This window comes from Streptomyces canus, from assembly GCF_030816965.1.
Lineage (GTDB): Bacteria > Actinomycetota > Actinomycetes > Streptomycetales > Streptomycetaceae > Streptomyces > Streptomyces canus_E.
The window spans coordinates 5090924-5321609 of sequence record NZ_JAUSYQ010000002.1 but is presented as its reverse complement, the minus strand read 5'-3'; the positions used below and the strand labels follow the sequence as shown (position 1 = coordinate 5321609).

The following is a 230686-nucleotide window of genomic DNA, read 5'->3' as shown; positions in this document are numbered from 1 at the left end:
GAACCCGGCAGCAGGGCCCCCCACATGACGGTACGGCACCGGGGTGAACGGATCTCCACCCTGGACCTCTACGAGACGTCGTTCGTCCTGCTCACTGACGCCGATGACCCAAGTGGCTGGCACGAGGCCGCCGTCCGCCTCACCGAAGAGACGTCCGTCCCGCTGACCGCGTACCGGGTGGGCCACGGCTCCGGTGCCGAGCTGACGCCCGAAGGCGACGCGGACTGGTCGGCCGCCCACGGCACGACGCCCGAAGGCGCCGTACTCGTCAGGCCCGACGGATTCGTGGCCTGGCGATCGCCCGGCTCGGTCCCGGATGCCGAGTCGGCGCTGCGCCAGGTCCTGACCACACTGCTGGGGGCGGTCTGACTCCGGCCCGATCCGGGCGCGTTCACCCGGGTGACCGCCCCGAGTGGTGGCCCGCGCTGGGCTGACTGACGGTGGATCACGTCGGGGCAGGGCCAATTCAGCTGACGAAGCACCAGCTGCCCGGCCGCCGACGGAAGGAACGTCACAATGCGCTCTGCTCGCATCCTCCTGACCACCGCGGCGGCCTCGGCCGTCCTCGCTCTCGGCGCCCCCGGCGCTTACGCGGCCGGGGACGACTGGGACTCGTCGGACTCCTCCTACAGCAAGGAGAACAAGGACCCGAAGTACGACCCGGAGACCTACAAGGACAAGGAGCACGGCCAGGACTCCGGCGGCAAGCACGACGGCGGCGGCTGGAGCGGCGGTCACGAGAAGCCCAGCGGCGGCATGCACACCGGGGGCGGCGGGCTGGCCTCACCGGCGATGACCGCGGGCGGGCTCGCGGTGCTGGCGGTCGCCGGAACCGGCCTGTACGCGACACGCCGTAAGAAGGTCGCCGGAAGCATGGCCTGAGCCATGCCGGACGCCATAGCCACTGTGGCCGCCACGCGCGTGCCGCGTGGCGGCCCGGCCGGCCCTCCCCGTGCCCCGTACGTCCGATCTGCTGCCGTCCCCTGGTGAGGTGGTGTCCGATGGCAGTCCCTCCCCCTACCCCCGCAGACAACCCCGGCCCCGAGGAGCCCGCCCCGACCGGGCAGGGATCCCACACCAAGATGATGCTGAGTGCCGTGGCGATCCTGGTGCTGGCCGTGGGACTGTTCGGCGGTCACGACGAGTCCTCGTCCGACCCCCCTGTGCCGCCGCGGGCCGCACCCGTCTCCGCGTCGGCTTCGCCGCCCCGGCAGGCGGCCGGGCAGCCGTCCGGCAGGCATCTGCCGCGATCGAGGCCCGTACGTCTGCTCATTCCGAAGATCTCGGTCGACGCCCCCTTCACGGACCTCGCCATCGATCCCGCGGGCCGTCTCGAGCCGCCTCCCGCCCACGACGTCAACCTCGTCGGCTGGCACGCCAAGGGCGCCTCCCCCGGGGAGACGGGCACGGCGATCATCGCCGGGCATGTGGACACGGCGACGTCGGCGGCCGTCTTCGTGGACCTCGGAGAACTTGCGAAGGGGGACGTCTTCCACGTCGACCGGGCCGACGGGCGCAGAGCGTCCTTCGTGGTCGACAGCGCGGAGACGTTCGACAAGGACCACTTCCCCAGTCGGCGGGTGTACGAGGACACGGCCACGGCCCAGGTCCGCCTCATCACCTGTGCGGGTGATTACGACCGTACGGCCAGGGACTACACGGACAACCTCGTGGTCTTCGCCCACCTCCTCTGAGCCCGCCCCGCCGGGCCGACGGGTCACCCCCACGGTGCATACGAGTCGCGCACTTGCGGGGGCGGGCTGACGATCGAGGAACGCCGACGTCATCCCCGTGACCGACGTTCGTCCGCCTCTGCCCCGAAGGAGATGTACACAGGATGACCACCACGTCCGACCGTGCTTCGAAAGCGCCTGAGCAACAGGCTTCGCAGCGGGTCTCCCAGTCCGTGTTCGACGGCTCCAGGCTCCGTGTCGTCCTGTTGGTGGACGTCTACGACGGGGCCCAGCAGCAGTTCCTCGAGGCGTACGAGAGCCTGTGCAGCCAGGTCGCCTCCGTTCCCGGACATGTCAGCGATCAGCTGTGCCAGTCCATCGAGAACCCCTCCCAGTGGCTCATCACCAGTGAGTGGGAGAGCGCACCGCCCTTCCTCACCTGGGTGAACAGCGAGGAACACGTGCGGATGGTGGAGCCGCTGCACAGTTGCGTCCGGGACACCAGGTCGCTGCGCTTCCACATCGTCCGCGAGACCGGCGGCCCGGCGGTGCAGACCGGGCCCGGCAAGCGCCGGCTCCAGGCGTCCCCCAGGATCGGTGACGGCCTGATCCGTCACGCGCTCACCTTCACGGTCAAGCCGGGCAGTGAGGAGACCGTCGCCAAGATCCTCGCCGGCTACACCTCGCCGGAGCCGCGGGTCGACGACTCCACCCGGCTGTGCCGCACCTCGCTCTTCATGCACGGCAACCGGGTGGTCCGGGCCATCGAGGTACGGGGCGACCTGCTCGCCGCGCTGCGCCACGTCGCCCGGCAGCCCGAGGTGCGGGCCGTCGAGGAAGCCATCAACCCCTATCTGGAGCAGGACCGGGACCTGGACGACCCCGAGTCCGCCCGGCTCTTCTTCACCCGCGCGGCGCTGCCCGCCGTACACCATGTGACCACCGGTCAGGAGAGCCCGGAGGCCGAGCGGCACGCGCTGTACTACCCGGCCCGTGAAGGGTGCGGTATGCGACTGGCCGAGCTGCTCGCCCGGCAGGACGAGGCGGCGGCCGACGATCCCCGGGGACCGGTGCTGCGCAGCACGATCTTCCAGCGCGACGACGTCGTGATGCGGCTGGTCGACGTGCGCGGAGCCCTCGACAGCGACCCCGGTCCCGTGCTCGGTCTCACGGACCACGGCCGGGCGGCCGAGCTGACGGCACTGCTCGACGGTGAAGCCCTCGGACTGGACGGCCGGGCGCTGAAGGACAGCACCCCCGCTCACCTCCTCGCGGTGTCCCGCATGGACCTCGTCACCGACCGCCGCGCGCCCGGCGCCTGATTCGCCGGCCACCGGCCCGTGACCGGCCACGCCCTCATGTCGATGCAGCACATGTTCGGAGGTACGTCGTGATCAAACGTCATCCCGGAGTAGTGGATCTCAGCGAGGTCGAGCCCAACACCCGGCGCGGGGGCGATCTGCGCGCCATGCTCACCCCCACCACGGTCGGCTCCACCAGCGGTTTCATGGGCGTGGCCATCGTGCAGCCCGGCGACCGCATCGCCGAGCACTACCACCCGTACTCCGAGGAGTTCATCTACGTCGTCTGCGGACAGCTCGAAGTGGACCTGGACGGCGAGCCGCACCCGCTCCAACCCGAGCAGGGGCTCCTGATCCCGTCCCACATGCGGCACCGCTTCCGCAACGTCGGCAACGTGGAGGCCCGCATGGTCTTCCACCTCGGCCCACTGGCGCCGAGCCCGCCGCTCGGGCACGTCGACACCGAGGACGCCGACGGCAGGCCGATCCCGGCGGAGGCGGCCCATGCGGGTGCGGGCGGGCCGGCCGAACGATCCCGGCTGCGCTCATGAGGAGGCGCGTGGCGGTCACCGGCATAGGAATCGTCGCCCCGGGCGGCATCGGTGTCCCGGCCTTCTGGGATCTGCTGACCAGCGGTCGTACGGCGACCCGCGGCATCACGTTCTTCGACCCGTCCGGGTTGCGTTCGCAGATCGCCGCCGAGTGCGACTTCGACCCGGCGGCCCATGGGCTGGACGCGGAGCAGATCGCACGGAGCGACCGCTACCTCCAGTTCGCCCTGGTCGCCGGGGAGGAGGCGATAAAGGACTCCGGTCTCGACCTCGCCGGGGAGAACCCGTGGCGGGTCGGGGTCTCCCTGGGCACCGCGGTCGGCGGAACCACCCGGCTGGAGAACGACTACGTGCTGGTCAGCGACCGCGGGCAGCACTGGGACGTGGACCATCGCAAGGCCGGCCCACACCTGCAGCGGGCGTTCACGCCCAGCACCCTCGCCTCGGCGGTGGCGGAGCGGTTCGAGGCACGTGGGCCGGTGCAGACCGTGTCCACGGGCTGCACCTCGGGGCTCGACGCGGTCGGGTACGCCTTCCACACGATCGAGGAGGGCAGGGCCGACGTGTGCATAACCGGCGCCTCGGACTCGCCGATCTCACCGATCACCATGGCCTGCTTCGACGCGATCAAGGCCACCTCCCCGAGCAACGACGACCCCGCCCACGCCTCACGCCCCTTCGACGCCCACCGCAACGGGTTCGTCATGGGCGAGGGCGGCGCGGTGCTCGTCCTGGAGGAGCTGGAGCACGCCCGGGCCCGCGACGCGCACGTGTACTGCGAGATAGGGGGCTACGCCACCTTCGGCAACGCCTACCACATGACCGGTCTGACCCGTGAGGGCCTGGAGATGGCCCGGGCCATCGAGGACGCCCTCGGCCAGGCCCGGCTCGACCCCACGGCGATCGACTACGTCAACGCGCACGGGTCGGGCACCCAGCAGAACGACCGGCACGAGACGGCGGCGGTCAAACGGGCTCTGGGCGCGCACGCCTATGACACGCCCATGAGCTCCATCAAATCCATGGTGGGCCATTCCCTCGGCGCGATCGGGGCGATCGAGGTCGTCGCCTGCGCGCTGGCCCTGGCCCGCCAGGTCGTCCCGCCCACCGCGAACTACGAGACCCCGGACCCCGAGTGCGACCTGGACTACGTCCCGCGCGTCGCTCGCGAGCGCAGACTGCGCAGCGTGCTCTCCGTGGGCAGTGGGTTCGGCGGCTTCCAGTCCGCGGTGATCATGAACCTGCCGAGGGAGAGGACCGAATGAGCGCACCGCATCCCCGGCGCGCGGCCGTCACCGGAATCGGCGTGGTCGCGCCCAACGGAAACAGCACCGAGGCCTTCTGGAAGGCCACCAGCGAGGGTGTCGTCGTCCTGGACCGGATCACCCGTGAGGGGTGCGAGCACCTGCCGCTGCGGGTGGCCGGCCAGATCCGGGACTTCGACCCGCAGGCGGCGATCGAGGAACGCTACCTCGTCCAGACCGACCGGTTCACGCACTTCGCGATGGCCGCGGCAGACCTGGCACTGGACAACGCCGGGCTCAGCCGGTCCGACACCGACGCCGCGCCGTTCTCCGTGGGCGTGGTCACCGCCGCCGGATCCGGCGGCGGCGAGTTCGGGCAGCGCGAGCTGCAACAACTGTGGAGCAAGGGAAGCCGCTTCGTCGGGCCGTACCAGTCCATCGCCTGGTTCTACGCCGCGAGCACCGGCCAGATCTCCATCCGGCGCGGCTTCAAGGGCCCCTGCGGGGTGGTCGCCGCCGACGAGGCAGGCGGCCTGGACGCCCTGGCGCATGCGGCGCGGGCCGTGCGGCGCGGCACCGACGTGATGGTGGCCGGCGCGACCGAGGCGCCGCTGGCCCCCTACTCGATGGTCTGCCAGCTCGGCTACGAGGAGCTGAGCACCATCGCCGAACCGGACCGCGCCTACCGCCCGTTCACCACCGCGGCCTGCGGATTCGTGCCCGCCGAGGGCGGTGCCATGGTCGTCGTGGAGGCCGAGACCTCGGCCCGGGAACGGGGCGTGCCGGTGCGGGCCACCCTGGCGGGTCACGCGGCGACGTTCACCGGCGCCTCCCGCTGGGAGCAGTCCCGGGAGGGACTGGCCCAGGCGATCCGGGGCGCCCTGGACGAGGCCGGGTGCGCGCCCGAGGAGATCGACGTGGTCTTCGCCGACGCCCTCGGTGTCCCGGCGGCCGACCGTGCCGAAGCGCTGGCGATCGCGGACGCGCTCGGCCCGCACGGCACCCGCGTCCCCGTCACGGCGCCGAAGACCGCCGTCGGCCGGGCCTGCGGCGCGGCGCCCCTGCTGGACGTCGCCGCCGCGGTGCTCGCGATGGAGCACGGTCTGATCCCACCCACCCCCAACGTCTTCGACATCTGCCACGACCTCGACCTCGTCACCGCCCGCGCGCGAGCCACCGAGATGCGCACGGCGCTGGTCCTCAGCCGAGGACTCATGGGGTCGAACGCGGCGCTGGTGCTACGGCGCGGTGCCGCCGACGCCTCGTAGCGAGGCGTCGCACACCCATCACCAAGCAAGGAGAGGAACCGCATGAGTGACCGAATCACCGTGGAAAAGCTGGCCGAGCTCATGAAGAAGGCCGCCGGGGTCACCGTCGCCCCGGAGGAGCTCCAGCAGCGGCAGGAGTCCGGCTTCGACGCCTTCGGCCTCGACTCGCTCGGTCTGCTCGGCATCGTGGGCGAGCTGGAGAACCGGTACGGCACGCCGATGCCCCCCGACGCCGAGAAGAGCAAGAGCCCCCGGCAGTTCCTCGAACTCGTCAACAGCGCGCTTCTGGCGGGAGCCTGAGATGCCCGGACACACGCAGAACGACGTCACCATCGCGGCCCCGTTGGACCTGGTCTGGGACATGACCAACGACGTCGAGAGCTGGCCGCAGCTGTTCAGCGAGTACGCCTCCGCCGAGATCATCTCCCGGGAGGGGAACCGGACCACCTTCCGGCTGACCATGCACCCCGACCAGGACGGCAAGGTGTGGAGCTGGGTCTCGGAACGGGAGCCGGACCGCGACACGCTCACCGTGCGGGCTCGCCGTGTCGAGACCGGGCCCTTCGCCTACATGAACATCGTGTGGCAGTACGAGAAGGTGCCCGAGGGCACCCGGATGGTGTGGACGCAGGACTTCGCGATGAGGCCGGACGCACCGGTCGACGACGCCTGGATGACGGACAACATCAACCGGAACTCCAAGGTCCAGATGGCGCTGATCCGAGACCGTATCGAGCAGGCCGCCGGAGAGCGCCGGCCCGTGTCGATGCTGTCCGACTGAACGGGACGGAGGACATGACGATGCATCAGTCCCTGATCGTCGCCCGTATGGCCCCGGAGTCGGCCCCGGACATCGCCAAGGTGTTCGAGGAGTCGGACCGGGGAGAACTGCCGCACCTCGTCGGGGTCGCCCGGCGCAGTCTCTTCCAGTTCGACGACGTGTACCTGCACCTCATCGAGTCCGAGCGGGACCCCGGGCCGGCCATCGCGAAGGTGGCCGGTCACCCCGAGTTCCGGGACATCAGCGAACGGCTGTCGGCGTACGTCACCGCGTACGACCCGGCGACCTGGCGTTCGCCGAAGGACGCGATGGCACGATGCTTCTACCGCTGGGAGCGGGACGCCCGCTCCTGAACCGCCGCGGACCGCCGCCCACCGGGCACGCACTGTTCGCGTGCCCGGCGAGCGTCGGTCCGCCGGGTCCGCCGGGTCCGTCCGGGACGGGGTCAGGCGGGGATCGTGCAGTCGAACGCGTGCAGATAGGGATTGACCGGGCGGACGTCGTCGATGACCAGGCCCGCCTCCGTCAGCCTGCCGGTCAGGCTCTCGGTGGTGTGCTTGGCCCCTCCGACGTTCAGGAGCAGCAGCAGGTCCATGGCGGTGCTGAACCGCATCGACGGCGAGTCGTCGACGAGGTTCTCGATGACCACGACCCGCGCTCCCGGCCCGCCCGCCGCGATGACGTTGCGCAGGACGCGGGTCGTGCTGTCGTCGTCCCACTCCAGGATGTTCTTGATGATGTACACGTCGGCCCGGACCGGGACGGCCTCGCGGCAGTCGCCGGGCACCAGGCGCGTCCGGTCCGCGAGCGCCCCTCCCGCGCGCAGCCGTGGGTCGACGTTGTCGACCACACGCGGCAGGTCGAGCAGGGTGCCGTGGAGCGCCGGATACTTCTCCAGCAGGCTCGCCACCACATGCCCCTGGCCACCCCCGATGTCGGCGACCGACGTGCTCCCCGACAGATCGAGGAACTGTGCCACGTCCCGCGCGGACTGCACGCTGGAGGTCGTCATGGCGCGATTGAAGACGTCGGCCGATTCCGGGGCGTCCTCGTTGAGGTAGTGGAAGAACTCCTTGCCGTACAGATCCTCCACGACGTTGCGGCCGGAGCGCACCGCCTCGTCCAGCATCGGCCACGCGTCCCAGGTCCACGGCTCGGTGCACCACAGGGCGATGGCGCGCAGGCTGTGCGGATCGTCCTCGCGCAGCAGCCGGGACATGTCGGTGTGCGCGAACGTCCCGTCCGGCTGCTCGGCGAAGAGGCCGTAGCAGGACAGGGCACGCAACAGCCGTCGCAGGGTCTTCGGCTCGGTCTTCACCGCCGCCGCGAGGTCCTCCACGGCCAGTGGGCTGTCGTCGAGGGCGTCGGCGACCCCCAGCCGGGCGGCCGCGCGGACGGCGGCCGCACATGCCGCCCCGAACACGAGCTCCCTGAGCCGCATGGACGGCGGTGGGGCGGCGGCGGTCTGTGCGGTAGTCATGTGCACTCTTCCTTCGTCGAGTTCATGAGTGGCCACGGCCGGTCAGCACAGTCCCGCGGGCATGGACGCCCCGCAGGTGTTGCCTTCGAAGACGTTGCTCTTGGCGGTGGTGTCCGTGTTGACGAGGTCCGCCGGGGCGTTGCCCTCGAGCACGTTGTCGGCGATCCGGTTCCGCTCGCTGGTGGTGCCCACGAAGCTCTTGAACAGGACGATGCCGCCCGACAGCGGGGAGGTGCCGACGTTGCCGATGACGCGGTTGCGCGTCACCAGGGTGTCCTCGGCGCCGGTCAGCACGATGCCGGAGCCCTGCAGCGCGTCCAGCCGCGCGGTCTTCGGGCAGGACTTGTTGTTCTTCACGAGGGTGTTGTCGCGCACGGTCAGCGCTCCGGCCCTCGGCTTGTTCTCGTCGCCCACGACGAACACGCCCACGCAGTTGCCGGTGAGGTGGTTGCCCGCGACGGTGAGGTTCCTCAGGCGCCGGACGGTGATGCCGATCCGGTTGCCCTCCAGGCGGTTGTCCTCGACCACGGTTCCCCCGGTGTCCGCGGCGCCCGCCTCTTCCTTGATCGTGTTCGCGAGGAACAGGCCGGCGTCACCGTTGTCCCGCGCGGTGTTCTTCCGGAACACCCCGTGGGCCGAACGCTCCTGGGCGATTCCCCACACCCCGTTCTTCACCGCCGTCACGTTCCGCACGGTGAGCCCGTCGGTCCCCATGGCGAACACGCCGCTCCCGGTGAAGCCGGTCACGGTGAGGGAGGCGATGGTGACGCCCTCGACGTCGTGGGCCTTCGTACCGATCACGCAGATGCCGTTTCCGGTCTCGGCACAACGGCCGGACGTCTTCGTGTCCGGCTCGATGACGGTGCTGCGGCCCATGCCGGTCAGGGTGATCTTGGGGGTGCTCACCGTGACGCTCTCGCGATAGGTGCCGGGGGCAAGGAGGACGGTGTCTCCCGGCTCGGCGGCGTCCACCGCCCGCTGGATCGACTGTCCGGGAAAGACCACGTGGGTCATCTGGTCGGCGGCGACGGGCGGGGCGGCCCCGAACACGGCCCCGATGATCGCCGCGGCGGCGCATGCCAGGCGGGAGATATGAAATCTCATCATATTCGGTACGTTATGGCCCGAGATGTCGCGAACGGGCTGGATAGACCATCCGACGGCGTGTCACGGAGCGGTGCTCACAGCGGCCGGAACCGGACCAGCGTCTGTCGGCCCGCCGGCGCGTGTCCTGACCGGCTTCGGCAAGATGTGACTTTCATCGTGACGGGCGTACCGGCCACTGACGCCGGTGACGGCGGGGCATCTCTCGTCGTCGGAGGTCACAGGGCTGTGGACGCAGGCGGACGGCAGGAACGCTCGTGCACGCGGAGCAATATCTGTGCCCGTGGTGTGAGAAATAGACTCGGGGCCCGGCGAGTATTCCCCGGACCAGGGCCGGATGCAGAATTAGCGAACCCACAGGTCCGACCCCCCGTGCTACTGTCGATCTCAGTTGCAGGTGTGGTTGCCAGAAGGTTTTTTCCGACGGGTTAATCAGCACGGCGACACGGAGATTCACACAGGGTGAATTTCCGAAACCGCCTCCGAAGGAGAAACAACATGGCTACTGGCACCGTGAAGTGGTTCAACGCGGAAAAGGGCTTCGGCTTCATCGAGCAGGACGGCGGCGGCCCCGACGTCTTCGCCCACTACTCGAACATCGCCGCCCAGGGCTTCCGCGAGCTGCAGGAAGGCCAGAAGGTGTCGTTCGACATCGCGCAGGGCCAGAAGGGCCCGACGGCCGAGAACATCGTTACCGCCTGACATCGGCACCGCCGCGCATACTTCGTAGCTGGGGCCCGCACCTTGCGGTGCGGGCCCCAGCTCGCGGCATTTTCAGGGCGCATCACACATCGCCTTCGGCTCGTTCTCGCGATTCTCTGCGCCGCTCATCTGCTGCGGGAATTCCTTGATACGCGCCGTATCAAGGAAGGTTTCGCATGAATCGCACACGCACAACTCCCGCCCGTGGCCGCTCCGCCGGCCCGCGTCGTTCCAAGCCCCACGGAAGTCGACCGGCCGTGTCGGGCGAGTTCGCGCCGCCCCGGACGATCACGCCCGGGCTGCCCCCCGTCGAGGCGTTCGCCGATCTCGCCATGCCCGCACGGCTGTTGGCCACGCTGGCCCAGGAGGGCGTGACCGTACCGTTCCCGATCCAGGCGGCGACCCTGCCGAACTCCCTGGCCGGCCGTGACGTCCTCGGCCGCGGCCGCACCGGCTCGGGCAAGACCCTCGCCTTCGGCCTGGCCGCACTGGCCCGCACGGCGGGACGCCGTGCCGAGCCGCGGCAGCCGCTCGCCCTCGTCCTCGTCCCCACCCGCGAGCTCGCCCAGCAGGTCACCGACGCGCTCACGCCCTACGCCCGCTCCGTGGGCCTGCGGCTGGCCACCGTCGTCGGCGGGATGTCCATCGGCAGGCAGGCAGGCGCGCTGCGCGCCGGGGCCGAGATGGTCGTCGCGACGCCCGGGCGCCTCAAGGACCTCATCGACCGGGGCGACTGCCGGTTGGACGAGGTGGCCATCACGGTCCTCGACGAGGCCGACCAGATGGCCGACATGGGCTTCATGCCCCAGGTCACCGCGCTGCTCGACCAGGTGCGTCCCGGTGGGCAGCGCATGCTCTTCTCGGCCACCCTGGACCGCAACGTCGACCGGCTGGTGCGCAGCTACCTGCACGACCCCGTCGTCCATTCGGTCGACCCCTCCGCCGGCGCGGTCACCACGATGGAGCACCACGTCCTGCATGTGCACGACGCGGACAAGCACCGGACGACCACCGAGATCGCGGCCCGGGACGGCCGGGTGATCATGTTCCTCGACACCAAGCACGCGGTGGACCGGCTGACCAAGCACCTGCTCAGCAGCGGCGTCCGCGCCGCGGCCCTGCACGGCGGCAAGTCCCAGCCGCAGCGCACCCGCACGCTGACGCAGTTCAAGACCGGGCACGTCAACGTACTGGTGGCGACCAACGTCGCGGCGCGTGGCATCCACGTCGACAACCTCGACCTCGTCGTGAACGTGGATCCGCCGACGGACCACAAGGACTACCTGCACCGCGGCGGCCGTACGGCCCGCGCCGGCGAGTCCGGCAGCGTCGTCACCCTGGTCACCCCCAACCAGCGCCGCGACATGAGCCGGCTGATGGTTTCGGCGGGGATCACCCCCCGGATCGCCCAGGTGCGTTCGGGCGAGGCGGAGCTGAGCCGCATCACCGGGGCCCAGGCGCCTTCCGGTGTCCCGGTCGTCATCACCGCGCCGCAGGCGGAACGCCCCCGCGGCGCGTCCTCCGCGTCCTCTTCCCGGGGGCGTCGGAGCCGCCGGGGCCAGTCCGGCCAGGGCCGCCCCGCGGGCGAAGGCGCACGCCGCGGCGGACCGCGACGGACCGGCTTCGGCTCCGCCGCCTAGGGCGACATCCCTCTCACCTCCCAGTGGGGCCCTGCCGACGCACGTCGGCAGGGCCCCACTGCCGTATCGCCGCGCAGTCCAGCCCACATGTCGGCTGCCTCAGGATGTCTGCATCACTCGAGCGCCAAAATCTCCTCTTGTCAGAGTAGACATTGGCCGCTGGCGCGGTTACTGTTTTTCTCGTAGACATGGTCAAGCGAGACCCGCCAGACACGAACTGGCGGGGTTCGGAGCAAGGACGGAGGAGCAGACGCCATCAGGATCGCCCGGCCCGAAGCACTCGGTCCGGGTACCGCAAGACCCCGGATTGGATGGTGGTCCCCGGTCACGCAGCCGCGATCCCCGCACCCCTCCCGTCACCGGGCCGGGTAGCGGAAACCGAAGGTCGGCGCAGCATGAGGGCCGACAGATGGTGTTGAATTCCCTTCGGGGCCCTGGTGCCGTACGGCATCAGGGCCCCTCGACGCGTTGTACAACGAGGTGACATGGCAGCAGATATTCCCCTGGGCGACCGCCTGGACGACGACGACTACCCGGCGTACACCATGGGCCGGGCCGCCGAGATGCTCGGCACCACTCCGGGCTTCCTCCGAGCCATCGGCGAGGCCCGTCTGATCACTCCGCTGCGCTCGGAGGGCGGACATCGCCGGTACTCCCGCTACCAACTGCGGATCGCCGCGCGCGCCCGCGAGCTGGTCGACAAGGGGACCCCGATCGAGGCCGCGTGCCGCATCGTCATCCTCGAGGACCAGCTCGAGGAAGCTCAGCGCATCAACGCCGAGTACCGCCGCGCCGCGAACGCGACGGCCGACAGTTCCGGGCCGGGTTCGGGCTGACCACACGGACGCGGTACGGCCCAGAGCGCACCGCGGCTCAGACCGCGGCGGTCCCCTCCCTCCCCGACTCGCCGAAGGCGGGCAGGTCCGTGACCGTCGTCACCTGAGTGAGGGCGCCGTCGATCTCCGGTCAAGGAGAGCTTGCCGTGTCCGTCCACGAGAAGTCCACGGTCACCACCTGTCAGGCGGGGCCTCGGCGACCAGCATCCGCTTCCCGCTCCGGTCGAAGCTGATCGCGAACGGAACGCCACCGGCCGACTTGTTGACCACCGGTGCGGCGACGGCCGGGAGCCCGTTCCGCTTCATCGGGAATGGACGGTGTCACCAGCTCACGGCGTCGTCCATCGACTGCTGCCAGTACGTGACCTTGAGCGAGTCGTCGACGTAGAGGCCCGTCGCGGGCAGCGACGGGTGGGCGCCCGCGCCGACGCTCCCGTTGCCGGAGCGGCCCTGGAAGTAGACGGTCAGGGACTTCGCGGTGTAGCCGTTCGCGCCGCTGCCGTCGGTGGCGGACAGGTTCACGGAGGCGTAGCCGGACTCGCCCGGCTTGAGCGTGACGACCGCCTGCGGCTGCGAGCCCTCGATGACCGGGGGCACGGCCTGGGCCTCGCCGAAGCGGACGGCCGGGTAGCCGTACAGGTAGCAGCTCTTGCTGCCGGTGTTGGTCACCGTGAGCAGCATGTGGTTCACGGGACGGGTCAACGGGGCCGCGACCGTCTTCGTGGTGGAGCCCTCGCAGGTGACCGGCTTGCCGGAGGAGGCGGGCGCCTTCGGGGCGGGGGTGCGCGCTTCGGGCGCCGTGGTGCCGCCCGCGGACCCGGAGCCTCCTGCGGATCCGGCGCCGGAGGAGCCCGTGGCGGCCGACGGGGCCTTGCCTCCCGAGGAGCCCGAGGGGGCCGGCGAGTCGGGGGCCGTGGTCGCAGAAGGGGCAGCGGACGAAGGGCTCGTGCTCGACCCGATGCCCTCGTCCTGGGTGCCCGTCCCGTCGTTGCACGCGCTCAGCGAGAGCGTGGCGAGGACGGCGGTGGCGGCAGCGGCGACGAGACGGGTGCGGGAGGTGCGGAGGCTGGACATGGTGTGGCGCCCCTTCGGTGTTCGGGTGGCGGTGGTGATTGGATGACCGAAGCTTGTGAGGTGATCCGTCCCGACCGCCATGTTCAGCGGGCAGTTGGGGATGCTGGAACGCCGAAATGGGCTCTGACCAGGGAGAATTCGGTGACCCTGGAATGAGTGACTGGGATGCGGGGGGTTGAGGGAAACGGGTGTCGGAGGAAACGGGGACCGCGCGGACGGAGGAGTTCGCGCAGCTGCTGCGCGAGCTCAAGGACCGGTCGGGGCTGAGTTACGGGACCCTCGCCAAGCGTCTGCACATGAGCACGTCGACGCTGCACCGCTACTGCAACGGCACCGCGGTGCCGGTCGAGTACGCCCCGGTGGAGCGCCTCGCGAGGGTCTGTCGGGCCACACCGCAGGAGTTGGTGGAGCTGCACCGGCGCTGGATCCTGGCGGACGCGGCACGTGGACGCAAGACGGATCAGGGCGCGACGCGGGGGCCCGCTCAGCAAGCCGGTTCGGACGGTACGGCGGAACCCGCACAGGGCGAGAACGGTGAGCCGGTCGTCATCGATACGGCGGCCGTGGCCGTGCCTCCTCGACGGCCCTCGTGGCTCCGCCGTCGCCGTACCGCGCTGATCGCCGCCGTCGCGGTGGTCGCCGCGCTGGGTGCCGTCGCATTTGCCCTGCGTCCGGTGGCCGTCCGCGCCGGGGACACCACGACGCCGACGGTCACCGGCACCCCGGACGTCGGCGAGCCCGCGAAGCCTTCCGCCACCCCGTCCCCGAGCGGAAGCGGACCCAAGCCGTCCGCACCGGCCTCCGTCTCCCCCACCGGGACGGCCGGTTCAGGGGATGCCGGGTCCAGCGCCTCGACGGGCGACGGCGAACAGGGCGCGAACCGGCCCGCCACCGCCGTCCCCCTCGCCGTCGCCATCCGCCCCTACGTCTACGAGGACCCGTGCAGCCAGCACTTCCTCGTCGACAGCGACTCCGAGCAGGTCGGCCCGCCGGCGAGCGAGCAGGACGCGCCGCGCTGGTCCGCCGCCTACGGGGCGGTCTCCTCCGGCGAGCAGCGGGTCGCGCTCACCGTCCAGGGCACCGGCGAGGGCACCGTCGTCCTGAACTCCCTGCACGTCCGCGTCCTCACCAAGGGCGCGCCGCTCGCCTGGAACGACTACTCGATGGGCGTCGGCTGCGGCGGCGGTGTCGGCACCAAGTCGTTCGACGTCGACCTGGACGACGGCAGTCCCACCGTCACCGTCAAGAACGGCCAGCGCGACTTCCCCTACAAGGTCAGCGAGTCCGACCCGGAGGTCTTCTACGTCACCGCCCACACCACGGCGCACGACGTCCGCTGGGACCTCAGCCTGGACTGGTCCAGCGGCGACCGCAGCGGCACCGTCCGCATCGACAACGCCGGCAGGCCGTTCCGCACCAGCGCCGATGTGGGCCGCCCGGGTTACGACTATCCGCTGGGCAGCAGCGAGTGGATCGAGCGGGTGGGCGGCTGATCCGGGCGTAGGCGGCGTTTCACAGCAGTTCGGGCTCCGGCTGCGGCTGTCGCACCGGCGCGGTCGCCGGTTCCCACCGGGCGACGGTGCGGACATAGCCGTAGATCACCGAGACCATCGCCAGCAGGAGAAGCGGTCCGGCCAGCCAGGGGTACTCGGCCATGCGCACGGGCAGGAAGCGGTACGACACCAGGAGCGCGACGAAGACCGTCGCGCCGTAGGCGGTCAGCCGCAGCCCGGACCGGTCCCAGTCGCGGTCGAACGAGCGCAGTCCCGCCTCGATGGTGAGGGTGAACACCACGCCGGCGACGAGGTCCACGCCGTAGTGGTAGCCGAAGCCCAGCGTGGCGCAGAGGGTGGCGATCAGCCAGAAGGTGCCCGCATAGCGCAGCAGGCGTGGGCCCTTGCGGGAATGGATGAAGATCGCGGTGGCCCACGCCGTGTGCAGGCTGGGCATGCAGTTGCGGGGGGTGACCTCGTCGAAGGGTATGGAGTGGGGGGCGGATATCGGCGGCGGTGTCTGCGGCCACAGGTTCGCCACCGCCCAGTGCCCGTCGCTCGGTATCTGCGGCGACCACAGGGCGATCGACGCCCAGTGGTCGGTGCCGGTGCCGTAGGCGAAGACCGGGCCGACCACCGGGAAGATCATGTAGACGGCCGGTCCGAGCAGGCCGATCAGCAGGAAGGTGCGCACCAGGTGGTGGCGCGGGAAGCAGCGCTCCGCCGCCACGTTGCGCAGTTGGTACAGCGCGACGACCACCGCGGCCACCGCGAGCTGGCCGTAGATGGTGTCGAGGAAGTTGAAGCCGATCGCTCCGGTGGCCGTGACGATCCGGCCCATGATCCACGACGGGTTGCCCAGGGCGTGGTCGGCGTTCGCCAGATAGGGGTCCAGCACCTCCGGCCGGCTCTTCGCGGTGATGAGGAGCCAGGTGTCACCGGTCTTGCGGCCGGCCACCAGCAGCAGGCCCAGTCCGACCCCCTTCAGCAGCAGGACACGTTCCCGGCCGGTGCGGCGGGTGACGGCGATGACCGCGCAGCCCAGGAGCACCCACAGCGCGCCGTTGCCGAAGGGATGGCCGTGGGTCACCTTGACGTCGAAGATCCACCGGACCACCGCGAAGGCGAGGTCGATGCCGACCGCGGCACCCGTCACGATGAACCGTTGCCGCCAGGTGAGCACCACCATCATCAGGGCCAGGCCGGCGTACAGCATCGGGCCTGATTTGGGCGGGCCCATCAGCTCTCGCGCCTGGGTGGTGAGCGGTCCCGGCAGGCCGTAGTGACGCGCGGTGAGCTCCAGCGCGACGAAGAACCCGAGGGCCACGACAGCCGCCACGGCCCAGAGTCTCGCCCGCGAATCAATCTGCGGTGGCATATATATCAATTTCGGCCAATTTCACTAGATGCCCGTCAGAAAACCGCCCGCCCGACTGAGGAAGAGGGAAGGATCGTGGTCCCGGGTTCCTGTGTCCACCCTGAGAAGCCCGGCTCACCGAAGATGCAGGGTATGGCATGACGCCAACAATCGAACACCGGTCGGCGGCGGTCCGATAGGTCGCTCGTCACCGACAGGAGCTCACCGAGTCCCGCGACGAGCCCTGGCCGGGATGTGAGCCGGCCTCGAGGGCGGCGGCGTCGGTCTCCTGTCGGGGCGACGCTCACCCGGGGCGCTGCATCAGGTGCCCGGCCTCCGGGTGGCGTTCGCGTCAGGAGATGGCACGGAGTCCGCCGTGGGCCGGACGGCGCAGGTCGTCGACGGTCTGGGCCGTCGCCTCGTCCGCGGGGAGGAGGACGACCAACTGCTGTGCGTCCGCGGAGAGTTCGAGTGTCTCGCGGACCAGCCGGAGTTCGCGTCCGGAGGGATGGTGGAGCCGGAGATCCCCGCGCTGCGGAACGACGTGCTGGTTCAGGCGCCGGGTGAGGTCGGGGCCGGCGACGGGTGCGAGTTCCGCGGTGAACCATTCGTAGGTGTTGAGGGACGGGCCGAGCCACAGGTCGAAGGCCTGCTCGTCCGCGACGGCGTCCCAGTCGGGGAAGAACGACCGGGCGCGGGGGTCGGTGAAGACGTACCGGGTGAGGTTCGGGGTGTCGGAGTCGAGCAGTCCGGTTCCGCTCGTCACCGCCTCGAACGCACTGGTGTGGGCGAGGACGTCGCCCAGCCGGTTGGTCACCAGCGCGATGCCCGGCTCCAGGAGGCGCAGCGTCCGCAGGACGGAGGGCCGTACCCGGCGCGGCGGCGGGGCGGGCCTGGTGTGAGCGACGCACTCACCGCCGCTGATCTTCGTGAGATAGCGCAGGTGGTTGCGCTCGGCGGGGCCGAGGCTGAGCGCGTCGGCCAGAGCGTTGACCACCGCGATCGAAGGGTTGCGGTCGCGGCCCTGCTCGATCCGGGTCAGGTATTCGACGCTGATGCCGGCCCGGGCGGCGAGGTCCAGTCGCCGCAGCCCCGGTGACCGGCGGCGGCCGCGGTCGGGCAGGCCCAGATCCGCCGGCTGGGTGCTGTCCCGCTTGGCACGGATGAAATCCCCCAGAGGTGTCCCCATGTCCCGAGCATAGGACCGCCCCCGCCGCCCGCCGAGAGCTCAGGGTGGCCCTGCGGGGGCCAGCCTGCACCCGGTCTGGCTGCGGCCTCGGCGGGATCCGATCGTGGTGGACATGGAAAACGACAAGCACAAGCTGGTGGTCATCGTCGGAAGCGTCCGGGAGGGACGGTTCGGACCGGTCGTGGCCTCATGGGTGGCCGAACAGGCCGCGGCGCACGGGGGTTTCGAGGTGGAGGTCGTCGATCTGGCCGGGATCGACGTGCCGTTGTCACTGCCCGCGGTGTCACCGAAGTACGCCGGGGACGACTACCCGCGGCCGGCCGGGATGGAGTCGCTGACGGCGGCTCTGGAGGACGCCGACGCGTTCATCGTGGTCACGCCGGAGTACAACCACAGTTACCCCGCGTCCCTGAAGGCCGCGATCGACTGGCACTTCACCCAGTGGACGGCCAAGCCCGTCGCCTTCGTCAGCTACGGCGGCGCGGCGGGCGGCCGGCACGCCGTGCTCCACCTGGAGAACGTCCTGACCGAACTGCACGCGGTGACCGTCCGCGACGGTCTCGCCTTCCCCAACTACTTCACCGCCTGGCAGGACGGCCGCCCCGTCGACCCCGAGGCCGCCGGATACGCCAAGACCCTCCTGGAGCAACTGTCCTGGTGGGCAGGCGCCCTGCGCTCAGCCCGCGAGACCACGCCGTACCCAGCCTGAGCAGACCGGCGAGGGCGTACGTGCGGGTCGTCGGCCCCGGTTGCCGACCGGCCGGAGGCCCTGGGGGCGGCGATCCGGGCGGGCACGGGGACGGGGCACCCGGCGGGCGCAGGGGGCACCGGTGGCACCGGTGGACACGGAGGCACCCGCGAGCAGCCGCCGAAAGATGCGTTGTGGATCACGTCACGTCTCGGAGCCGCCTCCTGGGATCTTCAGCAGGCCGCAAAAGTCTGCCTTAGCCGCGTCACATATGCATGCATGCCGCCGTTAGGGTTGTGACCACCTGGGGACCGCATCGGTGCCGAGCCCGCCGGGCCCCTGGACGCGCCCCCGAAACGAAGGTGCCATGCCCGCCGAGACCTCTCCCGTCGACCATCTCGATGACGACGACTACCCCGCCTACACGATGGGGCGGGCCGCCGAGATCCTCGGCATCACCCCCGCCTTCCTCCGGGCCGTCGGCGAGGCGGAACTGATCACGCCGCTGCGCTCGGAGGGCGGTCACCGCCGGTACTCCAAGGGCCAGTTGCGTATCGCCGCCCGGGCCCGTGAACTCGTCGACCAGGGCACCCCCGTCGAGGCGGCCTGCCGCATCATCACTCTGGAGGACCGGCTCGCCGAGGCCCTCCGTCTGAACGAGGAGGTGCGTCGGCGGCCGAACGAATAACTGTCGCGGCCGCAACAGAATCACGTGCGGGGCGCGGCGAAGTTTTCAGCCCGGGCGCCACCAGAATTCGGGCCGATGTAGATCCGCCCACCTACCGTGTGTTACCGTGATAAAAGTTGCAGTTTTGGTTTCCGGAGAATTTCTATGAAGTTCCCCGGCGTCTTTCCGGTCTTCCGGAGGGGAGTCCATCGCGGCGACTCGGGGTCCGTACAGTGCGGGTCCCGGCACTGCCCCCTAGGGAGATTCAATATGGCATCTGGCACCGTGAAGTGGTTCAACGCGGAAAAGGGCTTCGGCTTCATCGAGCAGGACGGCGGCGGCGCCGACGTGTTCGCGCACTACTCGAACATCGCCACCTCCGGCTTCCGCGAGCTTCAGGAAGGCCAGAAGGTTACCTTCGACGTCACGCAGGGCCAGAAGGGCCCGCAGGCCGAGAACATCGTTCCCGCCTGACGCTGACGCGTATCTTCACGGCTGGGGCCCGCACTCTTGGGGTGCGGGCCCTGTCCCATTGTCCCGAAGAATCTGATTTCTTCGTTTCTCCCCGGCTCTTTCTTGCGAATTCTCGTGCGGTTTCGCCGCGCCCCGGAGGAATTCCTCGACACGTGCCGCACGCATCGAGGAAGGTTCCCCTCCCATGAACCGCACCCGTCGCACCGGGAACAACGGGAACAACACGTCCCGTTTCCGCTCCTCCCGTGGAGCGAGCCACCAGCGCTCGCGTCCGGCCGCCGCACCCGGCGGTGAGTTCACCCTCCCCACCACCCTCACCGAGGCGCTGCCCGCGGTGGAGGAGTTCACCGACCTCGACCTGCCCGAGCGTCTGCAGGCCGCGCTCCGCGCCGAGGGTGTGACCACGCCCTTCCCCATCCAGGCGGCGACCCTGCCCAACTCCCTGGCCGGCCGTGACGTCCTGGGCCGTGGCCGCACCGGCTCGGGCAAGACGCTCGCCTTCGGTCTGCCGCTGCTCGCCCGCCTGGACGGCCGGCGTGCCGAGCCCCGGCATCCGCTCGCCCTGGTCCTCGTACCGACCCGCGAACTGGCCCAGCAGGTCACCGACGCGCTCACGCCTTACGCGCGGGCGCTGCGCCTGCGCGCGGCGACCGTCGTCGGCGGCATGTCGATCGGCCGGCAGGCGTCCGCGCTGCGGGCCGGCGCCGAGCTCCTCGTCGCGACCCCCGGCAGGCTCAAGGACCTCATCGAGCGCGGCGACTGCAGCCTGAGCCAGGTGACGATGACCGTCCTGGACGAGGCCGACCAGATGACCGACATGGGCTTCATGCCTCAGGTCACCTACCTGCTCGACCAGGTCCGTCCCGACGGCCAGCGGATGCTGTTCTCGGCCACGCTCGACCGCAACATCGACCTGCTGGTGCGCCGCTATCTGCACGATCCGGTGGTCCACTCGGTCGATCCCTCCTCGGGCACCGTCACCACCATGGAGCACCATCTCCTGCACGTCCGTGACGACGACAAGCACGCCACCGCCACCGAGATCGCCGCCCGCGACGGCCGCGTGATCATGTTCCTGGACACCAAGCACGCGGCGGAGCGGCTGGCCAAGCACCTGCTGTCGGTGGGTGTGCGGGCCTCGGCGCTGCACGGCGGCAAGTCCCAGCCGCAGCGCACCCGGACCCTCGGCCAGTTCAAGGACGGCCAGGTGACGGTCCTGGTGGCCACCAACGTCGCGGCCCGCGGGATCCACGTCGACGACGTCGACCTCGTCGTCAACTTCGACCCGCCCGGCGACCACAAGGACTACCTGCACCGCGGCGGCCGTACGGCACGCGCCGGCGAGTCCGGCACCGTCGTCACCCTGGTCCTGCCGCACCAGCGGCGCGCGGTGGACCGTCTGATGTCCGACGCCGGCGTCACCGCGCAGACCACCCGGGTCCGCCCGGGCGAGGCCGAGCTGAACCGCATCACCGGCGCCCGCACCCCCTCCGGCGTGCCCGTCACCCTCCCCGTCCCGGCCGCCGCCGAGCCGCCCAAGCGCTCCGGGGCCCCCGGGCGGAGCCGTAGCAGCCGGCCCGCGCGTGGCCGCCGCCGCTCCACCCCCACCAGCCGATAGCCGTACGACCCACGGACGGGGACCGGTGGCCGCGCCACCGGCGTCCCCGTCGAGAAGGAGACGAACAGGGCCGCACCCTGGCCGTTCTCACCCTCACATCCCGACCGCTCCCCGTGGAGGCACCATGCGCATCGTCATCGCACGTTTTCCCTTCGACCTGACCATGAGCGAGGTCGAGAGGTCGATGGAGGGCGTCCAGCCCGAACCCGCCACCGGCACGTGTGTGACCGTCGGCCGCCACGTCTACCCGGTCAAGCAGGTCGGCCAGGTGATCACCCGTCAGGACCGCCGCGACTTCACCGCCAACGAGGTGAGCAGGGCCCTGACCCGGCTCGGCTTCACCTGCCACGAGGTCCAGCCGCCCCGCCCGGAGGCCTTCAACGACCCGTCGGCGTCCCTCCCCTGGGCCGACACCCCGCTGGGCTGACCCGCCGGTCACCACGGCCGTAGCCGCGGAGCCTGCCGTGGCAGGAGTACGACCCGGCCCGTGGCCGCGCATCCCAGCCCCCCGTCCGGTTCGCGGCCACACACCCGGCCCCACACACGCAACGGTCAACAGCCGGGCTGCACAACCAAGGGGGCGAGGACGGCGCGCGCCGCCTCCCGCTCGCCGACCGGCAGGCCTGGACCGGCGCACTCCGTGTGCCGAGATCACCCCGTCCCGTTTCGCAGCCCCGCCACCCCGTGCAAGACTGCGGCTCCGCACGGCAGAGCCGCCGTGTGCCTCCTGCCCTCGCGTGCCTTCTGTCATCGCTTGAGCGGGGAGCTGCGCGGCGGGACGCTGGGGGCATGGACAGCAGGGGCGGCACACCCGGAGGCACCGTGGACGAACGCGTACCCGAGGACCTGGCGGTCGTCGTCGACGCGGGCGGGACGGTCACGGTGTGGAGCGCCGGGGCGCGGCAGCTGCTCGGATACGTGGCCGAGGAGGTCGTAGGACGTCCCGCGGCCGGACTGCTCGCGGCCGACCTGCCCGAGTCCGCGCGGCGTCATGTGGCCGGGGGCCGACGCTGGGCCACCGAGGTGGCGCTGCGGCACCGGGACGGCGGCCGTGTCGTCGTACGGCTAAAGGGGACACCGCTCGAGGACGGCGACGGCGCGCGGCCGTGGCTGGTGACCGCCGCCGCCCCGGAGCGGGTGGCCGGGCCCGTCGAACCGGACGCGGAGGCCCTGTGGGACCTCACGCTCGCGCAGCTGCCCGTGCCGGTGGCGGTCTACGACCGTGAGGCCCGGCTGGTGTCGGCCAACGAGGTCATGACCCAGATGATGGGCCGCAGTGTGGCCGAGATGCGCGGTCTGACCCTGTGGGAGATAGAGCCGAACCCGCCCTTCGACGAGTACGACCGCCTCCAGCGGCAGGTCCTGCGCACCGGCGAGCCGGTCTTCCACGAGAACTTCGGACAGGCCCCCGGCGAGGTCCGCGACCACGCCTGGTCGATGTTCCTCTCGCCGCTGAAGGACGAGAGCGGGGCGGTGCGGGGCCTGTCCGCGGCCGTCTTCGACACCACGGAGCAGTACTGGGCCCGCCGTCGCCTCGCCATCCTCAACGACGCCAGCCTCCGCATCGGCAGCACCCTGGACGTGACCCGGACCGCCGACGAACTGGCCGAGGTGGCGGTGACGGGCTTCGCGGACTTCGTCACCGTGGACCTGCTGGAGTCGGTGGCGCTCGGCGAGGAACCGGAACCGGTGCCGCCGAACCGGCCGGTCACCCTACGCCGTACGGCCCAGCGGTCGGTCCTCGACGGCTGCCCCGAGTCGGTGGTCCCGACCGGCGCGACGACGTTCTACCCGGTGGACACGCCCCCCATACGGGCCCTGGTCGCCGGCCGCGGCACCCTGACGGCGGCCGGGGACCCCGGGATGCGGAGGTGGATCGAGTCCTCCCGGGGCCGTGCCGAGGCCGTGACCAGGCACATGATCCACTCGGTGATGATGGTGCCGCTACGCGCTCGTGGGGTCACCCTGGGCCTGGTGCACTTCCTGCGGCACCGTACGGCGGAGTCCTTCAGCAAGGACGACCTGCTGCTCGCGGAGGAGATCGTCGCGCGGGCGGCGGTGAGCGTGGACAACGCCCGCCGCTACACCCACGAACGCCGCACCGCGCTCACCCTCCAGCGCAGCCTCCTCCCCGACCGCCCGCCGGACCTGGCGGCCATGCAGGTGGCGTACCGCTATCTCCCGGCGGGCTCCGGCGCGGACGTCGGCGGGGACTGGTTCGACGTCATCCCGCTGTCCGGCGCCCGGGTCGCCCTGGTCGTGGGCGACGTGGTGGGCCACGGCATCCACGCCTCGGCGACGATGGGCCGCCTGCGGACGGCCGTACGGACCCTCGCGGACGTGGACCTCGCCCCCGACGAACTCCTCACCCAGCTCGACGACCTGGTCGTCAGGCTCGACCGGGAGGAAGGGCCGCAGACCGGCGGGCGGGCGGGGGCCCCGGCGCCGGGCGAGGTGGGGGCCACCTGCCTGTACGCGGTCTACGACCCGGTTTCCCGCCGCTGCACGATGGCCCGCGCCGGCCATCCGCCACCGGCCGTGGTCACCCCCGACGGCGAGGTCCGCTTCCTGAACCTCCCGACCGGGCCCCCGCTGGGCCTGGGCGGTCTGCCGTTCGAGTCCGTCGAGGTGGAACTGGCGGAGGGCAGCCTGCTCGCCCTCTACACCGACGGCCTGGTCGAGGCGGCGGACCGTGACATCGAGGTCGGCCTGAGCCTGCTGCGCGGGGCGCTCGCCGACAAGGCGGGCCCCCTGGAGGAGACCTGCGACCGGGTCCTGCGGACGGTTCTGCCGGCCCGCCCCGCCGACGACATCGTGCTGATGCTGGCCCGCACGTCGGCCCTGGACACGGCGAGGGTCCGCACCTGGGAGCTCCCGCGCGACCCGGCGGCGGTGGCGCGGGCACGGAAGTCGGCGAGCGAGCAGGTGACGGCGTGGGGGCTGGACGATGCGGCCTTCGCGACGGAACTGATCGTCAGCGAGCTGGTCACCAACGCCGTCCGCTACGGCGACGACCCGGTCGTCCTACGGCTGATCCGGGACACGGCGCTGATCTGCGAGGTGTCCGACGGCAGCAGTACGGCTCCGCATCTGCGGCGGGCGAGGGTGTTCGACGAGGGTGGGCGGGGGCTGCTGCTGGTCGCGCAGATGGCGGAGCGGTGGGGGAGCCGGCAGACCGCCACGGGGAAGACGATCTGGGCGGAGTTGAGGTTACCGGCCGATTAGGTTGCCCGATGTGCACGGACGGCAAACGGAACGGTGAGTTCACCCGCCTGTGCGACGATGCGCCCGTGAACGCACCCTCCAGCCCTTCCTCAGGCGGACCTCCCACGGCGCCGGCCCCCAAGTTCCCTGGTTTCGCGGCGGAGTTCAAGGACGCCGTGACACTCAGGGCCTTCGGCCTGGTGCTCGGCGGCCTGCTGGTCCAACTGGCCTTCGTCGTCTCGTACGTAGGCGCCTTCCACTCCCCCACCCCACAGCGGATCCCCGTGGTCGTGGTGGCCCCCCAACAGGCGTCCGCGAAGATCGTCGCCCAGCTGAACGCCCTGGACGGCCACCCGGTGAAGGCGACTGCGGCTTCCAGTACGGCTGTTGCCCGCGAGTGGGTCCTGACCCGCCGTACGGACGCGGCCTTCCTCTTCAACGCGACGGGCACCGACGACACCCTGCTCGTCGCCTCGGCGGGCGGCCCGTCGGTCTCCCAGACGGCGACCCAGATCGCCCAGAAGATCGAGGCGTCGGAGAAACGCCGGATCACGGTGACGGACATCCGCTCCCCCAACTCCGGTGACGGTCGCGGCATGACGTCCTTCTACCTGGTTCTGGGCTGGGTGATCGGCGGCTACCTCACCGCGACGATCATGGGCATGGCGTCCGGCTCCCGCCCGGCGAACCGCCCGCGCACCCTGATCCGCCTCGCGGTCCTGATCCCGTACGCGGTGGTGTCGGGCGTGGCCGGAGCGGTGATCGTGGGGCCGGTGTTCGACGCGCTGGGCGGCCACTTCTGGGCACTGAGCGCGATCGGAGCTCTCACGGTCATGGCCTCGGCGGCGACGGCGCTGGGATTGCAGACCCTGTTGGGGCTGCTGGGCACGGGACTGGTCGTCCTGTTGTTCGTGGTCCTCGGCAACCCGAGCTCGGGCGGCGTCTACCCGGCCCCCCTGCTCCCCGCCTTCTGGAGCGCGATCGGCCAGGCACTGCCGCCGGGGGCGGGGACGACGCTGGTCCGCAACACGGTGTACTTCTCCGGGCATGCGACGAGTTCGGCGCTGTGGGTGCTGGGGGCGTACGCGGTGGGGGGAGCGGTGTTGGCGTGGGGGGCGTCCTGGTGGCGGGAAGGCCGGGGGAGCGACTCGGGGACGGAGGCGTCGGTGGCTGTCTGAGTGGGGCCCTGTTCCACGTCGGCAGATACGCGTGTGCCTGGTCCTTCGTGCGCCTTCGTGATCATGTCACCAGCCTGTGACAACGCTGTCCGCAAACGATGTCTCCGGGATCCCTTCGGCTTGCGGTCCCCTCATAGTGATCGAGCATCGAGAAGCCGAAACCGATTCGGCCTCAACTGACCGATTCCCAGGGGGATTTCATGTCCGGCAACCGTCGCAAGGCCTTCCTCGTGTCCGGCGCTCTCGCGGGTGGAGCCATGTTGATGACGGCGTGCCAGAGCGCGGGCGCGGCCACGGATGCCGACGCCTCGCAGGGTTCTTCGTCCGGCAACAAGGTCGCCACCGCGGCCACCCCGTCCGGCTCGTCGACCGGGGGCAGCGGCCAGGGCTCCGACGCGACGAACACCGGCACGAGCAAGGGATCCGGCACCGGCTCCGGCAAGGGCTCCGAGGACGGAGCGGGCTCCGGCGTCGACACCGGTGACGGCAAGCGCGTGCCCGTCGAGCAGGGCTGTGGGGCCAACGACATCTCCTGGAGCACCAGGTCCGAGAGCCAGGCCGGTGGATACATCCTGGTCGTCGCGAAGGCGAAGCCGGGGATCACCTGTTACCTGCCCGCCGCGCTGCCGACCGTGGCGTTCGGATCCGACGGCACCCAGGCGGGTCCCGCGGAGCAGTCCGTCGGCGAGCAGATCAAGCTGAGCGGGAGCACCGCCGCCTACGCCGGGGTGAATCCGAAGACCACCGGCACCGACGGCGGCAAGGAGCTGGACAGCATCATCGTCGCCGTCGGTGACGACGACCCCGACCCGGTGTCCCTGCGGGTCGGCACCATCACCGTCGACGAGCCGGTCGTCACCAACTGGCACACCGACCCCACGGACGCCGTTCCCTTCAAGTCAACTACCCGTCGCTAAAGCGACGGGCTTGCACAACGGGCATCACTGGCGGTGATGCTGCGTTTGCGTCCAGTCCCACCCCGGTGCATGTGGTCGGGTGGTGGGGCGGGGGCCGTTGACTGGGCCCCGCGTCGCCACAACTCCCACGCTCTGGCGCGGATGTTGCGGGAGCTGTTGCGGTCTGCGTGATCAACGAATCCGCAGTTCCGGCACGCGAACCAGGCCTGCGAGACCCGGTTCGCCCTGTCGATGTGGCCGCATTCGGCGCAGGTGCGGGAGGTGTACGCCGGGTCGACGTGCATCACCGGCACCCCGGCCTTGCGGGCCTTGTACGCGATGAAACTGCCGAGCTGGGCGAAGGACCAGCTGGAGTGGGTGGCCCGTTGGGGCTTGCGAAGCCGTACCCGCTCGCGGATGCCCGTGAGGTCTTCCAGGGCGATTCCGCGACCGGTGCTCCCCCACTGCCTTAAGGGCGTGGGAGGTGCCCCCAGCCTCGGCCACCACATGTTTCGCGATCTTGTGGTTGATGTCCCGCGCCCGCCGCGCCTCCTTGCGGCGGCGCTTCCTCAGCCGCCGCTTGGCGGACGGGGTGTTCTTCTTCTGCAGCTTGGTGCGCAGCGCGCGTTCCCGTGCGCGGATGCGGTTGAGTTCCCGTCCGGCCATGATCTCGCCGTCGGAGGTGGTGGCGATGTTCACGATGCCCAGATCGATCCCGAGAAAGTCCACCGGATCGATGTTCTGCGGTGCTTCGGGGACCTCGCAGGTGGCGTTCAGGAACCACATGCCGTCCCGCTCCAGCAGGTCGGACTCGCCTTTGCGGTACCGGGCCAGGGTGGCCAGCTGCTCCGCAGAGGCGGTGAACGCCACGTTCTTGGCCCGCCCGCCGGTGGTCCAGATCGACACCGTGCGGCCGGGGATCTGCCAGGACAGCATGCGGTCGTCGTAGGGCTGCGCGCCCTGCGGGCGGAAGGAGATTGGCTTCTCGGCCGCCCGGCGGTAGCGCTTGGAGCCGGGCTTGCCGAGGTTTCCGGCCTTCAGGTTCACTTTCAGTGTGGTGTACGCGTCGCACGTCTTCTTGATGACGTGCTGGGCTGCCTGGGCGCCCAAGGCCCAGCGGGACTTGACGGTGTCGTAGGCGTGTCGGCGCAGGGCGAAGTTCTTGAACTCACCGCGCTCGAAGGCCACCTTGCTCACCCAGGAGGCGGCCTCGTTGCAGGCGTGCAGGGTTACCTCCAGTGCCGCCGCCTGCTCGGACGTCGGCAGCAGCTTCACCTGCACCACCAGCTTCACAAGCACCGAACGTACACACCCGCACGACAGCTCACCGCACGTTCGAAGTGGACCACCTGAACGAGTGACACACACAGTCGTGTGCCCGCCCCTTGGCCGAAGCACAGACCCGGCCGCTCCGCAGCCGGGCAGACATCATGGCGCTGCGGCGCTCCGCGCCGTCTGGCCCAGGATGCGATTCCTACCGGGCGTGAACGCCCGGGGTTCCTCGCAAGAAACAAGCTGAAGCACCTGACAAGGACCGGCTACACCTCGTCCGTGGCGAACAGTTCGAGGTGTCCGCACTTGGGGCAGCGGAACGCCACTATCTGCCGCCGGGGGCGCCCCATCCGCTTGGCGCCCCCGAAGATTCCCCGCTCCAACGCACCTTCGATCCAACGCGCGTACCCGCGCGAGTGCTCGCCGGCGTCCTCGATGAAGCCGTCCATCAGACCGACGGTGCCGCAGTGGGTGCACGTGTTGTTGTTCATCCCGCGAGTGTAGGAAACGGTGCCCTACGTCACCGCCAGGGCCGGCGCCGGCGTCGGCACCCTCCCCACCCGCGCCCTGCGCAGGAACGGCTTCTCGATGGCGTAGTACGACAGCAGCGCCATCAGCAGCGTCAGCACCACGGTCGCCGCCAGCCGCCCCTCCTTCACACCGAGGGAGGCCAGGAGCCGTACGGCCGGGTAGTGCCAGAGGTAGATGCCGTAGCTCAGGTTGCGGCCCACCCAGGCCAGCGGGGTCAGGGCCAGCAGGCGGGACATGCGGGCCTCGGGGCGTAGTTCGAGCGCCGTGACCAGGGTGGCGGACAGGGCCGCGACCGCGAGGAAGCCGACCGTGTACCACGCGGCCGTCCAGATGCCGAGGTCCTCCGTCACCGGTATCTGCCAGACGACCAGTCCCAGCAGGGCGAGCGCCGGCCACGCGAGGCGGCCGGACCAGGTGCGCAGGAGGGTCAGGCGGGGGTCGTCGGACCGTAGGCGTGCCAGGGCCACGGCGACCAGGGCGCCGGCCAGCAGCTGGTCGGCGCGGGTGTCGGTGCCGTTGTAGATGCGGTGGGCCGCTTCCGGGTTCCACAGGACGCAGCGCCACAGCAGTGGCAGCACGCACAGGGCCGCCGTGCACAGCAGGACCGTACGGGCCCGGAACCGTCGTAGGACAAAGAGCAGAACGAGCGGCCACAGCAGGTAGAACTGCTCCTCCACGCCCAGCGACCAGGTGTGCGCGAGCGGGCTGGTGAGGTCGGAGTAGGGGCCGGACTCCATGGCCCGTACGACGTTGGTGAGGAAGGCGGCCGACAGGCCTGCGGCCTGGAGCGAGCCTTTGAAGCCCCACAGGGAGGTCGTCGACGCCAGCAGCGCGCAGACCGCGCACAGGGCCAGCAGCGCGGGGACGAGCCGCAGCCAGCGGCGCCGGTAGAAGGACATGAGGGAGATGCCGCCGCGGCGGACGTACTCGGCGAGCAGCAGGCGGGTGATGACGAAGCCGCTGATGGTGAAGAAGACATCCACGGCGACCGCGCCGCCCGGCAGCACGTCGGGCTCCACGTGGTGGACGACGACCACCGCGACCGCGAGGGTGCGCAGTCCGTCCAGTCCGCTCACCCGGCCGGTGCGGGACACCGCCGACGGAAAACCCCGGCTCGCACGGGGTGCGACCGGGGCTGGGGGTCTACGGACGCCGACCGCCGTATCCACTCCTTCCTGCTCCTCTTCCGCCGCGGCCGTCGAGTCCGGTGCCTTCGCCATGAAAGAGATCTCTTCTCACCTGCCCGCTGAATCGAGTAATCCCGGTGCGCCTAACCGGAAATCACGCTCGCATGCCTCTCTGGGCGTGGGCTGTGTGGTGAGTGAAATGACGTGTACATGACAAAGAAACCGACAACCCAAAGTGCGGGCCCCTGGCCGACGCGTGCGGCGCGAGCCAGGGACACGGCCCGACCCGGAAGGACGTCCACTCGGTGATCCGTACCCCGAACGGCAACGACTACGGGCTAGGCCGCCTCGGGTCGCGGGAAGTCCTCGTCCTCGTCCTCCCCGAAGTCCGGGGCCTGGAACGGGTTCGTGGTGGGAGGCGGCAGAGCCACGGGGGTGTGCTGGGGCTGCCCTTCCGGAGCGGAGAACAGCGAGGTCAGGTCGATGAGAGAGGGTCCTTTCTCCTACAGCTTGGTCATCTTGGAGTACGGGCTCAGGATCCGCATCTGCGACGAGCCGAAATCCACGAGCACCGCGATTCCGTCCTCGACGCCGATAACCCGGCCGAGGCCGTACATGTCGTGGGTGACCTGGTCGCCGACGGCGAAGTGCTTGGGCGCGGGGGCGACCGGGGCTTTGAAGGGACTGGTGGGCAAATGACGCTTCGGTGCAGCAGGCTTTGTCATCTTCCTCAGTATGCGCCTACGGCGGCCCCGTCCGCTCCGTCTGTCCAGGTCCCGATTCGAACACGGACCGGATACGGACCGCGGACGCGTCACGGAGACGGCCGCAGGCCCCACGGATCAAGAAGTCGGTAAGAACCCCGCCCCACCTACAACTTTCGCCCCAGCCGTGTCGTCCAACTCGCGCCCGGTGCCGGATCACCGTGCCGGGGTCCTTCCGTCCCATGTGGGGTATGTCATGAGTTCTGTCTCCGTCGGACGTGTGATGCGTCGCGGGGCGTGTGCCGGGGTCGTGGGGGCGCTGGTCGTCGCCGGGCTCGGGAGTGGGGTCGCGTTCGCCGACGACACGGCGCAGAGCGACGGGCTGGACATCCAGGCGCCGTACGAGCAGGCGGTCGTCGTCGCGCCCGCGGACGGCGGTGCGGCGCAGTACCGGTCGATGGCGCTCGGGCTTCAGCACTACAACAGCGACTTCACCGTGACCGACGGGCGGCTGACCGTCGATGCCTCCGGGCTTGCCGGGGTCGCCGAGATCGCCTGGCCCGGCACCTGCGTGCCGGACGACGCCGGTACCGTCGCCGTGTGCGACACCGGTGACGTGCCGACCCGCTACAGCCCGCAGGTGCAGCTGAAGGTGCGGGCCGTGGCCGGCGCCGCCGTGGGCGCGCAGGGCGCGATCGAGTACTCCGCCACCGCCACCGGCGGCCCCGACGGCACACTGACCGCCCCGGAGCACTCCGCTGAGACCTTCGTCACTGTCGGCTCCGGTCCCGACCTCGGCGTCAGCGCCCCGCAGGACGTCACCGGCGTCGCGCCCGGCACCGACCTCACCGTGCCGTTCTCCGTCACCAACACCGGCAACGAGACCGCCCACGGCTTCACGGTGAAGCTGTGGGCGACGTACGGCCTCGACGTCACCACCCGCTACCCGCAGTGCACCTACACCGGCCCGGACGACGCCGACGCCCAGTACCCGGCCATGACGTACGTGACCTGCTCCTTCGACACCGACGTCGCACCCGGCGCCGGCGTGGAGCTGCCCGAGCCGCTGCGACTCGCCGTCACCGACCACGCGCTGTACGAGCGGTTCGACTACGAGGTCGAGCCGGGCGGTGACGTCACCGACCTCGACACCTCGGACAACGGCCGCGCCTGGCACATCGACGCCGACAACACCGCCGACTTCGCCGTGCACGGCACCGAGGTGAGCGGCGCGCAGGGCGACACCGTCGCCGCCGGTTTCCGCTTCGTCAACCGCGGCCCGGCCTGGGTCGCCGACGTCGCCTCGGGAGACCCGGTCCCCGCGATCGACTACTACCTCCCGCCGGGCACCACCGCCACATCCGTGCCCAGCACCTGCCGGACCGCCCGGTCCTCCGCCGACGACCCGGCCGTCCCCCACTACGTGTGCACCCTGCCGACCTGGACCAAGCCCGACCTGAAGGTCGACTTCCCGTTCCGGCTGCGCGTCGACCAGGTCGTCCCCGACGCCGAGGGCCGGGTCGTCGTCCGTCCCTACGACGGCAGTGCGTCCTTCGCCTTCGACCCGAAGACCAGGAACAACTCGGCGAAGGTGGTCGTCAACCCGTCCGCCTGACGGCGGTGAGGGGGGCGGGCCCGCGGCCGGTCCCCCTCATCCCCGTACGCTCCCCATCTCCGCCATGAATCCCGTCGGGTTGCTGTCGAACCCCCGGATCAGCTCCCTGAGGTGCCACGCCCCGGACGCGTCCCTGGTGAACTCCGCGATGGTCGCGGCCGTGGCGTCCGCGACGCCCGCGAAGTCGTCGGCCAGCAGCCGGCGGTAGCCCTCGACGACGAGCACCCCGGCGTGGGAGAGGTCGCCGAAGGTGCGGGGGCCGCCGGTCTGGTGGATGGCGACGCCGACCACCACCCGCCCGTAGGCGGACGACAGGCGCTCGAACTCCAGCTCCATCACCTCGACGAACCCGAGACCGAGGCCGGTCTCGCTGTGCCGGGTCATGGTGATGGTGCCGTCCGGCGAGCGGCTCTCGGTGTGCACGAGGTACTCCGGCCGCCCGTACGGGTCGTCCACCGCGTAGGTCGCGGCGACGATGTCGAGGTGCCGGGCCGGCTCCCCGTAGGCGCTCGGGTCCCACTTGAGTCGTACCTGGACCCTGCCAAGACCCACACCGTCGGCATCCATCAAGCCGCTCCCCGTCAGAGTTCCGCCGGGACCCTCCCGCTTGCTGAAGTATGTGCTCCGAGCAGCGTCTTGATACCTCACTGACGGTTATCTCCTGGTCAGATCTCATCCAGGCAGCCGTCAGCCGGCCGCCGCCCCCGACCTGCGCCAGAGGTCGGCCGTCTCCTCGGCGGCGCCGGGCGCAACGAGCAGCAACGGCTGGTTGTGGGACGGCAGTTCGGGCAGTGCCACCGCTCCCGCCTCCTGGGCGATCAGCAGCGCGGGGAGTCCGTCGACCGCGTGGAAGGAGCCGATCGCGGCCGCGGTCGCCCGGCCCGCCGCGACCTGCGCGAGGGAGAGGGCCGTGGAGCCCATCACGCGCACCGTGCAGTGCCGGTCGGCGAGTTCGGCGAGCAGGGTGTCCATGCCGGGCCAATGGGCGTGCGCCGCCCACTCGGTGAGGAAGACATGGCCGGTGAGGGTGGTGTGGGCGGCCGCGTGGACCCGGGTGCCGTTCAGATACGCCCCCCTGCCCCGCACCGCGGTGAACGTCTCGGCGCGCCACGGGTCCGCCACCACGCCGAGCAGCGGGGTGCCGTCGGCGCCGGCCAGGCCCAGCGAGAAGGAGCACCAGCCCAGTCCGTGGGCGTAGTTGGTGGTGCCGTCGACCGGGTCGATCACCCAGTGCGGGGCACCGGCGGAGCCCTCCGTCGTGCCGTACTCCTCGCCGACGATCCCGTGGTCCGGGAAGGCCCGCCCGAGCACCTCGCGGGTGTGCGTCTCCACCGCCTCGTCGGTGGCGGTCACGATGTCCGCGGGGCCGTCCTTCTCCCGCACCTCGGCCCCGGGATCACGCGGGCGCCGGATGGTCCGCGCCGCCCAGGACGCGAGGTCCGTCGCGACCTCCAGCGCCCGGTCGAGATCCACCTCAGCCATGTCGCCCACACTACGGGCACGAGGCCCGGCACCCGGCAACCTCACGGTGAACCCCGGACGGCCCTGCCCCACCGCGAAGCCATCGCCCCTCACACCGTCTCCTCCCCGCTCACCGACGGCTGCAACGGCAACGCGGTGCTCACCTCGAAGCCGCCCTCGGGTCGCGGTCCCGCCCGGAGTTCGCCGCCGACGGAGTGGGCGCGTTCGCGCATGCCCATGACGCCGAAGCCCTTCACGGGCTCGGGGACGGCCACGGTGGGCGGGCCCTCGTCGGTGACTGTGATGAGGAGACGGGTGCCGGAGTAGACGAAGCGGACGTGCGCGTTCTGGGTGGCCGCGTGCTTGGTGACGTTGGTGAGCGCCTCCTGCACGATCCGGAAGGCCGTCAGGTCCACGCCCGGCGACAGGGGCTGCGGCTCCCCCTCCGTGGCCACGGTGACGGTGATGCCCGCGGAGGCGCACGAGGAGACCAGTTCGGGCAGCCTCGCGAGGCCGGGGGCCGGTTCCGGCGGTGCGGAGCCCTCGTCGTCGGTCTGCCGCAGCAGACCCAGCGTGGCCTTCAGCTCACGCAGCGCGGACGAGGTCGTGCCGGTGAGGTCGTGGAGGATCTGCTTGGTCTGCGGCGGGTTGACCAGCGCGAGGTGCTCGGCGGTACCGGCCTGGGCGTTGGCGAGGGCCATATGGTGGGCGACGACGTCGTGCAACTCCCGGGCGATCCGCATGCGTTCCTCGGTGACCCGGAGCCGCGCCTCCTCCTCCCGGGTGCGTTCGGCGTGCTCGGCGCGGGCCTGCGTGGCCTCGAGATAGGCCCGCCGCAGCCGGGTCATGGTGCCGGCCGCCAGCGGCAGCAGCAGCCAGAAGAACGGGCCGATCGTGCGGAGCAGCAGCGACACGTGGTTCATGGAGTCGGAGACCGCCGCCGCGATCATCAACGCCACCATGGTGATGCCGCCGTAGCCGCGGAGGGTCCGCCGCTCGGCGAGGGTGGCCAGCCAGTAGAGCGACGCCATGACAGGGGCCAGCAGCAGGGGGGTGAGCAGATAGCCCATGCCGATCACGACCGTGGCGCAGACCGCGTTCACGGCGACCACGAGGCGCGGGTGCGTGCGGTGCTTGAGCAGGGCGAGACAGGAGACGCTCAGGAGGACGACGGCGGTGTTGTCCTGGGTGGGCGGCTCGGCGCCGGGCAACGTGAGCGAGGCGCCCAGCGTCGCGGAGCCCATCAGCACCGCGACCAGCGCCAGGTCGACGAGGAAGGGATGGCGGTCCGCGAACTCCTCGACGCGGTCCGCGTAACGCCGCTCCGGGCTGGTGGTCATCGTGGTCTCCGGTGGGTGGCTCAGGGCCCATGGTGAGGGAACGGGGCCGCCCGTGTCGTACGACGACACGGGCGGCCCCTGTGGGGGGGTGGGCCGGCGGTCAGACGCGCGCGGCCTCCTGGCCGGCGGGCGCGGGCTCGGGGGTGTCGGCGCCCCGGGTCAGCGCCTCGCCCTCCACGTCCACCCGGGGCAGGATCCGGTCCAGCCACTTCGGCAGCCACCAGGCCTTGTCGCCGAGCAGGGCGAGCACGGCCGGCACGATGGCCATCCGGACCACGAAGGCGTCGAGCAGGACGGCGGAGGCGAGGCCGAAGCCGATCATCTTGATCATGGAGTCGCTCTCGCCGATGAACCCCGCGAAGACCGCGATCATGATCAGCGCGGCGGCCACGACCACCCGGGCGCTGTGCCGGAATCCGGAGGTGACGGCCTGGTGGGACGTCTCTCCGTGGACGTACGCCTCACGCATCCGCGAGAGGAGGAACACCTCGTAGTCCATGGCGAGGCCGAAGACGATGCCCACCAGGAAGATCGGCATCAGGCTCATGATCGGGCCGCTGGTCTCCACGCCCAGCAGTCCGGCGCCGTGCCCCTCCTGGAAGACCACGACGACCGCGCCGAGGGAGGCCAGGACGGAGAGCAGGAAGCCGAGAGCCGCCTTCAGCGGGACGAGCAGGGACCGGAAGACGACGAGGAGCAGCACGATCGCCAGGCCCACCACGACGATCAGATACGGCACCAGCGCGGCCTGCACCTTCTCGGAGATGTCGATGTTCAGCGCGGTGCTGCCGGTGACCTCGTAGGTCGCGCCGGTCCCGGACTCGATGCCGGGACGTTCGCCGCGGATGGCCGTGACGAGGTCCTTGGTCCTCTCGTCGGTCGGCGCGGTGGACGGCACGACCGAGAAGACGGCGGTGTCGCCGGCCTCGTTGAACCGGGCCGGGGAGACGGACACGATCCCCTTCGTCGCACCGATGTCCTTCGAGATCGCCGCCACGGCCGCCTTCGCGTCGTCGTCGCCCTGCGCGTCCACCACGACGGTCAGCGGACCGTTGAAGCCCGGTCCGAAGCCCTCGGCGAGCGCGTCGTAGGCCCGGCGCTCGGTGGTGGAGGTCGGCTTGGCCTCGTCGCCGGGCATTGCCCAGCTGGAGGGAGGTCATCGGCAGGGCGAGGGCGCCGAGGCCGACCACACCGAGGATCAGTACGGGCAGCGGGCGGCGCAGTACGAACCGGGCCCAGCGGGTGCCGCCGTTGTCCTTGGCCTCTTCCCCGGTACGGCCCGGCCCGCGGTCCTTGCGGCGCAGCACCGCGTTCGGCCAGAAGCCGAGGAACGCCGGGACCAGGGTCAGCGCGATCAGTACGGCGACGGTGACCGCGCCCGCCGCGGCCAGGCCCATCTTGGTGAGCATCGGAATGCCGACCACCGCGAGCCCGGCGAGGGCGATGACGACGGTGAGACCCGCGAAGACGACCGCGGAACCGGCCGTACCGACCGCGAGGGCCGTCGCCTCCTGGGGTGCCCTGCCCCCGGCGCGTTCCTCCCGGTACCGGGAGACGACGAACAGGGCGTAGTCGATGCCGACGGCGAGCCCCAGCATCATCGCGAGGGTGCCGGTGGTGGTGGACAGGCCGAGGGCGTCGGAGAGGGCGAGGATCGTGGCCATGCTGACGCCGACGCCGATGAGCGCGGTCAGCAGCGGCAGTCCGGCCGCGGCCAGTGAGCCGAAGGTGACGAGGAGGACGACCGCGGCGATCGCGACACCGATCAGCTCGGCCGTACCGCCCGCGCCACCGCCGTCGGCCATGGCGGAGCCACCCGCGTCGACGGTCAGCCCGGTGTCCCGGGCCTCCTCGAGCGCGTGCTCCAGCTGCTCCTTGCTCGCGTCGGTGAGGCCGTCGGCGGCGACCTTGTAGGTGACGGTCGCGTACGCCGTCGTACCGTCCTTGCTCACGGCCTTCGCCTGGAACGGGTTCACGGCGCTCGCGACCTGCGAGCCGCCGGCCAGGTCGGCGACGGTCTCCTCGACGGTCTTCTTGTGGTCGGCGGCGGTGACCTTCTGGCCGTTCGGCGCGACGAAGACGACCCTCGCGGTCGCGCCGTCGGCCGTGGACCCCGGGAAGCGCTGTTCCATCAGGTCGAACGCCTTCTGGGACTCGATGCCCGGCATCGAGAACCCCTCGTCGGCGGCGCCGGGCGCCTTCAGGGCTCCCAGCCCGACGGCGGCCAGAACGGCCGCCCAGACCAGGGCGACGTACCAGCGACGCCGGAAGGCCAGGCGGCCCACGCGATAAAGGAAAGTAGCCACGGCGGGGGATCTCCACATCTGGTGCCGGACGGTCCACCCAGACTGGCCGGACGAGACCCGCGAAGTCGTCGTGCGCCTGCCGACAATCCCCGCTACTGAGAACGCAGTACGCGGCGGCCTCCGCGTCCACCTCCGGGACTACCGCCTTTTCCGTTCCCTCACGACCCCGCGGGAACCGGAACGCCTGTTCCTCTGTGTGTTCCCTGTGAGACAACCAGTTCTTTGAGACTTGGCCAGCCCAAGGGGGAACAAAAACAGTGAAGTTCCGACGACTCAGACTCGCCGGAGCCACGGCGAGCGCGCTCGCCGTGGCCTGCACCGGGCCGCAGGCGTGGGCCTCCGAGCAGCACGAGACCGCCCCGGTACCGACCCTGACCTGGTCGGACTGCCAGGGCGGTTTCGAGTGCGCCGACGCCCGAGTGCCCCTGGACTACCGGGAACCGCAGGGCAGGACCATCACCCTGGCCGTCATACGCAAGAAGGCCGCCGACCCCTCCCAGCGCAAGGGCACGCTCTTCCTGCAGCCCGGCGGCCCCGGCAACTCCGGCGTGGACTTCGTGCGCGGCAACTACGCCGACCTGCCGGCCGCCCTGCGCGAGGACTTCGACGTCTTCGGGTACGACGTGCGCGGGGTGGGCCGCAGCTCCCAGGTGGTGTGCTGGGACGACGCGACGTACACGAAGGCCGTCACCGCCGCCAAGGGCGTCCCGGGCCCCGGCGCCTACAAGCCCGCCGTCCAGCAGGCCGCCGACTTCGACCAGGCATGCCAGAACAACGCCGGCGACCTGCTGCCGTACGTCGGCACCCAGTACGTGGCCCGGGACATCGACCTCCTGCGGCAGGCGCTCGGTGAGGACCGACTCACGTACTACGGCCGCTCGTTCGGCTCCTACATCGGTACGGTCTACGCCGCGATGTTCCCGGACCGGGTCCGCGCGCTCGCGCTCGACGGGGCGTACGACCCGGAGCACTACACCAGCCGGCCCTACGCCTACGACCGGCCGCAGTACCTCGCCCTGGACGGCGCGATGGGCCGCTTCCTGGACTGGTGCAAGGCCGACCAGGCGACCTGCGGTTTCGGCGACGGCGATCCGCGGGCCGCGTTCCAGAAGCTCAAGGCGGACCTGGACGCCAACCCGGTGCCCACCGCCAACGGGGGCCAGGCCAACGGCTACACCCTCGTCTACCGGCTGATGTTCAACATCAACGAGGGCAAGGTCATCTGGCCCTCCTTCGGCGAGGCCCTGCGCAAGGCACAGCAGCGCGACAACACGTCGTTCCTGCTGCGGCCGCCGTCCCCGGCCAGCTTCGACTTCCTCAACCCGAACGTCGTCGTCGAGTGCGTCGACAAGAAGTACCCGACCGACCGGGCCCTGCTGAGGCGCCAGGTCACGACCAACGCCAGGCTCGCCCCGCTGCTGGGCCCCGCCATGGCCTACGGCCCGCCGACCTACGACCACCAGCACGCCACGGCCTGCGTGCAGTGGAAGGGCGAGCACGTCAGCCGCTACGGCGGTTCCTTCCGTGCGAAGGGCTCCGCACCGATCCTCGTCATCGGCAACACCGGTGACCCGGACACCCCGTACCAGGACGCGGTGGCCCTGTCCCGTGAGCTCGACAACGGCCGCCTGCTCACCTTCAAGGCCGAGGGCCACACCGCCTTCGGCCGCAGCGCCTGCGCGACGGACGCGATCACCAGCTACCTGGTGGACCTGAAGGTCCCGGCCCGCGGAGCGAGTTGCGCGGACGAGACCCAACCGCCGTCGTCCACCCCGACGGTGGCTCCGCCCGGCACGACGCTCACCGAACTCCGCAACGGTGTGAGCGACCGGGTGGACCACATCGGCTCGCTGCGATAACAGCGTGAGGGCCCGGGTCTCGGAAGGAGGCCCGGGCCCTCTCGCGTCACGGCAAGCGGGTCAGTACAGCGCGACCCTAGGCAGCACCGTTCCCCGGGCGTCGGGGTTCGTCACCGTGACCCGGTAGACCCGCGTCAGCGTCTCGCCCGCGTGCAGCGTGCGCTGAGCGGTCGTCAGGTCGGTGAAGAGCGTGCCGGTCTGGCTCGCGGTCTGAACCGGCCGCCAGCAGCCGTGCGCGGTGCGCTGCTCGACCACGACGTCCGACGGGGTGAGGAACGGGCCGGCGTCCGGCGACTCCACCAGGAGCTGCGGGGCGACGGTCCGGTCCGCCGAGGAGTCGTTGCGGTAGGTGACGGTGACCTCGTGCCGCTCGCCGTCGGCCACAAGGGCTGTGGTGGGCAGGTCCACGAAGTCGACGGGTACGGCGGGCTGCTGGGCCTGCGCGGAGGCCGCGGCAGGCTTGGCCGGGGCGGCCGCGGCGGCGGGACCGGCGGCTGCCAGACCGGCGAGGGCCACGGCGACGGAAACGAATGCGATTTTGAGACGTCTGGTGCTCTTCGACACGTTCACTGTTCCTCGTGATGCGTGGGGGGTTTCAGGGGTTACCTGTTGATGAGACCTCAACGAGGAGTAATACGTTGCCTGGATCTCGTGGATATTCCGTGGATACCGCCGGGTAGCCCACCTCGAACTCCCGTTGCCCTCATGGCGGACTGATAGCTTCCGCGTCACCGGCCTGGGGGAACGTCGTTGCCGGTACCCGACCTTCACAAATGAATTCAGGCGGAATTCCTTGCGCACCACTCGTGAATATCCAGGCGGAAGGCACCGCTGGGTGCCGAAAAGCCGGCGCGGGAGAATACTCGCGGCCTCGGGCATGTCCGTACTGGCACTGGCCCTCGTCGCCCCTCTCGCCTCCGCGGCCCTGACCAGCCCCTCCGACCCGGCCACCCCGACACCGGGGAACCGTGTCACCGACACCTCCCAACTGCCGTCCGGCTGGCAGAAGTCCGGCGACCGGATCGTCACCTACGACGGTGACGGCACCGGACTGCACGTCCTGGTCGCCGACGCTGCCGACGCCTACACGTGGCACACCGCGGCCACCCTGTCCGAGCCGGGCATCGACACCGACCAGTGGATCGGCCAGACCTGTGTGACCGGGTCCGGCGACCGTGCCGTCGTGGTCTACGCCCCCCGGCAGGCCGTCAACGACCAACAGGGCTTCCAGCAGGGAGCGTTCGCGGCCGTCGTCGACCTGGCCGACGGCACCGTGACCAAGCTGCCCGAGCTGGTCTCCCTCGCCTACTTCAACCCCGGCTGCGGCGACGGCGAACAGGCCGTCCTCACCCGCCCCGAGGGCGAGGGCACGCAACTGCTCACCGTCGACGCCCAAAAGGGAGAGCTGGTCCGGCAGCAGACCGTCGCCGGTCAGCTCACCTCCGCCGTGCCCTTCGGGAACAAGATCGCGGCCGCCCGGGGCGACTCCGTGGTCTCGGTGGACGCCAAGGGCGCGACCAGCACCCTGGCCAGGACGGACGGCACGCCGTTCCGGCTGGTGCCGGACGCACACAGCGGGCTCGCCTACCAGGTCCCGGCCGGAAAGAAGGTGCAGGTCCGCCGGGTCACCTCGGCGGGCTCCGACAAGCTCCTCGGCTCCGGCGCACTCGGCGCCCTCGCGGTGCACGGCAACGGCGGCCGGGTCTTTGTGACCGGCAAGGACGCCGAGGACGCCGTGCCGGCCCTGCCGAAGAGCTGGCGGACGCTGGACGTGCCGGCGTCCGCCGAGGTCTCCACCACCGGCGACCTCGCGCTGACCTCCGTCGGCAACGGCACGGAGGCGGCCGGCGGCAGGAAGGCCGCCGCGGACATCGCCCAGGCGGTCGGCATCGACGCGGTGCTGCCCGGCTCCGACACCACCGTCGGCTTCCGTGTGAAGCCCAAGGCGCCGAAGGGGACTCAGGGCGAGGAGCAGTCCCCGGCCCTGACGGACGGGATCCACACCAACAGCTTCACCCCCGGCGACGACGACCCGTCGACCTCCACCACCGACCCCGACCGCGCCTGCGCCGTCACCCGCAACGACCCGAAGCTCCAGTCGCTCCAGCCCTCGACCGCGCAGGCCGAGTGGGCGACGGACCTCGCCGTGCAGGGCAAGCTCGACGTGCGGCGCCGCAGCGGCTGGAACGGCGGCGAACTCCCGTCGTACACCCCGCAGGGCCTGTTCCCGTCCACCCCGCTCAAGGGCGGCGGCCGGGTGCCCGCGCAGATCATGCTCGGGGTGCTGTCCCAGGAGTCCAACCTGCTCCAGGCCAGCTCCCGGGCGGCCGCGGGCGAGAGCAGCAACTTCATCCAGGGCGGCTACTACGGCAACGCCGGCAGCGTCCACACCGTCAACTGGGCGGCCGCCGACTGCGGTTACGGCATCTCCCAGGTGACCAGCGGCATGGCCGGGGCGGACACCACCTACACCGCCGAGCAGCAGCAGGCGATCACCGTGGACTACGCGGCCAACATCGCCGCGGGGCTCCAGATCCTCCAGGACAAGTGGAACCAGCTGTACGACAAGGGTCTGCTCGTCAACGGCGGCGACCCGCAGTACCTGGAGAACTGGTGGCTCGCGCTGTGGGCCTACAACAGCGGCTTCAACCTGCCCAGTTCGACGGACGCGAGCGCCCCGTGGGGTCTGGGCTGGTTCAACAACCCGGCCAACGGCCTCTACCCGGCCGACCGGAAGATGTTCCTGTCGTCCGGCTACGACGACGCCCGCAACCCCAACCTGTGGTCGTACCCGGAGCGGGTGCTCGGCTGGGCCGCCTACTCCCAGCAGAAGACCGACCCGGCGACCGGGGCGACCGTGCGGGCGTTCACCGTCGGCGACTGGCCCACCGGCAACGCGCCCGACGCCCAGCCGCCGCACGACACGTTCTGCAAGCCGACGCTCAACGACTGCGACATCACCAAGCCGCGCAAGGTCGAGGGGTCGACCCAGCCCGAGGGGCCCTGCCAGCGGGACGACTTCAAGTGCTGGTGGCACCAGCCGTTGAGCTGGACGGACTGCACGACCACCTGCGGCACCGAGGTGCTGAAGTACCAGGCGACCGACCCCGAGCCGGCGGTCGCGGCTCCGCACCCGGCGGCCTGCGCGTCCACGCTCCCGGCGAACGCGCTGATCGTGGACGACGTGCCGAACACGGTGAAGTTCCGGGTCGGTGACGCCAACCCGTGTGCGGGCGAGAAGAACTGGACCAGCCGGGGGACGTTGAAGTTCACCTTCGGGTCGGCGCAGCAGAACGGCGCGACCGTGTACCCCTCGAAGATCGACTTCCATCAGCTGGGGGCGGGCTTCGGCGGGCACTTCTGGCTCACCCACACCCGGGTGCCGAGCTACACCGACTCGGTCGTCACCGGTACCTGGACGCCGGACCGGAAGCTGGGCGGCTGGGCGGAGGTCATGGTGCACCTGCCCGACCATGAGGCCAACACCCCGTCGGCGACGTACCGCATCGACGTCGGTGACGGCACGGTCGTGGAGAAGACGATCTCGCAGGACACCGGCGGCAAGAACACCTGGGTCTCCCTGGGCTCCTACGAGTTCAAGGCCACCCCGAGCGTCTCGCTGAGCTCGGCCACGGCGGACGGCACCGGCGACGCCTCGATCGCCTGGGACGCGCTGGCATTCGTCCCGCTGAAGGAAAAGCCGACGGACACGGGCACGCCGTCCCCGTCTCCGTCCACGCAGAAGTAACCCGCGCGGAGCGGACTGCCGGCCGTGAAGAACGGCCACGCCACAGCGCCCGCCGCCGGTCGACCTGACCGGCGGCGGGCGCTGTGGCGTGTTCAGGGACTCACCCCGCGGCGTGGGCCCCGGCCCGTGCTGCCCCGATGAACGCGGTGATCAGGGTGGGGTCCTTGACGCCTCGGCTTGCCTCCACGCCGCTGGAGACGTCGACGCCCCAGGGGCGGGTGACGTCGACGGCCTCGCGGACGTTCTCCGGGGTGAGGCCCCCGGCCAGGAGCCACTTCTCGCCGGCGCCTGCCACCTGCTTGCGGGACCAGTCCCAGGCGATGCCGGACCCCGGCACCGGGGCGTCGAGCAGCAGCATGTCCTCGCCCAGCTCCCCGCAGCGCGGCACGGAGTCGCCGAAGGCGGCCGCGCGGATCAGGGTCCAGCCGCCGGACGCGAGGTCGGCGTAGTAGTCGCGGTCCTCGGGTCCGTGCAGCTGGACCGCCCCGATGCCCGACTCCGCGGCCACGGACCGTACGTACTCCAGGGGTTCGCGGCGGAACACACCCACCGTCACGACGCTCTCGGGCACCCTGGCGGCCAGCCGCGCCGCCGTCGCGGGGGCGATGCGGCGCGGGCTGTCGGAGAAGACGAACCCGATGGCGTCGGCGCCGGCCTCGACGGCCGTGTCGACGTCCTGCTCGGTCCTCAGGCCGCAGATCTTCACGAAGAGCGTCATGCCGCCACCGTATCCAATTCGCGTCCATGAACAACGATCACATACATAACCGTTGACGCGGCCATGGCAAGCGCTTACCTTCCGAACGATACGTGCCCCCGTCGCCGCACACCATGGAGACGAACGATGCACCTGAGACCAGTCATCACATCCGTCGGCCTCATCGCCGGCACGCTCGTCGCACTGTCCGGCACCACAGCACAGGCCGCCACCACCCGCTACGAGGCCGAGTCCGCACCCGCCACCTGCACCGGAGCCATCGAGACCGAGTACGCCGGCTATTCCGGCAGCGGATTCTGCAACGGCACCAACGCCACCGGCGCGTACGCCCAGTTCACCGTGACCGCACCCGCATCGGGCACGGCGACCCTGAGCGTCCGCTTCGCTAACGGCACCACCACCGCCCGCCCCGCGGACATCATCGTGAACGGCTCGACGGTCTCGTCGGCGTCCTTCGAGTCCACCAGTACCTGGACCGGCTGGACCACGAAGACGCTCACCGTCCCGGTGAACGCGGGCAGCAACACCGTCCGGCTGAACCCGACCGGCGCGAACGGCCTGCCCAACGTCGACTACCTGGACGCCGAGACGTCCGGCACGACGACCCCGCCGTCGAGCAGCGCCCTGTACGTGTCACCGAGCGGCACCGACAGCGCGGCCGGCACGGTGACCGCCCCGACCACCCTCACCTCGGCGATCAGCCGCATCTCCGCCGGCGGCACGATCTACCTGCGCGGTGGGACGTACGCCTACTCCTCGACGGTGACCATCCCGGCCGGCAGCAACGGCACCTCGTCCGCACGCACCACGCTCTCCGCCTACCCGGGCGAGACTCCGGTGCTCAACTTCTCGGCACAGAGCGAGAGTTCGACCAACCGAGGGATCCAGCTCAACGCCAACTACTGGAAGATCTACGGCCTCGTCGTCGAACGCGCCGGGGACAACGGCATCTACGTCGGCGGCAGCAACAACGTCGTCGAGCGCACGGTGACCCGCTTCAACCGTGACACCGGCCTCCAGCTGGGCCGGATCGCCTCCTCCACCCCGGCGAGCCAGTGGCCGGCCAACAACCTGATCCTGAGCGCCGAGTCCCACGACAACGCCGACTCCGACGGTGAGGACGCCGACGGCTTCGCCGCGAAGCTCACCACCGGCACCGGGAACGTGTTCCGGTACGCCGTCTCGCACAACAACATCGACGACGGCTGGGACCTCTACACCAAGACCGACACCGGCGCGATCGGCCCGGTGACCATCGAGTACTCGCTGTCCTACGGCAACGGCACGCTCACCGACGGCTCCCAGGCCGGCAACGGCGACCGCAACGGCTACAAGCTCGGCGGCGACGACATCGCGGTCAACCACGTGGTCCAGCACAGCGTCGCCTACGGCAACGGCCATCACGGGTTCACCTACAACAGCAACCCCGGCTCGATGACCATCACGAGCAACGTCTCCGTCGCCAACACCGAGCGCAACTTCAACTTCGAGACCGGCACCTCGGTCTTCCGCGGCAACACCTCGTGCAACAGCGGAGCCAACGACCGGTACGTCGGCGACGCCGACAGCTCCAACCAGTTCTGGTCCGGCACCAACGGCTCCCGCTGCTCCACCTACGCGGGCGCCCTGGGCTGGTCCTACGCCTCCGACGGCAGCCTGATCGTGACCTTCGGCGGCAAACAGGTCACGCTGTAGGACACCGCGGGGACCCCGGGATCCGTGCCCGGGGTCCCCTCGCCGTCACTGCTTGGGCGCAGCCTGCTGGACGACCTCGAAGGTCCACAGCGTCGAGCCGGAGGCGGCGGGCCGGGGGCGGTCCTGCTCGCCGCCGCCCCCGTGCGAGGCCTGTGCCATCCCGGACATCCACTTCTGGAAGTCCGCCTCGTCACGCCAGCGCGTGTAGACGAGGTAGGTGTCGGTGCCCTCGACGGGGCGCAGCAGCTCGAACCACTCGAATCCGTCCGAGTTCTCGACGGTCCCCGCGCGGGAGGCGAACCGCTTCTCCAGCGTTTCGCGCTGCTCCTCGGGGACCGTGAGTACGTTGATCTTGACGATGCTCATGGCGGCCATTGTGCGCCACCGGGCATCAGAGGGACGTCAGCGTGCCGCGGCCCGGGCAGGCACCTCGCCCTTCCTGCCGACGACGGCGGTCTCCATCACGGCGCTGGTGCCGGACAGGGTCTCGGTCGTGATGCCCCGGTCCGGGTCGGTGACGTAAAAGCGGGAGCCGAGCAGGGCGAGGGTCTTCTTGTCGAAGATCCACTCGTGGCGGGTGGCGAAGCCGGTGTCGTCGAGGGTGATGGCGATCCCGTGCCGGCCGGCCGCGTCGACGGCGTCGGGGATCTCCCGCACACCGGGCAGCTTCGCGGCCGCCTTGTAGAACGCTGCGGCGTTCGCGGGCGGCATGACGGTGCCGCCGATCAGATCGCCGATCAGGGAGAAGACCGCCTGGTCGCGCGACTCGCCCTCGACCGGCCCGGCCTCCTCGCGGAGCCTGGCGAGCAGCGCGTCGGGGTCGGTGGGCAGCGAGGCCAGCCACTGGTAGGTGGGGTGGGCGACGCCGACCGGGACCGGGTCGGTGGACTCGATCGGGATCATCTGGTCCGGCATGATCGCGTCCTTGCCGCTGGCCTTGATCCACCCGGTGACCCGGAGCGGGCCGGGGTCCTGGGAGGTCCAGCGCTCCTCGGTGTGCAGGGCGCCGAGCCGCACGGGGCCGGTGAAGCTGCCCGTGTTCTCGCGCTCCAGCGTCCTGACGTACACGAACTGGTCGTCCCGCACCGGGACCGTGTCACTCGCCATGGCGGCCGTGGCGATCCGGTTGAGGGTGACGGAGGCGCCGGCCGTGGTCGCGGACGGGGCGGACCTGGTCGCCGGACCGCGGCCGTCCACGGAGAGGGTCACGAGCAGGGCGCCGGTCAGGGCCGCGGAGGCCAGTGGCACCAGTACGGCGGGCCGCAGGAACCGGCTCCGCCGAGGCGTGACCGCTGTGTCGTGATCGATCTGCTGCATCAGTACGTCCTTGAAGTGACGGTGGCGCTCCGGCGGGAGGTCCCACTCCGCCGGGGTCGACAACAGCTCCTCGGCCTCGCTCATCGGGTCTCCTCCCGCAGGAACAGGGCCGCGAGCGCGGCCTCACTCTCCATCTCTCCGTAGGACCTGGGTAGTTCCATACCGGTTCGCCCCTGTTCCTCCGCGCTCAGTCGCGCGAGCCGGGCCCGGGCGCGGGACAGCCGGGAGCGCACCGTGCCGACCGGGACGCCGAGCGCCTCGGCGGCCTGCCGGTAGTCGAGCCCGGCGGACACGCACAGCGCGAGCACCTCACGGTCCTGCCGTCCGATCCGGGCCAACGCCCGGTGCACGACGGCCAGTCGGCGGGCGTCGTCGATCCGGCCCGCCGTCTCCTCGGCGAAGTCCTCGACCGGGCGCGGCTCAGGGCTGCGGGCCAGGAAGGCGAGCCTGCGCCGCAGACCCCGGTTGGCGTTGTACGCCTTGTGCGTGGCGATGCCGAGCAGCCAGGGCTTGAGCGAGCCGCCCTCCGGCTCCACCGTCTCCCTCGTCCGCCAGGCGGCGAGGAAGGTCTCGGACATCGCCTCCTCGGCCTCCGCCCAGTTCCCGGTCAGCCGCAGGGCGTGGTTGTAGACCGCCCGCGCGTGCCGGTCGTACAACTCCCCGAACGCCGCCCGGTCCCCGGCCCGAATCCGCGCCCGGTCCGGTTCCGCCACTTCTGTTTCCCTCACACCCGTAACGCTCCGCACCTCGACCCGGAGTTCCTGTGCTCTGCGACACACACACGCCCTGCGACACACGCTGCCGACATCCGCCCCGTACCAGCCTCCCCGCGGAGCGCTTACGCTGCGTCCATGGAGCAGCGAGAGGTCATGCAGAACGTCGTCGGCATCCTCACCGAGGCACTGGAGATGCGACGGCAGGTCCGCGAACACCCCGACCGGCAGGCCTCGCTGACCGGGGCGATCTCCGCGCTTCTCGTGGAGACCCTCCCACGGATCCACCTGCCCGCGGACGCCAGTGGCCTCGCGGCGGCGGACGCCGTGGCCGAGGAGCTGGGGCCCGCCATCGCGAGCATCGCCAACTGCTTCGCGTTCGCCTTCGTACAACTGGCCGAGGTCCACGACGCGGGCCGCACCGACACCTCCGCGGAGGTGCTGCGGCACATCTCCCTCCAGTTCGCGGGCGGCGCGCAGAAGTAGGCGCGAGCTCGATCGACATTTCTGCGGCGAAACGACATCCGATCCGGCGCGAGCGACGAACAGCATCAGGGGGAGCACCCGAACGGGCTCCCGGGGCGACGAGGGAGGCGCCGGGAGCCCGTTCGGGTGCGCTGGGTGCGGGTCACCGTGCGGGCAGGCCCAGCCGGCCCCGGGTCGCGGCCAGCAGGACCAGGGCCGCCGCCGTCGTGCTGAGGAGGAGGGCGTGGGCCAGGTCGCCGTCGGACAGCGAGGGGAACATGTCCGACCAGGCGATCGAGAAGAAGTTGTTGACTCCGGTGTGCAGCAGCATGACCAGCGGCATGCTCTCGCCGGACTTGTTGAACACCCAGGTCATCACGCAGCTGAACGTGATCGTCATCGCGATGAACTCCACCGGCACGGTCCACGCCACGTGCGGCCCGCCGCCCCACTCCGTGAGGAACAGCGGCAGGTGCCAGCAGCCCCACAGCGCGCCGACGAGGAGGGTCGCGGTCAGGGGGCCGTAGCGGCGCTGCATCCGCGGCATCGCGAACTCCCTCCAGCCGGGCTCCTCCGCGAGACCGGTGGTGATCATCTGGATGAGCAGTCCGGGGAGGAAGGCGGCGAGGACCATCGCGGGCGGCAGTGCGGGACCGCGGCCGGCCAGCGCGACGGAGGCGAGCGTCAGCGTGGCCGGCACGGCGAGCAGGACGACCAGGTACCAGCGCCGGCTCACCTTGAACTTCGTCATCCTGGCCCGCCAGGTCCGCAGGCCCGCGCGTCCCTCCGTGATCCCGGTGACGAGCAGGGCCGAGGCGATCGGGCCGAGGTAGGCGCCGGGCAGGACGCCCGTGACCTGGGTGGCACCGCCGGAGCCGGGGAAGGCGAAGTGCCAGACGCCGAGGCCGTTCTCGGAAAGGACGTACGGCGTCCAGGCGGCCCAGCTCAGTGCGAAGGCCAGCGTGAAGAACCAGGTCAGGGGGTTGCGGCGGATGCTGCCGCGCAGGCCGCCGTCCGCTTGCGGAGCGGGTCGGGTTTCAGTGCTGGTCTCGCTGCTGGTTTCGTTGCTCACGGGGACGTGGACGCTCACCGCGGATCCCTTCGGAGGGGGCTGATGTGATGGCTCCAGCACACCAGCGCGGCGCCCTCGGATCATTGCCGCGCACGCCCCGACTCCCCGTACAGCAGGCTGTACTTCAGCGGGCCCGGCGCGCGTCCTCCAGGTAGCGCAACACCGCCGCCACCCGCCGGTCCACCTGGTCCGTCGGCGCCAGGTCCAGCTTCGCGAAGATGCTCCGGATGTGCTTGTGCACGGCCCCGTCGGTCACGAACAGCTTCTCCGCGATGGCGCTGTTGCCCAGGCCCTCGGCCATCAGGGCGAGTACGTCCTTCTCGCGCGGGCTGAGCCGCTCCAGTCGTGCGTCCTGACGGGACCGCGTGAACAACTGCGCGACGACCTCGGGGTCGATGGCGGTGCCGCCGGAGGCCACCCGGCGCAGCGCGTCGAGGAACTCCTCCACCCGGCCGACCCGTTCCTTGAGCAGATAGCCCAGCCCGCCGACCCCGCCGGTCAGCAGCTCGGTCGCGAAGCTCTGCTCGACGTAGGCGGACAGCACGAGGACGGCGAGTTGGGGCCTGCGCCGCCGGGCCTCGACGGCCGCGCGGATCCCCTCGTCGGTGTGCGTGGGCGGCATCCGTACGTCGAGGATGGCCACGTCGGGCCTGTGCGCGTCGATGGCGTCGAGTGCCCCTTCGGCGGTGCCGGCGGTGCCGACCACGTCCAGCCCCTCGGCCCGCAACAGGAGGGCGAGCCCCTCCCGCAGCAGAGGGTCGTCCTCGGCGATCACGATCCGCATGGCAGGTCCCTCTCCAGGGTCATCGGGCCACCCGACGCACTCGCCGGGCGAACAACGTCCTCACACAGGCCGCGCCACACCCCGCACAGCCGCTCACACCCCGCACGGCAGATCCGCCTCCAGCGCCGTCGGGCCGCCCGGTGGGCTCGCCAAGCCAAGAGCGTCACCACACGCGACCACGCCACCCCCGCCCAGCCACTCACGCACCGCACGGCAGAGCGCACAGTCACAGGCAGCCGCTCGGCACCCCTACCGGCAGACCCGAACCCCGTCACGCACCGCGCAGCAGATCCACCTCCCCAGCCGACGGACCCACCAGGCAGGCTCGCCAAGCGAACAGCGTCACCGCACACGGCCGCGCCACACCCCGCACAGCCGCTCACCCACCACATGGCCCGCCTCCGAAGTCATCGAGCCGCACGCCGGAGCGCACCGTCACAGAAAGCCGCTCGGCGCCCCTACCGGCAACCCCGAGCTGCGTCACGCACCGCACGGCAGATCCGCCTCCAGCGCCGTCGGGCCGCCCGGTGGGCTCGTCAGGTGGAGGGTGCCGTCGTGGGCGGCGATGCGGTGGCGGATGCCGGTCAGGCCGGAGCCGGCGTGCTCGTCGGCGCCGCCCCGGCCGTCGTCCGTGATCCGCAGCAGGAGCCGTGAGCCGGGGGCACGAACCGTGATCGTGGCCCGGGACGCCCCGCTGTGCTTGGCGATGTTGGTCAGCGCCTCGGCCGCGACGAAGTACGCGGTCGCCTCGACGGAGGCCGCACATCGCCGCGGCACCTCGACATCGACCGTGCACGGCACCGCGCTCTCCGCCGCGAGGCCGGTGAGCGCCCCGGCCAGCCCCCGGTCCGCGAGCACCGGCGGCAGGATGCTGCGGGAGACCGTCCGCAGCTCGGCCAGCGCCTGTTCGGCCGCGGACTGGGCCCGCTCCAGGAGTTCGTCGGCCCCGGCCGGATCGCGGGCGACCATGCGACGGGCGGCCCCGAGCAGCACGGTCACCGTGACGATCCGGTTCTGGGTGCCGTCGTGCAACGAGCGCTCGATGCGCCGCAGTTCGGTGGCGTGGGCGTCCAGCGCGGCGGCCCGGGTGGCGGTCAACTCGGCGACACGCAGGGAGAGATCCGCGTCGGGACCGGCCGACAGCAGCCGGCGCCCCGGATCCGCCTGGAGCCGTGCCATGCCGGGCGTGAGCCCCAGCATGACGGCGATCCAGCCCACCCCGAGCAGGCACACGGCCAGGGCGTCCGGCCAGGAGTGCGCGACGCCGACCCCGATGGACGTGGCGGTCGCGTCCTTCGGGGCGAGCCGCCAGTACAGCGGAAACGCGGTGTCCCGTACGGCGAGCACCGGCAGGAGGAAGCCCAGCAGCCCCAGCGGCAGACCCACCGCCAGATGCCGGACCAGCCACAGCAGTTCACGCCGGGTCGTGGGGTCGGCGAGGGCGGTCCACAGCCGCGTCGGCGGGGGCGCGGGGGCGATGACCTCGGGGCCCCACCGCGCGAGCCGGACGCGTTCCATGCCGGCCAGGGCGTGCAGCACACGCACTCCGCCGGGCGCCAGCACCAGCCACAGCAGCACGAACGGCGCCAGGACGGCCGTACCGAGTCCGGAGACCAGCTGGCCGAGCGCAGCGGCCGCGGTCGTGGCGGTCCCCACGGCAAGGCTCTTGACGTCGGCGGTGGCCATCCGAACCCCCTCTGGCTGGAGGACAACGACCCTAGGCGGAAACGGAGTCCGGAGTGCGGCCGGGAGCCGGAAAGTACAGCCTGCTGTACCCCGGACCGGGCGGACCGCTGGATCGGCCGGACCGGGCTCCGGCTCGTAGCGTCGTCACCACCGAGAACGTCGTCAGCACCGAGAACACCCGAGCCACTTGGAGTACCCCGTGAACCTTCTGCTCTGGCCCCTGCTCGTCCTCAGCGTGCTCGGCAACGCGGTGGCGTCCTTCACCCCCGCCGACACCGCGGTGCACCTGGCCTTCGGCACGGTCACCGCGCTGACGGCCACCGCCCTTGTCGTACGACGCCTGCGCACCGGCCCCTGAGGAACGCCTACTTGAGGCCGATCGCCGCACAGTCCGCCGCGTACTCGGCGGTGCAGATCTGCTTCACGGTGTACACGTCGTCCTTGATCACTGTCTGCTGGATGTTGTCCCTGGTCAGCGCGACCACGGGCACCAGCAGGGACGGGATGTCCTTCTGGGTGGGGCTGTCGACCTTGTCGCGGATGAGCGCGTCGAACTGGAGGCCGCGGCCCTGGATCTTGTACACCGCGATCTGCGCCGCGTTGGTCGCCTCCAGCAGGAAGGACTTGTACACGGTCATGTACTGCTCACCCGACACGACCCGTTGCACCGCGGCGAGGCTCGCGTCCTGCCCGGTCACCGGCGGGATCTTCGTGGCCCCCGCCTCCTTGAGTTCGTCGATGACCGCGCCCGCCATGTCGTCGTTGGCCGAGTAGACGGCGGCGATGTTGTTCAGCCCGAACGAGGCGATCGCCGCCTTCATGTTGGCCTTGGCGACCGACGGCAGCCAGTCCTTGGTGTCGTACTGCTTGGCGATGACGACCTTGCCGTTGAGCTCGTCCAACGCGCCCTTCTTGAAGAGGGCGGTGTTGGGGTCGGCGAGGGAGCCGTTCATCATGACGATCTTGCTGGTGTCGGCCTTGTCGCCGAGCGCCTCGACGATGGCCCGGCCCTGCACCTCGCCGACGAGCTCGTTGTCGTGCGAGACGTAGGCGTCGATGGGGCCCTGGGCGAGCCGGTCGTAGGCGATGACGGGGATGCCCGCGTCCTTCGCCTTCTGGACATCGGGCTCGATCGCCTTGGCGTCCACCGCGTCCACCAGGATCACGTCCACCTTGTCGGCGATCATCTGCTGGAACTGCTGGCTCTGCCGCTTCTCGCTCGCCCCGGCGTTGGCGTAACTGACCTTGCCCTTGCCGTGGGTGAGGGTCGCGACCTCCTTCTTGATGAGGGGGTAGTCGAACCGGTCGAAACGGCTGGTGTCCCGGTCGGGGAGCAGCAGGCCCAGCGTGATGTCGTCGCCCTTCTTGGGGCTCACCGCGGTGTCGCTGCTGCCCACTCCGCAGGAGGTGAGCAGAAGGGCCGACACACAGACGGCCATGACGGAGGGGATGGGGCGCATGGCGATCCTGTGGGTGGGGGGCTGTCACGTAGGCGCAACAGTAAGTGCCCTCAATCCCGATCAAACGCCCTGACGATTTCCTTCAAGGGATCACCACTCGGCGTACGCAACTGACCGTCGATGTACACAAGTTGTACGGCGGTCAGCGCGCGCACCATGAGGATCCCGGCGACGGCCGCGCCGACGACGGCGAGGTCGGCGACCAGCAGCGTGCTCACGCCGTGGTAGGCGCGGGCGATGAGGTCGTCCGTGTCGCCGTCGTACATCAGGCCGACGCCGGTGACCATGCCGACCAGCCACAGCGCCCACCACACGTTCACGACGACGGGCAGCTTCCGGTCCGGGGCGCTCTTGTGGTGGATGTCGGCGACGATGCCGCGCGGGATCCACAGGTTGGCGATCGGCACGAACCAGGCGGCGTAGACCCAGATGCCGGCGTAGCGCGGGGGCTCACCGGACAGGGCCCGCGCGTTGTCCCGCATCCGCCCCAGCCAGCCGATGAACAGGGCCGCGCACACCAGCGTGAGGACGCTTCCGGCCGTGCTGACCAGGTGGTACGAGTCCTCCAGGGCGTTCAGCGGCCGGTGCCGGCCCTCGCCCTGGTTCGGCGGCCCGGAGGCGGGCTCCCCGGCTACGGCGAGCCGGATGTCCCATACGGCCCGCAGCGCATGGGCGGCACCGGCGAGCCCGAGCCCGGCGACGGCGAGGCGGGCGGAGCCACGCGCCGAGCGCACGGCGGGCCGGACGGTGTTCTCACTCACGGAGTCCCCCTTCGAAACGATCGGTTCACCCCCTCATCGTCGCGAACCCGGCGATCGGTTCACGCGGACGTTCTCGGGCGGGCAGGCGGGCGGAGAAACGGGGTGGCCCGGCGGGCCCGGGTGGGCAAACAGGGTGACCCGGTGGGCCCTGGTGGTGGAAAGGGCGGTGGAAACAGGAAGCCACGCGAACCCCGCGGAAAGGCAAGGAGCGGCGGGCTCTGCGGGTTTGAGCCCGGTGCCGCGGCTGACGAACCTGGCGAAGAGTCATGTCCTACCGGATCGGGGCGCGGCCGACCGCCCCCGCTACGTCCTACACCTCCGGCTCCCAGGCGCGGAGCAGGTCGAGCAGCCCTGCGTCTCCGTCGACGTGCAACGATGCGGCCGGGATACGGTCGTACAAGTAGAGGACCAACTCACTGGCCGTGCCATGGATGGAGGCGCCGGCTGCGTCCGAGTCCTCGCCGGTCGCGGCTATGGGCGCGGGGATGCGGGTGGAGCGTGCGCCGTCGCCGTCGACCGTGAGGCGCCAGGAGGGGCCCTCGGCGGCGTGGAAGTCGAAGGCCGTGGGCTTGTGCGGCCATGCGCTGGGCGTCGCGACGCAGGTGAACAGGAATTCCTCGACACCGTCGAGGGCGACCTCGGCCGGCAGCGGCTGCGGGGCGCCCGTGGCGAGTTGGACGTCGTAGGTGTGCACCGCGGTCTCCTGGGCCCGGTGCCGGGCGACTCCGCCGGAGGTCCGCGGTGTCTGCAGGCCACTCCACCACGCCCAGCAGCCGGCGTCCGGTCCTGCCTCGCGCAGGGCGCTCAGCAGAAGCTGCGTCGACGCGGCCAGCCAGGCCAGCAGGGCCTCACGCTCCCGCGGCACTTCCAGAGCGGCGCGCGCAGCGGTGGCCTCGGCCGGGGGAGCGTCGGCAGGCCCCGCGCCGACGATGGCGGCCCAGAAACGGTCTCCCCCGCCCAGATGCTTCACCAGATCGAACAGCGTCCACCCGGGGCAGGTCGACACCGGTGCGTCGAGACTGGGCGCGGCGGCGACCTCGGCCCGGAAGGCGGTCGACCGTTCATCGATCAGTCGCAACAGGTCAGGGAACTCAGGGCTCTTTTCCACCCCGGATGTCTATCACCGCGCTCCGGTGATCGGACAGCGATTTTCACAGTCGCCGGTTGGCCATTGCGGACGTCGTCCTCGCCTCCCACCGCTCGGGTGACAAGCTGCGCGCTGCTGCGAGGACGCCGGTGGTGGCGGTACGCCCGGCGTCGTGCCTGTGGGTGCTCTGGCCTCGCCGCGCGGCCGGAAACCTCGGCGACGTGACGTCCCCCGCTGCGCGCGGTCATGCTGCTGTTCGATGTGATGGACGCGAAGGTCACGACGGCGGGGAGGACCGGTCGGGTCTTGCGCGGCCTGGCACCAGCCGTCGAAGATCTCGTGGAGCTCCCACAGCGCTTCGCGCATGCCCGGCCATGCCGGTGCGGTGGTGGCTCGCTCCGACAATCCGCGCAGCACAGTGCCCGCCTCGCTCTGGGTCCAGGCGAGGATCGCGGAGCCTCAGTGGTCCCCCGGGACTCCCCTTTCGCCCCGATTGGGCGATAATCGGACTATGAGTACCGCGACGTTTGTCCTGGCGGCCTCGTCGAGCGAAGTACTCAACGTGATCGCCGCCTTTGCCGGTGGGCTGTTCATCGCCGGCGCACTGGTGTGTGCCGTGCTGTTCGGCATGCGGGTCCAGGACCGGGAGCTCCCACGGCCGCTCAGCAAGGAGCAGCCGCACCTCCCGGAGACCGGGCCGATCCGCGAGATGCGGGAGATGCGCGAGCCGGACGAGCTGCCGGCCACCGAGGACGGGCAGGAACGGCTGATGCCGTACCAGCTCCATCACTCGGGAAGCAGACGAGGAAAGGACCAGCACCGCAAACGCTGGCTGCCCGGCTCCAGCGGCGGATTCGGCAGCGGGGGCCTCGGCCACGTGTGACCGGGCCCGATCACGGGCCACCAGGTCAGCCCCACTCCGGGGCCCGCTTCGTGGTGCCGCCCGGCCTCGGCACCGCCGCGTCGCTGTCCGTGCCGTTCGGGATCAGACCCGCTTCTCCGGCTTGTACACCGCCAGCGCCCAGATCACGAAGAAGTCGAGCCCGACCATGATGAGCGACCAGAACGGGGCGTAGGGCAGGAACAGGAACTGGGCGATCATGCTCAGCGATGCCAGGAATATGCCGGTCATCCGGGCCCAGGCGGCGCCCCTCAGGACGAACGCGCCGGTGACGGCCGCGACGGCGCCCAGGCAGAGGAGGATCACACCCCAGCCGGTGAGGTTGATCTTGTAGACGTAGTCGCCGACGCGGGTCCAGACATCGTCCTTCGCGAGCAGGGAGATGCCCTGGAAGATCGCCAGAATGCCGTTCATCATCAGCAGCACACCGGCGAAGACGACGCCGCCGGTGGCCCACGCGGCCTCGGTGGGCGTCGGGCCGAGGCCCGGCGCGGGGGTCGGGGCCGGAGCCGGGGGTGTGCTCGCGGACGGCTGCGTGGTGTGCGGTTGCTGCGTCATGACCGTGTCCCGCCTTTCGGGGTCGATGTGCTTCGACCATCGGGCGGAGCGGGCGCGGCCACCACGGGAGTGAGCCGTTCGGGTGACGCCGGGCGTGCGGCCGCAGGGAGCAGGCCCTTCACTGGAGGGACACCCGCTGGAGGCGAGATGACACGCTGGGCGACTGCCGCGCTGCTGACGACTCTGGTCCTCACCGGCCTGACCGCCTGCTCCGACGACGACAGCCCGTCGTCGGTGGCGAGCAAGGTCGCGTCGGCCGCCTCCCGCGCCGGGGACGCGGTGTCGTCGGCCACGGCCGAGGCGGGCAGGCGGTTCGACGACATCAAGAACGGCGCCGACGCCAGGGACGACGTACGGCTCGGCGCCCCCGCCACCGCTTCGGACGGCCGTACGACGGTGGAGGTCACCGCCGCCAACTCCGCGGACTCGGCGAAGTCCTTCACCGTCGAGGTCGACTTCACCGACCGGAACGGCAAGCTGCTGGACGCGGTGGTGGTGACCGTGTCGGACGTACCCGCGGGTGGTACGGGGAGCGGGACCGCACGCAGCACGCACGACCTGTCGGGGGACGTGCGGGCGAAGGTACCGAGAGCGGTCCGCCACTAGGGCCTGTCCCAGGGCAAGGTCACGCCATCCAGAAGAAGACGGCCGTCATCCGCTTCTCCTCCAGCGTGCTGCCGGAGTAACCGGTCGCGCTGTGCACGAGGTTGGCGTTGTAGAGGAGCAGCCGGTTGTACCGGTGCGGCACCCGTACGTCCTCCTCGAAGGCGTCCGGCGCGACGAACCGCGTACCGAGGGCCTCGACGAGGTTGTTGTGCGGGGCCTGCACCACGTTGCCGCCGAGCCGCCCGCCGGGCATGGCCTGCCGGTAGAAGCTGGTGCCGCAGTCCTTGGGGACGCCGGGGTTGAGATACAGCACGGCGGCGTACCGGCACAGCGCCCGCGAGTCGGTGTGCGGCCGGGGCTCGCTCTCGCCCTTCCCCACGACCTGCACGCAGTTGTGGTTGAGGGTGCCCCCGCCGGGCGCCCGCTGCACCCACAGCTCCTTGGCCCCGGTCGCCTGCTTCACCAGCCGCTCGACCCTCGCGAGCTCGGCGGGTTCGAGCCCCGGCATGGTCCGCAGTCCCGGCCAGGTCTCCGAGGTGTACGGATGTCCCTTCACCCAGTCGTCCTTGGTGAGACAGCGTTCCCGTACGGCGTCGACGTCCGGGAGCACGTCGTCGATCACCCAGTAGTCGCGGCCCTTGGTGGGCTTGCGGTAGGGCAGGACGGGAAGGGGCCGCTGCGACCGCTGTGGCATGGACATGCAGCGAATCTAGGTCCGGGGCCCGTCAGGTCTCTCCCGCGATTTCGCCAGGACTTTCCCGCGAACCGGTCAACGAACGGTCAACCGGCGGCCGGGGGGTCTGTCCTGACGGTGCGTCTGTGAGCCCGGTCATCCTCCGGAAGAGGTGATGAACAACTACGGCCCCGCGTGCGTATTCCTGTGCGTCCGACCCGCCTCCCGGCGGGATACCCCTACCGGGCAGGAGGCACGGTGCCACTCTCGCGCAACGCGATGGGAACGCTGTTCGTGGGCGGAGCCCTCACACTGACGCTGGGCGCTCTCGCGTACCCGTCCATGCTGGGTGTCAGCCAGGCGGCGACCGCGCAGGACAGAATCATCGCCCAGACGCAGTGGGGTCCGCTGACCGAGCTGGACCGGGACTTCGTCGTCAAGGTGCGTGCGGCGGGACTGTGGGAGTACCCGCTGGGAGAGGTCGCCCTGCAGAAGGGCACCACCCCGGAGGTGAAGGAAGCCGGAAGGCATCTCATCGACGGACACGCGGCGCTGGACGCCGCCTGCCGCAAGATCGCCCCGATGCTCAACATCACCATCCCGAACGTGGCGAGCCCGCAGCAGGTCGGCTTCGTGAACACGATCGAGTCGAGCGACGGCCAGCAGTTCGACACGAACTTCGCCAACATCCTGCGGGTGACGCACGGCTCGATCTTCAACACGATCTCGAAGGTGCGCTCCACCACCAAGAACTCACTGGTGCGGTCGCTGGCCGACATGGCCAACGACACGGTGCTCGACCACATGACGGTCATGGAGAAGACCGGCTTCGTCAACTTCGACCAGGCCCTCTTCATGCAGACCACTCCGCCGAAGCTGCCCAACAGCGACCTCACTCCGCCGGCCCCGCAGCCCGGAGCGCCCATGGTGGTGCTCACCCCGCCGCCGAACCCGACGTCGACACCGCTCGCGGTCCCCGGCGAGAACGCCAACGGCGCCACCCCGGCCGCGGGCGCGACCCCCACGCCGACCGTGGGTTAGACCTAGCCGAGCCAGGCAGTCGTGTCGGGCCCCAGCAGCCCGTCCTCCAGCGGGCTGCTGCTGAGCAGTACCTCCCCCGCCGGGAGCGGGACGGCCCGGTCCGACATGTTGGTGACGCACCGCCAGCCCTCGTGCCGGACGAAGTCCAGCACGTCGGCCGGGGAGGCGTCCGCCCAGGTGAGGTCCTCGCCCTGAAGGAGCTTGCGACGCAGGCGCAGGGCGGTGCGGTACAGCTCCAGCGTGGAGCCCTCGACACCGTCCTGGGCCTCCACGGCGTACCCGGCGAACCACTCCGGCTGCGGCAACCAGGCACCGCCTGCTCCGAAGCCGTACGACGGACCGCTCGTCGTCCACGGCAGCGGCACCCGGCATCCGTCGCGGCCCTTGCGGACCCGGCCCGTCTGCTCCCAGATCGGGTCCTGGAGCACCTCGAAGGGCAGGTCGGCGACCTCGGGAAGACCGAGTTCCTCGCCTTGGTAGACGTACGACGATCCCGGCAGCGCGAGCATGAGCAGCGTGGCCGCGCGAGCGCGTCGCAGGCCCTGGTGTCCGTCCACGGCGGGTGCGTGGCCGCCGGACAGCAGCCAGGCGTTCTCGTCGGTGCCCGGCGGGAGCACGAGGCGGGAGGCGTGCCGTACGACGTCGTGGTTGGAGAGCACCCAGGTGGCCGAGGCGTGGGCCGCGCGGGCGGTGGTGAGGGAGTCGGTGATGACCTGGCGCAGCTCGTCGGCGTCCCAGGCCGTCTGGAGGTACTCGAAGTTGAAGGCCTGGCCGAGTTCGTCCGCGCGGGCGTACAGCGCGCGGCGCGGACCCGGGACCCAGGCCTCGGCGACGGCCATGCGGGCCGGGGTGTAGGAGTCGAGGATCGTGCGCCAGTCGCGGTAGATCTCGTGGACCTCGTCACGGTCCCAGTAGGGGTGGCCGCCCGGCGGCAGGTGCCCCAGGGCCTCCTCCGCGACGCCGGGCAGGTCACCGAGGTCGCGCAACGGCTCGGCCAGATCCTTGGCCAGCGCGTGCGCCACGTCCACGCGGAAGCCGTCGACCCCGCGGTCGGACCAGAAGCGCAGGGTGGCGCGGAAGTCCTCGCGGACCTCCTCGTGCGACCAGTTGAGGTCGGGCTGCTCGGGGGCGAACAGGTGCAGGTACCACTGCCCGTCCGGCACCCGCCGCCAGGCACTGCCGCCGAAGACGGACTGCCAGTCGGTGGGCGGGAGTTCGCCGTGCGCGCCGCGTCCGTCACGGAACACATACCGCTCGCGTGCCGCGGATCCGGGGCCGGCGGCGAGGGCCTCCTGGAACCAGACGTGCTGGTGGGAGGTGTGGTTGGGGACGAGGTCGACGATCACCTTCAGCCCGAGCCGGTGCGCTTCGGTGACCATCGCGTCGAAGTCGTCGAGCGTCCCGAGGCGCGGGTCGACGTCCCGGTAGTCGGCGACGTCGTAGCCGCCGTCGGCGAGCTCGGAGGGGTAGAAGGGGCTCAGCCACAAGGCGTCGGCGCCGAGGGCGGCCAGGTGCGTGAGGCGCTCGGTGACACCCCTGATGTCCCCGAGGCCGTCACCGTCGGCGTCGGCGAAACTGCGCGGATAGACCTGGTAGACGACGGCCTGCCGCCACCAGTCGGGGTCCTTGCCGGAGAGGTCGGGCGTGGTGGTGCGGGCGGTCACGCGGGCTCCTCTGCAATGCGGTCGGTCTGTGGGGCGAAGTCGGTGCGGGCGACCCCCAGGGGCAATAAACGGGATATCTGCCCACTCGCCGGAAACGTGAACCCGAGGTTATGCGGAGTGGATCGTTCCTGGTGTGTCGAAATTGTGATGGCTCGTGAACTGACCTTGCATCACCGCAGGTTGACAGCGTTCCACCAGGAGATCCACCATGTGCAGACACTGTGGCGCGTGTGACCAATGAGCCCGGTGTTCCTGAGATCGCTCACTCTCATCTTGACGGGATACGTATGTCCATAGCGAGACGTGTCACCCTGCGGCGCCTGCTGGGGACGGGCGCCGCGACGCTCGCCTTCTCCGCTGCCCTCGCCTCCGTCGCCTCGGCATCCGACTGCCCCGGCGGCAAGGGCTGGGAGGACGGCGGAAGCTACAAGCCGGGTACGGGCGCCGGCTCGAAGACCGAGACCGACCGCTGCGAGTTCTCCCTCGACGGCAAGAACTTCTTCGCCTCGGTCAAGGTCGACGACCTGAACCTGAAGCCGACCGACGACGGCAAGGTCCACGTCAAGGTCCGCGCGGCGGGCGACGCGTCCACCTGCACCGCCTCTCTCGCGTCCTACCGCGCGCACGGCCCGACGTTCGCCACCTCCGGCGAGCAGGTCTTCCACGACTTCGACACCGTGACCGTCAAGGCCGGCGCCGTCGACTCCCTCGACATCTCGATCCCGGACGTCGGCTGCTACGCGCAGATCGACCTCTACCGGGGCAACACGAAGTTCGACGGCAAGCTGGACGCCAACGACGGCCTTCCGCACGGCGACCTGCCCAAGGGCCCGGACCACCCGGTCATCAAGGACAAGCTGATCGCGGCCTGGAACGGCGGCACGAAGGACTGCACGACCACGCAGACGACGCCTCCGGCGACCCCGCCGGCCTCGGAGACCACTCCGCCGGCCTCGGAGTCGACCCCGCCGGCCTCGGAGTCCACCCCGCCGGCCTCCGAGAGCACGCCTCCCGCCTCGGAGACCCCGTCGACGTCCACCCCGACCCCGTCGGCCTCGGAGTCCACGACGACTCCGGGTGCGCCCACCCCCAACGGTGGCGGCGGCGACAACCTCGCCGAGACGGGCGCCAGCAGCAACACCCCGCTGATCGCGGGCGGTGCGGCGGTGCTGCTCGCGGGTGGCGCGGGCATCGTGCTGGCCACGCGTCGCCGTAAGGCCTCGCGCGCCTGACCCTTTCCGACTGACGGGGCCGTCCCACCGTTCGCGGTGTGGCGGCCCTTTCGGTTGCCTGCGGCGCTCAGTGAAGAGTGGGCCGGTAGACGAGTTCCTGGATGTGACCGTCGAGCGTCCGGCTCTCCAGCAGCTCCAGATCGAAGTCGGCCGCACCCTGGAAGACCGGGTCGAGGCCGGTCCGGCCGGTGATCACGGGGAAGAGCGTCACCTGCACGCGGTCGACCAGACCGGCGGCCATCAGCGCCCGGTTCATCGACAGACTGCCGTGTGAACGCAACGGCACGTCGGACTCCTTCTTGAGCCGCGCGACGACATCGACGGCGTCGCCGCTCACGACGGTCGCGTCCGGCCAGTCGAGAGGGCCTTCCAGCGTCGTCGACACCACGGTCGTCGGCAGGTTCCTCATCCGGGTGACCCAGGGGTCACGCACATCGGAATCCTCGGTGCTCTCGGCCAGCATCTGCGCGAACGCCCGGTAGGTGGTGGCCCCGAAGACCATCCGCTGCTCCTCGCGGTAGAGGGCGAGGCGGTGGTCGAGCAACTCCGGTCCCTGCTTGCCCCAGTAACCGGTCCAGTCGCCGCCGGCCGCGGCGTAGCCGTCGAGACTGGAAAAGACGTCGAAGGTGTAGGTGGCGGTCATGTCGTTCTCCGGGCTTCTCGATGAACTTCCGTCGTCCCGGTAGACCCGGCACCTCTCCGGAACTCATCGCCGTGCCCGCCATGGCCCAATAAATCGAACACATGATTGAATCCGGGCATGCGATCGTTCCCCGACGACCTCGCCCGTGCACAGCGGGAGTGGAGTGCCATCTACCACGAGCTCGCCGAGCGCCCCGGCCACACCGAGCTGCGCCGACGCCTGCACCGGCTGTCGGCCCAGGTGTTCTTCCATCCCCACTGGCGGCGAGGGCGCCCGCGCCCCGCCGAGTGGCGGGAACTGCGTGACCTGGGACGGTCGGGCGTCGGGAACGCGAGCGAACGGCTCGAGCGATGACGGACCGACATGCGGGACCGTACGCCCCGGACGATCCTGAAGACATGTCCGGACCGATCCGCGTGATCGTGCACCCCCCGTCCCCCACCGGCGGCCGCCGCGTACGCGTGGACGGCGAGATCCTCGGCCTGGCCCACAACCTGACCGACGTCGCGGAGTTCCTCCGCCGAGCGGGCCTGGAGATCGACGCGGCGGAGGTGGCGCAGTCGCCGTGGATCGAGTGGAAGGGGGGCGGGCCCGAGCGGTGGGGGGCGGAGGGGTGACATCGGATACGGACCGGAGATACGGCCCGACCCGGTTCTCGCCCTCAGGACACCTGCGTCAACAGCCCCCGCACCGCCTCGTCCACCACCCGGTACCGCACCACCCTCCCCTCCTTCTCCCCCGCCACCACCCCGGCCGCCCGCAGCAGCCGTAGCGCCTGGGACACGGCGGGGTCGTTCATCCCCGTCGCGATCGCGAGGTCGGAGACCGCCAGCGGGCCGGTCCGGTGCAGGGCCAGGAGCAGGGAGAGGCGGTTGGGGTCGGCCAGGAGGGCGAAACGGTCGGACCAGGTGCGGACGTGTCCCGGGTCGCCGATCGCGGCGATGGCGTCGCACACCCGGTGTCCGTCGATCGTGCGGCGGTCGGCTCGGTCGGCCGGGACGAGGTGCATGGCGCTCATCCTCGCAGGAGCCCTGTGTGATCTTCCATACCTGCGCAGGTGTGCAGCTATGCAGGAGACCCCGCCCCCGCCTACGGTGGGCGGGCCGTGGTGCTCGGGAAGCCGGTGACGACCCCTCAAAGGTCCAGTCCGGTGCGGCCCTCGCCACTGTGATCGGGGAGTTTCCCTCCCACGTCCCTCGCGGGACAGCCACTGGCCGTCACCATCAGGCCGGGAAGGCGGGCAGGGAAACGCACGACCCGTAAGCCAGGAGACCGGCCACGGCAGCTCACGAGTTCATCCACGAGGTGCTGGAGTGACCACCGTATGACTGATCCCGCGCTGCCCGAGACCGCCGCCGCCTCCTTCCGCTGGCGACGCGAGGACACCGTCAAGACGGCCGGTCTGATGGCCGCGATAGCCGCCCTGCACGTCGTCGCCTTCGGCATCCTCTTCCTGCTGGTCGTCCCGGAGCACTACGAGGTGGGCGACAAGGCCTTCGGTATCGGACTCGGCGTCACCGCCTACACCCTCGGTATGCGGCACGCCTTCGACGCCGACCACATCGCCGCGATCGACAACACCACGCGCAAGCTGATGGCGGACGGCAAGCGGCCGGTGTCCGGGGGGTTCTGGTTCGCGCTCGGGCACTCCAGTGTCGTGGTCCTGCTCGCCGTGCTGATCGCCGGTGGCACCCAGCTGGCCGGGAAGGTCATGAACGAGGGGTCGAGTACCCACCAGGTCCTCGGATTTCTCGGTACGACCGTCTCCGGGTCGTTCCTCTATCTCATCGCCGCTCTCAACCTGGTCGCCCTGATGGGCATCCTGAAGGTCTTCCGGGCGATGCGGGAGGGGACGTACGACGAGAAGGAGCTGGAACAGCACCTGGACTCCCGCGGCTTCATGAACCGGATCCTCGGCCGGCTCACCAAGTCCATCACCCGGCCGGGGCAGATGTTTCCGCTGGGCTTCCTGTTCGGGCTCGGCTTCGACACGGCCACGGAAGTGACCCTGATGGTGATGGCCGGGTCGGGTGCGGCCGCGGGTCTTCCCTGGTACGCCATCCTCTGTCTGCCGCTGCTCTTCGCCGCCGGCATGAGCCTGTTCGACACCCTCGACGGCACGTTCATGAACTTCGCCTACCAGTGGGCCTTCTCCAACCCCGTCCGCAAGGTCTTCTACAACCTCGCCATCACGGGGCTGTCCATCGCGGTCGCCTTCTTCATCGGCACGATCGAGCTCGTCGGCGTCCTGCACGACAAGTTCGACCTCACCGACGCCCTCACCACCTGGATCGCCGACATCGACCTCGACAACGTCGGCTACGTCATCGTCGGCCTGTTCGTGGTGGTGTGGGCGGCGGCGATCGCCTACTGGCGGCTCGCGAAGGTGGAGCAGCGGTGGGCGCCACGGCCCGCCGACACGCGCTAGCCGGACCCTCGGTCAGGACGAACGGGTCCGCCCGCCCGTCAGACCCCTTCCACCGCCGTCAGCCACAGCTTCACGTACCGCTCCACGTCGACGCCCAACCCCACGTCCACGAGCGTCACTTCACGCTCGCCCTCGTGGATCTCGGACTCCCCTGGACGGCGGCGGCGGTCGACGACGGTCTGGCCGCGGGTCGGGCCCGGGGCCAGGCTCACCTCCACCGGCAGGAGTTCGGTGGTCAGGCCGTCCGGGTCGACGACCGCGCAGACCGCGCCCGCGTCGCCGAGACCGCCGGTGGGGGTGGGGTCACCGGAGGTGGCCGGGTCGCGGTGGGCGAGGAGTTCCCCGGCCATGCGCAGGGACGGCTCCGAACTCGCCCGCAGCCGCTGGACATCGGCGGCGGGGACGACGACCCGCTCGAACACGTCCAGGCCGTACATCGTGATCGGCACCCCGGCGGTGAGCAGCACGGCGGCCGCCTCGGGATCGTGCCAGACGTTGAACTCCGCGACGGGTGTGGCGTTCCCCGTCGCCACCGCACCGCCCATGAACACGATCCGCTCGATGTTCCGCACCACGTCGGGGTGGGTGCGGAGCAGCAGGGCGATGTTCGTCAGCGGCGCGGTGGGGATGAGGGTGACCGGCCTGGGGGAGGCCAGGATCTCCCGCCTGAGCAGGGTCACCGCGTCCACGTCCACCGCCACCCGGGTCGGCGCGGGCAGCCCCAGGTCACCCATGCCGTCGAGGCCGTGCACGTGCTGTGCGGTGCGCACGGGCTCGATCAGCGGCCGCGCGGCGCCCCGGGCGACGGGGATGTCCCCGGCCCCGGCCTGCTCCAGGACGGTCAGCGTGTTGCGGACGACGCCGTCGACGTCGGTGTTCCCGGCGACGCAGGTGACCGCGCGCAGATCAATGCCCGGGTGCCGTACGGCGAACAGCAGGGCCAGGGCGTCGTCGACACCGGTGTCGCAGTCGATGATCACCGGGATGGGCTGACCGGTCACGGCGGGGTCCTTTCGTCACTGGCGTACGGGACCGACCTTACGCAGCCGCCCAGAGTTCGGCCCCGCGATCACGGGCCCGGACGCCGATCCGGTCCAGCAACTCGCCGACCGCCACCGCTCCCGGCCTACGGCCGTCCCGCAGTCGTACGGCCGCACAGCCGGCGTCGGCCTCCCGCTCCCCGATCACCGCCTGGTACGGCACCAGGCGCGCGGCGCGGATACGGGCGCCGAGGGTGCCGTGGCCGGGGCCGGAGAGTTCGGCGCGGATACCGCACGCTTCGGCCCGCCGTACGAGGTCATGGGCCCGTTCCTCCTGGGCGTCGGCCACCGGCAGGACCACGAGTTGCACGGGGGCGAGCCATACCGGGAAGGCACCGCCGTGCGCCTCGATGAGATGGGCGACCGCCCGTTCCACGCTGCCGATGATGCTGCGGTGGACCATCACCGGGCGGTGTCTGCCGCCGTCGGGGCCGATGTAGTGGAGGTCGAAGCGTTCGGGCTGGTGGAAGTCGATCTGGACGGTGGAGAGGGTGGACTCCCGTCCGGCGGGGTCAGTGATCTGTACGTCGATCTTGGGGCCGTAGAAGGCCGCCTCGCCCTCGACGGACTCGTACTCGATGCCGTCCAGGACCTCTTCGAGGAGCGCGGTGGCGCGGCGCCAGAGCGCGGGGTCCGCGACATACTTGCCGGAGTCTCCCGGGAGGGACAGACGGTACCTGGACGCTCGGATGCCGAGGTCGTCGTAGGCACGCCGGATGAGTTCGAGGGCGGAGCGGGCCTCCGCCACGACCTGCTCCGGGGTGCAGAAGATGTGGGCGTCGTTGAGCTGGATGGAGCGGACGCGGGTGAGGCCGCCGAGGACGCCCGAGAGTTCGGAGCGGTACATCCCTCCCAACTCGGCGATTCGGAGGGGAAGTTCACGGTAACTGTGGGACCGTGACCGATAGATGAGGGCGTGGTGCGGGCAGAGGCTGGGCCGCAGCACGACCTCCTCGCTGCCCAGCCGCATCGGCGGGAACATGTCGTCGCCGTAGTGCGACCAGTGCCCGGAGATCTCGTACAGCTCCCGCTTCCCGAGCACCGGCGAGTACACATGCCGGTACCCGGCGGCCCGCTCCACCTCCCTGACGTACTCCTCCAGGACATGCCGTACGACGGCCCCGTCGGGCAGCCAGTACGGCAGCCCCGCGCCCATCAGCGGATCGGTGTCGAACAGCTCGAGCTCACGGCCGAGCCGGCGGTGGTCGTGCATGGGGTTCACGGGGTTCATGGGGTTCATGGGGTTCTTCTCCCTCGCGGTGGGGGGCGAGGGACCGACGGGAACGACGAAGCCCCGGGGCACTCGCCCCGGGGCTTCGGACTGCGTCAGCTGTCAGCGCGCCGGGACCTGCTCCGGCGTCGTCGTGATGGAGGGGATGGCTTGGGCACGCTGCATGGGGGTGAGGGTAAGGGGAGGGGTGGAGGTGGGGCTACGGGTTTTTGGGGGCGGTGGCGTGAGGACACGTCGAGCCGGTGCGCAGCCGTGACCTGTTGGGATCTGTCGGGCCTGGCCGCGTCTGCTGCCGTTGTGCTCGACGGGGTAACCCTCCCCGTGGATCCGGCTCATCGCCCAGTGCCGGGCCTCGTCGTGGAAGACCGGGCCGCGGTGGGAGTGGTCGGCCGGTTCATAGGGGCCCCATGCCCGCGCAGCATCCCCCTCGCCCGCAGGCGCGTGGCCGGGCTCGCCGTCGACTGGGGCCGTCCGGCCCTCGCCGGCGACGCGGCGCTGCGGGCAAGCGAGTTGTGCACGACCGCTCTGCTGCACGGCTGCCTACCAGACCGTCTCTTCCGCGTCGAGACGACCCTCACCACCACCGCCCTCCGCATCGCGGTGACCGACCCGAGGGGAGAACGCCTCCCCGGCACCCGCCCGCCCCACCCCGACGACCAGTTCGGCCGAGGTCTGCTCATCGTCCGCATACTGGCCGGTCGTTGGGCGGCGGAGAGGCTCACGGTCGGCAAGACGGTATGGGCGGAGCTGGACCTCCCGGAGAAGGGCGATGCGTAGCTACACGGAGGAGGGAAGAGTCGCGGCTTGACCCTGGCGTTCTCTCCACAGGTGATCGCGTTGCCGGTAACGGACGACGACGGCCGGGGCTGGGCATGGTCAACGCGGCGTCGGTTCATTGAGGGCTACAGACCACGGATGATCAACGCCAGGCCGCGTATCAGCTGTCAGGGTGGTCGAAGGTTTCCACGTCGGAACGGAACATGTCCTGTTCAGGACCAGCCGGAGTGACGAGTGCGACGAAGTCAGGCAGAGCGGCCGCAGAGGGAGTCCCGTCCTCGTTGACGCTGCCCGCCTCGTCCTCCCACGCGATCAGGTGGATCACCACCGAGTACCGGCCCACGGGCAGATCGAACTGGGCGGTTCCCGGCCACGGCTCGGCACCCACCGCCTCGATACCGCCGAGCCACACCTGTCCCGACGAACAGAAAAGGTAGGCCTCCGAGCTGACAAGGCGGTACCTGCTCTCCCGTTCTGTCAGCTGGACAGGCCGGTCAAGGCCGCCGACACGGACCAGGACCCCGAAGGCGCCGTCACTTCGGATGTTGACGGGGACCAGGGAGCCCGTACGGATGTGGCGTTCAACGCCCTCGTCCTCGCCGAGCTGCAGGTCCCACGTGTCGTGGTCCACGATGTCTGTGAAGCTCTGCGGATCCCACAGAGCGAGCATCCCGGCATCGGTTGCGACAGCCGACACCGTCTCGGCAGGGCGGGGCGGAAGAGTCACCCAGGAATCCTGCCACGCGCACGGGACACGACAAGCCCTCAGTCGCGCCGGAAAAGCCAAACTCAATGCCGGCGGCACCAGGCTGGCGGTGGAAGTCTGCGTCGAATCGATCGGCCCGGCTTCTTTCCCCGCACGCTATCGGTGCAGCTCACCCCGTGCACCGAGGACCATGCTGCTAGCGGCGGTGACGCCGCGTGCCCTGTCGCGCTGGCAGAGTCAGCGTGATCTGCCGGATGAGTTGCTGGAAGCATGCAAGGGAGGCGAGGGCCGGTAGGCAGGCTCCGGTGATACCGGTCACGGTTCTTTCTGCCTGAACCACGCACAGCATCATCGCGACGGAGGAGAAGAGCAGAACGATGAACCACGAGTGCACGGCTCGGCGCTGGTGCAGGGCAGTCCGGAGGATGCAGAGAGAGGCAACCACCCAGGGGCCGTACACGAGAAGAGGCCACAACGGGGCCACGGCGCCTCCCGTCCCGGAGGTGATGTTCTGCAGGGGCCTGTAGGCCACCATGCCGCCGAAGACGCTGACCATCGCCACGATGACGGCAACGAGCGCGACGATGACGAAGCTGCCGGTCTGCACCCAATTGAGCCGGGCTCTTCGGACGTGGTGCTTCCGGCGCCCGGCAGAGGAGCGTCGGATGGGCGGCAGTTGAGCGGTGATCTGCGCCAGGCCCTCCATCGGGTCGGTGAAGCCGACGCCGGATGCGGGCTCGCTGCGAGGTGGCGGGATACTGGCTGCCTGCTCCGCCGAAACGGCCTCCTGCAGGAGGTAGGTAAGTTCCTCGGCGGGGTCCCAGTCGGCATTGGGTGCAGTCAGGGGAACTCCTGAGCGCACACTGTCGGCAAGTCCCCCGTTCCAGCCGGTACCCGGCCCGTAGGAGTACGGGTCGTAGTAGTACTCACGCTGCGCAAGGGCAGGATCGACACACTCATGATTCACGGAAATGCGACCCGTCACGCTGTACACGGCGGCCGGAGTTCTCCTGACCGTTCCATTGTGAATCGAGTTCCTCCTGCATGTCCTCCAGCAGGCCGAGGAACTCACGAAGCAGCGGCTCGGCGGTGGGCCGTACCGTCAGCGCCGCGCATTCCGCGCCAGGCTGGAAAGCGTACTTCCCCACTGTCCGATCGCGGACCGCAGAAATATTATCTGTCGTCGCGTTGCGTCGAGGCAGGCCGTGAGTCCTTGCTGTCGTCATAGTCCGATAACGCGGCGCCCCTCCTTCAGGACGTGCGGCAAACGAGTGACCTTGCGAGGGCGGAAATCCTGAGAAAGGATTTATCAATCAATTACTCTACGCATCCGGCCGCGCACCTTATTAGTCGATAATTCTTCTTCTCGACTCACTTGAAGGGTAAATAGGATTCGCCACCGGTGTAACTGGATGAGTAATCCTGGCGATCCCTGGGCGACGGCGGGCTGTGGAGGTGGCGGCGACCCCGCCGGGCGGCCGTGTTCTCCGGGCCCCGTCAGCGGGAACGGGTGGCCTCGGCCTTCCCTGTGCGGGAGCTCGCCCCGCGCACCACCGCCACCGCCGTCAGGGCGACCGCCAGGCCCAGCGCGGTCTGGGGGGTGAAGGGTTCGTCGAACATCAGGGCGCCCCAGACGGCGGTGACGGGGGCCATGAGGAACATGAGGGTGTTGACCTCGGTGACTCCGGAGCGCTGGAGGACGAGCCAGTACAGGCCGTAGCCGCCGAAGGTGGAGAGGGTCACGAGCCAGAGCGTCGCCAGCCAGAAGGACCCGGTGGTGGGCGGGGTCGCGGTGCCGGTCGTGAGGGCGGCGGTCGTGAAGACGAGGGCGCTGGTGGCACAGTGGACGGTCAGCGACACGGTCGGGGTCACCGGGGTGCGGGAGCGCCGGTCGAGGAAGGTGGCCGCGACCAGTGAGAGCATCCCGGCGAACGGGACGAGGTAGGTCCACCAGGCCACGCCCGTGGTCGCCGCCGCGTCGGCCGTGGTGACCAGGGCGACTCCGCTCAGGCCCAGGCACAGTCCCAGCCACTGCCGGGCCGAGACGTACTCACGCAGCAGCGGGCCGGCGAGTGCTCCCGCGACCAGCGGCTGGGTTCCGTCGATCAGGGCCGTCGTACCGCTGGAGACGCCGAGCTGGATGGCGTAGTAGACGGTGAGCAGGTAGCCGCTCTGGGAGAGCAGTCCGATCAGGGCCTGCCGGGCGAGGTCGCGGGGCGCCAGGGCACGCCATGAACCCCGGCCCCGGTGGACGGCGAACGCGATCAGGACGGCCGCCAGCGGCAGGAACCGCCACATCAGGAGCGTCATCGCACCGGCGTCCTGCGTGCCCAGCTTGGCGCCGACGAACCCCGAGCTCCAGCACACGACGAAGGCGGCGGAGAGCAGGACGTTCATGGTAGTCACCACCCGTGACTAGATGGATCGGTATACCTCCTTGCGCCCCCCCACTATACAGATCGGTATAGTCGGGAGAGTGGGAGACAGTACACAGCAGGTCCGGCGGATCAGCATGACCCCGGGTGCGCGGCGCGCCCTCGCGGCGGCGTCCCGGCTGTTCTACGAGCGAGGCATCCACGCGGTCGGCGTGGACCTGATCGCCGCCGAGGCCGGGGTGACGAAGAAGACGCTCTACGACCGGTTCGGCTCCAAGGAGCAGATCGTCGTGGAATACCTCGCCGACCGGGACGAACGCTGGCGGACGTATGTCATGGAGCGGCTGGAGGCGGCGGGGCCCGGGGCCGTCGACCGGGTTCGCGCGGTCTTCGACGCCTCTCGGGAGTGGATGGACGACAACAGCCCCAAGGGGTGCAGCATGGTCAACGCCCACGCCGAGATCAGCGACCCCGCCCATCCGGCGTACGCGATCATCACCGGCCAGAAGGCGTGGATGCTCCGCCTCTTCACCGACCTGGCCCCCGATCAGGCCCGCACGCTCATGCTCCTCCACGAGGGTGCACTGGTCGCCCACGGGCTGCGCGTCTTCGCCGACCCGATCGGGGTCGCCTGCGAGGAGGCGACCGCCCTCGTCGGCGGACAGGGTGCGTAGACGCGGCACGACGCCGGATACTGCGTAACCCATACGGCCCGGACCACTGGTGACCTCCGCAAACCCGGTGATCACTGGAGGCATGACCCCTCCCCGCGCCGCCGCCTGCGCTCTCGCCCTCTGTGGGCTCCTCGCCGCCACCGCCTGTTCCGCCCTGTCCACCCCGCCCACCGCTCCCAAGCCGCCGATCACGCGGCCCACGAGCGCGCCCCCGCCGTCCCCGAAAAAGTCCGCTGCCCCCTCCTCCGCCCTCACCGAGGCCATGGCACAGGCCGCGCTCGTCACCGACGTGGACCTCGGTGAGCCCTGGACGCCGACCCAGGGGGTGGCCACCTGGCACGACGGGGTGCTGAAGGCGAAGGCCGACCGGCGGGAGTGTCAGCGGCTGCTCGACGCGCTGTACGCGGACGAGCTGTTCGGGGCCGATGCCCAGCCCCGTGCGGTCGTCGGCATGGACGACGAGTGGAACAAGGCGCAGATGCGGTATCAGGTGCTCGCGCGTCCGTCGGCGGAGATCGACAAGACCTTGGCCTGGCTGAAGGGCCTTCCGCGGACGTGCGCCCAGTTCGGGGCCACCACGACCACGGGGATGGTCTTCGGAGTGCAGGTCACCGAGGCGCCGCTGCCGGAGGCGGGGAACGCCCGGCAGGGGCTGCGGGTGTGGCTGACCGGACAGTCTCCGGACGATGAACCGACGACGCTCACACTGGATGTCGCCGCCGTCCGCGTGGGGGAGGACGCGATCAGCGTGACGAACGGCGGTTTCGGCAACGTACAGACGGAGGCCACGCAGACCGCCGTACAGCTGGGAGCCGAGCGGCTGACGGAGATCAGGAAGCAGGGGCGGGTGGAGATCTGAGCGGTCAGTCCGGGTCGAACCGCTTCAGGTGCCCGACCACGTCGTGCGCCACCTCGAGCGCGGTGCGGCTGTCCGCGAAGGCGTCCGCGCGCAGCCGGGCCAGCGCCTCGTCCGAGTCGACGCCCAGCTGAACCATGATCATGCCGACGGCCTGGTACACCTCGTCGTGAGCTTTGGCCAGGCCACTGAGCCAGAGGTCGTCGCCCTCGGGGCCGTTCTCCTGCCCTCGGGGCAGTGCCGTCAGCGCCACGGTCATGACACTGGCCACGAGCTCGGCGATGCGCAGCTCCCGCCGGGTGAGTTCGCCGGGGACGTCCCGGTAGAGGTCGAGGGTGCCCACGCACACGGTGTCGTTGCCGAGCGGCATCGCGTACACCGCCCGTACCCCGGCGGCGGTGGCCTGCTGGGCGAAGACCGGCCAGCGGTCGGCGTCCCGGCCGGACGTCAGATCGGTGGCGAGCACGGCGGCGCGGGTCTCCGCGGCGGACGTACAGGGCCCGTCTCCCAGGGTGGCCTGGAGGTCCGACAGATGCGCGGCCCGGGGGCTGCTGGCGCTGAGCTGGACAGGCATGCCGTTGCTGCGCAGCGACACGCTCGCATCGGCCACCGGCAGCAGCCTGACGGCGGCCACGCACAGCTTGCCCGGAATCTCCGCGGGGTCGGCACCCCGCACCCCCTCCGCGATGACGTCGGAGACCCGCACCTGATCCGGCTCTCCCGCATGGCCGGCTTCACCGTCGGGGCCGGACTCGCGGTCGGGGCGGGCCTCACGGGCGCGCCCGGCTTCACCGCCCGGGCCGGACCCGCGGTCGGGGCGGGTCTCGCGGGGGTGGCCGGCTTCACGGCCGGGGCCGGCCTGGCGGGGGTGACCGGCTTCAAAGGCGCGCCCGGCTTCACCGTCGGGGCCGGACCCGCGGTCGGGGCGGGTCTCGCGGGGGTGGCCGGCTTCACGGCCGGGGCCGGCCTGGCGGGCGTGACCGGCTTCAAAGGCGCGCCCAACCTCCCGCTCCCGTCCAGACTCCCGCTCCCGTCCAGACTCCCGCTCCCGTCCAGACTCCCGCTCGCGCCCAACCTCCCGTCGGCGCCCGACCTGGCGTTCGTAGCCGGCCTCCCGGTCCCGCTCGTCCTGACGTTCCCGACCGCCCCGATTTTCCCGTTCCGCCGCCCGCCGCGGTTCGTCCCCCGGCGTCCCGAACGAGCCGGAAACGCTGTCCGGTCCGGCGAACGCTCCGGCTTCGCCGCCCGATCCGGGGAACGGACCCGGCTCATCGCCATGGGTGTCGCCGCGGTCGTCCGTGGGCCGCACGACCACCGCCTCCTTCGGTCAGCGCGAGGCTTGTCCGTCATCGCCCCCGAGCGGGCTCACCGGGGCGGGGGGCGCCTCTCACGGCGCACCCACCCAGGGGCACCGCCCGGCTACCCCTCGTCCATCGGGCGAAACGCCCAGGACGGGCACGGCGGGATCGGCACCCCCCGCTGTCCCTACGGCGTACAGAACGCCCCCGGACAGGCCCCGCACCACGGGGCGCGGACAAAGGCGAGCGCCGCCGCCGGGGCGACCCCGCGCAGCCCCGGACCCCTCACAGAGGAGGCTGTGCGGGTGCGGGTCCGAGGGTGGTGGTGCCGGGGGCCGTACGGTGTCCGAGGCCCGTCCGGTACGCGTCCAGTGCCGCCTCGACTCTTCCCGTACGGCGCAGCAGATCGCCCAGCAGCCGGCACAGGTCGGCCAGGTCACCGGCGGCGCCGGCCCGCTCCAGGAGGCTCAGGGCGCGGACGTAGTGCTCCTCGGCGGCCTCGGTGTCCCGGGCATCCTCGGCGATGATCCCGAGGAGGCGGTGGGCGGCGGCGGAGTGCAGGGCGCCGCGCTCGGAGCTGAGGTCGCTGAGCACGTCGTGGAGAAGGGCGGCGGCCTCGTCGGACTTGCCGCGCCGGTGCAGCACATCGGCGAGCTCGACGGCGGCCTGGCTGGAGTAGAGGGCGGCCCGCTTGGCGGAGAGCATGTCGAGGGCCTGCCTCAACTCGTCCTCGGCACGCTCCAGTTCGCCGTTCTGGGCGTAGACGTATCCGCGCATCCAGTGGCAGTTGGCGAGCTCGGTACGGATCTGGAGCCGGCGGTAGAGCTCGGCGGCCTTGGCGAGGGAGGCGTCGGCCTCGGCGAGGCGGCCCTCGGCGACCAGGGTGCGGGCGACGGACCGGTGCATCCGGGCGACGAGGGCGGGGTCGCCGGCCTGCGGGGCGAGCGCCAGGGCGAGTTCGGCGGCCTGGGCGGCGCGGGCGTGGGCGCCCATGTCCATGTAGGGGCCGATGGCGCTCGCGTACAGGAGGAGCAGCGCGTCGGGGTCGTGGAGGCCACCGCGGTTGAGCTCGTCGATGGTGGATTCCAACAGGTAGACGGAGTAGCGGAGTTCACCGGTGAGGTAGTGGGCGAGGGCGCGTCCGCGCAGGGCGGGAACGCGGGCGGGCAGGGGCACGTCGTCGCCGAGGGCCTTCTCGGCCTGCTCGAAGTACTGGCGCGCGGCGCGGAGTTCGCCCGTCTCCACGGCGCACTCCCCGAGTCCGAGCAGGGCGGCGGCGCGCACCTCGGCGAGGTCGAGCGCCTCGGCCTCGGCGAGCAGGCTGCCGTACTGCGCGGCGGACTCCTCGGCCTCTCCGGTGGCGAGGGTGCGCTGGGCCTCGGTGAGGCGCAGGCGCAGATCGGTGACGAGACGGGCCGGACGGCCGGTCGCCAGTTCCTCGAAACCGACGCCGAGGCGGTCGGCGAGATGCCGGAGCGCGTCGTCGGAGGGGCGCACCCGCCCGGACTCCAACGTGGAGATGTAGGCCGGTGTGTACGCCGGTTCGGCCAGCTGTTTCTGCGTCAGCCCGCGTTCGACCCGCAGCTGCTGCACCCGTCGCCCGATGACGCCCGGGTCGTCCCGCTCCGACATGGCCAACTCCCCAAGCCCCTCTTGCCGTTCGGCTCTCGCAGCCCCTAGGTTAAACGGCGTATTAACCCTGCTTAATACGCTGTCACCGCCATGGGTTCTCACGCCACCGCTGCGAGGTCGCCGTGCTCGAACGCACCAGTACCACCGCGCGCTACGCCAGGGGTTTCGTCGCCGCGGTCGTGGCCGTGGCCACACTGGTCCTGGCTGCCAACGCGGGGCCGGCGAAGGCGTCGGGGGAGCGACCGGCCGAGCAGGCGGATCAGGTCCAGCAGGTCACCCGGCCCTCGTCGGAGTGAGACCGGCTGAGGAAGCGGTCCTCAGAGCTGGAACTCCGCGGGCTGCAGGCCCAGGGTCGCGCAGGCCTCCCGCAGGATCGACTGCTCCGCCTGGGAGAAGTGACCGTCGGCACCGGCGATGACGATGCCGGTCTGGATCACCGCGCGCGCCTCGGTGGGCTTCTTGGCGGCCTTGGCGATCTCCTGGAGCGCCTCCGCCTTGCCCTGCGGGAAGTTGCGGGTGAGCTGGTCCACATGCTTGTGGAAGCGGGTGCGCAGCTGCTCAGGCGGGAAGTTCTGCAGCACCTCGTTGCCGAGGATCAGCGACTCCATCTGCTGGATCTCGGACGCGTCCACGTGGCCGTCCGCCGCCGCGACCAGGGCGCACATCGCCATGCTGGCGTCCCGGTAGGCGCCGCTCTTCAGCTCGGTCTTGAGGGAGCCGAGCTGCGTCTTCAGCACACCGACGAGCTGAGCGCGCGAACCACCGCGAGAGCCGCCGCGCGAACCGCCGTGTCCGGCCCCACCGGTCGTCGTGCCGCGCCCGCCCTGCGCCTGCTGCTGCAGGTTCTTGGCCTGGTCCTTGAGCCGGTCGAACAGTGCCATTGACGTCACCTCGGTACTCGTCTGAGTGATCTCACCCCGGCAACGGCCGAGCCCGGGTAAAGGTTCCCCCAAGCCAACCGAGCCGCACATGGCCCGCCGCTCCGCGGTCCCCGCGTTCTGACACCCGGGACGTTCGGGCTCTTGGGCGCTCCCCCGCTGCCTCAAGGGCGTGGGAGGTACCCCCAGGTCCCCGGCGTGCTCGACCCCGGGGCGGCGACACGCATCCCGCGCGTGGTCCGGTCCGGGAGGCCCGCGGCCGGAGGCCGCTGATGGACACCGCCCTGCGCGACCTGGCCATGTGGCCACGGCCAGAGGCGACGGGGAGGCCCGGAAGCCGACCATCACCCGATCGAGCCAACCCGACCTCGCGCACACTCTCCGACGAGCAGCCACAACCCCAGCCGCGACCTGGGAGGCGGCGCCGGGCGCGGACCTGATGGAGAGGTTCGACGCCGTCCCCAGCAATCACAGCCCGCACTTCGCCCCGGACCTGTCGACGGTGGCGCCGGGAGTGCGGACGCTGGTGTCGGGGGCGCCGACGTACCTCGTCCAGAACGGTGTCGCCTGCTAGAACGGTGTCGCCTGCAGCTCCCGCAGCTGCTTCCGTACGTTCTCCAGGGCGCCCGGGCGACGGCCGGGAACGCGGGCGCGCAACTGCGCGAGCAGGGCTCCGAGTTCCTGGGCCTGGGTCTTGTCGCGGACCTGCCCCCACTGGTGGTGGGCGCGGTCCACGGCCTTCTCCACGGTCGGCGCATCCGGGCTCTGCCCGGCGGTCAGCCGCGTCTCGGCCACGGTCAGCCAGATCCGGCAGCTGCGCGCCGAGTCCCGCGCGAACATCGCCAGGTCCGCCCGCACCTCCGACCAGTGCAGGGCCTGCTCGGACGCCACCCCGTGCGCACGTGTGGCGGCCTGCTCGTGCGCCAGGGCGAGCGCGTCGGCGTCCTGGTGCCGGCCGGCCTGGACGGCGGCGGTGATCTGGACGTGGGGGTCTTCTTGAGGACGGTCGGGTGCCTTCGGCCGGTCCGGCGCTTGAGGACGAGGCATCTCGGGCCGGTACGGAGGCCTGGAGGCGAAGCCCCCGGGAACGACCACCGGTGCGGGCGGCACCGTGAGCACCACGTCCCCGTATGCCTCGGGGCCCAGCCTCGTGAACGCCTGCTGGTGCAACTGCTCGACCGGCGGACGCCATCCGCTGCGCAGGATCGTCGCGATCGTCTTCATGTACGCCGGCACGGCCACCGTACGCCGGGAGGGCGGCGGCGCGATCCGCCCGAACACCGCGTTGTTGCGCCCGGAGTCGAGTGCGTGCGTCCGCAGCCAGCCCCACGCCTCCGCGTCGGCGTGCAGGTCGACCAGGAGCGTCGTCGAGCCCGGGGAACGGAGCCGGAACTCCTCGCGGATCCACTGCCAGGGCAGCGCGGTGTAGCGCACGGTGGCCGGGGTGGTGCGGGCCAGCGCGAGGTGGGGGAGGTGCTGGCGGCGGTCCAGGGCGAGTTGGCCCGCGATGAAGACGGTGAGCGGGCCCGGCGTGGCCGCGACGGCGCGCAGCCGGGTCAGAACGGCCTGCGGTTCCAGGGGGTCGGCGAGCTCCACGACATTGGCCGTGTCGGTGCCGGAGAGCACGGCGGGCGGCACGGCCGCGAGGACGGGAAGCACGGACGCCGCGTCCACCAGACGGCTCTTGCCCACCGGTGAGGCGGCGAGCAGCAGCACGGTTCCGGGCATCGGTCCCTCCCCATCCCCCGTCGATCACTTACGGCAGCACGGTAACCGCTGCGGCCGCGAAGGGGAGTTCCCAGGGCGGCAAACGTCCCTTTCCTGCCCTCTCGTCGGAGAGCGGGTCGGCGAAACACGGGGGCTTCTCGCCGCCGTTCGACTTGCCAGGGCCCCTTCCCAGGTGTGCTCTGGTAGGCGGGGGTGTATCGGGGGGTGGAGAGAGAGGAGTGCTCTCATGGCTCATACGGCACCCGCACGCGGATTCGCCCGGACACCCGATGTCTTCAGCGCCAAGGTGCACACGGCCGCGAGGTACGGCATCCCGGTCGTGCTCGGGCTGGTCTACGGCTACTGGGCCGCGGCGAACCGCCGTGACGGCGGGCCGATCACCGGCTGGAACGTGCTGTTCGGCTTTGTCACGGCGATCGCGTTCATCGTGCTGTGCATCGCCGTGGCGACGTTCGCCCCCCTGCTGAAGCGGGAGCTCCACTCGGCCGTGAAGTCCGGTTTCGCCGGGGCGGCCGTCGGGTTCCTGTACAGCCAGACGGGAGAGAGCGTGCTGCGCTCGACGGCGCTGGCGCTGGCGGTCGCGGCGGGGATCTTCGTCGTGTTCTTCTACCGCTACTACACGCACGAGGACGCCGAGGGAAACCGGATCCGCTAGCGGACGCACGTGGACCCCGGCCAGGAAATGGCCGGGGTCCACGGCTTCCCTCATCCCACGCTCCAGTCGGCGATCTCCCGATCTCCCCTGATCCAATGAGACACCCGTTCGGGTGAACCCTCCACCGGAAGGCGGAATCCCCAGCTCCACGGCTCGCGCGGCCGCCCGCCGTCGTTTTGCCTTGAAGGGTGACCTCCCGTGTCCGCGGCGCCCTGTCGGCCGCCCTGATCGCGCTGGCCTGCCTGCTCGTGCCCTTCGGCGCGGTGGCGGCCTGGGCGGCGTACGGCCTCGCCGACACGGGCCGGTACGTGACGACGATGGCACCACTCGCCGCCGACCCCGCCGTGCGGGACAGCGTCGCGGACGCGGTGGAGGGCGAAGTCGGCGAGCCGGTACGGCCCTTGGTGCGCTCCTTCACCCGGACCCCGGCCTTCGGCACCGCGTGGGACGAGGGCAACAGAGCACTCCACCAGGCCGTGTTGAGGGCCGTCCGGGACGGCGGCCACCACGAGGTGACCGTCGACATCGCCCCGATCGCCGCCCGGGTGGAGCACCGGGTCACCCTGCCCCGCACCGAGATCGCCGTGCTCCCGGCTTCCCAACTCGACCGTCTTCGGAAGGGCTACGACGTGCTCGAAGTCGCCGGTTTCTGGCTGCCCGTCTCGGCCGCCGTCCTCGCCGCCGCCGGGATCGCGATCGCCGCCTGCCGCCGCCGCGCCCTCACCGCGACCGCCCTCGGCACCGCACTCGGCGGCGCCCTGCTGGGCTTCGCCGTCGCCGTGGGCCGCCGGCTCACTCTCACCGATCTGCCCGACCCGGTGCACCGCCCGGCCGTGGGCGCCGTCTACGACGCCCTGACCGCCACCTTGCGCACGGTCTCCTGGCTGCTCGTGGCCGTCGGCCTGGCGGTGGCCCTGGCCTGCTGGCTCACCGGTCGGTACGGCCCGCTGCGAGGCCGGCGAGCGCCCGCAGGGCCCGTTCCAGATCCGGCACAGCAGCCGACGCGAGCCCAAGCCTGACCGCGTCCGGGGTGCGGTTCGGGTCGACGGCGAAGGAGGGCCCGGGTGCGAGAGCGATACCGAGCGCCGCGGCGGCGGCCGTGAAGGTGTCCGCCCGCCAGGGGGCCGGGAGGTGCCACCAGGCGTAGTAGGCGCGCGGGTCGGACCGTACGGCGAACCCGTCCAGGCACTCGGCCAGCACCCGCTGCCGGCGCGCCGCATCGGCCCGCTTCGCCTCGACCAGCCGCGCCACGGTCCCGTCCACCGTCCACCGCACCCCCGCTTCCAGCGCGAACCGTCCCGCACTCCACCCACCGGAACGGACGGCGTCCGCCACTGCGTCCACCCGCTTTTCCGGTACGACGAGAAAGCCGACGGTGAGCCCGGGCGCGACCCGCTTGGAGAGACCGTCGACGACGTGGGTGAGGGCGGGGGCGAGGGCGGCGAGTGGATCGTCGTTCTCCGCGAGGAACGACCAGATGCGGTCCTCCACGACGGGAAGGTCCAAGTCCTGCACGGCAAGGGCGAGTTGACGCCTGCGCTCGTAACTGGTCGTCACGGACGTCGGATTGTGCAGGGTCGGCTGCACATAGAGGGCCGCCAGGGGCGCCGTGCGATGGGCGGCGGCCACGGACTCGGGGCGCAGGCCCCCCTCGTCCGTGGCCAGCGGCACCAGCGTGATGCCGAGCCGGACCGCGATCTCCTTGACCAGGGGATACGTCAGCTCCTCGACGCCGACCCGGCCGCCCGGCCGCACCAGGGAGGCGAGGGCGGCGGCCACGGACTGGCGGGCGTTGCCCGTGAAGAGGATCCGGGACGGGTCGGGGCGCCAGCCGGGGGTGGTCAGGAGAGCGGCGACGGCCTCGCGGGCGGCCGGTGTGCCGGTGGCGGCGGCGGGGCGGAGGGCCTCGGTCAGGACGTCGGGACGCAGCAGGGGCGCGAGAGCGTCGGCGAGGAGCTCGGACTGGCCTTCGGCGGAGGGGTAGTTGAGTTCCAGGTTGACGGGCGTTCCCGCGTCCTCGATGAGCCCCCGGCCGGGCCGCACCGGCGCGGTGGCCTTCACGAAGGTGCCACGGCCCACCTCCCCGACGACCAGTCCCCGCCGTACGAGTTCGCCGTACGCCCGCTCGGCCGTCGACGCGGCGATCCCGTGCCGGCGCGCGAACTTCCGTTGCGGGGGCAGGCGTTCGCCCGGCCGGAGCCGTCCGGTGGTGATGTCGGCGGCTATGCGGTCGGCGATACGGCGGTAGTCGTGCACCAAGGCCCCCTGTGATTGCACTGAGGGCAAAGATTTTATTGCACCGAGAAGTCGGGCCGACCTAGGGTCGGCGTCATGACGGCGATCCCCCTGGTCCTGGTCCACGGCCATCCCTTCGACCACACGATGTGGCGCCCGCAGATCGAGGCGTTCTCCGCCTCCCGCCGCGTGGTCGCCCCGGACCTGCGCGGCTACGGCGCCGCGGTGCCGCCCGCGCCGGTCGAGCGCTTCGAGCGGTTCGCCGAGGACATCGAGGCGCTGCTGGACGGACTGGACGTGACGGCGTGCGTACTGGCGGGCCTGTCCATGGGCGGCCAGATCGTCATGGACTGCTACCGGCGCTTCCCCGAGCGGATCCGGGGTCTGGTCCTCGCCGACACCTTCCCGGCGGCGGAGACCCCCGAGGGCGTGCGGGTCCGGCACGCGACGGCGGACCGGCTGCTGCGCGAGGGCATGGGCGGGTACGCCGACGAGGTGCTGGAGAAGATGGTCGCGCCGTACGCCTCCCCCGAGGTCAAGGCGCACGTCCACCGCATGATGACGGCCACCCGCCCGGAGTCCGCCGCGGCGGCCCTGCGCGCCCGGGCCGCCCGCCCCGACTACCGCGAGCTGCTGACCCGTGTCACCGTCCCGGCGCTGGTGGCCGTGGGCGCCGACGACACCTACACGCCGGTCGCCGACGCGCAGGCCATGCACGCCGCGCTCCCGGAGTCGGAGCTGCACGTCTTCGAGGGGGCGGCGCACCTGCCCAACCTGGAACGGGCGGGGGAGTTCAACACCGTGCTCGGGGAGTTCCTGGCGAAGGTCGACGCCCGCTCGTAGGCTCGGGACGGTGACCCGCCGAAGGCTCGGTATCCGGAGCACCGCCCTGCTCTTCGCCGCCGTGAGCGTGATCCTGGGATGCCGGCTCGCCGACACGGACGGCATCACCCCCGTCCCCCAGCTCCTCGCCTTCCTCCCCTGGCTGCTCGCGCCCGCCGGAGCGGGCCTGGCCCTCACCCTGCTCACCCGGTGGTGGCCCGGGACGATCTGGGCGGGCGTGCTCCTCGGACTGCTCGCATGGTTCGTCACCCCGTACGGGCAGGGCGGCGAGCCGGACGGCCGGGTGCTCGCCTCCTTCCGCGTCCTGACCTCGAACGTCGAGTTCGGACGGGCCACCGACGCCCTCGTCACCGCCGTCCGCGAGGAGAGACCGGACGTCGTGTTCGTGGAGGAGTGCGAGTACGGCTGCTCGGCGGCACTGCGGCGATCCCTGTCCGAGGACTATCCGTACCGGCAGTCCGTGGAGGGCGGCGGCTCGACGGGGTCCGTCGTCCTCAGCCGCTTCCCCCTGAAGCCCGCCGCCGGGATCCCGGGGAGCACCATGGGCATGCCCGGGGCCGTCGCCGACGTGCGCGGTCACGCCGTACGGCTGCAACTCGCGCACCCGATGCCCCCGCTGCCGGGCCGGCTCGACGTGTGGCGGCGGGAGCTGGGCGGGCTGCGCGACTTCGCCGCCTCCGTGGGCCGCACCCCGGCCGTCCTGGCCGGCGACTTCAACGCCTCCCAGGACCATGCGGCCTTCCGCGCGATCCTCGACACCGGGCTGCGCGACGCGGCCCGCCTCGCCGGCTCCGGCCGCACGCCCACCTGGCCGGCCCGCACCGCCCCGGCGATCGGCGCGCAGATCGACCACGTCCTGGTGTCGGAGGACTTCTCGGCGAGCGACGCCCACTTCCTCGACCTGGCGGACACCGACCACCGTGCCCTGCTGGTGGACATCGCACTGCACGGGCCCGGTTGACCTGGGTGTTCATAATGGCCGCATGTCCCGCATCGGCCTCACCCCACCCGACTGGCTGATCCGGAACCTCCAACCGCAGCAGGCACCCGTCAACTGGGCCGCCGTGGCCCGCGCGTCGATCGCGATGTCCCTCCCCCTGGCGATCGGCCTCTCGGTCGATCAGCCGGAGTACGGCGCCCTCGCCTCCATGGGCGCCCTGTCCGGGGTCATCGGCGACACCGCCGACGCGTACCGCATGCGGATCCTCAACATCGCGATTCCCCAGCTGTTCGGCGCGGTCGGCATCACGCTCGGTTCGCTGGTGTACGGCCACGGGTGGACCGCGGTCGTCGCGGTCACCTGCGTCGCCCTCGTCTCCGGGATGATCTCGACGATCGGCGCGGTGGCCTCGGTCTCGGGACTGCTGCTCCTGCTGAACTCCGTGGTGGGCGCGGGCCTGCCGATGCCGGGCGACTGGTGGCTGGCCCCGCTGCTGATGACCGGCGGCGGGCTCCTCGTCCTGCTGCTGGCCCTGCTCGCCTGGCCGCTCAGGTCCGGGGTCCCGGAACGGACGGCGGTCGCGGCCACGTACCGGACGGTGGCCGACCTGATGGCCGCCTGCGGGCGCGCGGAGTACGACGAGGCACGGCACGCCGTCACCCAGTCCCTGAACCAGTCGTACGACCTCGTCCTCGCCCGGCGCGCCCGGCACCACGGCCGCAGCCCCGAACTGACCCGTCTGCTGGCCCAGTTGAACGCGATAACCCCGGTGGTGGAGGCGGCCCCTGCCGCCCACCTGTCCGGTGAGCCGCTGGCACCGGAGATCCCGGAGACGGTCCGCCATCTCGCCCGGGCGGTGGAGACCGGCTACACGGGCCCGATAGGCCTCGGCCTCCCCGTGCCGCTGTCGGAGACGGCCCGGGCCGTCGACCACGCCCTGCGCCACGCGGCCGAGGTCGTCGCCGTACCGGATGTGGACCCGCGCGGCATCGACGACCGCCTGGGCCGCCCGGCCGAGCTCGGCGTCCGGGCCGCCCGCGCCGCGCGGAACGTAGCCCTGTCGGCGGCGTCGTGGCGTTACGGGCTGAGGCTGGCGTTGTGCATCGGGTCGGCCCAGGCGCTGGTCTCGATCGTCCCCGTCCCCCGCTCCTACTGGGTGGCCCTGACGATCACCTTCGTGCTGAAGCCGGACTTCGGCTCGGTGTTCTCGCGGGCGCTGCTGCGGGCGCTGGGCACGGTGGCGGGGCTGGTGGTCGCGGCGGCGGTGCTCTCGCAGGTGCCGCGCGGCGGGTGGGACGTCCTGGTGATGCTCCTGCTGGCCCCGCTGATCCCGGCACTCACCCCTCGCGGCTACGGCTACCAGACGGCGGCGATCACCCCCGTGATCCTCCTGCTGTCGGACGTCCTCAACCACCAGGGCACGGCCCTGCTGATGCCCCGCCTGCTGGACTCCCTGATGGGCTGCGGAATCGCCCTGGTCGCGGGTTACCTGCTGTGGCCGGAGAGCTGGCACACACGGGTCGGCGACCGGCTCGCCGACGCGGTCGCCGACACGGCCCGCTATGTGGAGTCGGCGTTCGGGTCCGCCCCCGACCCCGCCGCCCGCGCCCGCATGCGCCGCCGCCTCTACCGCGACCTCTCGGTGATCCGCACGGAGTTCCAGCGCGCGCTGACCGAGCCGCCGCCCACCGGTCGCCGGGCGGCGGCCTGGTGGCCGCTGGTCGTCGCGGTCGAGCGGATCGTGGACGCGACGACGGCGGCGAGGGTGCGGGTACGGCATGGGGCGGCCCGGCCGTCCGCCGCCGAGGTGGAGCAAGTGGTGCTCCAACTCCGCGAACTGGCGGACGGCTTGCGGAAGGTGGACGTGCTGTACGCGGTCAGGACGGACCTGACCGGACCGGCGGGCAGCGTGTTGGAGCCCCTGCGGCAGGAGGTCGCAGCCGCAAGGGCGGTCACGCAACCCACCTAGGGGCGCGGGGCTACCCGCTTATACGCCGATGTCACTCCCGTCCTTGCGCCACACCGCCACGACCGCCGGCCGCACGATCTTCCCCGGCCCGTCGGGCCACATACTCGCCGGCTTCTCCACCGTCGCGCCGCTGATCTCCCCCGGGTGCTGCACCGCCACCAGCACTCGCCGGTCCTGCACCAGCGGGCCGCAGGTCTCGGCCCCCGTCGGTACGGTCAGGAACTGCTTGAGCTCACCCCGCCGCTCCCCCTTCGTGGCGACCCCGAACAGTCCGTCGTGGGACCCCAGCTGGTTCCCGTCCGTGGAGATCCACAGGTTCCCGTGGGGATCGAAGGCCACGTTGTCCGGGCAGGAGATGGGGCTCACGGCGTCCTTCGGGAAGCCCGCGAAGTAGGTGGCAGGGTCCTCCGGGTCCCCGGCGACGAGGAACAGCGTCCAGGCGAACTTCGTGCTGTCGGCCCGGTTCCACCGCTCGGTGAGCTCGAGGATGTGCCCGTGCTTGTTGGCGTTGCGGGGGTTCGCCTCGTCGGCGGGGGCGTTCGTGCCGACACCGCGGTTGGTGTTGTTGGTGAGCGCGACGTACACCTTGCCCGAGTGCGGGTTCGGCTCGATGTCCTCGGGCCGGTCCATCTTGGTCGCCCCGACCTTGTCGCCGGCGAGCCGGGTGAAGACGCACACCTCGTCGGCGGTCATCCCCTCGACGTGTGACACGGCACCCTTCGCCGTGGCGGTGACCAGCGGGATCCACTCCCCGCCGCCGTCGAACTCCCCGTCGGCGGGAAGCTTCCCGGTCCCGTCGACCTCGAGGGCGGGGGAGTCACCGGTGAGGCGGGCGACGTACAGCGTCCCCTCGTCGAGCAGCGAGAGATTGTGCTCCCGCACGGCCCGACTACTACCGTGCTTCATCCGCTTGCTGCCGACGAACTTGTAGAAGTAGTCGAACCGCTCGTCATCCCCGGAGTACACGACCGGCCGCCCGTCGTGCGTGAGCCGCACGGTCGCGCCCTCGTGCTTGAACCGGCCGAGCGCGGTGTGCTTGCGGGGCGCGGAGGAGGGGTCGTAGGGGTCGAGCTCGACGACGTACCCGAAGCGGTGCACCTCGTTGGGCTCCTGGGCGACGTCGAACCGCCTGTCGAACCGCTCCCACTTGCGCTCGCTGGCGCCCGTCCCGATCCCGTACCGCTTGTCCGTGGCCCGGCCGGCGTTGGCGAAGTACTGGTTGAAGTTCTCCTCGCCGTGGAGGGTGGTGCCCCAGGGGGTCGTGCCGCCGGAGCAGTTGTTGAGCGTGCCGAGAACCTTCCGGCCCGTGGGGTCGGCGGAGGTCCTGAGCAGGTCGGACCCGGCGGCGGGCCCGGTCAGCCGGAACTCGGTGGTGGCGGTGACGCGCCGGTTGAGGTGGTGCCGGGGTACGACGGTAAGCTCGCCGTTCTTCTTGTTCTCCTCCACGACGACGGCGGACAGCCCGTGCGCGGCCCAGGCGACCTCGACCTGCTCACGGGTGGGGGCGGCGGCGTCGTAGCCCCGGAACATCAGCACTTCGTCGGTGTACTCGTGGTTGGCGACGAGTATCTGCCGGCCGCGCTCGCCCGGGAGGGGCAGCAGCGCGAGGAAGTCGTTGTTGTACCCGAACTGGCCGGCCTGGGCGGTGGCCGTCTGCCGGTCCGGGTCGAAGGCGGGGGCGCCGCGCAGGATGGGCTCGCCCCAGCGGACGACGACGTTCTGGGAGTAGCCGGCCGGGACGGTCACGGTGTCGGCGGTGTTGGGCGCGACGGGGGTGAACCGGAGTCCACGGGCGGCCTTGCCCTTCGGCTTGGGCTTGGCCGTGGTCTGCTGGGCGGCGGCTTCGGCCGACGGGGCCGTGACGACGGTGCCCGCGGTGCCGGCGGCAGCGGTGACCGTCACGACGGCGGCGGCACGCAGCATCGAGCGGCGGCTGAGCGCGGTGGCGATGACGTCGCCGACGTACGGGTTGGAAGAGGTGTTGGGCGCCGGGTGGAAACAGGCGTCACCACACCGGAAACGACAGGTCAGGGCGGACCGTCCATGGACGGTGTTGATCAACGGCAGCTGTACGCGCACTTTTGCTCTCCCCTTGCTTCCCCTTGAAGCTCGCTTGACGGACGGTAGGTGTGCGTCCGTGCGAGAACGGGGCGGGGCGGTGAACGGTGCATGAACCGGGGGTGGACGTAGCGGAGTTGATGCCGCACGCGGGTGAAGTCCGGAAGTAGGTCTTGACGCCCGGAGCCCTGTGCACCCGCCCCTGCCGAAGATCGCCTTCCGGGGCAGCTAACCTTACGTGTCCGTCCTGGCCAGGGATTGACGGGCTACAACTCATGCGAAGGGTTGCGCACATGGGCATTCTCACTCTCCTGCGGAACGCGTTCGGCGGCCGATCACGCAAGGGGGCTGCCACCGAGGCAGAGGGTGCGGAGACGACTCCTTCGCAGGAGACGGCACCGAAGGTCCCCTCTCCGGCACCCGAGCCGACGCCTGCGAAGGCGGCTACGGTCCCCGAACCTCGTACCTCCACCCTCTCCACGTCCTCCGAGCACGAACTGGTCGCAGCGGCCTTCGACAAGGCGGCGGCCTCCAAGCCGACGCCTTCGGCGGAGACGCCGGCGACCCCGAAGAACGCGGAGATCCCGACCCAGCCGGTCGGGGACGATGCGGCGCCTGAGACGCCGGTGGCCGAGGAATCGACGCCGGAACAGCCGGAGGCTGAGTCCGAGGCATCCGCTGAGGCACCCGCCGAGGAACCGGTGGCGGAGGAAGCGGCCGTACAGCAGACTGCTGCCGAAGAGCCGGCCCCGGTCGCAGTGGCGGAAGAGAAGCCGCTGGTGGCGGAGGCCGCACCGGAACCGGAGCCGGTCGTCGAGACCGAGCCGGAAGCCGCCCCGGAAGCCGAGGCGACGCCCACCGCAGAGGCCGCCCCCGAGCCGAAGCCCGAACCGGCGGCCGAGGTCACTCCCGACTCCGCCGTGGAGGCCGAACCGGTCGCCGAGGCAGAGCCGGATTCCGTCCAGGAGCCCGAGACCGTCGCTGTCGAGGCCGCCCAGCCGGTCGCCGAGGTCACGCCCGAGCCCGAGCCGGCTTCCGACCCGGAGCCCGAGACCGTCGTAGAACCGGAGCCGCAGCCGACCGCCGAGGCCACCCCTGAGCCGGAGCCCGAACCGGCCGTCACCCCCGAAACCCCGGCCCCGGCGGCAGCGGACGATACCCTCGCGGCCGCCGACGGCGACGAGACCGGCACGGTTGGTGCGGATGGGAACGACGTCGCCGTACCCTCCACCCTCCGCACCGCCTACACCGCCGCCGCCACCGCCCTCACCACCCACAGCCTCACCGGCACCACCGCCACGACCTACCTCGTCCTCGACCGCTCGGCGAGCATGCGCCCGTACTACAAGGACGGCTCCGCCCAGGCCCTCGGCGAGCAGACCCTCGCCCTCGCCGCCCATCTGGACCCCGAGTCCAAGGTCCACGTCGTCTTCTTCTCCACCGAACTCGACGGCACCGGCGAGCTCACCCTCACCGACCACGAGAACAAGATCGACGACCTCCACGCGGGCCTCGGCCGCATGGGTCGTACCAGCTACCACGCGGCCGTCGAGGAAGTCCTCGCGCACCACACCAAGAACTCCCCCGACACCCCCGCCCTGGTCGTCTTCCAGACCGACGGCGCCCCGGACGCGAAGACCCCCGCCACCCAGGCCCTCACCGAGGCGGCGAAGACCCACCCCGCCGTCTTCTTCTCCTTCGTCGCCTTCGGTGACCCGGAGAACAAGGCCTTCGACTACCTCCGCAAGCTCAAGCTCCCCAACACGTCCCACTTCCTCGCGGGCGAGACCCCGAAGGAACTCACGGACGCGGAGATCTACGAGGGCATCCTGGCGAACTGGCGCCCGTAACCGTTCCTAGAGACTGAGCGGGAGTGAGTCCTGTTGCCAGGATTCATGCTCAGCCGAGCGCCCCGAACGGTGTTGGGCGTTCTGGTTGCCCGCGTTCGCTCCGCGGTCCGGCGGCACGCATCTGGTGCGTGGTCCGGGAAGGGGAGGGCGGGGTCCCTCGCGCCCGGGGGCACGCCGGTCGGCCTGGACGGTCCGATGCCCCACACGATCACTCCGGTCGTGTGGGGGCGGTGTCGTCCGTCGCCGGATCGGGTGTCCCTGGGCGCGCCTGCCGATCGCCACGGCGGCAGCGTCGTGGCGGGTCCTCTTCCTGTTCTTGCTGGTGAGGGGTTTCTGCCAGTGCTGGGCGCCCCAGCGGCTGGTGTAGGCGGGGTCCACGGCGATGATGGCGATGCCGGTCTGGTCGGCCATCGAGGTCAGCCGGGCGCGGAGTCTGCCGGTGGGCATGCCGGAGATGAGCTGCCGGAACCGTTTGCGGCGGCCGTGTTTCTCGCGGGTCTTCTCTGTCGTGAAGTCCAGGTCTTCGACGGCGATGGCCTTGACGCCGCAGGTTTGGGCCCAGTGCAGGAGCCGGGTGAGGGCGTGGCGGACCTGGGCGTCGCGGTGCTCGGCGGTGCCCGTGAGGTCGTAGAAGAACCGGCGGGGGCTGCCGGTCGGGTTGCCGTGGGCATCGAGGCGCCAGGCGGCGAGGTGGTCGGCGTTCATATCGACGCCGATCACACCGTGCGCGAGGGCGGCGGCCAGCGGGACGGTTCGGGTGACCGGGATCTGCCAGGCGGCGGTCACATACCAGCGGCCCCGGGCCACATCCAGGTGGATGCGGTAGGCGACGGCCCGGTTGGCCGCCACCCGGTCCGCCCACTCCTGCCCGCGGTGCGGAAACCGCACCATCGCGGTGAGGATGTACCGGCCGTGCGGGGCGTTGGCCAACCCGGCGAGCGGGGCCGGGAGTTTGATGCTGACCTCGCCGTCCGGGCTGATGCGGATCGTCTCGTTGCCGTACCGCTTCCCGGACTCGCCGTCCGCCTGCACAAACCAGCGCTCCGCCTCCCAGCGCCGCCGCCACTGGTCCTCGGTGAGCTGCGCGTCATGCAGGTGATGGCGGGTGCGGGCCAGGCGTTTCCCGCCGCGTACGACGTGCACGGTCCCGGCCGTGTGGTCGGCCCGCGCGCGCTCCAGCCGGTCCTCCGGCACCCGCAGGCGCCGGGACTTGGCGTGCCACTCCCGCTTGCTGCGGTAGCCGCCCGGCATGTTCTTCGAGCCCTTCGCGCCGACCGGCAGCGACAGCCGGTGCGCGATCGTACGGATCCCCGCCTCAAGGGACTGGATGTGGGCGAGCTGGCCACGCCGGGACAGAGCCCACAGGTCATGCGTGGCCTTGGTTCAGGTCCCGGGAGGCGAGAGATCCGAGGTGCGCGCCGACCAGCGCGAGGACCTTCTCATCGCCGGGCGTCAGCTCCTTGAGCCGGGTACGGACCGCCACCCCCGAGGGCCCGGGCACGACGAACGACGCCACAAGCTCCCGCAACCCACCCACCCCACACCCCCGTACGGCCCATCGAAAACCCGCTCACCACAACCAACGAGCCCCACCCGGAAAGGTCACACATTCGATGGGCGAACTCTGGTTCCCCTTCCGGGGCAACGCCCCCAAACGTCCGCCAGGAGCTTCCGCGCTCACCCACACACGCCAGAACACACTCGAACTCAGTCAAACCCCAGAAGTTCCCAACCCCCGAAGATCACCACAGCTCACCACCGGGCCGCCCCCTTCCCACCCCGTAAAACGGGAAGCGGGCGGCCCACCCATGTCGGATACGATTTCAAGACTCGCGAAGCGACTCACCCGCACGACCAACCTGGGAGCAGCCCCCGATGGCTCGACACCTCATCACCAGCGCCCTTCCGTACATCAACGGGATCAAGCACCTGGGCAACATGGTGGGGTCCATGCTCCCGGCGGACGTCTACTCCCGCTACCTGCGCCAGCGCGGCCACGACGTCCTCTACATCTGCGCGACGGACGAGCACGGCACCCCGGCCGAGCTGGCCGCGAAGGAGCAGGGCCTGCCGGTCGACGAGTTCTGCGCGCAGGCGCACGACGCGCAGAAGGCGGTCTACGACGGCTTCGCGCTGGCCTTCGACTACTTCGGCCGCAGCTCCAGCGAGCAGAACGTCGAGATCACCCAGCACTTCGCCCGCCGCCTGAACGAGAACGGCTTCATCGAAGAGCGCGCGATCCGTCAGGTCTACTCGCCCACGGACGGCCGTTTCCTCCCGGACCGCTATGTCGAGGGCACCTGCCCGCACTGCGGCTACGACAAGGCCCGCGGCGACCAGTGCGAGAACTGCACACGCGTTCTGGACCCGACCGACCTGATCAACCCGCGCTCGGCGATCTCCGGCTCCACGGACCTGGAGGTCCGGGAGACCAAGCACCTCTTCCTCCTCCAGTCCAAGCTCCAGCACGAGGTCGAGGAGTGGGTCTCCCGGCACGAGGACGACTGGCCGCAGCTGGCCTCCTCCATCGCCCGCAAGTGGCTGAACGAAGGTCTGCACGACCGCGCGATCACCCGTGACCTGGACTGGGGCGTCCCCGTCCCGTCCGACACGTGGCCGGAACTGGCGGCGGAGGGCAAGGTCTTCTACGTCTGGTTCGACGCCCCGATCGAGTACATCGGCGCGACGAAGGAGTGGGCGGATCTGGACCCGGAGAACCGCGACTGGAAGTCGTGGTGGTACGACGTCGACACCGACGTCCGCTACACGGAGTTCATGGCGAAGGACAACGTCCCCTTCCACACGGTGATGTTCCCGGCGACCGAGCTCGGTGTGCGCGAGCCGTGGAAGAAGGTCGACTACGTCAAGGCCTTCAACTGGCTGACGTACTACGGCGGGAAGTTCTCCACGTCCCAGAAGCGGGGCGTCTTCACCGACCAGGCCCTGGACATCCTCCCGGCGGACTACTGGCGCTACTTCCTGATCGCCAACGCCCCCGAGTCGGACGACTCGTCCTTCACCTGGGAGCACTTCACGGCGACGGTGAACAAGGACCTGGCCGACACCCTCGGCAACTTCGTCAACCGCGTCCTGTCCTTCTCGAAGAAGCGCTTCGGCGAGGAGGTCCCGGCGGGCGGTGAGCCGGGCGAGGCGGAGGCGAAGCTGGGCGAGGAGATCGCCCGCCTCCTCGCGGAGTACGAGTCCCAGATGGAGGCGCTCCAGTTCCGCAAGGCCGCTGCGGCGCTGCGCGCCCTGTGGTCTGCGGGCAACTCCTACCTGGAGGAGAAGGCCCCCTGGCTGGAGATCAAGACGGACAAGGACGGCGCGGCACTGACCCTGCGCACGGCGATGAACCTGATCCACCTGTACGCGGTGGTCTCGGAGCCGTTCATCCCCGCGACCTCGGCCGCCATGCGCCAGGCCTTCGTCCTCAACGACGACTCGGCCACCTGGATCACCGCCGACGAGGCCCGCGCCCTCACCGCCCTCACCCCCGGCACCCCCTTCACGGTCCCCCCGGTCCTCTTCGCCAAGCTGACCGACGAGGACCTGGAGACGTACAAGGAGCGCTTCGGCGGCTCCCCGGAGTAATCCGGAAGCAGTCCCGGAGCAGTCCGGATACCGACCCGGGCATCGCCGTGTCCGCGCCAAGCCGTATGGTTTGCGCCATGGCAGTGCCCGGGGTCATTCCTGTCGCGTACGAGCCGAAGCACCGCACCGAGACGATCGGGCGGTATGCGGAGGGTCAGTTCCTGGCGTCGATCACATATGCCTTCCCTGAGGGATTCCGCCTCGAGGAGGGCTGGGAAGAGCAGAAGCGCCTGTACGCGGTCCTGCACACCTTCGACACCGAGGGCAATTACCGCGACTCGGACATCTGGTGCGCCGGCACCTGGGCGGAACAACAACGCGACCCGAGCGGTGACGCCTCACCGCTGACCCGCGCCCAGGTCCACCGCGGGACCCTGCTGCGCAGCCTCCCCCGCCGCTCCTACACGGACATCGCGATCCGTCCCTTCAGCGTCATCCACGAGGGCGTCCGCTTCGGCCTGGTGATCCGCGAGGACGAGGACGAACAGTGGGCAGAGCTCTACCCGGACCGCCTCGCCTTCGCGGAGCCGTGGGACGGGACCTACGACACGTGAGCTAGGAGAGCACTCCGGCACCGGTCGTCGTGGCCAGCGACATGGGCAGGTTCTTCACCGCGGCTGCCGACGACTCCAGGCCGGACGTCAGGGTGGGTGTCCAGTTCACGCTCGTCTTCAGGTCCTTCGAGGACGCGGCGTTGTAGGCCGCGACCAGGTGCGTCGTCGTGCCGTTGACCATGTTGCCGGAGCCCGCGATGGCGCCCGTGCCGTCGCCGCTCAGGAGCTTCGACACCTTCACCGTGGCCGGGACCTTCCAGTAGTTGTCGGCGGCGACGACCTGGGCCTTGGCGCGGGAGTTGATGCTGTACTGCAGCGCGTAACCGTTCAGGGCCGTGACGTCGTAGTAGTTGTTGTAGATGTGGATCTGGCCGACGCGGGCCAGCGGGGCGCGCTGGACGATGCCCTTCCAGACGTTGTGGTGGATGGAGACGCGCAGCTTGCCCGCGGGCTCGCTGTCGCTGCTGCCGATCAGCATCGTCTTGTCGTGGTGGGTGAACTGGTTGCGGGAGACGGTCACCAGGTCCGAGCTCTTGGTGATGTCCAGCGCCCCGTCGTGGATCTGGTACTCGCGGCCGTAGTACTTCGGGTTCGCGGAGTCCAGGTGCGGTGCGTCCGTGAACGTGTTGTGGTCCGCCCACACATGGGTCGCGCCCCGCAGCGTCACCGAGTCGTAGTTCGAGTTCCAGTTGCCGGCGTCGCCGTCCGTCGGGTCCCACTGCGGGAAGCAGTCCTCGGTGGCGGCGAAGGTGAGGTTGCGGACGACGACGTTGTCCACGTTCTGGATCTGGAGCATGCCGCCGGAGATACCGGCCTTGGTGCCCGGCACCCCCACGATCGTGGTGTTCGCGGGCACCTTGAAGACGATGTTCGCGGCCTGCTTCTTCTGCGCGGCCACGCGCGCGGTCTCCTGCGTGCCCGACGGCAGCTTCGAGCGGCCGTAGGTGGCGGGGTCGTACGCCTTCAGGTACGACGTCAGCGCATAGCCCGTGCCCGACGCGTAGTCGGCGCAGGTCAGCTTCTTGCCGGCGGCGTCCGTGTTGGCGTCGATCGTGCCCTTGACCTTGATGATCCGCGGGGTGGTCTCGGACGCCGACCCCAGCGCCTTCACCAGCTGGGCCCGGGTGGAGACGGTGAAGGTGTGCGCGGAGTCGGCCTTCTTACCGCCGGTCGTGCCCGTGCCGGAGGACGCCCAGCCGTCCTTCGCGGCGAGCGTCTGGTGGTACAGATCCACGGCCTGGGCGTTCGCGTTCATCACGACGGCACCGGCACCGACGCCCGCGGCCACCACGGCGGCGGAGACGACCAGGGTGCGGCGGGTGCGGAGAGAGCGGCGGTGGGAGGCAGAGGCCACGGGGATTCCTTACGAGCGGTGGTGGGACATGTGCGTTTCGTGGAGCACCGGTGAAGGGCGCTTCCGTCCTCAAGTAGCCGCCGGAATCAGGGAGGTTGCCGCGGCGGGCAGGTTTTTCCCGTGACGGGAGGACGGTTCAGAAAATTCCGTCGCCGCCCGCGCCCGCCGCGCCGGTCACCAGCGCCGTCTTCCACCACGGCCGGCTGTACCAGCCGCCCGGTACACGTCGGCCGCCGACGACACCACCCGGGTAGTAGTAGGGCGTCGCCCCGCCGGGGCGATCGGAGACGGCGTACGTCCGGTCGTCGACCGTGACCCGGCCGTCCCGGGCCGTGACGGTGGCCGCGCCGAGGTCCGGCAGGGCGGGACCGGGGTCGAGGCCGAGGGCGGTGCGGGCGCCGCGGACGTAGTAGAGACCCTCGACGGCGGTCTGCGTCACCATCGCGTACTGCGCGGGCGAGCAGGCGGCGGCGAGCTGCCCCCGGGCGGCCCGGTACCGCTCGTCGGCGTCGGCCAGCGCCTGCCCCGCGGCCTTGTCGCCGCCCGCGTCCAGCGTGGACAGACTCCCGCCGAGCCGCTCGACCCACCGCTCCGCCTCGGCCCGCGCGTCGAAGTCCTCCCTCGGCTCCAGCGGCACCACCCCGGCCCCGCCGGCCGCCCGCCGCTGCACGGCCACCGCGGCGGCCGCCCCGGCGATCAGCACCAGTGCGAGCAGCACCATGAAAACCATCGCTTCCTCCAGCGTGTCAGCAGGTCGACGCGACCTCATGCCCCCTATGACACGCCTCCGCGCTATGCGGGGACACCGAGGAACCTGTGCGCCCCCCATGGGATGTCCATGGGGCGGTGGCGGTGGGCTCTTTACCTACCTATAAGGTTTGCCGACTTCCCAGGAAAGGACCCAGCGTTGGGCAGACACGCCCCGAGACGAGCGGCACGTACGACCCTCGTCTCCGCCCTGGCCGTAGCGGTGGCGGCCGGCTCGATCACCCTGTTCTCCAGCACCGAGGACACCGGCGCGCAGGCGGCCACGACCGCCACGGCCGGCACCACCGAGATCGTCCTGGACGATCCCCGCAGCGACACCCCCCGCACCGAACGCCTGCTCGCCGCGGGCGCGACCGGTTATCTGCACCGCCAGTCGGGGGTCGCGGGCCTGCTGTGGACGGGCTACGGAGACGGCGTCACCGTCCCCGTCGAGGGCCCGACCGGGGTCTACCAGCCGACCACCACCAGCTGCTACGACATCTCCGCGCGCTGTGCCTCGGGCGTGTTCGGGCAGGCCGCCGACACCGTGGCACTGCCCCACCGCACCTACGGCGACCCGGTGTCGCTGTGGAGCCCCGGCGGCGGCGCCCTCAGGACCGTGGACCTGAGCCAGTCGGCCACCCGCGTGGGCACCTACGGCGAGACGACCGTCACCGTCGAGTGGAACGGCGTCGTCGACGGCCAGGAGCTGGACGGCTACGTGCTGCATCTGGTGGACCTCGTCGACGGGAAGCAGCGCGACCGCGTGGTCTCCGGCCTGCCCGCCGACGGGACCTGGGAGGGCAACACCGGGCGCACCGGCGACGGCAAGGGCGCCCTGCTGACCTACCCGGACCGCGACGAGAACGGCGAGTTCACGTCGTACACCGTCGGCTACCTCGACTTCGCCACCGCCGAGCTGACCCCGGCCTTCACCGGGCTGTCCCGGGAGACGGTGCCGGAGGTCGTGCTCAGTGAGGACCGCGTCGGCTGGTACACCGAGGCCTCCGGGCTGCACCTCAAGCCCCGTGACGACCTCTCCGCCGCGCAGACCACCCCGGTGGCCGGGGAGGACCTGGCCGGCACCCCGGTGCCCGTCCTGGCCGGCGACTGGCTGGTCCTCGCCACCAACGGAGGCTCCGTGCGGGCCGTCTCCCTGGCCGGCGGCACCACGAAGACGCTGCTGACCTGGTCGTACGGCACCCCCCTGGCCGCGCCCGACGGGACCGCGCTGGTCACCGGCGGCACGGGCGCCGCCGACTGGTGGGTCCAGCGGGTCGTCCTGGGCGCGGACGGCACCCCGCAGTTGAAGAGGGTCGCCAAGGTGCCCCCGCTGGAGAACGCCAAGACGGGCCTGGCCCTGAGCCGGGGCAGCCTGCGGGTGGCCGAGGACAGCTCCACGAGCTCCATGGACACCACCTCGGTCCGCACCCTCACCACCGACGGCAGCACTCAGCTGACCGCCTCCGCGGCCACGGATGGCGACTCGATCTCCGCGAAGTGCCCCTACCCGGGCACCAGCTGCTCCGCCCTGTGGGGCAACAGCCCCGAGGACGTCCATCTCCAGACGTTCGACGACGCCGACGAGGGCGGCACCGGTCTGTCGAACGCCGACCGGCTGGTCGCCCTCCACGACGGCTGGTCCAACTACACGCTGACGTACGGCACCAAGGACGGCGCGATCGTCGACGTCTCCGACAACTACGCCGTCTACAACTCGGGCGGTGCGACCCCGACGCAGTACGTCGGCGAGTTCGGCTACGGCAATCCGCTCACGCGCTCGGTCCGCGCCGCCGCCCTCAACGGCTCCACGCTCTGGAGCGCGACCACGACCCCCGGCAGGCTCACCTCGTACAGCCTGACCACGAGGAAGACCCTCTCCACGGTCGACGTCCCGGACCTCGGCTGTGCGCCGAGCGAGCTCCAGGCGGCGGGCCGCTGGGTGTACTGGTCCTGCTCCGGCGCCTCGGCGGGCGTGTATGACACGAAGGCGGCCAAGTCCGTCCCCGTGGCCCCCGGTGACGTCCTGCTCGGCGACGGCTTCACGGTCCGCCACGACCACGATGCCGATCGGCTGGTCCTTACGGACACCACGACGGGCACCACCCGCGTGGTCGCCTCCGGCCTGCCCGACTCGGGTCTCGCCGTGGACCGCCGCTTCCGGTGGACGGTCGACGAGTACACGGGTCTGGTCGCCTGGTTCGACACGTTCGAGCAGACGCACGTGGCCACGACCGGTGTCACGCCGTCCGCGGTGACGGCGTTGCGCACGGAGGCCGAAGGCTACGTGGAGCCCGGCTCCACGTCGGCCTGGACCGGCCAGTGGGAGCTGTCCCGTCCGGTCACCTCCTGGTCCCTGACCTTCACCTCCGTTCAGGGCGGCGCAACCGGCAGGGCCACCCGCACGATCACCGGCGGCGCCGCCTCGGCGGACGTGACGGCGAACTGGAACGGCAAGACGTCGAGCGGAACCGCCTTCCCCAACGGCGCCTTCACCTGGACGTTGAAGGCGACCGGCCTGGGCACGGCCGCCCCGGTCACGGTGACGAGCGGCGAGGGCTACCTGCTGCACGGCTCGGCAGTCCGCCACGACTTCGTCAGCCCCGACGGCCCGGACGGCCGCGGCGACCTGCTCACCCTCAACTCCTCCGGCGGCCTGACCTTCCACGGCGGCACCGGCACGGGCAAGTTCGGCGAGAAGGTCAGCGCCGGCGGCTGGCCCACCACCATCAAGGCGATCCCCTTCGGCGACCTGAGCGGCGACCGCGGCAACGACGTCCTGGTACGGCTGAGCAGCGGCGCCCTGCGCCTGTACAAGCCCGGCTGCGGGGCCGCGGTCAAGCCGTCGACGTCGTACACCTCGCTCGGCACCAGCGGCTGGAACCAGTACGACGTCCTGACCTCGCCCGGTGACATCAGCGGCGACGGCCGCCCTGACCTGATCGCGCGAGGGGCGTCCACCGGCACGGTCTACCTCTACAAGGGGACCAGCACCGGCAAGCTCTCCGCGCGCGTGAAGCTCTACGACAACTGGAAGGGCTACAAAAAGATCGTCGGCGCCGGCGACCTGAACGGCGACGGCATCGGCGACCTGCTGGCCCAGGACACGTCCAACACCCTCTACCGCTACGACGGCACCGGCCAGGGCGCCTTCAAGGCCCGCGCGAAGCTGTTCACCAGCTGGGGCGGCTCCTACAACGTGATCGTCGGCGTCGGGGACATCACCGACGACGGCAGGGCGGACCTGATCTCCCGCGACACCGGCGGCACCCTGTGGCGCAACAGCGGTGACGGCAACGGGTCGTTCGGGGCGAGGACGAAGATCGCGACCGGCTTCAGCGGCTACAAGGTCCTTTCCTAGGGGGAGTTCACATCCGCAGATGGAGTGCGGCCGCCCTGGTGGCCGCGAGCATGACGGTGGTCGCGTTGTTGCCGGCCACACCGGCGGCCGCGGTACACGGGGGCGTACCGGGCGACTTCAACAAGGACGGCAGACCGGAGCTGTTCGTCGGTGCGGCCGGTGAGAACAACTTCACCGGAGCGGTCTCGGTCTTCCCCGGCGGCTCCACCCGGCCCACGGCCACCGGCAGCAAGATGTTCACGGCCGCTTCCGTGGGCCTCACTTCCGGGGCAACGGCACGCTCCTGGGCGGCAACGGACTGCTCTGGGTGATCTGACCCCGCCACGCACGACGAGGGCGCCCGGGACTTCACCGTCCCGGGCGCCTCGTACGTGGTCGCGGAGTTACCTCAATTGTTGTCGTTCGTCGCCTCCGGGTCGACGCCCATCGTGAGGGAGCCGATGACGCCCTTGGCGATGTTCTTCTTGTTGTACTTCAGCTTGAGCAGGCCGCCGGTGGTGCCGCTCTGGTCGTAGATCGTGTCCTCGGTGAGCGTGGTGCGCGCGGTGGTGCTGGTCGAGTACGGCTCGACCTCGGCAGAGGCCAGCACGGACTCCTCGTCGAAGAAGAACTGGCCGGTGTGGCAGGTGTTGCCGCCCTCGTAACCGGCGTCCGTCCACTCGCCGTTGACGTGCACCTTGGTGTGGATGTGCACACAACGGCCCCGGTACCAGCCCGGGAAGATCGTCCTGAAGGTGACCTGGCCGTGCTTGTCCGTCTTCCAGGTGCCGCGCAGATAGCGCTCGTCGTCGGTGGGGTCCTGGTGGACGCCGCCACCGGTGCCACCGGTCGGCGCGCCCGACGGCGGCTCACCCGTCGGGGTACCGCTCGGCGTGCCCGAGGGCGCGTCGGTCGGGGCGGTGCCGCCGCCGGTCGACGAGGACTCGTAACCCGAGTAGATGCCGAGCGCATCGCAGTGCCAGATGTCGACGGCGGCGAGGTGAGCTTGTAGCAGGCCTCCGACGCGGTGGAACTGCTGCTCGCGGCGGCGCTCGTGCTCGTCTCGCCCGCGAACGCACCCGACGCGGCGAGGGTGCCGCCCGCACCCACCGCCACGGCCGCGCCCGCTCCGGCGACGACGACCTTGCGCCGCGTCAGGTCCTTCTTGTGTTGCGGCTGGTTTCCCGTCATGACAAGCGAAGTTAGGTAAGAAGACTGTCCTCGGCATGGGAGCGGACTGTGGCTTGCTGCGCGCGGGGCCGCATGCGAAGGGGCCCGAAACCGGCGTCGGTTTCGGGCCCCTTCGGACAATGCCGCCTACTTCGGCTGCGGCTTGCGCACCGACAGGTGCAGTTCCCGCAGCCGGGCCTCCTCCAGCTCCGTCGGCGCGCCCATCATCAGGTCCTGGGCGTTGCCGTTGAGCGGGAAGGAGATGGTCTCGCGGATGTTCGGCTCGTCCGCGAGGAGCATCACGATGCGGTCGACACCCGGGGCGATACCGCCGTGCGGCGGGGCGCCGAAGCGGAACGCGCGCAGCATGCCGGCGAACTTCTCCTCGACGGTCTCACGGTCGTAGCCCGCGATCTCGAACGCCTTGAGCATGATCTCGGGTTCGTGGTTCCGGATCGCGCCGGAGGACAGCTCGACGCCGTTGCAGACGATGTCGTACTGCCAGCCCAGGATGTCCAGCGGGTCCTGGGTCTCCAAGGCCTCAAGACCGCCCTGCGGCATGGAGAACGGGTTGTGCGAGAAGTCGATCGCGCCGGTCTCCTCGTCCTTCTCGTACATCGGGAAGTCGACGATCCAGCAGAACCGGAACACGCCCTCCTCGAAGTGCCCGGCACGCTTGGCGGCCTCGACCCGCACCGCGCCCATGATCTTCGAGACCTCGTCGAACTCGCCCGCGCCGAAGAACACGGCGTGACCGGCGGCCAGCGACAGGCGCTTGGTCAGCTCGGCGACGTTCTCCTCGGTGAGGAACTTCGCGATCGGGCCGGTGAGGGACCCGTCCTCGGTCACACGGACCCAGGCCAGGCCCTTGGCGCCCTGCGAGACCGCGAAGTCGCCGAGCTGGTCGAAGAACTTCCGCGGCTGCGCGGAGACGTCCGGCACCGCCAGCGCACGCACGTGCTTGCCGGCGAACGCCTTGAACTCCGAGCCCTCGAAGACGTCGGTGATGTCGACGAGCTCCAGCTGGGCGCGCAGGTCCGGCTTGTCGGAGCCGTACTTCAGCATCGCCTCGCGGAACGGGATCCGCGGGAAGGGAGAAGTGACGTGACGGCCGTTGCCGAACTCCTCGAACAGCTCGGTCATGAGCTTCTCGATCGGCTGGAAGACGTCCTCCTGCTCGACGAAGCTCATCTCGACGTCGAGCTGGTAGAACTCGCCCGGCGAGCGGTCCGCGCGCGCGTCCTCGTCACGGAAGCAGGGCGCGATCTGGAAGTAGCGGTCGAAGCCGGAGATCATCAGCAGCTGCTTGAACTGCTGCGGCGCCTGGGGGAGCGCGTAGAACTTGCCCGGGTTCAGCCGGGAGGGGACCACGAAGTCGCGGGCGCCCTCGGGGGAGGTCGCCGACAGGATCGGGGTCGCCATCTCGTTGAAGCCCAGCGCCGTCATCTTGTGACGGATCGCGGAGATCACCGCCGTACGCAGCATGATGTTCTTGTGCATGCGCTCGCGGCGCAGGTCGAGGAAGCGGTACTCCAGGCGCCGCTCCTCGTTGACCCCGTCCTCGGTGTTGATCGTGAACGGCAGCGGGGCGGCCGCGCCGAGCAGCTCCACCTCGCCGACCTCGACCTCGATCTCACCGGTGGGCAGGTCCGCGTTGACGTTCTCGGTACCGCGGGAGACGACCTTGCCGTCGACGCGGACCGTCGACTCCTTGGTCAGCTTGTCGAGAGCCTCGTAGGCGGGCGTGCCCGGCCGGGCGACCAGCTGCGTGATGCCGTAGTGATCGCGCAGATCGATGAAGAGGATGCCGCCCAGGTCGCGCCGATTGTGCAGCCAGCCACTCAGTCGGACGTCGGTGCCGACGTCAGAGGAGCGGAGCTCGCCGCAGGTGTGGGACCTGTACCGATGCATCGTCGTTCATCCAGCCTTCGCGGATCGGGGTTTGTTTCACGTGAAACTCCCCCAAGCCTACCGGGGCCCCCAGGACCGCCTCCCACCATTACGACTCGGCCAACAGTGGCACTCCGGGAACTCCTGTTCTTAAAGTGGGGCAATGCGCACTGGTGAGCCCCTGCCCGCCGTGGGGGACATCCTCACCGCCCTCGCGACCGGCCTGTGGCACTGGAACACCGACACCGAGCTGGTCACGGTCGATGCCGAGGCAGCTCGGCTGCTCGAGCTGCCCGCCCAACGGACCACCCTCACAGAGGCCCAGGCCCGCGCCCGTCTCCACCCGGTCGACTGGAACGAGATCATCAGCGTCGTCGGGCTCGCCGTCGCCGAGGACACACTCGCCGAGGTCCGGGTCAGGATCATGGACGAGCGGGGCCGGGTGATCCGTACCGTGCGCAGCCGCTCCAAGCCGTCGTACGACGCGGAGAAGAAGTCGTTCCAGCTGATCGGCACGCTCCAGGAGGTCACCGAGCCGGTGCCCGGCACCCCCGCCGGACGCACCGCGGTCACCGGTGACTGGCGGCGCTCCCGTGAGGCCTTCCTGCTGGACGCGGGCCGCGCCCTGGCCGAGGCCCGCTCCACCGCCGAGGTGCTGCGGGTGGCCGCGGGCCTGTCCATGCCGGGCTTCAGCCCCGACGGCCTGGCCGTCTTCGGCGTCGAGGGCGACCGTCTGACGATCATCGGCCACCACGGACAGCAGCCCGGGGACGAGAGCCCCTTCTCCCACATGTCCCTGGAGACGGACTACCCGGCCGCCGAAGTCGTGCGCACCGGCCGCGCCGTCTATCTCTCCAGCCCCGAGGCCTACCGCTCCCGCTATCCGGTCACCTGGCCGCTCGCCCAGCGCTTCGACCGCCAGTCCTGGGCGTTCCTGCCGCTGACGGTGGCCGGCCGCACGATGGGTGCGTGGATGGCGGGCTTCGCCTACCCTGTCGCGTTCACACCGGACGAGCGCTCGGTGCTCACGACGGTGGCACGGATGCTGGCCCAGGCCCTGTCCCGCGCGGGCCTCGCCGAATCGGAGCGCGAGCTGACCGACGGCCTCCAGCGCTCGATGCTCCCCACCCTCGGCCCCGAGATACCCGGCATGACCGTCGCCGCCCGCTATGTCCCCACCGGCGGCGGCCTCCAGGTCGGCGGTGACTGGTACGACATGATCCCGCTGCCCGGGGGCACCTCCCGGACGAAGTCCGGGGGAGGACGGTTCGCCCTGGTCATCGGGGACGTCCAGGGCCATGACGTGCGGGCGGCGGGCCTCATGGGCCAGCTCCGGATCGCCCTGCGCGCCTACGCCGCCGAGGGCCACCGCCCCGACGCGGTCCTCTCCCGCGCCTCACGCTTCCTGAACGGCATGACGTACGGCGTCGACGACCCCTCCGACACGCGCTTCGCGACCTGCCTGTACGTCGAGGCCGATCCGGCGACCGGCGTCCTGGAGGTGGCGCGGGCCGGGCATCCCGACCCGGCGATCCGCATGGCCGACGGCACGGTCCTGGCCCGCCACACCGAAGGCGGCCTCCCGCTGGGGATCGACCCGGACGCCGACTACCCCACGACCCGGATCGTCCTGGAGCCCGGCGAGACGCTCATGCTGTGCACCGACGGGCTGATCGAGACCGGCGGCCACGACTTCGAGACCGGCTGGAAGCGCATCCGCACCATCCTGGAGAGCCACGACGGCGGCCTTGAGGAACTCGCCGACGCCCTGGTCCAGGCCGTCCACGGCCCCTCCTCCCACCACACCACCGGCCCCCTCGCCGACCGCCGCGAGGACGACATCGCGGTCCTGCTGCTGTGCCGGCAGGGGGAGGGCTGCGGCTGCGGAGACACGGCCCTCACGGCGCCGCCGGTCCGCCGCACGATGCTCTCGGTCGCCCAGGCGGAACCGGAACGGGTCGGGGTGGCCCGCCGGCAACTGCGCGAACTGCTGCACGACTGGCCCTCGGCCGACCAGGTCGACTCGGCGGTCCTGCTGCTGTCCGAGATGCTGACCAACGTCCTGGTCCACACCGACGCGGACGCGCTGCTGCTCGCCGAGGTCCGCGGTGAGGCGGGCGACCGGCGGATGCGCATCGAGGTCACCGACACCAGCGACGATCTCCCGCACAAGCGCCGCCCCGGCGAACTGGCCTCCTCGGGCCGCGGCCTGATGCTGATCGAACTGCTCGCGGACCTGTGGGGGGTGGACCCCCAGGGGGAGGGCAAGAGCATCTGGTTCGAGCTCTACGAGTCCTCCGGGGAGCCCGGCGAATAGCACTCCCGCAGCTCGCGCACGACACCGACTGAATCGACGGGGGCGCGGGTACGGAACGCAGGTCGGGAGTGACGACGAGACGTGAAGCTCGTGGATCTCCAGGGCCTGATCCGACTGGTCAGCGGCTGCACGAAGCTGGAGTCCCAGCCCTTCAAGGCGTGGGTCTCCGAAGTCATCGCCACCATCCAGCGCGACGGCTCCTACTCCCGGTGGCTGGCGGGGCCGCAGGGCGGCGGCCGCCGGACTGGCGGCCCTGGCCGTGGCCCAGGACAACAGCCAGACCGCGATCGTCGAGGTGCTGCGCGACATCGCCCAGACCCTCCGACGCCCCACAGACCGCGCCCGGCCCGTCCAGGCTCCGGAGTTGACGCCCGAGCAACTCCTGATCAACTGGAGGACCAGGAACGTCGTCGTCACCGAGGACATCCACACGGTGGCCGCCCACCTCGCTCCGGCAGGCTGCACAGCCCGGTAGCACCTACGCAGACAGGCCCGAAGCCGCACAACAAAGTTGCGGCTTCGGGCCTGCGTCGTTCCGTACCGGACTTACAGCCCGCCCTCAGTCATTCCGTGCACCGCCGGGATCGTCCCCAGCCGTCCCTTCTGGAAGTCGTCGAACGCCTGCTGCAACTCCTCACGGGTGTTCATGACGAACGGACCGTAGTGCACCATCGGTTCGCGGATCGGCTGTCCGCCCAGCAGCACGACCTCCATGTCCGGCGTGTGGGAGTCCTGCTTCTCGTCCGCGCGGACCGTCAGGGAGCCGCCGGCTCCGAAGACCGCCGTCTGGCCCAGGTGGATCGGCCGGCGCTCCGCACCCACCGAACCGCGACCCGCCAGCACGTACGCCAGTCCGTTGAAGTCCTCACGCCACGGGAGTGTGAGTTCGGCGCCGGGTGCCACCGTCGCATGGATCATCGTGATCGGGGTGTGGGTGATACCGGGGCCCTGGTGACCGTCCAGCTCACCCGCGATGACACGGAGGAGCGCGCCACCGTCGGGGGTCGACAGGAGCTGCACATGGCCACCCCGGATGTCCTGGTACCGCGGCGCCATCATCTTGTCCTTGGCCGGCAGGTTCACCCACAGCTGGAGGCCGTGGAAGAGACCGCCGGACATGACGAGCGCCTCCGGCGGAGCCTCGATGTGGAGGAGCCCGGAACCGGCCGTCATCCACTGGGTGTCGCCGTTGGTGATGGTGCCGCCACCACCGTTGGAGTCGTGGTGGTCGAAGATCCCGTCGATGATGTAGGTGACGGTCTCGAAGCCGCGGTGCGGGTGCCAGGGGGTCCCCTTCGGCTCTCCCGGCGCGTAGTCCACCTCGCCCATCTGGTCCATCATGATGAACGGGTCGAGGTGTCGGTAATGGATCCCGGCGAACGCCCGTCGCACGGGGAAGCCCTCGCCCTCGAAGCCACTCGGCGCCGTGGTCACGCCGAGGACGGGACGGGCCACCGCGTCCGCCGTCGCGGCCACGCGAGGCAGGGTCAGCGGGTTGTCGACAGTCACTGCAGGCATGTCGGTACCTCCTTGTGGTTCGAGTTTAGTTGAGCATTGAACTTTCTGCCACCTCTAACGGCAGAAGCCCGGAGGACATTCCCTCCAGGCTTCTCCGAGACCTCGCACCCCCTGAAGAGGTCAGGCGGCGAGCTCCGGTTCCCGGTCAGCCGTCTTCTCCGGTGTCCGCCGGTCGTCCCGCATCACCAGCGTCGCCAGCAGCGCCGCCGCCAGGACACCGATCGCGCTGACTGTGAAGGTCATGGACATCGAGGCGGTGAAGGCCTCGCGGGCCGCCGCGACCAGCCCCGGATCCTTCAGGGCCACCGCCGCGGCTATCGAGTGCCTCGCCTGCTCCGGCGTCCCCTCGGGCATCCGGCCGGCGAATCCGCTCGACAGGAGCGAACCGAGGATCGCGATGCCCAGCGCGGTGCCGGCCTGCTGGACGGTGTCGTTCAGGGCCGAGCCGACGCCCGCTTTGTCCTCGGGGATGGTACCCATCAGGGCCGCCACCGCGGCCGGCATCGCCAGACCCGCGCCGAGCCCGAGCAGCCCGAGCGCGACGGCGGGGACGGTGAACCCGGAGTCCGCCGTGACCGTGGTCAGCAGGGCGAAGCAGGCCACCATCACCAGCATGCCTGCGAGGATCACCCACCGGTTGCCGTACTTCGCGGCGAGCTTCACGCCCACGCCGTTGCCCAGCAGGGCCGTGACCGCCAGGGGCAGGAAGGCCAGGCCCGCCTTGACCGGTGAGTAGCCGAGCACGAACTGGAGGTACTGGGTGAGCACCAGCAGCAGACCGCCGTTGCCTGTCTGGACCAGGGCCAGCGAGAGCGAACCGCCGCTGAAGTCGCGGTGCTTGAAGAGGACCAGCGGGACCATGGGGGACTTCGTGACGTTCTCCCAGATCACGAAGCCGGTCAGGGACACCAGGGCCACAGGGAGGGCGGTCGTCCACACCCCGTGCTGGGGGAGCTCGATGATCCACCAGACGAGGGCGGTCATCCCGGCCGCCGACAGCACGGCGCCCAGCGGGTCGGCCTTCTGCCAGGGCGCCTTCGACTCCGGCATCAGCGTCAGGCCGGCGACGATCGCCAGGGCCACCACCGGCACGTTCAGGTAGAAGATCGACTGCCAGGAGAAGTGGTCGATCAGGACGCCGCCGAGCACCGGGCTGCCGACCAGACCGAGCATCGCCACCGAGCTCCAGGCCGCCATCGCCTTGCCGCGCTCGTCCTCGTCGAAGACGGTGATGAGGATCGAGAGCGTGGACGGCATGATCAGGGCGCCGCCGACGCCCATCGCGACGCGTACGGCTATCACGTCCCCGGGGGTGGTGCACCAGGTCGCGGCCAGTGAGGCCGCCCCGAAGAGCAGGAGCCCGATCAGCATCACCTTCCGGCGGCCGAAGCGGTCGCCCAGGCTGCCGGAGGTGAGCAGGAGGCCGGCGAAGACCAGGATGTAGGAGTCCAGGATCCATTGGGTGTCCTGGGCGCTCGCCCCGATCTCCTCGGTCATGACCGGCACCGCCACGGTCAGCGCCATGCTGTCGACGACCAGTACCAGGCTGCTGAGGCAGAGCACGACCAGGATCCACCAGCGGCGTGGATTGCGGGCTTCCAAGGCGTCGTCCATGAGATTCCCCTCCGGCTTCGTGAACACCGTTCCTTCGTTGCGAACACTGTACGCACAACGGAACAGCGTACGCAAGCACCGATTCCTGTACGCTCGACGCGAACGACGTACGCAGCAGGTCGGGCCGCGGAAGAAGGAGAACCGATGACGACGAAGCCGAGCCCCATCCCCTCCGTCTGGGCCCGCCCTCAGCGCGAGTCCGACCAGCCGGCACTCAGCCGTGCCGCGATCGTGCGCGAGGCGATCGTCATGCTGGACGCGGAGGGCGTAGAGGCGCTGAGCATGCGCAAGCTCGCCACGCGGCTGAACGCCGGGGCGGCCTCCCTCTACCGGCACGTGGCCACGAAGGACGAGCTGATGGAGCTGGCGGTGGATGAAGTCGCCGCGGAGATCCACGTCCCGTCGGCGGACGGCCCCGAGTGGCGCGCGGCCGTCACGCAGGCGGCCCGGTCCTTCCGCACGACGGCGCTGCGGCACCCGTGGCTGCCCCCGGTGCTCGGCCAGGCGGGCCTCGCCTATCTCGGCCCCAACCTCATGTCCTACTCGGAGCGGCTGGCGGCGCTGTTCACGGCCGCCGGATTCCCCGATCCCGGCACGGCGATCGACGCGGTGCTGTCGTACGTGATCGGCATGAGCACCACGGAGGCCGCCTGGCTCACCACGGTCGCCCGCTCCGGCGACTCCGAGTCGGGCCTGATCGCCCGCCTCCTGCCCGCGGTGCAACAGGCCACGGCCCCTCACAGCCACCTGTCCCAGGGCTACGCCGAGACGCAGGAGGCGGCGACCACGGACCCGGCGGCGCTGAGGGACGCGAAATTCGAGGCCGCCCTGGACATCGTCCTGGACGGCCTGTCACTGCGCCTTGAAACACCGGGCTCCTGATTCCCCGGGCACCTGAATCCGCGAGGCGGTGAGCGCGCTACCCGTACATCCTCCGCATGGCGAACTCGACCATCTGCTCCACCGCCTTCGCGTCGAAGACGATCCGGTGCTCACCCTCCATGTCGAGGACGAACCCGTATCCGGTCGGCAGCAGGTCGAGGACCTCGGCGCCGGTGATCACGAAGTACTTGGACTCCTTGCCCGCGTACCGCCGCAGCTCCTTGAGGGTGGTGAACATGGGAATCACCGGCTGCTGGGTGTTGTGCAGGGCGAGGAATCCGGGGTTGTCGCCGCGCGGGCAGTAGACCTTGGACGTGGCGAAGACCTGCTGGAAGTCCTCGGCCGACATCTGCCCGGTGGTGAAGGCGCGCACCGCGTCCGCGAGGGAGGGCGGGGACGGCTCGGGGTACAGCGGTGGCTGCTGGCCGTACCCGCCCACACCGCCGGCCATGGGCTGCTGCGGCGGGACGCCGTACTGCTGCTGGGCACCAGCGCTCTGGTCGTAGCCGTACATGGGCGTAAGAGTACCGAGGGGGTGGGGGTGGCGGGCGGCCACCGGCACCCGGGAAACCGACAGCGACCCGACAGCCGCCGGCCCTGGGCTTCCGGCACCCCCCGCTCGTAGCGTCGATTCATGCGCCGACATCACGACGACGAGGTCCATGAGCACGAGATCCACGAGCACGACAGAGGGCTCTCCTACGACCTTCCCGTGCTCGCCCGCCGACGGATGATCCGGCTCATGGCGGGCGTGGGGGCGGGTCTGGTGCCCCTGGTGGGCTGCACGGCCGACGACGCCTCTTCTCCTGCGGCCGCCGACCCACCCTCTTCGCCCTCGGCGGGCGCCGCGCGTTCCGCCGAGTGCGCCACCGTCCCCGAGGAGACCGCCGGGCCCTACCCCGGCGACGGCTCGAACGGCGTGAACGTGCTGAAGGAGAGCGGGGTCGTCCGCAGCGACATCACCAGGAGCTTCGGTGACTCCGCGGGCGGCACCGCCGAGGGCGTCCCCCTGACCTTCACGCTCACGGTCGTGGACGCCGCCTCCGGCTGCGGGACCCCGAAGCGGGGCGCGGCCGTCTATGTGTGGCACTGCGACCGCGAGGGCGGCTATTCGCTGTACACCGAGGGTGTCGCCGACGAGAACTACCTGCGCGGCGTCCAGGAGACCGACGACCGGGGAGAGGTCACCTTCACCAGCGTCTTCCCGGGCTGCTACACCGGCCGTTGGCCGCACATCCACTTCGAGGTCTACGGCAGCCTCGGGGACGCGACGAGCGCCACCGCGATCACGAGCACCTCGCAGCTCGCGCTCCCGAAGGACGTCTGCGACACGGTGTACGCCACCGAGGGCTACGAGAGCAGCGTGGACAACCTGGGCCGGCTCTCCCTGGAGTCGGACAGCGTCTTCAGGGACGGCCACGACCAGCAGCTCGCGGAGGTGAAGGGGAGCGTGGAGGAGGGGTACACCGCCACGCTGACCATCGCGGTGTGAACCGTCACAGATGGCCTGATCGGGGTTGCGACTTATTACCGACGGGTAGCATCATCGGAGCTACTTGTTGGTATGTGTACTAGCGCGAGGATCCAAGTGCCTCGCCGAACTCTTTACGGAGCCGTCGCCATGGGGCACTACAAGTCGAATCTGCGCGACATCGAGTTCAACCTCTTCGAAGTACTCGGGCGCGACAAGCTGTACGGCACCGGGCCCTTCGCGGAGATGGACGTAGAGACCGCGAAGAGCATCCTCGAGGAACTGACCCGTCTCTCGGAGAACGAGCTGGCGGAGTCCTTCACGGACGCCGACCGCAACCCGCCGGTCTTCGACCCCGAGACGAACACCGCCCCGGTCCCGGCGTCCTTCAAGAAGAGCTACAAGGCCTTCATGGACTCCGAGTACTGGCGGCTGGGCCTGCCCGAGGAGATCGGCGGCACGACGGCTCCGCCGTCGCTGATCTGGTCGTACGCCGAGCTGGTCCTCGGCGCGAACCCGGCCGTGTGGATGTACTCCTCCGGCCCGGCGTTCGCCGGGATCCTCTTCGACGAGGGCAACGAGGTCCAGAAGAAGATCGCCCGGATCGCCGTGGAGCGGACCTGGGGCTCGACCATGGTGCTGACCGAGCCCGACGCGGGCTCCGACGTCGGCGCCGGGCGTACCAAGGCGGTCCAGCAGGAGGACGGCTCCTGGCACATCGAGGGCGTCAAGCGTTTCATCACGTCCGGTGAGCACGACATGGAGGAGAACATCCTTCACTACGTGCTCGCGCGGCCGGAAGGTGCCGGTCCCGGCACCAAGGGGCTGTCCCTCTTCCTCGTCCCGAAGTACCTCTTCGACTTCGAGACCGGCGAGCTGGGCGAGCGCAACGGCGTCTACGCGACGAACGTCGAGCACAAGATGGGCCTGAAGGCCTCCAACACCTGCGAGATGACCTTCGGCGACCGGCACCCCGCCAAGGGCTGGCTGATCGGCGACAAGCACGACGGCATCCGTCAGATGTTCCGGATCATCGAGTTCGCGCGGATGATGGTCGGCACGAAGGCGATCTCCACGCTGTCGACGGGCTACCTGAACGCCCTGGAGTACGCCAAGGAGCGCGTCCAGGGCCCGGACCTCGCGAACTTCATGGACAAGACGGCGCCCAAGGTCACCATCACCCACCACCCCGACGTGCGCCGTGCGCTGATCACGCAGAAGGCGTACGCGGAGGGCATGCGCGCCCTCGTCCTCTACACCGCCTCGATCCAGGACGCGATCGCCGTCAAGGAGGCCGCGGGCGAGGACACGAAGACCGAGCACGCACTGAACGACCTGCTCCTGCCGATCGTCAAGGGCTACGGCTCGGAGAAGGGCTACGAGCAGCTCGCCCAGTCGCTGCAGACCTTCGGCGGCTCCGGGTTCCTCCAGGAGTACCCGATCGAGCAGTACATCCGCGACGCCAAGATCGACACCCTGTACGAGGGCACCACCGCGATCCAGGGTCAGGACTTCTTCTTCCGGAAGATCGTCCGCAACCAGGGCGCGGCCCTGAACTCCCTCGCCGAGGACATCAAGAAGTTCCTGGCGCTGGGCACCGGCGGCGAGGAGCTCGCGGGTGCCCGTGAGCACCTGGCCAAGGCGGCCGTCGAGCTGGAGGCCATCGTCGGTCTGATGCTGACCGACCTCGCGGCCACCGAGCAGGACGTCAAGAACATCTACAAGGTGGGCCTGAACACCACCCGCCTGCTGATGGCGTCCGGTGACGTCGTCGTCGGCTACCTGCTCCTCAAGGGCGCGGCGATCGCCGCCGAGAAGCTGGAGACGGCCTCCGCCAAGGACAAGGCGTTCTACACCGGCAAGATCGCGGCGGCGAAGTTCTTCGCGGACAACGTCCTGCCCGGCGTGACCCTGGCCCGCAAGATCGCCGAGGGCGTCGAGCTGGACCTGATGGAGCTGGACGAGGCCGCGTTCTGATCCGACCGGTCTCCGGCCCGCCGTGGCGGCGGCCCGCTCCCCTGGTGGGGGACGGGCCGCCGCCGTTTTCGTTCCCGGAAAAAATCTGCGGGCCCGGTGTGACACCAGCGGTGGGCCGGAGCGTCTACCGGGTGTGGAGGAGCTGACGGCGAGGAGAGGGCGGAACCGAGTGTCGACTGCCAGCACTCTGGAGGAGTTCCAGGGGTTCGCCCGCGCCCTCACACCGCGCCTCTTCCGCACCGCCCTGCTGATGAGCGGCGACTGGCACCTGGCCGAGGACCTGGTGCAGACGGTACTCGGAAAGATCTTCTCGTCCTGGTCCCGGGTACGGCGCACGGACAGCCCGGAGGCGTACGCCCACACCGTGCTCATGCGCACCTACATCTCGCACCAACGGCTGCGGCGCTCCTCGGAGCGTCCCGTGGCGGTACTGCCCGAGCACGCCTCCTCCGGCCCGGACAGCGCCCTGCGCGTCACCTTGCTCGCCGCACTGGCCGAACTGCCGCCACGCGATCGTGCGGTCGTCGTCCTGCGCTACTGGGAGGACCGCAGCGTGGAGGAGACCGCGTCCGTGCTGGGCATGACCAAGGGTTCGGTGCGCAACCGCAGCAGCAGAGCCCTGGCCAGACTGCGCCGGACGATAGGGGACGGACAGGACTCGATCGCCGTGCACTGACCCCGATTCCGGCCCCGGCGGCCGGACCCGCCCCGGACCCCGCGACACCGGAAAGGACGGCGCACCCATGCGGCACGACAAGTCCACACTCTTCGACGACGACCCGCGGTACGGCCCCGAGTTCTCCCGCGCCCTGGACACCGCGCTGAACGACCTCCCGCTGCGCACCGATTTCATGGTGGCGGGCGGGGTGGCCCGGGGCACCCGCACCCGGCGCCGCAGGCGGGTGGCGCTGTGGAGTACGTCCGTCTCGGCGGCGGCGGCACTGACGGCCGCGGTGCTGCTCCTCGCCCTGCCCGGACAGCGGGGGGACACGATGCAGACCGTCGCTCTGCCCGACTTCTCCGTCGGCAGCGACTCCGCCCCGCCCGGCAAGGAACCCGTGACGGGCGCCGCCACGGTCGCCCTGCTGACCGAGCTGCTGCCGGGCGGGCCCTCGGTGACGAGGACCGAGTCACGGGACAGCGACCCGGCGTACACCGCCGTGCAGACGTACGGCAAGGTCACCTTGGCGGACGGGGGCACGGTGGCCGTGTGGCTGCAAGGAGGGTTCGTCCAGGAACAGAAGAAGAGCGGCCAGGATGGTGACGCGTGGCCCGGAAGCCGCCGGTCGAGCAAGCCCGAGGTGGCGGGTCCGACCCACATGCCCTCGTCCGATGGCCTGGGCCGGCACTACGCCTGCCGGGAGGGGGACGACAGCTGCCGGATCGCCAAGCTGGGTGACGGGTCGGTACTGCTCTTCCACGAAAGCGGCAGCGGCTCCGGCGCCGAACTCACCGCCGACGTACTGCGCCCGGACGGTACGCGCGTGGTCGTGACCGCGACCGGGACCGAGTACCGGGCGGCCCAGGTGCAGGCCCTCGCGACGAGCAAGCGGTGGCAGCAGTGGGTCGATCCGAAGGTGAACGACGCCGCCGCGAAAGCCGGCGAATGACGCACCCGTCCGTGTTTCTTGTGAGGGGCATCGCCAACACGACCCTGGTGGCCGTGCTGGAGCGCACGGGAGAGATCGGTCTGCGCTGGGCGGCCTGGTCGGCACCAGCGTCGGTGTGATCACCGTGGTCGCGGTGGCGGTGGTACGGGACTGGACCCCGGTCGTCCACCCTGTCACCCTCGCCGCCGCCCGGCCGTCGGCCTGGCCACGGGCCTCCTGGCAGGCCTCCACCCGGCCTGGTGCGCCGCCCGCATCCAGTCGGCGGAGGCACTGCGCCGCCGACGCCGCTTCGCCGCCGCGGCCCCGGGACCACCGCGGAAGGTCCCGGGGCGGTGCCGGGCTGACCGGGCGCGCTCGGTCGGGCGGTCCCGTCCGCGAAACGGCATACGCCTCCGCCGCTTCCCGATCAAGTCGGCTCCGCGGCACCGTGTTCCTTCACGGAACCGCGGCTCGACACGGCTGCACGGCACCTTAGGGTGGCTGCCATGAGCGCACCCCACCGCCTCGACCGCGGCCACACCGACGACCTCATGACCTTCCTGGCGGCGAGCCCCACGCCGTACCACGCGGTGGCGAACGCCGCCGAGCGGCTGGAGAAGGCCGGCTTCCGCCAGGTCTCGGAGACGGACGCCTGGGACGCGGAGACCGCGGGGGCTTCCGCCTCGGGGAGCGGCGGCAAGTACGTGCTGCGCGGCGGCGCGATCATCGCCTGGTACGTCCCCGAGGGCGCGGCGCCCCACACGCCGTACCGCATCGTCGGCGCGCACACCGACTCCCCGAACCTGCGGGTCAAGCCGCTGCCGGACACCGGGGCGCACGGCTGGCGCCAGGTGGCCGTGGAGATCTACGGCGGGCCGCTGATGAACTCCTGGCTCGACCGCGACCTGGGGCTGGCGGGCCGGCTGACCCTGCGGGACGGTTCGACGCGGCTGGTGAACGTGGACCGGCCGCTGCTCCGAGTGCCGCAGCTGGCGATCCACCTGGACCGCGCGGTGTCGGCGGAGGGGCTCAAGCTCGACAAGCAGCGGCATCTGCAGCCCATCTGGGGTCTCGGCGACGATGTGCGCGACGGTGACCTGATCGCCTTCCTGGAGGAGGAGTCGGGGCTCGGCGCGGGCCAGGTGACCGGCTGGGACCTGATGACGCACTCCGTGGAGGCGCCCGCCTACCTGGGCCGGGACAAGGAGTTGGTGGCGGGCCCGCGCATGGACAACCTGCTGTCCGTGCACGCCGGGGTGGCCGCCCTGACCGCGGTGGCCGGCGGCTCGGAGCTGCCGTACATCCCCGTCCTCGCCGCCTTCGACCACGAGGAGAACGGTTCGCAGTCGGACACGGGCGCGGACGGGCCGCTGCTCGGCGGGATCCTCGAGCGCTCGGTGTTCGCGCGCGGCGGGTCGTACGAGGACCGGGCGCGGGCCTTCGCGGGGACGGTGTGTCTGTCCTCCGACACCGGGCACGCCGTGCACCCCAACTACGCGGAGCGGCACGACCCGACGCACCACCCGCGCGTCAACGGCGGACCGATCCTCAAGGTCAACGTCAACAACCGGTACGCCACGGACGGTTCTGGTCGGGCCGTGTGGGCCGCCGCCTGCGAGAAGGCCGGCGTGCCGTTCCAGTCCTTCGTCTCCAACAACTCCATGCCCTGCGGCACGACCATCGGCCCGATCACCGCGGCCCGGCACGGCATCAAGACCGTCGACATCGGGGTGGCGATCCTGTCGATGCACAGCGTCCGGGAGTTGTGCGGCGCGGACGACCCGCATCTGCTGGCAAACGCTCTGGTGGCGTTCCTGGAGGGGTAGTTCGCGGGATGTGGGGGTACCCGCAGGTTCGGGCCGGAACGACCGGACCGGACAGGGAGGCGACACTCATGGGCCTCGGCGGGTGCATCATTCTCATCGCCGTGGGAGCAATCCTCACGTTCGCCACCGACTGGCACATGCAGGGGGTCAACCTCGACCTGGTCGGTGTGATCCTGATGATCGTGGGACTGATCGGCGTGACGACGTTCAGCAGCATCGCCCGGCGGCGGCGCGTGGTGGTACCGCCCACCGCGCCGACGGTCGTCGAGGAGGAGCGGCATGTGCGCCGGGACGGATACTCCGACGGATACGGCGTTTAAGTCGGATTCATAGACAACCGTGAGCAATCTGTGATCCAGGTTGACTTGTCTGCTTGTGTGAAAGTCGTGAAGACTCGGGATCCTTGAGAGCCCGGGGGGTCAGCAGTGCCGGGCGTGAACCACCAGCACACCCGGGGGCTCCCCGTGCTCCACCCCACGACGACAGTCGGGGCGCCCGATCCGAGATCTCCGCGCCCCCACCGGCACGCCGCTCGCCGCGCGCACGCCGCCCCCGACGAATTCGACGGACCGCAGCGCCTGCTGGCGCTGATACCGGCCCACAACGAGCAGGACCGCATCGCCGACGCGATCCAGGGCCTGTGGCGGCAGACCCGGCGTCCCGACCTGATCGTCGTGGTGGCCGACAACTGCACCGACGCCACCGCCGAGATCGCCGTCGCGCACGGCGCCCGGGTCTTCGTCACCCAGGGCAACACGCACAAGAAGGCCGGCGCCCTCAACCAGGCCATCGCCTGGGTGCTGCCGCACCTCGAGGACCGTGACGTGCTGTTGGTGCAGGATGCCGACACCGTGCTCAGCCCGTGGTTCAGCGAGACCGCGCTCGGCACCTTCAACCGCAAGGTCGGCGCCGTCGGCGGTGTCTTCTTCGGCGAGGACGGCGGCGGTCTGCTCGGACTGCTCCAGCGCATGGAGTTCCACCGCTACGCCTGGGAACTGGAGCGCACCGGCGGCAAGGCCCAGGTGCTCACCGGCACCGGCACCATGTTCCGCGCCCGCGTCCTGCGCGAGGTGCGCGCCGCCCGCCGCGAGGGGGTGCTCGGCGGCGGCCAGGCCTACTACAGCCTCGCCTCGCTCACCGAGGACGACGAGATGACCAAGGCGGTCAAGACCCTCGGCTACCGGACGATGTCCCCGGCCGGCTGCGCGGTCACCACCGAGGTCATGCCCACCCTGGGCAAGCTGTGGCACCAACGGCTGCGATGGCAGCGCGGGGCCCTGGAGAACCTGCGCGACTACGGCTGGACCCGTGTCACCGCCCGCTACTTCATGCAGCAGCTCCTCATGGGGTTCGGCGCGCTGTCCTTCCTGGTCTATCTGACCTACATGGTCACGTACACCATGCTGTACGGCTGGCCCGGCTTCTCTCCCTTCTGGACCGCGATCGGGCTCGTCTTCGTGGTGGAGAAGACGGTCTCCGTGCGCCGGGCCGGGCCACGTGCCGTGCTGGTGGCGGCGCTGATGATCCCCGAGATGCTCTACGACCTTTTCCAGCACGCCGTCTACTTCTCCTCGCTGTGGGGCCTGCTGCGCCGCAGCGAGGAGAAGTGGGTGGCCACGTGACCCTCACGCCCCTAGAAGGAGAAACATCATGTACGGAAGAGTGATCGGCGCGGGAACGACCGGGGCCGGCGGTGCCACGCTCGCGGCGACCGGGCTGTGGTTGAACAGCATGGCGATGGTGGTGACCGCCACGACGTTGGTGGCGGCCGGGGTCGCGCTGACCAAGCTGGTTCCGCGGAGGCGGTGACCGAACTCCTGAAGGCAGACCGGGTGGCCCGTCGTACGCGGCGGGCCTCGTCTCGGTGGTGCGCCGGCATCACGTACAACCCTTGGGCCGCGCCAGAGGTCTCTTGATCGCCAACTGGCCGTGTCCCAGAGGACAACGCGTGGCAAACACGGACGGTTCGCACCCCATTGACGCGGATGCCCGCCAGGCATCCCCCGCATGCCGCAGGAGAATCCGCATGCACCAGTACCGCCATCCGTACCTGCGACTCGCCCTCGCGACGGCCGCCGCTGCCGCGCTGACGGGCGGTCTGCTCACGGTCTCGGCGACGACGGCCACCGCCGCCGACTCGTTCAAGGTCGCCAAGGCCGACTTCAACGGCGACGGCATCGGCGACGTGGTGGCCTCGGCCCCCGGCGCCTACGTCGGCGGCCACGCCAACGCCGGCCAGGTCGTCGCGCTCTACGGCAGCACCGGCTCCGGCGTGACCTCGGCCAAGCGCACGGTCCTCAGCCAGAACTCCGGCACCGTGCCCGGCAGCGCCGAGACCGGCGACCTGTTCGGCGGCGCGACGGCGTACGCCGACTTCAACGGCGACGGCTACGACGACCTCGCCGTGGCCTCGCCGTACGAGAAGGTCGGCACCGACACCGACGGCGGCGCCCTCGCGATCCTGTGGGGCTCGGCGAGCGGCCTCACCGGCAAGGCAAGCAACGTACCGGACCCGGCCGTCTCCTCGCACGACAACTGGGGCCTGTCCCTGGCCGCCGGCGACTTCGACGGCGACGGCAAGGCCGACCTGGCCGTCGGCAGCTCGGCCGCCACCCTCTACGTCTACAAGGGCGGCTTCAGCAGCTCCACCGGCCGGCCCGGCGGCCGCTACACCGTCAAGCCGCCGATCATGCCCGGCTCTTCCGGCTTCCCGTACGGCCCGCAGCAGCTCACCGCCGGCGACGTGAACGGCGACGGCCGCACCGACCTGGTGGTCGACGGCTACGAGACGCAGACCGAGAACGGCTGGAACACCAACTACTACCTGCCCGGCACCGCGAGCGGCGTGAGCGTCACGGGCGTCAAGACCCTCAAGCCGGGCATCGTCACCGGCATCGGCGACATCAACGGCGACGGCTACGGCGACATCGTCACCGGCGCCGGCTGGGACAGCACGACCAGCGACGGCCAGACCATTCCGAACTCCGCGAACGGCGGCAAGGTCAGCATCACCTACGGCTCCGCGTCCGGCCCCGCCTCGAGCACCGGCATCACCCAGAACACCGGGAACGTGCCCGGCAGCGCGGAGAAGGGTGACGCCTTCGGCTGGGACCTGGACCTGGGCGACGTCAACGGCGACGGCTACCAGGACCTGGTCGTCTCCACCCCGAACGAGGACCTCGGCAGCGTCACCAACGCCGGCATGGTCATCGTCATGTACGGCTCGGCGAGCGGCATCAACACGTCCACCGGCCTCCAGGCCTTCGCGCAGAGCACGACGGGCGTCCCCGGCACCGACGAGAAGAGCGACCTGTTCGGGGCCGACGTCAAGCTCGACGACGTCAACGGCGACGGCAAGGCCGACCTGGTCATCGGGTCGTACGAGGACGGCGGCGACGGAGCGGTGACCTACCTGCCCTCCACCGGCACGAAGATCGGCACGACCGGCGCCCGCGTCCTCTCCGTGACCGCGGTGGGCGTCTCCACCTCCGGCACCGCACAGTTCGGCGCGCTCTTCGCCGACTAGCCCGCACTCGATCGAGCGGTCGGCAGCAGAACAAGAAGGGCGGGCCCGGGAAACGGGCCCGCCCTTCCATCAGACGTGTGGATCAGCGCAGGCCGGCGAAGAGGTCGTTCTCGGGGAGGGCCGCGCCGGTGGAGTCCTGGACACGTACGAACGTCTCCCTGCCCATCAACGCGCCGAACCTCTCCTTGCCCATCCTGAGGAAGAAGATGTTGTCGCCCTGACTGGCGTGCGCGGCCAACGAGTCGAACTTCTGACCGCTGAACGCGGTGGTGTCCACCCACGTGGTGATCTCGTCGTCGGGAAGGCCGATCTCGGCCAGCGCGGCGGTCTCGGCAGGGTCCGGCTCGGGCATGTCCTCATGAAACTCGCGCATGATCTCGCCGAACCGCTGCATCATCGAGCGGGGCATCGTGGTCCAGTACACCTTCGGCGTCAACGCGGTCATCTCCAGCGCCGCCATCGTGATGCGGTGGGCCTGGATGTGGTCGGGGTGACCGTAGAAGCCGTTCTCGTCGTAGGTGACGACCACATCAGGTCGGTAGTGCCGCATGAGTTCCGCGAGTCGGGCCGCGCCTTCCTGCACGGGGGTCCGCCAGAAGGATCCGGGGGCGTCGTTGCTCGGCCACCCCATCATCCCGGAGTCGGCATACTCCAGCATCTCCAGATCGCTGATCTTCAGGACGTCACAGCTCGCCTCGAGTTCCTGGCGGCGCAGCAGGGCGACCGCCGCCGGATCGTGCCCGGGATCACCTGGCTTGACACCCCCCGGCCCGTCACCGCAACCGCCGTCGGTACAGGTCACGAGAACCGTGCGGATGCCTTCCGCCGCGTAACGCGCCAGGACCCCTCCGGTCCCGGTGGCCTCGTCGTCGGGGTGCGCGTGTACGGCCATGAGCGTCAAGGGCCGGTCAGTCATGAAGAAGTCCTCCTGCGGACATACGTCTTGGTCCGAGTGCGCGGCGGGCGTACCGCGATCCTGGGCACCGGATCCCACCGGCCCCCTGTCGATGCAACCGCGCCGACCGGACCCACTGTTCCCGGCGCGGCCGGCTCGCCGGTACAGGTCGAGGATCGTCGACCGTGTCCTGGGACGCTGCGGCGGGTGGCCCCGCGGGTCACCCCGTCGGCCGAGGTCGCGGACGCGGTGTCCCGCGGGCTCGTCCTGCCCATCGCCCCTGACGGCGGGCAGCGGCAGTGCGTGGAGCGGCCCGTAACCGACGTGCGGGACACGTCACTGGGCCCGCTGCCCGCGTGGGCATGGGACCAGCCGGGGGAGCCGTTGACCGTCGCCGGCCCCCGCGCGCGGCGCGCGCGGCCGTGTCCCCCGCCCGGCTCATCGAGCGCGGGGACGAGCGGCTGGGTGTGAGGGCCGCGAGGAGTGGTCCGGGGGCGGCCGCGAACCTCCACGCGCGCGTGCGGCGTGAGACGGGACTCAGCCCGTCGGCCTACGGGCGGCGTTGCGGAGCGGGCGCCGGGGAAGCGGTAACGACATGAGATTCCTCGTACGCGACCGGCTCCTCGGCTTCGGTGACGACTATTGGATCGAGGACGACCACGGCAACAAGGTGTTCCTCGTCGACGGCAAGGCGATGCGCCTCAGGGACACCTTCGAGCTGAAGGACACCAGCGGGCGGGTCCTGATCGACATCCGCCAGAAGATGCTCGCCCTGCGCGACACCATGCTGATCGAACGGGACGGCGAGCCGCTGGCGACGATCAAGCGGAAACGCCTGTCGCTGCTGCGCAACCACTACCGGGTGGCCCTCGCCGACGGCAGCACCGAACTCGACGTCAGCGGCAAGATCCTCGACCGGGAGTTCGCCGTCGAGTACGACGGTGAGCTGCTCGCGGTGGTCTCGCGACGTTGGCTGCACGTGCGGGAGACCTACGGCGTCGACATCGTCCGGGACGACGCGGATCCGGCGCTGCTCATCGCGGTGGCGGTGTGCGTCATCCACCTCGCCGAGAAGGAACGGGAGGACGACTGACCTCCCGGGACGTCACAGAAACCGGGACGTCACAGGACCCGGGACGTCACAGGACCCGGTCCTTCAGGGCCGGGAACAGCTCCCTGGTCACGGACACCTTCCCGGGGTCGAACTCCACCGTGAGGATCTCCTCGCCGGCACCCGCCTCCGCGAGGACCTCGCCCCACGGATCCACCACGATCGAGTGACCGGCCTGTGGAACTCGCGCATGCGTCCCGGCCGTTCCACAAGCGAGCACGAACGCCTGGTTCTCGACCGCCCGCGCCCGGGCCAGCAGCGTCCAGTGCGCCCGGCGACGCTCCGGCCAGCCCGCCGGGATCACCAGGGTCTCGGCGCCCGCGTCGACGAGACCGCGGAAGAGTTCGGGGAAACGGAGGTCGTAACAGGTGGCCACGCCGACGATCGTCTCCGGCAGACGGACCGTCACCAGGTCCTCGCCGCGGCCCATCAGCACGGCCTCGCCCTTGTCGAAGCCGAAGCGGTGGATCTTGCGGTACGAGGCAGCCAGTTCACCGGAGGGGGAGAAGAAGAGGGAGGTGTTGTAGAGGGTGCCGTCAGGTGACCGCTCGGGGACCGAGCCCGCGTGCAGCCAGACACCCGCGTCGCTCGCGGCCTTCGCCATGACCTCGTAGGTCGGCCCTTCCAGCGGCTCGGCCTCGTTCCCGAACTCCTCGAAGGCGAACGCCCCGGTGGTCCACAGCTCCGGCAGCACGACGAGGTCGGCCTCGGCCTGATCCCGTACCAGCGACGCCACGCGACGCCGACGCGATTCGACCGATTCGTCCTCATCCACGGCGATCTGGATCAGAGAGGCGCGCACACTACCACCGTCCTGGCATTCGAGCCGTCCCTTACGGGCCTACGATCGTCACACGAAAGCACTGCCGGGGTGCCTCACAGCAGCGTAACTTAGCGTTCCAAGACACCCGCCGACAGCCACCACCTCCACTGGCAACGCCGCCATCACCAGCCCGTGCTCCGACCGCCGAGGGGTCCCGTTCCGTGAGTCTGCATCCCACCCTCCAGCCCTACGCCGACGCCTGGACCCACTCCATCGAAGCGATATCCGAGCTGGTGACACCCCTCGTGGAGGGAGAGTGGAACCGCCGCACCCCCTGCCCGGGCTGGTCGGTCCGCGACGTGGTGTCCCATGTCATCGGTCTGGACTGCGAGATGCTGGGCGACCCGCGCCCCATCCACACCCTCCCCCGCGACCTCTTCCACGTCACCAACGACCACCAGCGGTACATGGAGATGCAGGTCGACGTCCGCCGCCACCACACGGCACCGGAGATGACCTCCGAGCTGGAGTACGTCGTCATCCGCCGCAACCGGCAGCTGCGGAACGACTCCCGCGACCCCGGCACGAAGGTGCGCGGCCCGCTGGGCACCGAGCTGACGCTCGCGGATTCCATGCGCCAGCACGCCTTCAACGTCTGGGTGCACGAACAGGACCTGCGCACCGCGCTCGGCCGGCCCGGCAACCTCGACTCCCCCGGCGCGCACATCGCCCAGGACGTCCTCCTCGCCGCGCTCCCCGACATAGTGGCCGTCAAGGCCGACGCCCCCCGCAGCTCGGCGATCGTCTTCGACGTCCACGGCCCCATCGAGTTCCTGCGCACCATACGCGTCGACATCCAGGGCCGCGGCACCCTGGAGACCGCACCCGCCCTCGGCCCCGCCGCCACCCTCACCCTCGACTGGGAGACCTACGTCCGCCTGGCCTGCGGCCGTGTGACCCCGGAGGCGGCGGCGGACCGTGTGAAGGCGGAGGGCGACCCGGAACTGACGTCGGCGATCCTCAGGAACTTCACGGTGACGCCGTAGCGGGTGACGAAGCCCGCCCCGGTGTGTGTGTGTGGGGCGGGCCGGTGCGCTGACGTCCGTTCAGTTGACGTCCGTTCAGCCGGCGTCCGGTCAGGCGGGCACGTGGACCGTCTCCACCCGGCTCGCCACCAGCCGCTCCCGCTCCCGTCGGGCCGCCCGCCCGCGCAGCCGCAGGATCTGGCTGACGCCGAGCGCCTGGAGTACGAAGACGGAGGAGAAAGCGACGGTGTAGTTGTCGTCGGTCGCGTCCAGGAGCACACCGACGGCGAACAGGGTGGTCATCGACGCGACGAACCCGCCCATGTTCGTGATGCCGGACGCGGTCCCCTGCCGCTCCGACGGGTTCGCCGGCCGCGCGAAGTCGAAACCGAGCATCGAGGCCGGTCCGCACGAGCCGAGCACCACGCACAGCACGATCAGCAGCCACATCGGCGCACGCTCGCCGGGATAGGCCAGCGTGGCCGCCCACAGCAGCGCCGTCGCCCCCACGGTCCCGAGCGCGAGCGGCAGCCGCGCCTCGTGGTGCCGGGCGACGACCTGGCCGTAGACCAGGCCGACGACCATGTTGGACAGCACGACGAGAGTGAGCAGTTCGCCCGCCACCGCCCGGGACAGCCCCTGCGCCTCGACGAGGAACGGCAGTCCCCACAGCAGCAGGAACACCATCGCCGGGAACTGGGTCGTGAAGTGCACCCACAGCCCGAGGCGGGTGCCGGGCTCCCGCCAGGACGCGGCGATCTGCCGCCGTACATAGGCCGCCCCCTGGTGCGGGAACGGCTCCGGCTCGTGTCCCTCGGGGTGGTCCTTGAGGAAGAGGAGCAGCAGGACCAGCACCACCACACCCGCGAGCGAGCTGCCCGCGAACGCCGGGGTCCAGCCGATGCCGTGCAGGAGCCGGGCCAGCACCAGTGTGGAGACCAGGTTGCCCGCCATGCCGGCGAGCCCGGCGAGCTGCGCGACCAGCGGTCCGCGCCGGGCCGGGAACCAGCGGGTGCCCAGGCGCAGCACGCTGATGAAGGTCATCGCGTCGCCGCAGCCGAGCAGAGCGCGCGAGGCGAGGGCCGTTCCGTACGACGGTGAGAACGCGAAGCCGAGCTGCCCCGCCGTGAAGAGCACCACGCCGAACGTCAGCACCTTCTTGGTGCCGAGCCGGTCCACGAGCAGGCCGACGGGTATCTGCATGCCCGCGTAGACGAGGAGTTGGAGGATCGAGAAGGTCGACAGGGCCGAGGCGTTCACATGGAAGCGGTCGGCCGCGTCGAGGCCGGCGACTCCGAGGGACGTACGGAAGATGACCGCGACGAAGTAGACGGAGACGCCGATGCCCCACACCGCCATAGCGCGTCGGCCGCCTGGGGGTGCCCCTTCTGGAGAAGGGGCACCCGGCAGAGTGGACCTGTTCATCGGACCTCACCCCGGGCGAGGTGGGAGAACCACTCGACATGCCCGTGAATCAGGCCTACGACCGCCTCCGCGTCGCCGGAGCGCAGTGCCTGGAGGATCTGCTCGTGCTCGGTGAGGGTCTTGGTGATGCGGTCCGGGTGGGCGTGCATCACGGCGACGCCCATCCTGAGTTGGCGGTCGCGGAGCTGGTCGTAGAGCCGGTTCAGGATCTCGTTGCCGCCGCTGCGGACGATCTCGGCGTGGAAGCAGCGGTCGGTGACGGCGGCTCCGGCCAGATCCCCGGCGGCGGCCTGCTCCTTCTGCCGCGCGAGCAGTTCCTCGAGGCGCGTGATGAGCTGCGGGGACGCCGGTACGGCCTTGCGGGCGGCGTGTCCCTCGACGAGCTGCCGGGTCTCGACGACGTCGGCGATCTCCTGGGCGGAGACCGGCAGGACCAGCGCCCCCTTTTTCGGGTAAAGCTTGATCAGCCCCTCGACCTCGAGACGCAGCAGCGCCTCTCGAACGGGTGTGCGGGATACTCCGACGGCCTCGCCGAGTTCGCCCTCGGTGAGCAGGGTCCCGCCCTCATAACGACGGTCCAGGACACCCTGCTTGACGTGGGCGTAGACGCGGTCGGCGGCGGGAGGCTGTTTCACGGCCAGACTCATGCCTACAGCATAGATACAACACGTACGCATGCTGAGCCCCGTCCAACATACGGACCTCGACAGGAACTCCGGTCCGTGAAAGCCACACCCGCCCCAGCCCGGGCACAACCTTGTGTGCTAGTTACGTGTCACACACGTGCGGCATCACTTTCTTCCCCTCCAACTCGGCCGCACCCAGGGGCATTCGACCGTATTCGGGGTATTTCACTTGATTACCGCTACCAAGGGCCTCCGCGTCCGCAGAGCCGCAGCCGTCGCCATCACGACCGGCGCAGTGCTCGCCACCGGAGCTCTCACCGCGGCACCCGCGCAGGCGCTCACGACGCCGAGCATCACCGCCAAGGGCGGATTCCTGATGAACAGCGCGACCGGCACGACCCTCTACAGCAAGTCGGGAAACACGAAGCGGCTCACCGCTTCCACCACGAAGATCATGACCGCGAAGGTCGTGCTCTCGCAGTCGAACCTGAACCTGGACGCCAAGGTCACCATCAAGAAGGCGTACAGCGACTACATCGTCTCCAAGGGCGCTTCGTCCGCCCACCTGATCGTCGGCGACAAGGTCACCGTCCGTCAGCTGCTCTACGGGATGATGCTGCCGTCCGGCTGCGACGCCGCGATGGCCCTCGCCGACAAGTTCGGCTCGGGCTCGACGGTCTCCGCGCGCACCAAGTCCTTCATCGCGAAGATGAACACGACGGCCAAGAACCTCGGCATGACGAACACGAAGTTCGACTCGTTCGACGGGATAAGCAATGGTTCGAACGGCTCGACGCCGAAGGACCTCACGCTGCTCGCCCGCAACGTGATGAAGAACTCGACCTTCAAGACCGTCGTGAAGACCAAGTCGTACACGGCGAAGACGATCACCAAGACCGGCAGCACCCGCACCATGGGTGCCTGGACGAACACCAACACCCTGCTCGGCTGGAACGGCACGCTCGGCATCAAGACCGGCTCGGGCACCGACTCCAAGTACTGCCTCGTCTTCGCCGCCACGAAGAACGGCGAGTCCGTCATCGGCGCGGTCATGACCTCCTCCTCGGCGGCCAACCGCACGACCGACGTGAAGAAGCTCATCAACTACGGCTACGCGAAGATCAGCTGACGCCGACCACGAAGGGGCCCGTCGCCGAGAGCGACGGGCCCCTTCAGCGTGGGACGACGTGTCCACCGCGGGCAGATCACGCCCAGGTGATCAACTTCTTCGGCTGCTCCAGGACGGCCGCCACGTCGGCCAGGACCTTGGAGCCCAACTCGCCGTCCACCAGGCGGTGGTCGAAGCTCAGCGCGAGGGTGGTGACCTGGCGGGGCTTCACCTTGCCCTTGTGGACCCAGGGCTGGAGCCTGATCGCGCCGACGGCGAGGATCGCGGCCTCTCCGGGCGGGAGGATGGGGGTGCCGGTGTCGACGCCGAAGACGCCGACGTTGGTGATGGTGACGGTGCCGCCCTGCATCGCGGCCGGCGAGGTGCGGCCCTCCTTGGCGGTGGCCACCAGCTCGCCCAGGGACTGGGCCAGTTGCGGCAGTGTCTTGGTGTGGGCGTCCTTGATGTTCGGGACGATCAGGCCACGGGGGGTGGCCGCCGCGATGCCCAGGTTGACGTAGTGCTTGAGCACGATCTCCTGGTTCGCCTCGTCCCAGGAGGCGTTGATGTCGGGGTTGCGCTTGATCGCGACCAGCAGGGCCTTGGCGATCAGCAGGAGGGGGTTCACGCGTAGGCCCTGCAGGTCCTTGTCCTGCTTGAGCTCCTCGACCAGCTTCAGGGTGCGGGTCACGTCCACCGTCACGAACTCCGTGACGTGCGGGGCGGTGAACGCCGAACCGACCATCGCCGCGGCCGTCGCCCTGCGGACGCCCTTGACCGGGACACGGGTCTCGCGGGCAGCGTCGTACGACGCGGTGGGGGCCACCGGGGCAGTGGCCGGGGCCTGCGTCACCACCGGCTCGGGCGCGGGCGCCTCGGCCGGGTTCGCCGCCGCGTGGACGTCCTCGCGGGTGATGATGCCGTCCGGGCCGGACGGGATCACCGTGGTGAGGTCGACGCCCAGATCCTTGGCCAGCTTGCGCACCGGGGGCTTGGCCAGCGGGCGGGGCTGCACGGTGGCGGCCGGGCTCGTGGCGGCCGGGCCGTGGCCGTTCAGTTCGGTCTGGATCGCGACCGACGCCTGCTGGACCGGGACTTCCGGGCCCTTGCGAGGTCGGCGCTTGGTCGAGGAGGCCGCCACGCCGTAGCCGACCAGGACCGGCTGACGGCCCTCCGGCTTCTTCTCGGGAGCCGCGGAGGCTTCCGGAGCCTCGGCCGGCGTCTCCGGGACCGCGGGGGCCCCGCCCGCCACATCCACCGCGATGATCGCCGTGCCCACGTCCACCGTGGTGCCCTCAGGGAAGCGCAGCTCGCGCACCACGCCGTCGTAGGGGATGGGCAGTTCGACGGCCGCCTTGGCCGTCTCCACCTCGCACACCACCTGCCCGTCGGTGACCGTGTCACCGGCCTGGACATACCACTTGAGGATCTCCGCCTCGGTGAGCCCCTCGCCCACGTCGGGCATCTTGAACTCGCGCACGGACGCTTCCGTCATCGTCGTCACGACCCTCTCCTCAGTACGCCAGCGAGCGGTCGACGGCATCCAGTACCCGGTCCAGGCCCGGCAGGTACTCCTCCTCCAGGCGGGCCGGCGGGTAGGGGGCGTGATATCCGCCGACCCTGAGCACCGGGGCCTCCAGGTGGTAGAAACAGCGCTCCGTGATCCGGGCCGCGATCTCCGCACCCGAACCGAAGAACACCGGCGCCTCATGCACCACGACCAGACGGCGGGTCTTCTCCACCGAAGTCTGGATCGAGTCGAAGTCCAGGGGCGAGACCGAGCGCAGGTCCAGGATCTCCAGCGACTTGCCCTCCTCGGCGGCCGCGTCGGCGACCTCCTTGCAGAGCTTCACCATCGGTCCGTACGCGACGAGGGTCAGGTCGGTGCCCTCACGGACCACCTTGGCCTTGTGCAGGGGGTCGGGGATCGCCTCGGTGTTGACCTCGCCCTTGTCCCAGTACCGGCGCTTGGGCTCGAAGAAGATCACCGGGTCGTCGCTCTGGATGGCCTGCTGCATCATCCAGTACGCGTCGGAGGGGTTGGAGGGGCTGACCACCTTCAGGCCCGCCACATGCGCGAAGAGCGCCTCGGGGGACTCCGAGTGGTGCTCCACGGCGCCGATGCCGCCGCCGTAGGGGATGCGGACGACGACGGGCATCTTGACCTTGCCCAGCGAGCGCGCGTGCATCTTCGCGAGCTGGGTGACGATCTGGTCGTAGGCCGGGAAGACGAAGCCGTCGAACTGGATCTCCACCACCGGGCGGTAGCCGCGCAGGGCGAGGCCGATCGCGGTGCCGACGATCCCGGACTCGGCGAGCGGGGTGTCGATGACCCGGTCCTCGCCGAAGTCCTTCTGGAGGCCGTCGGTGACGCGGAAGACGCCGCCGAGCTTGCCGACGTCCTCGCCCATGACGAGGACCTTGGGGTCGGTGTCCAGGGCGCGCCTGAGCGACTCGTTGATCGCCTTGGCCAGTGCCATGTTCGTGGATGTCACGTGTGCCGCTGCCATGATCAGGCCCCTTCCCCATCCGTGAACGACGCCTGGTAGGCGGCGAACTCGGCCCGCTCCTCGTCGACGAGCGCGTGTCCGTCCGCGTACGCGTGCTCGAAGAGGGCGAAGCGGTCCGGATCCGGCATCGCACGCACCGCCTCACGCACTCGCCTGCCCAACGCCTCGGACTCGGTCTCCAGTTCCGCGAAAAATCCCTCGTCCGCGTGGTTTGAGGCCTCCAGGTACCGGCGAAGGCGCAGGATCGGGTCCTTCGCCTCCCAGGCCTCGCGCTCCTCGTCGGCCCGGTACTTGCTCGGGTCGTCGGAGGTGGTGTGGGCGCCCATGCGGTACGTGTAGGCCTCGACGAGCGTCGGTCCCTCGCCGCCGCGAGCCCGCTCCAGGGCCCACTTGGTGACGGCCAGCGACGCGAGCACGTCGTTGCCGTCGACCCGCACACCCGGGAAGCCGAAGCCCTGCGCGCGCTGGTAGAGCGGGACGCGGGTCTGCCTCTCGGTCGGCTCGGAGATGGCCCACTGGTTGTTCTGGCAGAAGAACACGACCGGGGCGTTGTAGACCGCGGAGAAGGTGAACGATTCGGCCACGTCGCCCTGACTGGAGGCGCCGTCGCCGAAGTAGGCGATGACCGCCGAGTCGGCGCCGTCCTTGGCGACGCCCATCGCGTAGCCCGTGGCGTGCAGCGTCTGGGAGCCGATGACGATCGTATAGAGGTGGAAGTTGTTCCCGTTGGGGTCCCAGCCGCCGTTGTTCACCCCGCGGAACATGCCGAGCAGGTTGGTCGGATCGACCCCGCGGCACCAGGCCACCCCGTGCTCGCGGTAGGTGGGGAAGACGTAGTCGTCGTCGCGCAGCGCTCGTCCCGATCCGATCTGGGCGGCCTCCTGGCCGAGCAGCGAAGCCCACAGGCCCAGCTCGCCCTGGCGCTGCAAGGAGGTGGCCTCGGCGTCGAAGCGGCGGGTGAGCACCATGTCGCGGTAGAGGCCGCGGAGCTCTTCGGGGGTGATGTCGGCGACGTACTTGTCGTACTCGGCGTTCTTGACGCGCTTGCCCTCGGGCGTCAGCAGCTGAACCAGTTCGGGCTTGGTGCTCGGGGACTTCCTCGTCCCGGCGCTGCGTCGCGGCTTGCGCGCGGCAGTGCTCTCCACGGTCACGTGTGCTCCTCCGTCGGTCCGGCCCTCGGGGTTGCCGGGAGCTGGGGGTCCCCCAGCTCGTTCAGAGCCTGGGGAAGCGGCTCACCTGTTTCCGGCACCCGTGCACGGGGTGGGTGTCACTTGGCCGGAACAGGCGTGACAGGTGCCCCGGCGAGCGCCCTGCAAGAATCACGTTACCCAGTGCGCCACATTTCTGTGAAACCCCCTTTGACCTGCGATTTTGCTTGGATTTCCAAGTAAATCGGAAAAGGCTGGAAGGGGCGCTGGTCACAGCCTTGCAGGAGGCCGGAGCAACGGCACGTTATCCCGTCGACCCAGGCCACCGGAAGAGCTTCCGCGTTCGACTTGCCGAGTGCGCGAGGAAAGGAAAGTCAGGTCATTTCTCCTCGACGTACGTGTACGGCGTACAAGCCGAGCCACTTCGAAGACACCCCGTGGCCGAAGGAGACCGACAGCGACTTACTGTGTCGATATGTGACTGTCCGTGACAACGCCCAGTTCACCGTGCCGGCCTGTGCCCTAGCATCTGGCGCGTGCCGCGCCCTCCTGTACCACCCCTCATGCCTCACGCGCCCCCGCTGGGCGCCCTCCTTCTCCAGTACGCCGCCGGATCCGCCCTCGCCTGCGATCCCGTAGGCCAAGGCCTTCTCAACCGCGGCTACCGGCTCCGCACCACCCGCGGCCGTTACTTCCTCAAGCACCACTTCGACCCCGAGACGGCCGCTCCCGAGGCGATCGCCCGCCAGCACGGCGCCACCCAGCGCCTGGCCGCCCTCGGCGTCCCGGTCGCCCCGCCCCTCCCGGCCCACGACGGCCGCACCGTCGCGGTGGTCGGCGGGCACGCCTACGCCCTCCACCCCTGGATCGAGGGCCGCCATCGCCACGGCGCCCAGCTCACCGCCGAACAGTGCGGCCGACTCGGGGCGCTGCTGGGGGTGGTGCACGCGAGCCTGGAGCGGGTGATGCCCGTGGCGGGGTGCGAGCAGGGGGAACAGGGTGCGTCGGCGGGCGGAGGAGCACGAGCCGACGAAGGCGCCCCGGACAGCGAGCCGCGCACGCCGCCGGGGGCGGGAACACGGGATGGCCGGCGCCTCGCACCGCCGGGTGGAGGAGCGCCGGACGACCGGCACCGCGCGCGGGCGGGCCGGAGCGCGCCGGGTGCAGAACGCGCCGCATCCATGCGCCATGCCTCCGCGCGTGCCCACGGCGCCCGCGCCGACAAGCCGCACGCCGGTCACCCGCACGTCCAGAACGCCGAGACCACGACCCCCGTCGACGCCGGCGCCGACCCCGCCGCCACCTTCGCGCTCATCGACGACCTCCTCGCGCGCGTGCGCGGACACCGGCCGGCCGACTCCTTCGACGAGCTGGCCCGGCACCGGCTCCTGGAGCGGCGGTCCCTGCTCGAACAGCACGTGGGACGGCGGCCTCCGCACGGCGGGCCGGTGGGCTGGGTGCACGGGGACTTCCACCCCTTCAACCTGCTCTACCGGGGCGACGCGCCCGCCGCGATCGTCGACTGGGACCGGCTCGGCGTGAAGCCCCGCGCGGAGGAGGCCGTACGCGCCGCCGCGATCTTCTTCCTACGTCCCGCGGGGACGCTCGACCTGCCGAAGGTGCGGGCGTACGCGCGCGCGTACCGGCGTGCGTCGGGAGCCACGCCCTCGGAGCTCGCGGCGGCCGCGCATCGGGTGTGGTGGGAGCGCCTCAACGACTTCTGGATGCTGCGCTGGCACTACGAGCGGGGTGACACCCGCGCGGATTCCCAGTTCCCGGCGGCGTCGGCGCTGGTGGTGTGGTGGACGCGGGAGTACGAGGCGGTGTGCGACGCGTTCGTGGGATGACGCAGCGGCCTCGGAAACGGCACGTGCGCGTGGCGCCCGTTCCCGGGGCCACGCGCACGTGAAGGGTTATGGGCGGTCAGGAGTCGCCGCCTCCGCCGCCGCCGCCTTCCGAACCCCCGACCGGGTCGCCGGTCGGGTCCACCGATGCCGTCGGCTGCGTCGCCGGATCGGTCGGCTCCGCCGTGTCCGTCGGCTCCGTCGCCGTCTCGGACGGCTGCGTCGCCGTGGGCGAAGGCGTGTACGAGGGCGTGTACGACGGCGTATAGGACGGCGTGTAGCCGGAGCCGCCGGAGTCGCCGCTGTTGTCCGTGGACGTGTCGGTCTCCTCCTCGGTCGGCTCGTCGCTCGGCGTCTCGCTGGCCGTCTGGTCGTCGGTGGACTGCGAGGTGGTCGGCGTCACGGAGGTGCCGGTGCCGCCACCGCCCCCGCCACCGCCGCCGCCGTTGAGCGCCAGGGCGACGCCCGCCGCGACGGCGATCACCGCGAGGACGGCGAGGATCCACAGCTTGCCGCGGCCGCTGCCCCGGTTGCCGTGCCCCTCGAAGCCGCCGTCGTCCCCGCCGCTGTAACCGGAGGGAAGGATCGGCTGCGGAATCTGGGTGGTGCCGGAGGAGTCGCCGGAGTGCGGCAGCACGCTGGTGCTCGCGAAGCCCGCGGAGGGCGTGCCGCGGCCGTCGTGCGCCGTCACCGGGCCGGTGTTCCAGGTGCCGGTGTGGCCGCCCTGGTCGTACAGCATCTGCAGGCCGTACTGGACGAGCCCGCGCATTTCCTCGGCCGTCTGGAAACGGTCGTCCGGCTCCTTGGCGAGCGAACGCATGACCAGGCCGTCGAGCTCGGGCGGGACGGCGTCGGAGACCTGCGACGGAGGCGTCGGGATGTCCTGGACGTGCTGGTAGACGACGGAGAGCGGGGTCTCGCCGGTGAACGGCGGCCGCAGTGCGAGGAGTTCGTACAGCAGACAACCCGTGGCGTACAGGTCGGAGCGGTGGTCGACCGCCTTGCCGAGAGCCTGCTCCGGGGAGAGGTACTGCGGGGTGCCCATGACCATGCCGGTCTGCGTCATCGTCGTGGACGCGCCGTGCAGGGCGCGGGCGATGCCGAAGTCCATGACCTTGACGGCGCCGTTGTGCGTGATGATCACGTTCGCCGGCTTGATGTCGCGGTGCACGATGCCGTGCTGGTGGGAGTAGGCGAGCGCCTCCAGGACCCCGGAGACGATGATCAGGGCCTGCTCGGGACCGGGCGCCTCGGCGTTGAGCAGCAGATCCCGGATCGTCCGTCCCTCGACGATCTCCATGACGATGTACGGCACCGACTGGCCGCCCACGAAGTCCTCACCGGAGTCGTACACGGCGACGATCGCGTGGTGGTTGAGGCCGGCCACAGACTGGGCCTCGCGCGTGAAGCGGGCCTTGGAGGTCGGGTCCTCGGCGAGGTCGGCGCGCAGCAGCTTGACCGCCACGGTGCGGCCGAGCCGTACGTCCTCGGCCGCGAACACCTCGGCCATACCGCCCCGGCCGAGTCTGCGGGTCAGCCGATATCGGCCGTCCCCCACCAGTCCGCCGTTACCCCACAGCTCCGGCGCATCTGACATTCCGCCGCCAGTCGCCTCGGGGTCGGACGGGCCCTGAGCGCGCTGCTGCTGTGCCATCGGTCCTCGCCGTCGTTTCTGCCCGCGGTGCGCGCGGTGTTGTCACGGTCTCCGTCGGCCACGCTACAGCCTTCGCGCAAGCCGCCGGTCCGGGATGAGCCCAGGGACCGGCCCGAGACGGACCGGCCATCAAACCTGTATGACGTCTCGGCGTGCAAATCCTGTGTACCGGCCGTGGGGCACCTGTAACGCCCGCGCGACCTTTCTTTCGCGTACGGTCACGGAACGGGCACCTCGCTTCCGCGGGGACGGGCGGCCCGGAACCGGACTGCGTGGCCAAGGTCACGCCCGCTGCTCCCCGGCACGCCGACCGGGCACGGGCCTCCCCCGGAAGAAGAACCCGAACGAGCGTTTCCCACCGGCGCCATGAAGGGCCCGGCAGCGTCGGCTGCCGAACCCTTCTCAGGTCGGGGGGGGGTTACAGGTACGGCCCGCCCGAGCGGCCGCCGGCGCGCGGGTCGAGACCTTCCTCATGGCCGCCGACGCCAGGGGGCAGCGCGCGGCGCATCTGCTCCAGCTGAGCCCGCGCGGCCATCTGCTGGGCGAACAGCGTGGTCTGGATCCCATGGAAGAGCCCCTCGAGCCAGCCCACCAACTGGGCCTGGGCGATGCGCAGTTCCGCATCACTCGGGGTCACGTCCTCGTTGAAGGGCAGGGAGAGCCGCTCCAGCTCCTCCACGAGTTCGGGGGCCAGACCGTCCTCCAGCTCCTTCACCGAGCTGGCGTGGATCTCCTTGAGCCGCGCCCGGCTGGCCTCGTCGAGAGGAGCCGCACGCACCTCTTCGAGCAGCTGCTTGATCATGCTGCCGATCCGCATGACCTTCGCGGGCTGCTCGACCATCTCCGTGACCGGAACCTCGCGGGAATCGTCGTCACCCCCGCCGCCCAGTGCCATCCCGTCCTGGCCCACGACCAGGATCTGGGGACTTTCCGGCGAACCTTCGTTCCTCGGCATCTCCATGCCGCCATTCTCTCGCACCCGTACACCTCACCCGTGAGGTGCCCCCGCTACACGCTGATCCACCGTCCGCGCAGCGGATCGCTCCCATGGCGCCGCCCGGAATGCCGGTCTCCTGACTGAATGCCAGTCTTGTCCCGTGACTCCCTGGCTACGTGCGACGGTACTGGCGATCGTGGTGGGCTCGAGCACCGTCGTCCTGCCGCCGGGCGGCCGGCTGCAGGGGACCCCTCAGGCCTACGGCGCCGAGTTGCCGTCGCTCACCTCAGCAGGCCCGACGAGCTCGGGCCGCCCGCGCGGTGCCGCGAACGCGTCACCTTCCTTCACCGACTCGCGGTCGCCGGCCCGGCTGCCTGCCCACCGGCCGCTACGGAGGGCCGACTGGTCCCTCGCCACCGGGACCCCGCCGCGCACCGCCCCGAGCTCGCCGGCCTCCCCCTCCGGCACCCCGTCGAGCGCGGTCGAGGCTCACGGACCGCGGCACCCCGACAGGAGCCCCGTGCCCTCCGTGCCCGCCGGCCCCTCGGGTTCCCCGCGGGGCCATGGCCCGGAGCGTGCCTCGCCCTCGGCCTCCCTCGCTCCCTCCCCCTCTGCCGCCACCCCGTCCCGTGCCGGAAGCCGTGCGGGTGAGGGGCGGGAGCGGCCGGGGCGGCGGGAGGAGCCGGCGGAGGAGGAGGACGCGGACGCTGAGGACAGGGAATCCGGGGGGACCGATGCCGGGGACGGTGACCGCACCGCCCTGCCGGAGCCGCCTCCGGGGACCGCCCCGGCATCGTCACGACCCGCGCAGCAGCCCGCGGCCGTGCCCAAGGTGTTCATCCTGCCGCTCGGCACCGGGCTGGTGCTGGTCGGGCTGGGGCTCGGGCTCGGCCTGTTCGCACTGCGGCTTCGGCGCGGGTAGGGCCGTGTGGGAACGCCTATGGCGTGACCAGCAGGACCTTGCCGATGTGGCCGCTCTCCTCGACGACCCGGTGCGCGGCGGCCGCGTCGCTCATCGGCAGCTCGCGGTCGACGACGGGACGGATGTGCCCGGCGTCCAGCAGTGGCCACACATGCTCGCGTACGGCCGCCACGATCGCCGTCTTCTCCTCCAGCGGCCGCGCCCGCAGCGAGGTCGCGCTGATCGCGGCGCGCTTGTTCAGCAGCGTGGCGATGTTCAGCTCGCCCTTGATGCCGCCCTGCATGCCGATGATCGCGAGCCGTCCGTTGACGGCGAGTGCCGTGACGTTCCGGTCGAGGTACTTCGCGCCCATGTTGTCGAGGATGACGTCGGCGCCCGCTCCGTCGGTTGCCTTCTTCACCTCCTCGACGAAGTCCTGTTCCCGGTAGTTGATCAGGATGTCCGCGCCGAGCTCGGCACAGCGGTCCAGCTTCTCCGGCGTGCCCGCGGTCACCGCTACCTTGGCGCCCACGGCCTTGGCGAGCTGGATCGCCATCGTGCCGATGCCGCTGGAGCCGCCGTGCACCAGCAGGGTCTCGCCGGGGCGCAGGTGGGCGACCATGAAGACGTTCGACCAGACCGTGCAGACCACCTCGGGCAGCGCGGCCGCCCGCCGCACGTCGAGGCCCTTGGGCACGGGCAGCAGCTGTCCGGCCGGTACGGCGACCTTCTCCGCGTAGCCGCCGCCCGCGAGCAGCGCGCACACCTCGTCGCCGACGGCCCAGCCGGAGACACCGGGGCCGATCTCGGCGATCCGCCCGGAGCATTCCAGGCCGGGGTAGGGGGAGGCGCCGGGCGGGGGGTTGTAGAAGCCCTGTCGTTGCAGGATGTCGGCGCGGTTGACGGCGCCGGCCACCACGTCGACCAGCACCTCGCCCTCGCCGGCCGTGGCATCCGGCACCTCGCTCCAGACCAGCGCCTCGGGCCCACCGGGTTCGGGAATCGTGATCGCATGCATGCGCCCGACGCTACTCCTCGTGCTCCGCGATCCCTCGGCTCCCGCCGCTGCTCGGTCCGCGGTCCCATGCGGTCTCCGTCTTTGGACCGGTCCCCCTGAAATTCGCTGTGCACCACCGATGAGTTTGCGTGACGGTAAAGGTCTCCCCATGCGTAGCTCAAAAACGCGGAAGGACATCCCACCATGAGCCAGCACACGTCAGGCCTGGCCATCGAAACCGCGGGCCTGGTGAAGACGTTCGGCGAGACCAGGGCCGTCGACGGAGTCGATCTCGCCGTGCCGGCCGGCACGGTCTACGGCGTCCTCGGCCCGAACGGCGCCGGCAAGACCACCACCGTGAAGATGCTCGCCACCCTGCTCAGGCCCGACGGCGGCGAGGCCCACGTCTTCGGCCACGACGTCGTCCGCGAGGCCGACGAGGTCCGCGGCCGGGTCAGCCTCACCGGCCAGTACGCCTCCGTCGACGAGGACCTCACCGGCACCGAGAACCTGGTCCTGCTGGGCCGCCTCCTCGGCCACCACAAGAAGGCCGCACGCGAACGTGCCGGGCAGCTCCTGGAAGCCTTCGGTCTTTCGGACGCGGCCGGGAAGCAGGTCAAGCACTACTCCGGCGGCATGCGGCGCCGTATCGACATCGCCGCGTCCATCCTCAACACACCCGAACTGCTCTTCCTCGACGAGCCGACCACCGGCCTCGATCCACGCAGCCGCAACCAGGTCTGGGACATCGTGCGCGCGGTCGTCGCCCAGGGCACCACCGTGCTGCTGACCACGCAGTATCTGGACGAGGCCGACCAGTTGGCCTCCCGGATCGCCGTCATCGACCACGGCCGGGTGATCGCCGAGGGCACGAAGGGCGAGCTGAAGGCCTCGGTGGGCGCCGGGACCGTACATCTGCGTCTGAGGGACGGCGGGCAACGGCCCGAGGCGGCGGAGATCCTACGACGGGCCCTGGACGCCCAGGTGCAGCTGGAACCCGACCCGGTCGCACTGACGGCCCGGCTCGGCTCGGCGACCGGTGACACCGCCGCCGAACAGGCCTCGCGCGCCCTCGCCGAACTGGCCCGCACCGGGATCACCGTCGACAACTTCTCGCTGGGCCAGCCCAGCCTGGACGAGGTCTTCCTCGCCCTCACCGGACACGACACGCACGACACCCGCAACGCCCACGGCGCCCGCGACGACAAGGACGAGGTGGCGGCATGAGCACCGCGACACAGACCGAGGCCCAGGACCTCGCCCCCGTCAGCGCGGAGTCGCTGGCCGCGCTGCTGGTCACCGGGGAGCGTCCGCCGCGCCCGAGCGCCCTGTCGGCCTCGCTGACCTTCGGCTGGCGGGCGATCCTCAAGATCAAGCATGTGCCGGAGCAGCTCTTCGACGTCACCGCGTTCCCGATCATGATGGTGCTGATGTACACGTACCTGTTCGGGGGCGCCCTGGCCGGGTCCCCGAAGGAGTACATCCAGTTCCTGCTGCCGGGCATCCTGGTGATGTCGGTCGTGATGATCACGATGTACACCGGTGTCTCGGTGAACACCGACATCGAGAAGGGCGTCTTCGACCGGTTCCGCACGCTGCCGATCTGGCGGCCGTCGGTGATGGTCGGCTATCTGCTCGGCGATGCCCTGCGCTACACGATCGCGTCCGTCGTGATGCTCACCGTCGGTGTGATCCTCGGCTATCGCCCGGACGGCGGCTTCGGTGGTGTGGTCGCCGGGATCGCCCTGCTCGTCGTGTTCTCGTTCGCCTTCTCGTGGATCTGGACGATGTTCGGTCTGCTGCTGCGCACCGAGAAGTCGGTGATGGGCGTCAGCATGATGGTGATCTTCCCGCTGACCTTCCTGTCCAACGTCTTCGTCGACCCTCGCACGATGCCGGGCTGGCTCCAGGCCTTCGTCAACAACAGCCCGATCACCCATCTGTCCTCGGCCGTACGTGCGTTGATGGCGGGCGACTGGCCTGCCGACGAGATCGCCTGGTCGCTGGGGTGGGCGGGCCTGTTCGTCGCGGTCTTCGGGCCGGTCACCATGCGGCTCTACAACCGCAAGTGATCACTGCGAGGGCATCGGAGGCAGCGGGTGCGCGTCGGGTGCCACCTGGGTGCCCGGCGTCGCGCGCACGATCGTGATCAGCCGGTCCGTCAGCTCCAGCGTCCCGATGGCCGAATCGTCGTAGCCGAGCACCCGGTGCCCGCGCAGAACGCTCACCACCAGGTCGTCCGTCTCCCTCGGATGCCTTCCCACCTCGGCCTTTATGACCGGCCGTTCGACGATGTCGAGCCCGCTGCCCTGCTGGATGAGGTCCTCCATCACCATGCCGGCGGCGGGGCTGAGCACCGAAAGACCGAGGAGCCGGCCGGCCGCACTGGCGCTGGTGATGACCGCGTCGGCACCGGACTGCTTGAGCAGCGGCGCGTTCTCCTCCTCGCGCACGGCGGCGACGATCTTGGCGCCCTTGTTGAGCTGCCGGGCGGTCAGGGTCACGAGTACGGCCGTGTCGTCGCGCTGGGTGGCGATGATGATCTTCCGTGCCCTGTGCACCTCGGCACGCTTGAGCACCTCACTGCGTGTGGCGTCCCCGACGACGCCCGCATAGCCGTCGGCGGTCGCGGCGTCGATCGCCTTGCTGCTGGGGTCGACCACCACGACCTGCTCCTTCTTCAGACCCGTCGCGCAGACGGTCTGAATCGCCGACCGGCCCTTGGTGCCGAAGCCGACGACGACGGTGTGGTCGCGCAAGGTGGACCTCCAGCGGTTGAGCCGCCACTCCTCACGGGTGCGTTCGGTGAGGACTTCGAGCGTCGTGCCGACCAGGATGATCAGGAACAGCACACGCAGGGGCGTGATGACGAAGATGTTGGTGAGCCGGGCGGCATCGCTGACCGGGGTGATGTCGCCGTATCCGGTGGTGGAGAGGGTGACGGTCGCGTAGTACCAGGCGTCGAGGAGGTCGACGGACTGGTCGGAGTTGTCGTTGTAGCCGTCACGGTCGGCGTAGACGATCAGGGCAGTTGCCGCGAGGACCAGCAGGGCCATCAGCACCCGCTTGGCGACCTGGCGGAACGGGTGCTCCACCACCTTGCGCGGCAGCTTCACCTTGTGGGTCACGAGATGCTCGTCCGCCTGGCGGGCGATCGCGTCATGGCCCGGAAGTTTCACGTGAAACACACCCCGATTCCGGCGGACGCCCAGGGCAGATCGAGCAGTTCGGCCTCCTGCCCCGGCCGGGCACCCCCGGGCGGTACGACGGCGAGGGCGTCGGCGGCCGCGATGCCCCGCAGCATGGCCGGGCCGTTGTAGTGCAGGGGAACCGCACGGTCACCGCGCAGGACGACCGGGACGAGCCGGGTGTCGTACGGATGACCGTGGGCCTCGTCCCTCAGGGGCAGCGTGTACGGCTCCGGGGCCGGGCGGGCGGCCAGGGTGCGCAGCAGCGGCTCGGCGAGCGTGAGCAGGCCGGAGACCGCCGCCAGGGGATTGCCGGGCAGGCCGACGAGGTGCTGGTTCTCCTTGGTGCGGGCCAGCAGCATGGGGTGGCCGGGGCGCACCTTGACGCCGTCGACCAGGAGTTCGGCGCCGATACGGTCAAGGACGGGGTGGACGTGGTCGACGGGTCCGGCCGCGGTGCCGCCGGTCGTGACGATCACGTCGGCGTCGGAGCGAGTGACCGCCTTGTGCAGGGCGGCGGCGGAGTCACCGAGCCGGCGTACGGCGGTGACCTCGGCGCCGAGCGCGCGCAGCCAGGGCGGGAGCATCGGCCCGAGCGCGTCCCGGATCAGGCCGTCGCGCGGAGCACCCTCGGTGAGCAACTCGTCGCCGAGGACGAGGACTTCGACGCGGGGGCGGGGGACAGCGGTGAGGGTGTCGTATCCGGCGGCCGCGGCAAGACCGAGGACGGCCGGGGTGACGAGGGCGCCGGGCGGCAGGAGCTGGTCGCCCTTACGGCACTCCTGTCCGCGCGGGCGGATGTCCTGGCCGTGGACGACCTCCCGGGTGGCGTGCAGCCTGCCCTTCTCGTCGGTCTGTCCGTGCTCGCTGCGCAGGACGGCGGTGGTGTCCGGGGGGATGCGGGCGCCGGTGGCGATCCGGGCCGCCTCGCCGTCGGTGAGGGGCGCGGGCTCGGCGTGTCCGGCCAGTACGCCCTCGTCCCGCACGGCCCAGGGGCCGGGTCCCGCGACCGCCCAGCCGTCCATGGCCGAGGTATTGAAGGAGGGGAGGTCGGTGAGGGCGTCGAGGGGAGCGGCCAGGGTGAGGCCGAGGGCGTCCTCGAGCCGCACGGAGACGGGGGCGCGGCGGGCGCTGCGGGTCACGGTACGGGCGGCCCGGGCGGCCGTGGCGCGGGCCTCTGTCCAGGGGGTCGCCTTGTGGCGGGCGCCCGGTTCGGACGCGCGGCCGGAGGCCTGGGCAGGGGGGACCGGGGCGCGGTGGGCGGCACCGTTGTCTTCCTTCACCAGCGCCAGTGCCTCCTCGACGTCGAACTCGTCGGCGTCCTCGCCGCTCCGCAGGGACCGGGCGGTCATCCGACGTCCGGGCGGGTGTCGGGGCCCCCGTCGGGCGTGGCGGCGGTGTCGCCTTCGGTCTCGTCGGCCCAGCGCAGGGCCAGGGCCGCGGCCTTGCGGGAGGCCTCGGCGACGGCCTCGGGACCACCGCCTGCCTGCGCGGCGGCGTAGCCGACAAGGAAGGTGGTCAGTGGTGCCGCGGGCCTGGCCACGCCGTGCGCGGCGTCACGGGCGAGGTCGAGCAGCACGCCGGTGTCGACGTCGAGCTCGAGGCCCAGTTCGTCCTTGACTGCGGAAATCCATTCATCCAACACGTGCCCATGCTCCCTGATGCGTGCCCTGGCGGTGGCGATGTCGTCCCAGGTGTCGCAGTCGAAGGACGCGACGGGGTCGGGGACGCGGGTGAGGTCGAGCGTGGCGGTCAGCCGGCGCAGCGGAAGGCCGGTGAGAGCGCCGTGCTCCTTGGTGAGCGCGGCGAGTTCGTGGCGCAGCGAGGTCGCACGGTACGCGGCCACCAGTGGCTGGTCGCGGCCGTCGGCGTCGGTGAGCAGCACGCCGTCGGCGCCGCCCGTGCGCAGAACGGTCAGCAGCAGCCGTGCGGTGCCCTCCTGGAGGAAGGGCAGGTCGGCGGAGAGCACCAGGACGTACCGCGCCGTGGTGTGCCGCAGGCCGGCGTCCAGGGCGGCCAGCGGGCCGCCGCCGGGCGGGTCCTCGCGGGCCCAGGTCACCGGCCGGGCGGTGGGGCGGGGGTCGGCGACGACGACGGTGGTGCCCGCGTCGGCGCAGGCGGCGAGGACGCGGTCGAGCAGGGCGCGTCCGCCCACCCGCACACCGGGCTTGTCCGCGCCGCCGAGCCGCCGGGCGGCGCCCCCGGCGAGCACCACCACGTCGTACACGGGACCGGCGCCTGGAACGCGCGAGGGCTCGTACGAGGTCACCCCCCGAGTATGCGTGCCGCCGCGATCACAGGGAACGTGCGGCGGCGCCGCGATCGTGCCGCGCGGGTGCCGGCGCCGCGGTCACAGGGTGCGCAGCAGGACCGCCGGCTGTTCCACGCAGTCCGCCACATAGCGCAGGAAGCCGCCCGCGGTGCCGCCGTCGCACACCCGGTGGTCGAAGGTGAGCGAGAGCTGGACGACCTGGCGCACCGCCAGCTCGCCCTCGTGCACCCACGGTTTGGGGACGATGCGGCCGACGCCGAGCATGGCGGCCTCGGGGTGGTTGATGATCGGCGTGGAGCCGTCGACGCCGAACACGCCGTAGTTGTTCAACGTGAAGGTGCCGCCCGTGAGGTCCGCGGGGGTGAGGGTGCCGGTGCGGGCCGCCTCGGTCAGCCGGGCGAACTCCGCGGACAGGGCCTCGGCGTCACGCGTGTGTGCGTCCTTCACGACCGGCACGACCAGTCCCCGCTCGGTCTGCGCGGCGAACCCCAGATGCACGGCGTCCAGCCGGACGATCTCCCTGGCCGCCGTGTCCACGGTGGAGTTGAGCTCGGGGAAGCGGGAGAGGGCGGCGGTGCAGATCCGGGCGAGCAGCGCGAGCAGGGAGATCTTCGGAGCGCCGGTCGCGTTCATCGCGGCACGCGCCCGCATGAGTTCCGTCGCGTCGGCGTCCACCCAGCAGGTGGCGTCGGGGATCTCGGTCCGACTCCGCGAGAGCTTGTCGGCCACGGCGCCCCGGACACCCTTGAGGGGGACGCGGGTCTCTCCGGGGGTTGTCGCGGTTGTCGCAGGGGCTGTCGCCGGGGTGGCGGCCGGCACGGGTGCCGTACGCGTCTGTACGGCGGCGGCCCGCAGGGCGTACTCGACGTCCGCCCGCAGGATCAGTCCGTCGGGGCCGGAGCCGGTGAGCTCCTTGAGGTCGAGGCCGTTCTCGCGCGCGAGCCGGCGCACCAGGGGCGAGATCACGGGCACGGGCCCGTCCGCCACGGCCTCGGGCGCACCGGCCCGACCGGCCGCGGTGGCCCCGGACTCGTCCACCCTTGCGGTCGCCACCGCCCCGGACGCGTCCCGTCCGGGCGTCTGTGCCCGGGGCCCGCCGTCCGGCTCCCCGACCGGCTCGGCGGCGACGCTCCGGCCGTTCGCGGCCGTGGGCACGGCGGGTGTCGGCCGTACCCTCCGTCGCCGCGCGGGTGCCTCCGAGGTGCCGTACCCGACAAGTACGTTGCCCGAGCCTCCCGCCGAACCGGTGGATGCCTCGGTCGAACCTGTGGATGCCTCGGTCGAACCGCCGGGGGCTGCCGCTCCGACCGCCACCGTGATCAGCGGTGCCCCCACCGGGAGCTCGCTGCCCTCCTCACCGAAGCGGGCCGTGACGACTCCGGCGTAGGGGCACGGGACGTCGACCATCGCCTTGGCCGTCTCGACCTCGACGACCGGCTGGTCGACCGCGACGACGTCGCCGACCTCCACCAGCCAGCGGACGATCTCCGCCTCGGTCAGGCCCTCGCCGAGATCCGGCAGCCTGAACTCCAGCACCTGCGCCATCAGCTCTCCGCCTCCCATTGCAGACGCCCCACGGCGTCCAGGATCCGGTCCACGCCGGGCAGATGATGACGCTCCAGCATCGGCGGCGGATAGGGGATGTCGAACCCGGCCACGCGCAGCACCGGCGCCTCCAGATGGTGGAAGCAGCGCTCCGTGACCCGGGCCGCGATCTCCCCGCCCGGTCCGCCGAACCCGCCCGACTCGTGCACGACGACCGCCCGCCCGGTCCGCCGTACCGAGGCCGAGACCGTGTCGTCGTCGAACGGCACCAGTGAGCGCAGGTCGACGACTTCGAGGTCCCACCCCTCCTCCCGCGCGGCCTCGGCGGCTTCGAGGCACACGGGTACCGACGGGCCGTACGTGATGAGTGTGGCGCTCCGGCCCGAGCGCCGCACCACCGCGCGGCCTATCGGTTCAACGGTCCGGGGATCGTCCGGGTTCCAGGAGTCCTTCGACCAGTACAGCCTCTTGGGCTCCAGGACGACGACCGGGTCGTCGGAGGCGATGGCGGCGCGCATCAGGCCGTAGGCGTCGGCGACGGTCGCGGGCGTGACGACGTGGAGCCCCGGCGTCGCCATGTAGTACGCCTCGGAGGAGTCGCTGTGGTGCTCGACCCCGCCGATGCCTCCGCCGTAGGGGACCCGGATGGTGATCGGCAGCGGCATCGCCCCGCGCGTGCGGTTGCGCATCTTCGCCACATGGCTGATCAGCTGCTCGAACGCCGGGTACGCGAAGGCGTCGAACTGCATCTCCACGACCGGCCGCAGTCCGTACATCGCCATGCCGACGGCCGTGCCGAGGATGCCCGCCTCGGCGAGCGGGGTGTCCGTGCAGCGGTCCTCGCCGAACTCCTTGGCGAGCCCGTCGGTGACCCGGAAGACACCGCCGAGGGTGCCGACGTCCTCGCCCATGACGTGCACGGTGGGGTCGGCCGCCATCGCGTCGCGCAGCGCGCGCGTGAGGGCCTGCGCCATGGTGGCCGGCTTGAGGGCGACGGTGGTCATCGGCGCGTACCCCCGTGAGAGTCGTGCTCGGCTTCGAGCTCGGCACGCAACTGGGCCTGCTGCTCGCGTAGTTGCGGGGTGGGCTCGGCATAGACATGGGCGAACAGGTCCATGGGGTCGAGGACCGGGTCCTGGTTCATGCGCTGGCGCAGCCCGGCGGCGAACTCCTCGGCGTCCTGGCGCACGGCCTCGATGCCGGCCTCGTCGATCAGGCCGCGCTCGGTCAGCTCGTGCTCCAGGAGGGCGATCGGGTCGTGCCCTCGCCAGGTCTCGACCTCGGCGTCGCCGCGGTAGCGGGTCGCGTCGTCGGCGTTGGTGTGGGCGTCCACGCGGTAGGTGATCGCCTCCACCAGGGTGGGGCCGCCGCCCGCGCGCGCGTGGCGTACGGCGGCGCTGAGGACCTCGTGCACGGCGGCCACGTCGTTGCCGTCGACCAGCCGGCCCGGCATGCCGTAGCCGACGGCCTTGTGGGCCAGCGACGGGGCCGCGGTCTGCTTGGCGAGCGGGACGGAGATCGCGAAGCCGTTGTTCTGGACCAGGAAGACCACCGGGGCCTGCCAGACGGCGGCGAAGTTCAGCGCCTCGTGGAAGTCGCCCTCGCTGGTGCCGCCGTCGCCGACCATGGCGAGCGCGACCACGTCGTCGCCCTTGAGGCGCGGCGGCGTGCGCGAGGCCGACGGCGTGCGGGAGCTGGGTGGCGAGAGGGGTGCACAGGGGAGCCACGCGGTGTTCGCGCGGGTCGTAGCCGGTGTGCCAGTCGCCGCGCAGGAGGGTCAGCGCCTGCACGGGGTCCAGGCCACGGGCGACGGCGGCGAGGGTGTCGCGGTAACTGGGGAAGAGCCAGTCACGGTCCTGAAGGGCCAGCGCGGCGGCGACCTCGCAGGCCTCCTGTCCGGTGCTGGACGGGTACACGGCGAGGCGGCCCTGCTTGGTGAGGGCGGTGGCCTGCGTGTTGTAGCGGCGGCCGCGCACCAGCTCGGCGTACAGGCGGCGCAGCAGGGCCGGGTCGGCCTTCGCGGCCGCGTCGGTGCCGAGGACGCGTCGTGGCTCCGCGTCGGGCAGCAGGGGCGCGGGGTCCGTGCGGGGCTGCCAAGCGGGCGGCGGCGCTGGCCGGTACGCGCCCCGCTGCTCCATGACCGTCATGACGGCACCTCCTCGTGGGAGCGGCTGGTGGCGCACCACGGGTGTGTGAAGCGCCTCACCTACCGATTGTTCGGTCGTCGGCACATTTTGGCTACCGGCCCCCTCAGGCTGTGGACAAACGGTTCTCCACAGCCTCCAATGAACGCAGTACGTCCATGACAGGGAGGCGGGGGGACATGGCATCTGAACAAATGGCCGAAGGCCCGGAGAGCGGCGCCCCCCTCCCGCCCCCGCGTCCGCTCGACGCCATCGATCAGGACATCCTCCAGATGCTCCAGGCGGACGGCCGCGCGTCGATAAGGTCGGTCGCCGAACGGGTCCATGTCTCGCGCGCCAACGCCTACGCGCGGATCAACCGGCTCGTCGAGGACGGCGTCATCCGCGGCTTCGGAGCTCGCGTCAACCACGAGCGCGCGGGCCAGGGCACCTCGGCGTACATCACCCTGAAGATCGTCCAGAACTCCTGGCGAACGGTCCGAGAACAGCTCAGACAGCTGCCCGGGGCCTCCCACATCGCTCTGGTCGGCGGGGACTTCGACGTGCTGCTCCTCGTCCACACGTCCGACAACAGATCCCTGCGCGAGCTGGTCCTGACCCGCCTCCAGGCGATCCCGGAGGTCCTCAGCACCCGCACCCTCCTGGTATTCGAGGAGGAGGACCTGGAACCGCAGGGCTGAGGTCAGGACTGTTCGCGCAGCCCCGAGAACACCAACTGCGCCACCGCGTCGGCTACTTCGCGCTCGTTCATCCCTCGCCCGTCCGGGCGGTACCACTCCACGATGGAGTTGATCATGCCGAAGACCAGGCGGGTCGCGAGGCGTACCTCCACGTCGCCGCGTACGTCGCCGTCCGCGGCCGCCGCCTTCAGGAGCTCGGCGACCTGGTGGTCGAAGTCACGGCGGCGCTCCAGGGCCCAGCGCTCGGTGCCGGTGTTGCCGCGCACACGCAGCAGCAGGGTGACGTACGGGAGTTCGGCGATCAGCACCTCGACCATGCGCCGCACGACGTACTCCAGGCGGGCGGAGGCACGGCCCACGCGCGCGTGCTCCTCGTCGAGGATCCCGAAGAGGCCGTCCAGGGCCCGGCTGACGGCCCGGCGCAGGAGCTCCTCCTTGCCGGACACATGGTGGTAGATCGACGACTTGGAGATACCGGCCGCCTTGGAGAGGTGCTCCATGGAGGTGCCGTCGTAGCCGCGCTCGTTGAAGATCTGGACGGCGACGGACAGCAGCGTCTCCGGGGTGTACGTGTCCCGCTTGGCGGTCGTCATGAGGTGCTGCCCTCCCGCTTGTCGGAGGCGTACGCGTGGCGGTACAGCGCGAGCGAGGGTGCGTACCGCCCGGAGGGGTCGCGCAGGTGCAGGTCGTCGAGGAGGGCGTAGGCCCAGTTGCGGCCGAGCCTGCGGCTCCACTCGAACGGGCCGAGGGGATAGTTCACCCCGAGCCGCATCGCGGTGTCGATGTCCTCCTGGGTGGCCACGCCCTTGGCGACGGCGTCGTGCGCGAGGTCGACGATGCGGGCGACCGTGCGGGCGACGATCATGCCGGGCACGTCACCGATGACGCTGACGTCCTTTCCGAGCGCCTGGAAGAGCCCGACGGCCTCGGCGAGGGTCTGCTGCGAGGTGTCCTGGGAGGCGGACAGCGCGATGCGCGTGGCCCTGCGGTAGTCGAGGGCGAGGTCGAAGTAGACGACGTCCCGGAACTCCACCGAGGTCTGCCCGTCGGCGAGGGCGAGCTGGCCGCCACTCGGCATGACCAGCCGGGTGCCGTGGTCCTCCTCGTCCTCGCGGACCGGAATGCCCGCCTCGCGGATGAGGGCGAGCAGTTCGGACGCGGGGCCCAGGTCGCCCTCGGCGACGACGTACGCGGGCGCCTGGGCCGGCTCCGCGGTGTGCGGCTCGTCGCGCTCGGCGCCGTCCGTGTAGTCGTACCAGCCCTGTCCGCTCTTGCGGCCGAGCCGGCCCGACTCGACCAGACGCTGCTGGGCCAGCGAGGGCGTGAAGCGCACGTCCTGGAAGAAGGCCCGCCACACGGAGTGCGTCACGGACTCGTTGACGTCCTGCCCGATCAGGTCGGTCAGTTCGAACGGGCCCATCTTGAAGCCGCCGCACTCACGCAGGACCGCGTCGATGGTGGCGGGCTCGGCGCCCTGGGCCTCGTAGACCGCGAACGCCTCGGCGTAGAAGGGCCGCGCGATGCGGTTGACGATGAAGCCCGGGGTGTCGGCGCAGGCGACCGGCGTCTTGCCCCACGCGCGTGCCATCTCGTACGCGCGCGTGGCCGAGGAGACGTCGGTGGCGAACCCGGAGACGACCTCGACCAGCGGCAGCAGCGGGGCGGGGTTGAAGAAGTGCAGGCCCACGAAGCGGCCCGGGTGGCGCAGGGCGCCGGCGATGGCCGTCACCGACAGGGAGGAGGTGTTGGTGGCGAGCAGACAGTCCTCGACGACGATGTCCTCCAGCTCCCGGAAGAGCTGCTGTTTGACGTCCAGTCGCTCCAGGACGGCCTCGATGACCAGGGTGCAGTCCGCGAGGTCGGTGAGGTGCTCCGCGGCCGCGAGACGGGCGCGCGCCGCATCCCGGTCGGCGGCGGTGAGCCGGTCCTTCTCGACGAGCCGGTCCAGCCGGGCACCGATCGCATCGGCCGCCTCCCGGGCACGGCCGGGGGCGGCGTCGTACAGCCGTACGCGATGCCCGGCGACCAGCGCGACCTGGGCGATGCCCTGGCCCATGGTGCCGGTGCCGACGACGGCCACGGGGCTGCTGAGGTCGAGTCCTGTCATGTGCGCGATCCTCCCGCACGGGGTTTTCCACAGATGCGGCGGACCCCCTTGTCCCGACCGATCGTTCGGTTACTCTAACTCTGTCTGGCTGTTCCTGCCCATGTTTCTGCCCAGGTCATGAGCTCGACGAAGAGTTCGAAAGACGAGGAGTTGGTCCCGCATGGCCGCCGAACTGACCGTCCACCAGCTGATCGCCAAGCACCGGCCCACCCTCGACCAGGCCCTCGAAGCGATCCGCACCCGCGCGTACTGGTCCCCGCACCCGGAGCATCCCAAGGCCTACGGCGAGCACGGCAGCCTCGACATGGCGGCGGGCAAGGCAGCCTTCGACGCCCTCCTGGGCACCCGCCTCGACCTCGTCCAGCCCGGCACGGACGACTTCGTGGGCGGTGAGGTCTCGCCGTACGGCATCGAGCTGGGCGTCGAGTACCCGCACGCGGACGTGGACGTGCTGCTGCCCGCGATGAAGGCGGGCCAGAAGGCGTGGCGGGACGCGGGTGCGGAGATCCGCGCGGTGGTGTGCCTGGAGATCCTCAAGCGGATCAGCGACCGGACCCACGAGTTCGCCCATGCGGTCATGCACACCAGCGGCCAGGCGTTCATGATGGCGTTCCAGGCCGGCGGCCCGCACGCGCAGGACCGCGGTCTGGAGGCGGTGGCGTACGCATACGTCGAGCAGGTCCGCACACCCGACACCGCGGAGTGGACCAAGCCGCAGGGCAAGCGCGACCCGCTCGCGCTCACCAAGCAGTTCACGCCGGTCCCGCGCGGGATCGGCCTGGTCATCGGCTGCAACACCTTCCCGACGTGGAACGGCTATCCGGGCCTGTTCGCCTCCCTGGCCACCGGCAACGCGGTCCTGGTGAAGCCCCACCCGCGCGCGGTGCTGCCGCTCGCGCTCACGGTCCAGGTCGCGCGGGACGTCCTGAGCGAGGCCGGCTTCGACCCGAACCTGGTGGCGCTCACCGCCGAGCGCCCCGGCGAGGGCATCGCGAAGACCCTGGCCACTCGCCCGGAGATCCGGATCATCGACTACACCGGCTCGACGGCGTTCGGCGACTGGCTGGAGGCCAACGCCCGTCAGGCGCAGGTCTACACGGAGAAGGCCGGCGTCAACTCGGTGCTCGTGGAGTCGGCCGACGACTACAAGGGGATGCTCACCAACCTGGCCTTCTCGTTGTCGCTGTACAGCGGCCAGATGTGCACGACCCCGCAGAACCTGCTGATCCCCCGGGACGGCATCCGCACCGACGAGGGTCCCAAGACCTTCGACGAGGTCGTCGCCGACCTGGCCCGCTCCGTCGACGGCCTCCTCGGCGACGACGCGCGCGCGAACGCCCTGCTGGGCGCGATCGTCAACCCGGACGTGAAGGCCCGCCTGGAGGCCGCGGCGGGGTTGGGAGAAGTCGCCCTGGCGTCGCGGGAGATCGCCAACCCGGAGTTCCCGGGCGCGGTCGTCCGCACCCCCGTCGTCGTCAAGCTGGACGGAGCCAAGCCGGACGACGAGGCCGCCTACATGAGCGAGTGCTTCGGGCCGGTGTCCTTCGCCGTAGCGGTGGACTCGGCTTCCGACGCGGTCGAGTTGCTGCGCCGGACGATTCGCGAGAAGGGCGCCATGACGGTCGGCGCGTACACCACCGACGAGGAGGTCGAACAGGCCGTCCAGGAGGTCTGCCTGGAGGAGGCGGCCCAGTTGTCGCTGAACCTCGTGGGCGGGGTCTACGTCAACCAGACGGCCGCGTTCTCCGACTTCCACGGATCGGGGGGCAACCCCGCGGCGAACGCCGCGCTGTGCGACGGGGCGTTCGTCGCGAACCGGTTCCGGGTGGTCGAGGTGCGCCGGGAGGCCTAGGACCCGCCGAGGCTCCAGTGGTAGAGCGTCATCGCCACGCTTGTCGCCAGGTTGTAGCTGGAGACCTGGGCGCGCATCGGCAGCGCCACCAGATGACCGGCACGCGCGCGGAGTTCGGGCGACAGCCCGCTGCGCTCCGAGCCGAAGGCGAGGACGGCGTCGTCCGGGAGCTTCACGCCCCGGATGTCGTCGCCCTCCGGGTCCAGGGCGAACACCGGGCCGGGCGGCAGCTCGGCGACGGCCAGGCGCTCCACCGCGGTCGCGAAGTGCAGGCCCGCGCCTGCGCGTACGACCGTCGGGTGCCAGGGGTCGAGCGTGCCCGTGGTGACCACGCCGGTCACCCCGAAGCCCGCGGCCAGCCGGATCACGGCCCCGGCGTTGCCGAGGTTGCGTGGATTGTCGAGGACCACGACGGGGGCGGTACGCGGCGTGTGTGCCAGCTTCTCGAGATGGGCGGCCCTGGACGGTCGTACGGCCAGGGCCGCCACCGCCGTCGGGTGCGGACGCGGCACGAGGGACGCGTACACCGACTCGGGGACCTGTGTCAGCAGCGCGTCCAGGGTGTCCCGTACGTCCGGCGCCAGCTCCTCGGCCAGGGCGAGCGCGGCGCCCCGGTCGACGGCGACCGCCACCGGGACGTCGGCCCCGAAGCGCACGGCGTGCTTGAGGGCGTGGAAGCCGTCGAGCAGCACGGAGGTGTCGGCGAGCCGGTGCCACAGGCTCACGGGATCGGGACCGGTCATGCCGGGAAGCCTACGTGCGTGTGATCGGGGTTCTCGGGGTCGCCGGGGTCGGCGCCAGGGCCGCCGACGGGCCCCGGGGTCCGCACGGATCCCGGCTCCTTCGGTGCGCCCTGCTGGGGGCCCGGTTGCCCCTGGTGAACCTGTTGCCGCTTCGAACCGTGCTGTCGGGGCAGCTCCGGACCCGGGCCGCCCCCGCCCGCGAAGCGCGCCCACAGGCGGCCACGCGCGCGTGCGGCCCCGTCGCCGAGCCGGCGAAGGAAGGACGTCGGCAGGAAGACCGAGTCGGCGGCGATCATCGCCAGCGAGAAGAACGGCAGGCCGAGGACGACCGCGATCACGGCGTGCTCGGTGATCATCGCGGCCAGCAGGATGTTCTTCACCCGCCGGTTGAACAGCGTGAACGGGAACGCGACCTGCACGGCGACCGTGCCGTAGGTCACCAGCATCACCATGACGCCGTGCGCCGACAGCAGGTCGGCGAGGGCGGGCCACGGCGAGAAGGACTCCAGATGGAGGGGGTAGTAGACGGCGGTACCGTCCTGCCAACGGGAGCCCTGGATCTTGTACCAGCCCGCCGTCGCGTAGATCAGACAGGCCTCGGCCATGATCACGAGCAGGGCGCCGTTGTGGACGATGTTGGCGATGACGTCGAGCATGATCCGCGGCTGGCCGGACCGGGCGAACCGTCCGACCGCCCACCACAGGGCCTGCGCCGACCACAGGCCCCACAGAAGCGCCGGGACGAACCAGTCGCCGTTCAGCTTCCCCAGGAAGGCCACCGACACCAGCACGAGCCCGAGGACGCCCCACAGGGCCGGACCGGCCCGGTCCACCACATGCTCCCCACGCGCGCGTGCCGCCCGCGTGCGCCGGGCCCGCCGCTCATCCAGGGACCAGACCTGGCCGCAGCGCGTGAAGACGAGATAGATGCACATCAGATGCAGGACGTTGTCGCCGCCGTCGCCCATGAAGATGCTGCGGTTCTGCAGCGAGAGCACACCGACCATGAAGAGCACGGACATCGCGCGCGTGCGCCAGCCGAGCAGCACCAGCAGGCTCGACAGGACGGCCAGCACGTAGACGGTCTCGAACCAGAACCGGCCGTCCGACCACATCAGGGCCGTGAACGCGCCGTTGATCGATATCAGCTGCTCGGCGAGGTTCCAGTTCCAGGGACCGTCCGGGCCGTACAGCTCCTGACGGTGCGGGAACTCACGCAGCAGGAACAGCAGCCAGGTCGCGCTGAAGCCGATGCGGATCATCGCGGTCTGGTAGGGACCGAGAGCGGTCTCGGTGACGCGCGCGATGCCGGTCGACACCGCCAGGGCGAATCGGTTCACGGGGCGCTCCCCTCGGTGTCGTCCGCCGTCACGGCCCACCAGGGCAGCTCGCGGTAGACCGGCTGCACCGAGACCTTCTCCTCGCTCCACTTCGGCGGGGGCACGTTCGTGGTCCTGGAGCGGACCTGGACGCTCACGAGGACGTCGCCCCGCGCGGTCGCGTCGTCGCGCTCCAGGCGCAGCACCACGATGCGGCGCAAATAGGTCTCGGACAGGGTGCCCCGCAGGCCGACCGGGCGGTTGTCGGCGTCGTGCGTGGCGACGAACAGGTCCCAGGAGCGCCGCAGCTCGTTCTGCTGGGTGTGGCTGGGCAGCGGATTGCCGTCTATGGCGCGTCCGTCCTGGGCGGACAGGTCGTACCACCCGCTCGTACGGCTGCCGCCGTCAGCGCTGCGTATCCGGGCCCGGACCTGCACCGCGATGTTCAGCTGTAGCGGGTTCGGCGCGAAGAGCTTCCAGTTCTGCTCGAACTCCGGGTAGACCCAGTCGTCGACCGCCCTGCCGTGCTGCTTGGTCACCGTGTTCTGCGGCGCGACGTGCAAGAACACCATCCCGATGTGCACACAGACGGCGACGGCCACGACGGCGAGCGCCAGGACGACACCGATCTGATAGCGGAGGGAGAGAGCGGCCACACCGGTAGGGGGGTGGGGGTCGCCGTAGGGGGCGGGGGCTGCCGCGGCTGGGGCTGGGGCCTGGCGTATCGCATCGGGGTCGGAGGGCCGCGTGCCCGTGGACTCGACGTACGGATCCGGCGCGGTCGGCGGCACCTCGGCGGGCTCACCAGCCGGTGCGGGCGACTGCGCCCGCGGCTGAGAGGGCGCGGCCGGCGCATCCGGCGCTTGCGTCCTCTCCGCCCCGTCAGGCCCGTCCGGCCTCTGTGGCTCAGGGACATCACCCGGCTCGCTCGGGGCGCCCGGTTGCCGCCGGGCGTTCGAGCCTCCGTCGTACGCGTCCATTCCGCCCCGTTCCCGATTCCGTCCGTCCACCGCCGCCCGCCCGCAGGGGCCGCAGCGGCCGGTGGCCGACGCGCGCACCCGCCTCGCCGCGGCTCGCACCGGCACGGTACTCAGGCCCGACCGCCCCGCACAGCCCCTTCCGACCCGCCCCGCCGTGGCCGTTCTCACTCCCGCCCCGGTTTTCCACAGGGAGCCCGGTGGGTTTTCCACAGCGGTTGACACCTTACGGCGCCCGGCACACCATGGAATCGCACGAACCGAACGATCGGTCGGGAGCGGGTTCCGGCGGAGCCCAGGTCGAGGGGGCCTCATGGCGACAGCAGCCGCGCACCAGACGGTGAGCACACAGACGTACGGCGCTCAGGGCGCCGCCGGCGACACAGACGCGTACGAGAGCGACTTCGACGCAGCCGTGGCCGCCGACGAGCGCATCGAGCCGCGCGACTGGATGCCCGACGCCTACCGCGCGACCCTCGTCCGCCAGATCGCGCAGCACGCGCACTCCGAGATCATCGGCATGCAGCCGGAGGCGAACTGGATCACCCGCGCGCCCTCCCTGCGCCGCAAGGCCATCCTGATGGCCAAGGTGCAGGACGAGGCGGGGCACGGCCTCTACCTCTACAGCGCGGCGGAAACCCTCGGCACCGGCCGCGACGAGCTCCTCGACAAGCTCCACTCCGGCCGCCAGAAGTACTCCTCGATCTTCAACTATCCGACCCTGACCTGGGCGGACGTCGGCGCGATCGGCTGGCTGGTGGACGGCGCCGCGATCACCAACCAGGTCCCGCTGTGCCGCTGCTCCTACGGCCCGTACGCGCGCGCGATGGTCCGCATCTGCAAGGAGGAGTCCTTCCATCAGCGCCAGGGGTACGAGCTGCTGCTGGCCCTGAGCAACGGCACGCCCGAGCAGCACGCGATGGCCCAGGACGCGGTGGACCGGTGGTGGTGGCCGTCCCTGATGATGTTCGGCCCGCCCGACGACGAGTCCGCGCACTCCGCGCAGTCGATGGCCTGGAAGATCAAGCGTCATTCCAACGACGAGCTGCGGCAGCGCTTCGTCGACATCTGCGTTCCCCAGGCCGAGTCCCTGGGTCTCACGCTCCCCGACCCGGACCTGCGGTGGAACGAGGAGCGCGGGCACCACGACTTCGGCCCGATCGACTGGACGGAGTTCCGGGAGGTCCTCAAGGGCAACGGACCGTGCAACGAGCAGCGGATCACCCAGCGCCGTCGGGCGCACGAAGAGGGCGCCTGGGTGCGGGAGGCGGCCGCGGCCTACGCGGCGAAGCACACCGGCGAGACAGGAGCGACGCGCGCATGACGAACACCGACTGGCCCCTGTGGGAGGTTTTCGTGCGCTCGCGCCGCGGCCTCTCCCACACCCACGCCGGCAGCCTGCACGCCCCGGACGCGGAGTTCGCCCTGCGCAACGCACGCGATCTGTACACCCGGCGCGGCGAGGGCGTCTCGATCTGGGTGATCCCCTCGTCCGCGATCACCGCCTCCTCGCCCGACGAGAAGGACCCGTTCTTCGAGCCGTCCGCCGACAAGCCGTACCGGCACCCGACGTTCTACGAGATCCCGGAGGGGGTGAAGCACCTGTGAGCACACCTGAGACGACGGCTGCTCCCGCACCCTCCCCGATTCCCACTGCGGCCGCCCTGGCTCTCGGCGACGACGCACTGGTGCTCTCGCACCGCCTGGGCGAGTGGGCGGGCCACGCCCCCGTCCTGGAGGAGGAGGTCGCCCTCGCCAACATCGCCCTGGACCTGCTCGGCCAGGCCCGACTGCTGCTGTCCATGGCCGGCGACGAGGACGAACTGGCGTATCTGCGTGAGGAGCGCGCCTTCCGCAACCTCCAGCTGGTGGAGCAGCAGAACGGCGACTTCGCCCACACCATCGTCCGACAGCTCTACTTCTCCACCTACCAGCACCTGCTCTACGCCGAACTGGCCGCGGGCGACGGTCCCTTCGCCCCGCTCGCCGCGAAGGCCGTCAAGGAGGTCGCCTACCACCGCGACCACGCCGAGCAGTGGACCCTGCGGCTGGGTGACGGCACCGAGGAGAGTCATGAGCGGACCCGGCGGGCGTGCGAGGCGCTGTGGCGGTTCACCGGCGAGATGTTCCAGCCGGTGGAGGGAGTGGACGTCGACCGGGAGCGCATGGAAGCCGCCTGGCTCGCGTCCGTGGGTGAAGTCCTTCGCCGGGCCACCCTGACCGTCCCCGAAGGGCCGCGCACGGGCGCGTGGGCCGCCGGGGCGGGACGACAGGGCCTGCACACCGAATCCTTCGGGCGGATGCTCGCCGAGATGCAGCACCTGCACCGCAGTCACCCGGGGGCGTCATGGTGACGCTCACCCCGCTGGAGACCGAGCTGTTCGCGCTCGCCGGTTCGGTACTCGACCCCGAACTGCCCGTGCTCACCCTGCACGAGCTGGGTGTGCTGCGCGCGGTGCATGTACGGAACGCGGACTCGGTCGAGGTAGAGCTGACCCCGACGTACACCGGCTGCCCGGCGATCGAGGCGATGTCCCAGGACATAGAGCGGGTGCTGCAGGAACACGGCGTGCGGGAGGTCACCGTCCGCACGGTGCTCGCGCCCGCCTGGTCGACCGACGACATCACGGCCGAAGGGCGCCGCAAGCTGCGGGAGTTCGGCATAGCGCCGCCCCGCGTTACGGCCGCGGCCGGGCCGGTCGCGGTGCAGCTCGGGCCGACGCGGACGCTCGACACGGCGACCGAGGCCGTCCTCTGTCCGCACTGCGGTTCCGCCGACACCGAACTGCTCAGCCGGTTCTCCTCCACCGCGTGCAAGGCGCTGCGGCGGTGCCTCGACTGCCGTGAACCGTTCGACCACTTCAAGGAGTTGTGATGGCCCGCTTCCACCCGCTCCCGGTGGCCGCGGTCGACCGGCTCACCGACGACTCCGTGGCTCTGACCCTCACCGTGCCGCCCGAGCTGCGCGAGGAGTACCGGCACGCCGCCGGCCAGCATCTCGCCCTGCGCCGCACGGCCGGCGGCCGGGAGATACGCCGGACCTATTCGATCTGCTCCCCGGCAGCCGACGGCGAGGGACCTCGCGAACTGCGGGTCGGCGTGCGGCTGGTGGAGGGCGGGGCCTTCTCGACGTACGCGCTCAAGGAGATCAACGTCGGTGACGAGCTGGAGGTGATGACGCCGGCGGGCCGGTTCACCCTCGACCCGGCGCCCGGTCTGTACGCGGCGATCGTCGGCGGCAGTGGCATCACCCCGGTGCTGTCGATCGTGGCGACGCTGCTGGCGCGGGAGCCCGGGGCCCGGTTCTGCCTGATCCGCAGCGACCGCACCTCCGCGTCCACGATGTTCCTCGAGGAGGTCGCCGACCTGAAGGACCGCCACCCCGAGCGCTTCCAGCTGGTCACGGTGCTCTCCCGGGAGGAGCAGCAGGCGGGGCTGCCGTCCGGGCGGCTCGACCGGGAGCGGCTGACCGCCTTGCTGCCGGCGCTGCTGCCGGTGGACCGGGTGGCGGGGTGGTTGCTGTGCGGACCGTTCGGACTGGTGCAGGGCGCGGAGAAGGCGCTGCGGGAGCTCGGGGTTGCCCGTCCCCGTATCCACGAGGAGATCTTCCATGTGGATGCCGGGGCTGCCCCGGCGCAGACGGTCCCCGCGCCCGCCCACAGCACGGTGACCGCCCGGCTCGACGGACGTGGCGGCAGCTGGCCCGTCCAGGACGGCGAGTCGCTTCTGGAGACGGTGCTGCGCAACCGATCCGACGCGCCCTACGCCTGCAAGGGCGGGGTGTGCGGGACCTGCCGGGCCTTCCTGGTCTCCGGCGAGGTGCGCATGGACCGCAACTTCGCGCTGGAGCCGGAGGAGACGCAGGCGGGCTATGTACTGGCGTGCCAGTCGCATCCGGTGACAGAGAAGGTGGAACTGGACTTCGACAGGTAGGTCGGGGGGAGCCCGTTCCCTTCTCCTAGAACCTGTTCTATCTTGACGGACCGTCAGATCAGCTGACCCGATCTGCCGACCCGTCGGAAGGACAGGGACCGTGGACTTCACCTTCAGCGAGGAGCAGCAGGCGGCGGCCGAGGCGGCACGGGGGGTGTTCGCCGATGTCGCACCGGACGCGGTGCCGTCTCCGGCGTTGACCACGGGTGCCGTGGCCGACGAGTTCGACCGCGCGCTGTGGGCCAGGCTCGCCGACGCGGATGTGCTGAGCCTGCTGTCGGCCGAGGAGTACGGCGGGGCGGGTCTGGACGCCGTCGCGCTGTGCCTGGTGCTGCGCGAGTCGGCGAAGGTGCTGGCGCGGGTGCCGCTGTTGGAGAACAGTGCCGCCATGGCGGCCGTACAGGCGTACGGCGGCCCGGAGTTGCGGGCGGAGCTGCTGGAGCGGGCCGGGCGCGGGGACGTCGTGCTGACCGTCGCCGCGAGCGGCCGCACCGGCCATGACCCTGCCGAACTCGCCGTCACCGCGCGGCAGGAGGAGGGGGAGGGGGCCGACTGGATTCTGGACGGCGTGCAGACGGCGGTGCCGTGGGCGTATGACGCGGACTACGTCGTCGTCCCGGCCCACACGGCCGCGGACCGGACCATCCTCGCGCTGGTGCCCCGGGTCCATGACGGGGTCACGCCGGCCGAGCAGTTCTCCACCAGCGGGGAGCGGCTGGGCGAGCTGCGGCTGGAGTCGGCGCGGATCGCCGCGCGGGACGTGATCGATGTCGAGGGCGCGTGGGAGTGGCTGCGGGATCTGCTGACCACGGGGACGTGTGCGCTGGCGCTCGGTCTGGGCGAGCGGGTGCTGCGGATGAGCAGTGAATACACGAGCAAGCGGGAGCAGTTCGGTTTCCCGGTCGCCACCTTTCAGGCGGTCGCCGTGCAGGCCGCCGACCGTTACATCGACCTGCGCGCGATGGAGGTCACGCTGTGGCAGGCCGCTTGGCGGATCGCCTCGGGAGCGCGGGGCACGCTGCCGGTCGCGGGGGACGTCGCCGTGGCGAAGATCTGGGCCTCCGAGGGGGTACGGCGGGTGGTGCAGACGGCACAGCATCTGCACGGCGGGTTCGGCGCAGACGTCGACTACCCCCTGCACCGGTACCACGCCTGGGCCAAGCATCTGGAGCTGTCGCTGGGCCCGGCGGCGGCGCACGAGGAGGCGTTGGGGGATCTGCTGGCGGCGCATCCCCTGGGATGACGCACGCCGCAACAGCGGAAGCGACAGCAGTAGGGGGCCGGGCATGCTGGTGCTCATCCTGTCCGGCGTCCTCGTGCTCACCGTCGGGGATGTGTCTGCGTCTGGTGAGCGGCCGGGGGCGAGCCACGCCGGGTGCGCGTGGTGGCCACGGCGGCCCTCCCGACGGGCGAACCGGCCCGCCACGCGAACCGCGGTGACCGGGGACCGAGCGGCGAGGACGACGACCAGGCACCCACCACCAGGCACGGCCGCCTGACACCCACCACCAGGCACGGCCGCCTGACACCCACCACTGGGCTCCGCCCCGGCACGCGGCGCACCCGGCACCCGCCACCGGGCACCGCCGCCCAGCACCGGTCCCCTCGACTGCCGAAGGCTAGAGCACGAAGCCCGGTCGGCCGTCGTCGGTCACCACGGGGCGGCCCGTCTCTGCCCACAGCTGCATGCCGCCGTCGACGTTCGCGGCGTCGATGCCCTGCTGGGCCAGGTACATCGTGACCTGGGCCGAGCGACCGCCGGACCGGCAGATCACGTGGACGCGGCCGTCCTGCGGGGCGGCCTCGGTCAACTCGCCGTAGCGGGCCACGAACTCACTGATGGGAATGTGCAGCGCCCCTTCGGCGTGACCCGCCTGCCATTCGTCGTCCTCGCGGACGTCCAGCAGGAAATCGCCGTCCTTGAGGTCCGTGACCTGGACCGTGGGCACACCAGCACCGAAATTCATGGGACCGACGCTACCCGACGCCCTCGGAACGCGGCCGCTCAATCCTGTGTGAGCAGCTCCGCGAGCTCCGCCTCGCGTGTGGAGACGTCGGCCAGGAGCTTCTCGGCGATCTCCTCCAGGAGGCGGTCCGGGTCGTCCGGTGCCATCCGGAGCATCGAGCCGATCGCGCTCTCCTCCAGCTCCCGCGCGACCACGGAGAGCAGTTCCTTGCGCTGGGCGAGCCATTCGAGACGGGCGTAGAGCTCCTCGCTGGGGGTGGGCCCCTGCTCCGGGGGCTTCGGCCCGGCGGCCCATTCCTCGGCCAGTTCCCGCAGGAGGGGCTCGTCCCCACGGGAGTAGGCCGCGTTGACCCGGGTGATGAACTCCTCGCGCCGCGCCCGTTCGGTTTCGTCCTGGGCGAGGTCCGGGTGGGCCTTACGGGCGAGCTCGCGGTAGAGCTTGCGGGCCTCGTCACTGGGGCGCACCCGCTGCGGGGGCCGCACCGGCTGGTCCGTGAGCATCGCCTCGGCCTCGGGGAACAGGCCCTCCCCGTCCATCCAGCCGTGGAACAACTCTTCGACGCCGGGCATCGGCATCACCCGGGCACGGGCCTCGTCCGCCTTGCGCAGGTCCTCGGGATCGCCGGTGCGGGCGGCCCGGATCTCCGCGATCTGTGCGTCCAGCTCGTCGAGGCGGGTGTACATGGGGCCGAGCTTCTGGTGGTGCAGGCGGGAGAAGTTCTCCACCTCGATGCGGAAGGTGTCCACCGCGATCTCGTACTCGATGAGCGCCTGCTCGGCGGCCCGTACGGCACGCTCCAGCCGCGCGGTGCCTGCGGCGTCTGTGCCCTGAGGGTCGGCTTCCGGGGACGTCATCCGAACAGCGTAGCTGCGCCGGGCCGGGCCGGGCGCCATCGGATGTGCCGGCGCGGGTTGTCGGGCGGGTGCGGGTGGGTGGGGGCTGGTCGCGCAGTTCCCCGCGCCCCTGAGTGGGGAGGGCCACGCCCGCCCAGTGCGCCGGCCTCCTCACACCCCCGTTTCCGCCGCCACCCTCCCCGACCGGATCCCCGCCACCAGTTCCGCGTGGTCCGCCTCCGTCCGCTCCGCGTACGTCACCGCGAAGGTGGCGATGGCCTCGTCGAGTTCGTCGTTCTTGCCGCAGTAGCCGGAGATCAGGCGGGGGTCGGCGCTGTGGGAGTGGGCGCGGGCCAGGAGAGCGCCGGTCATGCGGCCGTAGTCGTCTATCTGGTCGGCGGAGAGGGCGGCCGGGTCCACGCTGCCCTTGCGGTTGCGGAACTGGCGGACCTGGAAGGGGCGGCCCTCGACGGTCGTCCAGCCCAGCAGGTTGTCGCTGACGACCTGCATCCGCTTCTGGCCCAGCACGACCCGGCGGCCCTCGTGCTCGATCATCGGGGAGTCGAAGCCGGCGGTGACCAGGTGAGGCAGCAGGGCCGAGGCCCTCGCCTCCTTGACCTGGAGGACCAGCGGTTCGTCGCGGTGGTCCAGCAGCAGGACGACGTAGGAACGTGTGCCCACGCTGCCCGTGCCGACCACCCGGAACGCCACGTCGTGCACCGCGTGCCGGGCCAGCAGTGGGAGGCGGTCCTCGGAGAGGGTGGTCAGGTAGTGCTCCAGGGACGCGGCCACCGCCGCAGCCTCCGCGTCGGGCACCCGGCGCAGCACTGGCAGGGCCTCCACGAACCGCCGGCCGCCGTCCTCGGTCGGCTCCGTCGACTTCGCCGCGAAGCGCCCGCTGGTGTTGGCCCGCGCCTTCTCCGAGACCCTCTCCAGCGTGCCGACCAGCTCATGGGCGTCGGTGTGGGAGACGAGCTCCTCGTCCGCGATCGCGTTCCACGCGTCCAGCACCGGGAGTTTGGCCAGCAGCCGCATGGTGCGCCGGTAGGCGCCCACCGCCCCGTGCGCCGCCGCACGGCAGGTGTCCTCGTCGGCGCCGATCTCCCGGCCCGCGAGGACGAGGGAGGCGGCGAGCCGCTTGAGGTCCCACTCCCAGGGGCCGTACACCGTCTCGTCGAAGTCGTTCAGGTCGATGACCAGGTCGCCGCGGGCGTCGCCGTACAGTCCGAAATTGGCCGCGTGGGCGTCGCCGCAGATCTGGGCGCGGATCCTGGTCATCGGCGTGCGGGCCAGGTCGTACGCCATGAGGCCCGCCGAGCCGCGCAGGAAGGCGAACGGTGTGGCCGCCATCCGCCCCACCCGCAGCGGGGTCAGCTCGGGGATGCGGCCCCGGCTCGACTCCTCGACCGCCTCCACCGCACCGGGACGGGAGATGTCGAGGTCCAGCGCGGCATGGGCAGCACGCGGGACGCTCTCCCGCAGTGCCTTGCCCTCCTTCTTGGGCGAGCCCTCCACGGGCCACTGCGCGAAGCCACGCACCAGGGGCCGCCGGGCCCCGGCCGCAGCGCCGGCCGTCTCACCGGCCGGCGCCCCGGCCGTCGTCTCCACACCGGCCTCGGTCACCGCGACCGCCTCCCCCGTGACTCTCAAGAACATCAACTCGTGCCGACCGTACAACCACCAGCCGAAACGCGTCAGACCCTGTGGACAACTCCACAGCTGTGGAAGAACTCCCTGGAAAGGGCGCGGCCCGGGCTCAGCCCAGCTTGTCCACCGCCTGGTAGCAGGTCCACGCCGTCGCTTCGCACGACGTCTTCTTCCGACGTTGTCGGAGGAGGTCGTGCAGTAGTCGGTCGACCAGTCGAAGTCGTACGCGCCCCAGTCGCTCTGATCGGCGCGGGCGAAGAAGGTGTTGTAGGCGCTGCTTGCGCCGGTCTGGGTCCCACTGCTGAGCACGGCCGTCTTGTCAGCCTGTGCGGCCTGGGCGGCCTGGGCGGCCTGGGCGGCGGAGGCCGGCAGCCGGACGGCGGTCACGGCGAGGGCGACGGTGAACAAAGGCGCGTCGAGGCGACGAGCGCATGGGCTCTTCCTCCGGGCATGGCGACGCCCCGACGGGGATTCACCGGGGCGTGGCCCAGCGAAGGCCGAAGCCCTGTGCCGCACGCATGCCGCACGCATGCCGCAGCTATGGAAGCAGCTATAGAAGCCCCACCGACCTCGGCCAGGCGTAGGCCCAGAGCGCCGCAGACGAGGGTCACGCCCGCAAATACGCGAGCACCGCCAGCACCCGTCGATGCGTCTCGTCCGCCGGCGGCAGATCCAGCTTCGTCAGGATTCCCCCGATGTGCTTGCCCACAGCCGCTTCCGACACCACCAGCTCCCGCGCGATGGCCCCGTTGGACTTGCCCTCCGCTATCAGCGCCAGCACCTCCCGCTCGCGCGGGGTGAGCCGCTCCAGCGGATCACGGCGTCGGCGCAGCAGCTGCCGTACGACCTCGGGGTCCACGACCGTGCCGCCGTCCGCGACCTCGGACAGCGCGTCGACGAACTCCTCGACCTGGCCGACACGGTCCTTGAGCAGATAGCCGACGCCCGTGCCGTCACCGGAGTCGAGGAGCTCGGAGGCGTACGTCCGCTGTACGTACTGGCTGAGCACCAGCACCGGCAGGGCGGGGCGGCTCTCCCGGAGGCGGACCGCCGCGTGCAGGCCCTCGTCCTGGAAGCCGGGCGGCATGCGGACGTCGGTGACCACGATGTCCGGGCCGTGCTCCTCGACCGCCGCGATCAGCGCCTGCGCGTCGCCGACGGCCGCGACGACCTCGTGACCGCAGCGGCCCAGCAGGCCTATGAGTCCCTCGCGCAGCAGCACACTGTCCTCGGCCAGGACTACGCGAAGCGATCGGCCGGCTCGCTCAACTCGGTCACCTCGCAAGGGAACTCCACACGCAACAGGGTCGGTCCGCCCGGCGGGCTGGACAGGGAGAGTCTGCCATCCAGGACCGACACCCGGTCCGCGAGTCCGGTCAGCCCGCTGCCCGCCGAGGCGTCGGCGCCGCCGCGGCCGTCGTCGCGCACCTCGAGGACCAGGCGCCCGCCCGTGTACCCGCCGCTCACCTGGGCGCGGCCGGCCCCGCTGTGCTTGGCGATGTTGGCGAGTGCCTCGCAGACCACGAAGTACGCGGCCGCCTCCACGGCCTGCTCGAACCGTCCCGGCAGCGGGAGCTCCACGTCGACGGGGACCACGGAACGGTCGGCGGCGTCGGCCACGGCGGCCCCGAGGCCGTAGTCCGCCAGGACCTTCGGGTGGATGCCGTGGATGAGTTCGCGCAGTTCGGCGAGGGCCTTGCCCGCCTCGTCGTGGGCCTTGGCGAGCTGGTCGGCGAGCGGCCCGGCCGGGGCGTCGAGACGGGCGAGACCCAGGGTCATCGTCAGGGCGACCAGGCGCTCTTGGGCGCCGTCGTGCAGATCGCGTTCGATGCGCCTGCGTTCCGCCTCGAAGGCGTCCACCAACCGCGCGCGTGAACGGCTCAGTTCGACCACCCTGGCATCCAGCTCGCCGACACGCGAGGCGATCAGCAGCCGCGTCAGCCCGGCCCGGGCGCCCGCCACGACCCCCAGCGCGTACAGGCCCAACGCCAGGAGCACGAGCCCGAGCAGGGCCACCCCGAAGGCCGCGGGCCACGTGGTGACCGCCCACTGCTTGAGCACCTTCGTCTCCCGCCCGTCCCCGACCGTGGCCATCAGCAGCGGGGTGGCGGCCATGGAGACCGGACAGAGCAGGGCGACCGTGATCGCGAGGGCGTCGACCGGCCAGAGCAGCCCGGCGAACAGCAGGGTGTACCCGAACTCACGCCAGGTCGCCTGCTCCTTCAGCCGCGTCGTCAGCCAGGCCCACAGCCCCGTGACGGCGGGCGCCCAATGCGGATCGGACACCGGGTCCACGTCGACCAGGCGCAGTCGTCGCCGCTCCAGCCGGGCGACCACGACACCGGACAGCGCCAGCATGACGAGCAACGGCAGCCCCACAAGTACGGCGGTGAGCGCCCCGCCGACCACGGCCAGCGTCACGGTCCCCACCAGCGCGACCACGCCGGCCACCGCACCGGTCAGCAGATAGGCGACCGCGCGCCAGGGCCACACCGACAGCAGAAAACCCGGCCGGGACATGGCCTGCCACACATTCCGAGGATGCATGCGGATCACGGTAGAAGCGCGGCGCGGGACGGCGCCATGGCCCTGGACGGAGGAGTGGGGGTATGGCCGGCCCTACCCCAGGACTCGGTCCCGCCGCACTGCGCCGAGGCACCTGCGAACGGTTTCGTGGAGCCCACCGGATCCGGTGGCGACGACACCGATCCGGTGGAACGAAACGACACCAGCCGGAACAACACCCGGCACCCCGACACCGGACAACTGGGGGACCCATGACCACCGACGCCATCAGCCTGCGATCCGTCGGCAGGACATACGGCCGGACATACGGCATGTCCTACAGCAGGGCACACCGCTCGACACACCACAGGAACAGCAGACGCACCTCCCCCGACGACACCACCGTGACCGCACTCGACGACGTCACCCTCGCCTTCCCCCGCGGCACCTTCACCGCCGTCATGGGCCCATCCGGCTCCGGAAAGTCGACCCTGCTGCAGTGCGCCGCGGGCCTGGACCGGCCGACCTCGGGCTCGGTCACCATGGGCGGCACCGAGCTCACGACGCTCAGCGAGACCAAACTGACCTTGCTGCGGCGTGAGCGCGTCGGATTCGTCTTCCAGGCGTTCAATCTGCTGCCCTCGCTCACCGCCGAGCAGAACGTCGCCCTGCCTCTCAGGCTGGCCGGCCGGCGCGTACCCAGGGCCCGGATCCGCGAGGTACTTCAGCAGGTCGGCCTAGGTGAGCGGGCCCGGCACCGGCCCACCGAGCTGTCCGGCGGCCAACAGCAGCGCGTCGCCCTGGCCCGCGCCCTGGTCACCCGCCCCGAGGTCCTCTTCGGCGACGAACCGACCGGCGCCCTCGACTCCCGTACCGGCCGCGAAGTACTGACCCTGCTGCGCTCCATGGTCGACCGCGAGAGCCAGACGGTGGTCATGGTCACCCACGACCCGGTGGCCGCGTCCCATGCCGACCGCGTGGTCTTCCTCGTCGACGGCCGGCTCAGCGGCGAGCTCGTCGGAGCAGGCACGCACGACATCGCCACGCACCTGGCCGAGTTGGAGGACACACCACCGGCCCGGCGGACCACCCTTCCCGCACCCCGCCCCACACCCGGAAACGAGCCCCGCCCGGAGGGCCAACCGTGCTGACCATCGCCCTCCACACTCTCCGCACCCGCTGGTCGACCTTCTTGGGCACCTTCGTCGCCCTCTCTCTCGGCGTCGCCCTGCTCGCCGTGATGGGCCTGACCCTCGCCTCCTCACTGGACGCACCGGACAGACGGCCCGAACGGTTCGCCACGGCACCGGTCGTGGTCCGGGGCCAGGACACCCTGAGTGTGCCGACCTCGGTCGGCGCCCATGTTTCACGTGAAACACGCAAGCTCGCCCACCCACGTGCGGTGCCCGAAGCGACCGTGGCCAAGCTGATGAAACTCGGCACCGTCATCGCGGACCGCTCCTTCCCGGTACACACCGAGGGCGTCCCCCGCGGCCTCATCGGTCACCCCTGGTCCACCGCCGCCTTCGCCCCGTACGAGATCACGGCGGGCCGAGCACCCCGCACACCCGGCGAAGTCGTCACCGCCGACTGGGCGCGCCCGGGCCAGCAGCTGCACACCCGCCACGGCACCGTGACGGTCGTCGGCACCGTCTCCTCACTCGGCTTCGAGAACCCCGTCTTCTACACCGATGCGCGCGCCGCCAAGCTGTCCCCGGAGAGCACGCAGCTCGTGGTGGAGGCAGACGCGACCGACGTACGACAAGCAGCAGAAGGCGAGTCCGTCCACGTCCTTACGGGCAACGACCGCCATCTCGCCGACCCCGACCCGGACCGCGACCGGGAGGCGCTCACCGCCATGAACGCCCTGTTCGGGACCGCCGGCGGCGTCACCGCCTTCGTGTCGGTGTTCGTCGTGGCGTCCACCTTCGCCTTCGCGGTCGCCCAGCGGCGCCGGGAGTTCGGCCTGCTGCGCACGGCGGGAGCCACCCCCGGCCAGATCCGCCGGACGGTGTGCGCGGAGGCACTGCTGGTGGGTGTACTCGCCTCGGCCACCGGCTGTGTGGTCGGTGCGTACGGGGCCCCACACCTCGCGGAGTGGGCGGTCGACGTCGGCCTCGCACCGGGCTGGTTCACCATAGGCGACTCCAAGTGGCCGTACCACATGGCCTTTTGGACAGGTCTGCTCGTCGCGCTGCTCGGTGTGATCGCCGCGTCCTGGCGGGCCGGCCGCGTCGGTCCCACCCAAACGCTGCGCGAGGCTTCCGTGGATGCGAAGGCGATGACGCGGGGTCGCCTGCTGTGCGGGGCCGGCCTGCTGCTGGCCGCCGTGGTGACCCTGGTCCTGTCCCTGGTCACCGACCCGGGCGAGCTGCTGCATCGCAAGACCTACGTCAGCCGTCCGATGTTGCTGATCACCGCGGTCGCGCTGCTCGCGCCGGCCCTGGTGCGTCCGCTGACCCGGCTCATCGCCTGGCTGCCGGCCCAACTGCCGGGTGCGGGCGGGATGCTGGTGAGGGAGAACGCCGCCGCGGGAGTCCGCCGTACGGCAGCCGTCGCGGCGCCCGTCCTGGTCACCGTCGCCCTCACGGGTTCACTCCTGGGAGCGACCGCCACGCTGAACGACGCCAAGGCCACCGAGACGCGCGAGCGGACCACGGCCGACTTCGTGGTCGTCCCAGCCGGGAACACCGGCCTGACCGCGAGCAACGGCGCTACTGGGAACACCGGCCCTACCGAGAGCAAGGACCCCACCGAGGATCCAGGCGCCGACGGAGACTCCGGCGCCGCCGAGAACACAGGCTTCGACGCGCAGACGCTCCAGCAGCTCCGCACGATCCCCGGCATCACAGCCTCCGCGACCTCGTCGAGCGCCGTCTACGTCCTGGAGGACGGCGTGGCCCTCATCAGGTCCGAGGCCCGTGCCGCCGAGCCCGCGCCGCTCGCCGTGACCGCGGACCTCCCCCTGGCGGCCGGAAAGGTGAGCGATCTCGACGACGGCTCGATCATCGTCAACGAGGAGTGGGAGCGGCACACCGTCGGGCAGACCGTGGACGTATGGCTCGGTGACGGCACCAGGAAGTCGCTGCGGATCGCCGCGGTCATGACGACCGGTACCGGTGACAACGGCGTCTACGTCACCCCGGCCAACGCGCCCGGCGCACACGTCGACCGCGTGGACGTCACCCTCATCGCCGGTGCAGACCCCGCGGTAGTGGCCGACGAACTGCGCAAGGCGGGCGGGCACGTCCTCACCAGGGACCAGTGGGTGCGGGCGAGCCACCCCGGGACCGACCGGAACACCAGGTACGGCTTCCTGCTGGTCCTCGGCATCGCCCTGCTCTACACCGGGATCTCCCTGGCCAACACGATGGTCATGGCGGCCTCGGACCGGGTACGCGACCTGGCCGTCCTCCGCCTGGCCGGGGCCACCCACCGACAGGTGCTGCGGGTGGTCGGCGCCGAGGCGCTGACGGTCGTGGCGGTGGGCGGGGTGCTCGGACTGCTGGTCACCACGATCAATCTGGCCGGGATGCGGGGCGCACTGGGACTGCTGTCGGTGCACGGGCCGATGCGGATCCCCTGGCCGGAGCTCGCCACGGTCACCGGAGCCTGCGCGGTCCTCGCCGTGGTGTTCTCGGTCGCCCCGGCCGCCTGGGCGATGCGCCGCAGAACGGTGGAACTGGCCGGAACGAGGGAGTGAGATCGACCTCACAGCGTGAGCCGTGCCACCACCCAGCCCCCTCGGACAGGCACCAAAAAGCCCCCCAGGTCCAGGACCTGGGGGGCTTTCAGTGGTGCGCGAGGGGGGAGTTGAACCCCCACGCCCTTTCGGGCACTGGAACCTGAATCCAGCGCGTCTGCCTATTCCGCCACCCGCGCATTGGGTGTGTCCTCGGGCTCTTCACCGTGCGGTGCGGCGCCTTCCGACACGCAGAACATTAGCACGGTGGAGGAGGTGGATTCACATCCCATATCCGGGGGCAGCCGCCCACCAGCGGGTTCGGAAACGGTCCACCGAACCCGGTTGCCGTCGGCCACGTATCAACCTGTGCTTGTTCACGTATCAACCTCGTACCGGTACCGCCCGTCTCCCCAGGAGCCGGTCGGGCTCCACAGTCAGGTGCGGGACACTGGTCTGCGGCCGCCTCTACGATCCTTGACAGAGGAGTTCGACAGCGGAGTTCGAAGTGGAGCTCCAGAGGGAACTTCGGAGGCGTCGACACCTGTCGACAGTGCCGACAGGGGGAACCAGCCGATTCACCGGCGCGTGGATACGATCAGCAAGCAGTACCAGGTAAGCAGCACACAGCGCAGTACCCAGGACGGCAAGGACGGAGGAGGTGCCTCATGGGAGTCCTGAAGAAGTTCGAGCAGCGTCTCGAAGGTCTGGTCAACGGCACCTTCGCCAAGGTGTTCAAGTCCGAGGTGCAGCCCGTGGAGATCGCGGGCGCGCTCCAGCGGGAGTGCGACAACAACGCCACCATCTGGAACCGCGACCGCACGGTCGTACCCAATGACTTCATCGTGGAGCTGAGCACGCCGGACTTCGAGCGGCTCAGCCCCTACTCGGGCCAGCTCGGCGACGAGCTCGCCGGCATGGTGCGCGACTACGCCAAGCAGCAGCGCTACACCTTCATGGGCCCGATCAAGGTCAACCTGGAGAAGGCGGACGACCTCGACACCGGTCTGTACCGGGTGCGCAGCCGTACGCTCGCCGGCTCCACCGACCAGCGGGCCCCCGGAACCGCGGCTCCGGCCGCCCGGCCCGCCGTGCCGGGCGCGGGAGCCGGCGGTTACGGCTACCCGCCGGCCGCTCCGGCAGGCGCTCCGCCCATGCCGTCCGCCCCGCCTCCCGGCCGTGGCGCCCCCGGCGGCTACGGCTATCCGCAGCCGGCCCAGGCCCAGCGCCCCGGCGCCGGCGGCCCGGTCGGCGCGCCCGCGCCGGGCTCCCGTACCCGCCACTGGATCGAGATCAACGGCACCCGCCATCAGATCTCCCGCGCAACGCTGGTGCTGGGTCGCAGCACCGAAGCCGACGTGCGGATCGACGACCCCGGCGTCTCTCGCCGGCACTGTGAGATCCGGACCGGAACGCCCTCGACGATCCAGGATCTCGGGTCCACCAACGGCATCGTGGTGGACGGGCAGCACACCACCCGCGCTACGCTCCGCGACGGCTCGCGGATCGTCGTGGGCAGTACCACCATCATTTACCGGCAAGCCGAAGGGTGAAGCGGGGGCAATGTCAGAGCTGACCCTCACGGTCATGCGGCTGGGTTTCCTGGCCGTACTGTGGCTGTTCGTGATCGTGGCCGTGCAGGTCATCCGCAGCGACCTGTTCGGTACGCGTGTCACCCAGCGCGGCTCGCGCCGGGAAGCCGGCCGGGCCCAGCAGGCCCAGCGGCAGGCGCCTCCGCAGCAGCGCCAGCAGCCGGCCGCAGGAGGCCGCCAGCGCCGTAACGCCCCCACCAAACTCGTCGTGTCCGAGGGCACCCTCACCGGTACCACGGTCGCGCTTCAAGGCCAGACCATCACGCTGGGCCGGGCGCACGACAGCACCATCGTGCTGGACGACGACTACGCCTCCAGCCGCCATGCCAGGATCTACCCGGACCGCGACGGCCAGTGGATCGTCGAGGACCTGGGCTCCACCAACGGCACGTATCTCGACCGAACGCGGCTGACGACCCCGACACCGATTCCGCTGGGCGCGGCGATCCGCATCGGCAAGACCGTCATCGAGCTGCGGAAGTAGTGCTACATCATGAATAGGCGCGAGCGGAGCGAGCACGCGGTGTGGGCCCCCACCCCGGGCCCCGGCGCGCTCCCGACCGGAGGGTGGGCACCGTGCGGATGTACCCGGAGCCGACGGGCGAGGTGCGCATGAGTCTGTCACTGCGCTTCGCCGCCGGATCGCACAAAGGCATGATCCGGGAGGGCAACGAGGACTCCGGATACGCCGGGCCCCGCCTGCTCGCCATCGCCGACGGCATGGGCGGCGCCGCCGCCGGCGAGGTCGCCTCCTCCGAGGCCATCTCCACCATCGTCGCCCTCGACGACGACGTGCCCGGCTCCGACGTCCTCACCTCGCTCGGCGTGGCCGTCCAGCGCGCCAACGACCAGCTGCGCTCCATGGTCGAGGAGGACCCCCAGCTCGAAGGCATGGGGACCACGCTGACCGCTCTGCTGTGGACGGGCCAGCGGCTCGGCCTCGTGCACGTCGGCGACTCGCGCGCGTACCTGCTGCGCGACGGAGTGCTCACGCAGATCACACAGGACCACACCTGGGTGCAGCGCCTGGTCGACGAAGGCCGCATCACCGAGGAAGAGGCCACCACCCACCCCCAACGCTCCCTGCTGATGCGGGCGTTGGGCAGCGGCGAACACGTCGAGCCCGACCTCTCCATCCGTGAGGTCCGCGCCGGCGACCGCTACCTGATCTGCTCCGACGGTCTGTCCGGCGTCGTCTCCCACCAGACGCTCGAGGACACCCTCGCCAGCTACCAGGGCCCCCAGGAGACCGTGCAGGAGCTCATCCAGCTGGCACTGCGGGGCGGTGGCCCCGACAACATCACGGTCATCGTCGCGGACGTCCTCGACCTGGACACCGGGGACACCCTCGCCGGGCAGCTCTCCGACACCCCGGTCGTGGTCGGCGCGGTCGCCGAGAACCAGCACCAGCTGCACGACAACGGCATCATGCAGACCCCCGCGGGCCGCGCCTCCGGGCTCGGCCGCCAGGGCCACGGACAGGACGGCGGCGAGTACGGCCGGCCAGGGGTCAGCGACACCACCGGCTACATCCCCGCAGGCAGCTTCGGCGACTACTCCGACGACGACTTCGTCAAGCCCCGCAAGGGCCGTAAGTGGCTGAAGAGATCGTTCTACTCGGTCCTCGCGCTCGCCGTCATCGGCGGTGGCCTCTACGGCGGCTGGCGCTGGACGCAGACCCAGTACTACGTCGGCGTCAACGACGAGCACGTGGCGCTGTACCGCGGCATCAGCCAGGACCTGGCGTGGGTCTCGCTCTCGAAGGTGTCCAAGGACCACCCCGAGATCGAACTCAAGTACCTGCCGCCGTACCAGCAGAAGTCGGTCGAGGGCACCATCGCCGAGGGCGACCTGAAGACGGCCCAGAAGAAGATCGACGAACTGGGCGTCCAGGCCTCCGCGTGCAAGAAGCAGGCCAAGGCGCAGGCCAAGGAGAGCGAGAAGAACTCCAAGACGGGCGAGGGCCAGGCCGGCGGCACCACGGGAACCACTCAGTCCTCCCTGACGTCCAAGGCCACACCGACCCCGACGAGCACGACCTCCCCGTCCCCGAACGCTTCCGCATCCCCGACCGCGCCCACGCCCACCCCCGGCCCCACCCTCTCGGACGAGGAGAAGCAGGTCGTCGGGAACTGCGGTACGCAGTAGGCAAGCCGTGAGAGGCCCTGTCACACGATGAGCAGCAGTACTTCGAACACGTCGACGCACCACACGTCCACGATCGGCGCGATCGGCGCCCCGAGCCGCCGCAACACCGAGCTGGCACTACTGGTGTTCGCCGTCCTCATCCCGGTCTTCGCCTACGCCAACGTGGGTCTGGCCATCGACGACCAGGTCCCGGCCGGGCTCCTGAGCTACGGCCTCGGCCTCGGCCTGCTGGCCGGCGTCGCCCATCTCGTCGTACGCAAGTTCGCGCCGTACGCGGACCCGCTGATGCTGCCGCTGGCCACCCTGCTCAACGGCCTCGGGCTCGTCGCGATCTGGCGCCTCGACCAGTCCAAGCTGCTGCAGCAGATCGGCCAGGCCGGCGGCAAGGCCACCAACCAGCTGATCTACACGGCGATGGGCATCGCCCTCTTCGCCGTCGCCCTGATCTTCCTCAAGGACCACCGGGTCCTGCAGCGCTACACCTACATCTCCATGGTCGGCGCGCTGGTCCTGCTGCTCCTCCCGCTGGTCCCGGGCCTCGGCGCCAACATCACCTACGGCGCCAAGATCTGGATCAAGGTCGGCAGCTTCACCATCCAGCCCGGAGAGTTCGCCAAGATCGTCCTGGCGATCTTCTTCGCCGGCTACCTCATGGTGAAACGGGACGCGCTGGCCCTCGCCAGCCGCCGCTTCATGGGCCTGTACCTGCCGCGCGGCCGTGACCTCGGCCCGATCATCGTCGTCTGGATGATCTCGATCCTCATCCTGGTGTTCGAGACCGACCTCGGTACGTCGCTGCTGTTCTTCGGAATGTTCATCATCATGCTGTACGTCGCCACCGAGCGGACCAGCTGGATCGTCTTCGGTCTGCTGATGTCCGCGGCCGGCGCGGTCGGTGTGGCCAGCTTCGAACCGCACGTCCAGACCCGTGTCCAGGCCTGGCTCGACCCGATGCACGAGTACCTGCTCAGCCGCAACGGCAGCAACGACGGCCTCGTCCACTCCGAGCAGGCCATGCAGGCCCTGTGGGCCTTCGGCTCCGGCGGCACCCTCGGCACCGGCTGGGGACAGGGCCACTCCGAGCTGATCCGCTTCGCCGCCAACTCCGACTTCATCCTCGCCACCTTCGGCGAGGAGCTGGGCCTGGCCGGCCTCATGGCGATCCTGCTGATCTACGGCCTGATCGTGGAGCGCGGCGTACGCACCGCCCTCGCCGCCCGCGACCCCTTCGGCAAGCTGCTCGCCATCGGCCTCTCCGGCGCCTTCGCGCTCCAGGTCTTCGTGGTCGCCGGCGGTGTGATGGGCCTGATCCCGCTGACCGGTATGACGATGCCCTTCCTGGCGTACGGCGGTTCCTCCGTCATCGCCAACTGGGCCCTGATCGGCATCCTGATCAGAATCAGCGACACCGCACGCCGCCCGGCGCCCGCCCCCGCCCCCAGCCCCGACGCCGAGATGACCCAGGTGGTCCGCCCGTCATGAACAAGCCCCTGCGCCGGATCGCGATCTTCTGCGGCCTCCTGGTCCTGGCCCTGCTCATCCGCGACAACTGGCTCCAGTACGTCAAGGCCGACACCCTCAGGGAGGACCCGGACAACCGCCGGGTGCTGATCGCGCGGTACGCGACGCCCCGCGGCGACATCATCGTCGACGGCAAGGCCATCACCGGTCACGCGGAGACGACGTCGGGCGACTTCAAGTACAAGCGCACCTACAAGGACGGCGCCATGTGGGCGCCGGTCACGGGCTTCGTCTCGCAGTCCTACGGCGCCACTCAGCTGGAGGCCCTCGAGGACGGCATACTCACCGGCAACGACGACCGGCTCTTCTTCCGCAACACCCTCGACATGCTCACCGGCAAGCCGAAGGAGGGCGGCAACGTCGTCACCACCCTGAGCGCCGCCGCGCAGAAGGCCGCCTACAACGGTCTGAAGAAGCAGGGCGGCAAGGGCGCGGTCGCCGCCATCGAGCCCTCCACCGGCAAGATCCTGGCGCTGGCCTCCTACCCGTCGTACGACCCCTCCACGATCGCCGGCGGCAGCGACTCCGACGCCGAGGCCTGGAAGAAGATCGACAAGAAGAACAACCCCGACGACCCGTCGCTCAACCGGGCGCTGCGCGAGGTCTACCCGCCCGGCTCCACCTTCAAGGTCGTCACCGCGGCCGCCGCCCTCGAGAACGGCCTGTACAAGTCGGCCGACGAGCAGACCGACTCCCCGCTGCCGTGGACCATGCCCGGTACCACGACCCAGCTGAAGAACGAGGGCAACATCCCCTGCGAGAACGCCACCCTGCGCGTGGCGCTCCAGTACTCCTGCAACACCGTCTTCGGCAAGGTCGGCTCCGACCTCGGCAACGACAAGATGCTCGAAGAGGCCAAGAAGTTCGGCTTCACGGAGGAGCAGTTCACGCCGGTCCGCTCCAGCGCCTCCGTCTTCTCCGACGACATGGCGCCCTCCGAGGTCGCGCTCTCCTCGATCGGCCAGTTCAACACCGCCGCGACCCCGCTCCAGATGGCCATGGTCGCCTCGGCCGTCGCCAACAACGGCACCCTGATGAAGCCGTACATGGTCGACTCCCTCCAGGCCCCGAACCTGGACACCCTGGAGAAGACCGAGCCGGAGAAGATGAGCGAGCCGCTGTCGGCGGAGAACGCGCAGATCCTCCAGTCGATGATGGTGACGGTCGTCGAAAAGGGCACCGGCACGACGGCGAAGATCCAGGGCGTCACCGTGGGCGGCAAGACCGGTACCGCCCAGCACGGCGAGAACAACAGCAAGAACCCGTACGCCTGGTTCATCTCGTACGCCAAGGTCGGCGACAGCGCGCCGGTCGCCGTGGCCGTGGTCGTCCAGGACGACAACGCGGTCCGCGAGAACATCTCCGGCAGCGGTCTCGCCGCCCCCATCGCCAAGAGCGTCATGGAGGCGGTCATCGACTCCAAGAAGTGACCCCGCTCACGTCACCTCCACATCGATGCACGTTGCGATACCGGTCCTGTATCAGGTGACGCACTTGGCCAGGTCACACAAAGCTAGCCGGGTACGGTAGGCCCGGAGTGCAGCCTCCGACCGCACACACGTGCCGGTCGGGACCGACGGAGAGGGCTGGTAGGAAGCTATGGAAGAGCCGCGTCGCCTCGGCGGCCGGTACGAGCTGGGCCAGGTGCTCGGCCGTGGTGGCATGGCGGAGGTCTACCTCGCCATGGACACGCGCCTCGGCCGCACAGTGGCGGTGAAGACGCTGCGCGCGGACCTCGCGCGTGATCCGTCCTTCCAGGCCCGGTTCCGCCGGGAGGCCCAGTCGGCCGCCTCGCTCAACCATCCCGCGATCGTGGCGGTCTACGACACGGGCGAGGACTACATCGACGGGGTCTCGATCCCGTACATCGTCATGGAGTACGTCGACGGCTCCACGCTGCGCGAGTTGCTGCACTCCGGCCGCAAGCTGCTGCCGGAGCGCTCCCTGGAGATGACCATCGGGATCCTCCAGGCACTGGAGTACTCCCACCGCAGCGGCATCGTCCACCGGGACATCAAGCCGGCGAACGTGATGCTCACGCGCAACGGCCAGGTCAAGGTGATGGACTTCGGCATCGCCCGCGCCATGGGCGACTCCGGCATGACGATGACGCAGACCTCCGCGGTCATCGGCACCGCGCAGTACCTCTCGCCGGAGCAGGCCAAGGGCGAGCAGGTCGACGCGAGGTCGGACCTCTACTCCACCGGCTGTCTCCTCTACGAACTGCTGACGGTCCGTCCGCCCTTCGTGGGCGACTCCCCGGTGGCCGTCGCGTACCAGCACGTACGCGAGGAGGCGCAGCCCCCGTCAGTCTTCGACCCGGAGATCACGCCCGAGATGGACGCCATCGTCCTCAGGGCCCTGGTCAAGGACCCGAACTACCGCTACCAGTCGGCCGACGAGATGCGCGCCGACATCGAGGCCTGCCTCGACGGCCAGCCGGTCGCGGCCACCGCGGCGATGGGCTCGGTGGGCTACGGCGGCTACCCGGACGACCAGCCGACCACGGCCCTGCGCGCCGACGCGGGCGCCACCACGATGCTGCCGCCCATGAGCCCGGACGACGGCGGCTTCGGCTACGACGACCGCCCCGACCGGCGCCGCCAGAAGAAGTCGAACACCTCGACGATCCTTCTGGTGGTGGCGGGCATCCTGGTGCTCGTCGGCGCGATCCTGATCGGCAAGTGGATCTTCAGCGGCAACGGAGGCGCGGGCAACGACCAGGTGGCCGTGCCGAACGTCGTCAACCAGTCGCGGGCCGACGCCGAGAAACAGCTGGGCAACGTCGACCTGAAGGTCGGTGAGGTCACGCAGAAGGCGTGTGAGAACACGGCCAAGGGCAACATCTGCGAGACGACCCCGACGAGCGGCACCAAGGTCGACAAGAACTCCGCCGTCAACCTCGTGGTGTCCACCGGGGCGCCGAAGGTGGCCGTGCCCAGTGTCCTCGGCCAGGATGTCGACACGGCCACGGAGACCCTGGAGAGCGACAAGTACGGGCTCGTCGTCAAGACCAAGCAGGAGGAGTCCACCGAGAAGGTGGGCAAGGTGCTGAAGCAAAATCCGGAGCTGGGCGCGGAGGTGGAGAAGGGGTCCACCATCACCCTCACCATCGCCAAGGCCGAGGAGAAGTCCACGGTCCCGGACGTCATCGGCCGGTCCTGTGATGACGCCAAGGCACAGATGCAGCTGAACAACCTCGTGGGCAACTGCACCGACGTGGAGACCGACGACACCAACCAGATCGGCAAGGTCATCGCGACCTCGCCGACGGCCGGCACCCCGGTCGACAAGAACTCGACGGTCAACATCCAGATCGGCAAGGCGAAGGACAAGACCGAGGTCCCGGACGTCCGCGGCCAGACGGTCGCCCAGGCCAGGCAAATCCTCAACAACGCCGGCTTCAACAAAATCCAGTTCGCGAACGGCAGCGACCCGAGCGACACCGCGCTCGTGGCCCAGCAGGATCCGGGCGGGGGCAACGAGGTCGACGACCCGGGCAACACCCCGATCACCCTGGCCACCGTGAGCGTCGGCGGCGGCAACAACAACGGCGGCAACAACGGCGGGGGCTTCCTCGGAGGCGGGAACGGCTAGCCGCACAGCACCACACGAAAGAGCCCCGGCCCCCTTGTAGGGGCCGGGGCTCCGTCGTGTCCCCACCTCCGCAGGCCGGTGTCGATGCGATGTCGGGCAGTCGTCCACAAGGGCCAAAGACGTTCTACGCGGGGCAGAGTTGGTCCGGCCTCGAACACAGCTCATCCTCAGCCCGCTCTCCAGCCCCGCTCACCCGGTGACTGGGAGGAGATCCGTGGCCTTTCCCGTCTCTTCGAACTCGATGTCACCACCACCTCGCTGGAGGTTCTCGATGACACCGCGGCCCTGGACAGGGCGCGATCCACCGACCGCATCCGAGGCACCGACGCACTGCCCGACTCGGTGGAACTGTCCAGGTGGTGGCGATGATCGTGCCTTCATATGTGACTACTCGTTGATCGGGTGGGGCGGGGTCTCTATCTCTGCCCTGGCCACACGGCCACACCACACACGGAAGGGCAGTACGTGATCAACGAATCGGCACTGCTGGAATCGAAGACCCTGCGCGACGGCGTCCTGGAACGCACGGACGTACTCGACAGGGTCAAGGCACTGTCACTGCTGCCGGACGGGATGCACGTGACCACGGCGATGGTGGCGGCGTACTTCGAGGTCGCAGTCAAGACACTTGAGTCGGGCGTCGAGGATCACCGGGAAGAGCTGGCGTCCAACGGATACCAGGTCCTGACAGGTGCGCCACTGGCCCTCTTCAAGAGGGCCAGTGGGATCCAGTCGCGTTCCAAGGCGCTCGCTCTCTTCTCCCGCCGAGCCGTCCTCAACGTCGCCATGCTCCTCCGCGACAGCGAAGTCGCACGTCAGGTGCGTGTGTACCTCCTGGACATGGAGTACCTGGCCCGCGCCCAGCCTGTGGATAACTCTGTCCACACGGACACCGTCTCCCTCGACGACCGCATCGACCAACGCATCACCCACATCCTCGGCAAGACCGTCGTACCGATGTTCAACGCCCTGATCGAAACATCAGGCGAGCACCGTAAGGAACTGATCGCCCTGCGGGCAGGAGTCCAGCGCATCGAGCGACGCCTCCACCAGCACCACACCCGACTGCAGCGACTCGAAGGCGTACGAGACGACCGGCCCGCCGTCGGAGTCATGGCCGCCATGGACGCCATGAACGGCCGCACGTTCGAACACCACATCGCCAAGCTGCTGCGCCGGGACGGCTGCACCAACGTCGTCGTACAGGGCGGTCACGGAGACCGGGGCGTCGACATCATCGGACTCACGCCCGACGGCCGACGCCTTGTCGTCCAGTGCAAGAGGTTCGCGCCCTACCTCAACATCACCAGCCCCGACATGCAGAGGTTCGTCGGGGCTGCCAAGGTTCTCCACGGCGCGGAGGTGGCGCTGTTCGTGGCCACCTGCCCGTTCACCTCCGAGGCCCTGAACATCGCCGCCGAGACCGGGATCACCGTCGTACACCGTGGGCTGCTGGAGCAGTGGAGCGCCGGGGAACCGCTGGAAGTCCTGGAGTAGGCACGGCCCGACGCAAAGAGGCCCGAAGCCGCAAGAGATAGTTGCGGCTTCGGGCCTTCGCCATGCTAGGTGACTGAGGTCCTCAAAGGACCTCAGTCACCTCACCGCAGTTCCTTCGGCAACGTCCGCTCACTGTCCACCTTCTCCGTGCGGACCAGCTCCCCCCACACCACGTACCGGTATCGCGAGGTGTACACCGGCGTGCACGTCGTCAACGTGATGTAGTGGCCCGCCTTCTTCTTGCCGGACTCCTTGGGGATCTGGCCGAGGACCTTGACGTTGTACTTCGAGGTCTCGGCGAGAACGGCGTAGGCCTTGTAGACGTACCACTCGTCCTTGGTCTCGAAGACGATCGCGTCGCCCTTTTTGATCTTGTCGATGTTGTGGAACTTCGCGCCGTGGCCGTCGCGGTGGGCGGCGAGGGAGAAGTTGCCCTTCTTGCCGCTGGTGGGGAGCGTGGCCTTGACGGGGTCGGTGTAGTAGCCGGCGACGCCGTCGTTGAGGATCTTCGTCGAGGTGCCCTTCTCGACCAGGACCTCGCCGTTCTTCATCGCGGGGACGTGCAGGAAGCCGATGCCGTTCTTGGTGTCCAGCGCACCGGGACCGCCGGTGGTCCGCTCGGTCCAGCTGTCGCGCACCTTGTCGGCCTGTTTGTCCGCCGCGCGGTCCGCGACGACGTTCGTCCACCACAGCGAGTAGACGACGAACAGGCCGAGCACCAGGCCCGCGGTGATGAGGAGTTCACCGAAGACGCTGACCGCCATGGCGATCCGGCCGGTGCCGCGGCGACGCGGCGCTGGGGTGCCGGTGTTCTGCTCTTGCTCGGTGGTCGCTGCCACTAGTCATCTGCCCTTACTGGACGAGCGCATCCGGCTTGCCCTTGCTGCGCGGCCGTTCCTCGACCATCTTGCCCCAGACGATCAACCGGTACTTGCTGGTGAACTCCGGCGTACAGGTGGTGAGGGTGATGTAGCGGCCGGCCGTGGTGAAACCGGATCCCTTGGGGATGGGGTCGATCACACTCGTGTTGCTCGGAGCCGTCACCGGCAGCGTCGACGTCATCTTGTAGACGAAGTAGTCGTCCTGCGTCTCGACGACGATCGCGTCGCCCGGTGAGAGCTTGTTGATGTAACGGAAGGGCTCGCCGTGGGTGTTGCGGTGCCCGGCGAGGGCGAAGTTGCCGGTCTTGGCGTCGGGCATCGCCGTCTTGAGCGCGCCCTCGCTGTAGTGCCCCACCATGCCCTTGTCGAGGACCTTCTTGTTGCTGACGCCCTCGGCGATCGGCACCACCACGTCCAGCTTGGGGATGTGCAGCAGGGCGAAGCCCTGGCCCGGCTCGAAGGTGCCCGGCGCGCCCTTGCCGCTCGCCCAGTCGTTCTGGAGGCTGCTGGCCTCCTTGTCCGCCTGCGCGTGCGCCCGCACATTCGTCCACCACAGCTGGTAACTGACGAACAGCAGCATCAGCACGCCGGTGGTGATGAACACCTCACCGAGCGCGCGGCTCGCGACGACGGCCGCGCCGGGTTTGCGTGCCTTTGCCTGCCGACGGGCCTCGACACGGGAAAGCGGCTTCCCGTCCGGCGACTCCTGCTCGGACTGCGATTCGGGGGCGGCTCCGCCACCATGACGCCCGTGACGGCCCTTGGCGGCCTTCCTGCGGGCCGCACGGCCGCCCTGTGGGGATCCAGTGGCGGATGTGACGGAAGAGGCCGTAGAAGCGGATATGGGAGGCGGCGGGGGATCGAGGATCCGCAGCGCCACCGTCTCGTCATCGCCCGGTGGTACGTACGGCTCATCGGCCGGTGGTACGTACGGCGCCGACGCCCCGCCCGAAGGCGCCCCGCCGAAAGACTCCTCGACGTAGGGCTCCGCGACGTAGGGCTCCTCGGCGTAGGAACCACCGCCGAAGGACTCCCCGCCGTAGGGATCGCCGCCGTAGGACTCGTACGACGCGTCGCCGTACAAGTCCTCGCGCTCGGGGCGCAGGGCCGTCACGCCGTGGCCCTGCCCACCACCGGGGCGAGCCCCGCCGACCTCGCCACCGCGCCCTGGTCCCCGCACTCCACCAGCCAGTTGGCCAGCATCAGGTGCCCGTGCTCCGTCAGCACCGACTCCGGGTGGAACTGCACGCCCTCGACCGGGAGTTCACGGTGCCTCAACCCCATGACGATCCCGTCGTGCGTCCGCGCGGTGACCTCCAGCTCGGCCGGAACCGTCGCCGGCTCGGCGGCCAGAGAGTGGTACCGGGTCGCCGTGAACGGCGTCGGCAGCCCGGCGAAGACACCCTTGCCCTCGTGCTCGACGAGGGAGGTCTTGCCGTGCAGCAGCTCGGGGGCGCGGTCCACGACACCGCCGTACGCCACCTGCATCGACTGCATGCCGAGGCAGACACCGAAGACGGGCACCCCGGTCGCGGCGCAGTGGCGCACCATCTCGATGCAGACCCCGGCCTCCTCCGGTGTGCCGGGTCCGGGCGACAGAAGGACGCCGTCGAAGCCGTCCTGGGCGTGCGCCGTCGACACCTCGTCGTTGCGCAGCACCTCGCACTCCGCGCCCAGCTGGTAGAGGTACTGGACCAGGTTGAAGACGAAGCTGTCGTAGTTGTCGACAACGAGAATGCGCGCGCTCACTGGTTGTCCACCGTCACATCGTTGAAGGGCAGCAGCGGTTCGGCCCACGGGAACACGTACTGGAACAGGACGTAGACCACAGCAACGACCAGCACGAGTGAGAGGAACGCCTTCACCCATGCGTTCCCCGGCAGATGCCGCCAGATCCAGCCGTACATGCCGTCCCTTCCGTCGCACCACGGCACCAGACTCACGCCGTACCGCACCAGACTAACGGCGCAGGGCAACAGGCTTGCCGTCCTCCACAGGCTGTGTGGAGTCCAGGTGCGCCCAGACGATCAACCGGTGGCTGTGTCCCCACTCCGGATCGCACGTGGTCAGCGTGAGATAGCGGCCAGGCCGCGTGTACCCGGATTTACGTGGCACAGGATCGATCACCTCAATGTCGGTGGGCACTGTTTTGTAAGGCCCTTTGTCGATCCGATACGTGAACCAGGTGGTCCCGTCGGTCAGGACGACCGCGTCACCGCGCCGAAGTTTGGGAAAGTCCTTGAACGGATCCCCGTAGGTGCGCCGGTGCCCGGCGACCGAGAAGTTGCCCCGCTGACCGAGCTGCGCGGTGTTCGTGTAGTGACCGAGGCCCTTCTTCAGGGTGCCGACCTGGGTGCCTTCGAGCACGGGCTTGTTCCACGTGAAACCAAGCCGCGGAATGTACATGATCGCGAAGGGCTGCCCGCTCCGGTACGGCGCCGGCTCCGCCGGAGTCGCGGTGGCACCGGCCGTCGCCTTCGGCTGCTGCACGCTCCCCTTGGACCACTGGTTCTGTAACTGGTCGATCTGGTCGTCCATGACGGTGTCGGCCTTCACACCGGTCCAGAACAGCACATAGGCGACGAACAACACGATCAGGGCGCCGACGGTGATGCACAGCTCGCTGACGGTCCTGACGACGACACGCACCGGCGGCTCCAGGGGCTCACATCGCGCTCACTCCACGGGCTTGGCGTACTGCAGATCCACTGTGCCCGAGTAGCCGGGAAGAGTCACCGTGCCGTCGTCGGCGACATTCCAGCCGAGGCCGTAGACATTGACGTAGACCATGTAGTTCTGGATCGCCTTGGAGTCCGCGAGCGCCTGCTTCAGCTTCCCCGGGTCACCGACCGCCTGGATCTTGTACGGCGGCGAGTAGACGCGGCCCTGGAGGATCAGGGTGTTGCCGACACAGCGCACGGCGCTGGTGGAGATCAGCCGCTGGTCCATGACCTTGATGCCCTGCGCGCCGCCCTTCCACAGGGCATTGACCACGGCCTGGAGGTCCTGCTGGTGGATGACCAGGTAGTCGGGCTGAGGCTCGGGATAGCCGGGGAGCTTGGCGGTGGCGTTCGGCGGGGCGTCGTCGAGCGTGACCGTGACCGCCTTCCCCTTGATCTTCTGGGTGCCCGCCCTGCCCTCCAAGGCGGCGAGCTTGTCGTCCTCGGCTTTGGTGCTGCCGTCGTCGCGCTCGGCCAGTGCCTCGACGTCCCGGCGCAGCGAGCCGTTCGACTCGTCGAGCTCACCGTTGTTGTGGCTGCGCTCCTGGATGAGGTCCGAGAGCTTCAGCAGGGACGCGTCCGTGCGGATGTTGGTGCCCTTGGCCGTATTGAAACTCGTGAAGAAAATGAGTCCCGCGAGAGCGAAGACGGCCACCGTGAGCAGTCTCACCGGCCGGAAACTCCGCCTGCGGACAGGACTGGATCCGGGCTGGGGTGAGTCGGCAGAATTGCTCAACGTACCCTTATCTCCTTCGGCGCTACGGAAGCACTACGCTAACGGACGCCCGGGGGAGCACTCAGTGTCCCCTTGTACGCTGCCCCGAGCCCGACAAGTTACCTGCGCGGCCACGCAGCGCATCGACAGGAGAGACCCTCGTGCCGAAGTCACGTATCCGCAAGAAGGCCGACTACACGCCGCCCCCGGCGAAGCAGGCGACCGCCATCAAGCTGACCAGCCGCGCGTGGGTAGCCCCCGTGATGCTGGCCATGTTCCTCATCGGGCTCGCCTGGATCGTCGTCTTCTATGTGACGGACGGCTCGCTCCCCATCGACGCTCTGGACAACTGGAACATCGTGGTGGGCTTCGGCTTCATCGCTGCCGGATTCGGCGTCTCCACCCAGTGGAAGTAACTCTCCCCAGGGGTATCCGCTGAGTTATCCACAGCCTGGAGCATTTTCCACAGGACCTGGGGAAAAGACGACGATCTGTGGATAACCCGTCGGACGTTGACGCCGGTACGACCATCGCACCAGCTCCCGCAAGCATGTTCGCCCCCTGCCTGACCTGCTCAAACGCGGGTCAGCGACAGGGGGCGCAGCTGTTCCCGCACTGTATGCACAAGATCCGGCACTCGCTGTGGACAACGGGCCCGCTCAGGTCAGCTGGGCGGTCCTGAACAGCGTCATACCCACGATGACCAGCAGGACCAGCGCGCAGGTGCCGTACTGCACCAGCGACCGCCGCTCGCGTGGGGCGTGGACCATGCCGTACCCCGTGATCAGGCCTGCGACGAGGCCACCGATGTGGGCCTGCCAGGAGATGCTGCTCCAGCCGAAGGTGAAGATCAGGTTGATCACCAGGAGGGCGATGATCGGCCGCAGGTCGTAGTTGAGCCGTCGCATCAGGACCGCGGTCGCGCCGAAGAGGCCGAAAATGGCACCGGAGGCGCCGAGTGTCTGGGTGCCCGGATCGGCCAGCAGGTAGGCCAGGGCGCTGCCCGCGAGACCGGAGACGAAGTAGACCGCGAGATAACGGGCACGGCCCAGGGCCGCTTCGAGGGGGCCACCGAGCCACCACAGGCTCAGCATGTTGAAGCCGATGTGCCAGATCTCCTGGTGCGCGAACATCGAGGTGACGAGGCGGTAGTACTGCCCGTCCGCGACCCCCACGGTGGGTGTGAACGGCGCCGGCGGCCAGGCAGCGATGAGGCTGAGGTCCGTCGCCAGGGAGTCCTTGGCCTGGATGGCGATGAACACCGCGACGTTGATCCCGATCAGGATCTTGGTCAGCAGCCGGGGGTCGGCCGTGACCGTCCCGCCCGCGAGGGTGCGGGGCCTCGCCGCGGCCGGAGCCGGTCCGCCGCTCCCGTCGCGCACGCATTCGGGGCAATGGAAGCCGACGGAGGCGCTGACCATGCACTCGGGGCAGATCGGGCGCTCGCAGCGGGTGCAGCGGATGCCGGTCTCACGGTCCGGGTGCCGGTAGCAGCCAGGCAGGTTCTGGGCCTCCGGTGAACTGCCCGCCTCCTGATTCATGCCATCCCCTAAATCGCCCTGAGTCGTCGTACCCACGTGCACCGCCCCGCTCATCCTTACGGTTGAGCGGGGCGTTTGGTTCCCTTCGTGGTGGTCGCCCGGGGCTCAGCCCTGGCGGGTCTCCACGACGACCTGCTCGATGACGACGTCGTTCACCGGCCGGTCGTTGGGGCGGGTGGTCTTGACGGCGGCGATGGCGTCCACGACCTTCTGGCTGGCCGCGTCCGTGACCTCGCCGAAGATGGTGTGCTTGCGGTTCAGCCAGGCCGTCGGGGAGACGGTGATGAAGAACTGCGAGCCGTTGGTGCCGGGGCCCGCGTTGGCCATGGCGAGCAGGTAGGGCTTGTTGAAGCCGAGGTCCGGGTGGAACTCGTCCTCGAACTCGTAGCCGGGACCGCCGATGCCGGTGCCCAGCGGGTCGCCGCCCTGGATCATGAAGCCGCTGATGACGCGGTGGAAGATCGTGCCGTCGTAGAGCCTCTTGGTGGACTTCTCACCGGTGCCCGGGTGCGTCCACTCGCGCTCGCCCTGGGCGAGTTCGACGAAGTTCCTGACCGTCTTCGGGGCGTGGTTCGGCAGGAGCCGGACTTCGATGTCGCCGTGGTTGGTCTTCAGGGTGGCGTAAAGCTGCTCGGCCACGATCTGCCTTCCGTTGTCTTCTTGTGCCCGACCGATCCTCGCACGGATCCGGCCGAGGAGGGTCCGGGCAGGGGCGCGGAGCAGCGATCCGTGGCATTGTCGTGGACAAGCTCCTGTTGCCACGTATTGATCCGTTATTGATCCGGATGCCCGCCCTCAGGTGTCGGGCTGCACTCCGGCAGGCATGATCCGTAAAAGGGTGGAAAGTCGAAATACCATACGCCACCGAGGAGGAGGATCCCGTGACCCGCATCGACAGCGTGCGCGCCGCGACCGGCTCGGCGAAGGACAGCGTGCTGCACGCCGCGGAAGTGGTGGCGCCCTACGCCGACACGGCCAAGGACAAGGCCTCGCACTACGCGACGGAGGCACGCGTACGGCTCGCGCCGAAGGTCTCGCAGGCGGCTGAGCAGGCGCGTGTCCAGTACGGCGCCCATGTCGCGCCGCGCCTGGAGCAGGCCCGTACGCATGTTCCGCCGAAGGTCGACCAGGCCGCTCACGAGGCTGCCGTACGTACCCGGAAGGCGGCCCGTCAGGCTGCCGACTACTCCCGTCCGAGGATCGAGCAGGCCGTCGCCGCGGCCGGTCCGGTCCGTGATGAGGCCACGGCCCGGAGCGTGGCCGCACTGGCCGCACTGCGCGGCCAGATCACGCCCAAGGAGGTCCAGAAGCTGGTCCGCAAGCACGAGCGGCGGGCCCGTGCAGGACGTCTTGCCAAGGCGCTGGCGGTCGTGGGTGTCGTGGCGGGCGGTGCCTTCGCCGCCTGGAAGTGGTGGGACAAGCAGGCCAATCCCGACTGGCTGGTCGAGCCGCCGGCCGCGACCGAGGTGCCCGAGACGGGCCGGCTGACGTCCGTGGACGGCAGCGGCCAGTCCGTCCTGGACCCGGAGGTCCAGGCGAAGGAGGCCGAGGAGGACGCGGCGAGGCACGACGAAGGGCGCTGACGCCGACACCGGCGTGTACCAGTGGTGGGGCGGAAGTTTTCCGCCCCACCATCATGTTCACCCGACGGTGTGACTCGACCGGTGCGGCAGGGCCCCGGTGCGCCACAGTTCGCAGGGTCACGTCTCCGCACCGGATGGACCGCCGCCCTGATGAAGCCCTCGCGCCGTGGGTCGGCCGCCCTGGCCACCGTACTGCTGCTCCTGGCTTCGGCCTGCACCGCTCGCGCCCCCGAGCCCTCGGCGGTTTCCGCGTACGGCGCGTACGTCGGCTACGAGCCGGCCGACGTGGGCCGTCTCGGCGAACTCGGCGCTTGGCTCGGCGGGCCCGCGCCCCGGGTCGGGCATGTGTATCTGCCTGGCGACCGCTGGAGCAACATCGAGGGCGCGCCGGGCTTTCTGGAGTCCTGGGCGTCATGGCGGCGGGCCGACCCGCGGCGGATGTTCGTCCTCGACGTGCCGATGCTGGAGCGCAGCGAGGCCGATCTCCCGGACGGCACGGTCCGCACCGAGCTGCGGCGCGGGGCGGACGGCGACTACGACGGCCATTTCCGCACTCTGGCCCGCCGACTGACGGCTCTCGGCGTCCCGGACGCGATCGTCGTGCTCGGCTGGGAGATGAACGGCACCACCTACACCCACCGCTGCGGCCCGGACCCGGCCGCGTGGAAGGCGTACTGGTCCAGGGTCGTGCGGGCGATGCGCTCGGTACCCGGTCAGCGCTTCCGCTTCGAGTTCACGCCCAACCGCGGCCGCGACGCGATTCCGTGGCCGCGCTGCTATCCGGGCGACGAGGTCGTCGACATCATCGGCATGGACGCCTACGACGCCCCGCGCGGCCTGCGCTTCACCGACCAGGTGAGCGAGCCGTACGGTCTGCTCGCCCACGTCCGCTTCGCCCGCGCCCACGGCAAACCGTTCTCGTACCAGGAGTGGGGCCTGTACGAGAACGGCGACAACCCGGCGTACATGCGCGGCATGCTCACCTGGTTCGCCCGGGAGCGCCCCCTCTACCAGGCCATTACCGACTACTGCCCGCACGGCGTGTGGGGCTGCCGGGCCCATCCGAGGTCGTCAGCGGTCTACCGCTCGCTGATGAAGTAGGCCGGTGTGTCCGGGCCGGTTCGCGGGGTGCCGCTCGCGCCGGCTCCAGCGCGTACGCGGCCACGGAGGTGGGCTGCGACACCCGGGGGCCCTGTGTCCGTGGTGGGCGGGGAGCCAAGGGCGCGGCTGGGCGGATTGCACCGCTGGTCGACGCCGGTGGTGTGGACGTCGGAGACGTTGAGTGCCAGGCAGTCGGCCCCGTCCACGGCGGCCTGGTGCAGGGCGTGGGCCGGCGCGCGCGACATCGGTCATACGGCCAGGGATTGCCGACGTCGAGGCAAGCAACGCGAGACGCTCCGCTGTGTCCGCCTGGGGACAGCTGTCCGGAGTGCGCACCGCGGGCCCGGGTTCGCGGCGGTCAGCCAGACGGCCTGCGGGCGGGTGGCGAACCTGTCCAGCGACGCCGCGTGCTCGGTGCGGTCCGGGCGGCGTTGCTCGGCGGGCTGGAGCGCGGTGGGGGCATTCCGATCGACCCACGAGGCCGGACCCGGCAGGACGCGACCGGATTTCCGAACCGGCTCCCCTCCGCACACGAAAAACCCCTCTGCCTGCATATCCGCAGGTCGGAGGGGTTTCCTGAAGTGGAGCCTAGGGGAGTCGAACCCCTGACATCTGCCATGCAAAGACAGCGCTCTACCAACTGAGCTAAGGCCCCGGGAAGTGAAACGTCCGCCGGAAAACCACGTACCGGTGGGCGCCGCAGACCAGAGTACCGGGTCACCCCCAGTATTCCGCAAAAGGATTGGGGGTCCCCGCGAACGACCACTCTCCGTAAGATGCTCGGCGTGGTTCGCTGTCGCGAACCACGGATTTTTGGGGAAGCGATGGGGAGACGCACATGGACGCCGCACAGCAGGAAGCGACCGCAAGAGCGCGGGAACTGCAGCGGAACTGGTATGGGGAGCCGCTGGGGGCGCTCTTCCGTAAGCTCATAGACGACCTCGGCCTCAACCAGGCTCGTCTCGCGGGGGTACTGGGGCTGTCGGCTCCGATGTTGTCTCAGCTGATGAGCGGTCAGCGGGCGAAGATCGGCAATCCCGCCGTGGTCCAGCGGGTACAGCTGCTGCAGGACCTGGCGGGGCAGGTCGCGGACGGCAGCGTGAGCGCGGCCGAGGCGACCGAGCGCATGGACGAGATCAAGAAGTCGCAGGGGGGCTCGGTGCTCAGCAACACCACGACCACGACGAGTAGTTCAGGAGCGCCGACGGTCAAGCGGGTCGTCCGCGAGATCCAGTCGCTGCTGCGCTCAGTGGCCGCCGCCGGGGACATCATCGACGCGGCGGACACCCTCGCCGCGACCCACCCGGAACTGGCAGAGTTCCTCCGGGTCTACGGCGCCGGCCGCACGTCCGACGCGGTCACCCACTACCAGTCCCACCAGAACTGAGCCGTCCGCCCGGTAGCCGAAGGGGGTTCGGCAGCCGGGCCGGGGGCTGTGCAAGCAGCACGGAGGAGCGCGGGGGGTCGCGCTTCTCGCCGGGGGCTGACACACGGGGGTGTGTCAGCCGCCGAGGAGACGGGGAACACGGGGCCGTATCTCTCATCCGGGAGGCCACGAGGGGTCGTATCGCTCATCGAGGGGGAAGCAAGGGGGTAACCGCAGGGGGAGGAGCGACGCGCAGTCATGGGTGAGGTGTTCGCCGGCCGGTACGAACTGGCCGATCCGATCGGACGCGGAGGCGTCGGCGCCGTCTGGCGTGCCTGGGACCACCGGCGCCGCCGCTATGTGGCCGCCAAGGTCCTGCTGCAGAGCGACGCGCACTCCCTGCTGCGCTTCGTCCGCGAACAGGCCCTGCGGATCGATCACCCCCATGTCCTCGCGCCCGCCAGCTGGGCCGCCGACGACGACAAGGTCCTGTTCACGATGGACCTGGTCGCCGGCGGTTCGCTGGTCCATCTGGTCGGGGACTACGGCCCTCTGCCACCGGTTTTCGTCTGCACCCTGCTCGACCAACTCCTCGCGGGGCTGGCCGCGGTGCACGCGGAAGGCGTCGTGCACCGTGACATCAAGCCCGCCAACATCCTGCTGGAGGCCACCGGCACCGCCCGCCCGCGACTGCGGCTGTCCGACTTCGGCATCGCCATGCGGCTGGGCGAACCGCGCCTGACCGAGACCAACCTCGTCGTGGGCACGCCCGGCTATCTCGCCCCCGAGCAGATGATGGGGGCGGAACCGGACTTCCCTGCCGACCTGTTCGCCGTCGGCCTGGTCGCGCTGTACCTCCTGGAGGGCGCCAAGCCCGACGCCAAGGCGCTCATCCAGTACTTCGCCGCCCACGGCACTCCCGGAGCGCCCCAGAGCGTCCCCGAACCGCTCTGGCAGGTCGTGGCCTCGCTCCTCCAGCCGGACCCCCAGGCCCGCTTCCGCACCGCCACGGGGGCCCGCAAAGCCCTCGCCGCGGCCAGAGAACTCCTCCCGGAGCCCGGCCCCGACGACGAGTCCATCGAAATCTTCGACCAACTCGGCCCCCTGCCCCCCGGTTTCGGCCCGGAAGGCCCCCTCAAGCGCGCCCCGGGCGTGGATCCGAACAGGACACGGAACGGGGTCTTCGGAGCGGGGGGAGATCCGCGCTTCGGTTCCGGTGACGGAGGCGAGGGGTCTTTTGGTGGCAGCGGGGGGAGCGGGGTGCCCCTCGGGGGCGGGGTGCCTTCCGGCGCCGGCGGAGGAAGCGCGGGGGCCTTTGCCGTCGGCGGAGAAAGCGGGACGGCTGACTGGCGGGGCGCTGGTGCCGGGGCAGGGGCCGGTACTGGGCCGGGTGCCGGTGTCGGCTCCGGTGCTTCTGCTGGACCCAGCGCTGGTGTGGGGTCGGGAGCCGACTTTGGTGCCGGTGTTGGGTTCGGTGCTGGTGCCGACGTTGCTTCCGGTGCAGGTGAGGCGAACGGGGCGCCTTCTTGGCCCGGCGGCCAGGGCCACGGCGAGACGTCTCGGCCCGGTGCGGCCAATGGGGGCGGTGGGGCGTCCTCGTGGTTCGGTGAGGGAAACGGGGTGGGCTCCCAGCCCGGTGAAGCGGGTCGAACTCCCTTCCAGCCAGGCGAAGGGAATGGGCCGGCCTCCTCCCAGCCCGGTGAAGCGGGTGGAGTTCCCTCCCAGCCCGGTGAAGCGGGTGGAGTTTCCTTCCAGCCGGGCGGAGGAAGTGGGCCGGCCTCCTCCCAGCCCGGTGAAGCGGGTGGAGTTCCCTTCCAGCCAGGCGAAGGAAGTGGGCCGGCCTCCTCCCAGCCTGGAGAGGCGAGCGGGGCCCCTTACCGGCCCGGCGAAGGCCACGGGTGGTCCTCCCGACCCGGAGTCCCAGGCGGGGCGCCCTCCTGGCAAGGCGAAGGCAGGGGAATACCTCCCCACCCACGCGAGGCCAGTGACGCGCCCAACCAGCGAGGAGGGGCGAATGGCGCTCCTTACCCGCACGGTGAAGCGAACGGGCCTGTGTCCCAGCCCGGTGAGGACAGCGAGTCGCCCTGGCCCGGCCAAAGAAACGCCACACCCTGGCCCAGCGAAAGCAACGAAGCGGCCCGACCCGCCGAGGACAGCGCATCGCCCCGACCCGGCCAAAGAAACGCCACACCCTGGCCCAGCGAAGCCAACGAAGCGCCCCGGCCCGGCGAAAGAAGTGCCACGCCCTGGCCCAGCGAAGGCACCGAAGCAGCCCCGCGCTCCCGGGAGGGCACTCCCGTATCTCGGCCTGGCGAAGGAAACACGCCGCCCTGGTCCGGTGAGGCGAACTCGACGTCCTGGCCCAGGGAATCGAATCCGGCGCCATGGCCCGAGCGAGCCAACCCGCCCTCCTGGGCCGGCGAGGCGGGCTCCCCACCGTCCCCAGGCGCCAACGCCCCGGCCGCTCACCCCCACACCGGCACGGGAGGCACCGATGTGTCTTTCCCGAGCACCACGCCCGGAAGGGGCTCCGAAACACCCTGGCCCATGCACCACACCCCACCCGCCCCCTCCCAGCCACCCTCGGTGTCGGACACCGGCAGTTTCCCTCTGCCACCGCCCCGGCCCGTGGACTCCCGTTCCCAGCCCTCCACCCCACCGGAGCACCAGGCACAGCCGCATCACCAGCATCCGCAGGCCCAAGGACAGCCATACCGGCCTGCTCCGACCCACTCCGCCTCCATCTCCCCCCACGACCCCACACCCCCGACACATGTCCTGCCCTCCCCCCAACCCCTCGCCTCACGCTTCCCCACGCAGACCCCGACACCAGTCCCGCACCAGCCCCACGCCGATACCTCTACTGCTTCGTACACCGCTCAGAGCCCGCAGGTTCCACCCCCCACCCCGTCACTTTCGCGAGCACGCCGCAGCGGCCCGCCCGCAAAGGCGGCAATCGCCCTCCTGCTCCTGGCCCTGGCCTGCTACGCCGTGGGGTTCTGGGCACTCGCCCAGATCTGAGGACCCGGCACCTCGGACAGCCCGCGATCCCAAGCCGCCCGCGCCACGGGGAGCCCACCTGCAGCCCTGCATCACCCGCAGGGCTGACTCAGCCGCAGTCCTGCCTCACCCTCGCCCCGAAAACCCACGCGGGCACCGACCGGCGGCAAGGCAGCCACACGCAATCCGGAAGAGCCCATGGTCCCCCGCCCCGGTATTCCCAAGGCCCCAGCACGCCATGAGCCCTGCAATCCCCAAGCCCGGCCCGCAGGCCCCGCATCCCACATCCAACAGCGCAAGCCAACGCCCAGGCAGGCCCGACCCCGCCCCCTACACCCCGGCCGCCCTCCGCCGCCCCACCACAGCCCACACCCCGAGCACCACCAACACCACGGTCCCCGCCCCGATCCCCCCGACGGCCACCAGCTTCATTCCGGCATCACCGCCGCCACCACCGTCACCGTCGCTCGAGTCCGCCTCGCCCACCGCCCCGGAGTCCCGCCCGAGAAGCCCCACCTGGAAGATTCCCGACGGCTGGGACCGTCCCGCGTAACCGGGCCCGACCGTCGCCTCCCCCTTCACCCGCACACGCAGCATCAGTCCAACCGGCTGGGCGCCGAACTCCTCGCCCACCCGCGCAGCGAGATGCACGACGAGGTAGTAGGCCCCGGCGAACCGCATGCCGTTCACCCGGTCGGAAACGGCGTACCGGTTGTCGTACCCCACCGGCGGAAGGGCAGCGAGAGCACCCGACTTCTGGCTGCCGTTGTAACTGATGCTCGTGGCATCGACGAGTCCGCGCACAGGGTTGTACAGCGCCAGATTCACGCCCCCCGGCACGAAGCCCCCACCCGCCCCGCCACCGCTCGAACTGCTCAGGTCGGCAGTGGCGTACACCTGCTGTCCCCAGTCGACCGGCACTTCGTAGAACAGCGTCTGCCCGGGCGTTATGTCGTCACGCCAGACCCCCTGCTCCAGCGCGGTCGCCGAGCTGAATCCCCCGCCGCCCCGCACCCGCACGGCAGCACCGGCGGGAGGCGAGGGCGTGGCCGAGTCCCAGGCCTCGGGCGCACTGGTCGAACCAGCCTTCCGCAACCGCGGTTCCAGCACGGGCGCGAGCTCCAGGTCCCAGTCGCCCGGCGAGGACTCGGTACGCAACACCCGCTCGACGACGACGTAGTACGTACCGGCGCCCTGGCACAGCGACCGGCTCGGCGAGAGCTGACGAGCGCCCCACACCGTGAGGGGACGCGGGCTGCGGCCGGCACCGATGCTGGCGGTGTCCGCCGCGGAGCAGGAACGGCCGTCGGCGTCCTGAACGGACACCCTGACGCCTTCGGTGGGGGTGACCGCCACGTCCGTCGGGGGTACGGCCGTCGCGGCGACGTACACGGTCGACGTGCCGTCGAGTTGGAGGCGGTAGTAGACCTTGCCGTCACTCGGCAGCGAACTCCGGTACGTCGTACCGGGTTCAAGGCTCTCGGCGTCCGCGGTGTCCGCCGCTCCGGTGACCGACGGGGCGTCTCCGTCGAAGACGTACGAGGAAGCCGTAGCAGAGGAAGAAGGAGAGGCGGAGGTGGAAGGAGAGGCGAGGGTGGACGAAGAGGCGGGGGGAGACGTGGAGGGCGAGGCGGAGGCGGCGAAGCCAGGAGACACCGGCGCACCAGCCCCCGCGCCCAGCACGATCCCCACGACGGCCACCCGCCACCACGCCGTACGCCGCCCCATCCCGCGCCACCCCTCCGTGCCCGAGCCCGAACTCCTACGACCGTCATCGATGCGACACGACCACCTGTGCGGCCGGCCGTGGCCCATCCTGCCCCGCCGGACCGCCACCCACCCTCGCAATCCGTACGACCGTCCGAAACCCCGGCCTCCGACCCTGGGCAACACAAAACCCCGACCGCAACAACGGCCGGGGTCTGTTCAGAATCGGATCTCGGTACTCACGAACCCGTGGGCACGGAGTCAGTCGCCTCCGTCCACAGATCCTGCTCGGCGCGATCCGCCTGGATCTGGCGGTACACGAGGAGCCCGCCGATGGCGGCCAGTGCGACCAGGAGAAGCTTCTTCACCGCGCGACCTCGTCTTTCCTTGACGTAGGGGACCTCTGGCGCCCGACTATACACACCGACCGATACCGATCGGTGACCTGTGTCCGGGCCCTCAACTCCCGTCGCGAGCGGTCCAGTAGAAGCGGAACAGGCATCTCCGATCAGAGGGTGATCACACCTCCACGGACGGTCACTTCGATACCTATAGTCAGGTTTCTCCTATTTTTCTCCCCTTATGCACCCATCCGTGTGGTGTTCATCCGAAGATCGACGCGCCACAGGCTCGGGTCCGTGATTTCGCGACGCCTATACACATCATGAGGAAAGTACGCAAATCGACCGACCCGAAAGTGAGGGACCATGGCCCTGAACAAGGTCATGAAGCTGTGGACCGTCGTCATCACCGCCTTCCTCGCGCTGTTCACGGCGCTCGGACTCATCACGACGACCGACGCCGCTGCGGTACCGCAGACCCAGCCGGACCGCAACAGCGCCGTCGCACACCCGGAGCCCCCGGCGATGTCCCACGGCCTCTGGTCCTACGCCAGATCCCTGCCTCCCACGATGAAGCAGCGCATCCGGGCCGAGGCCCACGGCAAGACCCCCAGCTGCCGCCCCCGCTCCCTCGCCGCCACTGACACGCCCGCGGACACGGACTCGGACTCGGACACAGCCGAACCGGCTGCAGCGGGCTGTGCCTGACGTCACTGCACGCCACTGCAGCACCCGAGAAGCTCCTCAACGCATTGAATACGCACCAAAGACGCACCAAAGACGCATCGAAGAAGCGCCGAAGAAATGACGACGTCGCGCACAGCACCACACGGAAACACCCGCCCGTACGCCGAAGACCCCCAACCGGAACCGGCTGAAGGTCTTCGTGTCCGGCAGAGCCAAGAGGATGGGCTCCGGAGGACGCCTCACACGATGGACGTGCCGTCCGTGTGCGCCGGCCCCAGCCCCCGCTCAGGCGTTCTCACTGACGCCGTTGGCCCAGAACACAGAACTCATTGCCTTCAGGGTCTGCCATGACGACCCACGACTGGTCACCCTGGCCGATGTCGACACGCTTGGCACCATGAGCTTCAAGGCGAGCCACCTCGGCGGCCTGGTCATCAGGCCTGAAGTCGAGATGCAGCCGACTTTTGACCTTCTTGCTCTCGGCGATCCTGACGAAGTCCAACCCCGGCAGGCGATCCGGCTCCGGGCGGATCTCGAACTCCTCATCGGAGGAGTGGACGACCACCCAGCCAAGAGCCTCGGCCCACCACTGCCCCAGGGCCGTCGGATCCACCGAGTGAACGATTACCTGTTCCCATTCCAAGGTCATCTGCCGAGTCTAGGCACACGAGATCTTCGAAAACAGGCGCTTGAAGCGACTGAACGAAGGCCTCGTGACACGACCCCCGCAGCGGATGTCCGGCATGGATGACAAAAACCCCCAACCAAGATCGGCTGGGGGCCTTCGTGCTGGTGGGGCTAACAGGATTTGAACCTGTGGCCTCATCCTTATCAGGGATGCGCTCTAACCAACTGAGCTATAGCCCCGCCGCGCTCTGCGGAGTGTGTCCCGCGCGCTGACTCCTGAAGATTAGCGCACGACGTGGGCAGTCCCAAAATCGGTTCCCCGAGGACCGCCTCCGCAGGTTTGAGGCAGCGTTACTCGTCCTCCGCCAGCGTCAGCTCGACGCCGCCGACGAAGCCCGCGGAGAGGTTGTAGATGAACGCTCCGAGGGTCGCGAGAGCCGTCGCGAGGACGACGTCGATGACCGCGATGATCGACGTGAACATCAGGACGTTCGGCAGGGAGAGGAACGCCTGGAGGTCGAAGCCGTTCGACTCGTTCGAGCCGGTCGCCTCGGAGATCGTCCCGCCGACCGTCGAGAAGACGCCCATCGCGTCCATGACCATCCACAGCACGGCGGCCGCGACGATCGTGCAGATGCCCAGTGCGATGGAGAGCAGGAAGCTGACCTTCATGACGGACCACGGGTCGGCCTTGGCCACCCGCAGACGTGCCTTGCGGGTACGGGGCGTGGTGCGCGCGCCGGTGCGCGGGCGTCGTACCGCACCGGCCGGGGTGGCCTGCGTCGGGTAGGCCTGCGGTGGGTGGTACGGGCCGGCCTGCTGCTGCGGCCGGCGTTCCCCCGGCAGCGGAGAGGGCGAAGGCTGGGGCTGAGCCGCCGCCTGCGGCGGTGCGGCGGGCGCCGTCGGCTGGGCCGGCGGCTGGGTGTCCGTCACAGGTCCCCCCTGGGATCCATGAGTCTCGGGCGAGCGCGAGTCCGTCGCGGGCGGCTTGATCGCCTTGAGTTGAGTCGTGTGCGTATCTGTCGGGTGCGTTTCTGCCGCACGCGCGGCAGAGCCACGGCCGCCGCCGTCCGCCTCCGAGCCGGGGGAAGACCCCGTAGAGGTTCCGGTCGATCCGGCGCCCGTGGCTCCGCTCACGATGACTCACTCCTCGCTACTCGGCCGGGGGTGCCTCACCCTCGTCCGTGCCGATGGTCGCGACGGCACCCTCGACGGTCTCGTCGTCGGCCACATCGCCGTCGACCTCCTCCGCCTCACGTCCCGCCTCGGCGTTACGTGCGATGCCGACCACGGCATCGCGCTTGCCCAGGTTGATCAGTTGGACGCCCATGGTGTCACGGCCCGTCTCCCTGACCCCGCTGACTCGCGTACGAATCACACCGCCGGACAGCGTGATGGCGAGGATCTCGTCGGTCTCCTCGACCACCAGCGCTCCGACGAGCGATCCGCGGTCCTCCACGATCTTGGCGGCCTTGATACCGAGGCCGCCGCGACCCTGGACGCGGTACTCGTCGACGGGGGTCCGCTTCGCGTACCCGCCGTCCGTAGCAGTGAACACGAACGTACCGGGTCGAACAACATTCATCGAGAGCAGCTCGTCTCCCTCACGGAAGCTCATGCCCTTCACACCCGAGGTGGCACGGCCCATGGGACGCAGGGTGTCGTCCGAGGCGGTGAACCTGATCGACTGCGCCTTCTTGCTGATCAGAAGCAGATCGCTGTCGGCCGAGACGAGTTCGGCACCGATCAGTTCGTCGTCCGAACCGTCCTCGCGCTCACGCAGATTGATGGCGATGACGCCACCGGAACGCGGAGAGTCGTAATCCTTCAGTGACGTCTTCTTGACCAGACCCGCCTTCGTGGCGAGCACGAGGTACGGCGCCGCGTCGTAGTCGCGGATCGCGAGGATCTCGGCGATCGCCTCGTCCGGCTGGAAGGCCAGCAGGTTGGCGACGTGCTGTCCACGCGCGTCACGGCCGGCGTCCGGCAGTTCGTACGCCTTGGCCCGGTAGACGCGGCCCTTGTTGGTGAAGAACAACAGCCAGTGGTGCGTCGTGGAGACGAAGAAGTGGTCGACGATGTCGTCTTCCTTGAGCTTCGTGCCGCGTACGCCCTTGCCGCCGCGCTTCTGCGCGCGGTAGTCGACGGTCTTGGTCCGCTTGACGTAACCGCCGCGCGACACCGTGACGACGATGTCCTCCTCGGCGATGAGGTCCTCGATGGACATGTCGCCGTCGTAGGGCACCAGCATGGTCTTGCGGTCGTCGCCGTACTTGTCGACGATCGCGGTGAGTTCGGCGCTGACGATGCCGCGCTGGCGGACCGGCGAGGCCAGGATCTCGTTGTACTCGGTGATCTTCGCCTGGAGTTCGTCGTGCTCCTGGACGATCTTCTGGCGCTCCAGGGCGGCGAGGCGGCGCAACTGCATCTCGAGGATGGCGTTGGCCTGGATCTCGTCGATCTCCAGGAGCTCCATCAGGCCCGTGCGCGCGATGTCGACGGTGTCGCTGCGCCTGATCAGCGCGATGACCTCGTCGATGGCGTCCAGGGCCTTGAGGAGGCCGCGCAGGATGTGCGCCCGCTCCTCGGCCTTGCGGAGCCGGAACTTCGTACGCCGGACGATGACCTCGATCTGGTGCGCCACCCAGTGCCGGATGAACGCGTCGAGCGAGAGGGTGCGGGGGACGCCGTCGACGAGCGCCAGCATGTTGGCGCCGAAGTTCGACTGCAGGTCCGTGTGCTTGTACAGGTTGTTCAGCACGACCTTGGCGACCGCGTCACGCTTCAGAACGATCACGAGCCGCTGACCCGTACGCGACGACGTCTCGTCCCGGACGTCCGCGATGCCGCCGACCTTGCCGTCCTTCACCAGGTCGGCGATCTTCTGCGCGAGGTTGTCGGGGTTGGTCTGGTACGGCAGTTCCGTCACCACCAGGCACTGGCGGTTCTGGATCTCCTCGACCTCGACGACCGCGCGCATGGTGATCGAGCCGCGACCTGTGCGGTACGCCTCCTCGATGCCCTTGCGGCCCACGACGAGCGCGCCGGTCGGGAAGTCGGGGCCCTTGATGCGCTCCATGAGCGCGTCCAGGAGCTCCTCGTGCGAGGCCTCCGGGTTCTCCAGGTACCACTGGGCGCCGGAAGCGACCTCGCGCAGGTTGTGCGGCGGGATGTTGGTCGCCATGCCGACCGCGATACCGGCCGAGCCGTTGATCAGGAGGTTCGGGAAGCGGGCCGGCAGGACGGTCGGCTCCTGGGAGCGGCCGTCGTAGTTGTCCGTGAAGTCGACGGTCTCCTCGTCGATGTCACGGACCATCTCCATCGACAGCGGCGCGAGCTTGCACTCGGTGTAGCGCATCGCCGCCGCCGGGTCGTTGCCCGGGGAGCCGAAGTTGCCGTTGGAGTCCACCAGCGGCATCCGCATCGACCACGGCTGGGCGAGGCGCACCAGGGCGTCGTAGATCGAGGAATCGCCGTGGGGGTGGTAGTTGCCCATGACGTCGCCGACCACGCGCGCGCACTTGTAGAAGCCGCGCTCGGGGCGGTAGCCGCCGTCGTACATGGCGTACAGGACGCGGCGGTGGACGGGCTTGAGACCGTCCCGGACGTCCGGCAGCGCACGGGACACGATGACGGACATCGCGTAGTCCAGGTACGAACGCTGCATCTCCGTCTCGAGCCCGACGGGCTCGACACGCTGGGCGATGACGCCGCCCTCTTCAGAGGTGACGGGCGTGTTCTCGTCGGCCATTGCGGGTGAAGATCCTTCCTGGTGCGGTCAGCTGAGACCGACTCAGATGTCGAGGAAGCGGACGTCCTTGGCGTTGCGCTGGATGAACTGGCGGCGGGCCTCCACGTCCTCGCCCATCAGGACGGAGAACAGGTCGTCTGCCTGGGCGGCGTCGTCGAGGGTGACCTGGCCGAGAACGCGGTGCTCCTGGTCCATGGTGGTGATGCGCAGTTCCTCGGCGTTCATCTCGCCGAGACCCTTGAAGCGCTGGATGGAGTCCTCGCGGATGCGCTTGCCGCGCTGCCGGCCCATCTCGATCAGTGCGTCGCGCTCGCGGTCCGAGTAGGCGTACTCGACGTCGTCCCGGCCCCACTTGATCTTGTACAGAGGGGGACGGGAGAGGTACACGTGCCCGGCCTCGACCAGCGGCCGCATGAAGCGGAACAGGAAGGTCAGCAGCAGCGTGGAGATGTGCTGGCCGTCGACGTCGGCGTCCGCCATCAGGATGATCTTGTGATAGCGCAGCTTCTGGATGTCGAAGTCCTCGTGGACTCCGGTGCCGAAGGCCGAGATCAGCGCCTGGATCTCCTGGTTCTGCAGGATCTTGTCGATCCGCGCCTTCTCGACGTTCAGGATCTTGCCGCGGATCGGGAGGATCGCCTGGTACTCGGGGTTTCGGCCGGACTTGGCCGAGCCGCCGGCGGAGTCACCCTCGACGATGAAGATCTCGCACTTGGTGGGGTCGTTCGACTGGCAGTCGGAGAGCTTGCCCGGCAGGGAGGCGGTCTCCAGGAGACCCTTGCGGCGCGTCAGGTCACGGGCCTTGCGGGCCGCCACGCGCGCGGTGGCCGCCTGGATGCCCTTGCGGATGATGTCCGCGGCCTCGACGGGGTTGCGGTCCAGCCAGTCGGTGAGGTGCTCGTAGACGACCTTCTGGACGAAGGTCTTCACCTCGGTGTTGCCCAGCTTCGTCTTGGTCTGGCCCTCGAACTGCGGCTCGCTCAGCTTCACCGAGATGATCGCGGTCAGACCCTCGCGGATGTCGTCACCCGTGAGGTTGTCGTCCTTCTCACGCAGCAGCTTCTTGTCGCGCGCGTACTTGTTGACGAGGTTCGTCAGCGCCGCGCGGAAGCCTTCCTCGTGCGTGCCGCCCTCGTGCGTGTGGATAATGTTCGCGAAGGAGTAGACGCCCTCGGTGTAGCTGCTGTTCCACTGCATCGCGACCTCGAGGGACAGGAGCTTGTCCTTGTCCTCGGCCTCCAGGTCGATCACGGTGGGGTGCACCACGTCTCCCTTGCGGGAGTTGAGGTACTTCACGAAGTCGACGATGCCGCCCTCGTAGTGGTACTCGACGACCTTGACTTCGTCCTTCTCGTCGGCGCCCGCCTCGTCCGCCCCGGCGGTGGCCTTCGCCGACTCGCGCTCGTCAGTGAGCTTGATCCTCAAACCCTTGTTGAGGAACGCCATCTCCTGGAAGCGGCGGGAGAGCGTCTCGAAGGAGTACTCGGTGGTCTCGAAGATGTCGCCGTCGGCCCAGAAGGTGACCGACGTACCGTGCTCGTCCGTCGCCTCGTGCTTGGCCAGCGGAGCCGTCGGGACGCCCAGCTTGTAGTCCTGCGTCCAGCGGTAGCCGTCGGTCTTGACCTCGACGGCGACCTTGCTGGACAGGGCGTTCACCACGGAGACACCCACGCCGTGCAGACCGCCGGAGACCGCGTAGCCGCCGCCGCCGAACTTGCCGCCCGCGTGCAGCACCGTCAGGACAACCTCGACGGCCGGCTTGCCCTCGGAGGGGACGATGCCCACCGGGATGCCTCGGCCGTTGTCGACGACGCGCACGCCGCCGTCGGCCAGGATCGTCACGTCGATGGTGTCCGCGTGGCCGGCCAGCGCCTCGTCCACGGAGTTGTCGACGACCTCCTGCACCAGGTGGTGCAGGCCGCGCTCGCCGGTCGAGCCGATGTACATACCGGGTCGCTTGCGGACCGCGTCCAGACCCTCGAGGACGGTGATGGCGCTGGCGTCGTACGAGGCGGTTACCTCGCCATTCGACGAGGTCGCCTCGGCGTCGGTGGACGGGATGTTCTCGTTGGGGTTGCCGGAATCGGCCACGAAGCGCCCTTTCTGGCACAGCACGAGCCAGGCTCGTCGGCGGGTTGCCGGAGCGGCTGCGGCATGTTGCGTTGGTAAGCCTTGATCAGCGTTGCTCAGCGTTTCCCGGGCGGTCCCCACGTTTGGGGCGGGATTCGCTTCCAGTCTACCGGTAGCGCCGACAGTGATGGGGGTTTGCCGGTACCTGAGTCCTCATGTGCCGCCCTCAACCGGCGTCTTCCGGGTCCCCATATACGGAGCGGGGCTCCAGGAGGCTCACGGAGGCACTCAGCGCTTCGGGCTGTCAACCTATGGCTACTTGGGAGTCAGGTCGGAATTCGCCACCGCGTACAGAGCTACGACAAAGGCGTCGCCGATGCCTCGAAGGCACCGCCGACGCCCTGGATGTGATGTCCATCACCCGTAGGTGTCACCGGGTCCCGTGCTGCCCGGGGCGCGCAGCGGACCGTAGCGACGGGCGGGGCCGCCGGGGCCGTTCACCTTGATCAACTTCACGGCGCCGTGCCCGAGATCCTCGTTCAGACGGGCCACCAGCTGCGGCGCGAGCAGCCGCAGGTTCGTCGCCCACGCGGTCGAGTCGCAGCGCACCACCAGAACCCGCTCGTCCTCGTCGTACTTCTCCGGCTCGCAGTGCTTGGCCAGGTCCTCGCCCACGATCTGCGGCCAGCGCCCCATCACCCCGCCCACCGCGGCGGGCGTCTCCCAACCGCGCTCGGTGATCAGGCGGTTGATGGCGGCCCCGAACGCCATGGGGTCGCGTCCGTCGGCGCGCGCGCCGGAACGCAGCCCGCCACCGCGCCGGGCCTGGCGCTTCTGCTGCGCCGCGTCCCCACGCGCGCGTGCCTGTTCCTTCGCGGCCCTGAGCGCCACGCGCGCGAGGTCGACGCCGGACGGCTCGGCGGGCTTGGGGATCTCCGCGGGCGGTTGTTCGTCGGTCATACGCGCTCCACTGTCCCCTCGGACACGGTGTACCGCGTCCCCGTCAGCACGTGCGGCACGTCGTCGTCGACCGCCGCCGTCACCAGGACCTGCTCACCGGGCGCGACGAGCTCGGCCAGGCGCTCACGGCGACGGGTGTCCAGCTCGGCGAACACGTCGTCGAGGATCAGCACGGGTTCGTTGCCCTCGGCCCTGAGCAGGTCGTACGACGCGAGGCGCAGCGCCAGCGCGTACGACCAGGACTCGCCGTGCGAGGCGTATCCCTTGGCGGGCAGCTGACCGAGTTTGAGAAGCAGATCGTCCCGATGCGGTCCTACGAGGGTCACGCCCCGCTCGATCTCCTGCTTGCGCGCCTCCGCGAGCGCGGCCATCAGCTGCTCGTGGAGATCCTCACGTGTGTGTGCCTCGCCCGGCGCGGACGGCTTGTACTCCAGGGCGATCGGGCCGCCGCCGGGGGCCAGTTGCTCGTACGCCTTGTCGGTCAGCGGCTGGAGCGCGGCGATCAGGTCGAGCCGCTGGGCGAGCAACTCGGCGCCCACGCGCGCGAGGTGCTGGTCCCACACGTCGAGGGTGGACAGGTCCATCGAGCGACCGCCGTGCCGTCGCGCGAGCGCGGCCGACTTCAGCAGGGTGTTGCGCTGCTTGAGGACGCGCTCGTAGTCCGAGCGAACGCCGGCCATGCGCGGGGAGCGGGCGGTGATCAGCTCGTCCAGGAAGCGGCGCCGCTCGCCGGGGTCGCCCTTCACCAGCGCGAGATCCTCCGGCGCGAACAGCACGGTCCGCACGATCCCGAGCACATCACGCGGCCTGACCTGTGAGGACCTGTTGATGCGGGCACGGTTCGCCTTGCCGGGGTTGAGCTCCAGCTCGACCAGTTGCTGCCGCTCGCCCTGTCTGACCTGCGCCCGGACGATCGCGCGGTCGGCGCCCATACGGACCAGGGGGGCGTCGGAGGCGACCCGGTGGCTGCCGAGGGTGGCGAGGTAGCCGATCGCCTCGACCAGATTCGTCTTGCCCTGCCCGTTGGGGCCCACGAACGCGGTGACGCCCGGGTCGAGCGGAACTTCGACCCGGGCGTACGAGCGGAAGTCGGCCAGCGACAGGTGCGTGACGTGCATGGTCGGTCGCCGACCTCCCCCAGATTGTGGACTGCGGCCTGTGGATTGCTCCGCAGCCCTGTGGATTACTTCGTCTCGACCGCGTGGCCGCCGAACTGGTTGCGCAGCGCCGCGATCATCTTCATCTGCGGCGCGTCGTCCTGGCGGGACGCGAACCGCGCGAACAGCGACGCGGTGATCGCCGGCAGCGGCACCGCGTGGTCTATGGCGGCTTCGACGGTCCACCGGCCCTCGCCGGAGTCCTGTGCGAAACCGCGCAGCTTGTCCAGGTGCTCGTCCTCGTCGAGGGCGTTGACCGCGAGGTCGAGGAGCCAGGAACGGATGACCGTGCCCTCCTGCCAGGAGCGGAAGACCTCCCGGACGTCGGTCACGGAGTCGACCTTCTCCAGGAGCTCCCAGCCCTCGGCATAGGCCTGCATCATCGCGTACTCGATGCCGTTGTGGACCATCTTCGCGAAGTGGCCGGCGCCGACCTTGCCGGCGTGCACCGCACCGGCGTCGCCCTTGGGCTTGAGGGCGTCGAAGACCGGCTGCACCTTGGCGACGTTCTCCGCGTCGCCGCCGTACATCAGCGCGTAGCCGTTCTCCAGGCCCCACACACCACCGGAGACGCCGCAGTCGACGAAGCCGATGCCCTTGGCTGCCAGCTCCTCGGCGTGCTTCTCGTCGTCCGTCCAGCGGGAGTTCCCGCCGTCCACCACGACGTCACCCGGCTCCAGGAGCTCGGCCAGCTCGTCGATGGTCGCCTGGGTCGGCGCACCGGCCGGGACCATCACCCACACGACCCGCGGGCCCTGCAACGCGTCCACAAGCTCCTTCAGGCTGTGGACATCGGCGAGGTCCGGGTTGCGGTCGTATCCGATCACGGTGTGGCCTGCGCGGCGGATCCGCTCGCGCATGTTGCCGCCCATCTTGCCGAGGCCGATGAGACCGAGCTCCATCAGTGGTTCCTTAGGTTGCTGTGGCGTGAGAGCACTTTCGTACCCACGTACGAGCCTAAACCCGGACGCTCACGCACACCTGTGGGCATACCCGCTCAAACGTATGCCCTCACCTGGGGCTTTGACTCAGCCGCTCAGCCGCACCGGCATGATCAGGTACTTGTAGGCCTCGTCCGCCTCGGCGTCCAGGGCCGGCTTGCCGCTCAGCAGCGCAGGCTTGGTGGACGTCGTGAAGGACAGCTGGGCCACCGGGGAGTCGATCGCGCTCAGGCCGTCCAGCAGGAAGGTCGGGTTGAAGGCGATCGAGACGTCGTCGCCCTCCAGCTGGGCGTCGACCCTTTCCACAGCCTGTGCGTCATCACTGGAACCGGCCTCCAGGATCAGCACACCCTGCTCGAAGCTCAGCCGCACCGGGGTGTTGCGCTCGGCGACCAGGGCCACACGCTTGACGGCCTCCACGAAGGGGGCGGTCTCGATCACGGCCACGGAGTTGAACTCCGTCGGGAACAGCGAGCGGTACTTCGGCAGGTCCCCTTCGAGCAGACGCGTGGTCGTACGGCGGCCCGCGCCCTCGAAACCGATCAGGCCCTCACCCGCGCCCGAACCGGACAGCGCCAGGATGACGCTGTCGCCGCTCGTGAGCGCCTTGGCGGTGTCCAGGAGCGTCTTGGCGGGCACCAGGGCGACCGCGGACGCCTCCGGGTTCTCCGGCTTCCACAGGAACTCGCGGACGGCGAAGCGGTAGCGGTCGGTGGACGCCAGCGTGACGGTGTCGCCCTCGATCTCGATGCGCACACCGGTCAGGACGGGGAGCGTGTCGTCACGCCCCGCGGCGATGGCCACCTGGGCGGCGGCGGAGGCGAAGACCTCACCGGGGACGGTGCCCGTGGCGCTCGGCATCTGCGGCAGCGCCGGGTACTCCTCCACAGGCAGGGTGTGGAGTGTGAACCGCGAGGAGCCGCAGACCACCGTGGCCCGTACACCGTCTGTGGAAATCTCCACCGGACGGTTGGGAAGGGCGCGGCAGATGTCGGCGAGCAGGCGGCCGGAGACCAGCACCGTGCCCTCCTCCTCGACCTCGGCCTCCACGGACACCCGCGCGGAGACCTCGTAGTCGAAGCTGGACAGGCTCAGCTGGCCTTCCTCGGCCTTCAGGAGAAGGCCGGCGAGGACAGGCGCCGGCGGACGGGCCGGGAGGCTGCGCGCCGCCCAGGCCACTGCCTCCGCGAGTACGTCGCGTTCCACCCGGATCTTCACTGTTGCCGCCTCCTGCTGTTGCCGGCGCTGCTCGGCCTGCCTGGCTTCGTCGTCTGTCTCGGTGTCGTCGGTCCCTGTGCCGGGAAGGACACCGGGGAACAGTCTGACGCACCCCACTGACAGTAGGTGCCTCTCGGGGTCAAGTCGTGACGAGGGGCAGTCGGGAGCCGGACAGCGAGTTGTGCACAGGCCCCACTTCGAAACGGATTCCCAGCTCTCTCTAGTTGGGAGTAGTAGTAGGGGCTGTGGATACCGTGGATAACCCCGTTTTCCCAGCTCAGAGGGGAAATTTTGTCCACTGGCCCTGTGGGTGGAGGCGGTGGACAACCGGGCGTATCTGTGGAGAACAGAAAGTTCTGCACACTCCGTGCACAGCCTGAGGCGAGTTCTCCCCAGCGCCGTCCCCAGCTTTACCCACCTTTCCCACAGCCCAACCCGGCACCTTCGTGTGACGCCTTTCACTCGACCCGGTGATCAGGCGCGTCGCGTTGCCGAACAGTGGACAGGCATGTGGAGAACCCGGTGATCGCTGGGGACAACCGGCCCCGGCCTGTGGGTTGCCGGTGGACAACTCGGTGCACAGCCTGTGGATCTTCTCGCTGTCCACAGTCTGTGGAGATCGTTCGTCCACGAATCCACAACCATCTGACCTGGCCTGATGGTCTTGCAACAGGGAGCCTGTGGACCGTGATCTGGACAACTTCGCGGTCCCCAGGATGTGGACGGGAAAAAGTCACCGGATCTGTGGAGAGAGGCCGTAACCCGGCGGGGAATCGAACAGCCGGCTACGGCGGCATCAAGAAGGGCGCCTCCGGGATCTCGTCCCCAGGGCGCCCTTCAGCGTCGAAACCGACGTAACTCTGCTTCTGTCAGCCGTTCTTGATGCGGTTCGTCAGCTCGGTGACCTGGTTGTAGATGGAGCGCCGCTCGGCCATCAGATTGCGGATCTTGCGGTCGGCGTGCATGACCGTGGTGTGGTCGCGGCCGCCGAACAGTGCGCCGATCTTCGGCAGCGACAGATCCGTCAGCTCGCGGCACAGGTACATGGCGATCTGGCGGGCCGTGACGAGCGCCCGCCCGCGCGAGGTGCCGCACAGGTCCTCGACGGTCAGGCCGAAGTAGTCCGCCGTGGCGCTCATGATGGCCGTGGAGGTGATCTCCGGGGCCGAGTCCTCGCCGCCGGGGATCAGGTCCTTGAGGACGATCTCGGTCAGGCCCAGGTCGACCGGCTGCCGGTTGAGCGACGCGAACGCCGTCACCCGGATCAGCGCGCCCTCCAGCTCGCGGATGTTGCGCGAGATCCGGGAGGCGATGAACTCCAGGACCTCCGGCGGCGCGTTGAGCTGCTCCTGCACCGCCTTCTTGCGCAGGATCGCGATCCGTGTCTCCAGCTCGGGCGGCTGGACGTCGGTGATCAGACCCCACTCGAAACGGTTCCGCAGCCGGTCCTCCAGCGTCACCAGCTGTTTGGGAGGCCGGTCGCTGGACAGGACGATCTGCTTGTTCGCGTTGTGGAGCGTGTTGAAGGTGTGGAAGAACTCCTCCTGCGTCGACTCCTTGTCCGCGAGGAACTGGATGTCGTCGACGAGCAGGATGTCCATCTCGCGGTAGCGCTTGCGGAAGCTGTCGCCCTTGCCGTCGCGGATGGAGTTGATGAACTCGTTGGTGAACTCCTCCGAGCTCACGTACCGCACGCGCGTGCCGGGGTACAGGCTGCGCGCGTAGTGCCCGATCGCGTGCAGCAGGTGGGTCTTGCCGAGTCCCGACTCCCCGTAGATGAAGAGGGGGTTGTAGGCCTTGGCCGGCGCCTCGGCGACCGCCACTGCGGCCGCGTGGGCGAAGCGGTTGGAGGCGCCGATGACGAACGTGTCGAAGAGGTACTTCGGGTTCAGCCGCGCGGTGGGCTCACCGGGGCCGGTCGCCGGCGCGGGCTGAGCGGCGAGCGGACCGGGAGCGCCGGTGGTGGGCAGGCTGGAGCCGACCGGGCCGCCGCGATGCACATGTCCGGAGCCGGGCGGGGGGTTTGGCAGGTCCCGGCGGGCGTCGCGCTGGTCGTAGTCGGACCGGGGCTGGTCGTAGTCGGGACGCGGCTTGTCGTAGTCCGGGCGCTCGTCGTAGTCGCGGCGCGGACTGTCGTAGGACGGGCGGTCCATCGGCTGCGGGCGGTAGTCCTGCGACGGGGGGCCGTACGACTCCTGCGGATACGGCTCCTGCGACGGCGACGCGTACGGGTCGCGCTCCGGGAAGCCGAGTCGCTGCTGCTGCCAGCTGTACTCGTCCTGCGCCGGTCGCGGCCAGGCGCCGGGCTCGGGGCGCTGGTACTCCGAGGGGTAGGCCGGGCGGGCGGTCGGGAGCTGGTCCGGGCGGGGGGCGTGGTCGCCCTGGTGCCCGGGGCGCTGCTCGCCGCGGTTCGGACGGGAGTCGTCGGCGCGGTGACGGCCGTAACCCTCGTACTGGTTGTCGTACTGGCCGGAGGGGAGTTCCGGCTCCTCATAGCGCGACTGGGGGCGGGGGGCCGGAGGCGCGGGCGGTGCCGGGGGCTCGCCCGCGGAGTCGTCGACCGTGATCGCGATACGGATCGGGCGACCGCACTCACGGCTCAGCGTCTCGCTGACGGCAGGGGCCAGCCTGCCCTCCAGTACGCCTTTCGCAAATTCGTTCGGTACTGCGAGCAGGGCGGTGTCGGCGACCAGCGCGAGCGGCTGGCAGCGCCGGATCCAGTGCTCGTCCTTCGCCTCCACGCCCTGGACGCGGCCCTCGCCGAGAAGTTGCTCGAGTACGCGTGGCCACACTGCGGCAAGATCGGCAGGTACGTCAGCCACAGGGCACGCTCTCTCACGGGTCCCACGAACGTGTGGTTGTGGGACGAGTCGGGATTCAAATGGGGTGGAGCCGAAACAGAGGGGTCAAGGGAACGAATCGGAGTTCAGCCACGGTAGTCAGGGCGACGGGTGCGGTTCAAGTTGTTGTCCCCAGCCTGTGGATAGTGTCCCCCGGTGACCACTGGTTTGACCGGATGGCGCAGCCGCGCGTACCGTAACCAGGTCGAGTTGTCGATGGCTGCTGCCGCCTGCCTCCGATGGGCACAGATCGCCTCGGGTGATCGGGAAGCGGTGCACTCGGGCGTTACTGCGAGCTACTCGTGGGCGCACGGTGACAGCCAGGACGGCACCCGCAACCACCGATTTATTTCTGGAGCCCCCGAGTGAGCAAGCGCACCTTCCAGCCGAACAACCGTCGTCGCGCCAAGACCCACGGCTTCCGCCTGCGGATGCGTACTCGTGCCGGCCGCGCGATTCTGGCGAACCGCCGCAGCAAGGGTCGCGCCAGCCTGTCCGCCTGATCCCGGTCAGGTCATGCCGTCGTGCTGCCCACCGAGAACCGGCTGAGGCGGCGCGAGGACTTCGCGACCGCAGTACGACGAGGGCGCCGGGCCGGACGCCCGTCCCTCGTTGTCCATTTTCGTAGCGGTGCCACGGACCCGCACGCGCCTGGGGAGAGCGCTCCTCCGACGCGTGCGGGTTTCGTCGTGAGCAAGGCCGTGGGCGGCGCGGTCGTGCGCAACAAGGTGAAGCGCAGACTGCGTCATCTGATGCGCGACAGGGTCGCTCTGTTTCCCCCCGGTAGCCTGGTAGTCGTACGAGCGCTGCCCGAGGCGGGCGACGCCGATCACGAACAGCTGGCCCGAGACCTGGATGCCGCCGTTCAGCGGCTGCTGGGAGGGGGCGCACGATGAAGTACCCGCTGCTGGCGCTGATCAAGCTGTATCAGTGGACCATCAGTCCGCTGCTGGGGCCGGTGTGCAAGTACTACCCGTCGTGCTCCCACTACGGCTACCAGGCCATCGACCGGCACGGTGCGATCAAGGGAACGGCACTCACCGCCTGGCGCATCCTGCGGTGCAATCCGTGGTCGCTGGGCGGTGTGGACCATGTCCCGCCGCGCAAGCGTCCGCGGTGGCACGAAATGCTGCGTAACGCCTGGCGTGCACGTAGGGGCGGGCCCTCCGCCGCCTCGGCCACCGAGGGACAGACTCCTTCGAGCCCGGCCGCAGAGACTCCGTCCCATGCCCAAGGAGCATGATTAGTGGACACGATTGCCAGTCTTTTCAGCTTCATCACGACACCCGTCTCCTGGGTCATCGTCCAGTTCCACACGGTGTACGGCAAGATCTTCGGCCCTGACACCGGGTGGGCCTGGGGCCTGTCGATCGTGTCCCTCGTGATCCTGATCCGTATCTGCCTGATCCCGCTCTTCGTGAAGCAGATCAAGTCGACGCGGGCCATGCAGACGCTCCAGCCCGAGATGAAGAAGATCCAGGAGCGCTACAAGAACGACAAACAGCGTCAGTCCGAAGAGATGATGAAGCTGTACAAGGAGACGGGCACCAACCCGCTCTCCTCGTGCCTTCCCATCCTGGCGCAGTCCCCGTTCTTCTTCGCCCTGTATCACGTGCTCAACGGCATCGCGACCGGCTCGACGATCGGCGTCATCAACGATTCGCTGCTGGCCAGTGCCCGTAAGGCGCACATTGTCGGTGCCCCCCTGGCCGCGAAGTTCACGGACGGTTCGAGCAAGGTCGAGGCGCTCGGCGCCTCGCTGACCGACGTCCGGGTCGTCACCGCGGTCATGATCGTCCTGATGTCGGCGTCGCAGTTCTACACGCAGCGCCAGCTGATGACGAAGAACGTCGACACCACGGTCAAGACGCCGTTCATGCAGCAGCAGAAGATGCTGATGTACGTCTTCCCGGTCATGTTCGCCGTCTTCGGCATCAACTTCCCGGTCGGTGTCCTCGTCTACTGGCTGACCACCAACGTGTGGACCATGGGCCAGCAGATGTACGTCATCCGCAACAACCCGACGCCGGGTTCCAAGGCTCAGGCGGCCTACCTTGAGCGCCTCACCAAGCACGTCACGACGCACGGCAAGGCCCGCAAGCGCAGCGAGCGCACCATCATCAAGGCGATCGTCGCCAAGGGCCGCGACCGCAACGAGTTCGAGCGCAAGTTCATCAACGGTCTGAACAAGGCGGGCCTGGCGGCCCAGGCCGACGGCTCCGTGGTCCAGAGCGAGTCCCAGGCCGCGGTCCAGACCGAGGACGGCACGTCGACCAGCGCGGCCACCCCCAAGCGTCAGCAGCCCAAGAGGCAGAGCAAGTCCCAGCGGCAGTCGGGCGGTGCGGCGGCCTCGGGTGGCAAGGCGGCCGGTGACGCCCCGTCGTCGGAGCCGACCTCGCTGAGGAAGTCCGACGAGCCCGAGGACGCCAAACCCGCCGAACCCGCCAAGAAGCAGCCCGGCGGCGGTACCCGCAGCAAGGCCCAGTCCGGACAGCGCAAGGGTCCGCAGCGGCCCAAGTCCCCGTCCAAGAAGTAAGAAGGAGTCCATCCCGTGACGGAAGGCACCACCTCCGCCGCTGCCGAGGGCGTAGACACCCTGACCCGCCTGGAGCAGGAGGGTGAGATCGCGGCGGACTACCTCGAGGGTCTGCTCGACATCGCCGATCTCGACGGCGACATCGACATGGACGTCGAGGCCGACCGCGCCGCTGTCTCGATCATCAGCGACGTCGGCGGCCGCGACCTGCAGAAGCTGGTCGGCCGGGACGGCGAGGTGCTGGAAGCCCTGCAGGAGCTCACCCGCCTGGCCGTGCACCGGGAGACCGGGGACCGCAGTCGGCTGATGCTGGACATCGGCGGTTACCGGGCCAAGAAGCGCGCCGAGCTCTCCGAACTGGGCGCCAAGGCCGCCGCCGAGGTCAAGAGCTCCGGCGAGTCCGTGAAGCTCGATCCGATGACGCCGTTCGAGCGCAAGGTCGTGCACGACGCGATCAAGGCCGCCGGCCTGCGCAGCGAGTCCGAGGGCGAGGAGCCGCAGCGCTTCGTCGTCGTGCTTCCCGCCTGATCGGTCCGTACGTTCCTCCGGCCCCGTCTGTCTGTAGAGCAGGCGGGGCCGAACTTTGTCAGCCTGATAGTTCTGGTTGTCGGCGCCCGTGCGCTGATGCGGTACGGAAGGACGGTTCCCCGTGACGGAGGCAGCGGAGCTCCCGCCTGCGCCCGAACAGGCGCGTGAGGTGTTCGGCGATCGCTTCGACGACGCGGTTCGCTACGCGGAGCTGCTCGCCGAGGCGGGGGTGCAGCGCGGTCTCATCGGCCCGCGTGAAGTGCCCCGCCTCTGGGAGCGGCATCTGCTGAACTGTGCGGTGCTCTCGGAGGTGGTTCCCGAGGGCGTGACGGTGTGCGACGTCGGCTCCGGCGCCGGTCTGCCCGGCATTCCCCTGGCGCTCGTACGCGAGGATCTGAAGATCACGCTGCTGGAGCCGCTGCTGCGGCGCACCACCTTCCTGACCGAGGTCGTGGAGCTGCTGGGCCTGGACCATGTGACGGTCGTGCGTGGCCGTGCCGAGGAGGTCATGGGCAAGCTGACCCCCGTGCATGTCGTGACAGCGCGGGCCGTGGCTCCGCTCGATCGACTGGCGACGTGGGGCGTCCCGCTGCTGCGTCCCTACGGCGAGATGCTCGCCCTCAAGGGCGATACCGCGGAGGAGGAGCTCAAGGCGGCAGGTACGGCACTGAGCAAGCTCGGCGCCGTGGAGACCTCCATCCTGCATGTGGGTGAGGGCGTGGTAGACCCGCTGTCCACGGTGGTGAGGGTCGAGGTCGGGGAGAGTCCCGGTGGTGTGCGTTTTGCGGCCAAGCGCGCCAAGGCGGCCCGTACCGGCCGCATTCGTCGACGTCGCTGATCCGTCCTGCCGACGAGACGTACTCCACACAAGCTGCCAAACCTATGCATGCCGGAGTGTCGCGGCAGAACGGGCACGGTCGCCCTGCATCGTGTTTCACGTGAAACGTCGCTCACTGCTGCACGGCATCATCAGCCGCGGCCGGGCCGCCGCCGAACCCCGTGACCGAAAGCCTCTCGGGTCACTCGGAGAGGTAACGGAGTTGTCCACAGAGGTGGATTTCTCCACAGAACAACAGGCCTCACTGGTTCACGACCCCGAAGACATGGGAGGCTCTGTTCATTGCGAGCCTGAAGTCGAGGAGAGTGAATCCTTGCGGTCCGACGCCAACATCGCGGGACCGATGACCGATCCGGTCCCCGGTCCCCGAACCGAGTCGATGGGGGAGGATGTTTCACGTGAAACACCGCCCCCGATGGACGACACTCCGATCGGTCGTGCTGCCCAATTGGCGGTAGAGGCTTTGGGCCGTGCCGGCGAGGGCCTGCCACGGCCTGAGCAGACCCGGATCATGGTCGTCGCCAACCAGAAGGGCGGAGTGGGCAAGACGACGACGACCGTCAATCTTGCCGCTTCGCTTGCTCTGCACGGCGGCCGTGTCCTGGTCGTCGACCTCGACCCCCAGGGCAACGCGTCCACGGCGCTGGGTATAGACCATCACGCGGAAGTGCCGTCCATCTACGACGTCCTGGTCGATAGCAGGCCGCTGGCCGAGGTTGTCCAGCCGGTCCCCGATGTCGAAGGCCTCTTCTGTGCCCCCGCCACCATCGATCTCGCCGGCGCGGAGATCGAGCTGGTGTCCCTGGTGGCACGTGAGAGCCGACTGCAACGAGCGATCCAGGCGTACGAGCAGCCCCTGGACTACATCCTCATCGACTGCCCGCCCTCGCTTGGCCTGTTGACGGTCAACGCGCTGGTGGCTGGTGCGGAGGTCCTCATCCCGATCCAGTGCGAGTACTACGCACTCGAGGGCCTGGGCCAGCTGCTGCGTAACGTCGACCTGGTGCGGGGCCACCTCAACCCCACCTTGCACGTATCGACCATCCTGCTCACCATGTACGACGGTCGGACGCGCCTTGCGTCCCAGGTCGCGGACGAGGTGCGTACTCACTTCGGTGACGAGGTGCTACGGACGAGCATTCCTCGCTCGGTCCGTATCTCCGAGGCGCCGAGCTATGGCCAGACGGTGCTGACCTATGATCCGGGATCGAGCGGCGCCCTGTCCTACCTTGAGGCGGCGCGAGAGATCGCGTTGAAGGGAGTCGGCGTCAGCTATGACCCGACTCAGGCGCACATCGGCGCACAGAGCAACCCGAGCATGGTGGAGGGGATCCAGTGAGCGAGCGACGGAGGGGTTTGGGCCGTGGGCTCGGCGCATTGATCCCCGCTGCCCCGACAGAGAAGACGCCGACCCCGGCGGCTATGGGAGGCGCTGGTTCCGCCTCCCCGGCGGCCGTCCCGGTGCTGACGACCGACCGTGGGGTGGCTGCGGCGAAGGTGGCCACGCTGCCGCCTGTTTCACATGAAACCGAGGAGCCGTCGGTCAACGGCTACGTGGAGACGCCCGCGCCGCCCATGGGCGTCCACTTCGCGGAGCTCCCCCTCGACTCCATCACGCCGAACCCGCGCCAGCCGCGTGAGGTCTTCGACGAGGACGCCCTTCAGGAGCTGGTCACCTCCATCCAGGAGGTCGGCCTCCTCCAGCCGGTCGTCGTGCGGCAGTTGGGTCCCGCTCGTTACGAGCTCATCATGGGCGAGCGGCGTTGGAGGGCATGCCGTGAGGCGGGCCTGGAGGCGATCCCGGCGATCGTGCGGGCCACCGACGACGACAAGCTTCTCTTGGACGCTCTCCTGGAGAACCTTCACCGTGCTCAGCTGAATCCGCTGGAAGAGGCAGCCGCCTACGACCAGTTGCTGAAGGACTTCAACTGCACGCACGACCAGTTGGCGGACCGTATCGGCCGGTCCCGCCCGCAGGTCTCCAACACACTGCGTCTGCTGAAGCTCTCACCTGCGGTCCAGCGCCGGGTGGCCGCCGGAGTTCTCTCCGCCGGACATGCCCGGGCGCTGCTCTCCGTCGACGACTCGGAGGAGCAGGACCGGTTGGCCCACCGGATCGTGGCCGAGGGACTCTCGGTGCGTGCCGTCGAGGAGATCGTGACCCTCATGGGATCGCGGCCGCAGACCGCTCAGCGCTCCAAGGGGCCGCGTGCTGGCGCCCGGGTTTCCCCGGCGCTGACCGAACTCGCGACCCGTCTCTCGGACCGCTTCGAGACACGGGTGAAGGTCGACCTGGGACAGAAGAAGGGCAAGATCACGGTCGAGTTCGCCTCGATGGAGGACCTCGAGCGCATCCTCAGCTCCCTCGCCCCGGGTGAAGGACCGGTTCTGCAGAAGAGCCTGCTGGACGACGGGGCCGAGGAGACGGAAGCCTGAGCCCGGCTCTGCGGCACCGCCAGGGCCAGGCATGAAGAGCGGGCCGTGTCCGGTGTGTACCGGACACGGCCCGTTCTTTGCTTTCAGGCGGTATCGGTGGAATCGCTGTATGGATACGATGCGAATGGGTGTGGCACATCCACCCGGCAGTACCTCTGAGGAGGGGCAGGGGCCATGCGAACGATGAGCCGAAGCGGACTGGTGAGCGCGGGCCTGGGACTGGGGGCGGTCGGCGGATTCGTCGGCAGCCTGCTCAGGGAACGGAGCGCTTTGACGGCCGCCCGCGACGCGGCGGGCGAAGGAAGCGAGGATCAGCCTTCATGGGGCGTCGGCTCGTACCGCTCACGCTGGACAACCTTCCGGACCTCCCCCGGCGTTGCCGCTCGTGTGTCTTCTGGGAGCTGGACCCCGTCAGCGGAGAAGCCGCGATAAAAGCGGGGACACCTGCTCTGGAAAAGGAAGCCTGGATCTCCGCCGTCCTTCTCGACTGGGGATCGTGCGGTCGAGTCGTCTACGTGGACGACGTACCGGTGGGCTTCGTCCTCTACGCCCCTCCCGCGTACGTTCCTCGCTCGACGGCGTTTCCCACGAGTCCTGTCTCTCCGGATGCCGTCCAGTTGATGACGTCGTTCATCATGCCGGGCTATCAGGGACAGGGCCTGGGCCGCGTGATGGTGCAGACGGTCGCCAAGGATCTGCTGCGGCGCGGCTTCAAGGCTATCGAGGCCTTCGGTGACGCTCGCTGGAAAGAGCCCGCCTGCCTGCTTCCCGCAGACCATCTCCTTGCCGTGGGCTTCAAGACGGTCAGGCACCACCCCGCCTATCCGAGGCTGAGGCTGGATCTGCGCACCACGCTCTCGTGGAAGGAAGACGTAGAGATGGCACTGGACCGGCTTCTGGGAGCGGTACAGAAGGAACCAGCGCTGCGTCCCCTGTAATGCGATGGGGCCGGCCCTTTCGGGCCGGCCCCATCGTGTTTCACGTGAAACATCACTCGGCGATGAAGTCCTCAAGGTCGCGGACGATCGCGGCCTTCGGCTTGGCACCGACGATGGTCTTGGCGACCTCGCCACCCTGGTACACGTTCAGAGTCGGGATGGACATGACGCCGTACTTGGCGGCCGTACCCGGGTTCTCGTCGATGTTCAGCTTGACGATCTCGATCTTGTCGCCGTACTCGGCGGCGATCGCCTCGAGGGACGGCGCGATCTGACGGCACGGTCCGCACCAGGCGGCCCAGAAGTCCACCAGGACGGGCTTGTCGCTCTTCAGGACGTCCTGCTCGAAGGAATCGTCGGTCACATTCTTCAGGGTGCCGGCCACGGCGGGCTCCTTAACTGGGTTGGTGCGGTGGGGCGGGATGGGGGTCAGACAGCGGTCTTCTCGGGCTCGGCCTTCTCCTCGTCCGCGAGGGCGGCGAGGAAGCGCTCGGCGTCGAGAGCGGCGGAGCAGCCGGTTCCGGCCGCGGTGATCGCCTGGCGGTAGGTGTGGTCGACCACGTCACCGGCGCCGAAGACACCGGTCAGGTTGGTGCGGGTCGAAGGCGCTTCCACCTTCAGGTAGCCCTCACCGTCCAGCTCGAGCTGGCCCTTGAACAGCTCGGTGCGCGGGTCGTGGCCGATCGCGATGAACAGGCCGGTGACCGCCAGGTCCGAGAGTTCGCCGGTCTTGAGGTTGCGCAGCTTCAGACCCGAGAGCTTCGGGTCGCCCTGGATCTCGGCGACCTCGCTGTCCCACACGAACTTGATCTTCGGGTCGGCGAAGGCTCGCTCCTGCATCGCCTTGGAGGCGCGCAGGGTGTCACGACGGTGGACGATCGTCACGGACTTGGCGAAACGGGAGAGGAAGGTCGCCTCCTCCATCGCGGTGTCACCACCGCCGATCACGGCGATGTCCTGGTCCTTGAAGAAGAAGCCGTCACAGGTGGCACACCACGAGACACCACGCCCGGAGAGAGCGTCCTCGTTCGGGAGGCCGAGCTTGCGGTGCTGCGAGCCGGTGGTGACGATCACGGCCTTCGCCCGGTGCACCGTGCCCGAGGTGTCGGTGACGGTCTTGATCTCGCCGGTCAGGTCGACGCTGACGATGTCGTCCGGGACGAGCTCGGCACCGAAGCGCTCGGCCTGGGCGCGCATGTTGTCCATGAGCTCGGGGCCCATGATGCCGTCCTGGAAGCCGGGAAAGTTCTCCACCTCGGTGGTGTTCATCAGCGCGCCGCCGGCGGTGACGGCGCCCTCGAACACCAGCGGCTTCAGCGACGCGCGCGCGGTGTAGAGCGCCGCCGTGTAGCCGGCGGGCCCGGAGCCGATGATGATCACGTTACGGACGTCGCTCACAGCTAGGTTCCTCGTCTCTGGACTGCGTCGTCGGACCGGTGGAGCCCACTCAGAACTCTCACCCCACCCAACGGATCCTAAGGGGCGCGCATTCCCGGTGTGTCCGGGCACACGGAGAGGCCACACCGTACGCATTACGACGCAGGACGGAGACGAAGCGTGCGTGCTCAAGAGCGCGCGTAGGACTGCTTCAGCAGAACCTTCGCGGTGCCCGTCGGTGCGTTCTTCACGCACGACGCATCCATGATGTAGGCGGTGACCCGGGTGCTGTCAGAGGGGTCACGCAGCACGACGAGAACCGCGTCCGTGCCCTTGTAGACGCCGTCCTCGGTTGCGAGCGGCGAGTCACTGGTGTGAATGCCGTTCTGGATGCACTGCGGGACCTCAGGCGTCACGAGGATGCGGGGATCCCCGGAGCCCGGGACGTTGTTCGCGCCCATGCTGGTATGCGGAGTCCGAGACCCGCCGCCGCTTGCACTCTTCTCGGTGAGAAGATCCGAGACCTGCTTCTCGAGCCCGCTCGCGGAGAAGGTGTCGGCGGTGGTCGCCTGTCCGTGTGGCGCGTCGGTCGGCTTGCCGTCGTCCAACGCCGACAGCAGAACGGTGCCGAATCCCAGTGCGGCGACCGTGAAGACGGCGCCGAGGACGGCAACCTTGCGGCGTTCGCTCCTCTTGCGGTCCTTGCGGTCCTTGCGGTCCTTGCGGCCGGGTCCGGTGGTGGCAGTATGGGCATGCCCCGTGGGGCGGACGGCGGCGGACGATGTTTCACGTGAAACATGCGTCGTCTCGACCGGCGCCGGTGCGTTCACAACCTCGGGAGCAGTTGCCTGCAGGAGAGCTTCCGCGGCGAGGGCGGCGTCGATCCTACCGGCGATGTCGGCGGGCATCTGTGGTGGACCTGGCAGTGTGCCGAGCAGCCCGCGGATCTCCTCCAGCGACGCGTGCATGTCCGCGCAGAGTTCGCACTCGTCCAGATGCCGACGTACATCTGCAGTCCTGGAGGCGGGGAGGAGGCCTTCGGTGAGGTCGGAGATCTCCGCGACGTCCGGGTGCCCGGCTGTGTCTGTCGTGGAAGTCACGCTCGCCCACCTCCGCCCTTCACTGCAGCTGAATCGCTTGGTCCCGCATCTGGCGGGCCTTCTGACGGAGGCCCCGCTGCGGGTGGGACGGATGTCCCCTGCGTCCGGTTCCGTCCAGCGCCCGCTTCTCTGCCGTCTCCGGCTCTTTCCGGCCGCAGATGAGTGAGAAGGGGGAGCAGTCTGGCTCTGCCTCGGGCACAGCGGCTCTTGACCGTCCCCGTCGGCACGTCGAGCATGCGGGCGGCTTCGGCGACCGGGTAGCCCTGCATGTCCACCAGGACGAGGGCGGCCCGTTGGTCGGGCGGGAGCGTGCCGAGGGCCTCCAGGAGCTGGCGGTGGAGGTCGTTGCGCTCTGCGGGCGCCGAAGCGGACTCGTGCGGCTCCAGGAGCTGCTCCAGGCGCTCGGTGTCGTCCACGGGAGACGTCTTGCGGGAGGCCACCTTTCTGGCCCGGTCCAGGCAGGCGTTGACCGTGATCCGGTGCAGCCAGGTCGTGACCGCGGACTGGCCCCGGAACGTGTGCGCGGCGCGGTATGCGGACACAAGGGCGTCCTGAACGGCGTCAGCGGCTTCCTCGCGGTCTCCGAGCGTGCGGAGGGCGACGGCCCAGAGCCGATCCCGGTGCCGCCGCACGAGCTCGCCGAAGGCGTCGGGGTCGCCGTCTACATGAAGGGCCAGGAGGTCCTGATCGCTGGTGTCGCCGTACGCGGTGTCATCTGCCATCGGACCCCCCTCCTCTCCCCGTTAACTGGCGATCTTGATGTCTGCCACCCGGCCGCGGTAATTGCCTTCTTCCGTCAGCGGCAGCTTGGTCAACCAGATCAGAAGGTAGCGAGACTTCACGGCCTTGTCCGGCTTGAGCGGGACTCCGGTACCGGAGCCCTGCGCGACCTTCGTGTAGGCATCGAAGCTCGTGGGCCTGGAGCTCGCGTCGCTGGAGGCGGCGCGCAGTTCCACAGACGTGTCGCCCATGAACGTGACGGTGACCTTGCCGATGTCCTGGACCTTGCCGAGGTCGAGAATGATCCCGAGGCCCGGCTTGAGGTTCCCGAAGTCGGCGCCCTTGTAGAAGTCCGTCTGCCAGTACGACGAGGTGTCGTTGTCGTAGGCCTTCTTTATGTCGTTGGGCTTCTCGGATCCGTCGCCGAACGGGTCGAAGTCGAATCCCTTGGCGATGGCGATGGGTGTGCTGGCTGCCTTGGTGGGGCTCTTGTCGCCGTCGTCGGTCGTCTGCGTCTGGTTCTCGTCCGACTTGCCGCCCCGGTCCATCAGCGCGTCCGCGAGCTGCCAACTGCCCAGGCCCAGCGCGGCGATGAGGAGGGCGGAGACCGCCCACTTCAGGGCCCGGCCGGTGCGGCTCTGGAGGGGTGGAGGCGGGGCCGGGACCGGCTGAGTGACGCCGGGGTGCGGTGTCGGACGGCCGTACGTGCCCTGTTGGTACGTCGTGCGCTGGTACTCGGGCGGGGCCGTGAACGCCGGCTCCGGCGGGCGGATGCGGGGCATCTCACCGATCGCCTTGACCAGTTCCTCGGGTGTGGTGCACGCCGACTCGTGCCGCGAGGCGGTCGCACCGTCGTTGGCGAGCGCCCGCATGGACAGCTCGGACAGCCCGCGGTGGACACCCGCCCGCACCTGGTCGGGCGCGATGAGACCGACGTCCTTGGGCAGACCGGCCAGACCGTAGGCGTCGTTCTCGTACGGCCACCGCTGGGTGAGCGCCGCGTACAGGAGCGCGCCGATCGCCTCCGTGTCGGTGCGCTGTGGAGTCTCCGAACTCGCGCCCCGCAGCGCGGCGTTCACGGCGAGGCCGCGGATGCGCCACTGCCCGCTCGACGTACGCAGGATCGCGTTCGGGTTCAGTCGCAGATGCGCGAGCCCCTCGCGATGGGCCGCGGCCATGGCGGACGCCACCTGACTGACCATCTGGTAGGCGTCATACACCTCCAGCGGGCCCGGAGCGAGGAGCGCGGTCAGCTCGGTCGCGTCAGGCAGCCATTCGTGGACGACATAGACGAGGTCGTTCTCCTCGACGGCGTCGAGGACCTGGACGAAGCGCGGGTCGCCCAGCAACGCGGACGAACGGGCCGCGGCCAGGACGGAACGCGCCCGCGCATGGTCGGCGGGCAGGATGTGCACGCCGACGGCCCGACGGAGTTTCTCGTCGACGGCACGCCAGCTGCTGAATCCGTCCAGACGGGTGACGCACTCCTCGAGACGGTACCGTCTGGCGAGTTTGTGGCCGCTGTGCAACTCCGGCGGTGACGCCTTGCCAGGACTCTCGGTCCCGCCACTCCCCTGTGCCTCGACGCCTTCCGTGTCCCGCTCCCGGTTCTTGGCCAGGCCGTCGGCCGTGGACTGGTCCGCCTGGGCGGTCAGCGGTTCGTCACCGCTGTTGTCTGCCACGTCGACGGCAGCCGTGCTCCGTTCCGCCACCGTCGTTCCCTGCCTCCCCATACGTTGCGCGCCGTGCGACGCAGAATCCAATTGTGCCCACAGTCCGACGCTATGCACGACACACAGTGGCGGACGATGGTTGTGCGCGTACCCCTGCCTCAGCGCCCCAGACGCCCCCGGACCATGCCGACCAGTGAGTTCAGCTCCTCGATCCGCATCTTGCGAGCGGCGACGAAGAAGATCCCGAGCAGAACCGCTCCACCCGCGATCAGAGCGGCGAACGAACCGACGACTCCCTGGCCGAGCGAGTGACCGATGCCGTAGCAGGTCGCACCGCTCAGCAACGCCGCCGGTACCGAGGCGATGCAGAGCCGGGCGTAGGTCCGCAGGACGCGGTTGCCGTCCAGGTCGCCGCCGAGGCGCTTACGCAGCCGGTTCCAGGCGACGCCGACGCCGATCGCGTAGGCGAGACCGTACGAGGCAGCCATGCCCGCCACGGCCCAGCGCGGTGGCAGCACCATGTAGCACAGCGCCGAGGCACCCGCGTTGACCGCTGCCACGATGACCGTGTTGTAGAAGGGGGTGCGGGTGTCCTCGTAGGCGTAGAAGGCGCGCAGGACGACGTACTGCACGGAGTAGGGGATCAGGCCAAGGGCGAAGGCCATCAGCATGAAGCCCATGTTCGTGGCCTCGCTGATACCGGACGAGCCGAAGATCAACGTGCACATCGGAATGCCGAGGGCGACGAACCCGAAGGCGATCGGCACGATCGCGACGGCAGTGGTGCGCAGGCCCTGGGAGATGTCGTCACGGACTGCGCCGCCGTCCTCCTCGGCCGCCGAACGGGCCAGGCGCGGCAGCAGAGCCGCCATCAGGGAGACGGTGATGATGGCCTGCGGCAGGCCCCAGATGAGTTGGGCATTGGCGTAGGCGGCGAAGCCGGTGCCGTCGACCGGCGAGGCCTTGCCCGCCGCAGTGGACAGCTGCGAGACGACGATCGCGCCGGCCTGGTTGGCCAGGACGAACAGGACGGTCCACTTGGCGAGCGTCACGGCCTTGCCGAGGCCGTGGCCCCGCCAGTCGAAGCGCAGCCTCATCCGGAAGCCGGTCTCGCGGAGGTACGGGATCATCGCCAGTGCCTGGACCACGAGGCCGAGCAGTACGCCGATGCCCAGGAGCCGCTGCCCCTCCGGCGGAATGTTCGTGACCTTCATGCCGGAGTCGGCCGCGGTGCCGTAGACCCACATGAACATGCCGAGCGTCACGATGATGACGATGTTGTTCAGGACCGGGGTCCACATCATCGCGCCGAACTTCCCTCGCGCGTTGAGGATCTGCCCCATCACCACGTGGATGCCCATGAAGAAGATCGACGGCAGGAAGTAGCGGACGAAGGTGATGCCGACCTCGTTGGCCGCCGGGTCGCCGGCCACCGAGTCGGACAGCAGCCGGATCAGGAACGGGGCGCCGAGGACGGCGAGCCCAGTGAGTACGCCGAGCGCCACCATCACCAGGGTCAACAGCCGGTTGGCGTACGCCTCGCCGCCGTCCTCGTCCTCCTTCATGGCACGCACCAGCTGCGGCACGAAAACGGAGTTGAGGCCGCCGCCGACGGTAAGGATGTAGATCATCGTCGGCAGCTGGTAGGCGACCTGGAAGGTGTCACCGAGCAGACCGACACCCAGCGCCGACACGATCAACGCCGAGCGAACGAAGCCGGTGAGACGCGAGACCATCGTGCCCGCGGCCATCACGGCGCTCGACTTCAGCAGGCCCCCGGCCTTCTTTCCGGGAGCAGGGGAGGCATGCGCCGTCGCAGCAGGCGCGGTACCGAGATTCATGGTCTCGTCGGCCGAGGGAGCCGGGGCCGCGGCTGCCTGGAACTGCGGTGCCGACGATGGCGACGACCCGCCCGGTGCCGGCGTCGGCGCCGGCACCGACGGGGGATCCGTCGGACGGCCGCCACCCTGCTGCTGGTCCCGGAAGAGATGGGCGAAGGCGTCCGGCTCGTGGCGTTCCTCGCCGGCCTGACTCATGAGGTCGTCGACCCCCACGAACTGGGTGGTGCGAGGGTTGTCGCCGTACGGCAGATATTGCGTCGGACCCTCCGGCTCGGGCGCCGGGGTCTGTGCCCACACGTGCGGGTCGGGGGCGTAGGGGGACTGGGGCGGCTGGGAGTACAGCGGCTGCTGGGGCTGATAAGTGCCGGGGGGCGGCGGGGGATGCGCGGCACGGTCGTAGAGAGCCTCGGCGACCGGGTCCTGGGCAGAGAGGTCCTGCGCACGGTAGGGGTCCTGGTCGTACGCGTCCTGGAGATACATGTCCGCGGGAGCCTGCGGCGGCGCCTGGTCAGGCTCGGGCGGCGGCCCCTCGGGGCGAGCCGAGCTGTCCGCGCCCTGACCGCGATCACCGTCGTACGGCGCGTTCATGGTTACCCCACCTCATCGTCCCGGGCCCACCGGCCACGACATCCTCAACGGTCCACTCTCTCACCCGTGCCGGACGGGTCGGCGCTTTCCGTTGCGGTGTCCGCTGTCAGGTCACTCGGCTGCTCCGGGTCGCCTGCCCCGGTGCCGGTGCCGGACTCCTCCTTGAGACGGTCCTCGGGGCCTGCGGGGTTCTCCGGACCGTCCACGGTTTCGGCCGCCTCGTCGTCGGGGCCGTTCTGCTCGGCCGCACGGGCGGCCGCCCGCTTGCGCTGGGTGTACATACGGAAGCCTGCCAGGACCAGCAGCAGGACACCGCCGCCGATGACCAGCATCACCGTGGCCGTGAACTCGGTGACCTTCACGTCGAACTTGACGGCGTCGCCGTACGGCTGGCCGTCCTCTGTGTACAGCTGGGCGACCACCGAGGCCTTGCCGTTGGCGTTGGCCGTCGTGGTGAACTTCACCGTCTGGCTGTGGCCGCCCGAGACCTCTACCGGCTGCTCGTAGTAGGAGGAGCCACCGATCTCGAGCCGGTTCGGGCTCAGCGAGGTCAGCCGCAGCCTCAGGTGCTCCACACCCTGAACCAGGTTGTTCTGGACCGTCACGGGGATCGTGGCGCTGCGGCCGGAGAGCTTGGTCTCCGACTTGTCGATCAGGCTGACCTGGGAGATCAGTTCGTCGAGGTAGGCCTCGACGTCGTTGCGGAAGTCGCTCGCCTCGATGGCGCGGCCCCGCCACGACGTGGACATCTCGCGGTTCACGGCCCGTCCGAAGGGGGTCACGACGCGGGACTGGTCCGAGAGGATCACCTTGAAGTTGTCGAGCTTGTTCTGTGTGCTGGCGATCTGCTGGAAGGCCGGCTTCGGCAGCTCCTGCTTGCGCAGCGACGAGGGGTAGGCGAAGGCCGAGGGCACCTTGGTGGTGGCCTCGGGGTCGGGCTTGGCCGCGGCCGCCGCCGCGAGCTTCTGCGTCTGGGACCAGTTCCCGCCCTGCAGAGCGGTGATCGCTTCGGCCATGGCGTCGGCCTGGCTCGCCGTGGGCGTGCGCTGGGGGGCGACGAGGATGCTGCGCTGCTTGTCCGTCTGGAGGTCGAGAGCAAGGCTCTGGGCGAGGAACCGCTGAACGGCGAGTGTGGCGGAGGAGGCCCTCGTGAGATCACCCTGGAACGCCGTCGACAGCCGTGCGTCCGCGACGACCGCCGTGGTGCCGCCACCGATGGGTCGGGCCGCGGAGGGCGTGTACGACAGTCCGGCGGTCTCCTGGAGACTGTCGCTGCGAGCGATCACCTTGTCGGCCCCGGCGGAGGTGGCGACCTTGACGATCGACGGGTCCACCGCGCCGTTCACCGGCCAGGCGAAGTCGGTGCTCGGTGTCACGTGGAGCACGGTCCTCACCGTGGTGGCCGCGACATCGGTGGCCTCGTCGAGGTGGCTGAGAGAGCCGGTGACGCTCGTGCCGTTGTGGGCCAGCGAGGCGAGGTCGGGGTCGGCGAAAGGCAGCGCGACGACCTCCTTGTCCTCCACCGCTTTCTGCAGCCTGGCCAGCCACTGCTTGGCGAGTGCCTGGTGGGTGCCCGCGGTGGTGGTGTCGCCCTCGCCCTGGATCCGGTAGCTGCGGGTCATCGCGTCGACGGACGCCAGCAGGTCCGGGTCGATCACCCAGGTGACGTCCAGGTTCTCGCCGAGCGACAGCATCTGGTCCAGGCGGCCGCCTGCCGAGATCTCCTCGGCGAGGTCGTCGTTGAGGAAGACCGGCGTCTGCTGCGCGTTCGAGCCGGTCTCAGCCGTCATGTGCACAGTGGAGATCAGTGGCCACAGGAAGGTGGTCTTCGTCTTCGTGTCCACTCCGTCGGACTGCCAGGGCAGGAAGGTCCGCTGGATGCCGAGCGTCCGGTCCCACGGCTGCGCGGAGGTCTTGCCCGAGAGGGAGACAGCGAACTGATAGACGCCGGCGTCGCCGAGGACCAACTCGTCGACCGGCACGGAGATGGAGAAGGGCTCGGCCACCCCGGGGGTCAACTTCGCGAACTTCGCCACATACTTGCCGCCGACCTCGGATCCCGTGGTGCCCTGGAGCGAGTCCTTGTCTTCGGTGACGGTGTCGATCGACGAGCGGGTGTTCAGCTCCGGGCCCACCTGCAGTCCCACATGGGCGGCCGTGACGGCCTGCTTGCCGTTGTTGGTCACCGTCCCCGATACGGTGAGCGTGTCACCGTCCGTAGGCGCGCTGGGGCTGAGTGTGTCGACCGCGACGGACACGGATCCGGAGTCGTCGGCGGCCTGAGCGGGCGCTGCAGTGGTCAGCTGGCACAGTCCGGCCAGCAGAGGAGCCCCTGCGAGCAGGGCCCCGGTACGCCGCAGCCAGCGGCGGGCAGGTGAGGGACTCGTCCCCTGGAAGTCTGCCGCCTCGGCCACGCGCTCGCCCGTCCCTCGTCGTCAGTGGTCGTCGGAATGTGCGTCCACGCATGGTAACGATGCACGCTGAGGGGAAGTGCCGCGGACTGCTCTACAAGATCGGAGGACACTACCGCACTGTCCTGAATGTGCAGGTATAAAGGAGAGCGTGCCCGTGAGTCTCCGGAGCAGACCTTGTGCAGGTCCGGATGGCGAGTCTGTGCACGTTTAATGGAGGCGCTCGGAGAGGCCCGGGCCACGTACCCTCTTCTGTTGTGCCGAACGCCAACAAAGACAACCTCAGTGCTCCGAGCCAGGTGCAGGACCGCGCGGTGAAGGAACCGCTTGAGGTCGCACCTGTCGCCGACGACCTCGCCCGCCGCTTCCAGGAGGCCGGGTTCTCACTCGCCCTGGTCGGCGGTTCGGTCCGGGACGCACTGCTCGGGCGGCTCGGCAACGACCTGGACTTCACGACCGACGCCCGCCCCCAGGACGTTCTGAAGATTGTTCGGCCTTGGGCGGACGCCGTGTGGGAGGTAGGGATCGCCTTCGGAACCGTGGGGGCGCAGAAGGACGGCTACCAGATCGAGGTGACCACCTACCGGTCCGAGGCGTACGACCGGACCTCGCGCAAGCCCGAGGTGTCGTACGGCGACTCCATCGAGGAGGACCTCGTCCGTCGTGACTTCACCGTGAACGCGATGGCCGTAGCTCTCCCCGAGAAGAAGTTCATCGACCCCCATGGCGGCCTCGACGACCTCGGGGCGCGTGTGCTGCGGACGCCAGGCACTCCGGAAGCGTCTTTCTCGGACGACCCGCTGCGGATGATGCGGGCTGCGCGTTTCGCGGCGCAGCTCGACTTCGAGGTGGCGCCCGAGGTGGTCACCGCGATGACGGAGATGTCCGGGCGTCTGGAGATCGTCTCCGCCGAGCGGGTGCGGGACGAGCTGAACAAGCTCGTCCTGTCCGCCCATCCCCGCAAGGGCCTGACGCTGCTGGTCGACACAGGGCTTGCTGAGCATGTGCTGCCCGAGCTTCCGGCCCTGCGCCTGGAGAGCGACGAGCACCACCGGCACAAGGACGTCTACGAGCACACGCTGATTGTCCTGGAGCAGGCCATCGCGCTGGAGAAGGAAGGACCCGACCTGACCCTCCGCCTGGCCGCACTGCTCCACGACATCGGCAAGCCGCGCACCCGCCGCTTCGAAAAGGACGGCCGGGTCTCGTTCCACCACCACGAAGTGGTCGGGGCGAAGATGACCAAGAAGCGGATGACGGCGCTCAAGTACTCCAACGAGCTGGTGAAGGACGTCTCGAGGCTCGTTGAACTCCATCTGCGTTTCCACGGGTACGGCACCGGAGAGTGGACGGACTCGGCGGTTCGCCGCTATGTGAGGGACGCGGGTCCGCTGCTCGACCGGCTCCATAAGTTGACCCGCTCGGACTGCACGACCCGGAACAAGCGCAAGGCGGCCGCGCTGTCGCGTGCGTACGACGGTCTGGAGGAGCGGATCTCCCAGCTTCAGGAGCAGGAGGAGCTGGACTCGATCAGGCCCGACCTCGACGGCAACCAGATCATGGAAATCCTCGGTGTCGGGCCAGGACCTGCTGTGGGCCGTGCGTACAAGCACATGCTGGAGCTTCGTCTGGAGAACGGGCCGATGGGGCACGACGAAGCGGTGGCCGCGCTCAAGGAGTGGTGGGCCGCACAGGGCTGAGGCCGTGAAACGGGGTCATGTTTCACGTGAAACATGACCCCTGGCGCATAGAGGGGGCGGTGTTTCACGTGAAACATCGCCCCCTCATCGTTCCGCCGCCATCCGCCGTTCCTTCGTCATCGCCAGGGCGACCGCAGCATAGAGAACGGCGACCCCGATCACCAGGGTCACCGAGCGGCCATCCGGCGGCAGGATCAGGGCGGCTACGGCTGCGGCGCCCACGAAGGCGATGTTGAACAGGACGTCGTAGACGGAAAAGATCCGGCCCCGGAATCCGTCATCTACGGAGGACTGCACGATGGTGTCCGTGGCGATCTTCGCGCCTTGGGTGATCAGGCCCAGGACGAACGCCGCGATGAGTATCGGAGCGGTGTCGAAGGGGAGTCCGAGAGTGGGCTCCAGCACTGCGGCGGTCGCCGCACACACGGCGATCCAGCGCTCCGGTCCGAGTTTTCCTGCGGTCCAAGGGGTGATGACGGCGGCGACGAAGAAGCCGGCACCGGAGAGTCCCAATGCCACGCCCAGCAGGGCAAGTCCGTCGTCCGGATCGGACGCCAGGGCGTACCGGCAGAGCATCAGGACCATGACGAGCAGAGCGCCGTAGCAGAACCGCATGAGTGACATCGCGCCGAGCGCCCGGGCGGCCGACCGACGTGAGGGTGCGGCCAGGTGCCGTATACCGGCGACCAGGTCGCGGGCCGTTCCGGCGAGAGCCGTACCGAGGTGGGGCTTGATCAACCCACGGTCGGGGCCCAGCAGTTCGGGTGGCACGCGCAGCGCGGCGAGCGCGCCGCACAGGTACAGCCCCGCTCCCAGCAGCACCACGACTGCGTCGGAGTCGGCGACCACCAGTCGTACGACGAAGGCGAGGCCGCCGCCTGCGGTCGCGGCGAGAGTTCCGGCCGTCGGGGAGAGGGAGTTGGCGATCACCAGTCGTTCCTCGTCCACGACACGGGGCAGTGCGGCGGACAGGCCGGACAGAACGAAGCGGTTGACGGCGGTGACGCACAGGGCGGAGACGTAGAAGAGCCAGTCCGGGACGTGGCTGAGCATCAGGACGGCCGTCACCGAAGCCAGCAGGGCGCGCAAGAGGTTGCCGTAGAGGAAGACCTCACGGCGGCGCCAGCGGTCCAGGAGGACGCCGGCGAAGGGGCCCACCAAGGAGTAAGGGAGCAGCAGGACCGCCATCGCGGAGGCGATCGCCGCGGCCGAGGTTTGCTTCTCTGGGGAGAAGACGACGTAGGCGGCGAGCGCGATCTGGTAGACACCGTCCGCGCCCTGGGAGAGCAGGCGCACGGAGAGCAGACGCCGGAAGTCCCGGAAGCGCAGCAGGACCCGCAGATCACGCACGACGGACATGGGGCACAGCCTCACATACGGCGAGGGTCCCCGGGTGATACAACCCGGAGACCCTCTGTAGCCCTGGCAGGAGCGTTTTGAGTGAGCCTTAGCGCTCGACTTCACCCTTGATGAACTTCTCGACGTTCTCGCGGGCCTCGTCGTCGAAGTACTGGACCGGCGGGGACTTCATGAAGTAGCTGGAGGCCGACAGGATCGGGCCGCCGATACCGCGGTCCTTGGCGATCTTCGCGGCGCGCACGGCGTCGATGATGACACCGGCGGAGTTCGGGGAGTCCCAGACCTCGAGCTTGTACTCCAGGTTCAGCGGGACGTCGCCGAAGGCACGGCCCTCGAGGCGGACGTAGGCCCACTTGCGGTCGTCGAGCCACGCGACGTAGTCGGACGGGCCGATGTGGACGTTCTTCGCGCCCATGTCCCGGTCGGGGATCTGGGAGGTGACGGCCTGCGTCTTGGAGATCTTCTTGGACTCCAGGCGCTCGCGCTCCAGCATGTTCTTGAAGTCCATGTTGCCGCCGACGTTCAGCTGCATCGTGCGGTCCAGGACGACACCCCGGTCCTCGAACAGCTTCGCCATGACGCGGTGCGTGATGGTGGCGCCAACCTGGGACTTGATGTCGTCGCCGACGATCGGGACGCCCGCCTCGGTGAACTTGTCCGCCCACTCCTTGGTGCCGGCGATGAAGACCGGGAGGGCGTTGACGAAGGCGACCTTGGCGTCGATGGCGCACTGGGCGTAGAACTTCGCCGCGTCCTCGGAGCCGACGGGCAGGTAGCAGACGAGAACGTCGACCTGCCTGTCCTTGAGGATCTGGATGACGTCGACCGGGGCCTCGGCGGACTCCTCGATCGTCTCGCGATAGTACTTGCCGAGGCCGTCGAGGGTGTGGCCGCGCTGGACGGTCACACCGGTGTTCGGCACGTCGCAGATCTTGATGGTGTTGTTCTCGGAGGCGCCGATGGCGTCGGCGAGGTCGAGACCGACCTTCTTTGCGTCGACGTCGAACGCCGCGACGAACTCGACGTCACGCACGTGGTAGTCGCCGAACTGGACGTGCATCAGCCCGGGGACCTTGGCCGCCGGATCGGCGTCCTTGTAGTACTCGACTCCCTGAACCAGCGACGCGGCGCAGTTGCCCACGCCGACTACGGCTACGCGAACCGAACCCATTCCGGTTGCTCCCTGTGTGTACGAGTGAGGCCCTGGCAGGGACCTCACGTGGCGGTGTCGCCGGGCGTATCCGGACCGGGGGTGTCCCCGGTCCGGGGCAGGACGCCCGGCGCTCCCTCTGTGGTGTCGCGAGTGGGCTCTCCATGGCCGGGACCCTTCAGGTCCCGGCCGGCCCGCTCGCTTTCGATGAGCTCGTTCAGCCAGCGCACTTCGCGCTCCACGGACTCCATCCCGTGGCGCTGGAGCTCAAGCGTGTAGTCGTCGAGGCGCTCCCGGGTGCGTGCCAGCGAGGCACTCATCTTCTCCAGGCGTTCCTCGAGCCGGCTGCGGCGGCCTTCGAGGACTCGCATGCGGACGTCGCGCGAGGTCTGGCCGAAGAAGGCGAAACGAGCCGCGAAGTGCTCGTCCTCGTACGCGTCGGGACCCGTCTGCGAGAGCAGTTCCTCGAAGTGTTCCTTACCTTCCGCCGTCAACCGGTAGACGATCTTGGCGCGACGCCCTGCGAGTGGTGCGGCGAGGGCGTCCTCGGTGGTGTGCCCCGGTTCCTCGATCAACCAGCCGTTGGCGACCAGCGTCTTGAGGCAGGGGTAGAGCGTGCCGTAGCTGAACGCACGGAACACGCCCAGTGATGTATTGAGACGTTTGCGCAGCTCATAGCCGTGCATCGGGGACTCACGGAGCAGGCCGAGTACGGCGAATTCGAGGATCCCGGAACGCCGGCTCATCGTCGCCTCCTCGTCTCTATCTCGCACCGATGTATCGACTCGATACATCAAGACGATAGAACGCCCTTCCGGAAGCGACAAGTGGGGGGACGGTGAACGGGATCACATCAATGATTCATGCGCACCAAGTTGCCTGTTTTGGGGTGAACTTCGGGGCTCAGCTGGTTTTGACGGTGCGTAGTCTGTGCGGCATGCACACCACCGGGAACCGAGTGACGCCTGGGGGGCGTCGCTGTCCCGGTGCAGTACGGATGAATGCGGGACCGACCACATCCGTACTTCGGGGGGACCGGAAACCAGCCGCCGTTTCCAGGCGCGCAAAGGTGCGCCTGCCCGAGGAGTAGTCGTTCGATGAGCGAGCACCGTCGCAAACCGCCGCAGCCGCAGGGAGGCGGACGTGCCGCGGCCCGACGCGGCCAGTCCGGCTCGGCCTCCGGCCGCCGCGCGGCTCCGCGAGGCGCCACCGGGTCTCTTGCCGACTCCTATGGGACGAGTTCCCAAGAGTCGGATTCCTACGGTCCAGGAGGCGAGGATCGTCCGTACGGCGGCCGCGCGGAGGCCCGACGTGCGGCCCAGAGAAACACAGGCGCTGGTCGCCGCAGAGGGGCGGAGCCGGGCCGCGGAGGTCGGCGCGGCGCGCCGACCGGCCGAGGACGCGCGTCCGATCCGGGCAAGAAGCGGCTGATCGACTATCCACGGGCGGGCAAGTACGGTGCGGCGCGCTGGGTGCCGTCCTGGAAGCTGGTGACGGGCCTGTTCATCGGCTTCATCGGAGGCCTGGTCGCGATCGCCGGCGTCGGCTACGCGCTCGTGAGCGTTCCGAACGTCGCCGAGACCGCGACGTCGCAGAACAACGTCTACTACTGGTCCGACAAGACCGAGATGGTCTCCACCGGTGGTGAGACGAACCGACAGATCGTCAACCTCGCGCAGATCCCGAAGGCGATGCAGTACGCCGTCGTCTCGCAGGAGAACAAGACCTTCTACACCGACAGCGGCATCGACCCCAAGGGCATCGCCCGCGCCGTGTTCAACATGGCCAGGGGTGGCAACACCCAGGGTGGCTCCACCATCACCCAGCAGTACGTCAAGAACGCGCGCCTGGACGACCAGTCCCAGACCATCACCCGTAAGTTCAAGGAGATCTTCATCTCCGTCAAGGTGGGTGCCACGGTCAAGAAGGACGAGATCATGGCGGGCTACCTGAACTCCGCGTACTACGGTCGCAACGCCTACGGTATCCAGGCCGCCGCGCGCGCCTACTTCAACAAGGATGCCCAGAAGCTGAACCCGGGCGAGTGCGCCTTCTTGGCCGCGATGCTCAAGGGCGCCACGTACTACGACCCGGCGGGCTCGGAGTCCATCGACCCGGCGAACGCCACGCCCGAGGCCAACAGCAGGCGTGCTCTGGGGCAGATGCAGGACACCCTCGACAAGATGGTCGAGTACGGCCACCTCAGTGCGACGGAGCGGGCCAGGTACACCGCGCTTCCCAAGTGGCAGAACCCTCGGTCCAACACCCAGCTCAAGGGGCAGACCGGATATCTGGTCGACCTCGCAAAGGCCTACCTGATCAACAACAAGATCGTCAGTGCCGACAAGCTCCAGCAGGGCGGCTTCTCGATCTACACGACCTTCGACAAGAAGAAGGTCAAGGAACTCGAGGCAGCGGTCACCAAGGTCCGCAAGGAGAACATCGATCCCAAGAAGCGCCCGACGAAGGACACCTACGTCCAGTTCGGCGGGGCGTCCGTGGAGCCGTCCACCGGGGCGATCCGGGCCTGCTACGGAGGAGAGGACGCGACCACCCACTTCACCAACAACTGCGACTCGACCGGTGCCCAGGTCGGTTCGACGTTCAAGACGTTCGTGCTCGCCGCGGCGATGAAGTGGGGCGTGCGCGATCCGGATCTGGGCGAAAGCCAGGCGCAGGACGAGCGTACGGTCGTCAATGCAAAGAGCCTGTTCAGCGGCAAGAACGACCTCAAGATCAAGAACTACGACGGTTCGATCTGGAAGAACGAGGAGGACAAGGAGTGGCTCCAGGAGAACGACGGCAAGCAGTCCTACGGTTCTCCGCCCAAGTACCAGATCGACCTTCGTGAGGCGATGCGGGAGTCGGTGAACTCTGCCTTCGTGCAGCTCGGCATGGACGTCGGCCTGGACAAGGTGAAGGAGTCGGCCATGGACGCGGGCCTCAAGGAGAACAGCCTGGCCGGCACCAACTTCCCGTCTTTCTCCATTGGTATCTCCGACCCCAGCGCGATCCGGATGGCGGGCGCATACGCCACCTTCGCGGCCAGCGGTAAGCAGAACGAGCCGTACTCCGTCGAGAAGGTCACGAGCAAGGACGGCGACGTCTTCACGCACGAGGCGCAGCCCAGGCGGGCCTTCGAGAAGAAGGTCGCCGACAACGTCACCGATGTCCTCAAGACCGTGGTCGAGGACGGTACGGGTACCAACGCCCAGCTGACCGGCCGTGATGTGGCGGGCAAGACCGGTACCACCGACGGCAACAAGTCCGCCTGGTTCGTCGGGTACACCCCGCAGCTGTCCACGGCGATCACGATGTTCCGGCTGGACGACGACGAGACCAAGAAGAACCGAACCTTCTTGGAGATGTACGGAACAGGTGGCCAGGAGAAGATCCATGGTGCCTCGTTCCCGTCCGAGATCTGGCACGACTACATGGAGCAGGCACTGAAGGGCGAGAAGTCGATCCCCTTCCCGACGCCGGAGCCCATTGGCGAGATCCTCAACGACGAACCCAGCCCGACGCCCACTCCGACGCCCACTGAGACCGAGTCGCCCACCCCGACTCCGACCCCGACGCCCAGCCAGACGCTCATCACACCGTCCCCCACAGCGACCGAGACCTGCCGGTTCGACTGGCAGTGCGGCGACTCGGGTGGTACGTCCAACGGTGGCACCGACGGAGGTGTGACCTCGACGCCTACGGCCACATCGACGGACGTGAACGGCGGCAACACCAACGGCAATGGCAATGGGGGGCTCTTCGGCGGCTCAAGCGGTTAGTTGCCAAATGCCCCGTCGAGGGTGTTTCACGTGAAACATGGGCCGTCGCACCTACCAGGTGCGGCGGCCCTCGGCGTACTCCTAGCCTCGTACGGCAGGATGGGCCGCATGCCCAGTGCTGAATCGACGCCAACGAGCGTGCACGAGTCGGACCCAGTGCATCCGACCAAGGACGACGAGGTCTCCAGGAGCGGCAGCGAGTTCATCGGCGGCCCTCTAGGGCGACGTGCCCTGCTGGGGACGTCCTGGTGGACCCCCGTCCGGGTCATCGCGCTCGTGGCCATCGGCGTGTTCGCGCTGGGCCTGGTCCAGAAGGCGCCCTGCTACAACGGTGGGTGGTTCTTCGGCGCCAGCTCCCAGTACACCCATGCGTGCTACTCGGACATCCCGCACCTCTATCAGGGACGTGGCTTCGCCGACGGACTCGTCCCGTACTTCGACAAGCTCCCCGGCGACATGCAGTACCTCGAATACCCGGTGCTGACTGGTGTGTTCATGGAGGTCGCCGCCTGGCTGACGCCCGGCAGCGGCAGCATCCAGCACCAGGAGCAGTGGTACTGGATGGTCAACGCCGGGATGCTGATGGTGTGCGCGGCCATCATCGTCGTCTGCGTGAGCCGTACGCATGCCCGTCGGCCCTGGGACGGTCTGCTGGTCGCTCTGGCGCCCGCCTTCGCGTTGACGGCCACCATCAACTGGGACCTGCTGGCGGTCGCTCTGACGGCCTCCGCGATGCTGATGTGGGCGCGGGGGCGCTCGCTCGCCTTCGGCGTCCTCCTGGGGCTCGCCACGGCCGCCAAGCTCTACCCGATCT

Annotated in this window: 203 protein-coding genes, 3 tRNA genes, 9 pseudogenes and 1 riboswitch (2 of these 216 cut by a window edge); of the genes and pseudogenes, 106 read left to right on the top strand and 109 right to left on the bottom strand. The window is 70.1% G+C overall.

The genetic code is table 11. From position 1 onward, the window contains the following. The 10 genes from QF027_RS25530 to QF027_RS25485 all read left to right on the top strand — a co-directional run. Window positions 1-369, top strand: the 3' end of a protein-coding gene (locus QF027_RS25530) for an FAD-dependent oxidoreductase (RefSeq protein ID WP_307077261.1). 1293 nt of this gene lie to the left of the window's left edge; only the last 369 of its 1662 coding nucleotides appear in the window; its start codon lies beyond the left edge, outside the window; the stop codon is at window positions 367-369. A 147-nt stretch (window positions 370-516) separates the two neighbouring features. After that, on the top strand, window positions 517-882 hold the full coding sequence (locus tag QF027_RS25525) for a hypothetical protein (RefSeq protein WP_307077259.1): 366 nt from the start codon (window positions 517-519) through the stop codon (window positions 880-882). A gap of 119 nt (window positions 883-1001) precedes the next feature. Continuing rightward, window positions 1002-1694 (top strand): class F sortase, encoded by a 693-nt coding sequence (locus QF027_RS25520; protein ID WP_306978673.1) that lies wholly within the window; start codon window positions 1002-1004, stop codon window positions 1692-1694. Between the two features lie 143 nt (window positions 1695-1837). Continuing rightward, entirely contained in the window at window positions 1838-2995 is a 1158-nt protein-coding gene (locus QF027_RS25515; protein ID WP_307077257.1) for a SchA/CurD-like domain-containing protein, read from the top strand. A gap of 68 nt (window positions 2996-3063) precedes the next feature. Further along, window positions 3064-3525: a cupin domain-containing protein gene (locus tag QF027_RS25510; RefSeq protein WP_306978675.1), complete on the top strand. Its 462-nt coding sequence runs from the start codon at window positions 3064-3066 to the stop codon at window positions 3523-3525. After that, window positions 3522-4790: a beta-ketoacyl-[acyl-carrier-protein] synthase family protein gene (locus tag QF027_RS25505; protein WP_306978676.1), complete on the top strand. Its 1269-nt coding sequence runs from the start codon at window positions 3522-3524 to the stop codon at window positions 4788-4790. Before QF027_RS25510 ends, QF027_RS25505 begins: the two co-directional genes overlap by 4 nt. Continuing rightward, window positions 4787-6037, top strand: coding sequence for a ketosynthase chain-length factor (locus tag QF027_RS25500; RefSeq protein ID WP_306978677.1), 1251 nt, complete (start codon window positions 4787-4789; stop codon window positions 6035-6037). Before QF027_RS25505 ends, QF027_RS25500 begins: the two co-directional genes overlap by 4 nt. A gap of 42 nt (window positions 6038-6079) precedes the next feature. Further along, on the top strand, window positions 6080-6337 hold the full coding sequence (locus QF027_RS25495; RefSeq protein ID WP_307077255.1) for an acyl carrier protein: 258 nt from the start codon (window positions 6080-6082) through the stop codon (window positions 6335-6337). Window position 6338: 1 nt separating this feature from the next. Beyond that, the gene (locus QF027_RS25490; RefSeq protein ID WP_306978679.1) at window positions 6339-6818 is read left to right on the top strand and encodes an SRPBCC family protein; all 480 of its coding nucleotides are present in this window, start codon (window positions 6339-6341) and stop codon (window positions 6816-6818) included. 20 nt (window positions 6819-6838) lie between these two features. Beyond that, window positions 6839-7171, top strand: coding sequence for a TcmI family type II polyketide cyclase (locus QF027_RS25485; RefSeq protein ID WP_306986608.1), 333 nt, complete (start codon window positions 6839-6841; stop codon window positions 7169-7171). Window positions 7172-7263: 92 nt separating this feature from the next. Here the strand turns inward: QF027_RS25485 and QF027_RS25480 are convergent, their stop codons facing one another. Next, on the bottom strand, window positions 7264-8298 hold the full coding sequence (locus tag QF027_RS25480; protein ID WP_307077253.1) for a methyltransferase: 1035 nt from the start codon (window positions 8296-8298) through the stop codon (window positions 7264-7266). A gap of 42 nt (window positions 8299-8340) precedes the next feature. Beyond that, entirely contained in the window at window positions 8341-9405 is a 1065-nt protein-coding gene (locus tag QF027_RS25475) for a right-handed parallel beta-helix repeat-containing protein (RefSeq protein ID WP_307077251.1), read from the bottom strand. A gap of 495 nt (window positions 9406-9900) precedes the next feature. Between QF027_RS25475 and QF027_RS25470 the strand changes: the two genes are divergently transcribed. The 3 genes from QF027_RS25470 (at window position 9901) to QF027_RS25460 (ending at window position 12580) form a co-directional block, all read left to right on the top strand. After that, window positions 9901-10104, top strand: coding sequence for a cold-shock protein (locus QF027_RS25470; protein WP_020113641.1), 204 nt, complete (start codon window positions 9901-9903; stop codon window positions 10102-10104). A gap of 176 nt (window positions 10105-10280) precedes the next feature. Next, window positions 10281-11744: a DEAD/DEAH box helicase gene (locus QF027_RS25465; protein WP_307077248.1), complete on the top strand. Its 1464-nt coding sequence runs from the start codon at window positions 10281-10283 to the stop codon at window positions 11742-11744. A 485-nt stretch (window positions 11745-12229) separates the two neighbouring features. Continuing rightward, window positions 12230-12580 (top strand): MerR family transcriptional regulator, encoded by a 351-nt coding sequence (locus QF027_RS25460; protein ID WP_307077246.1) that lies wholly within the window; start codon window positions 12230-12232, stop codon window positions 12578-12580. Window positions 12581-12751: 171 nt separating this feature from the next. On the opposite strand, the gene QF027_RS25455 is transcribed toward QF027_RS25460, so the two are convergent. Next, on the bottom strand, window positions 12752-12886 hold the full coding sequence (locus QF027_RS25455) for a hypothetical protein (protein WP_307077244.1): 135 nt from the start codon (window positions 12884-12886) through the stop codon (window positions 12752-12754). Window positions 12887-12901: 15 nt separating this feature from the next. Then, a complete protein-coding gene (locus tag QF027_RS25450; protein ID WP_306978683.1) occupies window positions 12902-13654 on the bottom strand; it encodes a DUF4232 domain-containing protein in 753 nt (250 codons plus the stop codon). Window positions 13655-13842: 188 nt separating this feature from the next. Here QF027_RS25450 and QF027_RS25445 point away from each other — a divergent pair, with 188 nt between their 5' ends. Further along, the gene (locus tag QF027_RS25445; protein ID WP_307077242.1) at window positions 13843-15147 is read left to right on the top strand and encodes a helix-turn-helix domain-containing protein; all 1305 of its coding nucleotides are present in this window, start codon (window positions 13843-13845) and stop codon (window positions 15145-15147) included. Window positions 15148-15166: 19 nt separating this feature from the next. Here the strand turns inward: QF027_RS25445 and QF027_RS25440 are convergent, their stop codons facing one another. Together QF027_RS25440 and QF027_RS25435 are read right to left on the bottom strand one after the other, a co-directional pair. Next, window positions 15167-16486, bottom strand: a complete 1320-nt coding sequence (locus QF027_RS25440) for a phosphatase PAP2 family protein (protein WP_307077240.1) — start codon at window positions 16484-16486, stop codon at window positions 15167-15169. A gap of 370 nt (window positions 16487-16856) precedes the next feature. Further along, a complete protein-coding gene (locus QF027_RS25435; protein ID WP_307077239.1) occupies window positions 16857-17693 on the bottom strand; it encodes a helix-turn-helix domain-containing protein in 837 nt (278 codons plus the stop codon). 112 nt (window positions 17694-17805) lie between these two features. On the opposite strand from QF027_RS25435, the gene QF027_RS25430 reads away from it, so the two are divergent. From QF027_RS25430 to QF027_RS25395, 8 genes are all read left to right on the top strand, one after another. Continuing rightward, window positions 17806-18402 carry an NADPH-dependent FMN reductase gene (locus QF027_RS25430; RefSeq protein ID WP_306978687.1) on the top strand — a complete coding sequence of 199 codons (597 nt, stop codon included), beginning with the start codon at window positions 17806-17808 and terminating at the stop codon, window positions 18400-18402. A 346-nt stretch (window positions 18403-18748) separates the two neighbouring features. Further along, window positions 18749-19069 carry a MerR family transcriptional regulator gene (locus QF027_RS25425; RefSeq protein WP_307077237.1) on the top strand — a complete coding sequence of 107 codons (321 nt, stop codon included), beginning with the start codon at window positions 18749-18751 and terminating at the stop codon, window positions 19067-19069. 249 nt (window positions 19070-19318) lie between these two features. Beyond that, window positions 19319-19522, top strand: a complete 204-nt coding sequence (locus tag QF027_RS25420; RefSeq protein ID WP_007383480.1) for a cold-shock protein — start codon at window positions 19319-19321, stop codon at window positions 19520-19522. Between the two features lie 184 nt (window positions 19523-19706). Then, window positions 19707-21140, top strand: coding sequence for a DEAD/DEAH box helicase (locus tag QF027_RS25415; RefSeq protein ID WP_306978691.1), 1434 nt, complete (start codon window positions 19707-19709; stop codon window positions 21138-21140). A gap of 124 nt (window positions 21141-21264) precedes the next feature. Then, window positions 21265-21567 carry an SCO5918 family protein gene (locus tag QF027_RS25410; protein ID WP_069759392.1) on the top strand — a complete coding sequence of 101 codons (303 nt, stop codon included), beginning with the start codon at window positions 21265-21267 and terminating at the stop codon, window positions 21565-21567. Window positions 21568-21929: 362 nt separating this feature from the next. Beyond that, on the top strand, window positions 21930-24365 hold the full coding sequence (locus QF027_RS25405) for a SpoIIE family protein phosphatase (RefSeq protein ID WP_306978692.1): 2436 nt from the start codon (window positions 21930-21932) through the stop codon (window positions 24363-24365). Window positions 24366-24430: 65 nt separating this feature from the next. Further along, window positions 24431-25522, top strand: coding sequence for a DUF3533 domain-containing protein (locus QF027_RS25400; protein ID WP_307077235.1), 1092 nt, complete (start codon window positions 24431-24433; stop codon window positions 25520-25522). Between the two features lie 200 nt (window positions 25523-25722). Then, the gene (locus tag QF027_RS25395) at window positions 25723-26439 is read left to right on the top strand and encodes a DUF4232 domain-containing protein (protein ID WP_307077232.1); all 717 of its coding nucleotides are present in this window, start codon (window positions 25723-25725) and stop codon (window positions 26437-26439) included. On the opposite strand, the pseudogene QF027_RS25390 reads toward QF027_RS25395, so the two are convergent. The 4 genes and pseudogenes from QF027_RS25390 to QF027_RS25375 all read right to left on the bottom strand — a co-directional run bounded on the left by QF027_RS25390 (window position 26436) and on the right by QF027_RS25375 (window position 30073). Next, window positions 26436-27711 (bottom strand): annotated as a pseudogene (locus tag QF027_RS25390) (RNA-guided endonuclease InsQ/TnpB family protein). The gene QF027_RS25395 and the pseudogene QF027_RS25390 overlap by 4 nt on opposite strands. Window positions 27712-27956: 245 nt before the next feature. After that, window positions 27957-28181 (bottom strand): hypothetical protein, encoded by a 225-nt coding sequence (locus QF027_RS25385; protein ID WP_306978695.1) that lies wholly within the window; start codon window positions 28179-28181, stop codon window positions 27957-27959. 24 nt (window positions 28182-28205) lie between these two features. Then, complete coding sequence (locus QF027_RS25380; protein ID WP_306978696.1) at window positions 28206-29441, bottom strand: acyltransferase family protein; 1236 nt, start codon at window positions 29439-29441, stop codon at window positions 28206-28208. A gap of 410 nt (window positions 29442-29851) precedes the next feature. Beyond that, entirely contained in the window at window positions 29852-30073 is a 222-nt protein-coding gene (locus QF027_RS25375; RefSeq protein WP_037706913.1) for a hypothetical protein, read from the bottom strand. 235 nt (window positions 30074-30308) lie between these two features. On the opposite strand from QF027_RS25375, the gene QF027_RS25370 reads away from it, so the two are divergent. Then, the gene (locus QF027_RS25370; protein WP_307077229.1) at window positions 30309-31667 is read left to right on the top strand and encodes a hypothetical protein; all 1359 of its coding nucleotides are present in this window, start codon (window positions 30309-30311) and stop codon (window positions 31665-31667) included. A gap of 36 nt (window positions 31668-31703) precedes the next feature. Here QF027_RS25370 and QF027_RS25365 read toward each other — a convergent pair whose 3' ends face one another. The 4 genes and pseudogenes from QF027_RS25365 to QF027_RS25350 form a co-directional block, all read right to left on the bottom strand. Continuing rightward, a complete protein-coding gene (locus QF027_RS25365) occupies window positions 31704-32234 on the bottom strand; it encodes a TerD family protein (protein WP_306978698.1) in 531 nt (176 codons plus the stop codon). Window positions 32235-32354: 120 nt separating this feature from the next. Then, entirely contained in the window at window positions 32355-33149 is a 795-nt protein-coding gene (locus QF027_RS25360; RefSeq protein ID WP_306978699.1) for an inositol monophosphatase family protein, read from the bottom strand. Between the two features lie 89 nt (window positions 33150-33238). Beyond that, complete coding sequence (locus QF027_RS25355) at window positions 33239-34468, bottom strand: sensor histidine kinase (RefSeq protein WP_306978700.1); 1230 nt, start codon at window positions 34466-34468, stop codon at window positions 33239-33241. Between the two features lie 100 nt (window positions 34469-34568). Further along, window positions 34569-36774 (bottom strand): annotated as a pseudogene (locus QF027_RS25350) (MMPL family transporter). 257 nt (window positions 36775-37031) lie between these two features. Between QF027_RS25350 and QF027_RS25345 the strand changes: the two are divergent. Beyond that, window positions 37032-38633, top strand: coding sequence for an alpha/beta hydrolase (locus QF027_RS25345; protein WP_307077227.1), 1602 nt, complete (start codon window positions 37032-37034; stop codon window positions 38631-38633). A gap of 60 nt (window positions 38634-38693) precedes the next feature. Here QF027_RS25345 and QF027_RS25340 read toward each other — a convergent pair whose 3' ends face one another. Next, a complete protein-coding gene (locus QF027_RS25340) occupies window positions 38694-39197 on the bottom strand; it encodes a signal peptide protein (protein ID WP_307077225.1) in 504 nt (167 codons plus the stop codon). 313 nt (window positions 39198-39510) lie between these two features. Here QF027_RS25340 and QF027_RS25335 point away from each other — a divergent pair, with 313 nt between their 5' ends. Further along, window positions 39511-42381 carry a golvesin C-terminal-like domain-containing protein gene (locus QF027_RS25335; protein WP_307077223.1) on the top strand — a complete coding sequence of 957 codons (2871 nt, stop codon included), beginning with the start codon at window positions 39511-39513 and terminating at the stop codon, window positions 42379-42381. 100 nt (window positions 42382-42481) lie between these two features. Here QF027_RS25335 and QF027_RS25330 read toward each other — a convergent pair whose 3' ends face one another. Then, window positions 42482-43099: a phosphoribosylanthranilate isomerase gene (locus QF027_RS25330; protein ID WP_307077221.1), complete on the bottom strand. Its 618-nt coding sequence runs from the start codon at window positions 43097-43099 to the stop codon at window positions 42482-42484. 126 nt (window positions 43100-43225) lie between these two features. Between QF027_RS25330 and QF027_RS25325 the strand changes: the two genes are divergently transcribed. Continuing rightward, window positions 43226-44794 (top strand): carbohydrate-binding protein, encoded by a 1569-nt coding sequence (locus QF027_RS25325; protein ID WP_307077219.1) that lies wholly within the window; start codon window positions 43226-43228, stop codon window positions 44792-44794. Window positions 44795-44839: 45 nt separating this feature from the next. On the opposite strand, the gene QF027_RS25320 is transcribed toward QF027_RS25325, so the two are convergent. The 3 genes from QF027_RS25320 to QF027_RS25310 are packed head-to-tail and all read right to left on the bottom strand — an operon-like array spanning window position 44840 to window position 46839. Further along, on the bottom strand, window positions 44840-45160 hold the full coding sequence (locus QF027_RS25320) for an antibiotic biosynthesis monooxygenase family protein (RefSeq protein ID WP_306978707.1): 321 nt from the start codon (window positions 45158-45160) through the stop codon (window positions 44840-44842). Window positions 45161-45196: 36 nt separating this feature from the next. Further along, window positions 45197-46195, bottom strand: coding sequence for a CU044_5270 family protein (locus QF027_RS25315; protein ID WP_307077218.1), 999 nt, complete (start codon window positions 46193-46195; stop codon window positions 45197-45199). Then, window positions 46192-46839, bottom strand: a complete 648-nt coding sequence (locus tag QF027_RS25310) for an RNA polymerase sigma factor (RefSeq protein WP_307077216.1) — start codon at window positions 46837-46839, stop codon at window positions 46192-46194. Before QF027_RS25310 ends, QF027_RS25315 begins: the two co-directional genes overlap by 4 nt. 123 nt (window positions 46840-46962) lie before the next feature. Between QF027_RS25310 and QF027_RS25305 the strand changes: the two genes are divergently transcribed. After that, on the top strand, window positions 46963-47310 hold the full coding sequence (locus QF027_RS25305; RefSeq protein WP_266562161.1) for a hypothetical protein: 348 nt from the start codon (window positions 46963-46965) through the stop codon (window positions 47308-47310). A 142-nt stretch (window positions 47311-47452) separates the two neighbouring features. On the opposite strand, the gene QF027_RS25300 is transcribed toward QF027_RS25305, so the two are convergent. The 3 genes from QF027_RS25300 to QF027_RS25290 form a co-directional block, all read right to left on the bottom strand. Continuing rightward, window positions 47453-48361: a CPBP family intramembrane glutamic endopeptidase gene (locus QF027_RS25300; protein ID WP_306978710.1), complete on the bottom strand. Its 909-nt coding sequence runs from the start codon at window positions 48359-48361 to the stop codon at window positions 47453-47455. A 124-nt stretch (window positions 48362-48485) separates the two neighbouring features. Then, window positions 48486-49145 (bottom strand): response regulator transcription factor, encoded by a 660-nt coding sequence (locus tag QF027_RS25295; protein WP_307077214.1) that lies wholly within the window; start codon window positions 49143-49145, stop codon window positions 48486-48488. A gap of 480 nt (window positions 49146-49625) precedes the next feature. After that, on the bottom strand, window positions 49626-50831 hold the full coding sequence (locus tag QF027_RS25290) for a sensor histidine kinase (RefSeq protein WP_307077212.1): 1206 nt from the start codon (window positions 50829-50831) through the stop codon (window positions 49626-49628). A 199-nt stretch (window positions 50832-51030) separates the two neighbouring features. On the opposite strand from QF027_RS25290, the gene QF027_RS25285 reads away from it, so the two are divergent. Beyond that, window positions 51031-51189, top strand: coding sequence for a hypothetical protein (locus QF027_RS25285; protein ID WP_167347980.1), 159 nt, complete (start codon window positions 51031-51033; stop codon window positions 51187-51189). A 7-nt stretch (window positions 51190-51196) separates the two neighbouring features. Here the strand turns inward: QF027_RS25285 and QF027_RS25280 are convergent, their stop codons facing one another. The 3 genes from QF027_RS25280 to QF027_RS25270 form a co-directional block, all read right to left on the bottom strand. After that, complete coding sequence (locus QF027_RS25280; protein WP_307077210.1) at window positions 51197-52291, bottom strand: sugar ABC transporter substrate-binding protein; 1095 nt, start codon at window positions 52289-52291, stop codon at window positions 51197-51199. A 50-nt stretch (window positions 52292-52341) separates the two neighbouring features. Continuing rightward, window positions 52342-53052: a DUF4328 domain-containing protein gene (locus QF027_RS25275; RefSeq protein ID WP_307077208.1), complete on the bottom strand. Its 711-nt coding sequence runs from the start codon at window positions 53050-53052 to the stop codon at window positions 52342-52344. A 310-nt stretch (window positions 53053-53362) separates the two neighbouring features. Then, window positions 53363-54130 carry a maleylpyruvate isomerase family mycothiol-dependent enzyme gene (locus tag QF027_RS25270; protein WP_306978715.1) on the bottom strand — a complete coding sequence of 256 codons (768 nt, stop codon included), beginning with the start codon at window positions 54128-54130 and terminating at the stop codon, window positions 53363-53365. A gap of 520 nt (window positions 54131-54650) precedes the next feature. Between QF027_RS25270 and QF027_RS25265 the strand changes: the two genes are divergently transcribed. Further along, window positions 54651-55022: a DUF6479 family protein gene (locus QF027_RS25265; protein WP_306978716.1), complete on the top strand. Its 372-nt coding sequence runs from the start codon at window positions 54651-54653 to the stop codon at window positions 55020-55022. A gap of 102 nt (window positions 55023-55124) precedes the next feature. On the opposite strand, the gene QF027_RS25260 is transcribed toward QF027_RS25265, so the two are convergent. Then, the gene (locus QF027_RS25260) at window positions 55125-55598 is read right to left on the bottom strand and encodes a DUF7144 family membrane protein (protein WP_306978717.1); all 474 of its coding nucleotides are present in this window, start codon (window positions 55596-55598) and stop codon (window positions 55125-55127) included. Window positions 55599-55745: 147 nt separating this feature from the next. Here QF027_RS25260 and QF027_RS25255 point away from each other — a divergent pair, with 147 nt between their 5' ends. After that, a complete protein-coding gene (locus QF027_RS25255) occupies window positions 55746-56204 on the top strand; it encodes a hypothetical protein (RefSeq protein WP_307077206.1) in 459 nt (152 codons plus the stop codon). A 19-nt stretch (window positions 56205-56223) separates the two neighbouring features. On the opposite strand, the gene QF027_RS25250 is transcribed toward QF027_RS25255, so the two are convergent. Then, window positions 56224-56904 carry a DUF6445 family protein gene (locus tag QF027_RS25250; protein WP_306978719.1) on the bottom strand — a complete coding sequence of 227 codons (681 nt, stop codon included), beginning with the start codon at window positions 56902-56904 and terminating at the stop codon, window positions 56224-56226. A gap of 252 nt (window positions 56905-57156) precedes the next feature. Here QF027_RS25250 and QF027_RS25245 point away from each other — a divergent pair, with 252 nt between their 5' ends. Then, window positions 57157-57918: a DUF4142 domain-containing protein gene (locus QF027_RS25245; protein WP_306986609.1), complete on the top strand. Its 762-nt coding sequence runs from the start codon at window positions 57157-57159 to the stop codon at window positions 57916-57918. A gap of 2 nt (window positions 57919-57920) precedes the next feature. Here QF027_RS25245 and QF027_RS25240 read toward each other — a convergent pair whose 3' ends face one another. Further along, window positions 57921-59582: a glycoside hydrolase family 13 protein gene (locus QF027_RS25240; RefSeq protein WP_306978720.1), complete on the bottom strand. Its 1662-nt coding sequence runs from the start codon at window positions 59580-59582 to the stop codon at window positions 57921-57923. 287 nt (window positions 59583-59869) lie between these two features. Between QF027_RS25240 and QF027_RS25235 the strand changes: the two genes are divergently transcribed. Continuing rightward, on the top strand, window positions 59870-60814 hold the full coding sequence (locus tag QF027_RS25235) for an LAETG motif-containing sortase-dependent surface protein (RefSeq protein WP_306978721.1): 945 nt from the start codon (window positions 59870-59872) through the stop codon (window positions 60812-60814). 67 nt (window positions 60815-60881) lie between these two features. On the opposite strand, the gene QF027_RS25230 is transcribed toward QF027_RS25235, so the two are convergent. After that, window positions 60882-61457 carry a dihydrofolate reductase family protein gene (locus tag QF027_RS25230; protein WP_307077203.1) on the bottom strand — a complete coding sequence of 192 codons (576 nt, stop codon included), beginning with the start codon at window positions 61455-61457 and terminating at the stop codon, window positions 60882-60884. A gap of 117 nt (window positions 61458-61574) precedes the next feature. Here QF027_RS25230 and QF027_RS25225 point away from each other — a divergent pair, with 117 nt between their 5' ends. Together QF027_RS25225 and QF027_RS25220 are read left to right on the top strand one after the other, a co-directional pair. Beyond that, window positions 61575-61811, top strand: a complete 237-nt coding sequence (locus tag QF027_RS25225; protein WP_306978723.1) for a hypothetical protein — start codon at window positions 61575-61577, stop codon at window positions 61809-61811. A 44-nt stretch (window positions 61812-61855) separates the two neighbouring features. Further along, entirely contained in the window at window positions 61856-62074 is a 219-nt protein-coding gene (locus QF027_RS25220; RefSeq protein ID WP_057609435.1) for a hypothetical protein, read from the top strand. 44 nt (window positions 62075-62118) lie between these two features. On the opposite strand, the gene QF027_RS25215 is transcribed toward QF027_RS25220, so the two are convergent. Continuing rightward, window positions 62119-62466: an ArsR/SmtB family transcription factor gene (locus QF027_RS25215; protein ID WP_266386173.1), complete on the bottom strand. Its 348-nt coding sequence runs from the start codon at window positions 62464-62466 to the stop codon at window positions 62119-62121. Between the two features lie 80 nt (window positions 62467-62546). Then, window positions 62547-62752: riboswitch (cobalamin riboswitch) on the top strand. A 29-nt stretch (window positions 62753-62781) separates the two neighbouring features. Here QF027_RS25215 and QF027_RS25210 point away from each other — a divergent pair. Beyond that, entirely contained in the window at window positions 62782-63885 is a 1104-nt protein-coding gene (locus tag QF027_RS25210; RefSeq protein WP_307077201.1) for a HoxN/HupN/NixA family nickel/cobalt transporter, read from the top strand. 38 nt (window positions 63886-63923) lie between these two features. Here the strand turns inward: QF027_RS25210 and QF027_RS25205 are convergent, their stop codons facing one another. Both QF027_RS25205 and thrS read right to left on the bottom strand, forming a co-directional pair. After that, the gene (locus QF027_RS25205) at window positions 63924-64886 is read right to left on the bottom strand and encodes a nucleoside hydrolase (RefSeq protein ID WP_306978725.1); all 963 of its coding nucleotides are present in this window, start codon (window positions 64884-64886) and stop codon (window positions 63924-63926) included. A 37-nt stretch (window positions 64887-64923) separates the two neighbouring features. Continuing rightward, window positions 64924-66138: a threonine--tRNA ligase gene (gene thrS / locus QF027_RS25200; RefSeq protein ID WP_307082481.1), complete on the bottom strand. Its 1215-nt coding sequence runs from the start codon at window positions 66136-66138 to the stop codon at window positions 64924-64926. Between the two features lie 360 nt (window positions 66139-66498). Here thrS and QF027_RS25195 point away from each other — a divergent pair, with 360 nt between their 5' ends. Then, a complete protein-coding gene (locus QF027_RS25195; protein WP_307077199.1) occupies window positions 66499-66933 on the top strand; it encodes an ATP-binding protein in 435 nt (144 codons plus the stop codon). 160 nt (window positions 66934-67093) lie between these two features. Here QF027_RS25195 and QF027_RS25190 read toward each other — a convergent pair whose 3' ends face one another. The 4 genes from QF027_RS25190 to QF027_RS25175 all read right to left on the bottom strand — a co-directional run bounded on the left by QF027_RS25190 (window position 67094) and on the right by QF027_RS25175 (window position 70036). Further along, a complete protein-coding gene (locus QF027_RS25190) occupies window positions 67094-67660 on the bottom strand; it encodes a hypothetical protein (RefSeq protein ID WP_307077196.1) in 567 nt (188 codons plus the stop codon). Window positions 67661-67835: 175 nt separating this feature from the next. Beyond that, complete coding sequence (locus QF027_RS25185) at window positions 67836-68633, bottom strand: DUF2637 domain-containing protein (RefSeq protein WP_307077193.1); 798 nt, start codon at window positions 68631-68633, stop codon at window positions 67836-67838. Next, the gene (locus QF027_RS25180; RefSeq protein ID WP_307077191.1) at window positions 68596-68787 is read right to left on the bottom strand and encodes a hypothetical protein; all 192 of its coding nucleotides are present in this window, start codon (window positions 68785-68787) and stop codon (window positions 68596-68598) included. The genes QF027_RS25185 and QF027_RS25180 overlap by 38 nt, the downstream gene beginning before the upstream one ends. 349 nt (window positions 68788-69136) lie before the next feature. Then, complete coding sequence (locus QF027_RS25175) at window positions 69137-70036, bottom strand: DMT family transporter (RefSeq protein ID WP_306986611.1); 900 nt, start codon at window positions 70034-70036, stop codon at window positions 69137-69139. Between the two features lie 115 nt (window positions 70037-70151). Between QF027_RS25175 and QF027_RS25170 the strand changes: the two genes are divergently transcribed. Then, window positions 70152-70688, top strand: a complete 537-nt coding sequence (locus tag QF027_RS25170; RefSeq protein ID WP_306986612.1) for a TetR/AcrR family transcriptional regulator — start codon at window positions 70152-70154, stop codon at window positions 70686-70688. An 82-nt stretch (window positions 70689-70770) separates the two neighbouring features. After that, window positions 70771-71547, top strand: a complete 777-nt coding sequence (locus tag QF027_RS25165) for a hypothetical protein (RefSeq protein ID WP_306978729.1) — start codon at window positions 70771-70773, stop codon at window positions 71545-71547. 4 nt (window positions 71548-71551) lie between these two features. On the opposite strand, the gene QF027_RS25160 is transcribed toward QF027_RS25165, so the two are convergent. Both QF027_RS25160 and QF027_RS25155 read right to left on the bottom strand, forming a co-directional pair. After that, window positions 71552-72853, bottom strand: coding sequence for a GAF domain-containing protein (locus tag QF027_RS25160; protein WP_307077189.1), 1302 nt, complete (start codon window positions 72851-72853; stop codon window positions 71552-71554). 274 nt (window positions 72854-73127) lie between these two features. Next, window positions 73128-74474, bottom strand: coding sequence for a helix-turn-helix domain-containing protein (locus QF027_RS25155; protein ID WP_307077187.1), 1347 nt, complete (start codon window positions 74472-74474; stop codon window positions 73128-73130). Between the two features lie 122 nt (window positions 74475-74596). On the opposite strand from QF027_RS25155, the gene QF027_RS25150 reads away from it, so the two are divergent. Further along, entirely contained in the window at window positions 74597-74770 is a 174-nt protein-coding gene (locus QF027_RS25150; protein ID WP_306978732.1) for a hypothetical protein, read from the top strand. Between the two features lie 21 nt (window positions 74771-74791). On the opposite strand, the gene QF027_RS25145 is transcribed toward QF027_RS25150, so the two are convergent. After that, complete coding sequence (locus tag QF027_RS25145) at window positions 74792-75355, bottom strand: tellurite resistance TerB family protein (RefSeq protein ID WP_306978733.1); 564 nt, start codon at window positions 75353-75355, stop codon at window positions 74792-74794. A gap of 391 nt (window positions 75356-75746) precedes the next feature. On the opposite strand from QF027_RS25145, the pseudogene QF027_RS25140 reads away from it, so the two are divergent. Next, a pseudogene (locus QF027_RS25140) lies at window positions 75747-75926 on the top strand (amidohydrolase); the annotation flags it as partial. Here QF027_RS25140 and QF027_RS25135 read toward each other — a convergent pair. Then, entirely contained in the window at window positions 75923-77080 is a 1158-nt protein-coding gene (locus QF027_RS25135) for a hypothetical protein (protein WP_307077184.1), read from the bottom strand. The pseudogene QF027_RS25140 and the gene QF027_RS25135 overlap by 4 nt on opposite strands. 226 nt (window positions 77081-77306) lie before the next feature. Between QF027_RS25135 and QF027_RS25130 the strand changes: the two genes are divergently transcribed. Both QF027_RS25130 and QF027_RS25125 read left to right on the top strand, forming a co-directional pair. Continuing rightward, window positions 77307-77735, top strand: coding sequence for a hypothetical protein (locus tag QF027_RS25130; protein ID WP_306978735.1), 429 nt, complete (start codon window positions 77307-77309; stop codon window positions 77733-77735). 188 nt (window positions 77736-77923) lie between these two features. After that, a complete protein-coding gene (locus QF027_RS25125) occupies window positions 77924-78754 on the top strand; it encodes a hypothetical protein (protein ID WP_307077182.1) in 831 nt (276 codons plus the stop codon). Here the strand turns inward: QF027_RS25125 and QF027_RS25120 are convergent. Next, on the bottom strand, window positions 78663-79991 hold the full coding sequence (locus QF027_RS25120; RefSeq protein ID WP_307077180.1) for an aminotransferase-like domain-containing protein: 1329 nt from the start codon (window positions 79989-79991) through the stop codon (window positions 78663-78665). The genes QF027_RS25125 and QF027_RS25120 overlap by 92 nt on opposite strands. Window positions 79992-80066: 75 nt before the next feature. Here QF027_RS25120 and QF027_RS25115 point away from each other — a divergent pair, with 75 nt between their 5' ends. The 3 genes from QF027_RS25115 to QF027_RS25105 are packed head-to-tail and all read left to right on the top strand — an operon-like array spanning window position 80067 to window position 83722. Then, the gene (locus QF027_RS25115; RefSeq protein ID WP_307077178.1) at window positions 80067-80813 is read left to right on the top strand and encodes an alpha/beta fold hydrolase; all 747 of its coding nucleotides are present in this window, start codon (window positions 80067-80069) and stop codon (window positions 80811-80813) included. A 10-nt stretch (window positions 80814-80823) separates the two neighbouring features. Continuing rightward, on the top strand, window positions 80824-81774 hold the full coding sequence (locus QF027_RS25110) for an endonuclease/exonuclease/phosphatase family protein (protein WP_307077176.1): 951 nt from the start codon (window positions 80824-80826) through the stop codon (window positions 81772-81774). Between the two features lie 22 nt (window positions 81775-81796). Beyond that, a complete protein-coding gene (locus tag QF027_RS25105; protein WP_306978740.1) occupies window positions 81797-83722 on the top strand; it encodes an FUSC family protein in 1926 nt (641 codons plus the stop codon). 18 nt (window positions 83723-83740) lie between these two features. Here the strand turns inward: QF027_RS25105 and QF027_RS25100 are convergent, their stop codons facing one another. After that, window positions 83741-85801 carry a PhoX family protein gene (locus QF027_RS25100; protein ID WP_307077174.1) on the bottom strand — a complete coding sequence of 687 codons (2061 nt, stop codon included), beginning with the start codon at window positions 85799-85801 and terminating at the stop codon, window positions 83741-83743. Between the two features lie 272 nt (window positions 85802-86073). Between QF027_RS25100 and QF027_RS25095 the strand changes: the two genes are divergently transcribed. After that, entirely contained in the window at window positions 86074-87630 is a 1557-nt protein-coding gene (locus tag QF027_RS25095) for a VWA domain-containing protein (protein WP_307077172.1), read from the top strand. A 6-nt stretch (window positions 87631-87636) separates the two neighbouring features. Here the strand turns inward: QF027_RS25095 and QF027_RS25090 are convergent. After that, window positions 87637-89167 (bottom strand): annotated as a pseudogene (locus tag QF027_RS25090) (IS200/IS605 family accessory protein TnpB-related protein). A gap of 338 nt (window positions 89168-89505) precedes the next feature. Between QF027_RS25090 and metG the strand changes: the two are divergent. Continuing rightward, window positions 89506-91221, top strand: coding sequence for a methionine--tRNA ligase (metG, locus tag QF027_RS25085; protein WP_307077170.1), 1716 nt, complete (start codon window positions 89506-89508; stop codon window positions 91219-91221). Window positions 91222-91298: 77 nt separating this feature from the next. Then, window positions 91299-91775: a hypothetical protein gene (locus tag QF027_RS25080; RefSeq protein ID WP_307077168.1), complete on the top strand. Its 477-nt coding sequence runs from the start codon at window positions 91299-91301 to the stop codon at window positions 91773-91775. 1 nt (window position 91776) lies between these two features. Here the strand turns inward: QF027_RS25080 and QF027_RS25075 are convergent, their stop codons facing one another. Both QF027_RS25075 and QF027_RS25070 read right to left on the bottom strand, forming a co-directional pair. Beyond that, window positions 91777-93129, bottom strand: coding sequence for a pectate lyase family protein (locus QF027_RS25075; RefSeq protein ID WP_307077166.1), 1353 nt, complete (start codon window positions 93127-93129; stop codon window positions 91777-91779). A gap of 136 nt (window positions 93130-93265) precedes the next feature. Beyond that, entirely contained in the window at window positions 93266-93859 is a 594-nt protein-coding gene (locus QF027_RS25070) for a hypothetical protein (RefSeq protein ID WP_307077164.1), read from the bottom strand. Between the two features lie 177 nt (window positions 93860-94036). Between QF027_RS25070 and QF027_RS25065 the strand changes: the two genes are divergently transcribed. Together QF027_RS25065 and QF027_RS25060 are read left to right on the top strand one after the other, a co-directional pair. Beyond that, entirely contained in the window at window positions 94037-97237 is a 3201-nt protein-coding gene (locus QF027_RS25065; protein WP_307077162.1) for an FG-GAP-like repeat-containing protein, read from the top strand. 50 nt (window positions 97238-97287) lie between these two features. Next, the gene (locus QF027_RS25060; RefSeq protein WP_307082480.1) at window positions 97288-97548 is read left to right on the top strand and encodes an integrin alpha; all 261 of its coding nucleotides are present in this window, start codon (window positions 97288-97290) and stop codon (window positions 97546-97548) included. Window positions 97549-97625: 77 nt separating this feature from the next. Here the strand turns inward: QF027_RS25060 and QF027_RS25055 are convergent. Further along, window positions 97626-98407 (bottom strand): annotated as a pseudogene (locus tag QF027_RS25055) (dioxygenase). A 126-nt stretch (window positions 98408-98533) separates the two neighbouring features. Then, complete coding sequence (aspS, locus tag QF027_RS25050) at window positions 98534-100297, bottom strand: aspartate--tRNA ligase (RefSeq protein WP_306978749.1); 1764 nt, start codon at window positions 100295-100297, stop codon at window positions 98534-98536. Window positions 100298-100439: 142 nt separating this feature from the next. Here aspS and QF027_RS25045 point away from each other — a divergent pair, with 142 nt between their 5' ends. After that, the gene (locus tag QF027_RS25045; RefSeq protein WP_307077161.1) at window positions 100440-102593 is read left to right on the top strand and encodes a SpoIIE family protein phosphatase; all 2154 of its coding nucleotides are present in this window, start codon (window positions 100440-100442) and stop codon (window positions 102591-102593) included. A gap of 259 nt (window positions 102594-102852) precedes the next feature. After that, on the top strand, window positions 102853-103068 hold the full coding sequence (locus QF027_RS25040) for a hypothetical protein (protein ID WP_306978751.1): 216 nt from the start codon (window positions 102853-102855) through the stop codon (window positions 103066-103068). A 71-nt stretch (window positions 103069-103139) separates the two neighbouring features. Here QF027_RS25040 and QF027_RS25035 read toward each other — a convergent pair whose 3' ends face one another. Together QF027_RS25035 and QF027_RS25030 are read right to left on the bottom strand one after the other, a co-directional pair. Then, entirely contained in the window at window positions 103140-104111 is a 972-nt protein-coding gene (locus tag QF027_RS25035) for a pirin family protein (RefSeq protein ID WP_306978752.1), read from the bottom strand. A 120-nt stretch (window positions 104112-104231) separates the two neighbouring features. Then, entirely contained in the window at window positions 104232-105725 is a 1494-nt protein-coding gene (locus QF027_RS25030; RefSeq protein ID WP_306978753.1) for an MFS transporter, read from the bottom strand. Between the two features lie 144 nt (window positions 105726-105869). On the opposite strand from QF027_RS25030, the gene QF027_RS25025 reads away from it, so the two are divergent. Further along, window positions 105870-106607 carry a TetR/AcrR family transcriptional regulator C-terminal domain-containing protein gene (locus QF027_RS25025; RefSeq protein WP_306978754.1) on the top strand — a complete coding sequence of 246 codons (738 nt, stop codon included), beginning with the start codon at window positions 105870-105872 and terminating at the stop codon, window positions 106605-106607. Window positions 106608-106644: 37 nt separating this feature from the next. Here QF027_RS25025 and QF027_RS25020 read toward each other — a convergent pair whose 3' ends face one another. Then, window positions 106645-107121: an SseB family protein gene (locus QF027_RS25020; RefSeq protein ID WP_057608985.1), complete on the bottom strand. Its 477-nt coding sequence runs from the start codon at window positions 107119-107121 to the stop codon at window positions 106645-106647. A gap of 120 nt (window positions 107122-107241) precedes the next feature. On the opposite strand from QF027_RS25020, the gene QF027_RS25015 reads away from it, so the two are divergent. The 10 genes and pseudogenes from QF027_RS25015 (at window position 107242) to QF027_RS24970 (ending at window position 116996) form a co-directional block, all read left to right on the top strand. Then, entirely contained in the window at window positions 107242-108099 is an 858-nt protein-coding gene (locus tag QF027_RS25015) for an intradiol ring-cleavage dioxygenase (RefSeq protein WP_307077158.1), read from the top strand. Between the two features lie 129 nt (window positions 108100-108228). Next, window positions 108229-110055: an acyl-CoA dehydrogenase gene (locus QF027_RS25010; protein WP_306978756.1), complete on the top strand. Its 1827-nt coding sequence runs from the start codon at window positions 108229-108231 to the stop codon at window positions 110053-110055. 169 nt (window positions 110056-110224) lie between these two features. After that, on the top strand, window positions 110225-110731 hold the full coding sequence (locus QF027_RS25005; RefSeq protein WP_307077156.1) for a SigE family RNA polymerase sigma factor: 507 nt from the start codon (window positions 110225-110227) through the stop codon (window positions 110729-110731). Between the two features lie 67 nt (window positions 110732-110798). Next, entirely contained in the window at window positions 110799-111665 is an 867-nt protein-coding gene (locus QF027_RS25000; protein WP_307077154.1) for a hypothetical protein, read from the top strand. 26 nt (window positions 111666-111691) lie between these two features. Next, window positions 111692-111944, top strand: a pseudogene (locus QF027_RS24995) (ABC transporter permease); the annotation flags it as partial. A gap of 206 nt (window positions 111945-112150) precedes the next feature. Further along, entirely contained in the window at window positions 112151-113470 is a 1320-nt protein-coding gene (locus tag QF027_RS24990) for a M18 family aminopeptidase (protein WP_306978759.1), read from the top strand. A 68-nt stretch (window positions 113471-113538) separates the two neighbouring features. Further along, the gene (locus QF027_RS24985; RefSeq protein WP_057608993.1) at window positions 113539-113790 is read left to right on the top strand and encodes a DUF6458 family protein; all 252 of its coding nucleotides are present in this window, start codon (window positions 113539-113541) and stop codon (window positions 113788-113790) included. Window positions 113791-114051: 261 nt separating this feature from the next. Further along, the gene (locus QF027_RS24980; protein WP_373432096.1) at window positions 114052-115092 is read left to right on the top strand and encodes a glycosyltransferase; all 1041 of its coding nucleotides are present in this window, start codon (window positions 114052-114054) and stop codon (window positions 115090-115092) included. A gap of 28 nt (window positions 115093-115120) precedes the next feature. Beyond that, a complete protein-coding gene (locus QF027_RS24975) occupies window positions 115121-115279 on the top strand; it encodes a hypothetical protein (protein ID WP_307077149.1) in 159 nt (52 codons plus the stop codon). Window positions 115280-115496: 217 nt separating this feature from the next. Beyond that, window positions 115497-116996 carry an FG-GAP and VCBS repeat-containing protein gene (locus QF027_RS24970; protein WP_307077148.1) on the top strand — a complete coding sequence of 500 codons (1500 nt, stop codon included), beginning with the start codon at window positions 115497-115499 and terminating at the stop codon, window positions 116994-116996. 82 nt (window positions 116997-117078) lie between these two features. Here QF027_RS24970 and QF027_RS24965 read toward each other — a convergent pair whose 3' ends face one another. Next, window positions 117079-117912, bottom strand: coding sequence for a PIG-L family deacetylase (locus tag QF027_RS24965; protein ID WP_307077146.1), 834 nt, complete (start codon window positions 117910-117912; stop codon window positions 117079-117081). A gap of 210 nt (window positions 117913-118122) precedes the next feature. On the opposite strand from QF027_RS24965, the pseudogene QF027_RS24960 reads away from it, so the two are divergent. Next, window positions 118123-118490 (top strand): annotated as a pseudogene (locus tag QF027_RS24960) (AraC family transcriptional regulator); the annotation flags it as partial. Continuing rightward, window positions 118487-118984: an LURP-one-related/scramblase family protein gene (locus QF027_RS24955; protein ID WP_307077145.1), complete on the top strand. Its 498-nt coding sequence runs from the start codon at window positions 118487-118489 to the stop codon at window positions 118982-118984. The pseudogene QF027_RS24960 and the gene QF027_RS24955, both read left to right, overlap by 4 nt. 46 nt (window positions 118985-119030) lie before the next feature. Here QF027_RS24955 and QF027_RS24950 read toward each other — a convergent pair whose 3' ends face one another. Beyond that, the gene (locus QF027_RS24950) at window positions 119031-119804 is read right to left on the bottom strand and encodes a carbon-nitrogen family hydrolase (protein ID WP_307077143.1); all 774 of its coding nucleotides are present in this window, start codon (window positions 119802-119804) and stop codon (window positions 119031-119033) included. A 182-nt stretch (window positions 119805-119986) separates the two neighbouring features. On the opposite strand from QF027_RS24950, the gene QF027_RS24945 reads away from it, so the two are divergent. Beyond that, window positions 119987-120811 (top strand): maleylpyruvate isomerase family mycothiol-dependent enzyme, encoded by an 825-nt coding sequence (locus QF027_RS24945; protein WP_306978772.1) that lies wholly within the window; start codon window positions 119987-119989, stop codon window positions 120809-120811. A 90-nt stretch (window positions 120812-120901) separates the two neighbouring features. On the opposite strand, the gene QF027_RS24940 is transcribed toward QF027_RS24945, so the two are convergent. Together QF027_RS24940 and QF027_RS24935 are read right to left on the bottom strand one after the other, a co-directional pair. Then, window positions 120902-122215, bottom strand: a complete 1314-nt coding sequence (locus QF027_RS24940; protein ID WP_306978774.1) for an MFS transporter — start codon at window positions 122213-122215, stop codon at window positions 120902-120904. Continuing rightward, window positions 122212-122862, bottom strand: coding sequence for a GntR family transcriptional regulator (locus tag QF027_RS24935; RefSeq protein ID WP_307077141.1), 651 nt, complete (start codon window positions 122860-122862; stop codon window positions 122212-122214). The genes QF027_RS24940 and QF027_RS24935 overlap by 4 nt, the downstream gene beginning before the upstream one ends. Window positions 122863-123070: 208 nt before the next feature. Between QF027_RS24935 and QF027_RS24930 the strand changes: the two genes are divergently transcribed. Continuing rightward, window positions 123071-123970, top strand: coding sequence for a D-alanyl-D-alanine carboxypeptidase family protein (locus QF027_RS24930; protein WP_306978779.1), 900 nt, complete (start codon window positions 123071-123073; stop codon window positions 123968-123970). 76 nt (window positions 123971-124046) lie between these two features. Here QF027_RS24930 and QF027_RS24925 read toward each other — a convergent pair whose 3' ends face one another. Genes QF027_RS24925 through pdhA (QF027_RS24915) form a run of 3 tightly spaced genes read right to left on the bottom strand, consistent with a single transcriptional unit; the run spans window position 124047 to window position 127610 of the window. Further along, entirely contained in the window at window positions 124047-125453 is a 1407-nt protein-coding gene (locus tag QF027_RS24925) for a dihydrolipoamide acetyltransferase family protein (RefSeq protein ID WP_306978781.1), read from the bottom strand. Window positions 125454-125463: 10 nt separating this feature from the next. Then, window positions 125464-126459, bottom strand: coding sequence for an alpha-ketoacid dehydrogenase subunit beta (locus QF027_RS24920; RefSeq protein WP_306978783.1), 996 nt, complete (start codon window positions 126457-126459; stop codon window positions 125464-125466). A gap of 2 nt (window positions 126460-126461) precedes the next feature. After that, entirely contained in the window at window positions 126462-127610 is a 1149-nt protein-coding gene (gene pdhA, locus QF027_RS24915) for a pyruvate dehydrogenase (acetyl-transferring) E1 component subunit alpha (protein ID WP_266516589.1), read from the bottom strand. A gap of 560 nt (window positions 127611-128170) precedes the next feature. Between pdhA (QF027_RS24915) and QF027_RS24910 the strand changes: the two genes are divergently transcribed. Beyond that, entirely contained in the window at window positions 128171-129454 is a 1284-nt protein-coding gene (locus QF027_RS24910; protein ID WP_307077139.1) for a phosphotransferase, read from the top strand. A gap of 76 nt (window positions 129455-129530) precedes the next feature. Here QF027_RS24910 and QF027_RS24905 read toward each other — a convergent pair whose 3' ends face one another. Together QF027_RS24905 and QF027_RS24900 are read right to left on the bottom strand one after the other, a co-directional pair. After that, window positions 129531-131105, bottom strand: a complete 1575-nt coding sequence (locus tag QF027_RS24905) for a protein kinase domain-containing protein (RefSeq protein ID WP_307077137.1) — start codon at window positions 131103-131105, stop codon at window positions 129531-129533. Window positions 131106-131523: 418 nt separating this feature from the next. After that, on the bottom strand, window positions 131524-132066 hold the full coding sequence (locus tag QF027_RS24900; protein WP_306978791.1) for a bacterial proteasome activator family protein: 543 nt from the start codon (window positions 132064-132066) through the stop codon (window positions 131524-131526). 136 nt (window positions 132067-132202) lie between these two features. On the opposite strand from QF027_RS24900, the gene QF027_RS24895 reads away from it, so the two are divergent. After that, entirely contained in the window at window positions 132203-132964 is a 762-nt protein-coding gene (locus QF027_RS24895) for a hypothetical protein (RefSeq protein WP_307077135.1), read from the top strand. Window positions 132965-132980: 16 nt separating this feature from the next. Here QF027_RS24895 and QF027_RS24890 read toward each other — a convergent pair whose 3' ends face one another. Further along, window positions 132981-133961 carry an NAD(P)H-quinone oxidoreductase gene (locus QF027_RS24890; protein ID WP_306978795.1) on the bottom strand — a complete coding sequence of 327 codons (981 nt, stop codon included), beginning with the start codon at window positions 133959-133961 and terminating at the stop codon, window positions 132981-132983. A gap of 183 nt (window positions 133962-134144) precedes the next feature. Between QF027_RS24890 and QF027_RS24885 the strand changes: the two genes are divergently transcribed. Both QF027_RS24885 and QF027_RS24880 read left to right on the top strand, forming a co-directional pair. Then, window positions 134145-135167, top strand: coding sequence for an ATP-binding cassette domain-containing protein (locus tag QF027_RS24885; RefSeq protein ID WP_307077132.1), 1023 nt, complete (start codon window positions 134145-134147; stop codon window positions 135165-135167). Further along, window positions 135164-136012, top strand: coding sequence for an ABC transporter permease (locus QF027_RS24880; protein ID WP_306978798.1), 849 nt, complete (start codon window positions 135164-135166; stop codon window positions 136010-136012). Before QF027_RS24885 ends, QF027_RS24880 begins: the two co-directional genes overlap by 4 nt. On the opposite strand, the gene QF027_RS24875 is transcribed toward QF027_RS24880, so the two are convergent. From QF027_RS24875 to pdhA (QF027_RS24850), 6 genes and pseudogenes are all read right to left on the bottom strand, one after another. Beyond that, the gene (locus tag QF027_RS24875; RefSeq protein ID WP_307077130.1) at window positions 136013-137128 is read right to left on the bottom strand and encodes a potassium channel family protein; all 1116 of its coding nucleotides are present in this window, start codon (window positions 137126-137128) and stop codon (window positions 136013-136015) included. Continuing rightward, window positions 137116-138480 (bottom strand): molybdopterin molybdotransferase MoeA, encoded by a 1365-nt coding sequence (locus QF027_RS24870; RefSeq protein WP_307077128.1) that lies wholly within the window; start codon window positions 138478-138480, stop codon window positions 137116-137118. Before QF027_RS24870 ends, QF027_RS24875 begins: the two co-directional genes overlap by 13 nt. After that, on the bottom strand, window positions 138477-139397 hold the full coding sequence (locus QF027_RS24865; protein ID WP_306978804.1) for an NTP transferase domain-containing protein: 921 nt from the start codon (window positions 139395-139397) through the stop codon (window positions 138477-138479). The genes QF027_RS24870 and QF027_RS24865 overlap by 4 nt, the downstream gene beginning before the upstream one ends. Window positions 139398-139478: 81 nt before the next feature. Continuing rightward, entirely contained in the window at window positions 139479-140945 is a 1467-nt protein-coding gene (locus QF027_RS24860; protein ID WP_307077127.1) for a dihydrolipoamide acetyltransferase family protein, read from the bottom strand. Then, window positions 140945-141949: an alpha-ketoacid dehydrogenase subunit beta gene (locus QF027_RS24855; RefSeq protein WP_306978808.1), complete on the bottom strand. Its 1005-nt coding sequence runs from the start codon at window positions 141947-141949 to the stop codon at window positions 140945-140947. The genes QF027_RS24860 and QF027_RS24855 overlap by 1 nt, the downstream gene beginning before the upstream one ends. Beyond that, window positions 141946-143092 (bottom strand): annotated as a pseudogene (pdhA, locus tag QF027_RS24850) (pyruvate dehydrogenase (acetyl-transferring) E1 component subunit alpha). The gene QF027_RS24855 and the pseudogene pdhA (QF027_RS24850) overlap by 4 nt, the downstream one beginning before the upstream one ends. Window positions 143093-143283: 191 nt before the next feature. Between pdhA (QF027_RS24850) and QF027_RS24845 the strand changes: the two are divergent. Next, window positions 143284-143769: an Lrp/AsnC family transcriptional regulator gene (locus QF027_RS24845; RefSeq protein WP_306986613.1), complete on the top strand. Its 486-nt coding sequence runs from the start codon at window positions 143284-143286 to the stop codon at window positions 143767-143769. 2 nt (window positions 143770-143771) lie between these two features. Here the strand turns inward: QF027_RS24845 and QF027_RS24840 are convergent, their stop codons facing one another. Together QF027_RS24840 and QF027_RS24835 are read right to left on the bottom strand one after the other, a co-directional pair. Next, on the bottom strand, window positions 143772-144362 hold the full coding sequence (locus tag QF027_RS24840) for a TetR/AcrR family transcriptional regulator (RefSeq protein WP_306978812.1): 591 nt from the start codon (window positions 144360-144362) through the stop codon (window positions 143772-143774). Beyond that, window positions 144359-145876, bottom strand: coding sequence for a 3-hydroxyacyl-CoA dehydrogenase (locus tag QF027_RS24835; RefSeq protein ID WP_307077125.1), 1518 nt, complete (start codon window positions 145874-145876; stop codon window positions 144359-144361). Before QF027_RS24835 ends, QF027_RS24840 begins: the two co-directional genes overlap by 4 nt. Window positions 145877-146036: 160 nt before the next feature. Here QF027_RS24835 and paaN point away from each other — a divergent pair, with 160 nt between their 5' ends. After that, window positions 146037-147728, top strand: a complete 1692-nt coding sequence (gene paaN / locus QF027_RS24830; RefSeq protein WP_307077124.1) for a phenylacetic acid degradation protein PaaN — start codon at window positions 146037-146039, stop codon at window positions 147726-147728. On the opposite strand, the gene QF027_RS24825 is transcribed toward paaN, so the two are convergent. Genes QF027_RS24825 through QF027_RS24815 form a run of 3 tightly spaced genes read right to left on the bottom strand, consistent with a single transcriptional unit; the run spans window position 147725 to window position 150770 of the window. Next, window positions 147725-148471, bottom strand: a complete 747-nt coding sequence (locus QF027_RS24825) for a TrmH family RNA methyltransferase (protein WP_306978818.1) — start codon at window positions 148469-148471, stop codon at window positions 147725-147727. The two genes, paaN and QF027_RS24825, sit on opposite strands and share 4 nt — an antisense overlap. After that, window positions 148468-149811, bottom strand: coding sequence for an HTTM domain-containing protein (locus QF027_RS24820; protein WP_307077122.1), 1344 nt, complete (start codon window positions 149809-149811; stop codon window positions 148468-148470). Before QF027_RS24820 ends, QF027_RS24825 begins: the two co-directional genes overlap by 4 nt. Beyond that, complete coding sequence (locus QF027_RS24815; RefSeq protein WP_307077120.1) at window positions 149808-150770, bottom strand: DUF5819 family protein; 963 nt, start codon at window positions 150768-150770, stop codon at window positions 149808-149810. The genes QF027_RS24820 and QF027_RS24815 overlap by 4 nt, the downstream gene beginning before the upstream one ends. Before the next feature lie 310 nt (window positions 150771-151080). Between QF027_RS24815 and paaA the strand changes: the two genes are divergently transcribed. The 6 genes from paaA to QF027_RS24785 all read left to right on the top strand — a co-directional run bounded on the left by paaA (window position 151081) and on the right by QF027_RS24785 (window position 155943). Then, complete coding sequence (gene paaA / locus QF027_RS24810) at window positions 151081-152091, top strand: 1,2-phenylacetyl-CoA epoxidase subunit PaaA (protein ID WP_307077118.1); 1011 nt, start codon at window positions 151081-151083, stop codon at window positions 152089-152091. Next, window positions 152088-152375, top strand: coding sequence for a 1,2-phenylacetyl-CoA epoxidase subunit PaaB (gene paaB, locus QF027_RS24805; protein WP_306978827.1), 288 nt, complete (start codon window positions 152088-152090; stop codon window positions 152373-152375). The genes paaA and paaB overlap by 4 nt, the downstream gene beginning before the upstream one ends. Next, window positions 152372-153121 carry a 1,2-phenylacetyl-CoA epoxidase subunit PaaC gene (gene paaC / locus QF027_RS24800; RefSeq protein ID WP_306978828.1) on the top strand — a complete coding sequence of 250 codons (750 nt, stop codon included), beginning with the start codon at window positions 152372-152374 and terminating at the stop codon, window positions 153119-153121. Before paaB ends, paaC begins: the two co-directional genes overlap by 4 nt. Then, entirely contained in the window at window positions 153115-153642 is a 528-nt protein-coding gene (gene paaD, locus QF027_RS24795; protein WP_306978831.1) for a 1,2-phenylacetyl-CoA epoxidase subunit PaaD, read from the top strand. Before paaC ends, paaD begins: the two co-directional genes overlap by 7 nt. Then, entirely contained in the window at window positions 153642-154700 is a 1059-nt protein-coding gene (locus QF027_RS24790; RefSeq protein ID WP_306978833.1) for a 2Fe-2S iron-sulfur cluster-binding protein, read from the top strand. Before paaD ends, QF027_RS24790 begins: the two co-directional genes overlap by 1 nt. 100 nt (window positions 154701-154800) lie before the next feature. Continuing rightward, window positions 154801-155943 (top strand): acyl-CoA dehydrogenase family protein, encoded by a 1143-nt coding sequence (locus QF027_RS24785; protein ID WP_306978835.1) that lies wholly within the window; start codon window positions 154801-154803, stop codon window positions 155941-155943. Between the two features lie 376 nt (window positions 155944-156319). Here the strand turns inward: QF027_RS24785 and QF027_RS24780 are convergent, their stop codons facing one another. The 5 genes from QF027_RS24780 to QF027_RS24760 all read right to left on the bottom strand — a co-directional run bounded on the left by QF027_RS24780 (window position 156320) and on the right by QF027_RS24760 (window position 161667). Continuing rightward, on the bottom strand, window positions 156320-156649 hold the full coding sequence (locus tag QF027_RS24780) for a rhodanese-like domain-containing protein (RefSeq protein WP_059208213.1): 330 nt from the start codon (window positions 156647-156649) through the stop codon (window positions 156320-156322). Window positions 156650-156705: 56 nt separating this feature from the next. Beyond that, window positions 156706-157521 (bottom strand): J domain-containing protein, encoded by an 816-nt coding sequence (locus tag QF027_RS24775; RefSeq protein WP_306978838.1) that lies wholly within the window; start codon window positions 157519-157521, stop codon window positions 156706-156708. A 150-nt stretch (window positions 157522-157671) separates the two neighbouring features. After that, window positions 157672-159156, bottom strand: a complete 1485-nt coding sequence (locus tag QF027_RS24770; protein WP_306986614.1) for a DUF2252 domain-containing protein — start codon at window positions 159154-159156, stop codon at window positions 157672-157674. A 598-nt stretch (window positions 159157-159754) separates the two neighbouring features. Beyond that, on the bottom strand, window positions 159755-160369 hold the full coding sequence (locus tag QF027_RS24765) for a LuxR C-terminal-related transcriptional regulator (RefSeq protein ID WP_256122698.1): 615 nt from the start codon (window positions 160367-160369) through the stop codon (window positions 159755-159757). Between the two features lie 17 nt (window positions 160370-160386). Continuing rightward, entirely contained in the window at window positions 160387-161667 is a 1281-nt protein-coding gene (locus tag QF027_RS24760; RefSeq protein ID WP_307082478.1) for a sensor histidine kinase, read from the bottom strand. A gap of 257 nt (window positions 161668-161924) precedes the next feature. On the opposite strand from QF027_RS24760, the gene QF027_RS24755 reads away from it, so the two are divergent. Both QF027_RS24755 and QF027_RS24750 read left to right on the top strand, forming a co-directional pair. Further along, the gene (locus tag QF027_RS24755) at window positions 161925-162803 is read left to right on the top strand and encodes an ABC transporter ATP-binding protein (RefSeq protein ID WP_307077115.1); all 879 of its coding nucleotides are present in this window, start codon (window positions 161925-161927) and stop codon (window positions 162801-162803) included. Next, the gene (locus tag QF027_RS24750) at window positions 162797-165355 is read left to right on the top strand and encodes an ABC transporter permease (protein WP_307077113.1); all 2559 of its coding nucleotides are present in this window, start codon (window positions 162797-162799) and stop codon (window positions 165353-165355) included. Before QF027_RS24755 ends, QF027_RS24750 begins: the two co-directional genes overlap by 7 nt. Before the next feature lie 92 nt (window positions 165356-165447). On the opposite strand, the gene QF027_RS24745 is transcribed toward QF027_RS24750, so the two are convergent. Then, a tRNA-Leu gene (locus QF027_RS24745) sits at window positions 165448-165534 on the bottom strand. Window positions 165535-166002: 468 nt separating this feature from the next. On the opposite strand from QF027_RS24745, the gene QF027_RS24740 reads away from it, so the two are divergent. The 7 genes from QF027_RS24740 to QF027_RS24710 all read left to right on the top strand — a co-directional run bounded on the left by QF027_RS24740 (window position 166003) and on the right by QF027_RS24710 (window position 175689). Then, complete coding sequence (locus QF027_RS24740; protein ID WP_306978847.1) at window positions 166003-166887, top strand: FhaA domain-containing protein; 885 nt, start codon at window positions 166003-166005, stop codon at window positions 166885-166887. Between the two features lie 10 nt (window positions 166888-166897). Next, a complete protein-coding gene (locus QF027_RS24735; protein WP_037707129.1) occupies window positions 166898-167410 on the top strand; it encodes an FHA domain-containing protein FhaB/FipA in 513 nt (170 codons plus the stop codon). Window positions 167411-167508: 98 nt separating this feature from the next. Continuing rightward, a complete protein-coding gene (locus QF027_RS24730; protein ID WP_307082476.1) occupies window positions 167509-169074 on the top strand; it encodes a Stp1/IreP family PP2C-type Ser/Thr phosphatase in 1566 nt (521 codons plus the stop codon). Between the two features lie 27 nt (window positions 169075-169101). After that, window positions 169102-170556, top strand: a complete 1455-nt coding sequence (locus QF027_RS24725; RefSeq protein WP_306978851.1) for an FtsW/RodA/SpoVE family cell cycle protein — start codon at window positions 169102-169104, stop codon at window positions 170554-170556. Then, the gene (locus tag QF027_RS24720; RefSeq protein WP_306978853.1) at window positions 170553-172025 is read left to right on the top strand and encodes a peptidoglycan D,D-transpeptidase FtsI family protein; all 1473 of its coding nucleotides are present in this window, start codon (window positions 170553-170555) and stop codon (window positions 172023-172025) included. Before QF027_RS24725 ends, QF027_RS24720 begins: the two co-directional genes overlap by 4 nt. Before the next feature lie 169 nt (window positions 172026-172194). Next, window positions 172195-174192 (top strand): Stk1 family PASTA domain-containing Ser/Thr kinase, encoded by a 1998-nt coding sequence (gene pknB, locus QF027_RS24715; RefSeq protein ID WP_306978856.1) that lies wholly within the window; start codon window positions 172195-172197, stop codon window positions 174190-174192. Between the two features lie 465 nt (window positions 174193-174657). Beyond that, window positions 174658-175689, top strand: a complete 1032-nt coding sequence (locus tag QF027_RS24710; RefSeq protein WP_307077111.1) for a restriction endonuclease — start codon at window positions 174658-174660, stop codon at window positions 175687-175689. Between the two features lie 101 nt (window positions 175690-175790). On the opposite strand, the gene QF027_RS24705 is transcribed toward QF027_RS24710, so the two are convergent. Genes QF027_RS24705 through QF027_RS24680 form a run of 6 tightly spaced genes read right to left on the bottom strand, consistent with a single transcriptional unit; the run spans window position 175791 to window position 180026 of the window. After that, complete coding sequence (locus tag QF027_RS24705; RefSeq protein WP_307077109.1) at window positions 175791-176528, bottom strand: class E sortase; 738 nt, start codon at window positions 176526-176528, stop codon at window positions 175791-175793. A gap of 13 nt (window positions 176529-176541) precedes the next feature. Continuing rightward, complete coding sequence (locus QF027_RS24700; RefSeq protein ID WP_307077107.1) at window positions 176542-177684, bottom strand: class E sortase; 1143 nt, start codon at window positions 177682-177684, stop codon at window positions 176542-176544. After that, window positions 177681-178319, bottom strand: a complete 639-nt coding sequence (locus QF027_RS24695; protein ID WP_125192026.1) for an aminodeoxychorismate/anthranilate synthase component II — start codon at window positions 178317-178319, stop codon at window positions 177681-177683. Before QF027_RS24695 ends, QF027_RS24700 begins: the two co-directional genes overlap by 4 nt. Further along, entirely contained in the window at window positions 178316-178513 is a 198-nt protein-coding gene (locus tag QF027_RS24690; RefSeq protein ID WP_199873683.1) for a hypothetical protein, read from the bottom strand. The genes QF027_RS24695 and QF027_RS24690 overlap by 4 nt, the downstream gene beginning before the upstream one ends. Window positions 178514-178529: 16 nt before the next feature. Then, on the bottom strand, window positions 178530-179219 hold the full coding sequence (locus QF027_RS24685) for a class E sortase (RefSeq protein WP_306978876.1): 690 nt from the start codon (window positions 179217-179219) through the stop codon (window positions 178530-178532). A 27-nt stretch (window positions 179220-179246) separates the two neighbouring features. After that, window positions 179247-180026 carry a DUF881 domain-containing protein gene (locus QF027_RS24680; RefSeq protein WP_307077105.1) on the bottom strand — a complete coding sequence of 260 codons (780 nt, stop codon included), beginning with the start codon at window positions 180024-180026 and terminating at the stop codon, window positions 179247-179249. 140 nt (window positions 180027-180166) lie between these two features. Between QF027_RS24680 and crgA the strand changes: the two genes are divergently transcribed. Then, window positions 180167-180421, top strand: coding sequence for a cell division protein CrgA (gene crgA, locus QF027_RS24675; RefSeq protein WP_069759519.1), 255 nt, complete (start codon window positions 180167-180169; stop codon window positions 180419-180421). A 243-nt stretch (window positions 180422-180664) separates the two neighbouring features. On the opposite strand, the gene QF027_RS24670 is transcribed toward crgA, so the two are convergent. Next, window positions 180665-181546 (bottom strand): rhomboid family intramembrane serine protease, encoded by an 882-nt coding sequence (locus QF027_RS24670; protein WP_307077103.1) that lies wholly within the window; start codon window positions 181544-181546, stop codon window positions 180665-180667. A 105-nt stretch (window positions 181547-181651) separates the two neighbouring features. Then, window positions 181652-182185, bottom strand: a complete 534-nt coding sequence (locus tag QF027_RS24665; RefSeq protein ID WP_306978883.1) for a peptidylprolyl isomerase — start codon at window positions 182183-182185, stop codon at window positions 181652-181654. A gap of 242 nt (window positions 182186-182427) precedes the next feature. Here QF027_RS24665 and QF027_RS24660 point away from each other — a divergent pair, with 242 nt between their 5' ends. Both QF027_RS24660 and QF027_RS24655 read left to right on the top strand, forming a co-directional pair. Next, window positions 182428-183129, top strand: coding sequence for a DUF5324 family protein (locus QF027_RS24660; RefSeq protein WP_306978884.1), 702 nt, complete (start codon window positions 182428-182430; stop codon window positions 183127-183129). A gap of 150 nt (window positions 183130-183279) precedes the next feature. Beyond that, window positions 183280-184230, top strand: a complete 951-nt coding sequence (locus tag QF027_RS24655; RefSeq protein WP_307077101.1) for a glycoside hydrolase family 26 protein — start codon at window positions 183280-183282, stop codon at window positions 184228-184230. On the opposite strand, the gene QF027_RS24650 is transcribed toward QF027_RS24655, so the two are convergent. Beyond that, on the bottom strand, window positions 184209-184475 hold the full coding sequence (locus tag QF027_RS24650; RefSeq protein ID WP_307077098.1) for a hypothetical protein: 267 nt from the start codon (window positions 184473-184475) through the stop codon (window positions 184209-184211). The genes QF027_RS24655 and QF027_RS24650 overlap by 22 nt on opposite strands. Window positions 184476-184812: 337 nt before the next feature. Then, window positions 184813-184885, bottom strand: a tRNA-Ala gene (locus QF027_RS24645). Window positions 184886-185068: 183 nt separating this feature from the next. On the opposite strand from QF027_RS24645, the gene QF027_RS24640 reads away from it, so the two are divergent. Next, window positions 185069-185617 (top strand): helix-turn-helix domain-containing protein, encoded by a 549-nt coding sequence (locus QF027_RS24640; RefSeq protein WP_306978889.1) that lies wholly within the window; start codon window positions 185069-185071, stop codon window positions 185615-185617. 237 nt (window positions 185618-185854) lie between these two features. Next, window positions 185855-186754: pseudogene (locus QF027_RS24635) on the top strand (serine/threonine-protein kinase); the annotation flags it as partial. Between the two features lie 2172 nt (window positions 186755-188926). Here the strand turns inward: QF027_RS24635 and QF027_RS24630 are convergent. Then, complete coding sequence (locus QF027_RS24630) at window positions 188927-190324, bottom strand: hypothetical protein (RefSeq protein WP_307077096.1); 1398 nt, start codon at window positions 190322-190324, stop codon at window positions 188927-188929. A 218-nt stretch (window positions 190325-190542) separates the two neighbouring features. Beyond that, on the bottom strand, window positions 190543-190671 hold the full coding sequence (locus QF027_RS24625; protein WP_003999697.1) for a DLW-39 family protein: 129 nt from the start codon (window positions 190669-190671) through the stop codon (window positions 190543-190545). Between the two features lie 339 nt (window positions 190672-191010). Here QF027_RS24625 and QF027_RS24620 point away from each other — a divergent pair, with 339 nt between their 5' ends. Beyond that, window positions 191011-191352, top strand: coding sequence for a DUF6344 domain-containing protein (locus tag QF027_RS24620; RefSeq protein ID WP_307077094.1), 342 nt, complete (start codon window positions 191011-191013; stop codon window positions 191350-191352). A 274-nt stretch (window positions 191353-191626) separates the two neighbouring features. Here QF027_RS24620 and QF027_RS24615 read toward each other — a convergent pair whose 3' ends face one another. The 10 genes from QF027_RS24615 to dnaA form a co-directional block, all read right to left on the bottom strand. After that, window positions 191627-191980 carry a VOC family protein gene (locus tag QF027_RS24615; RefSeq protein ID WP_306978895.1) on the bottom strand — a complete coding sequence of 118 codons (354 nt, stop codon included), beginning with the start codon at window positions 191978-191980 and terminating at the stop codon, window positions 191627-191629. Between the two features lie 141 nt (window positions 191981-192121). Beyond that, a tRNA-Ile gene (locus QF027_RS24610) sits at window positions 192122-192198 on the bottom strand. Between the two features lie 111 nt (window positions 192199-192309). Then, on the bottom strand, window positions 192310-193095 hold the full coding sequence (locus tag QF027_RS24605; protein ID WP_306978897.1) for a DUF3566 domain-containing protein: 786 nt from the start codon (window positions 193093-193095) through the stop codon (window positions 192310-192312). A 16-nt stretch (window positions 193096-193111) separates the two neighbouring features. Next, window positions 193112-195709, bottom strand: coding sequence for a DNA gyrase subunit A (gyrA, locus tag QF027_RS24600; RefSeq protein ID WP_306978900.1), 2598 nt, complete (start codon window positions 195707-195709; stop codon window positions 193112-193114). A 42-nt stretch (window positions 195710-195751) separates the two neighbouring features. Then, window positions 195752-197824 carry a DNA topoisomerase (ATP-hydrolyzing) subunit B gene (gene gyrB, locus QF027_RS24595; RefSeq protein WP_306978902.1) on the bottom strand — a complete coding sequence of 691 codons (2073 nt, stop codon included), beginning with the start codon at window positions 197822-197824 and terminating at the stop codon, window positions 195752-195754. Window positions 197825-198196: 372 nt separating this feature from the next. After that, a complete protein-coding gene (locus QF027_RS24590; protein WP_059208186.1) occupies window positions 198197-198739 on the bottom strand; it encodes a DUF721 domain-containing protein in 543 nt (180 codons plus the stop codon). Further along, entirely contained in the window at window positions 198736-199857 is a 1122-nt protein-coding gene (recF, locus tag QF027_RS24585; protein ID WP_306978906.1) for a DNA replication/repair protein RecF, read from the bottom strand. The genes QF027_RS24590 and recF overlap by 4 nt, the downstream gene beginning before the upstream one ends. Before the next feature lie 65 nt (window positions 199858-199922). Beyond that, on the bottom strand, window positions 199923-200798 hold the full coding sequence (gene gnd, locus QF027_RS24580) for a phosphogluconate dehydrogenase (NAD(+)-dependent, decarboxylating) (RefSeq protein WP_306978908.1): 876 nt from the start codon (window positions 200796-200798) through the stop codon (window positions 199923-199925). Between the two features lie 126 nt (window positions 200799-200924). Then, window positions 200925-202055, bottom strand: coding sequence for a DNA polymerase III subunit beta (dnaN, locus tag QF027_RS24575; RefSeq protein ID WP_020119489.1), 1131 nt, complete (start codon window positions 202053-202055; stop codon window positions 200925-200927). Window positions 202056-202924: 869 nt separating this feature from the next. Further along, window positions 202925-204877, bottom strand: a complete 1953-nt coding sequence (gene dnaA / locus QF027_RS24570; protein WP_306978909.1) for a chromosomal replication initiator protein DnaA — start codon at window positions 204875-204877, stop codon at window positions 202925-202927. Between the two features lie 383 nt (window positions 204878-205260). Here dnaA and rpmH point away from each other — a divergent pair, with 383 nt between their 5' ends. From rpmH to QF027_RS24525, 9 genes are all read left to right on the top strand, one after another. Continuing rightward, window positions 205261-205398 (top strand): 50S ribosomal protein L34, encoded by a 138-nt coding sequence (gene rpmH / locus QF027_RS24565; protein ID WP_005482975.1) that lies wholly within the window; start codon window positions 205261-205263, stop codon window positions 205396-205398. A 21-nt stretch (window positions 205399-205419) separates the two neighbouring features. Next, a complete protein-coding gene (gene rnpA, locus QF027_RS24560; protein ID WP_059208182.1) occupies window positions 205420-205791 on the top strand; it encodes a ribonuclease P protein component in 372 nt (123 codons plus the stop codon). Beyond that, a complete protein-coding gene (yidD, locus tag QF027_RS24555; protein ID WP_037707204.1) occupies window positions 205788-206138 on the top strand; it encodes a membrane protein insertion efficiency factor YidD in 351 nt (116 codons plus the stop codon). The genes rnpA and yidD overlap by 4 nt, the downstream gene beginning before the upstream one ends. A 3-nt stretch (window positions 206139-206141) precedes the next feature. Next, window positions 206142-207431, top strand: coding sequence for a membrane protein insertase YidC (gene yidC / locus QF027_RS24550; RefSeq protein WP_307077092.1), 1290 nt, complete (start codon window positions 206142-206144; stop codon window positions 207429-207431). A gap of 15 nt (window positions 207432-207446) precedes the next feature. Beyond that, entirely contained in the window at window positions 207447-207959 is a 513-nt protein-coding gene (locus tag QF027_RS24545; RefSeq protein WP_306978914.1) for a Jag family protein, read from the top strand. A gap of 121 nt (window positions 207960-208080) precedes the next feature. Next, window positions 208081-208797 (top strand): 16S rRNA (guanine(527)-N(7))-methyltransferase RsmG, encoded by a 717-nt coding sequence (gene rsmG, locus QF027_RS24540; protein WP_306978917.1) that lies wholly within the window; start codon window positions 208081-208083, stop codon window positions 208795-208797. A 265-nt stretch (window positions 208798-209062) separates the two neighbouring features. Beyond that, a complete protein-coding gene (locus tag QF027_RS24535) occupies window positions 209063-210136 on the top strand; it encodes a ParA family protein (RefSeq protein WP_306986617.1) in 1074 nt (357 codons plus the stop codon). Continuing rightward, complete coding sequence (locus QF027_RS24530; RefSeq protein ID WP_307077090.1) at window positions 210133-211233, top strand: ParB/RepB/Spo0J family partition protein; 1101 nt, start codon at window positions 210133-210135, stop codon at window positions 211231-211233. The genes QF027_RS24535 and QF027_RS24530 overlap by 4 nt, the downstream gene beginning before the upstream one ends. A 320-nt stretch (window positions 211234-211553) precedes the next feature. Continuing rightward, on the top strand, window positions 211554-212171 hold the full coding sequence (locus QF027_RS24525) for a GNAT family N-acetyltransferase (RefSeq protein WP_306978921.1): 618 nt from the start codon (window positions 211554-211556) through the stop codon (window positions 212169-212171). A 52-nt stretch (window positions 212172-212223) separates the two neighbouring features. Here the strand turns inward: QF027_RS24525 and trxA are convergent, their stop codons facing one another. The 7 genes from trxA to QF027_RS24490 form a co-directional block, all read right to left on the bottom strand. Continuing rightward, a complete protein-coding gene (trxA, locus tag QF027_RS24520; protein ID WP_007383275.1) occupies window positions 212224-212556 on the bottom strand; it encodes a thioredoxin in 333 nt (110 codons plus the stop codon). A 44-nt stretch (window positions 212557-212600) separates the two neighbouring features. Continuing rightward, window positions 212601-213569: a thioredoxin-disulfide reductase gene (gene trxB, locus QF027_RS24515; protein ID WP_266562422.1), complete on the bottom strand. Its 969-nt coding sequence runs from the start codon at window positions 213567-213569 to the stop codon at window positions 212601-212603. 167 nt (window positions 213570-213736) lie between these two features. Continuing rightward, window positions 213737-214648, bottom strand: a complete 912-nt coding sequence (locus QF027_RS24510) for an anti-sigma factor family protein (protein WP_307077087.1) — start codon at window positions 214646-214648, stop codon at window positions 213737-213739. Next, window positions 214645-215370 carry an RNA polymerase sigma factor SigM gene (gene sigM, locus QF027_RS24505; protein ID WP_306978928.1) on the bottom strand — a complete coding sequence of 242 codons (726 nt, stop codon included), beginning with the start codon at window positions 215368-215370 and terminating at the stop codon, window positions 214645-214647. Before sigM ends, QF027_RS24510 begins: the two co-directional genes overlap by 4 nt. Before the next feature lie 21 nt (window positions 215371-215391). Further along, entirely contained in the window at window positions 215392-217080 is a 1689-nt protein-coding gene (locus tag QF027_RS24500; RefSeq protein WP_307077085.1) for a protein kinase family protein, read from the bottom strand. 119 nt (window positions 217081-217199) lie between these two features. After that, the gene (murJ, locus tag QF027_RS24495) at window positions 217200-219470 is read right to left on the bottom strand and encodes a murein biosynthesis integral membrane protein MurJ (protein WP_307077083.1); all 2271 of its coding nucleotides are present in this window, start codon (window positions 219468-219470) and stop codon (window positions 217200-217202) included. A gap of 44 nt (window positions 219471-219514) precedes the next feature. After that, a complete protein-coding gene (locus QF027_RS24490; protein ID WP_307077081.1) occupies window positions 219515-221884 on the bottom strand; it encodes a DUF6049 family protein in 2370 nt (789 codons plus the stop codon). A 254-nt stretch (window positions 221885-222138) separates the two neighbouring features. Here QF027_RS24490 and QF027_RS24485 point away from each other — a divergent pair, with 254 nt between their 5' ends. Continuing rightward, complete coding sequence (locus tag QF027_RS24485) at window positions 222139-223581, top strand: CCA tRNA nucleotidyltransferase (protein WP_307077079.1); 1443 nt, start codon at window positions 222139-222141, stop codon at window positions 223579-223581. 84 nt (window positions 223582-223665) lie between these two features. Here the strand turns inward: QF027_RS24485 and QF027_RS24480 are convergent, their stop codons facing one another. The 3 genes from QF027_RS24480 to QF027_RS24470 form a co-directional block, all read right to left on the bottom strand. Beyond that, entirely contained in the window at window positions 223666-224940 is a 1275-nt protein-coding gene (locus tag QF027_RS24480) for an MFS transporter (protein ID WP_306978939.1), read from the bottom strand. 88 nt (window positions 224941-225028) lie between these two features. Then, window positions 225029-226111: an inositol-3-phosphate synthase gene (locus QF027_RS24475; protein ID WP_306978941.1), complete on the bottom strand. Its 1083-nt coding sequence runs from the start codon at window positions 226109-226111 to the stop codon at window positions 225029-225031. A 44-nt stretch (window positions 226112-226155) separates the two neighbouring features. Next, entirely contained in the window at window positions 226156-226836 is a 681-nt protein-coding gene (locus QF027_RS24470) for a PadR family transcriptional regulator (RefSeq protein ID WP_069759551.1), read from the bottom strand. A 351-nt stretch (window positions 226837-227187) separates the two neighbouring features. Between QF027_RS24470 and QF027_RS24465 the strand changes: the two genes are divergently transcribed. Further along, window positions 227188-229872: a transglycosylase domain-containing protein gene (locus QF027_RS24465; protein WP_306978950.1), complete on the top strand. Its 2685-nt coding sequence runs from the start codon at window positions 227188-227190 to the stop codon at window positions 229870-229872. Between the two features lie 108 nt (window positions 229873-229980). Further along, window positions 229981-230686, top strand: the start of a protein-coding gene (locus QF027_RS24460) for a glycosyltransferase family 87 protein (RefSeq protein WP_306978952.1). The gene runs 797 nt beyond the window's last position; 706 of the gene's 1503 nt are visible here — the first part of the coding sequence; it begins with the start codon at window positions 229981-229983; the stop codon falls past the right edge of the window.

Coding starts and splice junctions, on each gene's coding strand:
- QF027_RS25525 (WP_307077259.1), top strand. CDS start 517: ATGCGCTCTGCTCGCATCCTCCTGACCACCGCGGCGGCCTCGGCCGTC.
- QF027_RS25520 (WP_306978673.1), top strand. CDS start 1,002: ATGGCAGTCCCTCCCCCTACCCCCGCAGACAACCCCGGCCCCGAGGAG.
- QF027_RS25515 (WP_307077257.1), top strand. CDS start 1,838: ATGACCACCACGTCCGACCGTGCTTCGAAAGCGCCTGAGCAACAGGCT.
- QF027_RS25505 (WP_306978676.1), top strand. CDS start 3,522: ATGAGGAGGCGCGTGGCGGTCACCGGCATAGGAATCGTCGCCCCGGGC.
- QF027_RS25500 (WP_306978677.1), top strand. CDS start 4,787: ATGAGCGCACCGCATCCCCGGCGCGCGGCCGTCACCGGAATCGGCGTG.
- QF027_RS25495 (WP_307077255.1), top strand. CDS start 6,080: ATGAGTGACCGAATCACCGTGGAAAAGCTGGCCGAGCTCATGAAGAAG.
- QF027_RS25490 (WP_306978679.1), top strand. CDS start 6,339: ATGCCCGGACACACGCAGAACGACGTCACCATCGCGGCCCCGTTGGAC.
- QF027_RS25485 (WP_306986608.1), top strand. CDS start 6,839: ATGCATCAGTCCCTGATCGTCGCCCGTATGGCCCCGGAGTCGGCCCCG.
- QF027_RS25480 (WP_307077253.1), bottom strand. CDS start 8,298: ATGACTACCGCACAGACCGCCGCCGCCCCACCGCCGTCCATGCGGCTC.
- QF027_RS25475 (WP_307077251.1), bottom strand. CDS start 9,405: ATGATGAGATTTCATATCTCCCGCCTGGCATGCGCCGCCGCGGCGATC.
- QF027_RS25470 (WP_020113641.1), top strand. CDS start 9,901: ATGGCTACTGGCACCGTGAAGTGGTTCAACGCGGAAAAGGGCTTCGGC.
- QF027_RS25465 (WP_307077248.1), top strand. CDS start 10,281: ATGAATCGCACACGCACAACTCCCGCCCGTGGCCGCTCCGCCGGCCCG.
- QF027_RS25460 (WP_307077246.1), top strand. CDS start 12,230: ATGGCAGCAGATATTCCCCTGGGCGACCGCCTGGACGACGACGACTAC.
- QF027_RS25455 (WP_307077244.1), bottom strand. CDS start 12,886: ATGAAGCGGAACGGGCTCCCGGCCGTCGCCGCACCGGTGGTCAACAAG.
- QF027_RS25450 (WP_306978683.1), bottom strand. CDS start 13,654: ATGTCCAGCCTCCGCACCTCCCGCACCCGTCTCGTCGCCGCTGCCGCC.
- QF027_RS25435 (WP_307077239.1), bottom strand. CDS start 17,693: ATGGGGACACCTCTGGGGGATTTCATCCGTGCCAAGCGGGACAGCACC.
- QF027_RS25430 (WP_306978687.1), top strand. CDS start 17,806: ATGGAAAACGACAAGCACAAGCTGGTGGTCATCGTCGGAAGCGTCCGG.
- QF027_RS25425 (WP_307077237.1), top strand. CDS start 18,749: ATGCCCGCCGAGACCTCTCCCGTCGACCATCTCGATGACGACGACTAC.
- QF027_RS25420 (WP_007383480.1), top strand. CDS start 19,319: ATGGCATCTGGCACCGTGAAGTGGTTCAACGCGGAAAAGGGCTTCGGC.
- QF027_RS25415 (WP_306978691.1), top strand. CDS start 19,707: ATGAACCGCACCCGTCGCACCGGGAACAACGGGAACAACACGTCCCGT.
- QF027_RS25410 (WP_069759392.1), top strand. CDS start 21,265: ATGCGCATCGTCATCGCACGTTTTCCCTTCGACCTGACCATGAGCGAG.
- QF027_RS25405 (WP_306978692.1), top strand. CDS start 21,930: ATGGACAGCAGGGGCGGCACACCCGGAGGCACCGTGGACGAACGCGTA.
- QF027_RS25395 (WP_307077232.1), top strand. CDS start 25,723: ATGTCCGGCAACCGTCGCAAGGCCTTCCTCGTGTCCGGCGCTCTCGCG.
- QF027_RS25385 (WP_306978695.1), bottom strand. CDS start 28,181: ATGAACAACAACACGTGCACCCACTGCGGCACCGTCGGTCTGATGGAC.
- QF027_RS25380 (WP_306978696.1), bottom strand. CDS start 29,441: ATGGCGAAGGCACCGGACTCGACGGCCGCGGCGGAAGAGGAGCAGGAA.
- QF027_RS25375 (WP_037706913.1), bottom strand. CDS start 30,073: ATGACAAAGCCTGCTGCACCGAAGCGTCATTTGCCCACCAGTCCCTTC.
- QF027_RS25370 (WP_307077229.1), top strand. CDS start 30,309: ATGAGTTCTGTCTCCGTCGGACGTGTGATGCGTCGCGGGGCGTGTGCC.
- QF027_RS25365 (WP_306978698.1), bottom strand. CDS start 32,234: ATGGATGCCGACGGTGTGGGTCTTGGCAGGGTCCAGGTACGACTCAAG.
- QF027_RS25360 (WP_306978699.1), bottom strand. CDS start 33,149: ATGGCTGAGGTGGATCTCGACCGGGCGCTGGAGGTCGCGACGGACCTC.
- QF027_RS25355 (WP_306978700.1), bottom strand. CDS start 34,468: ATGACCACCAGCCCGGAGCGGCGTTACGCGGACCGCGTCGAGGAGTTC.
- QF027_RS25335 (WP_307077223.1), top strand. CDS start 39,511: ATGTCCGTACTGGCACTGGCCCTCGTCGCCCCTCTCGCCTCCGCGGCC.
- QF027_RS25330 (WP_307077221.1), bottom strand. CDS start 43,099: ATGACGCTCTTCGTGAAGATCTGCGGCCTGAGGACCGAGCAGGACGTC.
- QF027_RS25325 (WP_307077219.1), top strand. CDS start 43,226: ATGCACCTGAGACCAGTCATCACATCCGTCGGCCTCATCGCCGGCACG.
- QF027_RS25320 (WP_306978707.1), bottom strand. CDS start 45,160: ATGAGCATCGTCAAGATCAACGTACTCACGGTCCCCGAGGAGCAGCGC.
- QF027_RS25315 (WP_307077218.1), bottom strand. CDS start 46,195: ATGAGCGAGGCCGAGGAGCTGTTGTCGACCCCGGCGGAGTGGGACCTC.
- QF027_RS25305 (WP_266562161.1), top strand. CDS start 46,963: ATGGAGCAGCGAGAGGTCATGCAGAACGTCGTCGGCATCCTCACCGAG.
- QF027_RS25295 (WP_307077214.1), bottom strand. CDS start 49,145: ATGCGGATCGTGATCGCCGAGGACGACCCTCTGCTGCGGGAGGGGCTC.
- QF027_RS25290 (WP_307077212.1), bottom strand. CDS start 50,831: ATGGCCACCGCCGACGTCAAGAGCCTTGCCGTGGGGACCGCCACGACC.
- QF027_RS25280 (WP_307077210.1), bottom strand. CDS start 52,291: ATGCGCCCCATCCCCTCCGTCATGGCCGTCTGTGTGTCGGCCCTTCTG.
- QF027_RS25265 (WP_306978716.1), top strand. CDS start 54,651: ATGAGTACCGCGACGTTTGTCCTGGCGGCCTCGTCGAGCGAAGTACTC.
- QF027_RS25260 (WP_306978717.1), bottom strand. CDS start 55,598: ATGACGCAGCAACCGCACACCACGCAGCCGTCCGCGAGCACACCCCCG.
- QF027_RS25255 (WP_307077206.1), top strand. CDS start 55,746: ATGACACGCTGGGCGACTGCCGCGCTGCTGACGACTCTGGTCCTCACC.
- QF027_RS25250 (WP_306978719.1), bottom strand. CDS start 56,904: ATGTCCATGCCACAGCGGTCGCAGCGGCCCCTTCCCGTCCTGCCCTAC.
- QF027_RS25245 (WP_306986609.1), top strand. CDS start 57,157: ATGGGAACGCTGTTCGTGGGCGGAGCCCTCACACTGACGCTGGGCGCT.
- QF027_RS25235 (WP_306978721.1), top strand. CDS start 59,870: ATGTCCATAGCGAGACGTGTCACCCTGCGGCGCCTGCTGGGGACGGGC.
- QF027_RS25230 (WP_307077203.1), bottom strand. CDS start 61,457: ATGACCGCCACCTACACCTTCGACGTCTTTTCCAGTCTCGACGGCTAC.
- QF027_RS25225 (WP_306978723.1), top strand. CDS start 61,575: ATGCGATCGTTCCCCGACGACCTCGCCCGTGCACAGCGGGAGTGGAGT.
- QF027_RS25220 (WP_057609435.1), top strand. CDS start 61,856: ATGTCCGGACCGATCCGCGTGATCGTGCACCCCCCGTCCCCCACCGGC.
- QF027_RS25215 (WP_266386173.1), bottom strand. CDS start 62,466: ATGCACCTCGTCCCGGCCGACCGAGCCGACCGCCGCACGATCGACGGA.
- QF027_RS25210 (WP_307077201.1), top strand. CDS start 62,782: ATGACTGATCCCGCGCTGCCCGAGACCGCCGCCGCCTCCTTCCGCTGG.
- thrS (WP_307082481.1), bottom strand. CDS start 66,138: ATGCACGACCACCGCCGGCTCGGCCGTGAGCTCGAGCTGTTCGACACC.
- QF027_RS25175 (WP_306986611.1), bottom strand. CDS start 70,036: ATGAACGTCCTGCTCTCCGCCGCCTTCGTCGTGTGCTGGAGCTCGGGG.
- QF027_RS25170 (WP_306986612.1), top strand. CDS start 70,152: ATGACCCCGGGTGCGCGGCGCGCCCTCGCGGCGGCGTCCCGGCTGTTC.
- QF027_RS25165 (WP_306978729.1), top strand. CDS start 70,771: ATGACCCCTCCCCGCGCCGCCGCCTGCGCTCTCGCCCTCTGTGGGCTC.
- QF027_RS25155 (WP_307077187.1), bottom strand. CDS start 74,474: ATGTCGGAGCGGGACGACCCGGGCGTCATCGGGCGACGGGTGCAGCAG.
- QF027_RS25145 (WP_306978733.1), bottom strand. CDS start 75,355: ATGGCACTGTTCGACCGGCTCAAGGACCAGGCCAAGAACCTGCAGCAG.
- QF027_RS25135 (WP_307077184.1), bottom strand. CDS start 77,080: ATGCCCGGAACCGTGCTGCTGCTCGCCGCCTCACCGGTGGGCAAGAGC.
- QF027_RS25130 (WP_306978735.1), top strand. CDS start 77,307: ATGGCTCATACGGCACCCGCACGCGGATTCGCCCGGACACCCGATGTC.
- QF027_RS25115 (WP_307077178.1), top strand. CDS start 80,067: ATGACGGCGATCCCCCTGGTCCTGGTCCACGGCCATCCCTTCGACCAC.
- QF027_RS25105 (WP_306978740.1), top strand. CDS start 81,797: ATGTCCCGCATCGGCCTCACCCCACCCGACTGGCTGATCCGGAACCTC.
- QF027_RS25095 (WP_307077172.1), top strand. CDS start 86,074: ATGGGCATTCTCACTCTCCTGCGGAACGCGTTCGGCGGCCGATCACGC.
- metG (WP_307077170.1), top strand. CDS start 89,506: ATGGCTCGACACCTCATCACCAGCGCCCTTCCGTACATCAACGGGATC.
- QF027_RS25080 (WP_307077168.1), top strand. CDS start 91,299: ATGGCAGTGCCCGGGGTCATTCCTGTCGCGTACGAGCCGAAGCACCGC.
- QF027_RS25070 (WP_307077164.1), bottom strand. CDS start 93,859: ATGGTTTTCATGGTGCTGCTCGCACTGGTGCTGATCGCCGGGGCGGCC.
- QF027_RS25060 (WP_307082480.1), top strand. CDS start 97,288: ATGACGGTGGTCGCGTTGTTGCCGGCCACACCGGCGGCCGCGGTACAC.
- aspS (WP_306978749.1), bottom strand. CDS start 100,297: ATGCATCGGTACAGGTCCCACACCTGCGGCGAGCTCCGCTCCTCTGAC.
- QF027_RS25045 (WP_307077161.1), top strand. CDS start 100,440: ATGCGCACTGGTGAGCCCCTGCCCGCCGTGGGGGACATCCTCACCGCC.
- QF027_RS25035 (WP_306978752.1), bottom strand. CDS start 104,111: ATGCCTGCAGTGACTGTCGACAACCCGCTGACCCTGCCTCGCGTGGCC.
- QF027_RS25030 (WP_306978753.1), bottom strand. CDS start 105,725: ATGGACGACGCCTTGGAAGCCCGCAATCCACGCCGCTGGTGGATCCTG.
- QF027_RS25025 (WP_306978754.1), top strand. CDS start 105,870: ATGACGACGAAGCCGAGCCCCATCCCCTCCGTCTGGGCCCGCCCTCAG.
- QF027_RS25020 (WP_057608985.1), bottom strand. CDS start 107,121: ATGTACGGCTACGACCAGAGCGCTGGTGCCCAGCAGCAGTACGGCGTC.
- QF027_RS25015 (WP_307077158.1), top strand. CDS start 107,242: ATGCGCCGACATCACGACGACGAGGTCCATGAGCACGAGATCCACGAG.
- QF027_RS25010 (WP_306978756.1), top strand. CDS start 108,229: ATGGGGCACTACAAGTCGAATCTGCGCGACATCGAGTTCAACCTCTTC.
- QF027_RS25000 (WP_307077154.1), top strand. CDS start 110,799: ATGCGGCACGACAAGTCCACACTCTTCGACGACGACCCGCGGTACGGC.
- QF027_RS24990 (WP_306978759.1), top strand. CDS start 112,151: ATGAGCGCACCCCACCGCCTCGACCGCGGCCACACCGACGACCTCATG.
- QF027_RS24985 (WP_057608993.1), top strand. CDS start 113,539: ATGGGCCTCGGCGGGTGCATCATTCTCATCGCCGTGGGAGCAATCCTC.
- QF027_RS24975 (WP_307077149.1), top strand. CDS start 115,121: ATGTACGGAAGAGTGATCGGCGCGGGAACGACCGGGGCCGGCGGTGCC.
- QF027_RS24970 (WP_307077148.1), top strand. CDS start 115,497: ATGCACCAGTACCGCCATCCGTACCTGCGACTCGCCCTCGCGACGGCC.
- QF027_RS24965 (WP_307077146.1), bottom strand. CDS start 117,912: ATGACTGACCGGCCCTTGACGCTCATGGCCGTACACGCGCACCCCGAC.
- QF027_RS24955 (WP_307077145.1), top strand. CDS start 118,487: ATGAGATTCCTCGTACGCGACCGGCTCCTCGGCTTCGGTGACGACTAT.
- QF027_RS24940 (WP_306978774.1), bottom strand. CDS start 122,215: ATGAACAGGTCCACTCTGCCGGGTGCCCCTTCTCCAGAAGGGGCACCC.
- QF027_RS24935 (WP_307077141.1), bottom strand. CDS start 122,862: ATGAGTCTGGCCGTGAAACAGCCTCCCGCCGCCGACCGCGTCTACGCC.
- QF027_RS24920 (WP_306978783.1), bottom strand. CDS start 126,459: ATGGCAGCGGCACACGTGACATCCACGAACATGGCACTGGCCAAGGCG.
- QF027_RS24910 (WP_307077139.1), top strand. CDS start 128,171: ATGCCTCACGCGCCCCCGCTGGGCGCCCTCCTTCTCCAGTACGCCGCC.
- QF027_RS24905 (WP_307077137.1), bottom strand. CDS start 131,105: ATGGCACAGCAGCAGCGCGCTCAGGGCCCGTCCGACCCCGAGGCGACT.
- QF027_RS24900 (WP_306978791.1), bottom strand. CDS start 132,066: ATGGAGATGCCGAGGAACGAAGGTTCGCCGGAAAGTCCCCAGATCCTG.
- QF027_RS24890 (WP_306978795.1), bottom strand. CDS start 133,961: ATGCATGCGATCACGATTCCCGAACCCGGTGGGCCCGAGGCGCTGGTC.
- QF027_RS24885 (WP_307077132.1), top strand. CDS start 134,145: ATGAGCCAGCACACGTCAGGCCTGGCCATCGAAACCGCGGGCCTGGTG.
- QF027_RS24880 (WP_306978798.1), top strand. CDS start 135,164: ATGAGCACCGCGACACAGACCGAGGCCCAGGACCTCGCCCCCGTCAGC.
- QF027_RS24870 (WP_307077128.1), bottom strand. CDS start 138,480: ATGACCGCCCGGTCCCTGCGGAGCGGCGAGGACGCCGACGAGTTCGAC.
- QF027_RS24860 (WP_307077127.1), bottom strand. CDS start 140,945: ATGGCGCAGGTGCTGGAGTTCAGGCTGCCGGATCTCGGCGAGGGCCTG.
- QF027_RS24855 (WP_306978808.1), bottom strand. CDS start 141,949: ATGACCACCGTCGCCCTCAAGCCGGCCACCATGGCGCAGGCCCTCACG.
- QF027_RS24845 (WP_306986613.1), top strand. CDS start 143,284: ATGGCCGAAGGCCCGGAGAGCGGCGCCCCCCTCCCGCCCCCGCGTCCG.
- QF027_RS24840 (WP_306978812.1), bottom strand. CDS start 144,362: ATGACGACCGCCAAGCGGGACACGTACACCCCGGAGACGCTGCTGTCC.
- QF027_RS24835 (WP_307077125.1), bottom strand. CDS start 145,876: ATGACAGGACTCGACCTCAGCAGCCCCGTGGCCGTCGTCGGCACCGGC.
- paaN (WP_307077124.1), top strand. CDS start 146,037: ATGGCCGCCGAACTGACCGTCCACCAGCTGATCGCCAAGCACCGGCCC.
- QF027_RS24825 (WP_306978818.1), bottom strand. CDS start 148,471: ATGACCGGTCCCGATCCCGTGAGCCTGTGGCACCGGCTCGCCGACACC.
- QF027_RS24815 (WP_307077120.1), bottom strand. CDS start 150,770: ATGGACGCGTACGACGGAGGCTCGAACGCCCGGCGGCAACCGGGCGCC.
- paaA (WP_307077118.1), top strand. CDS start 151,081: ATGGCGACAGCAGCCGCGCACCAGACGGTGAGCACACAGACGTACGGC.
- paaB (WP_306978827.1), top strand. CDS start 152,088: ATGACGAACACCGACTGGCCCCTGTGGGAGGTTTTCGTGCGCTCGCGC.
- paaD (WP_306978831.1), top strand. CDS start 153,115: ATGGTGACGCTCACCCCGCTGGAGACCGAGCTGTTCGCGCTCGCCGGT.
- QF027_RS24790 (WP_306978833.1), top strand. CDS start 153,642: ATGGCCCGCTTCCACCCGCTCCCGGTGGCCGCGGTCGACCGGCTCACC.
- QF027_RS24775 (WP_306978838.1), bottom strand. CDS start 157,521: ATGACGTCCCCGGAAGCCGACCCTCAGGGCACAGACGCCGCAGGCACC.
- QF027_RS24770 (WP_306986614.1), bottom strand. CDS start 159,156: ATGTTCTTGAGAGTCACGGGGGAGGCGGTCGCGGTGACCGAGGCCGGT.
- QF027_RS24760 (WP_307082478.1), bottom strand. CDS start 161,667: ATGTCCCGGCCGGGTTTTCTGCTGTCGGTGTGGCCCTGGCGCGCGGTC.
- QF027_RS24755 (WP_307077115.1), top strand. CDS start 161,925: ATGACCACCGACGCCATCAGCCTGCGATCCGTCGGCAGGACATACGGC.
- QF027_RS24740 (WP_306978847.1), top strand. CDS start 166,003: ATGGGAGTCCTGAAGAAGTTCGAGCAGCGTCTCGAAGGTCTGGTCAAC.
- QF027_RS24735 (WP_037707129.1), top strand. CDS start 166,898: ATGTCAGAGCTGACCCTCACGGTCATGCGGCTGGGTTTCCTGGCCGTA.
- QF027_RS24730 (WP_307082476.1), top strand. CDS start 167,509: ATGTACCCGGAGCCGACGGGCGAGGTGCGCATGAGTCTGTCACTGCGC.
- QF027_RS24725 (WP_306978851.1), top strand. CDS start 169,102: ATGAGCAGCAGTACTTCGAACACGTCGACGCACCACACGTCCACGATC.
- QF027_RS24720 (WP_306978853.1), top strand. CDS start 170,553: ATGAACAAGCCCCTGCGCCGGATCGCGATCTTCTGCGGCCTCCTGGTC.
- pknB (WP_306978856.1), top strand. CDS start 172,195: ATGGAAGAGCCGCGTCGCCTCGGCGGCCGGTACGAGCTGGGCCAGGTG.
- QF027_RS24670 (WP_307077103.1), bottom strand. CDS start 181,546: ATGAATCAGGAGGCGGGCAGTTCACCGGAGGCCCAGAACCTGCCTGGC.
- QF027_RS24655 (WP_307077101.1), top strand. CDS start 183,280: ATGAAGCCCTCGCGCCGTGGGTCGGCCGCCCTGGCCACCGTACTGCTG.
- QF027_RS24650 (WP_307077098.1), bottom strand. CDS start 184,475: ATGTCGCGCGCGCCGGCCCACGCCCTGCACCAGGCCGCCGTGGACGGG.
- QF027_RS24640 (WP_306978889.1), top strand. CDS start 185,069: ATGGACGCCGCACAGCAGGAAGCGACCGCAAGAGCGCGGGAACTGCAG.
- QF027_RS24630 (WP_307077096.1), bottom strand. CDS start 190,324: ATGGGGCGGCGTACGGCGTGGTGGCGGGTGGCCGTCGTGGGGATCGTG.
- QF027_RS24620 (WP_307077094.1), top strand. CDS start 191,011: ATGGCCCTGAACAAGGTCATGAAGCTGTGGACCGTCGTCATCACCGCC.
- QF027_RS24615 (WP_306978895.1), bottom strand. CDS start 191,980: ATGACCTTGGAATGGGAACAGGTAATCGTTCACTCGGTGGATCCGACG.
- gyrA (WP_306978900.1), bottom strand. CDS start 195,709: ATGGCCGACGAGAACACGCCCGTCACCTCTGAAGAGGGCGGCGTCATC.
- QF027_RS24590 (WP_059208186.1), bottom strand. CDS start 198,739: ATGACCGACGAACAACCGCCCGCGGAGATCCCCAAGCCCGCCGAGCCG.
- recF (WP_306978906.1), bottom strand. CDS start 199,857: ATGCACGTCACGCACCTGTCGCTGGCCGACTTCCGCTCGTACGCCCGG.
- gnd (WP_306978908.1), bottom strand. CDS start 200,798: ATGGAGCTCGGTCTCATCGGCCTCGGCAAGATGGGCGGCAACATGCGC.
- yidD (WP_037707204.1), top strand. CDS start 205,788: ATGAAGTACCCGCTGCTGGCGCTGATCAAGCTGTATCAGTGGACCATC.
- QF027_RS24535 (WP_306986617.1), top strand. CDS start 209,063: ATGGGAGGCTCTGTTCATTGCGAGCCTGAAGTCGAGGAGAGTGAATCC.
- QF027_RS24525 (WP_306978921.1), top strand. CDS start 211,554: ATGGGGCGTCGGCTCGTACCGCTCACGCTGGACAACCTTCCGGACCTC.
- sigM (WP_306978928.1), bottom strand. CDS start 215,370: ATGGCAGATGACACCGCGTACGGCGACACCAGCGATCAGGACCTCCTG.
- murJ (WP_307077083.1), bottom strand. CDS start 219,470: ATGAACGCGCCGTACGACGGTGATCGCGGTCAGGGCGCGGACAGCTCG.
- QF027_RS24480 (WP_306978939.1), bottom strand. CDS start 224,940: ATGTCCGTCGTGCGTGATCTGCGGGTCCTGCTGCGCTTCCGGGACTTC.
- QF027_RS24475 (WP_306978941.1), bottom strand. CDS start 226,111: ATGGGTTCGGTTCGCGTAGCCGTAGTCGGCGTGGGCAACTGCGCCGCG.
- QF027_RS24470 (WP_069759551.1), bottom strand. CDS start 226,836: ATGAGCCGGCGTTCCGGGATCCTCGAATTCGCCGTACTCGGCCTGCTC.
- QF027_RS24465 (WP_306978950.1), top strand. CDS start 227,188: ATGAGCGAGCACCGTCGCAAACCGCCGCAGCCGCAGGGAGGCGGACGT.